The organism is Cohnella ginsengisoli (assembly GCF_029525555.1).
GTDB lineage: Bacteria > Bacillota > Bacilli > Paenibacillales > Paenibacillaceae > Cohnella > Cohnella ginsengisoli.
This window is the reverse complement of the sequence record NZ_JAPDHZ010000002.1, coordinates 1,188,547-1,419,232: the sequence shown is the minus strand read 5'-3', so window position 1 is coordinate 1,419,232 and position 230,686 is coordinate 1,188,547. Positions and strand designations below refer to the sequence as shown.

General features: G+C 59.4%; 185 protein-coding genes, 22 pseudogenes and 1 riboswitch (2 of these 208 running past the window's edge). Of the genes and pseudogenes, 169 read left to right on the top strand and 38 right to left on the bottom strand.

Annotation, left to right across the window (positions count from 1 at the left end):
• The 4 genes and pseudogenes from OMP38_RS06860 to OMP38_RS06845 form a co-directional block, all read left to right on the top strand.
• A protein-coding gene (locus OMP38_RS06860; RefSeq protein WP_277564423.1) for a DEAD/DEAH box helicase crosses the window boundary here: on the top strand, positions 1-100 show its end. 1,655 nt of this gene lie to the left of the window's left edge; the window shows 100 of its 1,755 coding nt (coding positions 1,656-1,755); the start codon falls outside the window, past its left edge; it ends in the stop codon at positions 98-100.
• Between the two features lie 214 nt (positions 101-314).
• Complete coding sequence (locus OMP38_RS06855; RefSeq protein ID WP_277564422.1) at positions 315-1,100, top strand: ABC transporter ATP-binding protein; 786 nt, start codon at positions 315-317, stop codon at positions 1,098-1,100.
• A 54-nt stretch (positions 1,101-1,154) separates the two neighbouring features.
• A pseudogene (locus OMP38_RS06850) lies at positions 1,155-2,360 on the top strand (ABC transporter permease); the annotation flags it as partial.
• Between the two features lie 193 nt (positions 2,361-2,553).
• On the top strand, positions 2,554-4,104 hold the full coding sequence (locus OMP38_RS06845) for a sensor domain-containing diguanylate cyclase (protein WP_277564421.1): 1,551 nt from the start codon (positions 2,554-2,556) through the stop codon (positions 4,102-4,104).
• Between the two features lie 85 nt (positions 4,105-4,189).
• Here the strand turns inward: OMP38_RS06845 and OMP38_RS06840 are convergent.
• A pseudogene (locus OMP38_RS06840) lies at positions 4,190-5,497 on the bottom strand (aminotransferase class I/II-fold pyridoxal phosphate-dependent enzyme); the annotation flags it as partial.
• Positions 5,498-5,655: 158 nt separating this feature from the next.
• Complete coding sequence (locus OMP38_RS06835; protein WP_277564420.1) at positions 5,656-6,270, bottom strand: pyridoxamine 5'-phosphate oxidase family protein; 615 nt, start codon at positions 6,268-6,270, stop codon at positions 5,656-5,658.
• Positions 6,271-6,384: 114 nt separating this feature from the next.
• Here OMP38_RS06835 and pdxR point away from each other — a divergent pair, with 114 nt between their 5' ends.
• The 4 genes and pseudogenes from pdxR to OMP38_RS06815 form a co-directional block, all read left to right on the top strand.
• Positions 6,385-8,016: a MocR-like pyridoxine biosynthesis transcription factor PdxR gene (gene pdxR / locus OMP38_RS06830; RefSeq protein WP_277564419.1), complete on the top strand. Its 1,632-nt coding sequence runs from the start codon at positions 6,385-6,387 to the stop codon at positions 8,014-8,016.
• On the top strand, positions 8,009-8,794 hold the full coding sequence (locus tag OMP38_RS06825) for a helix-turn-helix domain-containing protein (RefSeq protein ID WP_277564418.1): 786 nt from the start codon (positions 8,009-8,011) through the stop codon (positions 8,792-8,794). The genes pdxR and OMP38_RS06825 overlap by 8 nt, the downstream gene beginning before the upstream one ends.
• A 234-nt stretch (positions 8,795-9,028) precedes the next feature.
• The gene (locus tag OMP38_RS06820) at positions 9,029-9,673 is read left to right on the top strand and encodes an IS1595 family transposase (protein ID WP_277564417.1); all 645 of its coding nucleotides are present in this window, start codon (positions 9,029-9,031) and stop codon (positions 9,671-9,673) included.
• A gap of 80 nt (positions 9,674-9,753) precedes the next feature.
• Positions 9,754-9,849 (top strand): annotated as a pseudogene (locus OMP38_RS06815) (IS1595 family transposase); the annotation flags it as partial.
• Between the two features lie 633 nt (positions 9,850-10,482).
• Here OMP38_RS06815 and asd read toward each other — a convergent pair.
• Positions 10,483-11,283, bottom strand: a complete 801-nt coding sequence (asd, locus tag OMP38_RS06810; protein WP_277564416.1) for an archaetidylserine decarboxylase — start codon at positions 11,281-11,283, stop codon at positions 10,483-10,485.
• 242 nt (positions 11,284-11,525) lie between these two features.
• Here asd and OMP38_RS06805 point away from each other — a divergent pair, with 242 nt between their 5' ends.
• From OMP38_RS06805 to OMP38_RS06795, 3 genes are all read left to right on the top strand, one after another.
• A complete protein-coding gene (locus tag OMP38_RS06805; protein ID WP_277564415.1) occupies positions 11,526-12,674 on the top strand; it encodes a glycosyltransferase family 4 protein in 1,149 nt (382 codons plus the stop codon).
• A 111-nt stretch (positions 12,675-12,785) separates the two neighbouring features.
• Positions 12,786-13,148 (top strand): helix-turn-helix domain-containing protein, encoded by a 363-nt coding sequence (locus OMP38_RS06800; protein WP_277564414.1) that lies wholly within the window; start codon positions 12,786-12,788, stop codon positions 13,146-13,148.
• Positions 13,049-13,936 carry an IS3 family transposase gene (locus OMP38_RS06795; protein WP_277564413.1) on the top strand — a complete coding sequence of 296 codons (888 nt, stop codon included), beginning with the start codon at positions 13,049-13,051 and terminating at the stop codon, positions 13,934-13,936. The genes OMP38_RS06800 and OMP38_RS06795 overlap by 100 nt, the downstream gene beginning before the upstream one ends.
• Before the next feature lie 67 nt (positions 13,937-14,003).
• On the opposite strand, the pseudogene OMP38_RS06790 reads toward OMP38_RS06795, so the two are convergent.
• Positions 14,004-15,354 (bottom strand): annotated as a pseudogene (locus OMP38_RS06790) (Nramp family divalent metal transporter).
• Positions 15,355-15,574: 220 nt separating this feature from the next.
• Here OMP38_RS06790 and OMP38_RS06785 point away from each other — a divergent pair.
• The 22 genes and pseudogenes from OMP38_RS06785 to OMP38_RS06680 all read left to right on the top strand — a co-directional run bounded on the left by OMP38_RS06785 (position 15,575) and on the right by OMP38_RS06680 (position 40,052).
• Positions 15,575-18,034, top strand: a complete 2,460-nt coding sequence (locus OMP38_RS06785) for a hypothetical protein (protein WP_277564412.1) — start codon at positions 15,575-15,577, stop codon at positions 18,032-18,034.
• A 41-nt stretch (positions 18,035-18,075) separates the two neighbouring features.
• Entirely contained in the window at positions 18,076-21,039 is a 2,964-nt protein-coding gene (locus OMP38_RS06780) for a beta strand repeat-containing protein (RefSeq protein WP_277564411.1), read from the top strand.
• A 22-nt stretch (positions 21,040-21,061) separates the two neighbouring features.
• Positions 21,062-21,604, top strand: coding sequence for a WIAG-tail domain (locus OMP38_RS06775; RefSeq protein WP_277564410.1), 543 nt, complete (start codon positions 21,062-21,064; stop codon positions 21,602-21,604).
• A gap of 292 nt (positions 21,605-21,896) precedes the next feature.
• A complete protein-coding gene (locus tag OMP38_RS06770; RefSeq protein ID WP_277564409.1) occupies positions 21,897-22,712 on the top strand; it encodes a glycosyltransferase family 2 protein in 816 nt (271 codons plus the stop codon).
• Between the two features lie 65 nt (positions 22,713-22,777).
• Complete coding sequence (locus OMP38_RS06765) at positions 22,778-23,488, top strand: hypothetical protein (RefSeq protein ID WP_277564408.1); 711 nt, start codon at positions 22,778-22,780, stop codon at positions 23,486-23,488.
• A gap of 7 nt (positions 23,489-23,495) precedes the next feature.
• Positions 23,496-23,813: a hypothetical protein gene (locus OMP38_RS06760; RefSeq protein ID WP_277564407.1), complete on the top strand. Its 318-nt coding sequence runs from the start codon at positions 23,496-23,498 to the stop codon at positions 23,811-23,813.
• A gap of 403 nt (positions 23,814-24,216) precedes the next feature.
• The gene (locus OMP38_RS06755; RefSeq protein ID WP_277564406.1) at positions 24,217-24,942 is read left to right on the top strand and encodes a sugar phosphate nucleotidyltransferase; all 726 of its coding nucleotides are present in this window, start codon (positions 24,217-24,219) and stop codon (positions 24,940-24,942) included.
• A 32-nt stretch (positions 24,943-24,974) separates the two neighbouring features.
• The gene (locus OMP38_RS06750) at positions 24,975-25,943 is read left to right on the top strand and encodes a GT-D fold domain-containing protein (RefSeq protein WP_277564405.1); all 969 of its coding nucleotides are present in this window, start codon (positions 24,975-24,977) and stop codon (positions 25,941-25,943) included.
• 37 nt (positions 25,944-25,980) lie between these two features.
• The gene (locus tag OMP38_RS06745) at positions 25,981-27,132 is read left to right on the top strand and encodes a glycosyltransferase family 2 protein (protein ID WP_277564404.1); all 1,152 of its coding nucleotides are present in this window, start codon (positions 25,981-25,983) and stop codon (positions 27,130-27,132) included.
• 440 nt (positions 27,133-27,572) lie between these two features.
• Positions 27,573-27,860 carry a nucleoside-diphosphate sugar epimerase gene (locus OMP38_RS06740; protein ID WP_277564403.1) on the top strand — a complete coding sequence of 96 codons (288 nt, stop codon included), beginning with the start codon at positions 27,573-27,575 and terminating at the stop codon, positions 27,858-27,860.
• Between the two features lie 30 nt (positions 27,861-27,890).
• A complete protein-coding gene (locus OMP38_RS06735) occupies positions 27,891-28,229 on the top strand; it encodes an alpha-helical endospore appendage domain-containing protein (RefSeq protein ID WP_277564402.1) in 339 nt (112 codons plus the stop codon).
• The gene (locus OMP38_RS06730; RefSeq protein ID WP_277564401.1) at positions 28,226-28,573 is read left to right on the top strand and encodes a hypothetical protein; all 348 of its coding nucleotides are present in this window, start codon (positions 28,226-28,228) and stop codon (positions 28,571-28,573) included. The genes OMP38_RS06735 and OMP38_RS06730 overlap by 4 nt, the downstream gene beginning before the upstream one ends.
• Before the next feature lie 97 nt (positions 28,574-28,670).
• Positions 28,671-28,955 (top strand): hypothetical protein, encoded by a 285-nt coding sequence (locus OMP38_RS06725; RefSeq protein WP_277564400.1) that lies wholly within the window; start codon positions 28,671-28,673, stop codon positions 28,953-28,955.
• 297 nt (positions 28,956-29,252) lie between these two features.
• Complete coding sequence (locus OMP38_RS06720; RefSeq protein WP_277564399.1) at positions 29,253-29,807, top strand: S-layer homology domain-containing protein; 555 nt, start codon at positions 29,253-29,255, stop codon at positions 29,805-29,807.
• 43 nt (positions 29,808-29,850) lie between these two features.
• A complete protein-coding gene (locus tag OMP38_RS06715) occupies positions 29,851-30,090 on the top strand; it encodes a hypothetical protein (RefSeq protein ID WP_277564398.1) in 240 nt (79 codons plus the stop codon).
• Complete coding sequence (locus OMP38_RS06710) at positions 30,056-30,445, top strand: hypothetical protein (protein WP_277564397.1); 390 nt, start codon at positions 30,056-30,058, stop codon at positions 30,443-30,445. The genes OMP38_RS06715 and OMP38_RS06710 overlap by 35 nt, the downstream gene beginning before the upstream one ends.
• A gap of 8 nt (positions 30,446-30,453) precedes the next feature.
• A complete protein-coding gene (locus OMP38_RS06705; protein WP_277564396.1) occupies positions 30,454-33,333 on the top strand; it encodes a hypothetical protein in 2,880 nt (959 codons plus the stop codon).
• Positions 33,334-33,791: 458 nt separating this feature from the next.
• Positions 33,792-36,461, top strand: coding sequence for a glycoside hydrolase family 78 protein (locus OMP38_RS06700; RefSeq protein WP_277564395.1), 2,670 nt, complete (start codon positions 33,792-33,794; stop codon positions 36,459-36,461).
• Between the two features lie 128 nt (positions 36,462-36,589).
• Positions 36,590-37,228 (top strand): annotated as a pseudogene (locus OMP38_RS35635) (CgeB family protein); the annotation flags it as partial.
• A gap of 151 nt (positions 37,229-37,379) precedes the next feature.
• The gene (locus OMP38_RS35630; RefSeq protein ID WP_420869594.1) at positions 37,380-37,835 is read left to right on the top strand and encodes a glycosyltransferase family protein; all 456 of its coding nucleotides are present in this window, start codon (positions 37,380-37,382) and stop codon (positions 37,833-37,835) included.
• A 4-nt stretch (positions 37,836-37,839) separates the two neighbouring features.
• Positions 37,840-39,030: a CgeB family protein gene (locus OMP38_RS06685; RefSeq protein WP_277564393.1), complete on the top strand. Its 1,191-nt coding sequence runs from the start codon at positions 37,840-37,842 to the stop codon at positions 39,028-39,030.
• Positions 39,031-39,140: 110 nt separating this feature from the next.
• Positions 39,141-40,052, top strand: coding sequence for a dTDP-4-dehydrorhamnose reductase family protein (locus OMP38_RS06680; RefSeq protein ID WP_277564392.1), 912 nt, complete (start codon positions 39,141-39,143; stop codon positions 40,050-40,052).
• A gap of 254 nt (positions 40,053-40,306) precedes the next feature.
• Here OMP38_RS06680 and OMP38_RS06675 read toward each other — a convergent pair whose 3' ends face one another.
• Positions 40,307-41,290: a ketoacyl-ACP synthase III gene (locus OMP38_RS06675; RefSeq protein ID WP_277564391.1), complete on the bottom strand. Its 984-nt coding sequence runs from the start codon at positions 41,288-41,290 to the stop codon at positions 40,307-40,309.
• Positions 41,291-41,739: 449 nt separating this feature from the next.
• Here OMP38_RS06675 and OMP38_RS06670 point away from each other — a divergent pair, with 449 nt between their 5' ends.
• From OMP38_RS06670 to OMP38_RS06565, 22 genes and pseudogenes are all read left to right on the top strand, one after another.
• The gene (locus OMP38_RS06670) at positions 41,740-42,300 is read left to right on the top strand and encodes a 6-phosphogluconolactonase (RefSeq protein WP_277564390.1); all 561 of its coding nucleotides are present in this window, start codon (positions 41,740-41,742) and stop codon (positions 42,298-42,300) included.
• Positions 42,301-42,307: 7 nt separating this feature from the next.
• Positions 42,308-43,408 carry a PfkB family carbohydrate kinase gene (locus OMP38_RS06665; RefSeq protein ID WP_277564389.1) on the top strand — a complete coding sequence of 367 codons (1,101 nt, stop codon included), beginning with the start codon at positions 42,308-42,310 and terminating at the stop codon, positions 43,406-43,408.
• A 67-nt stretch (positions 43,409-43,475) separates the two neighbouring features.
• The gene (locus tag OMP38_RS06660; RefSeq protein ID WP_277564388.1) at positions 43,476-44,564 is read left to right on the top strand and encodes a Gfo/Idh/MocA family protein; all 1,089 of its coding nucleotides are present in this window, start codon (positions 43,476-43,478) and stop codon (positions 44,562-44,564) included.
• A gap of 14 nt (positions 44,565-44,578) precedes the next feature.
• Positions 44,579-45,742, top strand: coding sequence for an ROK family transcriptional regulator (locus OMP38_RS06655; protein ID WP_277564387.1), 1,164 nt, complete (start codon positions 44,579-44,581; stop codon positions 45,740-45,742).
• 45 nt (positions 45,743-45,787) lie between these two features.
• Positions 45,788-46,621, top strand: a complete 834-nt coding sequence (locus tag OMP38_RS06650) for a sugar phosphate isomerase/epimerase family protein (RefSeq protein WP_277564386.1) — start codon at positions 45,788-45,790, stop codon at positions 46,619-46,621.
• Positions 46,618-47,670, top strand: coding sequence for a Gfo/Idh/MocA family protein (locus tag OMP38_RS06645; protein ID WP_277564385.1), 1,053 nt, complete (start codon positions 46,618-46,620; stop codon positions 47,668-47,670). Before OMP38_RS06650 ends, OMP38_RS06645 begins: the two co-directional genes overlap by 4 nt.
• Positions 47,671-47,981: 311 nt before the next feature.
• Positions 47,982-49,352: an extracellular solute-binding protein gene (locus tag OMP38_RS06640; protein ID WP_277564384.1), complete on the top strand. Its 1,371-nt coding sequence runs from the start codon at positions 47,982-47,984 to the stop codon at positions 49,350-49,352.
• Between the two features lie 312 nt (positions 49,353-49,664).
• On the top strand, positions 49,665-51,146 hold the full coding sequence (locus tag OMP38_RS06635; RefSeq protein WP_277564383.1) for an extracellular solute-binding protein: 1,482 nt from the start codon (positions 49,665-49,667) through the stop codon (positions 51,144-51,146).
• A 163-nt stretch (positions 51,147-51,309) separates the two neighbouring features.
• Positions 51,310-52,170, top strand: coding sequence for a carbohydrate ABC transporter permease (locus tag OMP38_RS06630; RefSeq protein WP_277564382.1), 861 nt, complete (start codon positions 51,310-51,312; stop codon positions 52,168-52,170).
• A 12-nt stretch (positions 52,171-52,182) separates the two neighbouring features.
• A complete protein-coding gene (locus tag OMP38_RS06625; RefSeq protein ID WP_277564381.1) occupies positions 52,183-53,019 on the top strand; it encodes a carbohydrate ABC transporter permease in 837 nt (278 codons plus the stop codon).
• A 19-nt stretch (positions 53,020-53,038) separates the two neighbouring features.
• Positions 53,039-55,075: a hypothetical protein gene (locus tag OMP38_RS06620; protein ID WP_277564380.1), complete on the top strand. Its 2,037-nt coding sequence runs from the start codon at positions 53,039-53,041 to the stop codon at positions 55,073-55,075.
• Complete coding sequence (locus tag OMP38_RS06615; RefSeq protein ID WP_277564379.1) at positions 55,072-55,578, top strand: Gfo/Idh/MocA family protein; 507 nt, start codon at positions 55,072-55,074, stop codon at positions 55,576-55,578. Before OMP38_RS06620 ends, OMP38_RS06615 begins: the two co-directional genes overlap by 4 nt.
• 28 nt (positions 55,579-55,606) lie before the next feature.
• A complete protein-coding gene (locus OMP38_RS06610) occupies positions 55,607-56,086 on the top strand; it encodes a Gfo/Idh/MocA family protein (RefSeq protein ID WP_277564378.1) in 480 nt (159 codons plus the stop codon).
• Entirely contained in the window at positions 56,080-57,489 is a 1,410-nt protein-coding gene (locus OMP38_RS06605) for a hypothetical protein (RefSeq protein WP_277564377.1), read from the top strand. The genes OMP38_RS06610 and OMP38_RS06605 overlap by 7 nt, the downstream gene beginning before the upstream one ends.
• A 1,310-nt stretch (positions 57,490-58,799) precedes the next feature.
• Positions 58,800-59,093, top strand: a pseudogene (locus OMP38_RS35625) (Gfo/Idh/MocA family protein); the annotation flags it as partial.
• 64 nt (positions 59,094-59,157) lie between these two features.
• Positions 59,158-59,802, top strand: a complete 645-nt coding sequence (locus tag OMP38_RS06595) for a Gfo/Idh/MocA family protein (protein ID WP_277564375.1) — start codon at positions 59,158-59,160, stop codon at positions 59,800-59,802.
• 48 nt (positions 59,803-59,850) lie between these two features.
• The gene (locus OMP38_RS06590; RefSeq protein ID WP_277564374.1) at positions 59,851-60,786 is read left to right on the top strand and encodes a carbon-nitrogen hydrolase family protein; all 936 of its coding nucleotides are present in this window, start codon (positions 59,851-59,853) and stop codon (positions 60,784-60,786) included.
• 26 nt (positions 60,787-60,812) lie between these two features.
• Positions 60,813-61,733, top strand: coding sequence for a Gfo/Idh/MocA family oxidoreductase (locus OMP38_RS06585; RefSeq protein ID WP_277564373.1), 921 nt, complete (start codon positions 60,813-60,815; stop codon positions 61,731-61,733).
• 72 nt (positions 61,734-61,805) lie between these two features.
• Positions 61,806-62,840 (top strand): Gfo/Idh/MocA family protein, encoded by a 1,035-nt coding sequence (locus OMP38_RS06580; RefSeq protein ID WP_277564372.1) that lies wholly within the window; start codon positions 61,806-61,808, stop codon positions 62,838-62,840.
• Between the two features lie 247 nt (positions 62,841-63,087).
• Complete coding sequence (locus OMP38_RS06575; RefSeq protein WP_277564371.1) at positions 63,088-63,426, top strand: ArsR/SmtB family transcription factor; 339 nt, start codon at positions 63,088-63,090, stop codon at positions 63,424-63,426.
• Between the two features lie 29 nt (positions 63,427-63,455).
• On the top strand, positions 63,456-63,929 hold the full coding sequence (locus OMP38_RS06570) for an SRPBCC family protein (protein WP_277564370.1): 474 nt from the start codon (positions 63,456-63,458) through the stop codon (positions 63,927-63,929).
• Positions 63,926-64,588, top strand: a complete 663-nt coding sequence (locus tag OMP38_RS06565; protein ID WP_277564369.1) for a DUF998 domain-containing protein — start codon at positions 63,926-63,928, stop codon at positions 64,586-64,588. Before OMP38_RS06570 ends, OMP38_RS06565 begins: the two co-directional genes overlap by 4 nt.
• Positions 64,589-64,660: 72 nt before the next feature.
• Here the strand turns inward: OMP38_RS06565 and OMP38_RS06560 are convergent, their stop codons facing one another.
• From OMP38_RS06560 to OMP38_RS06550, 3 genes are all read right to left on the bottom strand, one after another.
• On the bottom strand, positions 64,661-65,053 hold the full coding sequence (locus OMP38_RS06560; RefSeq protein ID WP_277564368.1) for a VOC family protein: 393 nt from the start codon (positions 65,051-65,053) through the stop codon (positions 64,661-64,663).
• Positions 65,054-65,196: 143 nt separating this feature from the next.
• Positions 65,197-66,348 (bottom strand): glycosyltransferase WbsX family protein, encoded by a 1,152-nt coding sequence (locus OMP38_RS06555; protein WP_277564367.1) that lies wholly within the window; start codon positions 66,346-66,348, stop codon positions 65,197-65,199.
• 100 nt (positions 66,349-66,448) lie between these two features.
• Positions 66,449-67,384 (bottom strand): AraC family transcriptional regulator, encoded by a 936-nt coding sequence (locus OMP38_RS06550; RefSeq protein ID WP_277564366.1) that lies wholly within the window; start codon positions 67,382-67,384, stop codon positions 66,449-66,451.
• Between the two features lie 228 nt (positions 67,385-67,612).
• On the opposite strand from OMP38_RS06550, the gene OMP38_RS06545 reads away from it, so the two are divergent.
• Complete coding sequence (locus OMP38_RS06545; RefSeq protein ID WP_277564365.1) at positions 67,613-69,790, top strand: discoidin domain-containing protein; 2,178 nt, start codon at positions 67,613-67,615, stop codon at positions 69,788-69,790.
• Positions 69,791-70,502: 712 nt separating this feature from the next.
• Here OMP38_RS06545 and OMP38_RS06540 read toward each other — a convergent pair.
• Both OMP38_RS06540 and OMP38_RS06535 read right to left on the bottom strand, forming a co-directional pair.
• Complete coding sequence (locus OMP38_RS06540) at positions 70,503-72,155, bottom strand: response regulator (RefSeq protein WP_277564364.1); 1,653 nt, start codon at positions 72,153-72,155, stop codon at positions 70,503-70,505.
• 1 nt (position 72,156) lies between these two features.
• Entirely contained in the window at positions 72,157-74,016 is a 1,860-nt protein-coding gene (locus OMP38_RS06535; protein WP_277564363.1) for a cache domain-containing sensor histidine kinase, read from the bottom strand.
• Between the two features lie 230 nt (positions 74,017-74,246).
• Between OMP38_RS06535 and OMP38_RS06530 the strand changes: the two genes are divergently transcribed.
• The 13 genes and pseudogenes from OMP38_RS06530 to OMP38_RS06470 form a co-directional block, all read left to right on the top strand.
• Entirely contained in the window at positions 74,247-76,568 is a 2,322-nt protein-coding gene (locus tag OMP38_RS06530) for an alpha-L-rhamnosidase-related protein (RefSeq protein ID WP_277564362.1), read from the top strand.
• Between the two features lie 136 nt (positions 76,569-76,704).
• On the top strand, positions 76,705-78,123 hold the full coding sequence (locus tag OMP38_RS06525) for an ABC transporter substrate-binding protein (RefSeq protein WP_277564361.1): 1,419 nt from the start codon (positions 76,705-76,707) through the stop codon (positions 78,121-78,123).
• A 110-nt stretch (positions 78,124-78,233) separates the two neighbouring features.
• Complete coding sequence (locus OMP38_RS06520) at positions 78,234-79,112, top strand: carbohydrate ABC transporter permease (protein WP_277564360.1); 879 nt, start codon at positions 78,234-78,236, stop codon at positions 79,110-79,112.
• Position 79,113: 1 nt separating this feature from the next.
• Positions 79,114-80,004 (top strand): carbohydrate ABC transporter permease, encoded by an 891-nt coding sequence (locus OMP38_RS06515; protein WP_277564359.1) that lies wholly within the window; start codon positions 79,114-79,116, stop codon positions 80,002-80,004.
• Positions 80,005-80,040: 36 nt separating this feature from the next.
• Complete coding sequence (locus OMP38_RS06510; protein ID WP_277564358.1) at positions 80,041-80,430, top strand: hypothetical protein; 390 nt, start codon at positions 80,041-80,043, stop codon at positions 80,428-80,430.
• Positions 80,408-82,183, top strand: coding sequence for a glycosyl hydrolase family 2 protein (locus tag OMP38_RS06505; RefSeq protein ID WP_277564357.1), 1,776 nt, complete (start codon positions 80,408-80,410; stop codon positions 82,181-82,183). The genes OMP38_RS06510 and OMP38_RS06505 overlap by 23 nt, the downstream gene beginning before the upstream one ends.
• Before the next feature lie 91 nt (positions 82,184-82,274).
• The gene (locus tag OMP38_RS06500; protein ID WP_277564356.1) at positions 82,275-83,183 is read left to right on the top strand and encodes a polysaccharide lyase domain-containing protein; all 909 of its coding nucleotides are present in this window, start codon (positions 82,275-82,277) and stop codon (positions 83,181-83,183) included.
• Positions 83,101-85,737: a discoidin domain-containing protein gene (locus OMP38_RS34500; protein WP_338130478.1), complete on the top strand. Its 2,637-nt coding sequence runs from the start codon at positions 83,101-83,103 to the stop codon at positions 85,735-85,737. Before OMP38_RS06500 ends, OMP38_RS34500 begins: the two co-directional genes overlap by 83 nt.
• Positions 85,738-85,799: 62 nt before the next feature.
• A complete protein-coding gene (locus OMP38_RS06490) occupies positions 85,800-87,416 on the top strand; it encodes an S-layer homology domain-containing protein (protein ID WP_277564355.1) in 1,617 nt (538 codons plus the stop codon).
• A complete protein-coding gene (locus OMP38_RS06485; protein WP_277564354.1) occupies positions 87,388-88,359 on the top strand; it encodes an HAD-IIA family hydrolase in 972 nt (323 codons plus the stop codon). The genes OMP38_RS06490 and OMP38_RS06485 overlap by 29 nt, the downstream gene beginning before the upstream one ends.
• On the top strand, positions 88,349-89,227 hold the full coding sequence (locus OMP38_RS06480; protein WP_277564353.1) for a metallophosphoesterase family protein: 879 nt from the start codon (positions 88,349-88,351) through the stop codon (positions 89,225-89,227). The genes OMP38_RS06485 and OMP38_RS06480 overlap by 11 nt, the downstream gene beginning before the upstream one ends.
• 162 nt (positions 89,228-89,389) lie before the next feature.
• Entirely contained in the window at positions 89,390-90,268 is an 879-nt protein-coding gene (gene rarD, locus OMP38_RS06475; protein WP_277564352.1) for an EamA family transporter RarD, read from the top strand.
• Between the two features lie 124 nt (positions 90,269-90,392).
• Positions 90,393-91,022: pseudogene (locus OMP38_RS06470) on the top strand (DUF2264 domain-containing protein); the annotation flags it as partial.
• A 33-nt stretch (positions 91,023-91,055) separates the two neighbouring features.
• Here OMP38_RS06470 and OMP38_RS06465 read toward each other — a convergent pair.
• Positions 91,056-91,184 (bottom strand): hypothetical protein, encoded by a 129-nt coding sequence (locus tag OMP38_RS06465; RefSeq protein ID WP_277565243.1) that lies wholly within the window; start codon positions 91,182-91,184, stop codon positions 91,056-91,058.
• A 358-nt stretch (positions 91,185-91,542) separates the two neighbouring features.
• On the opposite strand from OMP38_RS06465, the gene OMP38_RS06460 reads away from it, so the two are divergent.
• From OMP38_RS06460 to OMP38_RS34495, 12 genes and pseudogenes are all read left to right on the top strand, one after another.
• On the top strand, positions 91,543-93,156 hold the full coding sequence (locus tag OMP38_RS06460; protein WP_277564351.1) for a cache domain-containing protein: 1,614 nt from the start codon (positions 91,543-91,545) through the stop codon (positions 93,154-93,156).
• On the top strand, positions 93,090-93,569 hold the full coding sequence (locus tag OMP38_RS06455; RefSeq protein WP_277564350.1) for a helix-turn-helix domain-containing protein: 480 nt from the start codon (positions 93,090-93,092) through the stop codon (positions 93,567-93,569). The genes OMP38_RS06460 and OMP38_RS06455 overlap by 67 nt, the downstream gene beginning before the upstream one ends.
• 277 nt (positions 93,570-93,846) lie before the next feature.
• Complete coding sequence (locus OMP38_RS06450; RefSeq protein WP_277564349.1) at positions 93,847-94,020, top strand: hypothetical protein; 174 nt, start codon at positions 93,847-93,849, stop codon at positions 94,018-94,020.
• 37 nt (positions 94,021-94,057) lie between these two features.
• The gene (locus OMP38_RS06445; protein ID WP_277564348.1) at positions 94,058-94,744 is read left to right on the top strand and encodes an ABC transporter permease subunit; all 687 of its coding nucleotides are present in this window, start codon (positions 94,058-94,060) and stop codon (positions 94,742-94,744) included.
• 30 nt (positions 94,745-94,774) lie between these two features.
• Positions 94,775-95,665 carry a carbohydrate ABC transporter permease gene (locus tag OMP38_RS06440; RefSeq protein WP_277564347.1) on the top strand — a complete coding sequence of 297 codons (891 nt, stop codon included), beginning with the start codon at positions 94,775-94,777 and terminating at the stop codon, positions 95,663-95,665.
• A gap of 64 nt (positions 95,666-95,729) precedes the next feature.
• On the top strand, positions 95,730-96,209 hold the full coding sequence (locus tag OMP38_RS06435; protein ID WP_277564346.1) for a type 2 periplasmic-binding domain-containing protein: 480 nt from the start codon (positions 95,730-95,732) through the stop codon (positions 96,207-96,209).
• On the top strand, positions 96,094-97,272 hold the full coding sequence (locus OMP38_RS06430) for a DUF3502 domain-containing protein (protein WP_277564345.1): 1,179 nt from the start codon (positions 96,094-96,096) through the stop codon (positions 97,270-97,272). The genes OMP38_RS06435 and OMP38_RS06430 overlap by 116 nt, the downstream gene beginning before the upstream one ends.
• 12 nt (positions 97,273-97,284) lie before the next feature.
• Positions 97,285-98,331 carry a glycoside hydrolase family 130 protein gene (locus OMP38_RS06425; RefSeq protein WP_277564344.1) on the top strand — a complete coding sequence of 349 codons (1,047 nt, stop codon included), beginning with the start codon at positions 97,285-97,287 and terminating at the stop codon, positions 98,329-98,331.
• Positions 98,332-98,435: 104 nt separating this feature from the next.
• Positions 98,436-99,440 carry a hypothetical protein gene (locus OMP38_RS06420; RefSeq protein ID WP_277564343.1) on the top strand — a complete coding sequence of 335 codons (1,005 nt, stop codon included), beginning with the start codon at positions 98,436-98,438 and terminating at the stop codon, positions 99,438-99,440.
• Positions 99,382-99,903, top strand: a pseudogene (locus OMP38_RS35620) (polysaccharide lyase family 8 super-sandwich domain-containing protein); the annotation flags it as partial. The gene OMP38_RS06420 and the pseudogene OMP38_RS35620, both read left to right, overlap by 59 nt.
• 25 nt (positions 99,904-99,928) lie before the next feature.
• Positions 99,929-101,386: pseudogene (locus tag OMP38_RS06415) on the top strand (discoidin domain-containing protein); the annotation flags it as partial.
• Positions 101,387-101,650: 264 nt separating this feature from the next.
• Positions 101,651-103,255, top strand: a complete 1,605-nt coding sequence (locus OMP38_RS34495) for an S-layer homology domain-containing protein (RefSeq protein WP_338130477.1) — start codon at positions 101,651-101,653, stop codon at positions 103,253-103,255.
• Between the two features lie 236 nt (positions 103,256-103,491).
• Here OMP38_RS34495 and mprF read toward each other — a convergent pair whose 3' ends face one another.
• Positions 103,492-105,372, bottom strand: coding sequence for a bifunctional lysylphosphatidylglycerol flippase/synthetase MprF (gene mprF, locus OMP38_RS06405; protein WP_277564342.1), 1,881 nt, complete (start codon positions 105,370-105,372; stop codon positions 103,492-103,494).
• Positions 105,373-105,389: 17 nt separating this feature from the next.
• The gene (locus OMP38_RS06400; RefSeq protein ID WP_277564341.1) at positions 105,390-105,836 is read right to left on the bottom strand and encodes a hypothetical protein; all 447 of its coding nucleotides are present in this window, start codon (positions 105,834-105,836) and stop codon (positions 105,390-105,392) included.
• Positions 105,837-106,211: 375 nt separating this feature from the next.
• On the opposite strand from OMP38_RS06400, the gene OMP38_RS06395 reads away from it, so the two are divergent.
• Positions 106,212-107,159 (top strand): DedA family protein, encoded by a 948-nt coding sequence (locus OMP38_RS06395; protein WP_277565192.1) that lies wholly within the window; start codon positions 106,212-106,214, stop codon positions 107,157-107,159.
• On the top strand, positions 107,086-107,493 hold the full coding sequence (locus OMP38_RS06390; RefSeq protein WP_277564340.1) for a phosphatase PAP2 family protein: 408 nt from the start codon (positions 107,086-107,088) through the stop codon (positions 107,491-107,493). Before OMP38_RS06395 ends, OMP38_RS06390 begins: the two co-directional genes overlap by 74 nt.
• A 24-nt stretch (positions 107,494-107,517) precedes the next feature.
• On the opposite strand, the gene OMP38_RS06385 is transcribed toward OMP38_RS06390, so the two are convergent.
• From OMP38_RS06385 to OMP38_RS06370, 4 genes are all read right to left on the bottom strand, one after another.
• Positions 107,518-107,679: a hypothetical protein gene (locus tag OMP38_RS06385; protein WP_277564339.1), complete on the bottom strand. Its 162-nt coding sequence runs from the start codon at positions 107,677-107,679 to the stop codon at positions 107,518-107,520.
• Between the two features lie 227 nt (positions 107,680-107,906).
• Positions 107,907-108,059 (bottom strand): hypothetical protein, encoded by a 153-nt coding sequence (locus OMP38_RS06380; RefSeq protein ID WP_277564338.1) that lies wholly within the window; start codon positions 108,057-108,059, stop codon positions 107,907-107,909.
• A 158-nt stretch (positions 108,060-108,217) separates the two neighbouring features.
• Complete coding sequence (locus tag OMP38_RS06375) at positions 108,218-110,575, bottom strand: MMPL family transporter (protein ID WP_277564337.1); 2,358 nt, start codon at positions 110,573-110,575, stop codon at positions 108,218-108,220.
• A gap of 51 nt (positions 110,576-110,626) precedes the next feature.
• Positions 110,627-111,244 carry a TetR/AcrR family transcriptional regulator gene (locus tag OMP38_RS06370; protein ID WP_277564336.1) on the bottom strand — a complete coding sequence of 206 codons (618 nt, stop codon included), beginning with the start codon at positions 111,242-111,244 and terminating at the stop codon, positions 110,627-110,629.
• A 190-nt stretch (positions 111,245-111,434) separates the two neighbouring features.
• Here OMP38_RS06370 and OMP38_RS06365 point away from each other — a divergent pair.
• The 23 genes and pseudogenes from OMP38_RS06365 to OMP38_RS06260 all read left to right on the top strand — a co-directional run bounded on the left by OMP38_RS06365 (position 111,435) and on the right by OMP38_RS06260 (position 137,709).
• Positions 111,435-112,458 (top strand): annotated as a pseudogene (locus OMP38_RS06365) (helix-turn-helix transcriptional regulator).
• 136 nt (positions 112,459-112,594) lie between these two features.
• On the top strand, positions 112,595-113,389 hold the full coding sequence (locus OMP38_RS06360; RefSeq protein ID WP_277564335.1) for an SDR family NAD(P)-dependent oxidoreductase: 795 nt from the start codon (positions 112,595-112,597) through the stop codon (positions 113,387-113,389).
• Positions 113,390-113,534: 145 nt separating this feature from the next.
• Positions 113,535-114,341 carry a GntR family transcriptional regulator gene (locus OMP38_RS34490; protein ID WP_338130421.1) on the top strand — a complete coding sequence of 269 codons (807 nt, stop codon included), beginning with the start codon at positions 113,535-113,537 and terminating at the stop codon, positions 114,339-114,341.
• On the top strand, positions 114,247-114,693 hold the full coding sequence (locus OMP38_RS34485) for a substrate-binding domain-containing protein (protein ID WP_338130420.1): 447 nt from the start codon (positions 114,247-114,249) through the stop codon (positions 114,691-114,693). The genes OMP38_RS34490 and OMP38_RS34485 overlap by 95 nt, the downstream gene beginning before the upstream one ends.
• Before the next feature lie 318 nt (positions 114,694-115,011).
• Positions 115,012-116,178, top strand: a complete 1,167-nt coding sequence (locus tag OMP38_RS06350) for an IS110 family RNA-guided transposase (protein WP_277564334.1) — start codon at positions 115,012-115,014, stop codon at positions 116,176-116,178.
• Positions 116,179-116,461: 283 nt separating this feature from the next.
• A complete protein-coding gene (locus OMP38_RS06345) occupies positions 116,462-117,553 on the top strand; it encodes a glycoside hydrolase family 76 protein (RefSeq protein WP_277564333.1) in 1,092 nt (363 codons plus the stop codon).
• Between the two features lie 25 nt (positions 117,554-117,578).
• The gene (locus OMP38_RS06340) at positions 117,579-118,892 is read left to right on the top strand and encodes a glycoside hydrolase family 125 protein (protein ID WP_420869593.1); all 1,314 of its coding nucleotides are present in this window, start codon (positions 117,579-117,581) and stop codon (positions 118,890-118,892) included.
• 80 nt (positions 118,893-118,972) lie between these two features.
• Positions 118,973-120,313, top strand: coding sequence for an ABC transporter substrate-binding protein (locus OMP38_RS06335; RefSeq protein ID WP_277564332.1), 1,341 nt, complete (start codon positions 118,973-118,975; stop codon positions 120,311-120,313).
• Positions 120,314-120,400: 87 nt separating this feature from the next.
• A complete protein-coding gene (locus OMP38_RS06330) occupies positions 120,401-121,288 on the top strand; it encodes a carbohydrate ABC transporter permease (RefSeq protein ID WP_277564331.1) in 888 nt (295 codons plus the stop codon).
• A gap of 13 nt (positions 121,289-121,301) precedes the next feature.
• Positions 121,302-122,231 (top strand): carbohydrate ABC transporter permease, encoded by a 930-nt coding sequence (locus OMP38_RS06325; RefSeq protein WP_277564330.1) that lies wholly within the window; start codon positions 121,302-121,304, stop codon positions 122,229-122,231.
• Between the two features lie 3 nt (positions 122,232-122,234).
• Positions 122,235-122,486 (top strand): hypothetical protein, encoded by a 252-nt coding sequence (locus OMP38_RS06320; RefSeq protein WP_277564329.1) that lies wholly within the window; start codon positions 122,235-122,237, stop codon positions 122,484-122,486.
• Positions 122,461-123,453: a glycoside hydrolase family 76 protein gene (locus tag OMP38_RS06315; RefSeq protein ID WP_277564328.1), complete on the top strand. Its 993-nt coding sequence runs from the start codon at positions 122,461-122,463 to the stop codon at positions 123,451-123,453. The genes OMP38_RS06320 and OMP38_RS06315 overlap by 26 nt, the downstream gene beginning before the upstream one ends.
• Before the next feature lie 78 nt (positions 123,454-123,531).
• Positions 123,532-124,599, top strand: coding sequence for a glycoside hydrolase family 76 protein (locus OMP38_RS06310; RefSeq protein ID WP_277565190.1), 1,068 nt, complete (start codon positions 123,532-123,534; stop codon positions 124,597-124,599).
• A gap of 623 nt (positions 124,600-125,222) precedes the next feature.
• Positions 125,223-126,194 carry an ABC transporter permease gene (locus tag OMP38_RS06305; RefSeq protein ID WP_277564327.1) on the top strand — a complete coding sequence of 324 codons (972 nt, stop codon included), beginning with the start codon at positions 125,223-125,225 and terminating at the stop codon, positions 126,192-126,194.
• A 29-nt stretch (positions 126,195-126,223) separates the two neighbouring features.
• On the top strand, positions 126,224-127,114 hold the full coding sequence (locus tag OMP38_RS06300) for a carbohydrate ABC transporter permease (RefSeq protein WP_277564326.1): 891 nt from the start codon (positions 126,224-126,226) through the stop codon (positions 127,112-127,114).
• 107 nt (positions 127,115-127,221) lie between these two features.
• On the top strand, positions 127,222-128,952 hold the full coding sequence (locus OMP38_RS06295; protein WP_277564325.1) for a type 2 periplasmic-binding domain-containing protein: 1,731 nt from the start codon (positions 127,222-127,224) through the stop codon (positions 128,950-128,952).
• A gap of 95 nt (positions 128,953-129,047) precedes the next feature.
• Complete coding sequence (locus tag OMP38_RS06290; RefSeq protein ID WP_277564324.1) at positions 129,048-130,952, top strand: sensor histidine kinase; 1,905 nt, start codon at positions 129,048-129,050, stop codon at positions 130,950-130,952.
• Complete coding sequence (locus OMP38_RS06285; RefSeq protein ID WP_277564323.1) at positions 130,952-132,517, top strand: response regulator transcription factor; 1,566 nt, start codon at positions 130,952-130,954, stop codon at positions 132,515-132,517. The genes OMP38_RS06290 and OMP38_RS06285 overlap by 1 nt, the downstream gene beginning before the upstream one ends.
• Positions 132,518-132,623: 106 nt before the next feature.
• Entirely contained in the window at positions 132,624-132,998 is a 375-nt protein-coding gene (locus OMP38_RS06280) for a hypothetical protein (protein WP_277564322.1), read from the top strand.
• Between the two features lie 478 nt (positions 132,999-133,476).
• Positions 133,477-134,869 (top strand): annotated as a pseudogene (gene ltrA / locus OMP38_RS06275) (group II intron reverse transcriptase/maturase).
• Positions 134,870-135,186: 317 nt separating this feature from the next.
• Entirely contained in the window at positions 135,187-136,089 is a 903-nt protein-coding gene (locus tag OMP38_RS06270) for a hypothetical protein (RefSeq protein WP_277564321.1), read from the top strand.
• A 72-nt stretch (positions 136,090-136,161) separates the two neighbouring features.
• Positions 136,162-136,932, top strand: coding sequence for an ABC transporter ATP-binding protein (locus OMP38_RS06265; protein WP_277564320.1), 771 nt, complete (start codon positions 136,162-136,164; stop codon positions 136,930-136,932).
• A 12-nt stretch (positions 136,933-136,944) separates the two neighbouring features.
• Positions 136,945-137,709: an ABC transporter permease gene (locus OMP38_RS06260; RefSeq protein WP_277565189.1), complete on the top strand. Its 765-nt coding sequence runs from the start codon at positions 136,945-136,947 to the stop codon at positions 137,707-137,709.
• Here OMP38_RS06260 and OMP38_RS06255 read toward each other — a convergent pair.
• Positions 137,625-138,239: a hypothetical protein gene (locus OMP38_RS06255; protein WP_277564319.1), complete on the bottom strand. Its 615-nt coding sequence runs from the start codon at positions 138,237-138,239 to the stop codon at positions 137,625-137,627. The two genes, OMP38_RS06260 and OMP38_RS06255, sit on opposite strands and share 85 nt — an antisense overlap.
• On the opposite strand from OMP38_RS06255, the gene OMP38_RS06250 reads away from it, so the two are divergent.
• The 3 genes from OMP38_RS06250 to OMP38_RS06240 all read left to right on the top strand — a co-directional run bounded on the left by OMP38_RS06250 (position 138,223) and on the right by OMP38_RS06240 (position 141,049).
• Positions 138,223-139,146, top strand: coding sequence for a sensor histidine kinase (locus tag OMP38_RS06250; RefSeq protein ID WP_477100068.1), 924 nt, complete (start codon positions 138,223-138,225; stop codon positions 139,144-139,146). The genes OMP38_RS06255 and OMP38_RS06250 overlap by 17 nt on opposite strands.
• Positions 139,143-139,829 carry a response regulator transcription factor gene (locus OMP38_RS06245; protein ID WP_277564317.1) on the top strand — a complete coding sequence of 229 codons (687 nt, stop codon included), beginning with the start codon at positions 139,143-139,145 and terminating at the stop codon, positions 139,827-139,829. The genes OMP38_RS06250 and OMP38_RS06245 overlap by 4 nt, the downstream gene beginning before the upstream one ends.
• Before the next feature lie 218 nt (positions 139,830-140,047).
• Positions 140,048-141,049 (top strand): GNAT family N-acetyltransferase, encoded by a 1,002-nt coding sequence (locus OMP38_RS06240; RefSeq protein ID WP_277564316.1) that lies wholly within the window; start codon positions 140,048-140,050, stop codon positions 141,047-141,049.
• Between the two features lie 430 nt (positions 141,050-141,479).
• Here the strand turns inward: OMP38_RS06240 and OMP38_RS06235 are convergent, their stop codons facing one another.
• Positions 141,480-143,756, bottom strand: a complete 2,277-nt coding sequence (locus OMP38_RS06235; RefSeq protein WP_277564315.1) for a helix-turn-helix transcriptional regulator — start codon at positions 143,754-143,756, stop codon at positions 141,480-141,482.
• Positions 143,757-143,992: 236 nt separating this feature from the next.
• On the opposite strand from OMP38_RS06235, the gene OMP38_RS06230 reads away from it, so the two are divergent.
• The 6 genes and pseudogenes from OMP38_RS06230 to OMP38_RS06205 all read left to right on the top strand — a co-directional run.
• A complete protein-coding gene (locus tag OMP38_RS06230; RefSeq protein ID WP_277564314.1) occupies positions 143,993-144,973 on the top strand; it encodes a Gfo/Idh/MocA family protein in 981 nt (326 codons plus the stop codon).
• A 127-nt stretch (positions 144,974-145,100) separates the two neighbouring features.
• A complete protein-coding gene (locus OMP38_RS06225; RefSeq protein ID WP_277564313.1) occupies positions 145,101-146,006 on the top strand; it encodes an ABC transporter permease in 906 nt (301 codons plus the stop codon).
• 19 nt (positions 146,007-146,025) lie between these two features.
• Positions 146,026-146,892 carry a carbohydrate ABC transporter permease gene (locus OMP38_RS06220; RefSeq protein ID WP_277564312.1) on the top strand — a complete coding sequence of 289 codons (867 nt, stop codon included), beginning with the start codon at positions 146,026-146,028 and terminating at the stop codon, positions 146,890-146,892.
• 76 nt (positions 146,893-146,968) lie between these two features.
• On the top strand, positions 146,969-148,540 hold the full coding sequence (locus tag OMP38_RS06215; RefSeq protein WP_277564311.1) for an extracellular solute-binding protein: 1,572 nt from the start codon (positions 146,969-146,971) through the stop codon (positions 148,538-148,540).
• A gap of 92 nt (positions 148,541-148,632) precedes the next feature.
• Positions 148,633-153,945, top strand: a complete 5,313-nt coding sequence (locus tag OMP38_RS06210) for an S-layer homology domain-containing protein (protein ID WP_277564310.1) — start codon at positions 148,633-148,635, stop codon at positions 153,943-153,945.
• Positions 153,946-154,171: 226 nt separating this feature from the next.
• A pseudogene (locus tag OMP38_RS06205) lies at positions 154,172-154,475 on the top strand (serine hydrolase); the annotation flags it as partial.
• 183 nt (positions 154,476-154,658) lie between these two features.
• On the opposite strand, the gene OMP38_RS06200 reads toward OMP38_RS06205, so the two are convergent.
• A complete protein-coding gene (locus tag OMP38_RS06200; RefSeq protein WP_277564309.1) occupies positions 154,659-155,465 on the bottom strand; it encodes a LacI family DNA-binding transcriptional regulator in 807 nt (268 codons plus the stop codon).
• Complete coding sequence (locus OMP38_RS06195; protein WP_277565188.1) at positions 155,410-155,673, bottom strand: helix-turn-helix domain-containing protein; 264 nt, start codon at positions 155,671-155,673, stop codon at positions 155,410-155,412. Before OMP38_RS06195 ends, OMP38_RS06200 begins: the two co-directional genes overlap by 56 nt.
• 136 nt (positions 155,674-155,809) lie before the next feature.
• Between OMP38_RS06195 and OMP38_RS06190 the strand changes: the two genes are divergently transcribed.
• From OMP38_RS06190 to OMP38_RS06170, 5 genes are all read left to right on the top strand, one after another.
• A complete protein-coding gene (locus OMP38_RS06190) occupies positions 155,810-156,520 on the top strand; it encodes an FAD-dependent oxidoreductase (RefSeq protein ID WP_277564308.1) in 711 nt (236 codons plus the stop codon).
• A complete protein-coding gene (locus OMP38_RS06185) occupies positions 156,456-157,076 on the top strand; it encodes an FAD-dependent oxidoreductase (protein WP_277564307.1) in 621 nt (206 codons plus the stop codon). Before OMP38_RS06190 ends, OMP38_RS06185 begins: the two co-directional genes overlap by 65 nt.
• Positions 157,077-157,126: 50 nt before the next feature.
• Positions 157,127-157,441, top strand: coding sequence for a Rossmann-fold NAD(P)-binding domain-containing protein (locus tag OMP38_RS06180; protein ID WP_277564306.1), 315 nt, complete (start codon positions 157,127-157,129; stop codon positions 157,439-157,441).
• A 253-nt stretch (positions 157,442-157,694) separates the two neighbouring features.
• Positions 157,695-158,537 carry an amidohydrolase family protein gene (locus OMP38_RS06175; protein WP_277564305.1) on the top strand — a complete coding sequence of 281 codons (843 nt, stop codon included), beginning with the start codon at positions 157,695-157,697 and terminating at the stop codon, positions 158,535-158,537.
• Positions 158,538-158,599: 62 nt separating this feature from the next.
• A complete protein-coding gene (locus tag OMP38_RS06170; RefSeq protein WP_277564304.1) occupies positions 158,600-159,685 on the top strand; it encodes a serine hydrolase domain-containing protein in 1,086 nt (361 codons plus the stop codon).
• Between the two features lie 80 nt (positions 159,686-159,765).
• Here OMP38_RS06170 and OMP38_RS36610 read toward each other — a convergent pair whose 3' ends face one another.
• Positions 159,766-161,022: a polysaccharide lyase gene (locus tag OMP38_RS36610; RefSeq protein ID WP_277564303.1), complete on the bottom strand. Its 1,257-nt coding sequence runs from the start codon at positions 161,020-161,022 to the stop codon at positions 159,766-159,768.
• A 295-nt stretch (positions 161,023-161,317) separates the two neighbouring features.
• Between OMP38_RS36610 and OMP38_RS06160 the strand changes: the two genes are divergently transcribed.
• Positions 161,318-161,884 (top strand): VanZ family protein, encoded by a 567-nt coding sequence (locus OMP38_RS06160; protein WP_277564302.1) that lies wholly within the window; start codon positions 161,318-161,320, stop codon positions 161,882-161,884.
• Between the two features lie 80 nt (positions 161,885-161,964).
• Here OMP38_RS06160 and OMP38_RS06155 read toward each other — a convergent pair whose 3' ends face one another.
• Together OMP38_RS06155 and OMP38_RS06150 are read right to left on the bottom strand one after the other, a co-directional pair.
• Positions 161,965-162,516, bottom strand: coding sequence for a dihydrofolate reductase family protein (locus tag OMP38_RS06155; protein WP_277564301.1), 552 nt, complete (start codon positions 162,514-162,516; stop codon positions 161,965-161,967).
• A gap of 137 nt (positions 162,517-162,653) precedes the next feature.
• Positions 162,654-164,082: pseudogene (locus tag OMP38_RS06150) on the bottom strand (DHA2 family efflux MFS transporter permease subunit).
• A gap of 289 nt (positions 164,083-164,371) precedes the next feature.
• Here OMP38_RS06150 and OMP38_RS36605 point away from each other — a divergent pair.
• Positions 164,372-165,022, top strand: a complete 651-nt coding sequence (locus OMP38_RS36605) for a TetR/AcrR family transcriptional regulator (RefSeq protein ID WP_277564300.1) — start codon at positions 164,372-164,374, stop codon at positions 165,020-165,022.
• On the opposite strand, the gene OMP38_RS06140 is transcribed toward OMP38_RS36605, so the two are convergent.
• From OMP38_RS06140 to OMP38_RS06125, 4 genes are all read right to left on the bottom strand, one after another.
• A complete protein-coding gene (locus tag OMP38_RS06140; protein WP_277564299.1) occupies positions 164,988-165,995 on the bottom strand; it encodes a bifunctional glycosyltransferase family 2/GtrA family protein in 1,008 nt (335 codons plus the stop codon). The two genes, OMP38_RS36605 and OMP38_RS06140, sit on opposite strands and share 35 nt — an antisense overlap.
• A gap of 34 nt (positions 165,996-166,029) precedes the next feature.
• Positions 166,030-167,055: a phosphodiester glycosidase family protein gene (locus OMP38_RS06135; RefSeq protein WP_277564298.1), complete on the bottom strand. Its 1,026-nt coding sequence runs from the start codon at positions 167,053-167,055 to the stop codon at positions 166,030-166,032.
• Positions 167,056-167,349: 294 nt separating this feature from the next.
• The gene (locus OMP38_RS06130) at positions 167,350-167,586 is read right to left on the bottom strand and encodes a helix-turn-helix domain-containing protein (protein ID WP_277564297.1); all 237 of its coding nucleotides are present in this window, start codon (positions 167,584-167,586) and stop codon (positions 167,350-167,352) included.
• A 154-nt stretch (positions 167,587-167,740) separates the two neighbouring features.
• On the bottom strand, positions 167,741-168,637 hold the full coding sequence (locus OMP38_RS06125; protein ID WP_277564296.1) for an AraC family transcriptional regulator: 897 nt from the start codon (positions 168,635-168,637) through the stop codon (positions 167,741-167,743).
• A gap of 156 nt (positions 168,638-168,793) precedes the next feature.
• Here OMP38_RS06125 and OMP38_RS06120 point away from each other — a divergent pair, with 156 nt between their 5' ends.
• The 3 genes from OMP38_RS06120 to OMP38_RS06110 all read left to right on the top strand — a co-directional run bounded on the left by OMP38_RS06120 (position 168,794) and on the right by OMP38_RS06110 (position 171,726).
• Complete coding sequence (locus OMP38_RS06120) at positions 168,794-169,639, top strand: sugar phosphate isomerase/epimerase family protein (protein WP_277564295.1); 846 nt, start codon at positions 168,794-168,796, stop codon at positions 169,637-169,639.
• A gap of 10 nt (positions 169,640-169,649) precedes the next feature.
• Positions 169,650-170,651 (top strand): hydroxyacid dehydrogenase, encoded by a 1,002-nt coding sequence (locus OMP38_RS06115; protein WP_277564294.1) that lies wholly within the window; start codon positions 169,650-169,652, stop codon positions 170,649-170,651.
• A 286-nt stretch (positions 170,652-170,937) separates the two neighbouring features.
• On the top strand, positions 170,938-171,726 hold the full coding sequence (locus OMP38_RS06110) for a YhcN/YlaJ family sporulation lipoprotein (RefSeq protein WP_277564293.1): 789 nt from the start codon (positions 170,938-170,940) through the stop codon (positions 171,724-171,726).
• A 137-nt stretch (positions 171,727-171,863) separates the two neighbouring features.
• Here OMP38_RS06110 and OMP38_RS06105 read toward each other — a convergent pair whose 3' ends face one another.
• On the bottom strand, positions 171,864-172,088 hold the full coding sequence (locus OMP38_RS06105; protein ID WP_271750335.1) for a helix-turn-helix domain-containing protein: 225 nt from the start codon (positions 172,086-172,088) through the stop codon (positions 171,864-171,866).
• A gap of 473 nt (positions 172,089-172,561) precedes the next feature.
• Here OMP38_RS06105 and OMP38_RS06100 point away from each other — a divergent pair, with 473 nt between their 5' ends.
• Both OMP38_RS06100 and OMP38_RS06095 read left to right on the top strand, forming a co-directional pair.
• Complete coding sequence (locus OMP38_RS06100; protein WP_277564292.1) at positions 172,562-174,364, top strand: ABC transporter ATP-binding protein; 1,803 nt, start codon at positions 172,562-172,564, stop codon at positions 174,362-174,364.
• A 157-nt stretch (positions 174,365-174,521) separates the two neighbouring features.
• Positions 174,522-175,109: a hypothetical protein gene (locus tag OMP38_RS06095; protein WP_277564291.1), complete on the top strand. Its 588-nt coding sequence runs from the start codon at positions 174,522-174,524 to the stop codon at positions 175,107-175,109.
• A 51-nt stretch (positions 175,110-175,160) separates the two neighbouring features.
• Here OMP38_RS06095 and OMP38_RS06090 read toward each other — a convergent pair whose 3' ends face one another.
• Positions 175,161-176,510 carry a sensor histidine kinase gene (locus tag OMP38_RS06090; protein ID WP_277564290.1) on the bottom strand — a complete coding sequence of 450 codons (1,350 nt, stop codon included), beginning with the start codon at positions 176,508-176,510 and terminating at the stop codon, positions 175,161-175,163.
• A 151-nt stretch (positions 176,511-176,661) separates the two neighbouring features.
• On the opposite strand from OMP38_RS06090, the gene OMP38_RS06085 reads away from it, so the two are divergent.
• A complete protein-coding gene (locus OMP38_RS06085; RefSeq protein ID WP_277564289.1) occupies positions 176,662-178,008 on the top strand; it encodes a DRTGG domain-containing protein in 1,347 nt (448 codons plus the stop codon).
• On the opposite strand, the gene OMP38_RS06080 is transcribed toward OMP38_RS06085, so the two are convergent.
• From OMP38_RS06080 to OMP38_RS06070, 3 genes are all read right to left on the bottom strand, one after another.
• Positions 177,980-178,294 (bottom strand): YtpI family protein, encoded by a 315-nt coding sequence (locus tag OMP38_RS06080; RefSeq protein ID WP_277564288.1) that lies wholly within the window; start codon positions 178,292-178,294, stop codon positions 177,980-177,982. The genes OMP38_RS06085 and OMP38_RS06080 overlap by 29 nt on opposite strands.
• Positions 178,295-178,370: 76 nt before the next feature.
• Entirely contained in the window at positions 178,371-178,871 is a 501-nt protein-coding gene (locus OMP38_RS06075; protein WP_277564287.1) for a sporulation membrane protein YtrI, read from the bottom strand.
• Between the two features lie 4 nt (positions 178,872-178,875).
• Positions 178,876-179,202 (bottom strand): YtrH family sporulation protein, encoded by a 327-nt coding sequence (locus OMP38_RS06070; protein WP_090109936.1) that lies wholly within the window; start codon positions 179,200-179,202, stop codon positions 178,876-178,878.
• A 100-nt stretch (positions 179,203-179,302) separates the two neighbouring features.
• On the opposite strand from OMP38_RS06070, the pseudogene OMP38_RS35595 reads away from it, so the two are divergent.
• From OMP38_RS35595 to OMP38_RS06015, 9 genes and pseudogenes are all read left to right on the top strand, one after another.
• Positions 179,303-183,138, top strand: a pseudogene (locus OMP38_RS35595) (DNA polymerase III subunit alpha).
• A gap of 724 nt (positions 183,139-183,862) precedes the next feature.
• Positions 183,863-184,051, top strand: coding sequence for a glutamate decarboxylase (locus tag OMP38_RS06050; protein ID WP_090109932.1), 189 nt, complete (start codon positions 183,863-183,865; stop codon positions 184,049-184,051).
• A gap of 172 nt (positions 184,052-184,223) precedes the next feature.
• Positions 184,224-185,114 (top strand): annotated as a pseudogene (gene accD, locus OMP38_RS06045) (acetyl-CoA carboxylase, carboxyltransferase subunit beta).
• A complete protein-coding gene (locus OMP38_RS06040; protein ID WP_277564284.1) occupies positions 185,104-186,069 on the top strand; it encodes an acetyl-CoA carboxylase carboxyltransferase subunit alpha in 966 nt (321 codons plus the stop codon). The pseudogene accD and the gene OMP38_RS06040 overlap by 11 nt, the downstream one beginning before the upstream one ends.
• Before the next feature lie 158 nt (positions 186,070-186,227).
• Positions 186,228-187,982, top strand: coding sequence for a pyruvate kinase (pyk, locus tag OMP38_RS06035; RefSeq protein WP_277564283.1), 1,755 nt, complete (start codon positions 186,228-186,230; stop codon positions 187,980-187,982).
• An 82-nt stretch (positions 187,983-188,064) separates the two neighbouring features.
• A pseudogene (locus OMP38_RS06030) lies at positions 188,065-188,530 on the top strand (acyl-CoA thioesterase).
• Positions 188,531-188,855: 325 nt separating this feature from the next.
• On the top strand, positions 188,856-189,266 hold the full coding sequence (locus OMP38_RS06025) for an FxsA family protein (RefSeq protein ID WP_277564282.1): 411 nt from the start codon (positions 188,856-188,858) through the stop codon (positions 189,264-189,266).
• Positions 189,267-189,357: 91 nt separating this feature from the next.
• Positions 189,358-191,508, top strand: coding sequence for a polyphosphate kinase 1 (gene ppk1, locus OMP38_RS06020; protein WP_277564281.1), 2,151 nt, complete (start codon positions 189,358-189,360; stop codon positions 191,506-191,508).
• Positions 191,509-191,589: 81 nt separating this feature from the next.
• Complete coding sequence (locus tag OMP38_RS06015) at positions 191,590-191,751, top strand: mechanosensitive ion channel protein MscL (protein WP_090109908.1); 162 nt, start codon at positions 191,590-191,592, stop codon at positions 191,749-191,751.
• Between the two features lie 67 nt (positions 191,752-191,818).
• Here OMP38_RS06015 and OMP38_RS06010 read toward each other — a convergent pair whose 3' ends face one another.
• A complete protein-coding gene (locus OMP38_RS06010) occupies positions 191,819-193,372 on the bottom strand; it encodes a Ppx/GppA phosphatase family protein (RefSeq protein WP_277564280.1) in 1,554 nt (517 codons plus the stop codon).
• A gap of 186 nt (positions 193,373-193,558) precedes the next feature.
• Between OMP38_RS06010 and OMP38_RS06005 the strand changes: the two genes are divergently transcribed.
• The 7 genes and pseudogenes from OMP38_RS06005 (at position 193,559) to OMP38_RS05975 (ending at position 201,073) form a co-directional block, all read left to right on the top strand.
• Complete coding sequence (locus OMP38_RS06005; RefSeq protein WP_277564279.1) at positions 193,559-193,810, top strand: hypothetical protein; 252 nt, start codon at positions 193,559-193,561, stop codon at positions 193,808-193,810.
• A gap of 378 nt (positions 193,811-194,188) precedes the next feature.
• Positions 194,189-195,301 carry a citrate synthase gene (gene citZ / locus OMP38_RS06000; RefSeq protein WP_277564278.1) on the top strand — a complete coding sequence of 371 codons (1,113 nt, stop codon included), beginning with the start codon at positions 194,189-194,191 and terminating at the stop codon, positions 195,299-195,301.
• A 146-nt stretch (positions 195,302-195,447) separates the two neighbouring features.
• Positions 195,448-196,744, top strand: a pseudogene (gene icd / locus OMP38_RS05995) (NADP-dependent isocitrate dehydrogenase).
• Between the two features lie 393 nt (positions 196,745-197,137).
• Positions 197,138-198,082: a malate dehydrogenase gene (mdh, locus tag OMP38_RS05990; protein ID WP_277564277.1), complete on the top strand. Its 945-nt coding sequence runs from the start codon at positions 197,138-197,140 to the stop codon at positions 198,080-198,082.
• Positions 198,083-198,184: 102 nt separating this feature from the next.
• On the top strand, positions 198,185-199,309 hold the full coding sequence (locus OMP38_RS05985) for a M24 family metallopeptidase (RefSeq protein ID WP_277564276.1): 1,125 nt from the start codon (positions 198,185-198,187) through the stop codon (positions 199,307-199,309).
• A 12-nt stretch (positions 199,310-199,321) separates the two neighbouring features.
• The gene (locus OMP38_RS05980) at positions 199,322-200,554 is read left to right on the top strand and encodes an aminopeptidase (RefSeq protein WP_277564275.1); all 1,233 of its coding nucleotides are present in this window, start codon (positions 199,322-199,324) and stop codon (positions 200,552-200,554) included.
• A 93-nt stretch (positions 200,555-200,647) separates the two neighbouring features.
• Positions 200,648-201,073 (top strand): hypothetical protein, encoded by a 426-nt coding sequence (locus OMP38_RS05975; RefSeq protein ID WP_277564274.1) that lies wholly within the window; start codon positions 200,648-200,650, stop codon positions 201,071-201,073.
• Between the two features lie 115 nt (positions 201,074-201,188).
• Here the strand turns inward: OMP38_RS05975 and OMP38_RS05970 are convergent, their stop codons facing one another.
• Together OMP38_RS05970 and yfbR are read right to left on the bottom strand one after the other, a co-directional pair.
• Entirely contained in the window at positions 201,189-201,746 is a 558-nt protein-coding gene (locus OMP38_RS05970) for a hypothetical protein (protein WP_277564273.1), read from the bottom strand.
• Positions 201,736-202,347 (bottom strand): 5'-deoxynucleotidase, encoded by a 612-nt coding sequence (yfbR, locus tag OMP38_RS05965; protein WP_277564272.1) that lies wholly within the window; start codon positions 202,345-202,347, stop codon positions 201,736-201,738. Before yfbR ends, OMP38_RS05970 begins: the two co-directional genes overlap by 11 nt.
• 182 nt (positions 202,348-202,529) lie before the next feature.
• Here yfbR and pnpS point away from each other — a divergent pair, with 182 nt between their 5' ends.
• The 11 genes from pnpS (at position 202,530) to OMP38_RS05910 (ending at position 214,385) form a co-directional block, all read left to right on the top strand.
• Positions 202,530-204,338, top strand: coding sequence for a two-component system histidine kinase PnpS (gene pnpS / locus OMP38_RS05960; protein ID WP_277565187.1), 1,809 nt, complete (start codon positions 202,530-202,532; stop codon positions 204,336-204,338).
• A 114-nt stretch (positions 204,339-204,452) separates the two neighbouring features.
• The gene (locus OMP38_RS05955; RefSeq protein ID WP_277565186.1) at positions 204,453-205,184 is read left to right on the top strand and encodes a response regulator transcription factor; all 732 of its coding nucleotides are present in this window, start codon (positions 204,453-204,455) and stop codon (positions 205,182-205,184) included.
• A gap of 98 nt (positions 205,185-205,282) precedes the next feature.
• Positions 205,283-207,385: a molybdopterin-containing oxidoreductase family protein gene (locus tag OMP38_RS05950; protein WP_277564271.1), complete on the top strand. Its 2,103-nt coding sequence runs from the start codon at positions 205,283-205,285 to the stop codon at positions 207,383-207,385.
• Positions 207,386-207,960: 575 nt separating this feature from the next.
• Complete coding sequence (locus tag OMP38_RS05945) at positions 207,961-208,359, top strand: Fur family transcriptional regulator (RefSeq protein ID WP_277564270.1); 399 nt, start codon at positions 207,961-207,963, stop codon at positions 208,357-208,359.
• Complete coding sequence (locus OMP38_RS05940; RefSeq protein ID WP_277564269.1) at positions 208,332-209,036, top strand: winged helix-turn-helix transcriptional regulator; 705 nt, start codon at positions 208,332-208,334, stop codon at positions 209,034-209,036. The genes OMP38_RS05945 and OMP38_RS05940 overlap by 28 nt, the downstream gene beginning before the upstream one ends.
• A gap of 140 nt (positions 209,037-209,176) precedes the next feature.
• Positions 209,177-210,127: a thioredoxin-disulfide reductase gene (gene trxB / locus OMP38_RS05935; RefSeq protein ID WP_277564268.1), complete on the top strand. Its 951-nt coding sequence runs from the start codon at positions 209,177-209,179 to the stop codon at positions 210,125-210,127.
• Positions 210,128-210,215: 88 nt separating this feature from the next.
• The gene (locus OMP38_RS05930; RefSeq protein ID WP_277564267.1) at positions 210,216-210,779 is read left to right on the top strand and encodes a peroxiredoxin; all 564 of its coding nucleotides are present in this window, start codon (positions 210,216-210,218) and stop codon (positions 210,777-210,779) included.
• A 230-nt stretch (positions 210,780-211,009) separates the two neighbouring features.
• A complete protein-coding gene (gene nfsA / locus OMP38_RS05925; protein WP_277564266.1) occupies positions 211,010-211,756 on the top strand; it encodes an oxygen-insensitive NADPH nitroreductase in 747 nt (248 codons plus the stop codon).
• Between the two features lie 124 nt (positions 211,757-211,880).
• Positions 211,881-212,516: a hypothetical protein gene (locus OMP38_RS05920; protein WP_277564265.1), complete on the top strand. Its 636-nt coding sequence runs from the start codon at positions 211,881-211,883 to the stop codon at positions 212,514-212,516.
• Positions 212,517-212,651: 135 nt separating this feature from the next.
• Positions 212,652-213,203 carry an NADPH-dependent FMN reductase gene (ssuE, locus tag OMP38_RS05915; RefSeq protein ID WP_277564264.1) on the top strand — a complete coding sequence of 184 codons (552 nt, stop codon included), beginning with the start codon at positions 212,652-212,654 and terminating at the stop codon, positions 213,201-213,203.
• Between the two features lie 213 nt (positions 213,204-213,416).
• Positions 213,417-214,385 (top strand): aldolase catalytic domain-containing protein, encoded by a 969-nt coding sequence (locus tag OMP38_RS05910; RefSeq protein WP_277565185.1) that lies wholly within the window; start codon positions 213,417-213,419, stop codon positions 214,383-214,385.
• A 98-nt stretch (positions 214,386-214,483) separates the two neighbouring features.
• On the opposite strand, the gene OMP38_RS05905 is transcribed toward OMP38_RS05910, so the two are convergent.
• Positions 214,484-214,789 (bottom strand): hypothetical protein, encoded by a 306-nt coding sequence (locus tag OMP38_RS05905; RefSeq protein ID WP_277564263.1) that lies wholly within the window; start codon positions 214,787-214,789, stop codon positions 214,484-214,486.
• 155 nt (positions 214,790-214,944) lie between these two features.
• Here OMP38_RS05905 and OMP38_RS05900 point away from each other — a divergent pair, with 155 nt between their 5' ends.
• The 12 genes and pseudogenes from OMP38_RS05900 (at position 214,945) to OMP38_RS05855 (ending at position 227,031) form a co-directional block, all read left to right on the top strand.
• Positions 214,945-215,379, top strand: a complete 435-nt coding sequence (locus OMP38_RS05900; protein ID WP_277564262.1) for a gamma-glutamylcyclotransferase family protein — start codon at positions 214,945-214,947, stop codon at positions 215,377-215,379.
• A 162-nt stretch (positions 215,380-215,541) separates the two neighbouring features.
• On the top strand, positions 215,542-217,236 hold the full coding sequence (locus OMP38_RS05895) for a copper resistance CopC/CopD family protein (RefSeq protein WP_277564261.1): 1,695 nt from the start codon (positions 215,542-215,544) through the stop codon (positions 217,234-217,236).
• Positions 217,237-217,282: 46 nt separating this feature from the next.
• Complete coding sequence (locus OMP38_RS05890; protein WP_277564260.1) at positions 217,283-218,152, top strand: sensor histidine kinase; 870 nt, start codon at positions 217,283-217,285, stop codon at positions 218,150-218,152.
• Positions 218,121-218,830 (top strand): annotated as a pseudogene (locus tag OMP38_RS05885) (response regulator). The gene OMP38_RS05890 and the pseudogene OMP38_RS05885 overlap by 32 nt, the downstream one beginning before the upstream one ends.
• Positions 218,831-218,970: 140 nt before the next feature.
• A pseudogene (locus tag OMP38_RS34475) lies at positions 218,971-220,053 on the top strand (two-component sensor histidine kinase); the annotation flags it as partial.
• 136 nt (positions 220,054-220,189) lie between these two features.
• A pseudogene (locus tag OMP38_RS34470) lies at positions 220,190-220,357 on the top strand (histidine kinase); the annotation flags it as partial.
• 9 nt (positions 220,358-220,366) lie between these two features.
• A complete protein-coding gene (locus OMP38_RS34465) occupies positions 220,367-220,816 on the top strand; it encodes a sensor histidine kinase (protein WP_338130476.1) in 450 nt (149 codons plus the stop codon).
• The gene (locus OMP38_RS05875; RefSeq protein ID WP_277564259.1) at positions 220,809-222,365 is read left to right on the top strand and encodes a response regulator transcription factor; all 1,557 of its coding nucleotides are present in this window, start codon (positions 220,809-220,811) and stop codon (positions 222,363-222,365) included. Before OMP38_RS34465 ends, OMP38_RS05875 begins: the two co-directional genes overlap by 8 nt.
• 177 nt (positions 222,366-222,542) lie before the next feature.
• Positions 222,543-223,512, top strand: a pseudogene (locus tag OMP38_RS05870) (ABC transporter permease).
• Between the two features lie 14 nt (positions 223,513-223,526).
• Positions 223,527-224,432: a carbohydrate ABC transporter permease gene (locus OMP38_RS05865; protein ID WP_277564258.1), complete on the top strand. Its 906-nt coding sequence runs from the start codon at positions 223,527-223,529 to the stop codon at positions 224,430-224,432.
• A 100-nt stretch (positions 224,433-224,532) separates the two neighbouring features.
• Positions 224,533-226,276: pseudogene (locus tag OMP38_RS05860) on the top strand (ABC transporter substrate-binding protein).
• Positions 226,277-226,413: 137 nt separating this feature from the next.
• Positions 226,414-227,031 carry a YcnI family copper-binding membrane protein gene (locus OMP38_RS05855; protein ID WP_277564257.1) on the top strand — a complete coding sequence of 206 codons (618 nt, stop codon included), beginning with the start codon at positions 226,414-226,416 and terminating at the stop codon, positions 227,029-227,031.
• A 42-nt stretch (positions 227,032-227,073) separates the two neighbouring features.
• On the opposite strand, the gene OMP38_RS05850 is transcribed toward OMP38_RS05855, so the two are convergent.
• Positions 227,074-227,595, bottom strand: coding sequence for a hypothetical protein (locus OMP38_RS05850; protein WP_277564256.1), 522 nt, complete (start codon positions 227,593-227,595; stop codon positions 227,074-227,076).
• 179 nt (positions 227,596-227,774) lie between these two features.
• A riboswitch (TPP riboswitch) is annotated at positions 227,775-227,881 on the top strand.
• Between the two features lie 358 nt (positions 227,882-228,239).
• Here OMP38_RS05850 and thiC point away from each other — a divergent pair.
• Complete coding sequence (gene thiC / locus OMP38_RS05845) at positions 228,240-230,000, top strand: phosphomethylpyrimidine synthase ThiC (RefSeq protein WP_277564255.1); 1,761 nt, start codon at positions 228,240-228,242, stop codon at positions 229,998-230,000.
• Positions 229,993-230,686 carry the 5' portion of a ThiF family adenylyltransferase gene (locus tag OMP38_RS05840; RefSeq protein WP_277564254.1) on the top strand. Its footprint extends 458 nt past the window's final position, so 694 of the gene's 1,152 nt are visible here — the first part of the coding sequence; it begins with the start codon at positions 229,993-229,995; its stop codon lies off the right edge, out of view. Before thiC ends, OMP38_RS05840 begins: the two co-directional genes overlap by 8 nt.

Sequence of the window (230,686 nt, the reverse complement as noted above, 5' to 3'; positions counted from 1 at the left end):
GGGCAAGGTCAAGCAGGATCGGGAGCGCGACAGCAAAAATAAAGGGGCGCCGCGCTGGCTGAAGGAAAAACGGGCGAACAACGCCCCGCCAACCGAATAAGCGCGCCTCCGGGCGAACGGGACGATGTAGCTGCTCATGCCGCATCGTCCTATTTTAGCGCGCCAATAGCAGTGCAATGTTTCGAAACGCAGCGTAACTGCAGACTAGCGCCTTAACAGTCAGCGTCGTTTTTTCCCATTCGAGGAGAGATGCAAGCGGGCTGCGGCTTCGTTATAATGAAGAGATATCCGTCCACTCGAGGAGGTTGCGAATCATGGCAACCGCGTTAACGCTAGACAAGCTGACAGGCGGCTACAGCTCGCGCAAGCCCGTCCTTCACGAAGTCAGCTTCGACATACAGCCCGGAGAGATGATGGGCCTCATCGGCCTGAACGGCGCAGGCAAGAGCACCGCCATCAAGCATGTATTGGGCCTGATGCTGCCGCAGTCGGGCGAGGTGCGGGTCGCGGGCCTGCGGCTTGCGGACGACCGCGATCGCTACAGGTCATCCTGCGCGTACGTCCCCGAGCAGCCGTCGTTGTTCCCCAACTTGACGGTGGCCGAGCATTTGCGCTGGACGGAGACGGCTTACGGGTTAGACGCGCAGGCGGCGGCACGCAGAACAGAGGCGCTCGCCGAGACGTTCCGCATGAAGCATGCGATGGGGGCGTTGCCCGGCACGTTGTCCAAAGGGATGCGCCAAAAGGTGATGCTCATGAACGCGCTGCTCGTCTCGCCGCCGCTGCTCATTATCGACGAGCCGTTCCTTGGGCTCGACCCGCTGGCGACGCGGGCTCTCGTCCAGGCGCTTAACGAAGCGAGGGCGGCAGGTTCGGCGATTTTGCTCAGCTCGCATATTTTGCCTGCGCTCGAGCGCAATGCGGACCGGATCGTCGTCCTGCACCAGGGACGCATCCTGGCCGGCGGAACCCCGGGCGAAGTCAAGCAAGCGGCAGGCGCCGCAGGCAGCGACTATACGCTCGACGATGCGTTCGAGCGGTTGATTTTGGCCGCCGACGAGAAGGCCGCGCCGCCGGAAGGAGGCGCCGTCCGTGGCTGATCCGGTCCATGAGGGAAAGCCCCGGGGCTCGGAGATTGGCGGCGCGAGCGGGCGTCGGCGTTCCGGCGCGAGATGTTCCCTTATTTGCGATACGTGGCCCAGAGCGGTTTCGCGATGCTGCTGGCCGCGATCGGCATTACGCTGCTCGCGGGCTACGCAGGCCTGCTGGCCGATATGCCGCCGGCATGGCCCGCGGACGTCGTCGGCGTCGCTTTGATTTTTTTCGTATCTATATATACGCCTCTTAGGAGCTATCTCCAGCCGGCCGATACCGTGTTCCTGCTGCCCGCCGAGTCCGGCGTGCTGTCGGGGAATCTGTTCCCGGCTCTGCGCAGATCGGCCTCGTTCAGCGCGATCCGCACGCTGGTCGTCTTCGTCGTTTTTGCGCCGCTATATGCCCTGGCTCCGGTCACGGCGGACGCAGCTCCGTCTCAACCGGCCGCGTGGGCCGCGCTGGCGGCAGCGCTCGCGCTGTTGGCCGGCTGGAATACATATGCCGCCTGGCAAGAACGCCGGGCCGTGTCGGCAACCGCGCGGCTGGCGCTGCGCTTCGCCCGTTGGACGGCCGTTCTGCTCGCCGCAGCCGCGCTGTTGACCAAGCCGCTGCTTCTCGCGGCCGGCTTTGCGCTGCTTGCTGCCGCCGCCGTATCGGCGGCAGCGCTGCTCACGCCTCGCCACCGGCTGCCCTGGGATCGCCTGATTGCGGAGGAAGGCGCCGTTCGTCGTCGCTGGCTGGCTTTCCTCGGCTGGTTCGTGGACATTCCGACCGAAGCGCCTCCAGCAGCCTCGCGCGCCTGGATTGCTTGGATCGCGGACCGGATACCGCGGAACCGGCGTTTCGCCTGGCATTTTCTTTATGCGAAAACGTTTTTGCGCGGCGAAGCTTTCGGCGCCTTCTGGCGCTGGTGCGCGTTGATGGCGGTCATCTCGCTGTTCGCGCATTCAACCGCCGTCGACGCGATGGTATACGTCGTCGGAATGGTCGTCGGCGGGCTGCAGCTCACCGAGCTTGGAAGAATCCGTTTTGCCGAGCATGCTTCCGTCGTTCCGCTCTCTCCAGACGGTCGAAACATGGCTGCGTCCGCTGTCGTCCGGGCGGCGGGACTCGCCGCCGCTGCGCTTCTTTGGCTGGTCGCTTGGGCGCCGCATGCCGCCTCCACGCCGACCTGGTGGTTGATGGCGCTCGCCCTCGCGCTGGGCTGGACAGGCTGGCTGCTGCCGAGGCGATTAGCCGCCAGAGACGAAGACGATGAGCTTTAGCGTACAACTTATAAACGAGAAGCAGGAAAACAGACCCTGTTATCGAATAGTACTTTGTAACCAAGCTTCCGGATCTGATCTCCTTCAAAGGGCGCATTAAAGCCCGTTAATACATGTATGCGGTAACAAGTCCGGATACGGTTCGAAACGATGGCAGATTGAAAATAATAGCAATAACTGGGAGGACTGATCCATGGGCGGATTTTTAACGAACCTCGCCCTTCACATCATCCCCGGCGCGATGCTCGGCTGGCTGTCGGCCGAAGTCTTCCTGCGCAACCCGCTGCACCGGTTGAACCGCTTGGCTTCGATTCTGTTCGCATTGATGGCGCTGCAGTTCGGCGCGTCGTTTCTGGCTTCGTTTTTTCCCGAGGCGGATGCGGCGAAGCTCGTCAACGGGCTCTTGATCGTTCCGACATGCGTGCTTGGTTTCCTGATGATGCTTTTCGTTCGCCAGCTTGGCGGTCAGACGGGGAAACCGCCAGCGAGTTATTTGGACATCGCGTTGGTCGTGCCTTTCGTTCTCATCGTACTGGTCGTGTCACAGCCGAATGTTTATGGGGCTTATGCGAAATACACGGTGGCGCTGAATCCGGAGGAAGGCGTGCGGGCAGGATCGATTATTTTGGCGGCTACGGTCTGGCTGTACGCTTCCGCGGTTTGGCTGATCGGTTGGAAAGCGGCCCGGAACGCCGCCGATTCAACCGGATCGCAGCATGTTCAGGCGGGTTTGGGCATTTTCGCCGGTGCCGTCGTGACCTTAACGGCAATGGTGGCGGGACTGAGCGGATATTCGGCGGCGCACGCGCATCTGATAGGACTCTACGCCATGTTGCTGTTCGCTTTCTTCATTCGCAGGGCGATTTTGTACTATGGTCTGATGCCCTCGGTCATGGAAAAGTACAGGGTGCTGTTCGAGCTATCTCCATTCGGCGTACTTCTGCTGGATGCAGGCGGATCGATCCGCGAGGCGAACCCGGTCGTCAAGCTGCTGCTCGGCCTGCCGCCTGCGGAACTGATCGGCAAGCCGGTATCGATGTTTCTTGACCGGGGCGAGCGGCTGCCGCTCGGCGGGGTCGGCTCGGCGATGATGGAGGTCGGGATGGTCGATATTGCGGGCGTGTCCCGGCGGATGACCGTTCATCTTAGCGAGGTGACGGCCGAAGGGGAGCGTATGTACTGCGTCGTGCTCCAAGACGAGACAGGCCGCAAAAAAGCGGAAGAGGAAATCTGGTATTTGGCTTATCACGATGCGTTGACGGGGGTAGGCAACCGGCTCTATTTCCAGGAGACGATCTCCTCGCTGCTTCAGAACGGCACGGAAGGCGCGCTGCTGCTGCTTGATTTGGATCGCTTCAAAGCAGTGAACGACCGTCATGGCCATCAAGCCGGAGACGCGCTTCTGCGCGAGATCGCGTTAAAGCTCAGGGAATGCACCCCATTGAGCGGGATGCTGTTCAGACTAGGGGGCGACGAATTCGCAGTCGTGCTCCCCGATGTCGGCGGCGCTTGGGAACCCGCGGCGACGGCCGAAAATTTACTCGCCGGATTGACGGGCCATCGCGGCGCGATTTCTCCGGATTCACCCGTGACGGTCAGCATCGGCATCGCCCAATGGCCGGCTCACGGAAGCGATACGACCGCGCTGCTTCATGCAGCGGACATCGCGATGTACAAATCCAAGGAGCAGGGTCGCAATCGTTACAGCGTGTATGCGCAGGCGTTTGCGGGAGCCGGCGCATAAGAAACACGAAAGGCCTTGCCGCCGTCATCGGACGATGATCGGGAGCAAGGCCTTTCGTGTTTCACGATGCATGCTGCGATAGAAACTACGCTTGTTCGGCGGCTTCGGCCCTGACCTCGGTCACGGCTGCGTAGATCCGGTCGAACAGATCCTCCAGATATGGCTCTTCGATACAGGAAAAGGCGACGCGCAGATCATGCTGGCCGAGCGCGATCGTACCGACTTCATAACGGTCGAGCAAGCGTTGACGGACGGCTTCTGCGCTGATCCCGTCGAGCCGCAAGCACATGAAGTAGCCGGAGTTGAATGGGTAATAGCTCCAAACGCCTTCATATTTGCCGCTGTCGAGCAGGCTCTTGACCTTATTCGCGCGGCCTTTCATGATGGCGTACTTCTCGGCTTTTTGAGCTTCGAATTCGGGCGATTTGAGCGCGTCCAGCACGAACGTCTGCGAAGGATGCGGCCCGCTCGAGATCGTCGCGCGGATGATGCCTAGCGTCTTCTGTTCCAGGGCAGCGAGCGCGGACTCCGAAGTGCCGCCGTAGGTAATGAATCCGACGCGGAAACCCCAGACGTATTCTTCCTTCGTAGCGCCATCGATCTTGACCGGAAGCACGCGTTCGTGCAAACCGCACAGGGCGCCGAAGAGCGACTCGTGCAGCGAGTTTTCGAAGAACAGCGCGAAGTACGCGTCGTCGGTCACCGCGACGACGTTGATGCCGGCTTCGGCGGCGTCTTTAATGGCGGCGACGATCGCTGCGCCTTCCTCGCGGCTCGGCGTATAGCCGGTCGGGTTGTTCGGGAAGTTGAGCAGCACGATCGCTTTGCCCTGCGCTTTGCGGGAGAGCAGCGTGTCGCGCAGCCCTTGCGCGTTGAACAGGCCGTCCTCGGCGTAAAGCGGGTACTCCACGATCTCGGCGCCCCGGCGAATGCCGAAGGTCAGCTCGTAGTTCTCCCAGTTTTTGTCGGGGATGATAACGGCGTCTCCGGCGTCGGCGAATAGATCGGCAACGATGCTCAGGCCATGCGTCAGCGCGTTCGTGACGACGGGCATGCTGAACGTCTTGCCTTGGAGGGAAGGGTTCTCCTTCAGCATCTTTTCGCGCCATGCGGTACGGAGCTCAGGCTTGCCGGCCGGTGGCGCATATTCGTAAATGTCCTTCGGATTATAGGCGGACAATTTGTCTTGGATCATTTTCAGGTGCATCGGCTGCCCGTTCTCCGTCGCGATACCGATCGTCGCGTTATACGTTTTCGCTTTTTGCTTCGCTTCGGCAGATTGGCTCAGGATGCCTATCTTGGGAAAATAAATGGCCTTGCCGAGTCCGGAGAGCATCTCCGCGATTCGAGGCTGTTCCTTGGCGATGGTGTCGTTGAGCTGTTGCGCGAGGGGGGTTCATTGCCGTCATCCTTCCACATGATCGAGTTCCCTTGTGAGAAAATTTCTCAGGCAGGGCATCAGTTGCTATTATACACGATCGTACCATACGCGTCACCCGCGCGTCGGTGCGGAAGGTGAACAATCCTTGAGCGAATTTGGAGCAATCTGGTTTAATTTTGCTTCGGCGCCCATTCTTTCATGAACGAGACGGTGAGCGGGTCCCCCGGACGGCCTCTCTCTTCCAAGCCTCCGATGACCTCGCTCCGTTTTTTGTCGGACAGATTTTGTCCGAATTTGAACTTGCCCGTCATCGCTTCGATGGCAAGACGGAGCACGGCCACGCCTTTAAGCTGGGCTGCGTATTTCGGGTTCCCCGCATCGATCGGCAGATGTCCGCCTTCCGGCTGGAGCTTGGCCATCAGCGCGGAGAGCGCAGTCGCTTTCTCCGTGGCGTCTTCGACCTGTTCGACCCGGCCGCGGATGCGGACGGAGCGGAAGTAAAGCGTAGCCGGACACGCCATCAGCGGATCGCTATAATAGGAAGGAATGAACGCATGCGCCTCGTAGACGATGAATTCCGCCCGGTTGTTCTCCGCAAGGCCATTCATCTTTTCTCCCTTTTTGCTTCCGTGGAAATAGACGTTCCCTGCCGCGTACGCGTAGTTCAGCGGCACTGCCTTCGGCCAGCCGTCGCTGCCGATAAAGGTTAACACCCCGTCGTCCCGCTCGTTCAGAAACGCTTCGCAAGTTTCGCGGTCTTCCACTTCGAATTCTTTTCTGCGCATGACAGCCGCCTCCTTTTAAGATGTGAGTTTTATTCTAAGTCCGACATTGACAAGTCAAAAGATCCAATTTACATTAAAATCATTGGTCCATTGAAACGGGAAAGTGGGGCGGCGATGAGCATCCAAGTACCCTATGACGTGCGATTGTCCGCTTGCGGCGTCAAACATCTCGCATTATTTCAGGCGATTCGCGACAGCATCGTCGCCGGCAAGCTCCCGCCCGGCGCCAAACTGCCCTCGACGAGGATGTTGGCCGAATCGTACGGACTGTCCCGCGGCAGCGTCAGCATCGCTTACGAGATGCTTGCCGCGGAGGGCTACGTGCGCGCATCGGTGGGGCGAGGGACTTACGTGGCGGGAGCAGATGCGCGTCCCATGGAAGCCGTCTGGAATCGGGACAGCGGCGCAGCGAATAAGCCGCCATCGCATGCAAAGGCGCATGGCGAAGATGATGAGCCGGCGGCGGGTTTATCGGGCTCATCCGCATTGGGACTTTCGGTTTGGGGCTTGCGGCTTGTGAGGGAGGCCCGGTTAGACGTGTCTCCGCGAGAAGGTACCGAAGTTTCCGCCGACAAGTCATTCGAAACGATCTCCTTTAAACCGCGCGGCATGGGAGAGCGCTGGTTCCCTTGGATGTCATGGAAGGCAGCGGTATCGGCGGAATGGCGGCGGCGCGGACCCGCCCCGGCGGAGGACGGCGCCGCCGCGGCGGGCAGCGCGGAGCTGCGCCGGGCGATCGCGGGAAGGCTGCGGCGCGAGCGCGGCATCCTATGCGAAGCGGAGGACATCGTCGTGACGGGCGGTTCGATGCAAGCGATCGCCCTGCTGGCGCAACTGCTGCTCGAGCCGGGCAAATCGGCCGTCGCGGAGGATCCTTGCTACAGCGGCACGCAGCGCGCCATTCGCGCGAGCGGTGCCGCGCTGATTGCGGCGCCGGTGGACCGTCAAGGCATCATGCCGGACGATTGGCAGGCTGAGCTGCTGTTCGTGACGCCGACCCGGCAGTTCCCTACCGGCGCGGTGCTCACCTACGAACGAAGGATGGCACTGCTGGACTGGGCCGCCAAGCGGGGGGCTTGGATCGTGGAGGACGACTATGACAGTGAGTTCCGCTGGTCGGGGCGTCCGATCGAGCCGCTCAAGTCGCTCGATCGGCAGGGGCGGGTCGTTTACGTCGGCTCGTTTTCGCGTGCGATGCGGCAGGAGGTGCGGATCGGCTACGCGGTATTGCCGCCCGCGCTTCGCGAACCGTTTATGCTGGCCAAGCAGCTCTATGATCCTTATCCGGCAGGTCTGACCGAGCAGCGCGCGCTGGCGGACTGGATGAATCAGGGCGAATACGATCGCCATTTGCGGCGGACCCGGCGTATTTTTAATCGGCTGCAAGGATTGCTGCGCGAAGAGCTGTCGAAGCTCGAGCCGCTGTTCGACGTACATCCCGCGGACGCGGGACTGCTGTTGTTCGCGACTTGGACGGATTCGCCCGAACGGTACGATCGATTCGCGCTCGCCTGCAGGCAAGCGGGCGCGTGCTGGGGCGACGGTACGGTTTACGCAGCCGGGCAGCGACCGGATGAGCGTACCGCCTTGTTCGGTTTTGCGCACCTGGATGAGAATGGCATTGCTAAGGGAATGCGGCGGATTACCGAGACGGCTGCACGGCTGGGACTCATAGAAGAGCCCCGGGAAAAAGAGTCTGCAGTGCTTAAGTACGCAGCAAGGAATGGAGGAGCGGGAGATGCTTGACGCGTCGCCGGATGCCTACGAGCTCAAGCTTTACCTGGCGAAGATCGTATGCGAGCCCGGCTGGAAGTGGCAGCAGCGAGAAAAGCCGCTTGCGAATTACGATTTATTTTACGTATGGAGCGGAGAAGGCGAGGTCGTCCTGAACGGCCAGGCGTATCCTGTGGAAAAAGGAAGCTGCTTCCTTTTCAGGCCTGGAGATCATACGAGCGCTACGCACAATCCGCAAAAGCCGCTCGTACTCACTTACATTCACTTCGACGTCAACGTGCCGGTGAAGTTCGTGCCGAAGCCGTACCGGATTTTGCAGGATACGTTCGAGTTCGAGCATCTGCTGGCGAGGTATGTTCGGCTCTTCCTCGTCAAAACGTTCGCTGCGGAGGAAGAAGCAAGGCTCGTGCTTAAGCAGCTCATCATTCACCTGCTGCGCAATGACCTGGAGGAGCCCGTCGAGCGCAAGGCGAGCAATCAGCTGACCGAGAGCATCCACGAGGTCGCCAATTACATCCGCCAGCATCCGGGCGAATCCCATCGCGTCGACGATCTGGCAGCGCGCGCGGGTCTGTCGCCCCGATACTTTTCGGTCAAGTTTAAAGAATTGATCGGATCCTCGGTTCAGACCTACATGATTCGCACTCGGATCGAACGGGCACAGCATCTGCTCCTGCACGCGGGAATGAACGTGACCGAAGTCGCCGACGCGCTCGGGTACCGCGATATCTTCTTTTTCAGCCGCCAGTTCAAACAATACACAGGCAAGAGCCCGTCGGAGATCCGATAGGGCTCCTTCTTTTTTTTACGCATGCTGCGAACGTCCTCGGCCGTGACAATCGCTCGTTTTCCGCCATTACATCGGTATCCCCTTCGCACAGGGAAGTGCACTGATACTAGCGCTGGCCAAGGGCAATATTTCGTGCTATCCCTTTAACGCAGGAAAAATATTTTGTCTTGAATAAAATGGAATTAATAGGTACAATAAGAACATAAGTTCCCTTTTTTTGCTGGAGGAAATGTGATGAGCAATTCGAATCGTTTGTGCGAGCAGGTACCCGCTTTTGGCGAAGAAGATTGCGAGAGCGCCCTTTTTCGTGCGAAATGGCCTGACGGCTTTCGTTGTCCGCGATGCGGCGGACTCGACTTTTATCGTATTGTTTCCCGCGGACGCCGCGTATTCGAATGCCGTTCATGCGCCCGCCAGACCTCGCTTACGGCCGGTACGATCCTAGAGGGCACCCGTACGCCGCTCGTGAAGTGGTTTCAGGCGTTGTTTCTGATGCAGACCGGCATATCGGCTACACTGTTGGCGGAGCTGATTCAGGTAACGTACAAGACGGCTTGGCTCATCAATCATAAGCTTCGCTATGCGATTCAGGTGCACGACGAGGGGCGGCCGCTGGCAGGCGATTTACAGTTACTAGGGGACTTCTATGCGCGGCCGGCGACGAACAGGCCGTTGGATCCGTTGACGTACCGGGACGAGCCCGCCGTCGCGGGAGCGTCGGTCGATCCCGATAGCGGAGAGCTTGCGGAGGTCAAAATCAAAAAGATTGTCCGCCGCGACATTCAGTCGCCGTACGTTCGCCATCGATTCGTTCGGCGGATTTTTGTGGAGGCATGCGGCCGAGGACCGTTCCGGGAGTCGTCGCATCGAGATCGTTAAGGCATCGGGACCCGAAGGCGTGACGGCATTGGGGGCCGTATGGCGAGGAGCGATCGGTTGGTTGGCACGGACATTCGGGGGGCATCGGACCCAAGCACTTGCAAGCTTACCTGGATGAATATTGCTTTCGCGTGAACGGACGTGCAGAGGGGTTCGGTACTTTGCTTTCGCTTTGCGGCCGTACGAACACGATTACACAACCCATGCTTGTTCGTAAGAGATACGGCGTCCGTTCTATCCGTTGGACCGGACAGACGCATTTATCGCAGCTATCCCGTTCGATTTTCGTTTCTTGAACGCACGGTGGCGAGATGACTGCGCAAATGAAGTTAGGTTCAAGGCTCTCGGCAAACTTCAGTTTTTTGCTTATAGCTATCATTTCAACTGCTTGATTTCGATTGCGTAATTTCGATTGCGTAATTTCGATTGTGTAATTGGATTGCGTAATTGAATTGCGTAATTGAATTGCGTATTTGAATTGCATATTTTCGATTGCATTTTTAAATGCATTTTTGAATGCGTATTTTTGAATGCGTAATTTTCGTTTGTTCATTTTTTCGTATTTGGTTTCGTATTTGAAGTTTCGTTGATTGAACGATTGGATCGCTTAACCTCGTCGACTGGATCGCTTAACTTCGACTGGGTCGCTTAACTTCGTCAGCCTGCGCGAAGGGGATATCGTGTAAATGGGAGAAAAGGAGCTTTGGTTCTGACGCGTCCCAGCAACGAAAAAAGGACCAAAGCCTTTGCGCTGACGGTGAAAGTCATTTCGCCGCTTAAACGCAGTCCGCATTGGTCCCTTCAGAAAGCTAGTTTTTAGTTGGTTCCGCGATCAAAGTGCCGAGCAGCTGTCCCACGCGTACCTGATCGCCAGCCTGGAACCCCGGCAGCGGCAGGAAGGTGTCGTCTTCCGTCAACAGAACGACGGTGGAGCCGAATTCAAAGTAAGCGAGCTCCTGACCGCGTTCAAGCGAACGGGGGAGGGGGTCTGCATACTTGATGCTGCTGACGTTTAGCGCGCCGACCTTCACGACCGCGAGCTCGCCGCTGCCATGACGCATGTAGGTGATGAGCCGTTCGTTGCGGGAGAGCACGCGCCGCATTAAGGTCAGTCCTCGCTCGTTCACGGGGTAGACACGGCCGGGGATATGCTCGGTCTCGACGATCTCGCCGGCGCACGGAGCGTGGATCCGGTGATAATCGGTCGGGCTAAGGTATAGCACCCAGTAATAGCCGCTGCGGTACTGACCGGTGCGGGGCGAGCGGTTCAGCAGCTCCTCCAGCGAATAATCCTGTCCTTTGACTTGCAGGAGCAGCCCGTTTTCGATCGGTCCGCAGGCGGCGATTCGCGCGTCAACCGGACTTACTAACGCGTCGGGGGAAGCGTCGATGTTCCGGCTGCCCGGCGCGAGCCGGCGGGTAAAAAACTCGTTAAGCGTTGCGTATTCGGCAAGCGGCTTTTCCGCTTCTTCGACCGGGATCCGGTATAACGCCGCGAATCTGGGGATCAAGCGCCGGCTCATCGGCGATTTGGCGAAGTTCCCCGTCAAGCGGGAAATGAATTTGCGCGAAGACAGCTCCGTCATGGCGCGCAGCAGCCAACGGTTCATCGTGCGGCCACTCCTTTGCCTCATAGATAGGATTTCCCGACAGCGGGCGCGAATTGCGCGCAGTCGTCCCTTAGTGTGACATATCGCTGACCAAACTTCAACCTGCCTGAATCGCATCCTTCGCAGGAGCAGTCATGAACACCCATTTGCGAGCCATTCGCTTCGCCGCGGGTACCCGCCGTGTCCGACGACTGCCTCCGGGTGTATGCTGTCTGAAATACAGGACGAGGGGTGGTGATACCTTGAGAGCCGCATTCGTAACGCCGGGTGCATATCCGGTCCCCGCGCCGCGCGGGGGCTCCGTGGAGCGCGTCGTGGAAAATTTCGTGCCCTTGCTCGCGGACAATCTGGAGGTGCGCATTTATGGAAGAACCGCAAAGGGGCTGCCGCGAAGGGGCATGCTACACGGTGCCCGCTGCGAACGTGTTCGCGCGCCGGGGAGACGCGCCTATCTGTCGGGCGTGGTTGCAGGACTGCGCGTTTACCGGCCGCAGCTCATCGAGGTAGAGAACCGACCGCGGATGGTGCCGCTGCTGAAGCGAAAATTTCCAGGCGCGCGCGTATGGCTTCATTTGCACTCGAATACTTTCATCTCGGGTAAAGCAATCTCGCCAAGGGAGCTTCAGGAATGCCTCGGGGCGGCCGATCGGATACTTGTGAACAGCTTCTTCTTGAAGGCGGATGTAGAGAGAAGGTCGCCTCGCGTGGCTTCCAAACTGGGCGTTGTCTATCCGGGCGTCGATCCGGCCAGGTTCGGCAGACCTACCGTGCGCGAGACCATACGGAGCGCTCATGGCTGGCAGCACCGCCAGATCGTATTATTCGCGGGCAGGCTTATTCCCCTGAAAGGGGTGCACCATCTGATCGCAGCGCTGCCGGCGCTCATCCGCCGCCACCCGAACGTGCTGTTGGTCATCGTAGGCTCTCCGTTTTACGGTTCAAGCCGTACCTCCGCCTATTCGCGCAAGCTGCTGCGCATGGCCAGGCCATGGCGCCGTTACGTGCACTTCGAACCATATGCCTCGCACGATCAGATGCCGGCTTGGTTCAGTATGGCCGATGTGGCTGTTGTTCCTTCCGTGCGCCGCGAGGCTTTCGGACTCGTCAATGTAGAGGCGATGGCTTCGGGATTGCCTGTCGTCGCTTGCCGTGTCGGCGGCATGACGGAGATCGTCGAAGACGGCGTCACCGGGTTTCTGGTGGACCCGCGTCGCTTGGATGCGGAGCTGCCCGCACGGATATCGCTTCTGCTGGAAGATGAAGCGCTCCGCACGAGGATGGGTGCTTTGGGGCGCGAACGAGTAGTGGAGCGGTTTACCTGGCGGCACACTGCGGAACGATGGCTCGCAGAGCTCTATCGGGACTTGGAGGCAGCAGGCGAAAAGGAATAAGTCAGAGTCAGAATACATGAAGAAACCCGTGCGGCTATGAGCTGCACCCCTTAGAATGGACATTGAGAAAAACCCTCTCAATGACGATCTATTCTAGGGGGTGCTTTCGTTATGGCGAAAAAAGGGCAGAAGTTGCTTACTTACAGTTTTGAAATGAAAAAGAGAGCCGTGGAAATGCGACTTCAAGGAATGACGAAGCAGCAAGTGGCCGACAAGCTGGGGATCGTTGATTTAGATCGTTTAAAAGTATGGTTGAGACGTTATAAGCAGATGGGCGAGTTTGGGCTTATGGATGGGCGTGGGAAACGGAAGCAATACAGTGATGAGGAGCGTTACGTCAAGCGATTGGAAATGGAGAATGCTGTCCTAAAAAAGTGGTTGGCCATTACGAAGGCGGAGGTGTATCAGAGAAATACCGGCTCGTCCATGAATTGCGTGGAAGCTTCAGCGTTACAGCGCTTTGTAAAGAAGTAGGCGTCTCGCGGAGCGGTTATTACGACTACCTGGACCGGATGAACGAGGATAAGGACGCGGAATCTAAGGCGCTTATCCAGAAGACTTACACGCGTTACAACGGCATTTACGGCTACCGGCAAGTGCAGCTTTTCCTACATCAGGACCACGGTGTATGGATGAATCATAAGAAGGTATTGCGACTGATGCAAGAAATTGGGTTGAGCGCTAGAATACGCCGAAAGTACCGTCACCACGCGCGTACTTGGAACACGGGCGACCGCGTCGTGAAAAACGTCTTAGCGCGCAAATTCGAAGCGGATGCACCGAATCAAAAGTGGGTAACCGACGTCACCCAATACCGCGTAGGAAACGAATGGCTATATTTGTCCGCTATTAAAGATTTGTATGACAACTCCATTGTGGCGTACCACATGAGTGAGCGCAATGACCTAGAACTTGTGCTCACGACCTTTAAGAAGGCCTTTAAAGGGAAGAAGGACGTGGCCGGAATGGTCGTTCACAGCGACCAAGGATCCCAGTACACGTCCTACAAATACCACGACATGCTGCCAAAGGTTGGCGCCCAAATCAGCATGTCTCGCCGAGGCAATTGTTATGACAACGCCTCAATGGAGAGCTTCTTCTCCCATTTGAAGACAGAAGCACTCTATCCTTATCATATTCGATCCGTTCAAGAAGCACAAAGACGAATTAAAGCTTATATTCATTTTTATAACAACCGTCGACCGCAAAGAAAACTAAACAAGCTGACCCCGGCTCAATACCGGAACCAGCTTGTGGGGTAGGGCTTTTCTTACATGTCCGCTAAATGGGGTCTTGACCACTAGCCGCGCGGGCTTTTTTATTAAAGGATTAACCGAAAAACGTGCGGTACAACAAGTACGCGTTGAGCACCATTATGACGGCAGCGATGGTCCAAGACAGCCATTTCAGCCATGCCTTGTTGGCGAACTCGCCCATCTTGACGCGATCGGACGTGAACTTGACGAGCGGAACGACGGCGAAGGACAACTGCAAGGATAGGATGACCTGGCTTAGGATGAGCAGGTCCATCGTTCCCTTTTCACCGTACAATGCCGTCACGATGACCGCCGGCACGATCGCGATAAGCCTCGTGATGAGGCGCCTCAGCCAAGGCTTCATCCGAATGTTCAGAAAGCCCTCCATGACGATCTGGCCCGCGAGGGTGCCGGTCAGCGTAGAGTTTTGTCCCGAAGCGAGCAGTGCAACTCCGAATAAGACGGATGCTGCGGCTGTGCCGAGCAGCGGCGCGAGCAGATGGTAGGCTTCGTCGATGTCCGCCACTTCGGAGTGGCCGCTCGTATGGAATGCCGCAGCCGCGATGATCAGAATCGCGGCGTTAATGAACAGGGCGAAGAACAAGGCGATCGAGGAGTCCCAAGTCGCGTATTTAATCGCTTGTCGCTTGCCCGCGGGCGTGCGGTCGTAATCGCGCGTCTGGACGATCGAAGAGTGCAGGTACAGATTGTGCGGCATGACCGTCGCGCCGAGAATGCCGATTCCAATATAAAGCATGGTCGGATTGGAGATGATCTCCGCGCTCGGCACGAAGCCTTTGGCAATGCCGGCGATCGAAGGCTGCGACAGGAAGAGCTCGATGCCGAAGCATGCGCCGATGAGCACGATCAGCGCGATGACGAACGCCTCGATGTAGCGAAACCCTTTATTCTGAAGGAACAAAATAATTCAGGACGTCGAACGCGGTTAAAATAACGCCGTACAGCAGCGGAATGCCGAATAACAGGTTCAGCGCGATCGCGGCCCCGATCACTTCGGCCAGATCGCAGGCAGCAATGGCAAGCTCGCAGAGCGCCCACAGCCCCACCGCTACCGGCTTGCTGTAATGATCGCGGCAGGCCTGGGCCAGGTCTTTGCCGGTGACGATGCCGAGCTTGCCGGATAAGGCTTGAAGCACCATCGCCATCAGGTTAGACAGCAGGATGACCGAGAGCAGCGCGTAGCCGAACTGGGAACCGCCGGCCAAGTCCGTCGCCCAGTTGCCGGGATCCATGTAGCCGACGGCTACGAGATAACCTGGGCCGGCAAAGGCCAGGAACTTGCGGATCAGCGAGCCTTTGTGCGGTACTTTTAGACTTCTGTGCGCTTCGGGCAGCGACGGCATGCCATCCTTGCGGCGCCAGCCGCCGGTTGGCGGCGTGCTGAGCGCGGCTTCTTCTTTCATGACGGATCACCTCTTGTTGAGATAAATATAATCTGCATAAGGCAATAATTTTGGCATATGGGACATAAAGTTGCACTGAGGCAAAACCTCTGTTAGGTTTTAATATACGCCCGAACCCTGAAAAAGTAAACTGCATTTTTGCACGGGCTTGAAGCCGTCGTGACACCCGCCCGGATCCCTGCATAGTATGAGGCAGATCATATTCGGGAAGGAGCCTCACATGAAGACGTCCAAATCCGGAAAAAAGAAGCGGCAGGTACGAAAACCGCTCTACTTTGTAGATAACCCCAACCAGCAGGAATTAAGTTGGGTCGAGGAGCTGCGCTCTGAGGAACAGGAAAAGGTGGGACTGCACAGTACGGCGGCTGCGGAGGACCTTCTGGTCCCCGCCGCTGCAGAAGAGCAGCCGGCTCTGCGCAAGGATACGGGAAGATCGGCAGAACTGCCCCTGATTACGAAGGAAGCCTTGCATACTCCTTTGAAGAAAAGCGTCGACGACAACTTGGCAAGGCGCAACGTCAAACAACGGCCGAGAATCGAAGGCGTGCCTACGGACTTTTTCTCGACCGGCCCCATTAACGAATTCGTGACGGCTGACGACCTGGGCAGCTTCGAGGAGACTGGCAAGGCGGGCGACAACACGGTCGTTGCCGATGAATTCGTATCGATTTCCGAAGCGGCGCCGGCCCTAACCGGCGGCATGAAGAAGGATAACGTCGAATCTGTCGCGGCATCTTCGGGGAATGTCTCCGCGTCCAATGAAACCATTCGTCCGAACGACGTTCCGTCCGTTCCCTTCGACCGGGAGGCCCGTTACGACAGGCTGCTCGAGCAGCGTCTGCCGGGCAAGCCTAAGCCGCTCGTCTATACGGACGACTTGGCGGACGCTTCCGTGGCTGAGAGCAAGCTCGCACCTCGCGCTGTTCGCACGTACCACATCGACAGCGAGGCGGTGACGACGGCGCAGTTGGCCGATTACGCCGTTTCTCAGATCAAGTTGGCCGACCGTTCGGTCAGCGGACAGAAGATTGCGCAGGAGACGATCACTGGGGAGCATTTGGCCAAAAACGCCGTATCGGGCCAAAAGCTTCGCGACAAATCGGTCACTGGCGATAAGCTCAAGGATGGCAGCATCACGCCTGAGAAGCTGGCGGACCGGATCATCAACGGCGACAAGCTGGCTGAGCGATCTATTGAAGCGAAGCATCTGTCGCTGTCGATCATCACGTCCGAGCTGCTGCAGGAACAATCGATCACGTCCGACAAGATCAAGCGCGGCTCCGTGTTGACCGAAAATCTAGCGCACGAAAGCGTGGATACCGCCAAGCTGGCCGATGGCGCCGTGACAGGCTCAAAAATCCGCGACGGAGCGGTCGGCACGACGAAAATCGCTGCGGGCGCCATCGGCTCAGAGCATTTGACGCCAGGCCTCATCCTGGCCGATCACGTCGCGCACGGAACGCTGCAGGGCAAGCATATTGCTGCAGGCGCGATCGGCGGCGATCGATTGGCAGGCGGGGCCGTAGGCGCCGATCAATTGGCGGACGGCGCCGTGAATGGCGCCAAGATCGCCGCGCGCGCAGTCGGTCCGGCGCACCTGGCCGCAGGTTCCGTGCTTGCGGACCAGCTGGCGGATGGGGCGGTAGGTACTGCGCATGTAGCGGATGGCGCAATCGTCGCTTCTAAAATCGCAGGCGGCGCCGTGCACGGTCCGCATATCGCGTCCGGCGCGATCGATGCGGAGCATCTGGCGAAGGGATCCGTCGGAGGCGAACAGCTTGCGCCTGGCGCCGTGGACACGGCGGCGATCCGGGCGAACGCGGTGACAGCGGATCAGTTGGCCGAAGGCGCGGTCGGCGGGCAGCAGCTTGCGATCCGTTCGGTATCCGCCCATCATCTGAACGATCATGTCGTCACGTCGTTGAAGCTGGCGCCGGAGTCGGTCACGGTCGAAAAGCTCGCGGATCTGTCGGTCTCCGGCGCCAAGCTGGCGGATGGCAGCGTGACCGCGGCAAAGATCGCGCCGGGCGCCGTCGGCCGGTCGGCTGTCGCCAGAAGCGCGATCGGAGGAAGCGAGCTCGCGGAAAAAGCGGTCGGCGACGTCCATCTGGCGGCCGGCAGCGTGCGCAGAGAAGCGATTCAGCCGGGCGCGGTCGGTCCGGAGCAACTGGCTGAAGGCAGCGTCGGCCATTCGAAGCTGGCGCAGGACTCGGTCGGCAGCGAGCAGCTGCGCTATGGCGCGGTCACGGGAGACGCGCTTGCCGAAGGCGCCGTGTCCGGACATCACTTGACGACCGACAGCGTGGGCACTGATTTGCTTATTGCAGGATCGGTCACGGCGGAAAAGCTGGCCGAATCGAGCGTGACGGCCGGCAAGCTGGCGAACGGCGCCGTGGAAGCCCGTCATCTGAGCGCAGGCAGCGTGAACGCAGCTGCGCTCGCCTCGGGCGCCATTACGCCCGACAAGCTGAGCGAAGGCAGCGTGACGCGCGAAGCGCTTGCCTTGCGCGCGATAGGCTGGGCGCAGCTGGATGCGATGAGCGTAGGAGAAGCCCAGTTGCAGCCGGAAGCCGTTAGAGGCGTTCATCTCGGAAGAGGCGCGGTATCTCTCCGTCACTTGTCGTCCGACATGCTTAAGATCGCCGCCCTGGCGGAAAGCCGGATCGATGCGGAGAGATAGAGGAAGCCGCGGTCACGGCTTATCATCTTCGCTCGAACGCCGTGACGGCAGAAAAGCTGGCGGCAGGCTCGGTTACGTCGGAGAAGCTCGCGGACGGCATCGTGAACGAAGATAAGCTAGCGGACGGCGCGGTCACGAGCGACAAGCTCGCAGACGCGAGCATCACGTCGTCGAGCATCGCGAACGGCGCCGTCGGCCGCGGTCATCTGGCATCTGGCGTCGTCGGTCCGGGCCAGCTCGATCCGATCTTGCTCGCTGCGATCGCGGAAGCAGGCGCGCCGATCGGCGCGGATCGCTTGCAGGCGAACGCAGTTGGGGGCGACCAGTTGCAAAACGGATCGGTTACGTCGAGCAAGCTCGCGGATGGCAGCGTGGGATCCTCGGCACTGGCCGAGGGCAGTGTCACGGCCGGCAAGCTTGCTGCGGGCAGCGTCGAATCCGCGGCGCTGGCCAAAGATAGCGTGACATCCGGCAAACTGGCGGCAGGGAGCGTCGGTTCATCTGCGCTTGCCAAGGGAAGCGTGACGTTCGGCAAGCTAGCCGCAGACAGCGTGGACACGGCGGCTTTGGCGGACGGAAGCGTCGCTGCAAGCAAGCTGGCGGCAGGGAGCGTAGGTACCTCCGCGTTGTCTGAGGGCAGCGTGACGGCAAGCAAGCTCGCGCCGGGCAGCGTGGATACGGCGGCGCTGGCGCCAGGTTCCGTGGACGCAAGCAAGCTAGTTGCGGACAGCGTTGGTTCAATTGCATTGGCTGAGGGCAGCGTTACCTCCAGCAAAATTGCCATTGGCAGCGTGGATGCCGCGAAACTGGCGGCTGGCAGCGTCACCGCCGGGAAATTGGCCGCATGGAGCGTGGAAACCGCATCTTTGGCCGACGGCTGCGTGATCGCGAGCAAGCTGGCAGCGGGTAGCGTAAACGCGACGAAGCTGGCCGACGGCAGCGTGAACGAGGCGAAGCTGGCCGACGGCGTCGTAACGACGAGCAAGCTGGCCGAGGGAAGCGTAGACACGGCGGCGCTGGCGGACGACAGCGTGAGCGAAGCCAAGTTGGCAGATGGTTCTGTAACGACGAGTAAGCTGGCCGACGGCATCGTTACGAGTAGCAAATTGGCAGAAGGCAGTGTGGACTCTGCAGCTCTGGTCGATGGTAGCGTGAACGAGTCAAAGCTGGCTGATGACAGCGTAAGCGCGTCGAAGCTGGCCGACGGCGCAGTAACGGCGAGCAAGCTGGCCGAAGGCAGCGTGGATTCGGCGGCCTTGACCGACGGTAGCGTAAGCGAGGCTAAGCTGGCCGACGGCGTCGTGACGGCGAGTAAGCTGGCGATAGGTAGCGTGGATTCGGCAGCTCTTATAGACGGCAGTGTGAGCGCATCGAAACTGGCCGAGGGTGTCGTGACGACGAACAAATTGGCCGAAGGCAGCGTGAGCGAGTCGAAGCTGGCTGACGGTGTCGTAACGAAGAGCAAGCTGGCCGAGGGCAGCGTAAACACGGCGGCTCTGGCGGACAGCAGCGTGAGCGAAGCCAAATTGGCCGACGGAAGCATAAGTGCGTCGAAGTTGGCCGATGGCGCCGTAACGAGGAGCAAGCTAGTCGAAGGCAGCGTGGATACGGCGGCTCTGGCCGACGGCAGCGTGAACGAAGCGAAGCTGGCCGACGGCGTCGTAAGCGAGTCGAAGCTGGCCGACGGCGCCGTGACGTCAAGCAAGCTGACCGAAGGCAGCGTGGATACGGCGGCTCTGGCGGACGGCAGCGTGAGCGAAACCAAATTGGCCGACGGCAGCGTAAGCGAGTCGAAGTTGGCAGATGGCGTCGTATCGACGAGCAAGCTTGTAGATGGCAGCGTAAATGAGGCGAAGCTGGCCGACGGCAGCGTAAGCGGGTCGAAGCTGGCCGACGGCGCCGTGACGTCAAGCAAGCTGACCGAAGGCAGCGTGGATACGGCGGCTCTGGCTGACGGCAGCGTGAGCGAAACCAAATTGGCCGACGGCAGCGTAAGCGAGTCGAAGTTGGCAGATGGCGTCGTATCGACGAGCAAGCTTGTAGATGGCAGCGTAAATGAGGCGAAGCTGGCGGACGGCAGCGTGAACGAAGCGAAGCTGGCCGACGGCGTCGTGACGACGAGCAAGCTGGCGGCAGGCAGCGTGGACACGGCGGCTCTGGCTGACGGCAGCGTGAACGAGGCGAAGCTGGCCGACGGCGTCGTGACGTCAAGCAAGCTGTCGGCAGGCAGCGTGGACACGGCGGCTCTGGCTGACGGCAGCGTGAACGAGGCGAAGCTGGCCGACGGCGTCGTGACGGTGAGTAAGCTGGCGACAGGCAGCGTGGACACGGCGGCTCTGGCTGACGGCAGCGTGAACGAAGCGAAGCTGGCCGACGGCGCCGTGACGTCAAGCAAGCTGACCGAAGGCAGCGTGGACACGGCGGCTCTGGCGGACGGCAGCGTGAACGAAGCGAAGCTGGCCGACGGCGCCGTGACGTCAAGCAAGCTGGCCGAAGGTAGCGTTGACACGACGGTTCTAGCCGACGGTTGCGTGAACGAAGCGAAGCTGGCCGACGGCGTCGTGACGACGAGCAAGCTGGCCGAAGGCAGCGTGGGCTCGGCTGCTCTGGCAGATGACAGCGTAAGCGAGTCGAAGCTGGCCGACGGCGCTGTTACGACGAGCAAGCTGGCGGCAGGCAGCGTCGACACGTCCGCGATAGCGGACGGAAGCGTGACGCCGGCGAAACTCGCAGCAGGCAGCTTGAGCGCCTTTGCTCTGGCCGATGGCAGCGTGACGGCCGACAAGCTGGCTGAAGGCAGCGTCAAGACGTCTGCGCTCGCGTTTTTCGCGGTTGGAACGAACCAGCTTGAAAACAGCGCCGTTACCTTCGACAAGCTGGCAGCCGCGAGCGTCGGCTCCGTTCATATCGAGGAGCGGTCCGTCGACGGCGGCAAGCTGGCTGAAGGCAGCGTGGACGCGGGTCACATCCGCCAAGGCGCGATTCTGGCTTATCACCTTCAGTGAGGGCAGCGTCGAGCGGGAGGCGTTGGGCGAATGGAGCGTCGATTCTAGCAAGCTCGCGCCCGGAGCCGTAGGCTTCGAGCAGTTGGCCGACAGGTCCGTCGGCAGCGGAAAACTGCAAGACGAGAGCGTGAATAGCGATCATCTGGCAGCCGGCGCCGTGACGTTCGACAAACTCGCGCCAGAGGTTGGCGGCTTGTTGACGGATCTGAGCGGCGCGCTTCGGACGACGAAGCTGCGGCTCGCGCAAGAGCCTATCCAGCCGGAACCGCCGGCGGCTCCGATGCTTGCAGTCGCGTCGGCCGTTCCCGGCGTCGGCCTGACGTTCGGTCATGTCGACTATGCGTTCGGCGGCATCGAGGACCGGATCGAAGTGTCCGTCTCGTTCGATGCTCCGTATGCGGACGACGCTTATGTCGTCTTCGCGATGGCCGATCATCCCGGCTGCGTCTGCACCTTGAAGGAAAAATCGCCGGAAAAAGCGACATTCGACGTTTGCCGCACGCGTCTTACGCCCGCCCCGAACGGCCGGATCCAATGGATGGCCGTCGGCCTCAAATCCAACTGATACGTCACGACTCGCAAGCCCTCGTCCCGTCTACAAGGCGGCGGGGGCTTTTCGTCGCCTTACCCTTTTTCACATGAGATGCAGTTGTACGGGCTCAAATCTCTCGTACAAGTGCCGTTGCATATGGACACGTTGCACATATGATGTCCTGTACACTGCTGCCTGACAGGGAGGGGATTCGATGAAGCACCGGACCGGTAGCGACAGATCCGCAAGTCTCGAGCGCCGCCGGCCGCCTGTCCGCCGGAAGCGGTCTCGACCCGCTCTTCGAGGCAGGGCGCCAGGAAGGGCGATGCGGGCGGCTGCGAAGCGCACGGCAACGGTTGATCGCGCGCAAATGAGCCGGACAGGCGCTCGCGGAGACGAAGCGCGGCGGCCGCCCGCGGTCTCGGTCATCATCCCGGTGATGAACGAGAAGCGGACGCTGGCGCGCGTCATCCGGGAGGCATACCGCATTCATCCGCGCACCGAAGTCATCGCTGTGCTGAACGGCTCTACCGACGGCTCTCTGGCCATCGCCAAGACGAGCGGCGCGCGCGTGCTCGTGTTCGACAGCCCTCTCGGCCACGATGTCGGCCGGGCCGTCGGCGCAAGAGAGGCGTCGGGCGACACGCTGTTGTTCATTGACGCCGATATGATCATTCCCGCCGCCCGGTTGCGCGCGTTTACGAACGCGATCGAGCGGGGGACGGATATTGCCCTGAATGACTATTCGGGCCCGCGCAAGCGGCCTGTCGTCCACAATGTCGTTCTGGCGAAGCATGCACTGAACGCGCTGCTCGGCAGACCTGATCTTGAGGGGGCGTCCATGACCGCGGTACCCCATGCGATCAGCCGCCGCGCGTTAACTGCGATCGGCGCGGATGCGCTGGCGGTGCCGCCGCTCGCGATGACGAAGGCGCTGCATGCCGGCTTGAACGTCCGTCGGGTGCGTCATATCGACGTGGGCGCGATAAACCGGCCGCGGACGAAACGCGAGCGGACCGGTTCGCTGGAGCCGCTGATCATCGGCGACCATCTCGAGGCGATCGGCTGGTGGCTGATGGGCGACGGAGCTGCCGGGCGGCCGCCGCAAGGCATCGGCGCGCGCAGGGGAGAGGGCGCATGAGGAGAAGAAACGCTTTGAAAGGCGCAAAGATTGTGCGAAAAAGAGTCGATCGACGGAGAGTCGCCATGCGCGGATCTAACGATAGAAGAGTCGCCGCCGCTACGAAGGCGACGGGCAAGGCCGCCGAGTACTGGCGGCGCGAAGGCGCGGTAGACGGCGCTGCATGGCGTTCGGCGCACCCTGCAGGGACGGTCAGGGCGTTGAGCGACTATGCGCAGCGCGCATGGGCTGATAAAGTAAGCCGACAGGCGGCTGCAGGAAGCGCGGATCGTTTACGGCTGTACCGGTATGGAGCGGCATATGCAGCCGGCATCCGCCAAGGCAGCGGCATGCAGATGCATGACGAGCTGCTGCCGCTGCAGGGTTCGGCTTCCGCCGTCCTGTATGCAGACGGAAGTACAGCGAGCCTGCAGGCGGTGCTGGCAGAGCTCGAACGGCTGCCGCTCCGGGAGATCGTCGTCGTGCTCGGAGCGAACGCCGAGCCGATGCTTAAGACATTGCTATCCCATCCCCGAGTCGTCGTGTTTCATTCGCCAGACGGATACAAGAGCCCGCATGCAGCTCGCGCTGCCGGCGCCAAACTGACCGGCGCGGACTCGGTGCTGTTCGCGGACGGCGCGAAGCCTTGCCCTGCGAGGCTGCTTGGGGCGATGCTCGTTCGGGCGGATGCCGGTACGGACGCCGTGCTGTGCGACAGAACGACGCAAGAGGGAGCGTTCGACCGCAGGGGGAGGCGCTTCCTGGCTGCGGGAATTTCTCAATGTTTCTCTTGGTAGGCCGGATTTGCGCGCGGACGCCATCGGCGGCGTACCCTTCGTCTTGTCGCGGCGCGCGATCGACGCGATCGGGACGGAAGCGCTCGGGAATCCTGCGAGAGCTCAGGCGGCCGCGCTCGTATCTGGACTGCGCGTGTCGGGTTGCGACGGCGTTCCTTTCTCGGGAGAGCGGGAAGAGCCGGCATCCGCCGTAAGCGCCTATACGGCCGCTTGGCGGGAATGTTTGTCGGTACGGGGGGCGAGACTCGGCTTTCCTGATCAAAAGCGCAATCGTCAGGCGATCGGAGGGGGAGGCCAGGGTACGGACGACGGCCGTCATACCTAGCTTTGACCGTCCCGTACGGCTCGAGCTTGCATCCAAGCGGTGCGGCAGCATGCCGAGCGAAAGGCAGACACCATTGTCGACGCGGCGGGACGTTCGTCGGAAACGGATATCCGGGTTTGATGGCAGTACTTCCGGGTTCGCCAGGATGCTTTCAACGGGATGTGCCCCTTGGAGCATACAGCGGCGGAGCTTGCCTAGCGACGCGCAGGCAGGAGATGAAGGAGATCGGGATGCCGGATCCCAGTTCCGCAGCGGGGCTGGGCGTTCGCGGATTACGACCTGCGCGCGAGACTGAACGGATGAGATCCGATGCCAGTGCGCGGGCCAATCGCGCTCGACCGGCTGGCGTTTGCCGAGAAATGGAGTCTGGATTCGATCGCCTTATTCTGAAGGAGGGGTGGCTTTGAAAGCCGTAATATTGGCAGGCGGCTCAGGAACGCGGTTGAAGCCGCTCACGTACTGGACGAACAAGCATTTGCTGCCCGTCGGCAGGTATCCGATGATCTGCTATGGCATCGCGAGGCTTCGCGAAGCCGGCGTCAGGGATATCGTGCTCGTGACGGGGCGCAGCTCGCTCGGCGACTTCGTCGAAGTGCTGGGCAGCGGCCGGGACTGGGGCGTCTCGATCGTTTACCGGGTCCAGGAAGAAGCGGGCGGCATTGCGCAGGCGCTGGAGCTGGCGCGCCCGATGCTGCATCCCGGCGAGAAGTTCGCGGTGCTGCTCGGGGACAATTTGTTCTCGGAGTCGGTCGCGCCTTACTTCGACGACTTCCAACGCCAAGCTGACGGCGCGATGGTTCTTCTCTATCCGGTGAACGATCCGCACCGATACGGCGTTCCCGAGATGGATGAGGCAGGGGGCAAGATTCTCCACATCGAAGAAAAGCCGGAGCATCCCGCTTCCACTTACTGCGTGACCGGCCTATATATGTATCATGCCGACGTGTTCGACATCATCGACGGGATCAAGCCTTCGCAGCGCGGGGAGCTGGAGATCACGGACGTGAACAATGCCTACGCCCATGCGGGAAAGCTGACGTTCCGCGAGCTGTCGGGCTGGTGGAACGACGCGGGAACCTTCGAATCGCTCGAGGAAGCGAGCGGGAAGCTGAAGGGCGTATTGCCGTGAAAAGGATCGCCCGCGGTCGCGGCGGAGCGGCTTTGAAACGTCCCAGAGCGGCCTCGCGCAGGGGCAGGCAGGGAGGCAAGCGCGCTGTCGGCCTCTCCGGCCGCAAGGGGCGGCTGCGGCACCGAAGGCCGAGGCCGAACCCCCGTGTCGCGAGCGAAGCGCAGCAACGGTTAGCTCCCGGCTACGACGAAGGATACCTCGAGGGGCTGTACGACGGCGGAGAGCGCCTGCTCGAAGCCGCCTTGCCTGGCGACTGTATCGTGCCGGACATCTCGGTTGCGGAAGTGATCGCAGCCGGAATACCTCACGTGCTGGCGCGCAGCATCCGGCTGCTCGGGCCAGAGGAGCTGTGCGCCGAGCTTGAGGCCGCGCTGGCGGCTGGCCGGCCGTACAGCGTCGTAAGGCTGGGAGACGGCGAGCTGCTCACGCTGGCGCAGGATAGGCTGAAGCCGGCGGCGGAGATCGCGCGGGAAAGCCCATTTCTGTCGTATGCAGGGGTTGACGCGCCGGATGGCGCAGCCAGAGACGAACTCGCGGCTGCCATTCGCAGGGCGACGGTCGTCGGCGTGCCGCTGTCGCGCAAACCGAACTACCAGCCGCTGCTGTTCGAGGCGCTCAGGCGCAATGGGGTGCCGCCCGAATCGCTGCGCCTCACGAGCTCAATGATCAATTACGCGCTGCATGAGTCGGGCCATCTGATGCGGCTCGCCGCCGGCAAGCGGATCGCGATCGTGGGCAACAAAGCCGAGGCGCTGGCCCGCGCGCTGCGCGCCGCCGGTCTCGAAGTCGTCCACACTGTCGCGCCAGTTGACGGTATGTCGGATTATGCCGGCGCCGTGGAGCGGGCGGCCGCCTTGCCGTTCGATCTGGCGCTCGTGTCGGCAGGCATCGCGGCGGTCCCGATCTGCGTCGGGCTGGCCGAGCGAACGGGCAAGGCCGCGTTCGACTTCGGTCACATGGCGGACAGACTGGGCGGGGCGGCAGTGCCTGCGGTCGAATAGCGTCGGGACGACTCTTCAAGAAAGGAGGCAGACGCGGATGGCCAAAAATCGAGCAAACCGCAGAGGCAGACGCGCCGTCCGGCCGCGATCCCGGCCACGGGCTGCGCGCGTAAGGGCCGTGCCCCGTTACCAGGACGGCTACGGCAACGGATATCGAGAAGGCGTGCAGGCGGGAATTTCGAGCTTCGACACGCTTTTCGAAGGCACGAGCATCATCATCCCCACCTTCAACCAGCGGGAGCTGCTTGGAAAGTGCATCAACAGCATCGTGAGGCACACGCAGCCCGCCTACGAGATCATCGTCATCGACAACGGTTCCACCGACGGGACGGCCGAGTATTTGGCGAGGCTTGGCGGGACCGTGCGGTATCGGGTGCTGGAGCGTAATCGGGGTTTTGCGGGCGCCTGCAATATCGGGCTCATGATGGCCAAGGGACGGACGTTGATGCTGCTGAACAACGATACGCTCGTCACCAAGAACTGGCTGGCTAACCTGCTCGCCTGTCTCGACAGCGATCCGGGCATCGGCGCGGTGGGTCCGGTGACGAACTACATCGGCGGGGAACAGCAGATTCGGGTGCCTTACACGAACGTTCACGATATGCAGTCGTTCGCATCGGGATTCAACCGCCACGACCCGGGCCGCTGGCAGGAGACGGATCGGCTCGTCGGCTTCTGCGTGCTGATGCGTCGGGAAACCTTTCTCAGGATCGGCTATCTGGACGAAGGCTTCGAGTTCGGCAACTTCGAGGACGACGACTGGGACACTCGCGTTCGGCTGCTCGGCCAGCGTCTCGTGATCGCGGGCGACACGTTTATCCATCACTTCGGAAGCGTCAGCATCCGGGCGTTGGGCGACGATTTCCTTCGCGTTCACGCGGCGAACGAGCGCTACTACATCGACAAATGGCGGGGCTGGCAGCAGTGGGCGGGCACAGTCGCTTCGGCGATCGCGGAGGATGGGAATGCCGGTTCGTTAGGGCTAAGCGAGCTGTTCCCTGAGCGGGGTTGCCGTCCGCGCGGCAGATGCCGACGTCTATTGGGTGGAAGGCGGCATGCGCAGGCTCGTGATCGGCGTGCTGCCGTTCGAGGCCGTCAAGCTCTCGCGCATCGATCTGCGCCGATGGCCCGTCGGGGACCCGATCGAAGCGGATGCAGCGGCCTCCCGCTGGCGCGGCGCCGGCGTTGAACCGGTCGAAGGAAGGGCGTGCGCCGTTGCGCTTCTGCCCGATGGGACCGCCTATCATCTTGAGGGCGATACGGCGAGGCGCGTGCTCGGGACCGTCGCGCTTAAGAGCTGGAACCTCCATCTCAAGCCGATGGCGGAAGTGTCGGAAGCCGCGCTGGCGGGATGGCGCCGGGCGCCCCGATTATCGCGCTGCCGAAGCTGCTCCAGGCATTGTGACGAGCAAACGGAACACAAGGCGAGCCGATCCGGCTCGCTTCTTCGATTTGACCGATTGAAGAAGGCGAGCGGCTTTTTACCATGCCGCCTTGACTTCGATTTCCCAGGAGGCAAACGGACTTCGTGTGGCAAACGGGCAAGCGCCGCATAAGATAATGAAGGCATGAATCGCGCCGAACGGCACGTACACGATCGCAATAAGCGGAGGCGGGGGAGGCGGAACCATGCAAAATTTTTTGACCGAAGTGGCGGTTCACCTATCCCATTCCCACCAGCATATGGCGCGCATTATGGACGCCAAGCGTCAGGTCGCGGTCCGGATGTCGCAGATGATCACGGCTTTACCGGATATGCATCCCGATTTAAACGGGCTGGACGGACTGCTGGGAGGCTCGGCTGACGTCACCAAGAGCATCATTGCCTACGTGGTCGGACTGGCCGATATGCACGACGCGCTGGCGGACAGTCTCAAGCAGATCGTGAAGGCGGCGGACATTCCCGACGAAGAATAACAAGCGGACTTCGCAGGGAGGAGAACGGCGATGACGAGAGAGGAAGCCTATTATAATACATTGAACGCGATTGCCAAAATGCAGTGGAACATGGCGATGATCCTGGAAGCGAAGGCCTTCGAGGCGGAGAAGGTTCGCAACTGGTTGTGCATGCACGTCACAACGGACTCGATCCCGGACCATGCGTCGAACCTGTCTACCTCCCTGAAGATTCACGAACAGAACGTGGAACTGATCGAGGGTCTGACCAAGCTGTGCCAGGGCATGAACCGCAGCATGAAAACGATCCTCGAGCCAGGCGGCGACCAAGAGGAAAGCGGTCTGTCGGGACTGCTGGACGGCTTGGGAGGCGGCGATTCGGACGGATGAGCCGGCTGAACGCGGAGTGGGAAGCGAAGCTCGCCATGCTGAAGGCGATCGCGAGGAGTCAGGAAGCGATGGCGCGCATGCTGGAGAGCGCGGCTGACATCAGCGCGGCGGGCGTGCCGTCCGCTTCTTCGCTCCGCGAGCATGTGCGGGTGCTGACGGGGCTGCAAGCCGAGATGGCGAGGAGCGTGGCGGGCGTGTCCTGGATGCCGCCTAAGCAGGGGAGGCCGGTTGGCCCTTGGTTGAAAAAGGCTGCGGCTGTGCGCCTGAAGATCATTGGCGCGCGCGGAGGCGGCGGCACTGGGGCGGAAGGCATGGCGGGCAGGAGAGTCCGGCGGGGCGGCTGAGGCAGTGGGCGCAACAGCCATACGAGTCGGGATGGCCGAAAACGAATGACGACAGTCGCAAGCAGGAGCCAATCGTTGAGTGAAGGGGGGAGCGGCGATGGAGAGGATCACGGTGCATGCGCTGCGTAGAACGAGCCGGGCGAAGCCGGGGCGGGGAACGCATTCGCTGCGGAGGAAAAGCGTAGCGGCCAGGCGGAAGCCCGGCCTGAAAAAGCGCGCGGCAGCCGTAGGCAAGCGACGGATCGGCCGCGTAAGAAGCCATAGGCAGAGGACGACGAACCCGAGCGCCAGCTTCAATCAGGCGTACAACGAAGGGTACAACGCCGGTTTCGCCAAAGGCTTCGAAGACGGCCACCAGCTTGCTTACGATAAGCAGGTTTGATGCGCGGGAGACCGTCGGCATACGAACTGTGGAAGTTGCACAAAATGAACTATTGACGAAAATTGCCGATTGATTATATACTATCCAAAAATAGGATATCCAAATGCGAGGAAGCACCCGCAGACGAAGTCAGACGTCTCTCGTGCTTCCTTTTTTATGCCTGTTTATGTCACGCGGTGCTTCGCTATCCTGTGCGATTCGTGTGATACGTGTGAACTTCATGTAGAAATAGATGCTTAATGACAACTATTTATTTTTCCACAAATGATGAATCTATTAGAAGCGGGGGGATTTGTAATGATAGGGCAATTCGAATGGATGAAGAAAAAGGGGCGCGTCTCGCGGCTCGTATTTATTTCAGTCATGTTGACGGCAATGCTTCTGCACTCGGCTGACGTCTATGGCGCTTCGACGGCGAGCCGAGTCTCGGCAGTGCTAGCATCTAACGGCGCGGCTCCATTGAACGATATTGGCAGCCATTGGGCGAAGCAAGCGATCGAGGCGGCAGTCGCCAAAGGCTACGTGAAGGGCTACCCGGACGGCACGTTTAAGCCGAACAAAGAAGTTACGCGCGCCGAATTCGTAAAGATGGTCGCGGATTCGCTGCATCTGCCCGTGAAGCCTTCAGTTGCAGGCACGAAGTGGTATGTACCTTACGTTTCGTCACTGAAGGCTGCTGCGCTTCTGCAGGACAGCGACCTGGGCGCAGCCTGGGACGGCCAGATGAACCGCACGGAAATGTCTAAGCTGCTCGTTCGCGGCACCGATGACGCGGTCCGAGGGAAGAAACTGACGGACGGCGAAGCGCTGTACAAATCGGCTTCGGCCGGGCTGATCGGGGGGCATTGCTGACGGGACGTTAAACGAGAAGGGCACGACGACGCGGGCAGAAGCCGTGGCGGTTATCGAGCGTCTCGCGACGGTTCGGTCGGGGGGCAAGCTGATGCCAGACAAAAATGCAGTTCAGAACGCAGCAATAATCTATAAAGGAACGAATTTGGAGGAAGTTTGGGGTACAAAACCAGTTGCATTACCTTACAAATTAGATATCAATGCTAAGGTCGATGCGAGCCTTGATAAAATGATTATCGTAGATATGGATGATCCAAAAGCCCCCCCTCAAGAGCAAATTTAAAAATATTGTCAGCTACCCTGCCAACAAGTCGGTAACAGGCGATACATATGTAGTTGCTATGTACATCACAATTAAAAACCCTAAGAACCAAGGGCACAACATCTACACTTTTCATACCGATAGCGTTATTCCCAACGGAGACTGGGGTTACTATTTTGCTTTTGATCGTGATAATCAGAAGGATTTCCCTATTGTGCCAGGTATGTGGCTCGATAAAGTCGCAATAGCGAGCGGTTGGTATATGATGGTGATCGATAAATCAGTAATCGAAAAGTATGCTGAGAGAAAAGTTCCAATGTTCATAACAGCTAATGGATATAAGCTGAAGTTTGGAACTTTTGACAACAAGGAGTAAGGTTTATTATGAAAAAACTCCTATCGCATATCCTCCTCATCTGCACAATTACTAGCATTTGGTCATTACAACCCCTTTCTTCTGATGCAGCCTCCACTGACTCTCAAACATTGACCTTAAAGTTTGGAGCAGCAGCTAATCAAATAATTAGTGATACAGTATATTTGGCCACCCCGACGACATCATTCAAAGTACCAACATATGCAGGGCGTACGGTGGCGAGCTATAACTTAACTATTAACGGGACGTCGCAGACAGTTAACGGCACAGACCCGTCGGTAAAGGACGGGTATATCCAAGTAACGGATAAGCCCGGTAAAGCCATCCCACTAGAAGGAAGCGGCATTTCAAACCCCGCCTTCACGGCGGACCGAACATCTGACGGAAAGCGCTGGAGGGCCGGCGCTACAAATCCAGACACAAAAGAAATAACTAAAATTGAGTGGGCACCTCAAGCCGGAACAGGATGCATGGCAGGCACAATCTCATCGTGTCCTGGTCTCATCCCCTCTTCCGTCACTTATCTTGGAGGAACTTCTGGTAGCATAAATCATCTGCGTTATTCCAACGGGGAAGCTGTGAGTTATTCCGAAAATGTCCCAACCGTGCAAAGTTTGGAATTATCGACTGGGCAAACAATACCTTGGGTCTCAATTGACAAGTGTAGTGTCGAAATTACCGGAGCAAAACCCACCAGTAAAGGTCTATCTCTAATAAAATTTGGTAAAGGAGCAGAATGCGGTACTGGGACCTTGGTTGGAAGACGGTCACTGAACGACAACACCGACGTGGCAGGAATAGATTATACAAGAACTAGCACTGGTTCAGGTCTTGCGGAGCAAAGACAATGGAAATATGTCTTCGACACGAAATGGAAAGGCACAACCTACGCTTATAAAGGTAGCATCACGATCAACTATGTACCAAAAACGAAACCAGGATTCGACGGCGACTTCGACATTCTTCCAGACAGCACACTTACATACGGAGACACCTTCAAGCTCGGCCCGAAGGATATCGAAACGACCGGCAGTTGCACCTTTCAATCGATCAAATTTCGAATCGAGCGAAACGGTCAAGTTTATACCGGCAACGCCATAACAAGCAAAACAACAGACGATACATACACGCTCGCCAAGTACCCCTACGTCATGCTCGCCGGCGCATCGCACGACGTGTACATGCAGATCAACACGAGCTGCGGCAGCGATTGGATCGGTCCGAAGGAGCTTTACCTAATGGACCCCAATCTTGGCGGCGGTGGACCGACCCCGACGCCGACATCGACGCCGCCGCCTGGCGAGAACCGACCGCCGACCGCGAAGATCGCTTGGGTGAAGGCAGGGACGACGACACCTACCGGCATTATCCCGGTGGGAACGAAGGTGGATCTTATTATTACGGACTTTAACGACCCAGATTATCCAGATGATTGGGTGGACGTGGATTACTGGGACTTCGCGTCGAGCACGGATTGGCTGAAGTCCGTCCCGGACGAATTCGGGGACAATCTGAAGCTGAACAGCTACACGAATATCACGGCATCCGGCATCGGCTCGCACAAAGTGGCCCTGACCGTCAAGGACTTGAAGGGCGCGACATACACGGCTTACGCGACGCTGAACGTCGTGGATTCCAAGCCCGTGGCCGTCATCCGCGGTCCGTCATCCGTTAAGGCGGGCCGACCGCTGCCAAGCGAGTTCGACGGTCTGATGTCGTACAGTCCTATCGGCCTGAAGATTGTGAATTATGTCTGGACGAACGTACAGACCAAGTACATGACGCCAGGCACTGAGACGATCACGCTGAAGGTAAAGGACGAGGAAAACCGCTGGTCGGACGTAACGTCGCATCTGCTGAACGTCATTCCTGACGATCCGCCGATCGACACGCTGACCGTTCCGGAGCAGAGCACGCGTCTTGGCACAGCCACGATTCAAAGCCAAGCTTACAGCCCGGACTACGACAACCTCGCTTCGCGCAAGATTGAAATGAAATACGATGCGAATAACGACGGCTTTTCCAACGATGCTTGGCAGACCGTGGTGAACGGGAACGGCGACGCTGACAGTTTCACGTTCACGCCGAGTCGCATCGGCAAGTATGTATTCCAGGAGACGGTCTGCGAGGATTACGGCCTATGCGGAAATACGAATGGCCAGCCGGAATCAGAGCGCACGCTGAACGTAGTGAACATCGCCCCGATCGCAGACGTCAAAACCGAATCCGACGTTTCGGATCCGCCAGAATCATCCGCCATGCTTATGACCGAATTGTACAACAATGGCCGGTTCTACAACATCAATAGAGGTGCTATCGGAGACAAGTCGAACTGGAAGATCGACACAGGCGGGATCCTGACGTCCAAGTCCCGAACGCCGCTGACCAACAATACACGGCCTTATTATGGAACGTACAACAGCACGATATTGTCGACTTCGTTCGGGATTGACGGCGTTCCTCGCATGTCGGCATTCACAGGTATACAGAGCTCGCCTACGCTCACAAGGATTTATTTTCCGGATAATCCGATTATCGTGCCGCTCGATGACGACAAGTACACGTATATCGGTGCGATGGGATCCATTTCGGCGTATACCAAATCGATGCAGCTCGTTTGGAAGCGGGATATTTTTAACGGGTATCCTTTTCAATTATTGTCATATGGCAGCACGGTCGTAGCCGTTGGCGAGAGCGGTATTGGGCGCAGTATGGTCATCGGTTTTAATCGGGATACGGGCCAAGAGTTGTTCAGAAACGATACGCTCGCGGCGTATGTCGGCGGATATACGAATTTGCTTCAAATTCCGAATGGTTTTATTTACGGCAGTTTTAAATTCAATGCCTCGGGGGGAGGACGCCGGGCAGCTGCAATATCCCTATGTTGACGGCGTGTCTCAGAAATACGGCGTCATGATGGCTACAGACAACAACAGCGGCACCAGCTATATGATGCGAACGTCTGATCAAGGCATTATAGGATCCCACAACCCAGGTGCAGGTGTGTGGTACCCGAGCTACCGATATTACTTGGGTTCCGACAATGCGAGCAATTTGTATACGTTGGTACAGGCGCAAGAGGGGATGGACGAATACGGTAAAGATCGGAAAATTCAATTTGGGTAGCTCCTCTTTTACGTATTCACCGGCACTAGATTTAAATAGCATCATCAATTTCCTCGGCATGGACAATAAACAGCGTCTCTACGAGAACACAACGGTCGGCTATCCGGATCCCAAAGTTGCGGTTAATGTTCTCGACGCCTCTGGTAATTTCATTAAACAGTTAGTGCTTTTCCCGTGGGTTTCGCCAAATGGCGGCGGGTATCAAAATTACTTTACGCAAATGATCGTTGGCGCAGACGGCACGCTTAACTTCTTTGGTTATCACCTGGACACAGAGAACTACCTTGATAACTACGCAACCGTTTCGTATGCCTCCTACGATACGGATCTAAACCTCATCACAAGCGGTACGGTCGGGCAAATTCTAGTCGGTAAAAGCCGTATGGTGACCTTCTCTCCACGAGGTGACCAAAGCTTTCTTATCGTATCGAAAGGCGGCGGCGACTATGATCCGTTTTACCTTTACACGCTGACTTCAAACGGAACCGCAACGAAGCCTAAGATTATCGACGTCGGCGAGGCTACGCCTGATCTGATCACAGGCCAGCAAGTAGCTGCAGATAAGACACTTAAGGCGAGTCTTAAAGCAGCAGCACCCGACGGAAAGGGCGCCGGCATCGCCTACCGGATCCGCGACGATCGGAACTACTACAGCGTCGAGTTCGAAGAAAACGAGCTGCGCGTGAAGAAGACGGTGAACGGAACCGCGACCGTCGTCTGGAATAAGGGGTACCCGATGGTCGCGAACCAGGTGTACGACATCAAAATCGTGCCGGGCGTAAATGCGTTCGACGTTTACGTGAATCGGGTTTACCAAACTACGATTAATGAATCAGCCTGGTTGGACGGCAAATTCGGGATCGTCAATCGGGGGCAGGGTAACGTTTCGTTCTTGGCTTCGTCGATCGAAACGACGCCGGCCGGGTACGGCAGGATCGAAGGCATCGCGCTCGTCGGCCAGCAGGTAAATTACACGCTGTCTTACAGCGACGAGGAGAGCGATCCGCAGCTGACCACCGGCAGTTCGTGGGTGTACGCGCACAACCCGAACACGCTGCTGCAGCCGCAGGGAACCGCGGCGTTCAATGGCCAGACCTTGAGCTCGCCGGTTACGAGTTTCCCGTTCGCCGGAGATTATACATTCACGTATAAGACCAAGGACGATCCGCATCCATCGCACCGTTATCCGGACCATGCGTTCAACGCCTATCGCCAGGAGTCGAACGCAGTGACGGGCAAGATCCGGGTGCATCGCCGGCCGATTGCGGATTTCACGGCGACCTGGAACTCGAACGGCACGATCGGTTATATCGATGCTTCCTACGATCCGGATCGTTACAACCCGGCGAACGGTTCGTACTCGACGGAGAACACCGGGATCAACTACCAAGCGACGCGCGGCGTTCTGGAGTATCGCTACCGGTACCGCGCGGCTGGCAGCTCGACCTATATTGAATTGAAGCCGGCCAAGCTGTATGGCGGCACTTACATTATCGAGCTATCCGTCCGCGACGAGTACAACGCCTGGTCGGAGTGGGCCACGCAGACGATCGTGGCCGGCGGGTCCACGCCGCTGCCGCCGAATCCGGGCTTTACGATCGCGCCGACGACGCAGTACCGGTTTACGGCCGTAACGATCAATTCGACGGCAAGCGATCCGCAGGATGGGGCGCGGGAGAACGTGGAGCATGCTTACTATATTAAAAGTCTGACGACGGGCGGACCGGAGTCGCTGCAGAGCGACGCCCGGACGAGCTGGACGAAGGAATTCAGTACGCTTGGCGTTTTCCAAGTCCGTCAAGTCGTCATCAACAGCTTCGGTCTTTACGCGGAAGTATCGCATAACGTATCGATCGTGAACCGCAAGCCGGTCGCCGACATTACGGAGCCTGCCAGCACGAGCGCAGCCGCGCCGACGATGTACGACACGCAGCGGCCGACGATGAAGTGGACGTACAGCGACGGGGACGGCGACCCGGAGACGCAGTACCAGCTGCACTTTTACAAGTCCGACGGCTCGTTTTACAGGGATTCCGGGGCGATCGGAGGATCAAATCTTTCATGGACGCCGACTGCGGACTTCGCGGACAATACGACCTATTACGCGTACGTGCGCGTCTCGGACGGCACGGATTGGTCGAATTGGAGCGCGCCGCATTACTTTCGGATCGTGACGAACAAGCCGCCGACGGCGGATCTGGCTTGGACGCCGTCCCCCGTCTGGGAAGGCGATACGGTCAAACTGCTGCCGACGATGTCGGATCCGGACGGCGACCGCCTGGACGCCGTCTATGAGATCGAGTCGCCGGCTGGCGCGAAGCGCACCGTGAGCGAGCAGAAGATGCCGCCGTATGGCGGCGCAGGACCGACGTTCGTCGCGGATACGCCGGGCAACTGGAAGGTGCGCCTGACGGTCAGCGATGGCAAGGCGCCGGCGGTATCGGTCGCCAAGACGATCGCGGTCGGCCCGCTCGGCGTGACCGGACGGGTGCTCCATACGGAGGCATGGGAGGACAACCGCCAGCGCTACAACGCCGCGCATCCGGGCAAGGAACGGCCGGCCCATTGGTTCTGGGCGGGCGAGCTGTTCGTGCTGGCAGCGGCGACGACGGACACCGGCGCTTCGAACACGAAGGCCGCGACGGTCACGGCCGAGGCGGGACCGCGGCTGAAGGCCGCTCTGCAAGCCGTTCTGCCAAGCAATCCCGATTCATGGAAGGGCGAGCTCGGCAGCGAGCAGTACGGGGGACCGTTGAAAGAGCTTCCCGAAGGCGACTACTCATTCGTATTTACGGCGACGTACACGAACGGCGTTGTTAAGAAATCGACCGTCGTCATCCGCGTCGCGGATACGGTTGAAGGCTTCGCGGACGTACATCGCGTTCAATAAAAAACAGTGAAAAACAGCTTCGGAAAGGAATAACGCCTTTTCGGGGCTGTTTTTGCTTGCGCACGGACGATCGTCCCGCCAACCAGGCGACATGTCCGGGGCCGATCGCCCCGAATTGGCGCTTGCGGATGGATATGCGTCCACGTCCTGTCCGAGAAAGGCGCATATATTGTATCCGGGTGATGAACATGCCGTACATGCGCGGACACAAAGCAAGACGCATTCGCAGACCCATGCGGTCCGGTTTGCGCCGTATTCAAAGACGGATGCGGTCCGGTCCTAACTTCGCGGCCGAACGAAGGCAAGGTTGGCTGGAAGGCTGGAGACTGGGCGCCTGCCGCCGGATCGCGGACGACACGCCGCCGCCCGCCGCGAGTCGCAGGCCCTGGCGCGTCATGTACGTGCCCCAGGGCTTCGACGCGATCGATCGGGGCGTCGAAGCCGCGCTCGGCGAGACGACGCATCTGATCGTCGCGCCGCAGGCGGAGATGCTGGCGTACGCGGAGACGTATCAGCCCGACGCGGTGTTGGTCATGAACGGACTTCATACGTTTCCCGCGAATCAGCGGGAGCAGGTCGAGGGCATCCGGCGGCTTGGCATCAAGACGGCGATCTGGTTCGTGGACGATCCGTACGTATCGGGCGACTCGGCCGAGATCGCGCCCAGCTACGACTATGTGTTCACGCACGAGCGTAGCTGCGTGCAGCGATACGCGGAGCTGGGATGCGCGCAGGCGTATCACCTGCCTCTCGCTGCCGATCCGGAGCTGTTCAAGCCGATGGCCGTCGAAGAGGCGTACCGAACGGATATTTGCTTTATCGGCGTCGCCTTCTGGAACCGCGTCGAACTGTTCGACAGCATCGCGGGTTTTCTGAAAGACAAAAAAAGTGATCCTCGCGGGCAGCCAATGGGAACGGATGAGACATTACGGCCAGCTTGCGAAGTTCGTACGCAGCGGTTGGATCGAGGTGCCCGAGACCGTCAAGTACTACAACGGCGCCAAGATCGTCATCAATATGCATCGAACGACAGAGCCGCTCAGCGACAACAAAAACACGCGCCGCTGGGAAGGACACTCCGTCAACCCCCGCACGTTCGAGATCGCATCCTGCGGCACGCTTCAGTTGACGGACCTGCGGCCCGAGCTTCCCGAATACTATCGGGTCGGGCATGAGGTGGCGTCCTTCTCCAATCCGCGCGAGTTGACGGAGATTATCGATTATTATTTGCGCAACGAAGAGGCGCGGCTGAATGTGGCGGCCCGCGGCTACCGGCGGACGCGCGCCGAGCACACGTTCGTCGGCCGGGTGTCGCGACTGCTCGATACGATGGGGCTTGCGGATCCTGCGCAACCGCCCGCAGGGGAGGGCTGAACGGTTGGCTAAGAGCTTCGGAGTGCGCAGAAATAAAGCAGTCGCAGTGACTCGGAAAAGACGTCGGCACCGTGCCGCGGCCGGCCCTACCGGCTTCGGCTTGGGATGGCAGCACGGATATTGGAACGGCCTATGCGAGTCGATCGTGCAGCGTACGATCGCGCCTGCATACATCCGGGATTTGCACGTCCTCTTCATTACCTCGGGCAAAGGCTTCCCTTATAGCCCGCTGGACGAAGCGGTCGGTCAGACGCTCAAACAGCTCGTATCCCGGCTGTCCGTCATGTCGCCGAAGGACGACATCGTCGGCTTCGCTTCCCGCGAGATGCCGGCGCTGGCCATCGTGCTGGACGGACTGGAATTTCCCGTCGCCACGATCGACACGCTCCGGTCCATGGGCATTAGGACCGCGATCTGGTTCACGGACGATCCGTACTACACCGAGGTGACAGCGGAACTGGCGCCGCACTACGACTTCGTGTTCACGCTGGAGCGCAACTGCGTGCCGTTCTACGAGCAGCGAGGCTGCGCTCGCGTTCACTACCTTCCGCTCGGCGTGCATACGGCCGACTTCAGGCCGCGTAATCCTCGAAATGAAATCCGGGGCGACATCTGCTTCATCGGCAGCGCGTACTGGAACCGGATCCGACTGTTCGAGGAACTGCTCCCGCGCATGGCGCGGCGCAGATTCAGGCTGTCGGGGCTCTGGTGGGATCGGCTGTCCGAATATCCGCGATGGCGGGATCGGATCGATCTGGGCAAATGGATGGGGCCGCTTGAGACCGCGGAGCAATACAACGCGCATAAGATCGTCATTAACGTCCACCGGGCGCACGACGACAGGACCTTTAACCGCAATACCTACAATATTCCGGCGGTCTCTCCGAATCCGCGTACCTTCGAGATCGCCGCCTGCGGCACGCTGCTCATGTGCGACAACCGCGAGGATCTGGCGCAGTTTTATACGCCGGGCGTCGAGATCGTCACCTACGATTCGGCGCAGGAATTGGCCGACAAGATGGATTACTATCTCGCGCACGAAGATGAGCGCCGTCAAATCGCGCTTCGCGGACTGTACCGGACGCTGCGGGACCACACGTACGTGTCTCGTCTGTCGCAGCTGCTGGATCTGGGCACGGCACCGCTAGAGCAACATTTTACCAATGGAAATGAAGGGCTGCAGGCGGAAAGCTAAAGCGGCTTCTAATCCCATCTCAGCCGTGTCGACGTGATGACCAGAGTCGAAAAGCGTGAAACGAACTACGAAGAAATCCGGAGCACGCAGGTGCATGAGGGGGTTCTCCAATGAGGGTGCTGGTGCTTGGCGGAAATGGAATGGCGGGGCATGTCATAACGGCTTACCTGCAGAATCGAACCGGGCACGAGGTGACGGTCACGGTACGGACGGCAGGGGATATCCCGGTCGTGCGGGAAGCCTGCGGCGGCGACGCCGAGTGGGCGGGGACCGCGGACGACGGCGGCCGGACGGCGCTATCCGTCCGCATGCTGGACGTTCGGCGCTTCGAGCAGGTCGCGGACCTGGTCGCCGAGACGCGGCCGGATCTCATCGTCAATGCGGTAGGCGTGCTGAGACAGCAGGCCGAGGACCATCCGCTCGACGCTTACCTCGTGAACGGCCTGCTGCCGCATTGGTTGCGGCATCTGTGCAAGCGAGGAGGCGGCAGACTGATTCATATCAGCTCGGACTGCGTGTTCCTCGGCGACCGGGGCGGCTATACGGAAGAAGAGCAGCCGGACGGCGTGACGGTATACGCGCGCAGCAAGGCGCTTGGAGAGATTGCGGATCCCGCCCACCTGACGCTTCGCACGTCCATCATCGGACCGGAGCTTCGCAGCAATGGGGTCGGTCTGCTCAAGCGGTTCCTCGACAGCTCGGGCAGCGTGCCGGGTTACGTCAACGTCCATTGGAACGGGGTAACGACGCTCGAGCTCGCCAAAGCGGTGGTATGGGCGTTAGCGCATCCGGACGTTGGCGGTCTCGTGCATCTCACGGCGCCCGAAACCGTCAACAAGCATGACCTCCTCGGCTTGTTCGCCGAAACGTTCGGACGGACGGACGTCCGTATCGTGCCGGAAGCGGAGCCGTCGATCGACCGCACGCTGGCGCCGACGAAGAGCGGCTTTGACTACCGGCCTCCCGGGTACGCGCAGATGCTGTCGGAGCTGCGGAAGTGGATGGAGGGCGACGCGCATTGACGCAGCGCCGCGCCGCGGCCGCCGGTAGGCAAGGCAGATAAGAGATGCTCGGATACAGGGAGCCGTCCGGCCGAGAACGTTTCGGCGGGACGGCTTTTGCGTGCGAGAGGGAGTCGGCGGAAAAGCCCGAATCGTCATGCCTGCGGTAGACGGTACATAACAGTTGATGACCAAGGGGGCGTGAAAAAGGCACGAAGCTTGCCCGAGGACAAGCTTCATGGATGCTGGAAGGTTCGTCGTCCGGCGGATATCGATCAGATCGCCCAGCGGAGCAACAGTCCGGCCTGCGTGAGGCCGCTGCCGAAGCCGTACAGCGCGACTGTCTGACCGGCGGCGAGTCGGCCGTCCTTCACGGCGAGGTCGAGCGCCAGCGGGATCGAAGCCGCGGACGTATTGCCGAATTCGGCGGCGCTCGTCAGCGCGCGCTCGTACGGCATACCGAGCCGTTCGCAGATCGCCTCGATCATGCGAAGGTTCGCGCTGTGCGGCGCGAGCCAGTCGAGCGCCTCCGCGGCGATGCCGCCGTCCTGCAGCAGGCTGCGAACGCCATCGGGCACGGTGGAAAGCGCCCACTTGTACACCTCGCGTCCGTTCTGCACGATGCGTCCGTCGCCGGCTAGCGGATGGCCGTTCCATTCGCTCGACAGTCCCGAGGCGTATACGTGAATGCCGCCGCTGCCGTCCGTCGCGGCATGCGACGCCAGGAAGCAGCCATCTTCCACGCGTTCAACGAGTATGGCGCCCGCGCCGTCGCCGAACAGGATGCAGGTGGAACGGTCCGTATAGTCCGTGATCTTGCTCAGCGTCTCGCCGCCGATGACGAGGATCTTGCGGTACATGCCGGTCAGGATCAATCCGTTCGCCGTCTGCAGCGCGGAGACGAATCCCGCGCATGCGGCATTCAAATCGAACGCCAGCGCGGCCTTGAAGCCGAACGCTTCCTGCACGCGCGAAGCGACGGAGGGAAACGGATTGTCGGGCGTCGTGGTGGCGACGAGGACGCCGTCGATGTCGTCGGTCGCGGTCGGGTACCTGTCCAGCAGATCCCGCACGGCGGCGATCGCGAGGTGGCTCGTGAATTCGCCGTCGGCGGCGATGCGGCGCTCGCGGATGCCCGTCCGCCGGACGATCCACTCGTCGTTCGTGTCGACTAGTGCGGATAACTCCTCGTTGGTCAATCTGCGCTGCGGTACGTGGCTGCCGATGGCGGTAATGGCAGAACGGGATTGGATCGGCATCGAACATTCCTCCTATATTTTAATAGCAAGTATTAGTACCAGGTGTTAAATTTATTGTACGCTTTTCGAGAAGCTGAGTCAACAATGCAGGGTTTCCACGATTTATGAGAGGATTGTCATCGTTGTGGATACTATTTAGTCACCCCTAGTTGCAGGTCTCTTCCAGCGCATTTTCTTTTTTTGAGGTAACTTTAGGTTAGGGGTTGACGGCTCTTTATGGGCAAACTATTATAATTAATAAAGTTAGTTAATTAAATTGGCGTCGGAGGTGATGGCTATGCAAACGATCATCGAATCTAATTACGAGACGTTGTCGGAGAGAGCAAGCGAGTTGATTGCGAAATGCGTGTCAGACAAGCCCGACGCTGTTTTATGCCTGGCAGCAGGCGCTACGCCGGTAGGCGTCTTCCGGAAGCTGGTCGCGATGTCGAGAGAGGGGGAAGGTCAGCTTGTCGAAATGCCGCTTCGTCGGACTGGATGAGTGGGCCGGGCTTGGCCGTCAGGACGAAGGCAGTTGTAAGCGATTACTGTATGAAGAGATGTTTGAGCCGCTAAGCATTCCGGAAGATCATATCTTTTTTTTCGATGCTTGCTCGGAGGATTTGGCCGGGGAGTGTCAGACCATGAACGAGCGAATCCAAACGCTTGGCGGCATTGACTTGATGCTCGTTGGAGCGGGAATGAATGGGCACATCGGATTCAACGAACCGGGTACTTCGTTCGACACATATGCTCATGTTGCGAATTTAGATGATATCACCCAACAGGCAGGCCAGAAATACTTCTCCAAGCCGATGAAGCTCAGGACAGGCATCACGCTGGGATTGAAGCATCTCACCGAGTCGGGCACCGCGGTTCTCATGGTTAGCGGCTCCCACAAAGCCGATATCGTAGAACGTATCGTAAACGAGGAGATTAATGAACAATTGCCGGCGAGCCTCGTTCGGAAGCACCCGAACGGCTATTTATTGCTGGACAGTGAGGCGGCAATTAAGGTAAGGGAGGACTGAAGGAAGCTTGCAGCCAATCACCGAACAAATCGCGCTCAAGTATCGGAATGCAGAGCAGTTCGGGGTCATGCTCGGATTTGACGGTTTTATCGACAGCGTCGTTCGCGCGGTACGGCAACGTGACGAGGAGGATCGTCCTCGATATTTTGAGACCATGAGCGAGTTTGGGCAATATTTGATTGAGAAGAGCGGCAAGAACTGCTCGATCGAACTGGTTGAGCAAACGAACAAGCTCGGCGGCAACATGCCGATCATGGCTCTCGCATTGGGGAGGCTTGGCTTCCCGCTTACGAGCATCGGAGCCTTGGGCAACCAAGAAGTGAGGCCGCAATTCTCGGGACTGGCCGAAAAGCCCAATGAAGTAATTGCCTTAATGGATCCAGGATTATCGACGGCTATTGAATTCCGGGACGGGAAGGTTATGCTGGCCGATGTCAGCTGCCTGGACTCCATGAACTGGAGTCAATTGGTTCAAAGCATCGGGAAGGAACGGCTCCTTGCCTTGTTCGACTGCAACCCGTTGATTTGCTTGTTGAATTGGAGCGAGACGAAGCATGCCACTGAGATTTGGAAAGGCTTTCTTGACGAGATTATCCCGAACGCCCGGAACGCTTCGGAGAAGACGATTTTCATCGACTTGTCGGATTGCTCCAAAAAAAGCGTAGGCGATCTTCGTCAGGCCTTCTCGCTTATGAAAGCCTTCAAGAGTCATTGCAAGGTTGGGCTTGGAATGAACGAGAACGAGTTGGTAACAGTGGGCCGCAAGCTGCTTAAACAGGACGGTCAAGACTTGGAGAACGTAGCGCGGGAACTTTACGAATACGCGGGCGTCGATCAACTCGTCGTTCATTTGAAGGACAGGGCATTCGCTTGGAGCTTCGAGGGATTCTCTCAAGCGGATAGCTATGCCGTTGAGAAGCCTGTTATCCTTACTGGCGGCGGCGACCACTTCAACGCGGGCTACTGCTCGGGGCAACTGCTCGGACTTGGCATCGAAGAGAGCCTCGAGGTTGGCAACGCCGTGGCCAGTTATTACGTGAAGAGCGGCACAAGTCCGACGCCTGCCCAGCTTATCCAACATCTATCGGATTTCCATAACGCAGATTAATCCAGCGAGACATAACCAGGGTAAAATGAGGGAATCGTTCAACCTAAATTAAGGGAGGCAATGGGGTATGAATAAAGTAAAAGTGGCTATATTCGGAGCCGGGTTCATCTCGGATTACCATGCGGAGTGCTATCAACGTTTCGTTCCCGAAGCGGAAGTCGTCGCCGTGTATGCCAGAGATCTGGATAAAGCCAAGCAATTCGCGGCCAAGCATCGTATTCCGCAGGCCTATTCGGACATCGATCAGATGCTTGCGGAATCGGGCTGTGACGTCGTCGACATTTGCCTGCCGAACTTTCTGCATCATAGGGTCTGCATCGCTGCTGCTCATGCCGGCAAGCATGTCATCATAGAGAAGCCGCTGTGCGTTACGCTTGAAGAAGCGGACGATATGATCGAAACTTGTAAAGCGAAAAACGTAAAGCTCATGTACGCAGAAGAATTGTGCTTCGCACCGAAGTATGAACGCGTTCGTCAGCTCGTTCAGGACGGCGCCGTAGGCGACATTTATATGCTTAAGCAGGCAGAGAAGCATTCGGGTCCTCACAGCCCCTGGTTCTATGACATGAATCTGTCCGGCGGCGGCGTAGTCATGGACATGGGTTGCCATGCCATCCAATGGTTCCGCTGGATGCTCGGCGGGAACCCGGGCGTGAAGAGCGTGAAGGCGCACATGCAGACCGTGCTTCACAACGAGATCACGAAAGGCGAGGACAACGCCGTCATCCTCATCGAATTCGAGGGAGGCGTGCTGGGCGTCGCGGAAGACAGTTGGGCAAAGCATGGCGGTATGGAGGACAAGATCGAGGTTCATGGTACGAAAGGCGTAAGCTACGCGGATATGGTAATGGGGAACTCGGCGTTGACCTATAGCGTTGACGGGTACGACTATGCGGCGGAGAAGGCAGGAACGACGAAGGGCTGGACGTTTACGATCTACGAGGAAGCGTTTAATTACGGCTATCCTCAGGAGCTTAAGCACTTCATCGAATGCGTCGCCCAAGATAAGACGCCTTTGGTTACGGGAGAAGACGGTAGGGCTGTCCTTGAGATCATCTATGCCGCCTACGAATCCGCCAGAACGGGCAACAAAGTAGAGCTTCCGTTCCGACCCCAAGTGAAGAGACCGATCGATCTCTGGCACGGTGTGGAATGAAGAGGGGAATTACAATGACTAGCTTCATTCAAACCCATCTTAAAGATATGAATCGTAAAACGGTATTCGACCTGTTGTCCTCGGTAGATACCATCTCGAGAGCCGAGATCAGCAGAAGAACGGGAATAAGCTCACCTACCGTTATTAAGATCGTAAGTTATTTGCAGGAAAAAGGTTTCGTTATCGAATTAGGCGAAGGGAGCATCTCCACGGCAGGAAGAAAGCCTCGGCTGATTCGGTTTAATCCGGATGCCGCATGGTCCATCGGCGTCATCTATGAAGGCGATTACCTGAATGTCGGATTCGTTGATTTGAACGGGGATATCAAGCATCTGAAGAGCTTCAAGGTAGCCCCTAACCTAGACGAGATGATCGGACGCCGACTGCCCGTTATCCTTAACGCTTTTATCGAGGAGTTCGGCGTATCCAGACAGAAGATCCTCGGGGTCGGTATCGGCATCCCCGGCATCGTGGATCCGGACACGGTACAGATCGAGTTCGCCGCTCCGATCGTCGGCGTTGAAGGAAGAAGAGATTGCAGGGACCTTATCGATCGGCTGAGCGAACAAGTCGGACTGCCCGTATCCATCGACAATGACGTCAAATCGGCTGCATGGGGCGAATACATCACGCGGGGCGGAGAGGCCTTGCAAGACCTGCTGTACGTATCGCTGGGCTCCGGCATCGGCGCCGGCATTATCCTGGACGGTGAAATCCGCCGGGGCAAACATAGCTTGGCCGGAGAGATCGCCTTCACCTCCTTCGATCCGAACTTCCGGATGTCCAAGACGGAAGTGGGCTGGATCGAAGGAAGGGTCGGCATTCATCCGTTGATCGGCAAGTGGAGCTTCCTGGAAAACATCTTGAACGACGGGCAGGCAGGAAGCTACCCGACGACGCATCGCGAGCCTTACGAAGAGATGCTTCATTACATCGCTTCGCAATTGGCGTTATGCATTTCTAATTTGGTCGCCGCGCTTGACATTACTGACGTTGTGCTCGGCGGCGTAACCGTTAACGTGCTTGGAGATGCATTATTGGACAAAGTCAATGAATACCTGGAGCGGCTGTGCGTCATCGAGGTGCGATGTACCCTGCAGCAAAGCAGGGATCCCGGCGTAGTAGGCGTAGCGGCCATCGCGACCAATCATCGGCTTATGGAATGGCTCGAAGGCTGAGCCGCGCAAACGTTAAGGATACATGGAAGTGAGGAGAGATACGGGATGAAATGGGCGTTCATGACGGCTAACTACGTGGCGAAGGAAGTCGGCTACAAGGAAGTGACCGACTGGTTCAAGGATTGGGGCAGATGCGCGGAAGCGACGATGCGGAGCTTCCACGGCAGTCCATTCGAGCAGAAATTCGAATCGTTGATCAGCGGCATTAAAGATCATGGGTTCAATGCGATCGAACTATGGGTGGGACATTTAAATCCGGCGACTGCGACGGACGAGATGGTGCGGAAGGCGCGAGATCTGCTGGATAAGTACGAGCTGTCCGTCGTATCCTATACCGCTTCGTTCTCATCGCCGAACATGACGGTTGAAGAGGGCGCTCGCAGATTCGAGATCGCCCGCGCTATCGGCGCTCCGCTGCTCGCGAGCACCTTTAACGTCTCGAATGCGGAATTGATCGTTGAACTAGCGCAGCGGTACGGCATCTTCTTCGGTTTGGAGAATCATCCGGAGCGCAATGCGGAGGAGATTATCGCGAAAATTCACCCGTATTCACCCTGGATCGGGGCTACGCTGGACACGGGGTGGTTTGGCACGCACGGCTGCGATGTCAGCGCTGCCGTTCGGGAGCTTGCACCGTATTTGAAGCATGTTCACCTCAAAGACGTTCTGGCGGCAGGCGCGCACGACTCGTGCGGCTTGGGCGAAGGCGTCGTCGACATCGCGGGGACGCTTCGCGAACTGCACGCGATCGGCTACCAAGGGGCGCTGACGTTGGAGCACGAGCCTTATGACCACGACCCGATGCCGGCCATGGCCCGCAGCCTGCAGCTCGTCAGGCAGCAGTGGAACGAGCTCCAGGCTCGGGAGGAGAACCAATGATCCTTCGCATCGGAATCATCGGGGCCGGCGCCATCGGCCAGGTCCATGCCGCCGCGTTCAAGCGGCTGGACGACGCCGTAGTCGCAGGCATTGCCGACGCCCATCTGCCCCTCGCGCAGAAGGCTGCCGCCCTGCTCGGCATCGAACGCGTCTTCGACTCGGCGGATCAGATGATCGCCAGCGACGAGATCGACGCCGTAGTCGTAGGCGTCCCCAACAAATGGCATGCCGATCTGGCGATTCAGGCGCTTCAAGCCGGCAAGCACGTGCTGCTCGAGAAGCCGATGGGCATTCATGCGGAGGCGGCCGCTCGCATTCAAGAGGCGCACCTCAAGTCCGGCAAGACGCTGATGATCGCCCATCAGCTTAGGTGGGTGTGGCCGGTGAGGCAGCTCAAGAAGCATATGGAGGAAGGCAAGCTGGGCACGATCTACTACGCCAAGGCCAATTGGCTGCGCCGCAAAAATATCCCCGGCTGGGGCTCGTGGTTTACGCGGATGGAGGATTCCGGCGGAGGACCTCTCATCGATGTCGGCGTCCATTTGCTTGATTTGGCGTTGTATTTGATGGGCAACCCGACGCCGACGAGCGTAACGGGCTCTACCTATTCGAACTTCGGACCCCGCAAGCTCGGCATCGGCAATTGGGGAACTCACAACTGGAATGGCTTTTTCGACGTGGAGGACCTCGCTACGGCGTTCGTGAAGTTGGATAACGGCGCTACGCTGTTGTTTGACGTCAGCTGGGCCAGCCATAACGGCAACGAGGACGGCATGCTGCTGCAGCTCATGGGAACCGAAGGCGGGGCGACGATCAAACTGGATTCCGGCACGCTGCATGGGGAGCTTTTCAATCAAAAGATTGATATCCAGATGACGGACGACGAGAAAGTCGACGAACGGCTGCTGTTATGCAAGCACTTCGTAGAATGTGTCCGCGAAGAGAAAGAGCCGCTGCCCTCCGGTAAAACCGGATACTTCAACAATTTGATTATTGATGCCATTTATGAGTCCTCTAAGTCAGGCCGTGAAGTTCGAATGGGTAGCTAGGGAAAATACAGAAGACAGCAAATTGGGTCTACTAGTCAGAAGCTAAAGCCATGGCGGCGTAAGGGAAATCCTCCCCTGCGCCGCGATGGTTTGTTTACGTTTTCCGCATCGCCAAAGGCCGATCGGCCGATCGCTTGGCGCCGAAAGCGCTCATGAAGAGGCTGAGATCGCTTAGAGGTGTTCCTGAAAAGTAATAAGTTATACAGCAGATTGCTTTACTTTGAAGGGTTTTTCGTTTAGATTTAAGAAAAAAGCTTTTAATGCTTTAAAGAATAAAACATGCGTCTGGAAAGGTGGTGGCTCATTTTCGTATGGAGAATCAACATAAATCAGGTCGTACTAAATTCCGGTCTCGATTAAAATTTATGATTGAACAACTACGAGACAGAATTTTAGGCGGTACCTATAAACCAGGTGAATTTCTTCCTTCGGAGTCCGAGTTGGTACAGCAGTACGGATTGAGCAACAAATCCGTCAGGAAAGGGCTCGACGAGCTGGTGGCTGAAGGTCTGATCGTCAAAGTGAATCGGGTCGGAAGTAAAGTAACGGAGAAAAGCCATGAGTCTACCGTCGTTACGCTAGGCGTCAGTTCTTCGATTGAGAAGGACATCCTGCTTTCGAAACTGCTGGACGATTTTAGCGAGCTATACCCGCATATACGCGTGAAGATTATGACGATCACCATGACCAACTACACTAGCCAGATCAAAAGCTATTTGGAAAACGGATTAATTGATGTATTTACGCAGAACAGTCTCCACTTCCAGGAACTGGTGGAGAGCGGCGCGCTGGAAATGCTAGAGCCGTTGAAGGCGGAGAAGGAGATCTATCCGTTTTTAAACGACGTGTTCAGCTATCGAGCGCTACAGTACGCCGTCCCTATCGTATTTTCCCCTATCGTACTCGCGTATAACCGAACTCATTTTAGCGAAGCGCAAGTCCCTGAACCGGATGGAAGCTGGACATGGGAGGACGCGTTAAAGCATGCCGAGACGCTATCCAGAGCTGCGGCCGGGAGGTTGGGGCTGTATTTCATTATGGTTTCCTCGCTGCGCTGGCCGGTGTTTCTCATGCAGAGCGGAGAGGATATCGGGCCAGATCCGAACGGCGTGTTCAGACTCGAAGGCAGCAAGCTCCTCGAGAGCATTCGATTGTGCAAGCGGATCATCAAGGCGCAGGACAACTACCTTGGATTTCTGATCGAGGACAATAAGGATGTCATGGATTTGTTTCGCCAGGGCAAAGTATCGATGATGCTGGCCAGCTACATGGCATTGAACGAGCTTAAGGACTCGTCTATCGACTTTGATTTGTCTCCGGCCCCGTTCATTGAAGCGCCCGCTACGATGCTCCACGCGATCGGAGTGTCAATGCGCAAGACAGATCATGTGGCTGCCCGTTTGCTGGTCGATTATATGGCTTCCTCAAGAGCGCAGGATATCATTCGCAAAGGGTCAAACAGTATTCCGGCGGTCCGGTCGCTGAACGAATCGCGCGTCGAAATACCCGATTCGATCAACCGTCCGTCCCGCTATCCGCTCTATCGGGAGATTATGGCTACGTACAGTACGAGGAGCCGATTGAACCTGTCGGCGGAGGCTTTCGACGTATTGGGCAGGCTGTTAAAAAAGATATTGGTCGGACCTGATCACGGAGCAGGAACTGTGCGAAAAGGTCGATGAACTGCTTTCCAAGGTGTAAGGAGGGAGCGATCCCTCCTTTTTTTACTTTACATTTTCTTCATAAATCTATTACTTTATATAAAACTGCTGTACATAAGGAGAAATAAAGTTTGACAATCGAATGCATCGTGGGTAGAATTGGTTCATGGATAGTAAATCAAATATACAGCAGTTTGTGCGGATCCCTAACGATTCCGCTCAGAAAGAGCGTATGCAGGAGGTGAAACGCTAGGCGTCTGCGTTTAAAATCAATCGATTGTACGAAGGCTATGCCTGTGAAACCAGTGTTTCTTACTTCCAAGGAGGGTCCATATGAAATCTTTCCTGAAAGCGGCTTCAGCATCACTTGCATCGGTCGTTGTCCTTACATCCCTTGCGGCCTGCGGCGGCAATAATACGAATGAAAATGCAGCCAGTCCGTCCGCATCGGCCGAGGCATCCGCCGGCGCTTCGGCCAGCGCCTCGGACGCCGGCAGCCAGGTCTACGAAGAGAACGGTCTACCGAAGGACGAGAAGGTTACGCTTAAGGTCGGCTTTTTCGAAGGCGGCATGGGGCGCGCATGGTTCGATTCGGCGATCGCGTCCTTCAAAGAGAAGTTTCCTAACGTTTCCTTCGACGTGACGTATTCTCCGACGATCTCCCAGGTTACGCAGACGAAAATCGCGGCGAACGACGATAAGGATATGTTCGATCTGTTCTCGGGCAGCATACCGGGAGGCATCTCCAGCTACGTAGAAGCAGGCAAACTGGAATCCCAGGAAGATCTGTGGGATCACAAAGCGTACGATGCCAGCGGAAAGACGCTGAAGGAAATCGCATTCGAAGGCAGCTTCGATTCGTCTCCCCGTACAAAAGGGAATACGTATGCGTTCCCGATCTCGGGAAGCGGCTCCGGTCTGATGTATAACAAATCTTTGTTTGAGAAAAATGGCTGGAATGAGAACCCGAAAACGTGGAGCGAATTTTTGAAGCTGTGCGAGGATATTAAAGCGGCCGGCCTCTTCCCGATCACGTTCCCCGGCGTCTATCCGGATTACATCACCAATGCGTTCGGCACGCCCAAGGTATATGAGCTGGCAGAGGAGAAGGGCACGCTCGACAAGGTCTACGAGGACTACCACAAGTTCAACCAGCCTTACTACCTCGCTCCCGAGAACATCGAGCGCTGGAACCGGATTTACGAGATGGGCAAAAAGGGGTACTTCCCGAGCGGTCTTGCCGCGCTGAATCACACGCAGTCGCAAATGCAGGTCGTACAGGGCAAAGCGGCGATGGTGGCGACCGGCACGTGGGTCGAAAACGAAATGAAGCAGTCGACGCCCGCGGACTTCAAGTGGGGCTACATGTCGGTCCCCATGGCCGAGAATGCCGACAATACGAAGTGGATTACGTTCACGCCGGGCTCGGGCTTCCTGATCTGGGCGGCCAAACCCGACCTGAACAAGAAATGGTCCAAAGAATTTATCGTTTCGCTGTGGAATCTGGATAACCAAATGGAAATCGCGGAGAAGGGCGGCATGCTTCCGCTGAGAGCGGACTTTGCCGACGATGCGTCCCGACTGGCTAAGCTTCAGAGCTTGCCGAGCGCATTCCTCGCTTATATGAAGGATAACAAAGTGAAAATGGACTCCGGTGCTGCCGACGTTACATTGACGGACCCCGCATTCGAGCAATCGACCAAAGTTATTTCCGAAGCGATTACGCAGATCGCCACCGGGAAGCAGGAACCGCAGCCGAAGCTGCAGGAAGCTGAAGACTACCTCAAGAAGGCGATCGAGGCACAAGGCAAGTAAATATTCATCCGCCGAGGAGGGGGGCTCCCCCCCTCCTTTTTTTATCGGCCGACCTCAAGAAAGGAGCGCTGAACCTTGGCTACGCTTCGAACGGATCGTGACCGGAATGGACAAAAGCGCCGTAATCTGCTGCAAAAGGCGGACGTTCAAAAATGGATCTTTTTTGACCTTTGCCATCGTGCCGACCTTTGGCGGTTACCTGTTGTTTGCGCTTTATCCCAATGTGTTGTCGATTTACTACTCGCTGCTGGATTGGAACGGCATTACGAAGCCGAAATTCATTTACTTTGAAAACTACGTTCGCCTGTTCAACGATCGCTACGTATGGCGAGCGCTCGGTCACAATTTGTTTTACATGGCTACCGTGCCGATCTGCGTCATCTTAATTTCCCTGGTGCTGTCCTATCTCCTGACGAACAAGGGGTATAAGGGAACCTCCATTTTCAAAGTGCTTTTCTTCTTCCCGAACGTACTGTCCACCGTGGTCGTCTCCTTGCTGTGGGCATTTATCTATGACGGCAGCTTCGGCCTGCTGAATGCGCTGCTCAAGTTGTTCGGCATCGACATGAACGGCTTTTATTGGCTCGGGGACACGCGGACGGCGATGTATGCGGTGCTGCCTCCGTACGTATGGGCGGGCGTCGGATTGTATATCGTCATTTTCATGAACGCCATGACCACGATTCCCAAGTCGCTGTACGAGTCCGCCATCCTGGAAGGGGCCAGTCATATGACTCGCCTGTTCCGTATCACGATTCCGCTCATTACGCCGCTAATCCGGGTGAGTGCTATTTTCCTCGTGCTCGGAACGCTGAAAAGCCTCGATCTGGTCCTGATCCTCACGCGCGGCGGTCCGGCCGGCTCCACCGACGTCATCGGGTTGTACATGTTCAACATGGCCTTCGGGGAGCAGGTACAAAACTACGGCTACGCCTCCGCGATCGGCATGTTCCTGTTCTTCATCCTCGTCAGCGCCAAGCTGGTGGTAGACAAGCTTTTGCCGGACCGCGGCTACGAATATTAAAGGTGGTGGACCATGAAGGAGCGGCGCAATATTATCGACCTGTTCTGGTGGCTGGTGCTTATCGGATGGTCGTTAACCATTCTGTTTCCGATTGTATGGGATTTGTATGAATCGCTGAAGACGAACCCGGAATTTTTCCAAAACGTATGGTCATTCCCGGATAAGCTCCAATGGGCCAATTACAAGAAGGCATGGCTTAACTACCATCTGTTGAACGCGATGCTGAACACGCTGTATTACGTCGGCGCGAGTCTGTTGATCGGCACGTTCCTGACCGCCTTGAACGCCTATGCGCTCACTCGCATTGAATTCAAAGGCAGAAAGTTCATCTGGGCCATGATTATGCTCTCGTTGTTCCTGCCGGGCATCAATGCGCTGATCCCGCAGTATATTCTCATGCGCGATCTGCATTTGACCAACAGTCTAACCGGCCTGATCGTGCTCAATTGCCTGGGAGAAAGCGTCTTTTTCCTCATGCTGCTCGGCGGGTTCATGCGTTCGCTGCCGCGGGAGCTGGAGGAGAGCGGGACGATCGACGGCGCGTCGATCTTCAAAATGTTCATTCGCATCATTATGCCGCTCGCCATGCCGGGCATCGTCACGGTCGCCATTTTCAAGTTTATCGGACTGTACAATTCCTTTTTGGAGCCTTTCATCTATTTGAGCGATTCGGACAAATACACGATCGGCGTCAATATCTATCATGCCAATATGCTGATGCAGTACACCAACGACTGGGTGACGCTGTTCGCCGGCGTCATCATCACGATGATCCCTTCCGTATTGATCTTTATGTTCTTCCAGAGATGGATCATGGAAGGGGCTACGCTGGGCTCCGTCAAGGGGTAAGCGGACAGGAGGAATCCTTATGCTCGAAAATCAAGCAAATGCGCGTTCCGGCCATGGAATCGGGCAGCAATTCCGCGAGAGAACGCGCCTGTTCACGGCGAAGGTTGTCGAAGCCGCCGGCGGTTGGTACGACCGCGAAGGGACATGGACGGCCGACACGACGCCGCCGCACACGCGGGAGCGCTACTGGATTGCCGGCGCCCTGTATGCGGCGGGAGAAGCCGAATGGGCGGATGCGATCGTAGGCAAAGGCGAGACGGAACGTTACGGGGATATACAGTTCAATATATTCAATACGAATATAGCAGCCAGCCTATTGATCTCTCATCGCGACAAAATGTCGGCTGCCGTGCGCGGCAAGCTCGAGCATCTGGTGCGGGACGGCTTTTCCTTCAAGCCGGGCAACCGCCAGCCGGACTTTCAGTTCCACGGCTACAACGACAACATGCCGGCCAAGGCGACGGCCGGTCTCATTCTGGGCGGACAGCTGCTCGGCAGCCGCGAAGCGGTGGACTACGGCGTCTGGAATCTCAAGCAGTTCAGGGCAATGCTCGTCCGCAGCGGCATCAACAGCGAGTTCAACTCGCCTACGTATACCGGCCTGACGATTCGAGCCATGGGCGAGATCGCCGAGCATGCCGAGGACGAGGAAGCGCGCACGCTGGCGTCCGGCATCGAGCAGCGGCTCTGGATCGATCTGGCCGCCCGGTTCCATCCGGAGATGGGCGTGCTTGCGGGACCTTATTCCCGCGCCTATACGGTGGACAACGCAGCGCATGCCAGCTGCATCTCCAGCCTGCTGTGGTTCTGTCTCGGCGACCGTGTCCATCCTTCGCCGATGCTGCTGTTCGACAAGCCGGACGACCTCGTCCTTCACCATATGGGCGACGTTCCTTTTAATGTCGCGCAGTTCTGCTGGTTCGCCGGCGGCGAGTACCATATCCCCGACACGGCCTTGCGGCTGTTCGAGACCAAGTCGTTTCCGTTCAGGGCGGTCGCTTCTTGCGAATTGGGCGCCGGCGAAGGCACGGACTTTCTGGCGCGGACGAGCCGGATCGAGACGGTGTTGCTCCCCGACTACGCGGTCGGCACGTCCAGCGCGCCGTTCGGCAGCATGGAGCAGAACAACAGCTACTTCGTTACCTATAAGCGTAAGGAGATTGTCGGCTCCTACCGGGATATCGGGACGATCTTCACAAAGCTGACCGTGAACGGCGAAGTGCCGGGGACGATCGTACGGGCGAAGGACGGGGATCGCGAATATTCGAACGCGGGAGAAGCCGACATCCTCCGCTCCTGCGCCAATACGTTTACGATCCAGTCCGGGTCTACGGCGCTCGTGCTCACGCATCCGCATCCATCGTTCGACGAGACCGCGGCTCTCAAGCCACTGTCGGCGATCGGCGAGCTGATCGTCTTGTCCGCGCATGGCGGAGACGTGGACGAGCTGATCGTCGGCGGCGTCCCACGGAAGGAATGGTCCGGCGAAGTCGCGCATGGGCAGTGGATTGTCTGCCGGACCGGCAGGCTGCTCTCGGCCTTCCGGCCGATGGCCTACACCCGGGACCGGCAGCCAGTGGCGATCAGCCTGGAGTCGAACGCGAATTACAAATTTATTCATTCTCATTTATATGAAGGGGAAGAGCGGCGCTTCTCCCGTGAAGAGCTTCGTATGCTGTTCGGCGGCTTCGCGGCCGAGCATGCGAGCGTGTCGGAATACGACTCTCTGGCCGCATTCGCGGAGGAACTTGAAGCAGCCCAATTTACCGACTATTACTGGACTACGCGCCGGGTACGTTACAGACGTCCTGCCGGCAAAGGCAGACCGCGGCTGGAGCTCGAGACTTCCTGGAGCCCCGGAGCCATGTCGCCCCGGTATGCCGCGATTAACGGCGCCCGGGTCGAGCAGCCCCTTGCGGCCATAGATGGCGTGAAATCCGAAGAACTGCCATTTTTGAATGAATCCTTTAAGTCGATCCCCTCCTTCTTTCCTTGGAAGGATCTCACAGTAGCGTGGGGAGATGTGCCCTATGCGATCGGAGATCGCGACGAATGAGGCAGACAAATTATAAGGCGGCCATTGTTGGAGCGGGCGCGATCAGTTCGCTGCACTTGCAGGCCATCGAGGCTATTGACGAGATCGAGGCTGTCGCGATAGCCGATATCGACGGAGAGCGGGCCAAGCAGGCCTCCTCCATGCATCGGATTCAAGCGTATACCGATTATCGGCAAATGATAGAGACCGAAAAACCGGACATCGTAGCGATTACGCTGCCGCATTATTTACATCAAGAGGCCGCGATCTGGTGCGCGCGCAGCGGCTGCCATATTCTGCTGGAAAAGCCGATGGCGATTCATGCCCATGAATGCGACGAGATTATGAGCGCGGTGTACCAAAGCCAAGTGAAGCTCTTGGTCGGCCATACCCAGCATTATTTTGCCGAAAACAGAAAAGCGAAGGAAATCATTCGAAGCGGGCAGCTCGGCAAGCTGGTCATGATCAATGACGTTCGCCATGTCGATTATTATGCCGAGACCCGGCCGAATTGGTTTTTTTGAGACCGGCAAATCGGGCGGCGGGATCGCCATGAACCTGGGGTCGCACGCCATCGACAAGATTCAGTGGTTGACGGACAGCAAGATCGCGCAGGTCAAAGCGTCCGTCAGTCATTACGGCGCCAAGGGAGATATCGAAGGCAGCGTGACGGCTTTTGTCAAGACGGATCAAGGCGTGCCGTGTACGATCAGCCAGAGTGGGTACGGAGGCGTACGCAGGGACGAGACGGAAATCATCTTCACGCATGGAATGCTGAAGCTGCGGACCGGGGCAGGGCTGTGGATCAGCCAAGATGGCGAATACCGGCCGGTGGAAACGACCCAAGCCGAGCCTCCTTTTGTCCTTCAGTACCGCGACCTGCTGGACTGCATCCAAAGAGATGCGGTACCCGAATGTTCCGGCGACTACAGTAAAAGCGTCATTGCCGCGGTACAAGCGATGTACGCGTCTCATCGAATCGGACAGGAAATTGAATTGCAACAGCAGCAAGGGGGGATTTTAGCGTGCTAAACAGCGACTTGATCGCGTATCTGCAGCCATCGCCCAACCGGTTCGACGGGTTGGAGTGGCGCGACGTTACCGGCCGGATTACGGATATCGACGTGGACGCCCATTGCCTTCGGCTAAGAGCGGCTTTGCCGCCCGGTCTCTATCGATGCCGCCTGCAGACGGAAGACGGCGGCTTTGACATGAATACGGCGATGATCCAGATGGTTCGCGTTCCGGACGGGAAGCTCGAGCCTGTGGGCCCTTGGGATTTCGACCATCTGAACGGCGTCATGGCGATGCCGATGGCCAGAACTTACGTGAACGACAAGCTGGTCGGCGGCTTGTGGTTTGACATGCCCGGACCGGAAGACATTGAAAAGAGCCGGCTGAATGCCGACTTCGGCTTTGAAGCCGGAGACGCCGAAACCGAATTAAGGCTCGAATTCGTCGAACGCGATCGCTCGCGGATCGATTGGCAGCGTATCAAATTCATCGAGATCAGAGAAGACGACCGTTCTTGGCGCGAGTTGACGCCCGTAGAGAAGCGGCACCCCCGCGTCTATCTGAATTCGGACGAGGCGGGACGTCTGCGCGACAAGCTATCCGGCAGTCCGGCGCTCCTATCGCTCATCGGCCGGATCAAGCACGAGCCGGGCAGCGTGGAGTTCGATCTGGTTTGTATGGCGTATCTCCTCGCCAAGGATCATGATGCAGGAGAGACCGTTAAAAAGAAGATCGGCGAACTCTGCAGTCTGGCTACGTGGTCAGGCAAACCGGACCCGCTGGTGATGGGCGGAGAGAACGACCGCGGCATCGCCCAGAAGCTGTATATGATCGGGCTGGCCTGGGACTGGTGCTCCGACTTGTTCGACCGGGGCGAGCAGGCGCTCATGAAAGAAAAGGTCGGCAAATACATTCAAAAATTGTATGACTTTACGGTTCTGCAACGGGCCTATATGGGCTGTCCGACACCCGATCCCCATTCGCTCGGCACTTGGAACGGGACGGCGATCGCCTGCATGGCCTTTTACGACGAAGTCGCGGAAGCCCGCAAAGCCCTTCCGTTTTTTCACGGCCTCTTCACCGACAGCCTCCGTCTGTTCCCGCAAGACGGCAAAAACGCGTGGGCCACGTTATTCCCGCTTCATCTGATTCGTTATCTGGGAGCCGCGAATACGTTTGGCGGACAGCGTCCCGAGCTTGGGGCGAGCTCCTTTTTTAGATCGCCTTGGGAACGCGTTGCTGGCTTGCTTCAACGCGCCGAACAGCCAGGAGCTTCAGCGGGGATTGCGTACGCGGGAGCATCGCTATCTGACGGCGTATTTGAACCGTTTCCACCCGACCCCGGACATCCCGTCCATTTATCAGACCTTTGTGGACCAGGAGCGAAAAACGGCAGGAGACGTCGATCTTGGTTTATTTGATTTTCTGTATATGCCTCTGCATGAAGGAACGGCCGCGCCGTTTCCGAAGCTGCCTTTCTATGCCAAGGATATCGGCATGATTACGTTCGCTTCCGGCGGCAAAATCGCCGGAACGTTCACCGCTGGCCTAAAGGCAGGGCGTTCCGTGAGCTTTAATATCCATACGCATAACCGTGAATTCCCGCCGGGCATGGGAGGCATTCAGCTTACCGTCGACGGCGGTCCCGTGCTGGTGGATATCGGTTCCTACGGACAGGACAGCTCGCTCTGCAACGCGATGTGCTTCGATGACGGAGGCTGCTATACGCAAGGGCAATATTTATTCGGGAATCTCGGGCCGGAGAAAAGCTCGTACATTCGTCGCTGCCTGATCGGCGACCGCTTCATCTACGCGCATGCCGTCATTACGAGCGAACTTCATCCCCGGCATCGAGTGAAGCGCGCCGAGCGGATCGTGGTAGTGGACGCGCATACCGGCGCGATCGTGATATCCGATTCCTTTGAAGGAGATCGTCCCCTCCGTTTTGCGACGCACCTGCATTGCTCGGGTTCGGTGACGGAGCTCGGAGAGGGCCGGTATCGGCTAACGGGCGGTCAAGCCAACCTCATCGCGGGCATCAAGGACGGCGACAAAGGCCTAAGCGACGAGGAGAAAGGCGAGATCTTCGTCAGCGTATTGAGCGGGATGAACGAACTTAACGCTAAGATCGAGGAGCCGGTATGGCATCCCTCCTATATATACGGCTTGAACGGCAACCCCGGCGAGCAGGATATCAAGTATGGCCGCTACCCGCATTATAAGCGCTGGCGTCTTGAATATCCGTCGCAGGTCACGGAAGGAGACTTCCTGTTCGCCATCACCGGCCATCCGGACGAGATCTCGGCGCAAGACGGCGTCATTTCATTCAACGGCGGCGCCAATTTGCAGCTCGGCAACCAGCGGACCCTTCGGCTGTCGGGCTGCGAGATTCAGGCCGAAGCCGTGATCTCGGAGCCGGATCGAAGGCGCTTGACGGTGCTTGGCACGCGGGAATTGCGCATGGGCGAACGTGTGGTGACCTTCGCGTCACCGGTGGACATCGATCTGGAACTTGCGGAGAACGGGCTGCAGGGGACGGTCTTTGCTCCGACGAGCCATTGCGTCAAAGCCGCAGCGGGAATCGAGATAAGCGATTGGGCTCACGTTCCGTTGAACGCCCGCAGCCATAGCCCTTGGCAGGCCTTCCTTCGAAGCGTCTGAACCTCTACGCGGATCTTTGGACGAATAACTGAAGGCTATTACATGCTTAGCCAAATAGGAGAGATAAACGTTGCGAATCTTTAGAGCCGGACTTATCGGTTGCGGTCAAAACGGTAAAATCCATACCGAGTGTATCCGCGAGCTGGAAGGTATGGATATGGTCGCTTTCTGCGATATCAACGAGGATAACGCTCGGAAATTGCTCGAGGAATTCGGCGGCGACTATGCGACCCGCGATGCGGACCGGCTGTTCGGCGACGAATCGATCGATGCGATCTATATATCGACGATGCACAATACGCATGCCGATTATTGCATCAGAGCCTTGGAAGCCGGCAAGCACGTGATGGTGGAAAAACCGTTGGCCATGAGCGTGGAAGACTGCTTGCGCATCGACGATGCCGTTAAACGGAGCGGCAAAAAAAGTCATGACTGCATTCAAGATGCGTTATTACGATATGCTGTTGAAGGCGAAGGAGCTGATCCCCGAGCCGCTGCTCGTCAGCATGCAGATGATGGACGACAAGTGGCCGGCGGATATATGGGCCAACGATCCGACGTTCGGGGGCGGCAATGTGTTGTCGCAAGGCTGCCACTCGGCCGATATCATGAGGTTTATGGTCGGCAAGGACCCGATCGACGTCTACGCGGCCGGGGCAAATTACTATCAAAAAAATGCGGAAGTGGACAACATGGCCGCGATATTCCGCTTCGACGATAATGTCGTCGGCAATTTGATCCAGGGTGATTGCAAGTGTCCGCCCTTCACCAGCAAGTTTTTCATGCAGCTGTTCGCAGAGAACAAAACCATTACGCTTTCCGACCGATTGACGACTTTGACTTACAGCGAGGAAGGCAAGGAAACGATTGTTTATCGCGGCAAGGAAACCGGCATTCTCGAAGAGAATAAAGCATTCATCGAAAGTCTGAGACAGGATGCGGAGCCGCCGATCAACCATATGGACGGTCTGTATGCGACGTTAATGGTGCTGCAGGCCGTAAAATCCGTGAAGAGCGGCAAGCCCGAGCCGATACGATCTCTGATTGAAAGAGAGCAAGCCGTCCTGCGCTAACCGTTCAAATCCTCAGCATGAAGCCCGGGCGCGAAGGGAGCTTGAAGCATGAGCAATTATGTTAAAATCAGCACGATCGGCAGTCGCGAGTTCATCGTAGATGAGCTTCTGACGACTGAAGAGATTGTAGATCGAATAATTAAGCACCTGCAACAGAAGTTGAGTCAGGTACTTCCCGAACAGCCCGATATTATCGTTTTGCCTGAATTTTGCGATATTCCGTTCAATGTCTTTTTGTCGCCAGCCAAAACGCACGAATACTGCCAAGTACGCGGAGATCGGATTTTGCGCCTTTTTTCCGATATTGCGCGCGAGCATGGCTGCTATATTGCGTATCCGACATTGAGACAACAAGAAGATCAATCCTGGCGAAATTCAATCGCGTTGTTGGATCGAAGTGGCGATAAAGTGGGCGAATATGCTAAAAACTATCTGACGCTGGGGGAGATCGAGGATTACGGCGTCACTTGCGGCACCGAGGCCCCGATCATCGATTGCGATTTCGGACGGATCGCTTGCGCGATTTGTTTTGATCTGAACTTTGACCGGCTGAGATTGCAATATGTGGAGTCAAAGCCCGATTTGATCCTCTTCTCATCCTTATACCACGGCGGAATCATGCAGCCTTATTGGGCTTATTCCTGCCGATCGCATTTTGTGGGCGCCATCGGGGGCGGGCAGCCAAGCGCGGTGCTGTCCCCGGTCGGCGAGGTGCTGGCATCGAGCACCAACTATTTTGATTTTGCCACGACAACCGTCAATCTGGACTGCGCGGTCGTGCATCTCGATTACAACATGGAGCGTCTGCGCGGGCTTAAATCGAAGTATGGCTCAAAAGTAAAAATCGCCGATCCCGGGTATTTGGGCTCCGTCCTGATCTCCTGCGAAACGGACGAATGCACGATTGAGGACATCATACAAGAGTTCAATATTGAACGCCTGGACGATTATTTGGACCGGGCAACTGCATGGCGCGCCGAGTAGCGCAGAAAAGAGGCGCTATGAGATCGTTGCGAATCGGGCTGGTGGATCTGGATACCTCTCATCCCGAAAGCTTTGTTCCAATCATTCGTTCCCTGGGTCACGAGGTCATCGGCGTATATGACGAGGGGGGCGGTAAATCCCCCCCCGGCTATGCGGAGAAGTTCGCGTCCGATCACGGCATCGGGCGGGTATTTAAATCGTTGGAGGAAATGGCCGGACAGGTCGACCTGGCCTTTATTCATAGCTGCGATTGGGATATTCATGCCGCCAGGGCTGAACCCTTTGTCAGGGCAGGGAAAGCCGTATTTATCGACAAACCGCTGGCGGGCAACGTCCGCGACCTGCTGCGGTTCCGAGAGTGGGCGAAGCGCGGCGCAGTGATCTCGGGCGGCTCCGCTTTGCGTTACGCGCAGGAAGTGCAGGAGTGGAGGAGCAGATCCGCTCTTCCCGAATCGTTCATCTATGCCCTTGCCGGCTGTGCCAACGACGAATTCTACTATGGCATCCATGCTTTTACGATGCTTCACGGGCTTCTCGGTCCGGGCATCCAAAGCGTGCGACACCTCGGGAATTCGGGGCAGGATCAATATGAAATGCTCTGGTCGGACGGGCGACGCGGGATCGTCAGCATCGGCGCGACGGAGAATAGCCATCCGTTCTACGCCACAATGATAACGCAAGCCGGAGCGGAATTTATAACAGCAGACAGCAGCCGGTTATACCGGACATTGCTCGAGGCGGTATTGCCGTACTTTAGCGGCGAGGCCCCGTCTCCGGTTCAACTCGATACGGTGATCGAGACCGAACTGGCCGCTATAGCGGCCAGATTGTCCAAAGCGCGGGGCGGACAACCGGTGGAGCTGCTGAGCCTGGCGCCGGATACGACCGGCTATGACGGCGCGGCATTCGCGCGAACCTACCGCGAGCAGAAGATTTTATCTCAATAGCCAAGCAGCAGCCGTCAAGGAGAGCTCATTCCTGACGGCTTTAATCATTCGTTGGATAAAGGGAGAAGAAGCATGAAAAAGATGACGTTCGGCATTCTCGGCTGCGAGCATGCGCATATCGGTATCTTTCTCGAGGAAATGCTTTCATTGGGCCATGTCTGTGCCGGCATCTATGAACCTCGCAATACGCGACTCGCGTCGGAAATGGCAGCACAATATCAGGTTGCTCTGCTTAACGAATGCGACAGACTGCTCGCGGAGGATGTGAAGCTGATCGGAAGTGCCGCGATCAACAACGAGAAAATCGAAGTGATCGAGCGATGCGAACGCCTCGGCAAGCACGTAATGATCGATAAGCCTGCTGTGACGAATCGGGAAGGATATCGGCGCTTGAAGGCGGTTATGGACCGGGGGGACATTCAAGTAGGCATGCTCCTTACGGAACGATTCCAACCGCCGATCTATACGCTGAAGCAGATCCTCGATAGTGGGGAACTCGGGCCATTGGTGTCCATCGGAACCCGCAAACCGCATCTGTTGAATCCGGAAAAGCGTCCGCCGTGGTTTTTTTCCAAATCGCAGAGCGGAGGCATCATGATGGACCTGCTCATCCACGATATCGATCTGCTCCGCTGGTTGACAAACAGCGAGGTCGGACATGCGGAAGGATTTGCTGTCAAGCGCATCCTTCCGGAGTATCCCGAATTCTATGACGCAGCCGCTTTGCAAGTCATCATGGAGAATGGCACGGTCGCCCAATTATATGCCGATTGGCATACGCCCAAGCGAAGCTGGACATGGGGAGACGGAAGAATATTCGTCGCCGGTACGCGAGGCGTAGCTGAATGCCGGCTGTCGGGAGATCCGTTCGCGATTGGCGATCAAGTTCGTCCGCTGCTGTTTGTCACTACGCATACCGACCAACCGGTTCAAGTGGAGCTGGATACCCCGACTACGATTACGGCGGATTTTCTGAGACGCCTCGAGGGCGGAGACTCGATTCTAACAAGCGAAGATATACTGGCTTCGGTCAAGGCATCGATTGACGCGGACGAACAAACGCGCTTCATCCGGACTGGGGATCCCCGATCTCCGGTGCAAGGATAAATATCTCTCGGTCTACGCCCAAAAATGCACCATGTTAGCGGCGTTGTGACGCTGGATGCCGGCGTGTACCATCATTTTTGTCGTAAGATGGTCGATCACAGAAATAATATCGGCGATATGGCAAAGCACTGGGATTGAATCTAATTTTCCCTATATGGAAATTTCCTTTACAGGAAACTTTATTGCATGTATATTGTATTCAGGAAGACTTAAGTAGCCCTAATCCGAATTGGAAGGAGGACGCTTCGTGAACACGGCCACGCTGAGTGCGCTAGCGGAACCTAACCGGATGAGCATCGTTGAGCTGCTGCGGGACGGGGGCGCCCTGACGCTTGGGGAAATTGCTGAGCGGCTACAGCTTCGGCTACCCCAGTCATCCAAGCACCTCCGGGTGCTTGCCGACGCCGGTCTCGTAGATGTCGAGGCCGTTGCGAATCGGCGGATCTTTAAGATCCGCAAGGAACGGTTTGCCGAGTTAGACCGATGGGTGCGATCGTTTCAGGATACCAAGGAAGAACAGTTCAGTCGATTGGACGCGCTTCTTCACCAAGCGCAGACGCAGCGGGACGAATCGAATGGATCGTGAACCGACAAAAGGAAGAGGGAGAATGCGGCATGTCCAAAACGACTATTATTGCGGAGCCGAACAAACAGGAAGTGATCGTCCATCGAACGTTCGAAGCTCCCCGGGAACTTGTATCCCGCATGTGGATCGATCCGGCCTTCATCCCGGAGTGGTGGGGGCCAAGCGTCATGACAACAACGGTGGACAGTCTCGAAGCGGCGCGCGGCGGGATCTGGAGATTCATCAGCAGGGATCCTGCCGGCAACGAATATGCATATAACGGGGTTTATCATGAAGTGACCTTGCCGGAGAGACTTGTTCATACTTACGAATTCGAAGGAATCGATGCGGTAGCATTAGTGACAGTGACCTTTGAATCGCTGCCTGGCGGCAGAACGAAGCTAACGGAAACGACGTTGTATCCGTCCATTCGAATTCGCGACGGCGCGCTTCAGTCCGGCATGACCGAAGGGATGCTGGAGCTGTTCGATCGGTTCGCCGCCTTGTTGGCGAGCAGGACATGAGCGGACGGGCGCGAGTCGATAGCACACCGCATGCCGCCTTCGCTATTTGGACCGCCAGATTTTCGATTGCCTCCGGCTTCCTGTTCGTCTTTCTTTTGACGAGCTTGCACATTCTGGAGCCTGAGTTTGATCCGACCTGGCGGTTTATCAGCGAGTACGCCTTGGGATCATTCGGATGGATGATGCAGCTCTCATTTTTTCTGATCGCGGCCAGCCTGGCTTCTATCGGTTTCGTAATCCTATCGCAGCAGCGTTCGATTGTTGCCTATATCGGATTGATTATTTTATGGATCAGCGCCGCCGGATTGTTTCTGGCAGGCGTATATGTGACGGATCCTATTGCCGCCTATCAGCAGCATGCAACGTTCAGCGGCCGCATGCACGTCCTGGGCGCTTCCCTCGACTATACGCCGGTCGCGGCGTTAGTGCTGAGTTTCGCCTTAATCCGGAAGGAATCCTGGCAAAGAGTACGGGTAAGACTGATTGTAACATCGGCGATTACGTTGGCTCTCATGTTCGCCTTCATGTTGTTTCTCCCTAGAGACGGCGTGTTCGGTCCTGGCGTATATGCAGGTTTTGTCGGCAGGCTTCTGCTAGTGTCGTACGTTGCTTGGATCGTGTCGGTGGGCCGCCGTTATATTAAGCTGGCACAAGAATGATCTAACGTTTAAGCGGCCAGCGCCCGGATTTCCGGACGCTGGCCGCTTTGCTGCTCCTTCCGTGAGCAGCTTTTATTTTTTTCCGAACGTCGCGATATACCAGTGGTTGCCGAAGTCGTCCTCGACCCCGCCAGAACGTTCGCCGTAGTCGTGATCCTGCGGCGGATACAAGGGCTTGGCTCCCGCGTTCAGCGCCTTGGTGTACGTTGCGTCCGTATCTTCTACATACACATGAAGCGCGCAGCGCGTCGGCGGAAAACTTTCGTTCACGCCTCCGCTCAGCTCTACGATGGAATCGCCCAGCCGGCAGGCTGCATGACGCACCGCACCGGTCTCGTCCGTATGCCGTTCGATCAGCCGGGCATCGAATGCTTCCGTCAGAAAGTCGATCAACCGGTCCGCTTCCCGGACGATTAAATAGGGATTGACGCTGTTAAAACCCGGCGGTTTCCAGGCTTGCTCCATTAAAATTCCCTCCTGTTCAGGTGGTTTGGTTATAGATTACCATATCCGCATCCCGATGCAACGTGAAATCGGAAATGGAACAACAGAAGTCAGACGCCGCGTGTACACGCGGCGCCTGCCGGCATTTTTGCATTTCGTTCGCTTCAGCTTTTGCCGAATACCGACCGAATCGCTTCCAGATACCCCATGCCGTTCACCGTGTCCGGTTCGATATAGCTGCCTTCCGTCCATTCGTTCCAGGAGTTGATCGTCAGAATCGGAGGGACGTCCGCGCTTGTCGTTTCTATGAACGCCTTCGCGGCCGCAAGCGACTGGCGGAACGCTTCGGGCGTATTGCCGACCAGAACCGGCGTGAACGGATAGCCGATATTGGCGTGAACGTCGGACTGTACGGTTCGCGGGCTCGAATCCCAGCCCATGGACACGTTCGGGTAGTAGGGGATGCCGTAATCGCCGAACTGCTTGCGGAACTTGCCCCAATCCGCTTCCGCCATCTTGGCGTAGGCCGGATAGTCGACGGTCGGGTAAGATTCCAGCGCGATATGGTGAATCCAGACGTACGAAGTGACGCTGTCGAAGCCGAGCTCCCGCACGCGTTCGCCCGGATTTTCGAGCGTGCGCTCTCCGGGCAAATTCTGAATGCCCCAGACGACGGCGTTCAGATGCAGCTCGCCAAGTCCCGCGTCGCGTACTTTGACCCGAAAGCCGTCAAGCGCCGCTTTCGTCTGCTCGATGCCGCCCAGGCTTTGAATCAGGCTCATCAGCTCGTAGACGGAGAAGTACAAGCCGCCCTCCACGCGCCAATACGACGGATGGCCGAAGTACTTTTCGATCATATAGTCGCAGGCCGCTTCGAACGCCTGCAGCGACACTTGTCCGCTGTGCAGCAGCGTATGGTCCATGCCGCGTTTGTACGGGAAAATGTTGATCCAGTCGTGATTCGCCCACATCAGGGAAAATTTCAGCCGGTCGTTGTTGGACGCTTGCAGGAACCCGTTCTCAAGCGCCTTGTTCAGGAAGGCGCCGTCCTCGTACCAGTACCAGTCGTAAATGAAGGCGTCGATGCCATGGTCGGCCGCAGCGGCGATTTGCTTTTCGGCCGTCTCGGGCTTGGATTCGTCGAGGTAGCCCCACAGCGGAACCTTGGGCTGCTCGTGTCCGGGGAAACGCGGCGTCGCCCGCCGCACGAGCTCCCATTCGTTCCAGCCGGCGCCGTGCGTCGCTTCGTTGCGGGGATCGACATGATAGTTCGGAAAATAATAGACGGCAACTTCCGGTTTGCGGCTGTCAGTCATTTGCGCACCTTCGTTCTTTGGATTGTGAATGTTGCTGACTTTAGTTTACGCAAAGGGAAGGTGCGCGTATTTGGACGATACGACGAGCTTGTTGGACGATTCAACTGAACCTGGCGCGCAAGGACTGCGCATATTGCATCGGGGACATGCCTTCGCAGCGCTTGAACAGCCGGCTGAAATAATGCAGGTCCGCATAGCCGACCTCCTCGGCGATCTGGCCGACCGTAAGCGACGAGTGAAGCAGCAGCTCCTTCGCCTTGTCCATACGGATCGAGACGAGCATCTCCATCGGAGATTGCCCCGTCGCTTCCTTGAACAAGGCGCGAAACCGGCTGGGCGACAAGTGCACGGACGCCGCGATATCGCTTAGCTGGAGCTGGGAGCGATAATGGGCCTGCATCCATTGGACCGCCCGGCCGATCCGTTCGCGCTGCGGGTGACGGATGCTGATCCCCGCGGGCGTCGACAGCTCCCGGACGAGCAGCGCGAGCACATGAAGCAGGTCTGCGCGCATGCTCAGCTCTTTGCCGTATTGTCCGCTCCCGAACGCCTCATACAGGGAACGAAACAGCGCTTCGTATGCGCCCGGGGCGGACGTGGGGACGACGCATGGAAAATCGACTTCGGCCAGCGACACGACAGGCCTCTCCGTCAGCTCAGGGTCATCCGGAATGAACGGAGCGTGCACGTAATCTTGGCTGAGATAGACGTCATCGACGGAAAAGTTGTAGGCGTCACCCATATAGATCAAATCGAAATGCGCGGCATAATACCGGAATGTCTCGTTCGGCGGGACCGCGCAGGAATGCCGCGCCATCGGCTGCAAGACGACCATATCGCCAGGACCGATCGCGTAATGGACGCCTTCGATCACATAATCGCAGCGGCCTTCGAGCACGAACTTCAGCTCGTAATCATAGATGATCCGCGGCGGCAGCCGGTAGCGATCGTCGCCGGCGATATGCTGAACGAGACGGACGTAGGGAGCCAGCTCCCGGAAGCCAATCGTTTGGCGCGCCACCTTTTTTTGTTCCATGGGGGGTCGTCTCCTTGCTTGAATTCGAGCGCTTTAAATCTATTCTACATCTTCCGCGGGCAAAGACGACCGCAACCACAAAAAATAGCGCCAATATCAAAATTTTGGCGCTATACGCCTTCTTCGCGCTGCCGGATACTGAGTGTGGCAGACGGAATTGTCGTATCGCCCGCATGAACTGCAATTGCATTTGTAAGCGCAACCATATAGTGAATGGGAGGAAGATTCATGAAAACGATATCTCGGTTGGCCGTATGGATGATAGCGGTGGCCGGCTTCATCGCGTTCGGGATTGCGGTTCACGCGGATCGGGCCGATGCCGCCGTCTACTACGTGAACAACCAGAGCGGCGCCGGCTGCAGCAATGCGTCGGCAGGCACATCGGCGACCGCGCCCTGGTGCGATTTCACCCCGGTTAATGCCCGGACGTTCGCGGCCGGGGATCAGGTTCTGTTAAAGAGCGGCGCGACGTGGACCGGACAGGCACTGAAGCTGAAGGGCAGCGGGACCGCGGCGAATCCCATTGTGTTGTCCGCATACGGCACCGGCGCGAAGCCTGTCGTCGCACCCGGTACGACGGATTCTATTGCTGTGCTGATCGACGGATATGCGGGGTGGAAAATCGCGGGTCTGGAGCTAAAGAACGCCTGGGAAGGCATCCGGCTTGAATACGATCATGTCTACAACCAGAATTACATCTGGATCGAAAATATGACGATTCGCGATATGACAGCGGCATACAATAGCGCGCCGGCTACGTACAACCATACCTCCGCCGGCATCAGCATCAAGACGATGGCCGATCCCGTATCGCCCGCGTATTCCGACAAGGTGAATGCGCCCGGCAGAATGACGGCGCTTACGAATTTAACGATCAAAAATGAAACGTTCTACAACTGCGACACCGCTACCTGGTTCGGGGCGCCAGTCTCGGGGTTTAATCCAAACGAGCATTTGTGGACGAAGCAGGTCGTCATGGACAATCTCACCATCGACGGAGGAGGCATGTGGGGCTTCAACGTCCTCTTCGTAGATGGCGGCACACTTACCAACCTGACGGCCAAAAATATCGGCGCTGTCTCCAATCCTTTCGGTTCGGCCGGTATGGTGGTCGCGTATTCCAAGAACGTAGAGGCGATCGGGGGCGAAATCGCGAACGTGTCGAGACATCCCGATCAAAATTACGACGGCGTCGGCTTCGACTTCGAAGGCGTCGGCAAAAACATTTCGCTGCGCGGTATGAACATTCACGATACGGCGGGGGCCGGCATTTTCCACTTCAACAATTCGAGTTTGCCGGATATCGATTCGGTCATTGAAAATAACGTGATCAGCCATTACGGCACGAATCCGGGCAACAGCAGCGAAGGGATTCAGTTCCTGGGCGGCAACGGGCTCGTAACGAATAACGTGTTCAACGACAGCCGCGGCCGCAGCACATACGGCGGAACTTACGACGGATTCTTCCTTGCCGCGAATACGGTGAACACCGTGCCCACAACCTACGTGCCGACGGCGCCGTCCGCCTTGCCTTCCCCGACGGGGACCGGGCTTGTCACTTCGCAAACGCTGGGCACGCTGCGCAACGATTCGAACGGCGAAGTCGGCTTCAAGTTCACGACCGGCGCCGGCGTTGTCAGCGTGAACGGGCTCGGAAGACGCTTCACCGCCGGAAACGACAAGGCGCATACGCTCAAGCTGTACCGGGACAGCGACAAGGCGATGCTCGGTGCCTGCAGCGTCCGGACGTCGGCGGGAACGCCCGATACGCTCGGTTACCAATATTGCAAGCTGGCGGAAAGCGTCACGCTCCAACCGGGAGCTTCCTATCTGCTTGTAACGACCGAAGATGCCGGCGGCGATCAGTGGTACGGCGACAATACGACGATCGCGCTAGGATTTGGGACGGTAAACGGCTCGGTATACAACAACGGATCCGGCTGGAATATCGGCGTTTCCGGGAACCGGTCATATGGCCCCGTTACGCTGCTGTATCAGGTCAATATTGCCTATGGCGGCACCGCATCCGCCTCATCGACGGATACCGCCAACGGCTATGCGGCGGCCAAGGCGAACGACGGTACGGCCTCCACCGACTTCAACGGGTGGGCCAGCGCATCGCCGGTCATGCCGCAGTGGGTGCAGATCGACTTCGGGTCGAACCGGACGTTCGGCCGCGTGGAGCTGTTCACGACGAGCGGGTACGCGCTGCGGAACTATCAGCTGCAAGCTTGGAACGGCACGGCCTGGGTCGATTGCGTCCCGGCAGTGACAGGCAACATGCAAGCGCATCGCACGCATGTATTTACGTCGGTTACCGGCTCCAAGATCAGGGTGTACGCGACGCTCGGCGACGCCGCCAGCAATTACGCGCGCGTCAACGAGATTCAGGTGTTCAGCAGCTGATGGTGATCGTGGCGATCGACTGATGGACGTGGATACAGGAATAGCGCATTTTGGCGCTATTCCTGAGTATGACGCGAGCGGGTGGGGGGGTGACTGAAGAAGGAGCATGTAAGAATAGCGCAATTCTGAGCTATTCTTGCGCATGAAGCGAGCGGGTGGCGGTCGACTGAAATGCGAGTATGAGAGTATAGCGCAATTTTGCGCTATTTTTGCGTATGAAGCGAGCGGGCGGAGGTCGACTGAAATGCGAGCATGTAAGAATAGCGCAATTCTGCGCTATTCCTGAGCATGAGCGGGAGGGTGGGGAAGACTGAAGGGCGTGCGTGCAAGGATAGCGCAATTCTGCGCTATTCTTGCGCATGAAGCGAGCGTGTGGCGGTCGACTGAAATGCGAGCATGTGAGTATAGCGCAATTCTGCGCTATTCCTGAGCATGGCGGGAGGGTGGGGGAAGACTGAAGGGCGTGCGTGCAAGGATAGCGCAATTCTGCGCTATTCTTGCGCATGAAGCGAGCGTGTGGCGGTCGGCTGAAGGGCGTGCGTGCAAGGATAGCGCAATTCTGCGCTATTCCTGAGCATGAAGCGAGCGGGGAGCGGTCGGCTGAAATGCGAGCAAGCAAGAATAGCGCAATTCTACGCTATTTTTTCGCATCGATCGACTTGAGAGCTAGACCCCCCTGACCCGTCGCGGCGGCCTTCACAGCGTGCGGAACTTATACTCGCTCGGCGTAAAGCCGGTCGCTTTTTTTGAATACCTTGGAAAAATACTTCTCGTTTTGAAAACCGACGAGATTGGCGATCTCGTACGTCCGGTATCGTCCCTCGCGGATGTAGGACTTGGCCTTCTCCATACGCAGCCTCAGCAGGAAGTCGGTGAAATTTTCGCCATGCTCCTTTTTGAACTCCCGGCTGAGGTATTCCGGACTGATCTGCAGATGGTCCGCTACCAGCTCCAGGCTGATCGCTTCGTGAAAATGCTCGGCAATATAGTCGCGCGCCTTCCCCATCAGCTTCTTGGTCGAGCGGGTCGACTTTTCCTCGATATGGGCGAATGCGTCCGAAAGCCGCTGCCGGAACCAGGCCACCATCTCCTCCATCTGCTGTAACGCGTTGACCTGCGTATACAAATGATACTCGTCGCCGAGCGCTTCGTCGGCGTCGAAGCCGAGCTGCCTCAAGATCGTGGCGAGCAGCACGATCAGCCGATAATTCAGCTTGGCTATATCGGCGATCTCGAAAGAGCAGGGAACGCGGAACGGCGCGAACCGCTCGGCGATAAACGCCGACGCCTCGTCCTGCCGATGCGCTTCGAACAAGGCCAGCAGTTCCCGCTCCGCAGCCAGGTCGAGCCCTGCCGCATCGGACCCCGGTCCTCGCTCCGATCCGCAGACATAGACGCGGCCTCCGCCATGAACGAGCTTTTGCGCATAAGCGCGACGCGCGGAGGCGTAGGAAGCCGGCGTCTCTTCAAGCCGCCCGACAGGCCGCCCGATGCCCACCGTCAGGGACAGCTTCAGCACATCGATAGCGAGTCCGGCCGCCCGCTCCGACAGCGCAACAATCTTCTCGTCCGTACCCCGCCCGTTCGTACCATGTCTGTCCGCGCTCTGTCCGTCCATGCCATGTCCATCCATGCCACTTCCATCCATGCCGCCTCCGTTCAGCACCAAACCGACCCCGTCGTCCCAACGAAACGGCTCGGCAATCAGACCGCCTTCCCGAAGCACCTCAAGACAGAGATTTTCAAGTCCGTACTTCAGCAGTTCGATATCCGAGCGGGGCATCGTTTGAGCGATATGAACCGCTTCGTCTATGCCGGCCAGCCATATATAGTGCGAGGAATACGGCAATTGAATGCCGTATTCCTCGCACTTGCGCGCCTGCCTGCCGGACGCTTCCTTCCCCTCGACGATTTCGGTCAAGAAACGGCGGCGCAGCTCCGAAGTGCCTGCATTCAACTTGATCTGGAGTCGCAGCTCGTCTTCGCGCAAATCCCGCTTTTGCATCAATTCCTGGAGCGCATTGCGGATGACGTCCTCCAGCTCGGCTTCGGCGACGGGCTTCAGCAGATAGGCGTACGCGCCCCATTTAAGCGCCTTCTGCGCATATTCGAACAAATCGTAACCGCTCAGCACGATGAACAGTACGTCGCCATGACGCTCGCGAACACGCTCCAACAGGGCGATGCCGTCCATCTCGGGCATGCGGATATCGGACAGGATGAGATCGGCTCGCCGCTCCTCCAGCAGCGCCAACGCCTCCAAGCCGTGGCCGGCGATCCGAATATCGTCGATGCCGAAGCGGCGAAGGGCATCCTCGAGCGAGCTGCGGATTTGCGTTTCGTCTTCGACAATTAGGACGTTCATATCAACCCGTCTCCTTCTGCAGCTTGTCGTGCAGCGGCAGCTTGATTTTTACCGTCGTGAAAGCGCCAGCCTTGCCGCTTATTTTGATGCCGAATTCCGTTCCGAACTGTAGTCGGATGCGTGCATGCACGTTGCGGATGCCGAGCCCGGTTCCTTTGTTGCCGTCGCCTGGCGGTTCCTGCGTCGCAGGCTTGGGCAAGTCCGCCGTCATGGACGACGACTGTGCAAACCAGTCGTTAAAACGCGATATTTCTTCTTCGGACATTCCCGTACCGTTGTCGTAGATATAGATAAGACAGTGATCGTCCGCCGCCTTGGCCGTGATCCGCAGCTCGCCGCCGACGGCCTTGTTCGCCAAACCGTGCTGAATCGCGTTTTCGACCAAGGGCTGAAGCGTCAGTCTCAGAATGGGATTCTCCCACAGCGGGTCGTCGATTTCAAAAAAGGTCGAGAACCGTCCGGCAAAGCGAATGTCATGAACGTATACATATTTCCGGATGTGATCGATCTCTTCGCGCAGCGTAACGACGCTGCTTCCCTGATGCAGGCTGTATCGGAAAATCTCCGACAGGCTCTGCACCATGGCCGAGGCGCGTTCATAATCGTGACGGTCGATGACCGATTTGGTCGCGTACAGCGTGTTGTACAGAAAATGGGGATTGATCTGCGACTGAAGCGCGTTGAACTCGGCTTGGTTGCGAAGCAGGTTCGCTTCATACTTCTGAACGATCAGCGACTCGATATTCCCGACCATGCTGTTGAAGGCCTGGCTGATGCGGGCCAGCTCGTCGTTGCCCTTGACGGGAACCCGCGTGGAAAAGTTGCCCAACTCCAGCTGCTTGAACGAGGGCATGAGCCGGCGGAGCGGCTTGACGATCAGAAACGAAACGACGATGGAGATCAGCAGCACGATCCCGGAGATGACAAGCAGCATGGCAGCCGTAATGCTTCGAAGAAATCCGCTTTTTTTCTGCAGCTCGGACATCGGGAGCAGGGACACGACCTGAAAGCCGTACTGGGACGGGGCACTGGCGATTACGAGCATGCTCCGTCCGCCAACGTCGGTCTTGACCTGTCCGCGGCCGAGCCCCTTGGCGACGGCCAGCAGCTTGACGCTCTCCTGCTCGTTTAGTTCGACATTGCTGTAGATGAGCTTCCCCGTCCGGCTGACGATGGCGGTCTGCTCGCCTTCCTGCAGATTGACATTGGCAATGTCGCCAAAGAACTGCTCCGTGTTCTGATCGACGAGCAACACGCCGGCCGGTCCGTCCGCGTTGTAATCGGTGATGGACTGCGCGACGGAGATGACGACAGGCTTCGCGGCGCTGACGGGATTAAACAGAAAGTCGTTTGTATGCGGATCCAGAAAATGAGGCGCTCCATTCAGGGCCATCGTTTCCTTAAACCAGGGCTCGTCCAGAACGGAACCTGCGACCGAGTTGCGGCCCTGAACGTTGATGGCATACTTAACCTCGCCGTTCGTGTTGATTAAAGTAATGCCGTTCAGCTTGTCGTTCATCTGAATTAGGGCGAGAAAATAGCGGTCCAGACGTTCCTTGTAATCGAAATAGATGTCGCTGGTGTCGCTGGGCCCGGAGCTTAATATATAGGTGATTTCTTTGCTGATCAGGAAAAGGGATGCAGACTGCTTCTGCAAAATCAACACATTCTCGTCGATATTGCGCATGATCTGGTCGGAAATGGCGGCTTTGTTGCGGATGTAGTTATTTTCAACGTTGCGGGCAGACAGGCTGTAGGAGAGAGCGCCGTATAGATAGACGGGGACCGATATCGCAAGCAGGTAGATCACGAACAGCCGATACGCAATTGAATTGTTTGCCGAAAAGCGCCATTTACGCATCGAACTCCACTCCAGGTCGGTATGCCGCAGCATCAGGTTGTTCCTATCATAGCACGACGCCAAAAGGCGTTCTATGGCATGATCAAGAAATTGCACCCGATGTCAAGATGTTGGTGCTATCCCGCGTCATGGCGTCCGGCTTACAATGAAAAACCTGGAACAGGGAAGTGTGCAAGAAGAGAAGCCGTTACTGGCGGTATCCATACAGAAGGGCGAGGAGAGTGCGTGGGATGACGTGGTCGGCGAAATGGATCTGGTTCGGGGAGCCGAAAGAACGCAACCGTTACGTGGAGTTTCGCAAGGTCGTTGAGCGATCGGAGGAGGAGTTGAAGAGCCCCCACGCGATTCACGTATCTGCCAGAATCGAATACGATCTGCGGATCAACGGCGAGCGAGTCGGGCGAGGGCCGTCGCCCTGTACGCAGGATTGGCAATATTACGATACGTATGACGTTACGTCCTATTTGAAGCCCGGCGCCAATGTAATCGCTTCGGTCTGTTATGAATTCGGCGAACCGGATATCGTAACGGGGCAAATGCAAGGAGATTCGGGCTTTCTGCTGCAGCTGGAATCGGTGGACGGCGGCATCTCGGCAGCAACGGACGATACCTGGCGGTGCAGGAAATCTCCGCGCTGGCGTACAACCAACAAGCGCATCAGCCGCTGGGGCGGCTTCAACGAGATTTATCTCGTACGCGAGGAAGACGGCTGGGAGCACGAGACCTTCAACGACGGCGACTGGTCCTTCGCGACCGTAATCGCATCCGCAGCCGATGCCGGCAGTCCTTGGCCGAGACTGCTCCCCAGGGAAATTCCATTCTTGAGGTCCGAGCCGCGCTACCCGATCGGTATCGTCCGCGTTGAAGAAAACTTCGGCGCAATCAGAGAAGCGAATCGCCTTATCGATGGCTCGGGGACTGGAAAAGCGACGCAGTTGGACGCTGCCCGCGCTGGCGCGATGCCGGCTATCGTATACGATTACGGCAAAGCGTTCGTCGGGCGGCCGGAGCTTGCGGTCCATGCACCCGAGGGAGGCGTGCTGCGAATCGCATACGGAGAATCGCTTGAGCTTCAGGAGGTCGATACGTTTATACTAAAACCCGGCAAGCAGACGTTGACCTCATTCGGCCGCCGGGCGGGCCGATTCGTGAAAATCACTGCGATGGGCACGCCGTCCGCCATCTCTCTCAGCTCTTTTTTCATCCGTCATACGGAATATCCATTCGAGCGGACATCCGTATTCCGAAGCGGCGATTCAGTCATCGATGCGATTCATGAAGTGAGCCTCTATACGACTCGCGTAAACAGTCAGGAACACACGGAGGATTGTCCGTGGCGGGAAAAAGCGCTGTGGGTCGTCGACGCGGTTGTTATGGGCAAAATTATTTATGCCAATTTTGCGGATACCGCGCTCATGCGAAAGTGTCTGCTCCAAGGCGCGAGGATCCAGAATGACGACGGTTCTATCCCCGGCACAGGTCCCGAGCGCAATGCCATGCTGCTGCCGGACTTCTGTGCCTATTGGCTGCTTGGCGTCTACGATTACTGGAGGTATTCGGGCGACGATTCGCTGCCGCGCGAGCTTGCGCCGGCTATCGACCGTCTTATGGACTGGTTCGAAGCCCAAGTGGACGATACCGGTCTGTTCGCCGGAGCTGACCGGGACGGATGGTGGTGCTTCATCGATTGGACGGACGATGTCGATCGGCGTGATAAGGTTGCGGGCATTTCGTTCCTTTACTACAAAGCGTTGCTGGCGTACGCGAAGCTGGGGGAGGCGTTTGGCCGCGGGGAGCAGCATGTCTTAGCCGCGCAAAGAAGAGCGGAACGGCTGAAGAGCGATATTCGAAGCCGGCTATGGCATTCGGAGCGCGGCATGTACGTCGATTGCCTGGCTGGAGACAGTCCATCGCCGCATTTTTCGCTACAGACTCAATTTTTGGCGGCCTGGTGCGGACTATTAGATGGCCTCGAGCTTGAACGTTTTCTTGACGAAGTTTATCTCCCTGGCACGCTGCCTCCGGTCAAAGGCCCGTTTTTTCAGCACATCGTCCTGGAAACGCTGCGCGATGCGGGGCGCCGGCAACAGGCGATGGCATTGATCCGCAGCTATTGGGGAGAGATGCTGGCACGCGGCGCAACGACATGGTGGGAAACGTTCGACGCATCGCTGCCAAGCTGCACGATCCCCAGTACCTATCAGGGACATACGCCAACCTATTTGACGGAAGATATCCCGGTCAGTCTCTGTCATGCATGGGGTGCTTCGCCGGGCTATTTACTGAATCACCTCGTATTCGGCGTCGATGTCTCGGAAGCGGGAAGCGGCCTGATCCGGCTGTCTCCGCCCGATCTCGAATTCAGTCAGGCGGATGCGGTCATTCCGCTTGCGGACGGATCGGCGGTGCGCATCGCCTGGGAAACCCGGGATGGCGTCTCAGCAGGCTTGATAGAGATTCCGGACGGCTACCGCGCGGCGACCCTTACGCGTTATCCGTTGGAAATAAGGGGCGCGGTCGAAACCCGGTACGAGGACGAAGCTTTCCTGTAGGGCTTAAGCTGCAGGGATGATCAAGAAATTGCACCCGATGTCAAGATGTTGACGCTATTCGCTGCTGCGGCGTCCGGCTTACAATGGGCATGCGGGACAGCGCCGCAGGGTCTGTTCATCATAGGAGGGGTTCTCAATGAAAAACGCACGGACACGGAAAAGCGTACAGGCATTGATTCCGGCGAGCATTCTGGCGCTCGGCTTGCTCACGGCATGCGGCTCGAATTCGGATGCGGGCGGCAGCGGAGCCTCCGGCGGCTCGAATGCGGGCAGCGCGGAAAATACGGAAGCGGCGAGCACGGCTGGCGGTACGGCAAGCGGCACGGCGACGGCAAGCGGCGCGCCGACGCAGGATACGGAAGCGTTCTCGATCAGCGTGGCGAGCTGGAACCTCGGCGACGAGCCGCTCGGCATCGTGAAGGCTTATCGCGAAGCGTTCGAGAAGGCCTACAAGGTCAAATATCCGAACGCCACGATCGAATACAAAAATACGCCGGGCGAGGCTTACTTCGATCTCCTCAAAGCGCAAATGGCTTCGGCGTCCGCCGCCGACGTCGTTCAGTTCCAGAGCGCGCAGCTCCCGTTGTTCGCGAAGGCGGGCTATATCGCCGACCTGTCGGACATGCCGTTCGTCGCGAACATCGACGGCGCGCCCAAGACGCAAAGCTCCTACGGCGGCAAGGTGTACGCCGCGCCGTTCGACCTGAACAGCAACGGCGTCTGGTACAACCGCAAGCTGTTCGAAGACAACGGCATCCAGGTGCCGAAGACGTGGGACGAGCTGATGCAGACGGCGGAGACGCTGAAAGCCAAGGGCATCGCGCCGTTTGCCGGCGGCTTCAAGGACGCCTGGGTGGCGAGCATGACCGTCAGCGTCTTCCTGCCCAACGAATACGGCAGCGATACGTTCGAGAAGGACGTCTACAACGGCGCCAAGAAGCTGAACGGTCCGGAAATACAGGCCGCGTTCAACAAGCTTCAGACGCTGGTCGACAAAGGCTATTTCGGCAGCAACGCGCTCAGCAACGGCTGGGATTTGCAGCGCAAAGATTTTGAAGACGGCAAAGCGGCCATGATCATTCACGGTCCTTACATCGGCGGTCTCGTGAACAGCGAGATGAAGGACCAGGGCGGCATGGAAACCGGCTTTTTCGCCCTGCCGAGCGATAAGGGCGACCCGACGCTCAGCGTGTCGGTCGGCGTATTGACCGGCGTTAACGCCCACACGAAAAACGTGCAGCGGGCCAAAGACCTGGTGACGGCCATGCACGACACCGACGCGATCATCATCCGCGACAAGGATGCGGGCGTGTTCCCGGCCATCAAAGGCATCGAGATCGATTACAAGGAGATCGGCAACAAGGATTTCCTGAGCGTGCTCGGCTCCACCAAGAGCATGATCCAGGGGCAGTTCATGCCGGCTTCCGTCGGCGACGTCTATGCCAAGATGTTCACCAAGATGCTGGCCGGCAAGGCGTTCAGCCCGTCCTGGCTGGACGAAGCCGACAGCGCCTTCACGCGCGACAAGGGGCTCGTGGCGCCTCCGGAGCAGTAAGCGCATAACAACGGCAGCGACTCGCTGGCCGACAAGAGGGATGCCGCGGATCAAGCTTCGCCGCCGTATCCCTTCTTCTTTCCAACGAACAACCGAAAGCAGGGAAGCGTATGAAATCGGGTTTCAGACATGCATGGGTCGAACTTTCCTTTGCGGCGCCCGCATTGATTTTGTTCCTTATCATCGTCGTATGGCCGTTCGTCAGTTCGTTCTATTATTCCTTAACGCAGTGGGACGGATTTTCCAAGCCGGTCTTTATCGGCTTCGACAACTTCGTCAACCTGTTCAAGGAGCCCGGCTTTCTGATCGCGCTTCGCAATACGCTGCTTTTTGCGCTGGCCGGTCTTCTCTTAAGCAACACGCTGAGTCTTGCGCTCGCGCTGGCGCTCAATAAAGCGGGACGCGCGCAGACGGTGCTGCGCACGATCTTCTACCTGCCGGGCGTCGTCAGCTTCGTCACGATGTCGATCGTCTGGACGATGATCTATCACAACGACGGCGCGCTGAACCAGCTGCTGAGATCGATCGGACTCGGCTCGGCGGGGCGGGAATGGCTCGGCACGTACGATTCGGTCATGCCGGCCCTGATCGTCATCATGGTGTGGGGCGGCGTCGGTTTCGGCGTCATCGTCTTTCTGGCCGGTCTCGGCTCGATCCCGTCCGAGCTGTACGAAGCGGCGAATTTGGACGGCGCAGGGCCTTGGTCCGTTTTTCGCCGCATCACGTTCCCGCTGCTCATGCCGTCGATCACGGTCGTGACCTTCCTCGGGCTGACCACGACGCTTCGCATGTTCGACCTGCCTTTCATCATGACGAACGGCGGCCCGGGGGATGCCTCGAACACGATCTCCCTGATCATTTACAAGCATGCGTTCAGCTACAGCAATTACGGGTACGCGACGGCCGGAGGCATCATTCTCTTTCTGTTCGTCTGCGTCGTATCGATGCTTCAGCTCAGGCTGACGCGAAGCAAGGAGGTGCAGATCTGAGATGCGTGCGCTTCACACTTCGGCCCGCGCCGAACGCCAGGCCGATCGCATAAGCGCCGGTCGAACCGCCTCGCTGCCGACGCTTCGCGTCGCGTCGCAAGCCGCCACCTGGCTTGCTGGCGCGATCTTCCTCGCGCCGTTTCTGCTGTTCTTCCTGAATACGTTCAAGGACAAATCGCATATTTTCGACGCCTTCTACATGCCGGATCTCACCGACCTGAGCAATTACAGAACGATGCTGCGCAATACCGATTTCTTCGCCTCTCTGTCGCTTACGGTCGTCATTTGCGCCGTCACACTGTTTTTTATCGTTTTGTTCTCTTCGATGGCCGGCTACATCATCAGTCGCTCCGAGCGACGGTGGATCAAGTGGATGTACGCGCTGTTCGCGGCAGGACAGATCATTCCGGCCCAGTCGAGCATGCTGCCGCTTTACAAGCTCGGGGTGGCGACGCATCTGATCAATACGCCCGTCTTTCTGATCATCATCTATGTGGCCGGGGGCACGGCCTTCGCTTCGCTCTTCTTCGCGGCGTTCACGAGAACGATCCCGCAAGCGCTGGAGGAATCGGCATTCATCGACGGCTGCGGGCGGTACCAGACGTTTTTCCGTATCATCCTGCCGCTGCTCAGGCCGGCGACCGCCACGATCGTGACGACGACCGTGTACTGGTACTGGAACGATTTTCAGGGGCCGCTCATTTATTTGAATGCCGGCAAGGTAGCGCCGCTCATGATGTCCGTCTACAAGTTCATGGGCGCCAACGCGACCGTGGATTGGGGACCGGTGTACGCGCTCTGCTTTCTGTCCGCCATCCCGATGATTTTGTTTTTCCTGCTCACGCAGAAGTATCTGCTCAAGGGACTTGTCGTGGGGTCGGTAAAAGGCTAGTTCGCTCGTCAGGCGAACGAGGAGGATTGCGCAACGATGAACGATGCGAAAAGCGGCATAGGAAATGCGTTCGAAACGCCTCCGCCTCGATTGAGGCCTTATCAGATCGTGCACGATTGGGGAAGCGATCCGCAAGAGAAGCTGGATCGACTGGCAACGCTTGGGATCGGCGGCATCGTAACGAACGTATCCTGGGACGATCGCTATTTGAAGGACAAGTGCGCCTTTCGCGAGCTCGATGCGCATATAGACGCGGCGAGGCGGATGGGACTCGGCGTCTGGCTGTACGACGAAAAAAGGCTATCCCAGCGGGTCGGCGGACGGTCTTACGCTGTCGGAGCATCCCGAGCTTCAAGCGCGGGGGCTGTACCGGATATCCGTGTACGGCAGCGGAATCGCACCGGTGGTCTTGGCGCTGCCGGATGACGGCATTCGCTTTTATTCCGCATCCGTGCATCCGCTTGCGGACGATACGGATGGCACGACAGCGTGCCGCGCGGAAACCGCCGATGACGGCGCGACGGTGCGGACGAACGGCATCGAAGGAGATTGGGTGCTGTACGCTTACGTGGAGAAGTTCCTATATGAAGGCACCCATGCCGAACGGAACGGCTGGTCGCCGCGCCGTTATCCCAATCTGCTGGACGACCGGGCGGTGCGGAGGTTTATTGAGACGACTTACGAGCCGTATGCGGCTCATATCGGACATGGACGAATCGGCGAAGCGGTGTCCGCATTCTTTACAGACGAGCCGAGCCTGATGGCCGCGTATCAAAATACGGAGGATACGTACGAGCAAGCCGTCGTTCCGTGGACGGAGGCGCTGCCCGGACGGTTTGAACGGGAGCATGGCGAGGCACTCGCGCCTTGCCTCCATGCGCTGTTTGAAGGCGACGGCAAGATGGAGCGAACCGTTCGCGTGCAGTTTTACCGGACCGTCGCCAATTTGCTTGCCGAGAGCTATTTTCGTCAGCTTGCGGACTGGTGCGGGACGCGGGGCATCCGCTTTTCGGGTCACGCCCTGTTGGAAGAGAGCATGGTGTATCACGCCGCTTATTATGGAAGTCTGATGCGCGTACTGCGGGAGATGCCGTTTCCAGGCGTCGACATGCTGACGACCAGACCGCAGCGCTATATCGACGATCCGTTCGGCTATCTGCTTGCGCCGAAGTTCGTCAGCTCCGCTGCGCGAGCCGCCGGCCGCCGGGACGTGATGGCCGAGATTTGCCCGGTTCATTTCGATCCGTCCGGCGCGTATGCATACGACGGCGAAGCGACGATTGACGACATGACGGGGACCGCCAACCTGCTCTATATGGGCGGGGTGACGCACATCAATTCTTATTACAATGCATTGGATATGGAGGCGTCGAAATATCGGCGCTACTGCGCGCATGTCGGCAGGCTCGGCGTCATGCTGGAAGGCGCGGCGCACAGACCCGACGTCGGCGTCTACTACGCCATCGGGACGTATCAGGCCGACTACAAGCCGATTCGTCAAGCGGTGCGCCGCCAGCCCGAAGCGATGTGGCGCCGTCACGAATCGCTGCTGGCGACGGCGCGCGGGCTCTTGTCGGCGGGACTGGATTTTAACTTTCTCGACGATGAGGCGATCTTGGATGCCGGGCTCGAGGATGGCGCGCTTGCCGTCGGCGGCATCCCCTATCGCGCGGTGCTGATGCATGGCGCGGAGGTCGTTCCGCTCGCCGTGCTGGAGAAACTGCAGCGCTTCGAGTCGGCTGGCGGACGAGTCGTCTGGACCGGATCGCTGCCGACAAGCGGTATTTACGCCGGGGAGCATGCCGAAGTCGTCCGGCGGATGCGCGCGTGCGAGCTTGTCTCCGCGAGCGAGGCGGCGGCCAGCATAAGTCGCGTCCGGGACGAAGCGGCAGAACAGCCTGCGCTTCGGGTCGCAGACGTCGGCGGCGAACGGCTGTTCATGAGCCGGTACGACAAGGACGGCGAGGAGCTGCTCATGCTGCTCCATGCCGGCGACGGCACGGCGGAAGCGGTGCTGGAAGGAAGGCCCGGCCTGACGGAAGCCGTGGCTTGCGATCCGGAGACGGGGAGCCGGGCGCGCGTGGCGCTGCCGTTCAGGCTGCGGCTGCAGCCGTACGGCTGTCTGTTTTTGCGAACGATGAGCGCGGAAGCAGAATCAGACGCAGAAACAGAAAAATAGGACGGCCGATAACCGGGGATGGTCGATAACCAAGTCTACGCTTCAACTGTAAAATGAAAGCGAATACATGCCATGAAGGAGACGATGATCCATGAATCATAAACGTTTAAGGCCGGCTCTGATGACGGCTTTTTCCCTCCTGCTTATCCTGCAGCTGGTCGGCTTCGTATTCTCGCCGGCGGTCGTACATGCGGCAGATGCGGCCGTATACTACGTCAGCCAGTCGGAGGGAGACGACGCCGCGGACGGATTGTCGGAGACGACCGCCTGGAAGACGTTGACGCACGTGTCGGCGCAGACGTTTCAGCCCGGCGACCGCATTTTGCTCAAGTCGGGCGACCGTTGGACGGGAGAGACGCTGACCTTGCGCGGCAGCGGTACCCCGGAACTGCCCATCGAGCTGTCGTCCTACGGGACGGGGGACAAGCCGCTTATTTCCCCCCAAATGACCGACGCGTCGGCGATCACGCTCCATAACGAGGAAGGCTGGCGCATCGACGGCATCGCGATGGAGAAGGCGATGACGGGCATCAACGCGGAATTCGACGGCGTCTACGACAAGCGGTCGCTCGCTTTCGAAAACCTCGACATCCGCGACATGGACGATACGTTCAACAGCAAGCCGAATCTGTATAACCACTTTTCGACGGGGATCGCCCTGAAGGGGAACGGCAATGCGTCGACGTACCATCTGCGCGGACTTACGATGAAGTCGATCGTCTTCGACAACGTGAATACGCCGCTCTTCCAGGGGGGCGATCTCCCAATATACGAACACGGCGGGGTTCGGCACGAACGCCAGGTTCAAGGACGTGACGATCGACGGTCTGACCGCGACGAACGCCAAGCAGTGGGGCTTCAACTTCCTGTTCATGGTGGATGCGACCATCACGAATATCAGCGCGGAAAACGTGGGTATGCTGGGCGGCACGCACGACGGCGTCAACCCCTACGGCATCGGCGGCATCGTCGTCGCCAATTCCAAAAACGTCGTGTTTGACGGGGTCGAGCTTCGCAACATCGGCAAAGGCTCGCAGGGCTACGACGGCGTCGGTTTCGATTTTGAAGGCGGTACCGACGCTTCAAATGTCACGCTGCGCAATGCGGTTATAGACGGCATCGACGGCGCCGGCATCATGATCTTCGACAACGGCGGGGTAGGCGGTACCGACGGCGCCCATGTGGACGGCGCGACGATTCGCAACTTCGGCAGGAGCCCCGGGAACTCCAGCGGCGGCATCAAGTTTTTTCCGAACACCCGCTCGACGGGCACGATTCAAAATGTGACCGTCGATCGCGGCGACGCGCAGGTTCCCTTCCTCGAAGGAAGCGCCGACGGGTTCACGCTGACGAACATGACCTACCTGCCGGAAGCGCTCAAAGCCGAGTTCGTCGCGCTCGACACGGCGACCTCGGGCGATTGGCGCAGCCGGTTCGGACGGGAAGGCTACAAGCTCGAAAAGCTGGAAGCGAAGCTCCCCGCCTATGCCGTGCTGAGCGAGACGAGCGGCGCAAGCCCCGTCGTCCTGCAGGAGGCGACCTCCGATCGCAGAGCGCTCACTAATGCCCAGGGCACGGCAAGATCGGCAGCCGCCCTCGTCTCGCAGGATAAGGGAGGCACGCTCGCCTACGATCTCGATCTGAAAGACGGCTTGACGCACCGGATCGCCTTCTACATGGCGGACTGGAATCGCGAAGGCATGAAGCAGTCGGTGACGGTCGAGGATGAAGCGGGACATGCGCTCATCGAACCGCGTACGATCGAAAATTTCGGCGACGGCGTTTATTACGTATTCGATGCGGCGGGCCATGTCGTCGTCAAGGTGACCGGTGCCGCGGACAGCAAGGCGACCGTGAGCGGGCTGTTTTTCGGCGGCGCGAAGGCGACGCCGATCATGACGGTCGGCAAGGCGGCGGCGAAGCCCGACATCGACGGAGAGATCGGCGCCGGTGAATGGACGGGGGCCGAACCGATCGACATGAGCGACGAAACGCAGGTCGCGCAGGGGGACGGCGCGCTGATCGGCGCGACCGAAACGGACTTGACCGGAACCGTCCGACTGATGTGGGATTCCTTCGGGCTTTATTTGGCGGGAACGGTTCGGGATAACGAGTATTTTAATCCTTACGGCCAGGGAGACCCGCTGAACAACAACGATGTCATCCAGCTGACGGTCGACCCGATGAACCGCAAAACGTCCGGTACAGGCGACGCTTACATTTTCGACTTCGTGCCGACGTCCGGCAGCGATCAGAGCGGACCGGCCGCCTGGTACGAGCATTGGAAATGGGGCGGCGCCGATTATCGGGCGGGCGTGAAGGTTGCCGGGAAAAAGACGGCCGACGGCTACTCGCTCGAAGCGTTCTTGCCGTGGAGCGCGCTCCGCAAAAACGGGGAGTCTTTTACGCCGGGTCCGAATATGAAGCTCGGACTGGGCGTAATGATCGGCGATTTCCGCGCGAACGGCCAGCTGAAGGGGATCTTGACGAACTTCGGCCAAGGCGAGAATACGATCGGCGACGCCTCCTCGTACCGGACGGCGCTGCTGACCGAACGCGCAACGGCCAGCGCGAACGTGTCGCAAGGCAAGCCGGTCATCGCTTCCAGCAACAACGCGCCCAGCTCCGATCCGGCGATGGCGGCAGACGGCGACGAAGCGACGGCCTGGGTAGCGGCGAACGGCGATCTGCCGCAATTTCTCCAGGTGGACCTTGGCAGGTCTTATCACTTGAGCAGAATCGAGCAACTGTATCTCACGAACGACCCTTGGAAGTACACGCTCGAGGGCTCGAACGACGGGACGGACTGGACGATGCTCGCCGATCGGTCGGACAATGCGGTGCAGGGCCCTTCTTTTGCGGACGACGTCGCGGGCAGCTATCGGTACGTGCGAGTCAACATGATCGCGGGCTGGGGCAACTGGGCGACGATGAAGGAGTTCAAAGTGCTGACGGACGAATCCCTTCTCATCTCCGCCGCCTATGCGATCGATGAATCGGCCCGTACGATTGCCGGCGTGCGGCACGGAGAAGCGGTCGATACGTTCCTGAGCCGGCTTGCCTCCGTTAACGCCGAGATCGGTCTGTTCCGGGCGGACGGGACGACGCCCGTCGCCGGAGGCACGGTCGAGGACGGCATGAAGCTGATTTTGCAATCGACCAAAGGACAGGAGCCTGTCGTCTACACGGTGAACGTCGATTCGCCCTTTACGATATCGACGTCCTTCAAGGTCGGCCATAACGGGCATCCTGCGGGACTTGCGCCAGGCGAGCTGCTCACGGGCATGCTTCAAGCGACGAACAACGGCGCGGCGGCGCAGACGGTCACGCTCGTGACGGCCTTGTACGACGACTCGGGCGAGGACGGCGCGCTGGTCAACTTCTCGTACCGGACGCAGACGCTCGCGGCCGGCGAGACGTCGACGCTGACGGCGGGCTTCAAACTGCCGAACGCGGTAGCCGGATTTAAAGCGAAGCTGTTCGTCGTGAGCGGCAGCGATTTTCTGGCCCCGACCGGCATTTTAAGCGAGCCGGCCGTGCTGGCCGGCGAGTGAGCGATACGATCAGAGACGCCGGGCGGCATCGGTTGCGTCCGGCGCGGAGGAGGACATCGGCTATGAGAAAGTGGATATTGCTGCTGCTGATCACGGTGCTGGCCGTTCAGCTCCTGCCGGCCGGTGCGAACGCGGCCGCTGCCGCAGGCGAGCTGACGGCGAAAATCGATCAAAACGACCGAACGGTAGTCATCGCGGGCAGGCTTCCCGAAGCAGGCGGCGAGGTTCTGGTCACGGTCACGGACCCGGACGGCCGGATGGACTATTTTAATCAGAAAAAGACGGACGAAGCGGGCGGCTTTCGCTTCAGTTACGTAAGCCGTTCCGAGACGAAGGGGACTTACCGCGTTCGCGCGATCGGTTCGTCGGCGGGCGGAGGAGCGCCCCTGGAAGCCGAATATACGTATTCGGGCGCCGCGCCGACGAGCGGCGGCGATTCGGGCGCGAATGCCGCGCCAGGCGCGGGCGACGTTCAAATGGCGTCCGCGACCGACGGATCGGTTGTGTTGACGCCGGCATGGAGCCGCGATGGCGCAAATGGCTTCGTCTTCGCCGCGATCGGCAGCGAAGCGCTGAATCGGGCGATGGCCTTGGCGAAGCCCGACGCCGCCGGCATCCGCCGCATTACGATTCAGGCAAACGCAGCGGAAGCCGCGCAGGGTTATCGGATCGCGCTCCCCGCGGCGGCCCTTCAAACGAACGCCAAATCGGCGCTTTTCACGATGGCAACGCCGATCGCAGCCGTAGCGGTCGCCTCGGACATGCTGGACGAAGCGGTCGCTTCGGTCGCGGAATTTACGATCGCAGAAGCGAACCGCGACGGCTGGAGCGAGGCCGCGCGCGCGAACGTCGGCAATCGTCCGGCGGTCGATATCAGCGTGGGGCTCGACGGGAAGCGCATCGACTGGAGCAACCTCGCTTCGCCGGCCAACGTAGCGATTCCCTATACGCCTACGCAGGCGGAGACTGAAGCGACCGAGCGGCTTGTCGCCCGGTTCGTGGACGAGAGCGGCCGATCGACGACGGTCCCGAACGGCCGATACGAGAACGGCAACGTCCTTTTCCGAACCACGCATCTCAGCACCTATGCCGTAGCGTACGACGGCCGGACGTTCGGCGATGTGCCCGCCTCCCATTGGGCGCATCGGGCCGTAGGCGCGCTGGCTGCCAGGGAGATCGTCAAGGGAAGGACGGACGGCGCCTTCGATCCTTCGGCACCGGTATCGAGAGCCGAGTTCGTAGCGCTATTGATGAGAACGTTGGAACGCGAGACGGAGAGCGGCAGCGATTCAGGCGAGGCGCCTTCTTTTAAGGACGTGAGTTCCGGCGCGTATTATTCGGCTTCGCTTCGCGCCGCGGTCGGCGAGGGCATCGTCGAAGGGGATGGCACAGGCCGTTTTCGTCCGAATGCGCAAATTTCAAGGCAGGAGCTGAGCGCGATGGTCTATCGGGCGCTTGTCTCGACGGGGCGGCTTGCCGCACCGGAGGGACCGGCGGCGAGCGGCGTCGTTTTCAAAGACGCGTCCGATATCGCCGCTTATGCGCGGGAAGGCATCGGCGCGCTGGTTTCCGCCGGCGTCCTGCAGGGCAGCGGCCAGACTTTCCGTCCGACGGCATCCGCTTCGCGAGCCGAAGCCGCGCAGGTTATGTATGGAATTTGGTCGCAACTGGCTGATTGAAGTCAAGCATGTACGAATGCTTCAAACGGTCACAGACGGCGAAAACCCGTCTGTTTCCGTTGAAGCTTTTTCTGTTTCCATTTTTCGAGGGGGCTTGCGAATGCGGAATAACACGGTTCTGAGAGACGGCGGAGAGATACGGGCCTGGCTCTTCGACCTGGACGGAACATTATACTTCGGAAACAAAGCGGCACCCGGCGCCAGGGAAATGTTAAGACGAATCCGGCGTCTCGGTTATCGCGAAGCGTTTGTTACGAACAATTCCAGACATTCGGCGAAAGAGGTTGCAGCGCGGCTTAACCGGATGGGACTTGAGGTGTCGGATCTTGCAATCGTAACGGCAACGGAATATTCGGCCAGATTTTTAAAAGAAAAATACGGCAGTCTTGTCGTTAGCGTGGCCGGCAGCCCCGCATTTGCCGAGGCGCATCGGCTCTCCGGACATACAGTTCGTCCGCTGCAAGATGATACGCGGCCGGATGCCGTCGTCATTGGCCTGGATGCGGCCTTCACCTATCGGCAGTTGGAGCGCATCGTTCATGCCGTCGGCAGCGGAGCCAAGCTGTTTGCCTCTAACCCGGATGGATATCATCCAGGGGCTGGAGGCCGGAGAGTGCCGGAGACAGGAGCGCTTGTAGCTGCGATCGAAGTCGCTTCCGGAATCTCCGCTTCCTATATAGGCAAGCCCGAGCCGTACATGTTCCGATACGCCTTGTCATTGTGCGAAGTCTCCGCGTCTCAAGCGATAATGGTGGGAGACAATTATGACACGGATATTAGAGGGGGTAAAGGAGCCGGGGTGCGGACCGTTTGGTTAAATGGATCGACTAAGCCGGATGCCATGAACGATCGGCATGCCGCAGACCGCCAAGCGGCCGACATCGTCGTGCGCCATTTGCCGGACTTGTTCACCCATATAGGAGGCCTACTCAGTGAAAATTGAACATATACACGTAATCAGCGACAATCAGGCTCTGATCCGCATCGAAGGATTGACCTGTCCGGTCACGTTGCTTCACGTAACTGACAGCCATATGAACGTGACGGATGCGCAAGAAGGCTTGAAGGTGCTCGTCGATTCGATTGCTGCTTATAGCTTCGATCCGTTGAACACGATTAATCATTTTGAACGGGCGCTGGCATATGCCAATGAACTTTCCGTAGACGGGGTCCTTCTGACCGGAGATATGATAAATGGGGCAACGGCTAACAATCTTGAATATCTGCATTCGCGGCTGCAGAGCCTTAATGCTCCGAATTTGTATACGCCAGGCAACCATGATTGGGAATACCCGGGTGAGCCGTGGGGAGAGAGCACGCGCCAGGCGCAATACGGCAAGTTCAATCGGCTAACGAGGGGCAACCCTGCTTGCCAAGCCGTCGAGATCGGCGGAATAAACGTTGTTGCGGTAGACAACAGTACCTATCAAGTGAGCCCGCATCAGCTGGCCTTTGTCCGGACCGAACTGCAGCGGGGATTGCCGACCTTGTTTTTATACCATATCCCGTTATATGTTCCTTCCCTGTTGAAGGACGTATTGAGAGATTGGGGCTCACCCATTATGATGGCTGCCGAGGGATGGGAGGCAACGCATATGGAGAAATGGCAGGTTGGGCCCCCGTCGGACTCGACCCTGAATTTCTGTCAGTTACTGCGGGAAAACCCATATGGCAATATAATCGGTTCTTTTTGCGGACATATTCACTGTTCCCATAAGGATGCACTCGGGGAGGATTGTTACCAGTATGTGACGCAGGCGGGTTTCGCGGGAGGCTATCGCATGATTCGACTGCTGCCGTTAGACGATTGACGCTTGCGGCGTTCGGTCGAAATACCGGTACTCCGCGTTGGCGAGACTTATAGCTCAATGTAAACGCCATCGCCGTCCATTTCCTTATTATTTCCTTTGCCTACTCGCCGATCGAGGCGTATAATCCGTTCAGACATCGGAGCGAGAAGCGAGGAAATGGTTATGAACAACGGGTTGGTCAATGCGATTATCGCGTATATCATGTGGGGGGTTCTCCCGCTTTATTGGAAGCTGTTCAACGATGTGCCGGCCGGCGAGATTCTGTCGCATCGGGTGATCTGGTCGTTCGTCTTCATGGGAATTCTCGTCGCCGTCCAGCGCCGCTGGGGCGACATGAAGCGGATTGCGGCCAGCCGCGCGCTCCTGCTGCCGCTCGCCGCCAGCGGACTGCTGATCGCGGCCAATTGGCTCATCTTCATCTGGGCGGTCAACAACGGCCATGTCGTCGAGACCAGTCTCGGCTATTATTTGAACCCGCTGCTGAACGTGCTGCTGGCGGTCGTCTTCCTCCGCGAAAAGCCGAACCGCGGCCAATGGCTCGCGATCGCCATCGCCGGCGCCGCGGTGCTGATCATCGCCATCGACTACGGGCGCTTTCCGTGGATCGCGATCTCGCTGGCCGCGTCGTTCGGGTTGTACGGCTTCGCGAAGAAGAAGATCCGGCAAGACGCTTCGATCGGTTTGCTATCGGAGACGGCCGTCGTCCTGCCCATCGCGCTCGGCTACTGGATCTACTTGGCCGCCGCGGGCAAGACGACGGCGTGGACGCTGCCTGCGTCCACGTTCGTCGAGCTGCTACTGTCCGGCGTCGTGACGGCGCTGCCGCTGCTCTTCTTCGCGCGGGCGGCCGCCCGGATGTCGCTGTCCACGCTCGGCTTCGTCCAATATATCGGGCCGACGATCATGCTGCTGCTGAGCGTATTCGCGTTCAAGGAATCGGTCTCGCCGGCGCTGCTGGTCGGCTTCGCGTTCATCTGGACAGCGCTCGTCGTTTACGCCGCGGCTTCGGTGCGCGGCGCAAGGCTCGCGAAGGCGAGCTGACGGCAAAGGCGCTCCGTCGCCGCCAAAATGGCCATTTCCGTCCGATGGGCGGAGATGGCCGTTTTCCGTTTGTGCCTTTTTCATCGACTTTATAGAATACATAAAACGATACGCGGGAGGCGTGCGGAGCGCGATGGCGCAGATGGCAAGAGAAGCGATCGATGCCGCCACGGATTCCCTTTCGCCGGATTATATGAATTTTTCCGAAGGCTTTCAGCCGATCGTCGATCGAGAAAACCCGGCTATAACAATTGGCTGTTGTTCGCGGCCATGACGGAAACCGCTCTGTACTTGCTCGGCGAAGATTGGGATCCCATGCGCGTCGATTTTGCGTTGAAAAAACATGAAGTGTGGTATTTAGGAGACGGTGTTTACGCACGTTCCCTCCGCTCGGCCGGTCGCTTGCGTACCGGTTCGGCGCGTTTCAATTGCTGTCGCAGGCTGCGCTTCAAGGCTGGCTGCCTGAGGAAGCCGCTCCGAATCAGATCATGTGCGCCTTGACTGCCGTTATTCACCGCATGATCGAAGCCCCTGGAACGTTTGTTCAGGACGGTTGGCTGCGGGTCGGATTCTGCGGCGATCAGGCGGACATCGGGGGAGGGGTACATTTCTACGGGAAGCTTGTATCTGTGCGCAACCGTATTTCTCCCCCCTTGGTCTCAATCCTGCGCATTCGTCCTGGCAAGGACAAGCGGACTGGACCTCGAAGAAAGCATGGGCGGGAGCGCCGTTTCCGATCGACAAGGCGCTCTATGACAATCGCCGGGCGGGCGCCGGGAGCGTTCTGCTATCCGTTCAGCTCGCGGAAAGTATTTTCATGCTTCATACCGTCCTCGTCGTGCTCCCCGCGGAAAACGGGACTCGAATGCGTATTTTGCTCGAAGGAGGCGGCCGGATTCGCCAATCGCCGCAGCATGCGGTCCGCGGCCCGGTAGCCGGCTTCTTTTTCGCGCAGCGGAAGTTCGTCGAAGGGGACATTGTTAAAATCAGTACTTTAAGAAACCCCCTCAAGCCGATCATTATAGAGAGATGATATTCCTAAGAGGGGTCTTAGAACAGGATGGCTAAAAAGACGATCATGCGCAAAACGTACCTCCGGGCGTTTGTCACCTCGGCTATTTTGATTACGGTCATTGTCAGCGCGTTTTCGCTGTATCTGGTGCAAAGGTTTTCCCAGTCCGCGCGGGACGAGGTTCTGTCGACCATTCAGAACCAGCTGAAGCAGGTGCAAAAAAAGCACGGAATTTACGCTGTACAAGCTCCGATTGTACGGCATGCGGATGTTCGCGGACGAATTGGTCCGCGAATGGTTCTCGAGCCCGAACGATCCGCAGCTGCTCGTGCGACTGTCGAACAGCATGAAGGAGTACGCCGCGTCCGAGCCTTTTATCCAAAATATTTATTTGATCAGCGCCAGAGAGAACAGGGTGTGGACGCTGCGCGAGTCGATGTTCGACAATATCGATTTTTTCGATCAGCCGCTGCTGCAGAAGGTCAGGAACGACAGGAGCCCTTATTTCCGTTTTCAGGGGCATAGCGACGGGAAGCGGTCGTATATTTATTTGGCGATTCGGGACAACTCGATGAAAAATTCGGACGGCTATCTGGTCATGATGGTCGATAAAGCCAACTTTGACGACAATGTGCTGCAGTCCGAAATTTATAGCCAGATGCAGCTGCTCGTAACGGACGACGCCGGGAACTTTATACTTGGAAACGAGAACGAACGGCTGCTGACGGCCATCCCGACGTTCGGCGCGATGCCGGAAGGCAGCTTCGATTGGAAGGGCGACGGCCGGAAATGGTTCGTGCATACGGCGCAAATCGAACCCGAAGGCTGGCACGTCTACCAGTTTACGCCATGGGACGTCTGGCAGTACAAGCTGAACGAGCTGCGCAACGCCATTCTATGGTCGGCGGGGCTCATGCTGACGTTGACGCTGTTTTTCCTGTTCTGGGTCTCCCGCCGGCATTATATGCCGTTCAGCGAGCTGATCGGCTTGATTCAGCGCCATGGGTCGGACGCGGACGGCAGCGGACGCCTTCAGCCCGAGCATCAAATCCTGCGCAGCGGGATCGGCAAGCTGGTGACGCAGGTCGAGCAGATGAACCAGTCTGTCAAGTCCAACCAGCAGACGATCCGGGAAGATATGCTGCGGCTGTGGATCCGCAACGGGACGCTGCCCGCCGAGTCGCGGCAGTCGCTGATCGAGCTGACTCCGGTCGCGAAGGCGAAGCAACTGGGTCTTGCGGTCGTCCGGATCGAATATTATTCCTCCTTCGAGGAGAAGTACAATTTTTACTCGAGAAAGCTGTTGAAATACGCCATGGGCAACATTGCGCAGGAAACGCTGCGCTACCACCAGGCGGAATGCGAAACCGTCGATTTTGACGACGATCATATCGTAGTGATCTGGGCCGGTTCGATGTCCGGGGACGACATCCGGCGGATGCTGACGGATATGAAAGGGAATATCGATCGATGCCTGCAAATCGCTACGGTGTGTTCCTATCATAAGACGACCGAACAGAGCTTTAATCTTCAATCCGTTTACCGGCAGGCGATGGAGTACTCCATGCTGAAGTTTTTGAACGGCGAGGACAGAATCTACGAGGCGTCGGACTGGAGCCTGTTTCAGACGCAGACGCTCGAGCCGTTCTCCGACAAGCTGATCCAGCAGCTGCTCCAATCCGTGAGCAAAGGCGAGGAGCACGAGGCGTTCCTCGTCATGGAGCAGCTGTTCGCGCGCCTGCGTCATCTGCCCTTCGAAGAATGCAGGTTCCAGCTAATCCGGCTCGTCTACGGCATGAAAAAATATTTTTGCGGGCCGGCGCGCTGCAGGACTTCGACGGCGTATCGCGACAGCTGGATCGCTTCGCCAACCTGAACGAGGTGTACGCCTGGCTGAAGAACGAGATGATCGCGTTCAAGGAACGCAACCAAAAGCCGGGCCGCGAGACGCGCAAGGAGGACGTCGTCGCTTCCGTCGTCGATTACGTAAGCCGTCATTTGCAGGAGTCGGTATTGACCGTCGAACAGATCGCCGAGCATATCGGTCTATCTCCGAATTATGCGCGCACGATATTCAAGGACATTTTGCAAATCTCGCTCTCGGACTTTATCCTCGGCCTGCGGATCGAGAAGGCTAAAAAACTGCTGCACTCGACGGATTGGCCGATCACGCAAATCATGGATTCCGCCGGCTTCCAGACGAAGAGCCACTTCTTCACGGTGTTCAAGAAGGCGACTGGGATGACGCCTATGCAATTCCGGTTCGAAGCGGACGATCAACGGGGATGAGAAAATAGGAAGGGGCTCTCTCAAAAAGTCACTCGGCCGCCCGCCGCACCCGCGCCCCCGGAACCGCACAAAAAATGTGCGGTTCTTTTCCAATCGCCCGCCGCGCCGCGCATACATGCGCTCCCGCCACCGGGCGCCGCGCCCGCGACCGCTTTGTTGCGTTTGTTCAATCCAGAACCGGAGAAAACCGCGCCGAATCAACGTTTTGATAGAACGAGAACTATCCAGAACCGCGCGTCTTCCGATACGATGAGGGCATCGAAAGGGGAGGGCGAGATTGAGTTTGCTGCGAGAGCTTCATAAAAACAAAAGTATTTATGCGATGGCGTTGCCCGGTCTTCTGTTTTTGCTAGTGTTCGCCTATTTGCCTATGGTGGGCCACGTGATCGCCTTTAAAAAGTTTTCCGTCTCGAAGGGCATATGGGGGGAGCGAATGGAACGGCTTCAATAACTTCAAGTTCTTTTTCGGCAGCGACGATTGGATCCGCGTGACGCTCAATACGATGGGACTTAACGCGCTGTTTCTCGTCTTCGGCCTCGGTCTGGCCGTGATCCTTTCCATCGCGCTGAACGAGATCCATGCCCGGCTTTACAAGAAGCTGGCGCAATCCATTATTTTTCTTCCGTACTTCGTCTCCTGGCTGGTCGTCAGCCTGATGGTGTTCGGCTTGCTCAATTCGACGAACGGCATGATCAATCACGAGCTGCAGTCGCTGCATCTGGGCGCGATCGATTGGTACAGCACGCCGGCGTATTGGCCGGTCATCCTGACCGTCATCTCCATCTGGAAGTTTGCCGGCTACAACTCGATTATTTTTTTGGCGGCCATATCGGGCATCTCGGACGAGCTTTACGAGAGCGCGCGCATCGACGGCGCGAACCGGCTTCAACAAATCTTTTACATTACGTTCCCTTTGCTGAGACCCACATTGGTCATCTTGACGCTGCTGGCGGTCGGGCGGATCTTCTACGGAGACTTCGGCATGATCTACGGCATCGTCGGCGAGAACTCGCTGCTCTATCCGACGACCGACGTGATCGATACGTTCACGTTCCGCGCGCTTCGCGGGCTGGGCGACTTCGGCATGGCTTCCTCGGTGGCGCTCTACCAGTCCGTCATGGGATTATTGACCATTCTGCTGTTTAACGGACTCGTTAAAAAAATACGATCCTGATTCCAGGCTTTTCTAAAGGAGATCCCGCAAATGCAACGACGTTCGAAAACGAGTATCGGCGATCGGCTCGTCAACGGTTCCGCTTATTTGATTACGACGCTTTTCGCGCTCTTTTGCTTGATTCCGTTCTGGATGGTCATTATCGGCTCCTTTACGGACGAGAGCAGTCTTAGAGCGGAGGGATTCAAGCTGATCCCGAGCAAGCTGAGCTTGTACGCCTATGAATTTTTGCTGCGCGGCGGGCAAGTGTACCGAAGCTATCTCGTGACGATCGAGACGACCGTCCTCGGCACGCTTGCGGCGGTCCTCATCAGCGCCATGTTCGCCTACGTGCTCGCCCATCGCAAGGTCAAGTACAAAAATGCGTTGTCGTTTCTCACCTACTTTACGATGCTGTTCGGTTCGGGGCTTGTCGGCTTTTACATTCTCGTCGTCAACTGGCTGCATCTGAAGGATACGCTCTGGGCTTTGATCCTGCCGTATCTTCTGAACCCGTTCAATACATTCGTTCTCGTATCGTTTTTCCGTACGGTGCCGTACGAGCTGAACGAAGCCGCGACGGTCGACGGCTCGGGCGAATGGCGGACGTTCTTCCGCATCATCCTGCCGATCACGACGCCGGTCCTCGCCACGACGACGCTGCTGTACGCCTTGCAGTACTGGAACGACTGGTGGCTCGCGCTTTTGTTCATCGACGACTACACGCTGCACCCGCTTCAGATCATGATTCGGCAGCTCATCTCCAACATGAACGCCGCGGCTTACATTCAGGGCGCGTCGACCGGCCAGCTCCAGCAGATCCCGGCCTACGGGGTGCAGCTGGCGACCGTCTGCGTGACGATCGGACCGATTGTGCTGCTGTATCCGTTCCTGCAGCGCTACTTCGTCAAAGGGCTGACGATCGGCTCGGTCAAAGGCTAATTCGGGCTATAACCGGCAGTATTCGGTTGAGCATATAAAGAAACATTCCAGGGAGGCAATCGAAATGAAAAGAAAAGCGATACTGCTGGCGGGTCTCGTCACGCTGACCGCTTCCGGCGTACTGGCCGGCTGCAGTGGAAACGGCAGCGACAACGACAAGGAAGCGGCGGGCTCGAGCCCTGCCGGCACGAAGCAAGCTCAACAAAGTGAAGCGCTAAGCCCCGCCACGTTAAAAATTTATATTCCCGGAGACCGGCCCAAGGATATGGACGCCGTCATCGCCGAAGCCGAGAAGCGCATGGAAGGCACCCTTAACGTCAAGCTGAACATCACGTTCATTCCATGGTCGGATCTGGACAATAAAACGTCGCTCGCGCTCGCTTCCGGGGGAAGCCGTCGACCTGATCTTCGACGCGCCGTGGCTGCATATGAACAAAATGGTCGCCTCCGATACGTACGAGGATCTGGAGCCGCTGCTGCAGCAGTACGGTCAGACGATCCTGAAAACCCGGCCGCAGGAAATGTGGGACGCGAACAAGTTTAACGGCCATATTTACGGCATACCGCTCGGCGTCTCCCAATATCAGATCAAAGGCTTCTACATCCGCAAAGACTTAAGAGAGAAGTACGGCATGCAGCCGCTGAAAACGTTCGACGATCTCTCGCAGTACCTGTACAAGGTGAAGGAGAACGAGCAGGGGATGAGTCCCTTGACGACGCTCGTGTCGACGGACCGCATCACGAACGCCTATCCCTTCTATTTCGATTCGGCCTACGACGTGAAGCAGGAAATTCCCGAGATGTACCCCTTCTTCTATAAGAAGAACAATGACGGAAAAATCTATACGCTGTTCGAAAAGAAGGACGAGGGCATCTGGTCGGGCATTCAGGGCATGCGCAAATGGTATCAGGACGGCATCGTGAACAAGGATAACCTGGCGGTGCAGAACGAGCGGGATTTGTTCACGGCGGGCAAAACGGCGGCGATCACCTCCGCGGACGTCGGCATCCCGTCATCGATACAGGACGCCGTCGGCAAGCTCGGCGGGTCGGCCGAATGGGTCACCTTTATGGATCCGTCGCAAAAGTACCAGACCGACTTCAAGCAATGGAACTTCATCAGCGTGCCGAAGAGCAGCAAAAACAAAGAGCGCGCCATCATGTTCCTGAACTGGGCGAACGAAAAAGAAAATTACGATCTGCTCAGCTACGGCCTGGAAGGGAAAAACTGGGAGGCGGTCGGCGAAGACGGCTTCAAGGCGCTGAACGGCGATTACCCGAACTTCGGCTTCGACTGGATCTGGAATCCGACGTACGAACGCTATGACGCGTCCCTGTCGCCGGATGAGCTGAAATGGTGGAACTGGGCGAAGGACGCGGCCAACTTCACGAAGTCGAAGGATTCCGGCTTCACGTTTAATCCGGAGCCGGTGCTGCAAGAGATGGCAAGGCTGAAGGCGAACTCGTACGTTTATCCGATTCTGCTCGGCTCGCTCGATCCGGACAAATCCTTTGCCGACTTCGAGGCCAAATACGGAGCGGACCTGAAAAAAATCCAAGCGGAATATCAAAAGCAACTGGATGCTTATCTGGCCGCGCAGAAATAAGGAGATTCGAGAATGGCCATCAGCAGATTTTCGCACAATCCGATCGTAGCTACGAAAGACGTAAAGCCGATCCATCCCGATTTTCAAGTCGTGGGCGTATTTAACGCAGGGGTTGCGACCTTTGGAGACGAGTTTATCTTACTGCTTCGCATCGCGGAGATGCCGGTTCAATCCGACGACGATCACGTGCTGGTCCCCGTGCTGAGCGAGACGAGCGGCGAGCTGGAGATCGTCCGCATCGCCAGGTCGGACGACCGGTACGATCTGTCGGACTCGCGCGTGATCAAGCAGCGGGGCAAGTATGCGTACCTGACCTCCCTCTCCTATCTAAGGATTGCGCGCAGCGCCGACGGCATCCGATTTACGGTGGACCCCGGTCCGGCGATGCTGCCGGACGGGCCGCTGGAGGCCTGGGGCATCGAAGACCCGCGGATTACGCAGATCGGCCGCCAATATTACATCACGTACAGCGCGATCTCGTCAAAGGGCGTGAGCGTTGGCGTCGCCGTGACGGAGGACTTCGTTACCTTTGCGCGAACCGGCACGATGCTTCCGCCCGAGAATAAGGACGTCGCGATTTTCCCCGAGAAAATCGGCGGCAGCTATTATGCGCTTCATCGGCCCGTGCCGAAGGCGATCGGTTCTCCCGAGATGTGGATCGCGCAGTCTCCCGATCTCGTTCACTGGGGACGGCATCGGCATCTGATCGGCCTTCGGGAAGGGCAATGGGACGGCGGGAGAATCGGCGGCGGCGCAGTCCCGATCCGGACGCCCGAGGGCTGGCTTGCCCTGTATCACGGCGCGGACGCGACGGACCGTTATTGCATGGGCGCGCTGCTGCTGGACCTGGAGGATCCGGCCCGCGTGATCGCCAGATCCCGCGGGCCCATCCTGGAGCCGGAGGCGGAATACGAGGTGAACGGCTTTTTCGGCCGGGTCGTCTTCTCGTGCGGCGCGCTGCTGCTGGACCGAACGATCCGCATGTATTACGGCGCGGCGGATGAAGCGATGGCCGGCGTGGACATCCCGCTGACGGACATTTACGACACGCTTGATTGAAAGGGCGGAGGGCAGTGCGAGCTGCCTTCTTCTCTTCTCCGAATCGGAAGGCGCTTTCAATCGCGTCGGGCTTACGTCGATTTTATATAAAGGAGCGCATGTACATGGCTGGCAGCGTGCAAGGGTTCGTGAAAAAGTGGCTTTGTCTGGTTCTGATCGGTTCGATGATATCGTCCTTGTGGGCATCCGTCTCCGCCGCGGCGAGCGCGCCAGACGGGACGAACGCGGCGCAGGAGATCGCCGATATGAAACGGATGAAACAGCGCATGGTCGAGTTTTACATCTCCAAAGATATCATCAACGACGGTACGAACGGCCGGGTCGAATGGACCTTCAAATCGCAGGCGGCCGGTTACTTGTCCAGCCAAAAGCCGGACGGAAGCTGGGCGGACGTCGATTATGCGAGCAAGCAATCCGCGGCCAACGGGCGAGGCTGGCCATCCTACCTGGCCCTGGATCGGATGCAGTCGATGGCTGCGGCGTTCGCCGATCCGAAGAGCCCGAACTATCATAGCGAAGCGCTGCTGGACGGCATCAAGCGGGCGCTGGATCATTGGTTCACGGTCAAGCCGACCTCGACCAACTGGTGGGAGAACACGATCGGCACCCAATTAAGGCTGGAGAAGGTCGCGCTGCTGTGCGAAGGCTACTTGACGGATACGCAAGCCGCCAATATCGTCGGTACGCTGGACAGCAGCCCGAACACCGTCGACGGCGCCAATTCGTCCTGGTACAACCAAAATTACATGTACCGGGGCTTGCTGCTGGAAGATGCCCAAAATGTCCGGAACGCCGTGGATGCCTTTAACGTGCTGTCGAACGTGACGACGACGGTGACGGGCATCCAGTCGGACATGTCCTTTTTCCAGCACGGCAAAACCAACTATACGACGGGCTACGGCAGAAGCTTCGCCAGAGACATGTCTTTTTTGGGCGTACATTACTTCGGGTACCGTCTTCGCCTACAGCGAAGCGGCGATGGACTCGTTGTCGTCCTACCTGCTCGACGGCACCCGGTACCAGGTGAGAGGCGACGTCGCCGACCTGGGCATGGGAATGAACGGACCGGACTGGCCGGACTACGCGAGCGCGGCCCTGACCTTCTATGAAGATCCGATGCAGTGGATGGAGGCGGCCAATCCGAAGCGGGCTTCGGAGTTCGCCAGCTTCCTGGACAACATTCGCCGGATCGGCACGAGTACGAGCAACGGGCTGAACGACAACAATATGACGCAATGGCAGACGCTCGTCTCGTCCCATATGCGGTCCGACTACGGCATCACGGTGAAGATGTCCTCCAGCACGGTGAAGGGCGGCGAATGGCGGACGATCAATCCGGGCGGCTACAACCTGCTGTACTGGACGCCGCAAGGCGCGACCGCCATCCAGCGGACCGGCGACGAATACAGGCCGGTCTACCCGTTGATGGACTGGGCGCACGTTCCCGGCACGACGGCTCCATACGTACTCACGAAGGACGGGAATTTCAACAATCCCAGGACGTTCGTAGGCGGCGTGACCAATGAGCGTTACGGCGCCACCGCGTTCGACTTCAACAAGCTGAGCACGAGCGGCAAAAAAAGGCTACTTCTTTTTCGACGACGAAATGGTGGCGCTCGGCGCGGGCATCGCTTCCACGAACGCCGCTCCGATCCACACGACCTTGAACCAAAGCAAGGCGGTCGGCGACGTGATCGTCGACGGCCAGACGATGGCGGAAGGGACGAAGCAAACGAACGGCAAGTGGGCCTACAACGACCGGATCGGCTATGTATTCCCGAATCCGACGGACTTCCAAGTCAAGTTGGAGACAAAAACCGGCAAATGGAGCGACGTCGTCACGGGCAGCTCGACGGAGCCGATCACCAAGCCGATCTTCTCGATCTGGCTCGATCATGGCGTGAAGCCGACCAACGCTTCCTATCAGTACATCGTGCTGCCGGACAGATCCGCCGAAGAGGTCGGCAGCTACGCGAACGACAACCCGATTACCATCCTGTCGAATACGGCGTCGGTGCAGGCCGTTCGGCACGAAACGCTGCGCCTATCGGAAATGCTGTTCTATCAGCCGGGAACGGTGACGGTAAGAGACGGACTTACGGTCGCGGTCGACAAGCCTGCCATGGTCATCGTCGACGAGTCCAAGTCGCCTGCCCGCATCTCGGTCGCCAATCCCGAGACGCCGGGCATTACGGTGAACGTGACGCTGGACCGGAACGGGGAAAAAACGAAGACGACCTACCGGCTCGGCAAAGACATCTTCGCAGGCCGAAGCGTGACCTTGAACGAGGGAGCCGCGATCGACGACAGCGGATTCGACCTTGCCTACAGCAAAGGCGCGGCCGCTTCCTCCAGCCAAGGCAAGCAATTCGCCTCGAACGCGACGGATTTGTACAGAACGTCCTATTGGCATTCGAACGCTTCGGACGATGAATGGCTTTACGTGGATTTGCAGAACCCATATACGATCAATAAAGTCCGATTGAAGTGGGCGTCGGCCTACGGCAAAAGCTACAAAATACAAGTGTCGAACGACGCCGTCTCCTGGACGGACGTCTATGCCACCTCGCTGGGAGACGGCGGCATCGACGACATCTCCTTCGCCAAGGTAGACGCCAGATACGTCCGCATGCAGGGCGTAAAGCAAGGAAACGCGGACGGTTATTCGCTAACCGAATTCAACGTCTACGAGGCGGTGGCGCCCAATCTTGCGGAAGGCAAGAACGTAGTCGCGAGCTCGACCAAGGCGGCCGACGTGTCGGCGGGGAATGCGGCGGACGGCTCGCTGACGACCCGCTGGGGCTCGAACTATTCGGATCAGCAGTCGATCTACGTCGATCTGGGCGCAAGCCAAACGATCGCGAAGGTCGTCCTGCATTGGGAGTCCGCTTACGGCAAGGAGTATCAAATCCAGGTTTCCGACAATGCGGCGGATTGGACGAACGTATACAGCACGGCGAACGGGGACGGCGATATCGACGAGATTGCCTTCGAACCGGTGAATGCCAGATACGTGAAGATGAACGGCTTGAAAAGAGGGAGTACGTACGGTTATTCGCTCTGGGAATTTAAAGTGTACGGCGCCGAGACCGCGGAGCGGATCCCCGCCGTGGTCGAGCTCCAGGCGACGCCGACTTCCGCGACGGTCGGCGAAAGCGTATCCGTCTCTGGCGTCGTGTACGACGGCGATCGGCTGCCGCTGCCCGGTGTGGCCGTCGAGATCTCGGCAGCGCCGGACAGCGCCGATACCTTTCGCGCGATCACGGACGAAAATGGCGGGTTCAGCCAAATTTACGCGGCGCCGTCCGTTGCCGGCGACATGACGATCTCGGTCGTCCTGCCTTCGAGTCCGTACGTGACGGGAACGATCGTCGTGCCCGTGAAGCGGGCCGAGCAGGTGCCCGTTCGAATCGAGCTGCGGGCGACGCCGTCTGCCGTAGCGGTCGGGGGCGCCGTGTCCGTGACGGGAACCGTCTACGACGGCGACGATCTGCCGGTCCCTGGCGTAGCGGTCGAGCTTGCCGCAGCTTCGGGCAGCGTCGATGCCGCTGCGGCGATCACGGATGCGAACGGCGGATTCAGCGCCATCTTCAATGCGCCGTCCGCGGCGGGCGAAGCGACGATTACGGCAGCCGTGACCGCCGATCCGTCCGTGAAAGAGACGATTACCGTTTCCGTCCATGAGAACGTGCAAGTGCCCGTTCGAATCGAGCTTCAGGCGACGCCGTCTTCCGTGACGGCGGGAGGCGAAGCGTCCGTCTCGGGCGTCGTCTACGACGGCGACGATCTGCCGGTCCCCGGCGTAGAGGTCGAATTCGCGGCTTCGTCGGGAAGCCTCAAGACCGCCAGGACGGTAACGGATGAAAACGGCCGGTTCGGCACGGCGTTTACGGCACCGTCCGCAGCCGGAGAGGCGACGATTACGGCAGCCTTGACGGCGTATCCGGACGTGACGAGCGCGATTAAGGTATCCGTCGCCAAGGCCGAGCAAGTGCCGGCCCGCATCGAGATGCAGGCGACGCCGTCTTCCGTATGGATCGGAGACGAAGCGACCGTGACGGGCACCGTAACGGATCGCGACCGTCAGCCGGTATCCGGCGTGGCGGTCGAGCTCGCGGCTTCGTCGGGCAGCATGCAGACGGCCAAAGCGATAACGGATGGCAACGGCCGGTTCAGCGTGCGTTTCACGGCGCCTTCCATAGCGGGAGAGGCGACGATCACGGCCAGCCTCACCGCGCATCCGTCCGTGACGGGGCTAGTGAAGGTCGCCGTAAACGAGCGTTCCGACGGCGGCAATCCGGACGGAGGAACGCCCGTGACGCCGCCGGCCAAACCCGACGAGCCAAACGAAAATCCGGACAAGCCGGACGTTCCGCCGACCGGCCGCGACTTCGCGGACATCGCCGGCCACTGGGCGCAAGCGAGTATCGTGGAAGCCGAAAAGAAAGGGATCATTACAGGTTATCCGGACGGATCTTTCCGTCCCGATCGCACGGTGACGCGCGCCGAATTCGCGGTCATGCTGGTCAAGGCGCTGAAGCTGCAGAAGGAAGCGTCCAACCTGTCCTTCAAGGACGCGGACCGGATCGGCCAGTGGGCCCGGACGGCCGTTGCGCAAGCCGTAAGCATGGGGCTGATCCAGGGAGACGGCAGCGACAACTTCCGTCCGGACGCGCCGCTCACGAGATCGGAAATGGCCGTCATGCTCGCGAGAGCGCTGAAGTTGGCGCCTGAAGCGGTATCCGCCGGCTTCGCGGACGATCGCGACATTCCGGCCTGGGCCGTCGGCGCGGCGGCCGAGTTGAAGAAGCTGGGCATCATGCAAGGCAAAGGCGGCAACGGCTTCTTCCCGAAAGACGTGACGACACGCGCGGAAACGGTCGCCGTCCTGCTCCGGATGCTGGCAGCGATGGAAAAGGAATAAGCTGAAGCGACAACCCCTTCTTCGAGATTTTTTCGAAGAAGGGGTTTTTCTTATCTCTATTTCGACGACTCGTTTGCGCTCATCGCTCTTCCTTGGCCTTTCGGCGTTTGTCCGGCCGACGGGCAATCAATAGAATCAATTCGACCAGCAAAACGGGCAGCGATACGCGCGCAGGATAAGCGAGGTATCGCGGCTCCCATGTCGGGCGAAATTTTTCTTTGTATTTGCGCAGCCCCTTAAAGCCGTACCAATGCCCCCCCGTATTCGTAAAGCCGGTTCGCCAGCTTCTCCTCGCGCATGGCGGCCCGCGCTTCGCCGACGCTGGCCAAAGGGGCCATGCCCAGATTAAAGACGGAATAGCCCTGATCCCGGGACCACTCGATCAGGCGCAGAAACAAATAGTCCATGGTCCCGTTCGGCGTATCCGCCAGATGGCGCATGATATCGATGGACGTCGTCCGCCCGCCGTCGTAGCTTGGCGCAAGCGTCGCGAAGGCGATCTCCCGCCCGTCCGGCGCCAACAGCGCCGCGATCGGCGCCTTCTGCAAGTAGGCGGGCTCAAACCAGCCCAGCGAGAAGCCTTTTTCCCGCCGGCCTTTGAGCCAAGCGTCCGAGATCCGGCGCAGACGCTCCAGCGTCTGCGGATCATGCGGAGGCTGAAGGACCTCGAACCGGTAGCCGTCGCGTTCGAAGCGATTGATCACATTGCGAAGGTTCGTATTCGCTTTTCCGGTTAGCGAAAAAGTCGATAGGTTCACGAGCGCTTCTTCGCCCAATTTAAAAAATCGGTAGCCGTTTTCGTGATAAATCGGCAGATAGGCGGGGGAGACCTGGTAAAAAACGACTTCCAGGTCGTAAAGATCGGCATGTCGTTGGCATTCCTGAATGCCGCTGCTGATCAGCGCCGGGTCGCCGAGCGGGTCTCCTAGCACCGCGAACTTGTTGCGAATGATCGAATAAGGAATGAGAACGCGGCCGTCGCATGCCCAGAAAAAGCGCTTGTCCCCTGCGAAAAGCATATGGGTGAGCAGGTTGCCGTGCGCGCCGTTCAAAAAGTCGCGCACCCGCTCCAGCTCCTCTGCGGAAGCGCGGCTTGTCGTTATCTTGTTCGGTCGCAGCAAGAGCGCGAGCGACAGGAGCAGCCAAGTCACGCCGAGACCCGTGACGACGGCAATGGTATGTTGGGTCGGGTTCAGGATCAAGTGAAGATAGCGGTTGTCAGGGAGCCGATGCACGAATTCGGGCACGGTGCCGGCCGCGACGATATCGTAGACATAAGCGATGAGAAGGGTAGTCGCAGCCCAGACAGCCAAGCGGTCCCGAGGGATCGGCGCGCCGATTCGGTAGAAGCGGTCCCGCGATAAATAGAGCAAAAGCGCGACAAAAAGCAAAAAGATCGCTTCTTCGAAATCGAACGCTTTGGTGAAGGTAAACAAGGCGCCGGCGCACAGCAGGCCGAGCGTCCATGAGTAGGCGCGTTTGATTCTGCGGGAGATGCCCCAGGACAGAACGATCAGCATCAATCCGATCGTGAGGCTCAATTGGTGAGACAGGCGCATGAGCGGCGCGGACAGCAGCTCCTCGGCGAACTCAAGCCGACCGAGCAAGCCCGGCGTCGCGGCCGACAGGAGCAGGAGGGCTCCGCTCAGGAACACCAGCTTGCCGAGCGCCCAAACGCCGAATTCGGATATCCAGGCGTGCTGGCCGGGGAATTCCCATAGTCGCTGCCAGCCGTTGAGCGAGTCCTCGACCTGGCGCGAATCGGTCTCCGCCGGCTTCTGCCGGTTCTGGGCAAACTCGAAGACGCCCATGACGAGGCCGATGAGCCAAGGAATCAGATAGTAGAGGATGCGATAGAGGACAAGCGCGGCGGCCGTATTCTCGGGCGCATAGCCGAGCGCTTGCAAGCCGAACAGCGCGATCAGATCGAAGCCGCCGATGCCGCCGGGCGCCAAGCTCACGAGTCCGGCCGCGGCAGCGACGGTGTAGATGCCGAGCGTAGTAAGGATGGGAAGATCCGGAAGCAGGGTCGAGGCGATCAACCAGAACGCCGCGCCGGCTAAAGCCCATTCCGCCACGGAGACGATTACGGATGCGGCGATCGTGGACGGATTCATCCGCGGCAGGTCGCGGTTCAGCCATTTGGAATAAAAAAGGGGTGCGTTGAAACAGCAAATAGCCGGGCAAATAAAGCGCGATCGCCCAGATGGCATACAAGGTCCAGCGATGAGTCCGAATCACGGCATCGATCGGAAAAAGCCCCCCCGAGACCGCCCCAGGCCAGCAGCGAGATCCCCGTGATGGTAATGGTGGACAAGAAAGCGATGCACGCCGTTATCGTCGGAACAGAAAGGCCGCGGCTGCGGTACAAGTAGGTTCGCAGCGCGGCGCCGGCGACGCCGGCGAATCCGATGACGCTATTCGAGGTATTGGCGATCCAGGCGATGCGAAAAGTCGTCCAGCGCCCGATGGAAAGCCGAAAGTGCCGGCGAAGCACGAATTCATAGCCGTTGACCGACGCGACCGCGACCAGGGACGATGCGATGAGCAGGAGCAGCCTGGACGGCTCGATGCGCCGCATGATATGCAGCGTGGCCGCCCAATCTATACGTCGGAACTCGGCTTGGCCTTCCCATATTATCAGTCCGATGATAGCGAGCGGTATCAAAATTTGAATGATTTTTAAACGGTACAGCGTAGACAGGAGTCTCAGCGCCTTTAGGCGGGGGGAGGTCCTTTTTTGTTTTTGGTCATCGTCGTTCTCCTCGTCCGGTGATCGTACACCAAGTATACCCTTGCCGGTCGTTTTGAAAAAAGATTTTTCGCGGCGAACAACCGCCTTTATTTTGAAGTCATTTGTTAGATAAGGAAGCAACGTGCTAAAAGCCGGTTTAAGTAGGAATGATACCAACTAGCTGGCCGCGCTTGCGCATCCGGGAGGCGATTATCGTTGGATATGCTGACAAACTTGCTTGCGCACTACGGATACGGTCTTATCTTCTTGTTCCTGTGCCTGGAGATGCTCGCGCTGCCGCTTCCCGGCGAGATGATGATGAGCTACATCGGGCTCTTCGTTTATGAACAAAAGCTGGGCTGGCTGTTCAGCATCGTATCGGCCGGCTCGGGCGTCTTGACGGGCGTGACGCTCTCCTATTGGATCGGATATCGGCTGGGCAGGCCGTTTATCGTTCGGCACGGGCATCGGTTCCATCTGACGGAATCACGCATCGACAAGCTGACCCTTTGGTTTGAAAAGTATGGAGCCAAGCTGCTTTTCATCGCGTATTTTATTCCCGGCGTCCGCCATGTTACCGGTTATTTTTGCGGCGTTACCCGGATGCCTTTCCGGCGTTATGCGCTGTTTGCGTATACCGGCGCGATTTTCTGGGTGGGTCTGTTCATCTCCCTGGGCAAGGTGCTGGGGCCGAAGTGGGAGTTGTATCACTCGACGGTCAACCGTTACATGATTATTTTCGGCATCGCCTCGGCCATTGTGACAGGCTTGATTTACGTATACAGGAAGTACAAGCAGCAAGTTGTCGATGCGCTAATGCAGCTGCTGACGCAAGGGGTGCGCCGCTTTCATTCGTTCGGCAAGGTTCGGTTGCTGCTGTTGGCTTCTTTTGCCTTGTTCGTCCTGTTTTTCTCGCTGATGCTGGGCGTGATTCAGGATTTTTTTGGCTCAGGAATTCGGACAGTTCGACGAGATCGCCTCGTTTCTGGTCACGGCTTCCTTCGGTCCCGGTTGGAGCGGATGGATGCACGCCTTCGAGAAGCTCGGCACGCTTTATTTGTATGGCCCCGTGCTTGTGCTCTCCGCGCTTTGGATCATGCTGCACAGCAAGGAGCGAAGGCTGGACCTGACTTTCCTGGTATGGGTCGTCGTCGGGGCGGAGCTCCTTGACGAGATTTTGCGCGCGGTCTTCCATCGCCCCGGACCCGTTGCGGCAGGCGTACAGCTTTTCAATACGTTTCCCAGCGAGGAAACGCTGATCTCCTTGACGGTTTGCGGTTTTTCGGCTTTCCTGCTTCTGCGTTATTACCACTTTCGTTATATCCGAGTTCCCCTTATTCTGGGCGTGATTCTGATCTGCCTGGCTGTGGGCGTCAGCCGGATCTATTTCGGGGTGCAATACCCGAGCGACGTCTTCGCCGGATATGTGTTCGGGGGCGCGTGGGTCAGTCTCCACGTGATGCTGCTGGAGATTCTCCGGAAATTGCGAACCGTAGGGGATTAATGCGCCGACGTCACTGGTAATAAATCAAATGCAGAGCCAATGGCCGGCCGGATTGATCACGGATTGTTGAAGGCTGACCAGCGTCAAGCCGGGCCATTCGTACAAGTTGGCCAGACCCATGTAGGCGCTCCAGGCGTCCAGCGCGAAGAAGCCGGCAGATTCGCTTCTTCGGCCTTGGTCCAGCATCGCTTTGCGTCCGGTATAAGCGAACAGGAACAAGACTGCGACGGCAATTCCGAAGTGAAGGGAGGTAATATGCGCAGCGCGCAAACGAGAGAAAGGGCTGTCCCGGTTCGGGGCAGCCCTATTCGTACGGTTAATGCTTGATCGATGCTAAACGGGAGGTCATGGACGCCGCGGTCGCCCGGTTCGGAACGACCGGCCCGGCTGCAGCGCGCCGAAGCGTGCGCGCTTTAGCCTTTGCGGCTAGGCAGCTTCGTTACGGAACCGGTGCCCGGGGATTGCTCGGACGCGAATTCCGTATCGCTTTGGGACGAAGCCGGAACTTTGTTCGCTTGCACGTTTGCGCCTTTGCGGGTCGTTCCGTTTTGCTTGTTGTTCGGCATGTGTTGCACCTCCCGATCTTGAAATGGAACCGCGTAAATAGGTTTCCGGTTGCGGCGGCGATCTATGCCGGAAACGTCCATGAAAATAACGGTCAAAAAACCGCCTGCAGCCAGTAAAGGCCGCAAGCGGTCATTGACGTTTGCGCAGGGGCGGCGATTCAGTTTTCGCCGCGGGCTTTCAGCTGCGCGAGCAGCTTGTCTCCTTCGACGTCCAAATTCGGGAGGATGCGGTCGAGCCACTTGGGCAAGCGCCAGGCGGCGTTGCCGAAGATCGCCATGACCGCTGGGACGAGCGCCATGCGGACGATGAAGGCGTCGACCAGAATGCCGACCGCGAGCGCGAAGCCGATCTGCTTGATCATGATATCGGGCGCGAATATAAAGCCGGCGAATACGGATACCATGATGACGGCGGCAGCGACCACGACGCGGCTTGCCTGCTCGTAACCATGCACGACGCCGTCGGTTCCTTTATGGCCGTGAACGTAGGATTCGCGCATCGAGCTGACGAGGAATACCTGGTAGTCCATCGCCAGGCCGTACAAAATGCCGGTCACCAGAATCGGCATGAAGCTGAGCAGCGGTCCGCCGGTGTCGAAGCCGAACAGCGCGTGAAGCCATCCCCACTGGTAGACGGCCGTCGTGATGCCGAACGTGGCGAGCACGCTGAGCAGGAAGCCGACCGTCGCTTTGATCGGCACGATGATCGACCGGAAGACGAGCAGCAGGATGATCAGCGACAGTATTACGATGATGACGATGTAGACCGGGAAAGCCTCCGCCAGCTTGGCGGACATGTCGATGTTGATGGCGGTGAAGCCCGTGACGCCGATTTTGACGTCGCTGGCCTGCGCGATCGGCGAATCCGCGGCGCGGAGCGCCTGCACGAGATTCTTGGTCGCGTCGTCGGTCGGACCGGTCGTCGGGATCAGGCTGATGATGCCGATATCGCCGGTTTCGTTCACGCCCATCGGCGAGACGATCGCGACGCCTTCTTGCTGCTGGAGGCCTTGGACGATCGCGCCCAGCGTCTCCATCGTGATCTTGCCCGATTCGGCGCGCGGCTCGGCGACGAGCAGGAGCGGACCGTTGTAGCCTTCGCCGAAGCCTGCGGAGATCGCGTCGTAGCTCTGCCGGGCACCCGTGTCCAGGTTCGCCGTCGCGCCCGACGGGATGCCCATCTTCATCTCGGCGACCGGAATCGCGGCGAAGCCGAGGACGACGATGACGAGGACGACGACGAGCCAGCGTACCTTCACGATGCCCTTGACCCAGGCGTGCGCCAATCCGTGCTTTTCGGAAGCCGCTTTTTTCGCGCGGGCCTTGGCCGAACAGATGCGTTCGCCGATGAGGCCGAGCAGCGCAGGCAGCAGGGTAAGGGCGATCAGCACGTTCACGAGGACGGTCGCGGCAGCGACCAGCGCCATGGCCGACAGGAACGTGATGCCGATGACGAGCATGCCGCACAGGGCGATGATGACGGTCAGCCCGGCGAAAAAGACGGCGCTGCCGGCCGTGCCGATCGCCCGGCTGGCGGCTTCGCGAGCGCTGAGCCCCTGGTCGATGATCATTCGTCGCTGCCGGTTGACGATGAACAGCGCGTAGTCGATGCCGACCGCGAGTCCGACCATGAGCGCGAGCACCGGCGTAATGTCGGTCATCGTGATGAATTTGGAAAATGCGAAGGCTGCGCCGACGCTGATCCCGACGCCGAGGATGGCGATCAGGAGCGGCAGGCCGGCCGCGACGACCGAGCCGAGCGTCATGAGCAGCACGACGGCCGCGACGACGATGCCTACCGCTTCGGTGGAGCCGATCGCAGGCTTGCTCTTCAGCGAATCGCTCGGCAGCGCGGTGATGCCGGAGCCGCCTTGCTGAACGCTCTCCGCGGCTTCGATGATTTGATCCGGGACTTCTTCGGGCAGCGACGTTTGCTGCACGGTGAATTGGAGCTGGAACAGCGCGACGCTGCCGTCGGCGGCGATCAGGACGCCGGGCACCGGCGCGCCGTCGATCATCATCGGCCCGTAAGGGGCCGCGGCGGCTGCGGCTTGGCCGGTCCCGCTAGCTTGGGTCGCGCCTGCAGCTGCGTTGCCTTCCGCCTGGCCGCTTGCCTGACCGTCCGCTGCTTGACCGTCCGCCTGGCCCGAGTCCGCCGAAGCGGCAGCGGCCGCCTGTTGGGCCAGCTCCGCCGGGTTGATGACGTATTCATTCTTGTAGACGTCGTTCACCGCTTTTTGAATCAACGCCGCGCGGTCTGCGGTATCGAGGCGCTCGCCCTTCGGCGCGGTGAACACGATGCTGGCTTGGCCGCCGGAAGCCGCCGGCAGCTCCTTGGCCAGCTGGTCCAGCACCTTTTGCGACTCCGTACCCTCGATTTTCATCTCGGAGCTGACATGGATGCCGTTCACGCCGAGCAGGGCGAGGACGACGGCGAGGATGACGGCCCACCCGGCGATGAATGGCCACGGCTTGCCGTAGGCGGTCTTGCCCAATTTGTACAGGAATGTCGACATAACGGGGGGATTCTCTCCTTTATCTATAAAAAATCTGTGCGAAAAACCGAATCAGAAGCCTTGGCGCAAGTAGCTGAAAGCCGTATCCAAGTATTGCTCGAACGTCATCGCTTCGGCGAATTCGGCAGCGGGTTCGCCCGGCAGGAGCACGTTCAGGCTGCCGTCGATGAGCGGCAGCATCACGCCATAGGTCGCGCCTGCGAGCAGATGGGCGTAGCTCTCCGGATGGCGTCCGCGGGACAATTCGCTCAGGATCGACTGCGCTTCGAACTGCAGCTTGCGAAGCACGATGAGAATGTACGGCTCGAGGGTGGGCGCTTGCTTGGACATGTTCACGAGCGTGCGAAGCTTTCGGAACAGCTCCGCCGTCAGCCGCATTTTCAGCAAATGCTGCAGCGTATCGAGCGGAGTGGCGTCCGCCGGTATGGCGGCAAGCAGCTGTTCCGGCTCGTGGTTTTCCTTGAAGGCGACGGTAGACATGACGACGGCTTCTTCCTTGCAGGAAAAGTGATTAGCGAACGTCCGCCTGGAATAGCCGGCCCGCTGCGCGATGTCGTCGACCACGAAGCCGTCCAGCCCGCGCTCTAGCGCGAGCTCGTAGGCCGCATCCGCCAACGCGTGCGCGGTCGCTTCTTTTTTCAGGTCGCGTAAGCTTTGTTTGATCATCATATCGTCTTTATTCGTACACCTCGTTTCTTAACTATATTATTGCCTAAAGGGCAATGTTGCACAATGGGTAACGTATTGCGAAGTTGTGAACGCGTACATTCTTGGCGTCTCGTGGCGGATTTTTGCGTCTTGGCGGCGACAGCGGGAAAGGACTATAATTTGTCCCATCGCAGCCAAAGGAGACCTGACGATGATTGCTCAAACTTCCGATTTGATTAAGATGGCACCGGGATTTTGGAACGCGCTGCGCAGACTAGGCATCCCGGGCCGCGACGTCGCCGTACGAGCGGGTTTGCCGATTGCCCTCATAGACGAGCCGGCCATTACGGCCGGCCAATACTTCGCCATCTGGCAGGCGTATGCCGATCTCGCCGGCGACGCGGCCAAAGGGATCGTAGAGTTGGCGTCCGCTTTTGAAACCGCGCAGTACCCGCCTTCCGTGCTGGCCACTTACCACGCGAGCGATTACCGCGATGCGCTGCATCGAACCGTTCGATACAAACGGATGTGTCCGCCCGAGCGTCTAACCCTTCGTGAGGAAGGCCAGCGCTGCACGATCGACCTGGCCTGGTCGGACGCGGGGCTTGCCGGTCCGCCGGTATTGACCGGCGTGACCTTGGCCTATCTGCTTGAGCTCGGGCGCCGGGGCACGGGGCTGCGGTTAACGGCGCAGCGCGTCGAATTCGCGCAGCCGATGGGCGATGTGCGGACGCTTGAAGCTTACTTCGGCTGTCCGGTCCGGATCGGCGCGAAGCGCGACCGTTTGACGCTGCGGCGGAGCGACCTGGACCGCCGCTTCGTTTCTTTTAATGAAGAGATGGTTCAGCTGCTGACGCCCGCCTTGGACCGTTCGCTGGACGAACGGCTTAGCGGCCGCTCCATGACGGAAGAAGTCAAGCAAGCAGTGAAGCGCAGTCTCGCAGGCGGGCGCCTTGACGTACGAGCCGTCTCGAAGTCGCTGGGGGTGAGCGATCGTACGCTGCAGCGCCGGCTTGAGGGCGAGGGCACGGGCTTCAAGCAATTGCTGGCGCAAGCCAGGCGCGAGCAGGCCTGCGCCTATCTGTCCGACCCGTCGCTCAGCATGAAGGAAGTCGCTTTTTTTGATCGGCTATAAGGACCAGAACTCCTTTTTCGCGCCTTCCGCCTTTGGGAGGGGGAGGACGCCTACCAGTTGGCGCGCCGAGCATTCAGTCGCGCACCATGCATCCGAATGATAACTTTGGCGCGTCCGGCAAGCATGTTGGCGTCGCCCGCTAGTTACCTGACAGCCCCGGCGAGGTAAGATCAGGGTTGCCCGGTCCGCCGGCATGCCCGATAGATCGACGACTGATTGAAAAGGAGATTGACAGCATGGAATTGGGATTAAACCATAAAACCGCGTTGGTGACAGGATCGACGAAAGGAATCGGGAAAGCCATCGCAATCGAGCTGGCCCAGGAAGGCGTGGACGTGCTCGTGAACGGACGCGAGCGCGAGGAGGTAGAACGGACCGTCAACGAGTTCAAGATGCGATTCCCTTCGACCGCGCCTCGAAGCGCCGCGGCCGACCTGACCGACAAGGAACAAAGAGAAGCGCTGTTCGAAAAACACCCCGACATCGACATCCTGGTCAACAACATGGGGATTTACGAGCTCATGCGATATGAAGACGTCAACGACGAAGTATGGGAGACATACTTTCGCACGAACGTGCTCGCCGCCAACGCCTTGATCCGTTTTTACTTGCCCAAAATGCTAGAGAAGACGTACGGTCGCGTGATCTTCATCGCGAGCGAAGAGGCGGTCATGCCGTCGAGCCAGATGCCGCAGTATGCGATGACCAAATCGATGCTGCTGTCGCTGGCGAAAAGCTTGTCCAAATTGACGATCGGAACCGAGGTCACGGTAAACACGATTATGCCGGGGCCGACGCTCTCCGAAAAGGTGCATCAGATCATAGCTGGCATGTATCCGGAAGAGAATCTGTCATTTTCCGAAAAGGAAAAGAAGTTTATGGCCGCGAATCTTCCGCAATCCGAAATTCGCCGGTTTATCCAACCGATGGAGATCGGCAGGCTCGCCGCCTTCGTATGCAGCCCTTACGCGTCCGCGTTTAAGGGATCGCCCATTCGGATGGACGGGGGCATGATTCCGACGATTTTCTAAGCGCGCTCGCGAGGGTCGAGTCTATTTTTTTATGGCCGCTTCTCCGGTCGGCTTTTTCGGTCCGCATGTCCTTCACAAGATTTATATATCATGATATATTGTTATATATAAGGTGTTGAGGCATTGCCGGAAAGGGGAAGGAACCATGTCGAGCTCCATGTATGAGCAAATATACGAAAAGCTCCGGGAGGAGATTCGGTCGGGACTTTATCAGGTCGGAGACCGCGTGCCATCGGAGAAGGAGCTGGCGGATGCGTACAACGTCAGCCGCATCACGAGCAAGAAGGCGCTGGAAATGCTCGCCGATGGCGGACTGATCGTCCGGCGTCCGGGGCGCGGCTCGTTCGTAGCGGATCCGGCTTCGAAGGCCGAGGCGGCTGCGGCCTCGCCGGGCAAAGGCGGCTCGCGCGGCGGGTTGCCGGGCGCAAGGCCGATGATCGGGCTGGTCATGACCGACTTCAGCGACAGCTACGGCACGGGCCTCGTCTATGGGATGGAGGAAGCGTCCAGGAAGCATGATGCGTTTCTCGTTCTGCGCCGCTCGTTCGGTATCCCGTCTCTCGAGGAGAAAGCGATCCAGAGCATGCTGGAGCTCGGCGTAGACGGGCTGATCATCTTTCCGGCGCAGGGAGAGTATTTTAACGCGGAAATTCTGAAGCTCGTCATCGACAAGTTCCCGTTCGTGCTCGTCGACCGGCACCTGAAGGGGATCTCCGCGGGGTCCATCAGCACGGACAACGCGGCCGGCGCGAAGCGCGGCGTGGATTATTTGTTCGAGTTGGGGCACAAGCGCGTGGCGATCATCACTCCCCCCTCCGGCGGATACGACGGCGGTCGAGGACAGGATCGAGGGATACGTGCAAGCGCACGCGGAGAAAGGGATCGTCGTCGACCGCGAGCTCTGGCTCAGCGTCACCTCTACGCTTCCGAGCGCCTATACGGACGAGAATAAAGCGCGGGATATCGAGAAGATCAAGCGGCATCTCCTCGATCACCCGGAGATCTCCGCCTTCTTCGCGATGGAGTACAATATTGCCCTGCTCGTCAGAGAAGCGGCCAGGCAGCTGGGCTTGGACGTGCCGCAGGACTTGTCGATCATCTGCTTCGATTGTCCGGACAACGGCAGCGGGTTCTCCTTCACGCACCTGCGCCAAAACCAAGAAGAAATGGGGCGCGCGGCCTTCGAAAACGTGCTGCAGCTGCGCGACGGCAAGACGGTTCCGCCCAAAATCACGCTCGAGGCGGAGCTGATCGTAGGCAAATCCACGGCTGTGCCGTCGCCATCCCGGATCGGGCAGCTTTAGCAAAACAAGGGCTGCAGGCGAGCAACGCCAACCGAATGCAAACAAACAATCGTCAGGAAGACCGTGCCTGGCGTTTTTCGTATTATCAGGTCAGCCAGAATTTCTGGTTGGCCTTTTTTACATGGCCGGTTTAAGATGGCGGTAGCCGGGAGAACGAGGGCGTTTTTGGGAGTTTTACCCCGTCGCAAAAACTGTTCTCCCACTACCCCCAATGACCATGTTTGAGCTGGTTGAGGCATTTGGACCTCGCATCACAAGCGAAGCTGTGGGATTGGAACCATCGTGGGAATGCCGGCTACGATTGTAGGAGGAGATGACATGAGACCGGTTGTCGGAGTGGATGTGGCGAAAGGGACAAGCATGCTCCAAGCGTTTACGGATCGGAACAAGCCGTACAGTAAGATTATCAGCATCACGCATACGGAGGAAGGGTGCGAGCGATTAGGAGGCTTGCTGGAGGAATTACGACAGATAACGAAGCTGGAGCCTGCGGTGGTGTTGGAAGCGACGGGGCATTACCATCGCAGTCTGGTTGCCTATTTGGAACGTGAAGGATATTGCCACTACATCGTGAATCCTCTGCAATCCAAACGTGCCAAGGGGACACAGCTGCGAAAGGTGAAGACGGACGCGGTGGATGCCTGGCATCTGGCCGAGATGTTCTACCGCGGGGATGTTAAGCCGCACCGAGCATGGAACGAGGAGATGACAGAACTGCAACATCTGACGCGGCAGCACGAGTTTATGACGTCTCTGCTCGTTCAAGCCAAACTGAATGCCAGGGCCCTGCTTGACCAGGTATGTCCAGCTTACGAGGACGTTTTCTATAACCTGTTCTCCTCAACCTCTTTACATGTCCTACGCTATAGGTTAAGCGGTGGCACCATCACGGTTGAAACGATTCGGGAAACAGCCGGCTCTTCACACGGAAAAGCATGGGTGCAGGCAAAAGCAGAGCAAATACAAGCTTTGCCTCCTCTGAGCCAGTCAAGCAAAGCGCAGCAGACAGCTCTGCTATGTATGGTGGAAACGATACTCGCTCAGCAAGAACAGCTTCGCCAACTTGAGAATGCCATCGAGGAGACGGCGCTGACGCTTCCGGAAGTGGAGCTGCTGAAGACGATTCCCGGCGTGGGGGATAAACTTGCGGCTGCCATTGCGGCGGAGATCGGGGATGCGGCTCAATTTAAGGACCCCAAGAAACTTGTCGCCTATGCGGGTCTTGATCCAGGTGTGCACAGCTCGGGGAAGTTCACGGCCAGCAGCAGCCGTATTTCGAAAAGGGGTTCCAAACGCTTACGCAGAGCGCTGTATGTCGCTGTGCAGTGCGGGCTTAGAAAGGGTGTAAACGAACGGCTAAAAGCCTATTACGACAAGAAAAGGAAAGAGGGCAAGCCCTACAAGGTAGTCGTGATCGCTTGCGCCAACAAGCTTTTGCATCACGTCCATGCCATCCTCGTAAAAGGCGAGCCCTACAAAGCCTAAATTCCATATTCACCCAGAAGTATCCGCGCCAACGGAGGCTTCTTTGTGTTAGTTCAAAAACAGTATAGCAATAACGATGCCGCAATCCAACCACATAGGGTTGACAAACATTAGCTGGTTTTTGCGTTTATGTACAAGAGAGCGCCTATTTGATTTACGATATTAATATATTGATATAAATTCTAAATTATTTTTTTGATCATAATATATATTGACATATTATTTGTATGATATTATACTCGATTTTGTAAGCGTTTCAAAAGGCAAGGAGGGATAAAGGAGCATGAAGGATAGGAGGCTCCCAATCGAGGATACGACGGTCGGACAGCGGCAAGCCCGCGCCGAGGCCGCCCAGGAAGAGCTGCTATACAACTTTTGGAACGAGAAGCTCGGGATCATGAACCAACTGGCCCCGTTCGAACCGGATTGCAACGATCATTTTATCTACTGGTGGCATGCGCATGTCGTCGACGCGCTCGCGGACGGCTACGAGCGAACGCGCGAAGCCGCTTACCTGGCACGGATCGATCGGGTCGTCGAAGGCGTCCGCCGATTGAACGGAAGCACGCTCCTGCACAATTACTATGACGATATGGAATGGATGGCGCTTGCGCTGCTCCGCGTGTACGACGCGACCAGGCAGGAGCGGTACCGAACGGACGCCGGCGTGCTCTGGTCGAGCATTCGGACCGCCTGGAACGGACATATGGGCGGCGGCATGGCATGGAAAAAGGATCAGCTGGATTACAAAAACACGCCGGCCAACGCCCCGGCGGCGATCCTGGCCGCCCGCCTCTACCAGCGCTTCGAAGATCCGGCGGATCTGGCTTGGGCCGTGCGGATCTACGAATGGACCAAAGCCAATCTCGTCGATCCCGCTACCGGCTTCGTCTGGGACGGCATGAACCGGCTCGGCGACGGGAAGATCGACTACGACTGGCATTATACATACTGCCAGGGCGTGTTTATCGGAGCGGGTCTGGAGCTGTATCGCTGCACCGGGAACCCGGACTACCTGCACGACGCCGCGCGTACGGCCGACACCGCGATCGAGCGGTTCGCGCAGCCGGATACCGGGCTCCTCCCGAACGAGGGAGAGGACGACTGCGGACTGTTCAAAGGCATCTTCGTCCGCTACCTGCACGAGCTTCTGAAGCTTCGCCCGGAACGACGCGACATCCGAGAGCTGCTGCTGCGCAACGCGAACGCGCTGTGGGATACCGGGCGCAGCGAGAGGGGCCTCATCAGCCGTTCTTGGACGGCGCCGGTGGAGCCGAAGGTCCAGCTCTGCGCCCAGCTGAGCGGGCTGATGCTGCTCGAGATGGCCGCCGCGCTTCCCGCTTCCAGTATCCGCGCGGACGAGACGAATGCTTGACGACAACGAGAGAGGAGGCTGGCAGATGGAGTTATCGCCCGCCACAAAGCAAGCGCTTACAAAAATGGTAGACCGCGTCGCAGCCGCGACGCAAGCCCATCCGAAGCTGGCCCGCATCTTTCAAAATGCGCTGCTGAACACGCTGCAGACGACGGTTCGGCGGATGGAGGACGGCACGACCTTTGTCATCACCGGCGACATCCCCGCGATGTGGCTGCGGGACTCGGCCGCGCAGGTTCGGCCGTTCCTCGCGCTCGCCGCCGAGGCCCCCGAGCTTGCCGACATGATCGAAGGGCTCGTCCGCAGGCAGATGGACTGCATCCTGCAGGATCCTTATGCGAATGCGTTCAATGACGGTCCGACGGGCAAGGGGCATCAGGACGACCGCACCGAGATGAGCCCGTGGCTGTGGGAGCGCAAGTACGAGATCGACTCGCTCTGCTACCCGGTCCAACTGGCCTACCTGCAATGGAAAAACACCGGTCGGACCGCCCATCTCACGCCGTCGTTCGCGGAGGCGGCCAGACGGATTCTCGCGGTCTGGCGCACGGAGCAGCATCACGAATCGCAATCCCCGTATCGCTTCGAACGGACCGATTGTCCGCCGACCGATACGTTGACCCGGGACGGCCGGGGCGCGCCAGTCGGCTACACCGGGATGACCTGGTCCGGCTTCCGTCCGAGCGACGACGCCTGCGCGTACGGCTATCTGGTGCCGGCGAATATGTTCGCGGTCGTCGCGCTTCGGCAGCTCGCGGAGATGGCGAGAGAGGTGCTCGGCGACGAGCGGCTGGCCGAAGAAGCCGATGCGCTGCTGAGCGAGATCGACGAAGGCATCCGCGCGCACGCGATCGTGGAGCATCCGCAGCACGGCCGCATTTTCGCCTACGAGACGGACGGCTTGGGCGCGCATGGCTTGATGGACGACGCCAACGTGCCGAGCCTGCTGTCCATCCCGTATCTCGGCTACGTCTCCGCCGAGGACCCGGTCTACGCGAATACGCGCCGATTCGTCCTGAGCTCCGCCAATCCTTATTATTATGAGGGAACAGCGGCCCGGGGCATCGGCAGCCCGCATACGCCGGAAGGCTATGTCTGGCCTATCGCGCTCGCGATGCAGGGTCTCACCGCGACCGACCGGACGGAAAAGCTGCGGCTGCTGCTCCTCATGGCCGACACCGACGCCGGCACGGAGATGATGCACGAAGGTTTTTCGGCGGACGATCCGACGGTCTATTCCAGGCCCTGGTTCTCCTGGGCGAACATGATGTTTTGCGAGCTGCTCATGGACTATTGCGGCATTCGCGTCGCCGTGCACGATCGCGAGGTACGCGCTTAGCGGCCACAGGTTTCAGACGGGGAATACATCCTCGTATTGAGATAGCAAGTCCGAAGATCAAAAAAAGGGAGGCTTCACGCATGAAAAAATGGATCTCGCTTATGGCTATCGCAAGCATCTCCGCCGCAGCGCTCGCAGGCTGCAGCGGCGGCTCGTCCGGCAACGGCAACGCCAGCGCCAACCCTTCCTCTTCCTCTTCCGCAGCTCCTTCCGATAGCGAGCCTGCCGGCAAGTCCTCGGGCAAACCCGTCGAGCTGACCTTCTGGGGCGACTGGAGCGGCGAAGGCCAGAAGCAGTTCGAGACGATGGTCGACGCCTTCAATAAATCCCAAGACCGCATCAAGGTGAAGTATGTTCTCCAGCAGGATATGATTACGAAGTTTCTGACCGCGGCCACCTCCGGCGGCTCGCCCGACATCCTGTTCTGGGACCGCTGGCGCACGTCGCTCTACGCGCCGAAAAACGTGCTGCATCCGCTGGACGAATTCCTGGCCAAGGACGGCGTCAGCAAAGACGACTTCTACGGCGAAGCCCTGAAGGAACTGACTTACAAAGATCAATTGTACGGCTTGCCGCTCACCGTCGATGCGCGCGCGCTGTTCTACAACAAGAAGCTGCTCGCCGACGCGGGCGTAGCCAATCCGCCGACGAACTGGCAGGAGCTGGAGGACGCCGCGATCAAGACGACGAAGTGGAACGGCAGCAAGCTTCAGGTCGCGGGCTTTTCGCTCGGCGACGCGGGCTTGTTCAATATGTATCTGCAGCAGGCGGGCGGCACGATGCTGACCGACGACGGCAAGACCAACTTCAACAACGACAAGGGCAAAGCCGTGCTCGACTATTGGGATCGTCTGCTGAACCAAGACAAAGTGTACAAAATCGGCTTCGAGCAAGGCCTCGGCGAATCGACCGACGCGTTTGCGACTGGCAAGCTCGCCATGACCTACAATGGGCCTTGGATGCTGACCACTTACAAGAAATACGGCAAAGACCTCGACTTCGGCGTCGTGCCGCCGCCGGCCGGACCGAACGGAGACAAGGGAAGCGTCATGGGCGGCTTCGGACTCGTCATTCCGGAAGGCTCCAAGCATCAACAGGAGGCGTGGGAATTCATCAAGTGGTGGACGGCGAACAAGGACAACGCGCTCCTGTGGGCCAAGACGAGCTTGAACATTCCCGGCTTCAAGCCGGCGATCGAGGACGCGTTCTTCCAGGACGATCCGTTCTGGAAGCCGTTCCTCGAGACGCTGGAGATCGCGAAGATCCGTCCGACGCACCCGGGCTACTCCGTCATGGAAGGCGACGCGCTTATCCCGAACGTGCAGCTGTTCCAGCAAAGCAAGCAGAGCGCGGAGGATACGTTGAAAAAAGCGCAGCAGCAGGGCGACAAGCTGCTGCAGGACAACGCTGTCGTCAAGTGACGAGGAGGGAGGGCGACCTCCCTTTTCTCTGTCGCGGACGGCACGGCCGCGCGAATTCGACCGCCCGAGCCGAAAGGAGGAGCGCCCATGGCTTCCATCAGCAAACTGAACCGCCATCAGGCCAGAACCGCATACCTGTTCATCTCGCCGACGATTCTCTTATTCGTGATCTTCACCGTCGTTCCCGTCGTCATGGCGTTTTATTTCAGCTTCACGAATTATGACGTCGTCAAAAACCGCGATTGGGTGAACTTCGACAACTACAAGCGACTGCTGCACGACGACCTCTATTGGACCACCTTCAAAAACGTCGCGTATTATACGGTTATTTTCGTACCGCTCAACATTCTGATCTCGCTCGGCATCGCGATGTTGCTCAACTTCCGGCGGCTGGGCGTTCGGCTGTTCCGCACGATGAACTACATGCCGACGCTTACTTCCGCGGTCGCCGCGGCTACGGTCTGGGTATGGCTGCTCCATCCGGAGTACGGCCTCGTCAATACGTTGCTCGGCTATGCCGGCATTACCGGTCCCGCCTGGCTCGCTCAGACGGAGACGGCGATGCTGTCGATCATACTCGTGACGCTATGGCAGTCGATCGGCTCGAATATGATCATCTATATCGCGGGCCTCCAGGGCGTGCCGGATTATCTCTATGAATCCGCGAAGCTCGACGGCGCGAACGCGCTCCAGCGGTTCCGTTATATCACGTGGCCGCAGCTGCGGCCGACGACGTTTCTCGTGAGCACGATGTCGATCATCGGCGCGCTGCAATTGTTCGACCAGGCGTTCGTGCTCACCCAAGGCGGTCCGGGCAACGTCACGAAGACGCCGGTCTACCTCATCTACCAGCAAGGCTTCAACCAATTACAGATGGGCTATGCTTCGGCGCAGGCGTTCATCCTGGCGCTCGCGATCCTGATCTTCTCGATCGTCAACATGCGCGTCAACAAATCCGAAGAGTCGGTCGTGTGAGGAGGGTGCGGATATGAGTGTCAAATCTGCGGCCGCAGGGGCCGCTCGCGCAAGCCGCCCGCCCGCCGTCTCGGCGTCCGCTTCGCGCGTATTTTGGCGGATCGTTTTCTACGTTGTCAGCATCGCGATCTCGGTGTTCATGTTTCTTCCGTTTTTCTGGAGCCTGATCACCTCGCTCAAGCCGAGCGACGAGATTTTCTCCATGCCGATCAGATGGCTGCCGTCCCGGCTGACGCTAGAGCATTATCGCGCAGCGTTCACGACCGTTCCGTTCGGCCTGTACTTCTGGAACTCGCTCATGCTTGCCGTAGCGGGCGTGGCGGCGAATTTGTTCTTCGGCTCGCTTAGCGGGTTTGCGTTCGCGAAGCTGAATTTCAAGCTGAACAAGCCGCTGTTCCGCGTGCTGCTCGCCGCGATGATGATACCGGGCATCGTGACGATGATTCCGAGCTTCTACGTGCTGAAGCACTTCCCGTTCGCCGGGGGAAACGACTGGTACGGAGCCGGAGGCAACGGGTTCCTGAACTCGTTTTGGGGCATTATCCTTCCCGGCGCATCCGGATCGTTCGCGGTATTTTTCATGCGCCAATTTTTCCTGACCTTGCCGTCCGACATGATGGAGATGGCCCGGATCGAGGGGGCGGGCGAATTCCGGATTTTCTGGAATATTTATTGGCCGCTTACGAAGCCGGCGCTGGCCACGCTCGGCATCTTCACCTTCCAGGCGGGGTGGAACAGCTTCCTCTGGCCGATGATTATTCTCAACGACCCGGACAAGGCGACGATTCAAATGGGACTGCAGGCGTTCTCCTACAACCATCAGACCGACTTCGGTCCGATGATGGCGGGCGCGTTGATCGCGATATTGCCGATTCTGCTGCTGTTCCTCGCCCTGCAAAAGTACTTCGTTCAAGGCATCGCGTTCAGCGGCACGAAGGGGTAAGGCATGCGGATGACGAGGAAGACCGGATGGACGTTCGTCGCCGTCGCCGCCTTGCTGCTGGCGGCCGCAGGCTGGGCCTGGCGGGCCGGGGCGCTGCACGGAGCCGCCGGGGCGGACGATTCCCGCGCCGGCATGTGGGCGGCGCGCGCGGAAGCCGCGCAGACCGCGCTGGACGGGGCTTTTTTGGGATGCCAAGCGCGGGCTGTACAACAACGCCGCGCCTTGCATTTTGCAATTATGCACGGATCCTTTTAATTACTGGTGGATGGCGCATGCTGCGGACGTCCTGACGGACGGGTACGAACGGACCGGCGAAGCCAAGTACGCGGAGCGCCTCGCCTCCCTGTACGACGGACTGCTCGCGCGCAACGCGGAGGTGTGGCCGAACGATTATTACGACGACATGGCGTGGATGGGGCTGGCCTGGCTCCGCGCGTTCGACGCCACGGGCGAATCCCGATACAAGGAAGCCGCGCTGACGCTGTGGGAAGAGATCCGGGGCGGCTGGAACGATGAGGCCGGCGGCGGCATCGCCTGGCGCAAGACGCAGACGGACTACAAGAACACGCCGGCGAACGCGCCGTCCGCCATTCTCGCGGCCCGCTTGTACGAGCGTTTCCAAAACCCCGAGGATTTGAATTGGGCGAAGCGCATCTATGAATGGGAAAGCCGCACGCTGGTCGATCCCGACACCGGCTTCGTCTGGGACGGCATCAACCGGACGGGCGACGGCGCGATCGACAAGGCATGGCAATTTTCGTACAACCAAGGCGTTTACATCGGCGCCGCGGTGGAGCTGTACCGCGCGACGAAAGATGAAGCATACCTGGCGTCGGCCAGGCGGACGGCCGATGCCGCGGCGACCGTGCTGGCCGGGGGCCCGGCAGGCATGCTTCCGTCCGAAGGGGACGGCGACGGCGCCTTGTTCAAGGGCGTATTCGTCCGCTATCTGGGCGAGCTGATCGAAGCGGACGGCGCGTCGTCGGGGCAGGCGAAGCTGCTCTTGGCGAACGCGAGCCGTCTATGGACGGACGGACGGGCGACGGGCCGTCAGGAAGGCGATTCCGATGGCGAGAGCGAAGGCGACGCAAAAGGGGACGCTTTGTTCGGACCCGCCTGGTCGCAGCCGCCCGAGACGGTCGTCGAACTCAGCGCCGATCTTAGCGGCGTTATGCTGCTCGAGACGGTCGCCCGCCTGGAACGGGCTGGCCTGTTGAAATAGCGCTTGGCGCTTCGGCCGGAAATCGGAGGAGAGCCGCGAAAATAAAGACAGCATAGAGGAACGGAGAAGGTGAGCGACATGTTGTGGAACGAGCGGGCCGAAAAAGCGCAACGAGCGTTAGACGGAGAATTTTGGAATCCATCCATTCGGATGTACGATATCGAGACGCCGTGCCCGGACGGAGCGTGCAATACGATCTTTCACTACTGGTGGATGGCGCATGCCGTAGACGGTCTGGCGGACGGTCTGCTGCGCACGGGCGACGACTGGTATGCCGACCGGTTGTCCGAGCTTCACGAGGGAATCCGGACGAAAAACGGCGGCGCGTTCCCTAATCTGCTGTACGACGATATGGAATGGATGGCGATCGCTTGGCTGCGCGCTTATGACGCGACAGGCGAGGAGCGGTACAAGCAGACGGTACTGTCGCTCTGGGCGGACATCCGGACGGGATGGAACGATACGATGGGCGGCGGCATCGCTTGGCACAAGAAACAGCTGGGGTACAAAAACACCCCGGCCAACGGGCCTGCCGCAATACTGGCCGTCCGGCTCTATCGGAGCTTCGGCCGGGAGGAAGACTTGTCTTGGGCCATCCGGATCTACGATTGGCTCAAGCGGCATCTCGTCGATCCGGTGACCGGCTTCGTATGGGACGGGATGAATCGCCTGGGCGACGGGGCGATCGACAAGGAATGGCGCTTCACGTATTGCCAGGGCGTCTTTATCGGCGCCGCCGTCGAGCTGTTCCGGGAGACGGGGGATGCGGCATATCTGGCCGATGCGAATCGTACCGCCGAGGCTGCGTCTGCCGAGTGGGGCGGCGGCATTCTGCCGGACGAAGGCGACGGCGACGGCGGTCTGTTCAAGGGTATTCTCGTCCGGTACTTGTCCGAGCTCGTCCTGGAGGGACGGGAGGCGACGTCCGCGCCGGCGGCCTGGCTGCTCCGCAATGGGGCGACGCTATGGGCGGCGACGCACGGCCCTCAAGACCCAGGTCGTGATCTATTCGGTACGGATTGGCGCTCCGCCCCTGCCGGGAAGGTGACGCTTAGCGCGCAGCTCAGCGGCGTCTTCCTGTTCGAGCGACTGGCGGCGTTGGAGAAGCGCGGGCTGCTGCCCGCTGCGGATGCCGCCTTCGCATAGCGTACGTACAGCTAAACTTGTCCATGTCTTTTTCAGAACGCCCTCCGTATACGGGGGCGTTTTTGCTTGTCGCTTGGAAGATGCACAACCTCTATGGACGCCAGGTCAACACTCGCAGCCGCCGTGCGTAATGTGTTGACGTAGGTCAACACTTGGCCCGCTCTCGCAGCCGCCGTGCGTAATGTGTTGACGTAGGTCAACACTTGGCCCGTTCTCGCAGCCGCCGTGCGTAATGTATTGACGTAGGTCAACACTTGGCCCGTACTCGCAGCCGCTAGGCGTAATGTATTGACGTAGGTCAACACTTGGCCCGTTCTCGCAGCCGCTAGGCGTAATGTATTGACGTAGGTCAACACTTGGCCAGTTCTCGCAGCCGCTAGGCGGAATGTGTTTACGTAGGTCGCTGAAATGATGCCAAGATAATCCAACGGGACGAATCAGAGGATTTTCCTGCTTCGTCCCGTTTGCGTTTTTGGTCTACGCCGAATCCAGACGCGCGCCAAACTCCCGAAAAACGAGACCGCAATACGAAATATCGAGCCTACCCACGCAGCGGGAGGGATCGTACAATACAAACAGATGAAAACACTTACATCGCTACAAAAAAACAGGAGGTCGATCGTATGGATGCCCGGGCGGAGGCGCTGGAAGCGCAGCGGACGCAGGCGCGCGTGCGCCGGGGCGGGGCGACCGGATGGGCCAGGAAGCTGCTCGCCCAGCGCTACCTCCAAGCGATGGCCTTGCTGGGCGTAGCCTGGATGCTCGTGTTCAACTACATCCCGATGTACGGCCTCATCATCGCGTTCAAGGAGTACAACATCATCAAGTCGGTCGGCGAGGCGCCGTGGGTGGGACTGACGCAATTTCGAGAGTTTTTCTCGGACGAACAGCTGCCCGGCGTCATCCGCAATACGATCGGCATCAGCCTGCTCAAGCTGATCGTCGGCTTTCCGCTGCCGATTCTGTTCGCCCTCTTCCTGAATGAGCTCAGGTCGGTCCGGTTCAAAAAAGCCGTGCAGACGATCTCGTATCTGCCGCACTTCCTGTCCTGGGTCATCCTGGGCGGCATCCTGACGACCTGGCTGTCGGACGTGGGCGTCATCAACAAGGTGCTGCTGGCGCTCGGCCTCATCCGCGATCCGGTCGATTACCTGGCCAGTCCGGGCTACTTTTGGACGATCGTGGTCTCCTCGGATATTTGGAAGGAGCTCGGCTGGTCGGCGATCATCTATCTGGCGGCGATGGCGAGCGTGTCCCCGGAGATGTACGAGGCGGCCACGATCGACGGCGCCGGGCGCTTCCAGAAGATGCGGTACGTAACGCTGCCCGGCATCGCAGGCACGATCTCGATCCTGTTCATCCTGGCGGTCAGCGGCCTCCTCAACTCCAACTTCGACCAGATTTTCGTCATGCGCAACGCGCTGAACGACAGCACGAGCAACGTCATCGACATCTTCGTGTACCAGACGGGCATCTCCCAGTCACGCTATTCGTACGCGACCGCCGTCGGCCTGATCAAGTCCGTCATCACGCTCGGCCTGCTGCTCGGCGCGAACGGCATCCTGAAGCGCATGAACCAATCCACGTTGTTCTGACCGAGAGCGAGAGAAGGGGGCATCATCCGATGTTCGCATTAAAACGAAGAACGAGAGGCGAGGCCGTCTTCGACGGCGTCAACGTCCTGCTCATGCTCGTCATTTGCTTCGTGACGATCTACCCGGTCTGGTACGTCCTCGTCAATTCGCTGAACAGCGGGCAGGACGCCATGCGCGGCGGCATCTACTGGCTGCCCCGGGTGTTCACCCTGGACAACTACGCGGCCGTCGTCGACAATCCCGGCATCGTGACCGCGATGGGAATCACGGTCGCCAAGACGCTCGTCGGCACCGTCCTGCACGTCTTTTTCACGGCGATGGTCGCCTACGCGTTTTCCCGGCGGGAGCTGATCGGCCGCAATCTGTACATGATCCTCGGCACGGTCACGATGATCTTCAACGGCGGACTCATCCCGACTTTCCTGCTCATCCGCGACTTGCAGCTGCTGGACAACTTTTTCGTCTATATCGTCCCGGCCATGTTCAGCTTTTTCGACCTGATCATTTTCGTCTCTTTTTTCCGAGAGCTGCCGCAGGGCCTCGAAGAGGCCGCGAAGATCGACGGCGCCAACGACCTGGTGCTGTTCCTCCGGGTCGTCATCCCGGTCTCGCTGCCGGTCGTCGCGACGATCGCCTTGTTCCACGGGGTATGGCAGTGGAACGACTATTTCTCGGGCGTCATCTACATTACGCAGAACACCGAGCTGCAGCCGATCCAGACGTTCCTGTACCGCGTCGTCGCGCAGAACGATACGAGCCAGATGGTGACGGCGGCGGCAGGCGGCATTACGAAGTCCGTCACGTCCAACTCGGTGAAAATGGCGACGATGGTCGTCACAACGCTGCCCATCGTGCTCGCGTATCCGTTTTTGCAGCGGTACTTCGTGAAGGGGCTCATGATCGGATCGATCAAGGGCTGACCGGGACGACACAGGCATCTGCGCGCCATTTCGAATCGTCATCCAATCGGGCAACCACGACTTTCCACATAGAAGACTGTCCATCAGAAAAGCAAAGGGGAACGAACATGAACAAACGCGTATCCAACAAAACGATCGCTTCCACGCTGCTGCTCGCGCTGACGTTCTCGCTGTCGGCCTGCGCCGGCGGCAACAACGAAGGCCAGGCGAGCTCGAGCGCTCCGGCTTCAAGCAGCGCCGCCCCGTCCGAAGCTTCGCCGTCGGCCACCGCTTCCGCGTCGGCGGAAGCCTCCGGCGAAGCTTCCGCCGACGCGCCCGGCTGGCAGGCCGACGCCGCCAAGCCGATCACGTTCGACTGGTACCTGAACTTTTCCTGGTTCCCGAACAAGTGGGGCGTCGATCCGACTTCCCAGTACGTCACGAAGAAGACGGGCGTCAACATCAACTTCATCGTCCCGGCGGGCAACGAGAACGAGAAGATGAACACGATGATCGCCTCGGGCAAGCTGCCGGACTTCATCACGCTCGGCTGGTACGAGGACGCGGTCAAGAAAATGCAGGAAGGCGGGCTCGTGCTGCCGCTTAACGAGTTGGCGAAGGAATACGATCCGTACTTCTTCAAGGTCGCCGACCCCGCCAAGCTGAGCTGGTACACCCAGCCGGACGGCAACGTTTACGGTTATCCGAACGCGTCGTCCTCGCCGAAGGATTACGAGAAGTATGGCACGAATTTTACTTCTAACCAGACGTTCCTCGTCCGCAAGGACATGTACGAGGCGCTCGGCAAGCCGGACATGCGGACGCCGGAAGGCTTCCTCGCCGCGCTCAAGGCCGCGAAGGAAAAGTTCAAGGACGTGAACGGCCAGCCGCTCATCCCGCTAGGCCTCCACGAATTCACGCCGACGGGCAACTATTCGCTCGAGGATTACCTGGCCGACTTCCTGGCCATTCCGCGCGACGTCGACGGCAAGCTGAACGACAAGTACGCCCTCGTCGACAACGAGGCGTACGTGAAGTGGCTGAAGGTATTCCGCCAGGCGAACCAGGACGGCCTGCTCGCGAAAGACATCTTTATCGACAAGCGCACGCAGATGGAGGAGAAGATCGCGCAGGGACGCTACTTCGCGATGATCTATCAGCGCTCCGACCTGGCCGCCCAGGAGAACGTGCTGTACGCCAAGGACCCGAACTCGGTGTATATCGCGGTCGACGGCCCGGCCAACGCGAAGCAGGATCCGCCGAAGCTGGCCGGACCTTCGATCTCCGGCTGGACGGTCACGCTCATTTCCAAGGACGTCAAGGACAAAGCGCGCGCCATCAAATTCCTCAGCTACCTGATCAGCGAAGAAGGGCAGAAGGATCTTTACCTTGGCGAGAAGGGCGTCTCCTATGATACGATCGACGGCAAAGACCAGTTCAAGCCGGAGGCGCTGCAGCTCATGCAGACCGACCGCACCTCCTTCGACAAAAAGTACGGGTCGTCGTATACTTTTTGGATGCTGATGGACACGAACATGAACCTGCAATGGGCGCCGCCGAGCGTCGAACCGACGAAGCAGATGGAGGACTGGACGCGCGGCAAGACGGTCAGCTATTCGCAGTACGACCTGATCGACCCGCCGGCCACGTCGCCCGAAGGCATCACCAAGACGAAGATCGACACGCTCTGGAGCAAGGCGCTGCCGAAGCTGCTGCTGTCGAAGTCCGACGCGGATTTTGACAAGATCCTGCAGCAGTTCAAGGACGATCGCGCCAAGGCCGGCTATGACGCCATGCAGGCGTTCCGTCAGAAGAAGTTCGAAGAGAACGTTAAAAAGCTCGCGGATTTTATGAAGTAAGGCTCTGACCAAGGACTGTCGTCCCTTCCGGGACGGCATGTCCTTTTGGAGTTTTAAGCGAAGCGACGAATACGACGGCAAACGGAAGTGACGGCATGCGGGTGCGGACATTCTGGAAAAAATCGATGCGAAGGCTCCTGGAACGGCAAGAGCAGTGGTCGCTGCAGACGCGGCTGATCCTCTCGTACGTGCTGATCCTGCTCATTCCGAGCGTCCTGATCTCGCTGCTGCTGTTTCAGCAGTTCGCGGGAAGCGCGGTCAAGGATATGGAGCGGAAAAACGAAAACACGCTCGAGATCGAGCGGCTCAATATCGCCAACAACATCGAGACGATGCAGCGGGCCGCGGACCTCAGCCAGGCGGACCAGGACGTGCTCGATTATTTGTCCCGGACGACGGAGCCGGACACCGCCGAGCTGATCGACTTCAGCACGCGGGTCGTTCCGGCCATCAACCGGCTCCAGTACAATAATCCGAATCTTTTGCATATCCGCATCTTCTTCGACAACGCGCTGATCAACGAGATGTATCCGGTATTCGCGAACGAGGAGCGTGTCGCGTCGGAGCCCTGGTTCGGCCGCTTGACCGCTTCGAAGGAGCATATGGAGTGGCACTTGACGCCCGACGACCCGGATCCGTTCAAGATGAAGATCGGGGAAGCGACGGGCGTCGGCCAGGCGAAGGTCGCCTTCCTGAAGGAGATCGAGTACCCGCTGGGCATCCATGCCGGCATCCTCGAGGTTGACATGCTCATGTCGAGCTTCTTCCCCAAGACATTCGGCAGCAGCGAGGACGACGTCTCCCAGCTCGTCATCTCCGATGCGCAGGGCAATCTTTTCTACAATCGGCAGCAGAAGCTGCTGGCGTCGACGGGCATATCCCCCGAGGCGCTGGCCGAAGCGCTGAGCCCGGCGGGCCGGGCGCTTTCCGGGACCGCGAGCTTCCGCCTGACGCTCGGAGGCCAGCCGTTCCTGGCGGTCTCCCGCGAGATCGAGCCGCTCGGCGCCAGGATGGTGAATATCGTGTCCCTTCAGCGCGTGCTCGACAGCGCCAGGCAGACGCGCGACCGCATCATCGCGGCCAACGTCATCCTGATCGCGATCCTAGGCATCGCGACGTACGTGCTCAATTCGTTTATTTTGAAAAAGCTGCACACGCTGACCGATTCGATGAAGCGGGTTCGCCAGGGCGACTTCGGATTCGACCTGACGGTCCGCGGGGGCGGCGAGGTCGGCGAGCTGGCCCATCATTTCCGCAAGATGCTGCGCAAGATCAACGAGCTGATCGCGGACGCGGTGAACAAGAAGGCGGCGTCCAAGGAGACCGAGCTGCGTTCGCTGAAAAACCAGATCGACTCCCACTTCCTGTACAACACGCTGGAAAATATCAAGATGATGGCGGAGGTGGAGGGGCAGTACCCGATCTCCGACGCGCTGACCTCGCTTGGCGGGCTCATGCGCTACAATCTCAAGTGGACGAGCGAATACGTGAGGCTGCGCGACGAGGTCGCGCATATCACCAACTATATCGCCATCATGAACATCCGGTACGAGAATCGGATTATCCTCGCTCTCGACATCCCGGCCTCGCTCCTCGATCAGGAGCTGCTGAAGATGTCGCTGCAGCCGATCGCGGAAAATGCGGTCCAGCACGGGCTTCGCGCGTCGTCGATGCAGGAGCTGACGATCCGCATCGAAGCCGAAGCAAGCGAGGGGACGCTCGTGCTTGCCGTCCGCGACGACGGCTGCGGCATGCCGGCGGATCGCGCGGCGCAGCTCAACCGGTCGATCGGGTACGAAGCGCCGGAGTCAGCCGGCACGGCCTTGCCGAGAGCGGACGCCGGGCGAGAAGGCGGCGGCATCGGGCTGCGCAACGTGCATCAGCGCATTCAGCTCTACTACGGCAAAGAATACGGGCTCACGGTGGCCAGCGAAGAAGGCGCCTATACGCGCGTCGTCATTCGGATTCCTTACTTTATTTTGACGGGAGGCGCAGGCTGATGCGAACGCTGCTTATCGTCGACGACGAGAAAAACATCCGCGCGGGTCTGAAAGCCATGATCGAACGCCAGTACCGGGATCGGTACGACGTGTCGCTGGCCGCCGACGGGGCGGAGGCGCTGGCCGTCATCGGCGCCGGACGGATCGACATCCTGATCACGGACATCCGGATGCCCGAGATGGACGGCTTGACGCTCATCCGGCACGCGGCGGAGCGATCCCCGAAGACTGCCGTCATCATCCTGAGCGGCCACGACGACTTCAGCTACGCCAAGGAAGCGATCAAATTCAACGTGCGGGACTATCTGCTGAAGCCGATCGTCCGGGAAGAAATGTACGGTATCCTGGACCGGGTGGAGCAGGAGCTCGGCCGCGCCGAGGACGCAGAGAGCCGGCTCGACGAAGCGGGCCGGGTCCGGGAGGAGCTGCGGGCGGCCCAACTGAACTATATTTTCGTGCATCCCGCCGTCGATCCGGCCGAAGCGGCGGAGCGCTGCCGGTCCGCGGGGCTGCAGCGCCTGGAGCCGGCCTACTGCGTCGGCGCGCTCAAGTTCGCCGGCGACCGCCGGCAGAACGTGCTCGCGCAGGAGTTTCTCGCGCGCAGCGCGGAGGGGCGCGCCGCGTTCCATCTGGAGGATCAGGACGGCTATCTGATCGTATTGACCGACGAGGCGGAGCTGTTCGGCCGGCTCATGGTTTATTTGAAGGACAAGAGCGTCTCCTCCGCCTATCATGTCGGGCTCAGCCGCATGAAGGCGCGGCTGGAGGACGTTCGCGCCGGCTACGCCGAGGCCCGGCGCGCCGCGGGATACAGCTTGCTGCAGCCGCGCTGCAGCTCGTCGATCATTACCTACGAGAGCGTCATGCACAGAACGGACGCGCCGGAGCTGCCGGTCGACGACGTCCGCAAGCTCGCCAATATGCTGGGAACCGATCGCGAGCCTGACATGAAGGCGATTCTGGTTCGCCTGTTCGATTTGAAAAAGGCGTCGGAAGTTTCGCTCGACTATTTGGAGCGCCTCAGCAAGCTGCTGAACGAGACGGTATTCGACGACGTGTTCCGCACGTACGGCGAGGAGTCGCTCGAAATCTTGCGGTTGTATAAGCGGGTAGGCAGCATTTATCATTTCTCGGACATTCACGAATATTTCCACGAGGCCGAAAACTTGCTGTTCCGGCTGAACGATTATGTCCGGACGGTTCGCGCCGCGCTGGGAGACAACCGGGAGATGCGGAGGGCCGTCGCTTATATCGAAGCGCATTATGCCGAGGACCTGAACATGGCCACGGTGTCCAATCACGTGTCGCTTAATTATTCGTACTTCAGCGAGCTGTTCAAGGAATTCACGGGCCAGAGCTTCGTATCGTACGTGAAGGCCGTGCGGATCGATAAGGCCAAGGCGCTGCTCGCGCGGACGGACGCCAAAATTTTCGAGATCGGCCAAAGCGTCGGCTTCGAAAACGCGAAGCAGTTCAACCGCGTATTCCGGGAGCTGGAGGGCGTTCCGGCGTCGGAATACCGCGCGCGGCGGCAGGCAACCGGGCATCCGGGCTCAGGGGCGTGAGGCGTACGCGATTGTAAAATGAGCTTTTTCCCTGCGCGATTTGACCGATTCCGTTTTTTTGTCGCGGGAATACGATGTTGTATCCTAAGACAAGGAAGTGATTGAATTGGCCAATCGAAATTTACGCCTCGCGCTCTGGTCCGGCACGAACTTTACGGGCCGCCGTATCGTAATCAGACGCGGAGGCGTGGCGGTTCGGGAACTGGGCGCATTCCAGTTCGACAACGTTCTGTCGAGCTTCAGGCTGAGCAATGTCGTGCAAAGCACGCAAGTCACGCTTGTGCTGTTTTCCCAAACGAACTTCCATGGCTCGTTCCGCGTGTTCCGCGGGAGCCAGAGCGTAGCGAATCTCGGAAGCCTTAATTTCGACAATGTCACGTCATCGTTCGTCCTGGTCGGACGCAGATTGACGAATGAAGAGATCGCCCGCATCCAAAGAACGGGCATTCCGCCGCGCGACGTGCTCATCATCCGGCAATAAGCGGCAGAACGAATCGATCTTGCGCGAAGGAGAGAAGGCGGATGCCTTCTCTCCTTTTTGCGTACGCCCAGCATGGGCGTCATCTTTAGGGTGAAAGTCCCGAACGGGGGCTGGCGAGCGCCTACCGTAGCCAAGGGCAAGGGTGTCGGCCGTGAGGCAGAATCTGAAGGAAGCCGGAGGCAAATGCACGGGCCAAGGTATACGAACTGGATTCGAGGCAGGGTTAACCGGATGAGTCTCCTCAACAAGGCGAAATCCAAAGCCGCCAAGGGTTATCTCTGTAAACTCCAGTGGTCGCGGGCAGACAGATGACGTTCTTATCTGGGGAGACCTGTGGGATGGAAAAAAAAATGCGAAGTCACTTCGTAACCGCAACCGGGAGGTTGCGCTGAACCCACAGGAGTCAGCAGAGGTCATAGTACGCGAGTACGGGACGCCGGAAAGCGGAAGGGCCGAACCGAAAGGAGAGAGGAAACCGATGCGTTCGCGCGATGAGCAAAGACAGCCGAATATCCCGCAAGGGAGCTTGCTGCAAAGAGAAGCGGTGAAGCCGTCAGGGTATGCAGGAGCGCCGAGTTCAACGCCGGCACAAGTCGTCACTTCCTCTCGCGAAGCCAATGACGACGTGCTGGAGCGGATGCTCGCAAGCGCGAACCTCAGGAACGCGTACAAGCGAGTGGTCCAAAACGGAGGAGCGCCCGGTGTGGACGGTGTAACGGTAGCACAGCTACAAGCTTACCTGAAAACGCATTGGGAGTCGGTGAAAACCGAACTCCTGACGGGAACTTACAGACCTGCGCCAGTCAGGCGGGTGGAAATCCCCAAACCCGGAGGCGGCGTAAGGCTGCTGGGCATCCCGACCGTCATGGACCGTCTGCTTCAGCAAGCGCTTCTGCAAGTGACGAACCCGATTTTCGACGCGGAGTTTTCTCCAAGCAGCTACGGCTTCCGGCCGGGCAAGCGAGCGCACGATGCGATGCGGCAGGCTCAATCCCACATCCAGAGCGGACTGCGCTGGGGGGTGGACATGGACCTAGAGAAGTTCTTTGACCGGGTGAACCACGACATGCTCATGGCCAGAGTCGCCAGAAAGGTAACGGACAAGCGTGTCCTAAAACTGATCCGTGCCTACCTAACCGCCGGAGTCATGGAGAACGGGGTTTGCCAGCGCACGGAAGAAGGAACGCCGCAAGGCGGGCCGCTTAGTCCACTGCTTGCGAACATCCTGTTGGACGACCTGGACAAGGAACTCACCCGCAGGGGGGCTGCATTTCGTTCGTTATGCGGACGACTGCAATATCTTCGTAGCAAGCAAGCGCGCCGGAGAACGCGTCATGGCGTCGATGATTCGCTTTGTAGAAGGAAAGCTAAGACTGAAAGTGAACCGGGAAAAGAGCGCGGTAGCAAGACCGTGGGAACGCAAGTTTCTAGGGTTTAGCTTCACGAACCACAGACAAGCGGCGATTCGGTTGGCGCCAAAGACGATTTCTCGGTTCAAGGATAGGATCCGAGAACTGACGGATCGTACGAAGTCTATGCCGATGGAGGAACGTATAAACCGGCTGAACCGCTATACGATGGGATGGCTCGGCTACTTCCGGCTGGCTGCGGCAAAGAGCCACCTCCAGCAATTCGATGGCTGGATTCGCAGAAGGCTGCGCATGTGCCTGTGGAAGCAGTGGAAGCGAGTGCGAACGCGAATCCGCGAACTGAGGGCGCTGAGGGTGCCGGAATGGGCTTGTTTTGTCATGGCCAACTCTCGGCGAGGCCCGTGGGAAATGTCTCGGAATACAAATAACGCCCTTCCGACCTCCTACTGGGAGGCGAAAGGGCTGAAAAGTCTGCTTTCTCGTTATTTGGAGCTTTGTTAACCTTTTGGAACCGCCGTATGCGGACCCGCATGTACGGTGGTGTGAGAGGACGGAGGCTAGCCGCCTCCTCCTACTCGATTATTCACAGATGTGCGAGCGAAACGACAGGACCGTCAGGGAGATCTTCCCTGGCGTTTTTTTTTGGCATAGCGTGATTCGTCGACCCAAAAGCCGAAAGTTTATTTTTTTTTAATCTTTTCCTTATTTCCGGTTTATTTTCGTTTTCAGGCGATTTAGAATCGGCCGCTATGATGAATTCAGGCGGACGAAGAAGCCGCGAATCGGAATCAGGAGGTTATGAGGAATGAAAAAAGAAATTGGCGATGGTGGGAGCGGGACTGACGATCGGGAGCGCGCTGCTGGTGACGTCCGCATTCGCGGACATCGGAGGCGAGGGCGGCGGCTACGAGGCGTACAAGACGGCGGTGAAGACGACGGCGGCGGCTTCGAACGCGACGCAGCATTACGTGCTCTCGGTACAGGACAACGGCCAAGAGCTGCTGAACGTCAACGGGACGCTGAAGGCAAGCAAGGCCGCGCGGGGCGTCAGCGGCAGCGCCGAGATCGCGACGGGGGCGGCTTCCGAGCTGCTCGAATTTTACCATCAGGACGGCTCGACGATCTTCAAGTCCGGCAGCAGCGATACGTACAACGTGGCGTCGGAGAAGGACGCAGCGGATCGCGCCGAGGGACATGACTTCGATCGCGAGGATCCCGCCGTTCGACAAGGGCTGGAAAAGCTGGTCGACGCGCTCGTCGGCCATCTGAAAAATAACGTGAACCTGAGCGACGGGGCTGACGGCGCGCAAGCGGTCGACATGACCTTGAAGGGGTCGCAAATCCCGGCGACGTTCAACGTGATCGGCTCGCTCGTCGTGAAGGAGGCGCTGAACGCGGAGAACGCGCACCAGGATTCGGCATTGAAGGATACGGGCGTCGTCGGCATCGATCTCTCCCGCCTGGACGCGAAGCTGCCGCGGTTGACGCAGGACGTGAACGTCGACGAGGTGTCGCTGCACGCGGAGATCGACGGTAATCATTATATCGTCCATCAGATCGTCGAACTCGCGGTCACGGGCAAAGACGAAGCGGGCGTTTCGCATCGCCTGACCGTCAGCGCGGATATCGATACCTCGGACGTGAACGCTACGACGCCGGATACCGTGGATCTGACGGGCAAGAAGATTAACAAGGTCGAGCCCGGCAAGCTTCAAGACTAACGGACGGATGACATTCGGGATCGGGAGCGGCCGCCGAGGCCGCTCTGCCATTCCGCAGGAGGAGGGAATATCGTGTCGGAAGAGACGGTGCTGGACATCGAAGGATTGACGAAACGCTATCGGAATAACAGAGGTGTGGCGGATGTCTCGCTGCGGATCGCCCGGGGAGACGTCTACGGCTTCTTCGGACCGAACGGCGCCGGCAAGTCCACGGTCATGAAGATCGCCGCCGGCTTGGTCCGCGCGGATCGGGGAAGCGTCCGGCTGTTCGGATTCGATGTCGCCGAGGACTACGAGCGCGCCATGCGCCGCGTCGGCGTGCTGATCGAGAAAGCCGAAGCCTTCGAATACATGAGCGCCTACAAAAATCTGGAGCTGGCCGCAAGGCTGTATCCGGAGCTGCCGAGGACGCGGATCGACGAGGTGCTCGAGCTGACCGGACTGTCGGCGAGCAAGCGGGAGAAGGTCGGCCATTTTTCGCTCGGCATGAAGCAGCGGCTGGGGATCGCGTCGGCGCTGATCGGCCGGCCCGAGCTGCTCATCCTGGACGAACCGACGAATGGGCTCGATATCGAAGCGACGGTCGATTTAAGAACGCTGATCGTCCGGCTCGCGAGCGAGGAGCGGATCACCTTTTTCCTGTCCAGCCACCTGATCTCGGAGATGGAGTCGATCTGCAACCGGATCGGCATCATTCAGGAAGGCCGCATCATTCGGGAGGGCAGCTGGCAGTCGCTCAAGCAAGCTTCGGGCCAGTCGCTCGAGAGCTACTACATGAGCCAGATTCGATCGGAAAGAGGAGGAGAGACGAATGGAGCTGCTCAAGCGATCGACCGTCAATGAGCTTGCGAAGCTATACGCGAGAAAAAAACGATCTGGCTGTTGGCGGTGGCCTTGATCCTGCCCTTCGCGGGCTTGCCCGTCGTCCGGCAGCTGCAAGACGGACTGGGCGTCGCAGGCGTCGCAAGCGATCAATACGCCGTCACGATATTGAACGTCATGACGCTGTTCGTGCTGCCGCTGCTCATCTTCATGACCGCGTCCGACATGATATCCGGCGAGCTCGGCGACAAGACGATCCGATCCGTGCTGTCCCGCCCGGTGAGCCGGACCAAGATTTATGCGGCGAAGCTGATCGCGCTGTTCGCGCATACCGCCGTCCTGCTGGCGCTGGTGTTCGTCGCCTCCGAAGCCGCGGCTTTCCTGCTGCCGGATGCCGGACATGCGGCGGCCAGCATGGGCGATGCCGTCCTCGCTTATGCGGCGTCCGCGCTCCCGCTGTTCGTGCTGTGCACGGCCGCGGCATGGGTATCGCTCGGATTCAAGAACGCGAGCGGCGCGCTGACGGTATGCATCCTGCTGTACGCGGCCGCCAAGGGTCTGGCGCTCGTCTTTCCGTCCTACATGGTCTTTTCGCCCGTCACGTACATGAATTGGCATCAGCTCTGGCTGGGCGGTTCGATCCCCGAAGGAAGAATATTCGCGATTCTCAGCCTCCTGCTCGGTTGCGGTATGGTATTCTATTCAACGGGCCATTACTTTTTCGATAAAAAAAGAAGCGTAGGAGAATGCATATGTCGATCCGCATCAGGCTCTTGCTGTCTTATCTGGCGATGCTGATCATCCCGCTCATTCTGATCGGCATCTCCTTCCTGGTGATCGTCGTATCGGCGATCGGCGATCTGAAGTCGGTATTCACGCTGGATACCGGAGACGGCAATCCGCTCGCGGCGATCATGGGCGAAGAGGCGAGCATCGCATCGGATATCCGTACGCGAATCGCCGGCGACCCCGACTCTTTGCGCGACCCTTCCCTGATGAAGGCGTACGACGATCGGCTGCAGAAGATCAACATGGGGCTCATCGTCCGCCTCGGCGATCGGGTCGAATATATCTCGCCGGACCTGAAGGAGACGAAGGTCGCTTCGAATCTGCCGCCCTTCGGCACCGAAGTCCGCTGGATGGAAGGCCACGATATCGGCAAAGGCAGCTGGATGCTGGACCGTCAGTACAACGTCATCTTCCGTGACGGCTCCAAAGGCAGCTTTTACATGCTGCTGAACATGGATTTTCTGGGCTGGCTCGCGGAGCGCATTTCCAAGCCCTTTTTTACTTTCGCTCCTGATTATACTTGTGGTGGTCAACGGCATATTGACCTATTTCGTCTCCCGCAGCATCATTCGTCCCCTTCGTTCCTTGCGGCGTGCAGCGGAGGAGATCAAGGAAGGCAATCTGTCCCACCCGGTCCGCCCCGAATCGCGGGACGAGATCGGCGAGCTTGCCGCCGCGTTCGAGGAAATGCGGATCAAGCTGAAGGATTCGGTCGACCTGCAGCTGCAGTACGAGGACAACCGCAGCAACCTCATATCGAACATTTCGCACGATCTGAAATCTCCGGTCGCCGCGATCCGGGGCTATGTCGAGGGCATCATGGACGGCGTCACGCATACGCCCGAGATGCTGGACAGCTACATCAAGACGATTCACCGGAAAACGGTCCAGATGGATCGTCTGATCGACGAGCTGTTCCTGTTCTCGAAGCTGGACCTGAAGCGGCTGCCGTTTCACTTTGAAGAGGTGGCGCTGGACGACTTTCTGTCGGATTGCGCCGAGGAGCTCGAGCTGGACGCGGAAAAGCGCGGCGTGAAGCTGATCTACGAGCCGCCCGCGCTAGCGGAGCCGGCCGTCGTGGTGGCCGACCGCGAGAAGCTGAAGCGCGTGTTCGTCAACATCGTCGAGAACGCGGTGAAGTACGCCGACAAAGCGGACGCGGCCATATGGATCGGATTTATCGAAGAAGTCGGGTATTACAAGATCGGGGTCCGCGACAACGGGAAGGGAATCTCGGCGGAATCGTTGCCTCATATTTTCGAACGCTTCTACAGGGCGGACCCGGCCCGCAACGTGGATACGGGAGGCAGCGGCCTTGGCCTCGCGATCGCGCAGCAGATCGTCGAGGAGCACGGCGGCCGGCTGGCGGCGGCGAGCGAGCTCGGGGCGGGCACCTTGATCACGATCTCGCTTAAGAAATGGACGGGAAGGGGACGCGCCGAATGAAACGCATCTTGATCGTCGAGGACGATCTCAGCATGGCGGAGCTCGTGCGGGATTATCTCGCGATTCACAACTACGAGCCGCATATCGAGACGAGCGGCGACCGGGGGCTGAAGCAAGCGCTCGAAGGCAAATTCGATCTCGTCCTGCTCGACCTCATGCTGCCGGGGATCGACGGCTTCGAGATTTGCCGCCGGTTGCGCAGCGAGCTCGATATCCCGATCCTCATGGTCTCCTCCAAGAAAGAAGACATCGACAAGATCCGAGGCCTCGGGCTCGGCGCGGACGACTACGTCGTCAAGCCGTTCAGCCCGAGCGAGCTGGTCGCGCGCGTGAATGCGCACCTCGCCAGGTACGATCGCCTGTCGGGCGGCGGCCAGAAGAGGGAGGAGATCCGGATTCGCGGACTGCTCATCGACAAAGCCTCGCGGCGCGTCTACGTGAACGACAAGGAGGTCGCGTTCACGACGAAGGAGTTCGATCTGCTCGCATACCTCGCCTCCCATCCGAACCGCGTGTTCAGCAAGGAGCAGCTGTACGAGCAAATCTGGGGCATGGACTCGCTCGGCGACCTGCCTACCGTCACGGTTCATATCCGCAAGATCCGGGAGAAAATCGAGCTCGATTCCTCCCGGTCGCAGTACATCGATACGATCTGGGGGGCGGGCTACCGCTTCCAGGTTTAAAGGAACGGAATGAGGACGCAGCCGGGCAGCCGGATGTATTTCAGGAAGGGGGAGATAGCGAGTTCATCGTCGCGGCTCCCCTTTTTCGTGGCAATCTTCCCAAATAATCTTATCAGATAAGAACAATCTTTAAATCTGCTTATTTGCCCGGCTCTCCGCTTCCGCTAGATTGTCTAGTAGGCACGAACATCTAGGAATGCAGGAGGAAGAGGATCGCGATGATATTCGAGAGGTTCGAGGAGAAGCACATGGAGGGCGCGTTGGCGTTGTGGAACAAGGAGCTGGGCGCCTCGTTTCCGATGCGGCCGAGGCTGCTGCGGCAAAACGCGCTGGAGGATCGCCGGCTCCTGCGCAAGGGATCTTGGGTCGCGCGAGAGTCAAGGGCCGGGGCGGTCATCGGGCTCGCGATCTCGAAAATGGCGGGCGAGGCCGACGGTCGCTTCGGTCTCCGGCGCGATGCCGGCTGGATTCAGGCGCTGCTCGTCGACTCCGCGCATCGGGGAAGGGGCTTGGGAAGCGAGCTGCTTCGCCTCGCCGAGGACGCTTTGCGCGACTCAGGCGCGACGCGAGTGACGTTGGGCAACGATCTGCACCGCAGGCTGTTCCCGGGCATCCCGGGCGAGCTGGCGGACACGCGACGGTGGTTCGAGCGCCGGGGCTACGTCCATCGGGAGGACGTCTACGACTTGATCAAGGCGTACGTCCCGGACGAGCGCGTCGCCATGCCCGAATTCGGCGGCGGCGCGGCAGCGAGAATCGCGGAGCCGGCGGATAGGGAAGCGCTGACGGCGTTCATGGCGCGCTGCTTCCCGGGAACCTGGGACCTGCAGCATCGCGATTATTGGGAGCGGGGCGGCACAGGGCGCGAGTATGTCCTGCTAGAGCGGGACGGCGCGATCGTCGGCTTCTGCCGGATGAACGACGCGGCATCGCCCCTGCTGGCGCAGAACGTCTACTGGGCGCCGCTGTTCGGGGAGGCGCTGGGCGGCATCGGCCCGCTCGGCATCGACGAGGCATGCAGGGGACACCGGTACGGCATCTCGATCGTGCAGGCCGCCATTCACTTTTTGACGGCGCGGGGCGCGCGGCGGATCGTCATCGACACGACGCCGTACGTCGACTTCTACGGCAAGCTCGGCTACGAGGTTTGGAAAAAGTACGCCAAGTACGACAAAACGCTGGATGAGGCGATTGCAGAACCTGATATTTCTTCGCTATAGGAATGCTGCCCGCTAGCTGAACAGCCTGCCGGATCTCGCCGGCAGGCTGCGTAAATGAAAGATCGTTCTCCGTTACTTCCTTATTTCGTGTGACAAAAGAGAAGTTGGTCTCCCGCCCATAGATTAGACACGTTGAAATGGTTTAATTCACCCAGAAGCTATAGCTGGCGCTGGACAGCGTTCCTGTATCGGACACGATAAAGTAAGCTTTGCTTCCCGGCCCGACCGTTATTTGAATTGAATCTAAACCACCGATACCGTTATCCCATGGATTCAGGTATGTGACAGAGCCCCCCCGGATTGTGAATTTCTACCCATAAATACCCCTCTCCCCATTTGAGTGGGAACTGACCAGTTCCTACTATATATGACATCAATAAACAGGGAATCGTTGCATAACATGAAATGGTTTATTTCACGCATATACGGATCACCGGTTGTGGCTCCGTCTGAACTCGCTCGGCGTCAGCCCCGTATACCGCTTGAACACGCGGTTGAACGAGGCGACGGTGTAGTAGCCGACGAGCGAAGCGATCTCCTGGATGAGCAGATCGGTGTCCCGAAGCATCTGGCTCGCTTTGTTGATGCGCACGGTCAGGATGTAATCGCTGAGATTCGTGCCTGTCTTTTCCTTGAAGTACGTGGACAAATAAGGACCGGTGATGCCCAGCTTGCCCGCGATCGCGTCGAGCGACAGATCTTCGCCGAAGCGCTCTTCGACGTATTCCATGACGAACTTCGTGATGATGTCGGTTTCGGACTTTTTGGCTCTCACTGCTTCCGCGGACTTGGCCAGGAAGCGGCCAAAAAAAGTCTTGTACTGCTCCAGCGTATAGCAGCTTTTCAACTGCTCGTAGGGCGACCCGCCTTCGGCGAAGGCCGTGAACGAGATGTTTTGCGCGTATAAAATTTTGATGGTGCGGTTGACCACGTCTTTGGCGAAGTCCTGAAATTGATAGGCGAGCGCGCCGGCGCGCGCGAGCTGGTCGAGCAGTTGGTTCACGAGCGGCACGGTCACTTCGTCGCAGCCCGCCTGCAGATTCGCCGTGAGCTCCTGCTCCTCCGAAGGCGCGGGAATCATGAGCGAAGGCTGCGGGACCCATTCGCCGATCACCTGCACGTCCTCGCCGAGCCTGCGCTGCTTGACCAGGTCGAGGACGTCCTGGTACGTCTCCGCGAAGTCGGCGGAGTGGCTGCGGACCGGGCTGATCGCGATCGTGAAGTTGCAGTACGGGATATCCGTGCCGAGCATGCGAACCAACTCGTCCATATTTTCGCCCCGGTGGCCCGCGCCGCGTTCGCTCTTGACGAACAGGATCGTCAATACCTGATCCTTCTCCAGCTGGAAGGTCAGGGAATCGTCATACCGGCTGGAGAAATGCGCGTCGATCAGCTCCTTGTACATATTGAAGGCGCGTTGGGGCGCGTTCGCGATCTCCTTGGCGAAGCGATCCTTGAATTCGATCTGCGACAGCACGAGCCGGTAGCGGGCATCCGATTCGAAGGTCACCGGCAATGGTTCGCCGCCGCCATGGATTTTTTTAAGCTTCTTCATATAAGCGAACTGCTGCAGCAGATTGTTTTTGGCGAGCAGATCTTCATGATATTCGCGGTTGGAGCGCGACAGATCGCTTAGCGTGTCGTGCAGCAGGTTGAACTCCTTGATCCGGCTCCCCTCGCCGGCCGGGACGCCGACCGCGCGCAGGGACTGCACGGAGCGGATCATGTTCGCGAGCGGATTGTGGAACCGCTTGGAGAACCAATAGGACACGGCAAGGCCGATCAGTACCGACAGCGCGAGCAGCCCCAGCATGATCAGGTTCAGCCTGCGGAGCTGCGCCGCCAGCCCTTTGTCGGGTACCTTTTCAACGTACGTGAACCCGGTCTCGCCGCCCGTCCGGTAGAAGTAGTAGCTGTCGCCGATTCTTACGTAGCCCTTCCCGGTTTTTCCGGCGAGTGCCTTGGGGAGCGCCAGATGGCTGTCGGAGGAATAGAGCGCCTGACCGCCGCCGTCGACAATAAAAAACGTGCTGCTCGGCTTGGCTTGGTGGAAAGCCGCGTAGATGCGATCGCCGTTCAGAAAAGCGATAATGGCGAAGGCGCGATCGTAGCCATTTTTGACCAGAATCGGCAGCAGTGTTCCGAGCGGCTTGCGCTCGAACGGCGTGACGGAGGCGAATGAAGCGGCAGGGTACACCTTGAAGCTCTCCTCGCCGTCCATCTCGTGCTTCCAGAAATCGGCCGTGTATGCCGGTTCATAATAAAACTTCGAAAACATCGTGTCCGCGTCGCGCGTGCCGTCGCGGTCGATGATGAAATCGTCGCCGCGGAAGTAATAAACGATATTGTCCAAATAAAGCGAGGTGTTATTCAGGTCGTGCGCCAGCGACTTCTGAACGTCGACCACGACGTCGTACCGCCGCATCGGATCGCCTCGCTTCAAGATTTCCGTGTCGTTGTCGAATAAATAGCCGAGCAAGAAGCTGCGGACCAGCTTGATATGCTTCTCGTAATTGGCTGCGGTCGCGTTCAGATTGAGGCTGCTGTTCAGGATGATCTCTTCCCGGATGTTTTGCCTGAAAAACGTGAATGCAATCCAATTGATGGATACCAAAAGGACAATGATCGCGATGAAGCTGCCGAACAAGGTGTAGAATAGAGACATCTGGTTTTTGGCCGTCCCCCGGAATCGCGCCGTCCATTTCATCCGATTACTCCTTTTTAACAATTTCGTCGATCAAGCCTTACATAAATCAGAGTATAGCCCCGTGTCAGCTATTCGCTCAATACGCATCGCTTCGGATCCTTATCCTTTTTTTACGATCGGCCTCAAATCCCCAATCCTTTTTAAGATTCGACAAGAACCGTAAGATCCCCTGATGGCGTGCCTGCCGCGACGCTTGCTATGATGACCGCATTCGAACGGAGGAGGCGGTCTTACAAATGGGTTATCGCGTGGCCGTGATCGGAGCCGGCATCATCGCAGGCTCGCATCTGAAGGCGATGCGCAATATGGACGTCCTAGCGCCCTGCGCGATCGCGGACATCGCCAGGGATCGGGCGAACGCGTTGGCGGCGGAGCACGGCATCCCGTCCTACGCGGACTACAAAGAAATGATCGACAAAGAACGGCCGGATATCGCGGTCGTCACCCTGCCTCATTACTTGCACAAAGAAGCCGCATGCTACGCCGCCTCCCGAGGGTGCCATGTCATGCTCGAGAAGCCGATGGCGATGAACGTCCGCGAATGCGACCAGATCGTCGAAGCCGTGTACGCCGGCGGGGTCAAGCTGATGGTCGGGCATACGCAGCATTACGACGCGGTCAATCTGGCGGCCAAGGCCTGGATCGACGGCGGCCGGCTCGGGCGTATGACGATGATCGACGACAGGCGCCACCAACGGTACGACACGCCGAGCCGGCCGGCATGGTTTTTCGAAAAGGCCAAGGCTGGCGGCGGCATCCTGACGAATCTGGGATCGCATTCGATCGACAAGATTCAATGGATGACCGGCGAGCGGATCGCGAGGGTGACGGCAAGCGTCCGGTATGCGGATATGCGAGGGGATATCGAAGGCGGCGGCTCGGCGTTCCTCGCGACCGAATCCGGCATCCCCGCGACGCTGTCGCAATCGGGCTACCCGGGCGCCGTCGTCGACGAGACGGAATTCCGGTTTACCGGCGGCAGCATGAAGCTGCTGACGGGCAGGGGGCTCTGGGTCAGCGACGGAGGCGATTACGAGCAAGTCCCCGTGCCGCCGCAGCCGGATCCGTTCGTCCGCCAGTTCGAGGACCTGCTTGGCGCGATTCGGGACAACCGCGAGCCCGAATGCTCGATGGCCTACTCCCGCAGCGTCGTGGCGGTCGTGGAGAGTCTGTACCGTTCTCATCAAAGAGGCGCGGAAACGGCGGTCGAACGTTAAGATCCTTCGCGAACGTATCGAAACCGAAGAAATGCGAGGTTTCCGCAGATCGCATCATTGCGGCGCTTCCGCAGCATTCATTAAGCTAGGCATCATAGACACATCGCTTCAGACTGGAGGGTCGCAAGTGGCGTTATTCCGATTGAAACTGAACAGAAGCAAGTACCTGCTGCTGCTCTTTTTGCCGGCGCTCGTCTATTACATTCTGTTCAAGTACGTGCCGATGTTCGGCATCCTCATCTCGTTCAAGGACTACAACCCGTTCAAGGGGATCTGGCAGAGCGACTGGGTGGGGCTCAGATATTATTCGATGTTTTTCCACAGTCCGGACTTTCCCAAGCTGCTGAGGAACACCGTCCTGCTCGGCGTCTACAAAGTCGTATTCGGCTTCCCGGCCCCGATCGTTCTGGCGCTGCTGCTCAACGAAGTGAGGAAGGGCATCGTCAAACGGCTCGTGCAGTCGATCAGCTACCTCCCGCACTTCATCTCGAACGTCGTCGTCGTGAGCATGTTGTTCCTCTTCCTGTCTCCGACCAGCGGCCTCGTCAACCATGTGGTCGAGTGGATGGGCTACAGCTCAATCAACTTTATGCAAAACGAGAACTATTTCCGCACGCTATACATCCTGTCCGAGATCTGGCAGCATATCGGCTGGGAGACGATCATCTATCTGGCCGCGCTCAGCGCCATCGACCCGCAGCTGTACGAAGCGGCCACCGTGGACGGCGCGAGCCGCTGGCACCAGCTGCGCCACATTACGGTACCCGGTATCATGCCCGCGATCGTCATCCTGTTTATCCTGAACATCGGTCACGTCCTCGACATCGGCTTCGAAAAGGTGCTGCTCATGCTCAATCCGTCGATCTATTCGACCGCGGACGTGCTCAGCACGTACGTGTTCCGGACGGGCATCCAGGCGATGAACTACAGCTACGGCACCGCGATCGACCTGTTCACGAGCGTGGTCAACCTGCTCTTCATCCTCACGGCGAACTGGATCAGCCGCAAGACGAGCGAGACGAGCCTATGGTGAGGAAAGGAGCGAACGCGTCATGAAGCCTAAATTCGGTCTGTTCGATGTCATTTTGTATGTCGTACTATTCGCAGTCTCCGCTTCTGCACTGTATCCGTTCATTTATATGATCGCGGTCTCGCTCAGCGGCACCGTGCCGGTGCTGAAGGGCGAGGTGTTCTTCTGGCCCAAGGAGTTCAACCTGAACACGTACGCGGCCGTCTTCGACAATCCGGAGATCGGACGCGCCTACATCAATACGATTATCTATACGGCGCTCGGCACGGCTATCTCGCTCATCGTCAGCGCGGCGGGGGCTTACTCGCTTTCCAAGCGGGACATGCTGTTCCGCAATGGCTTCATGGTCATGGTCGTCATCACGCTTTTTTTCAGCGGCGGCATGATCCCGACCTTCCTCGTCGTCAAAAGCTATCATCTCATCGATACGATCTGGGCGATGGTGTTGCCCGGCGCCGTCAGCACGTGGAACTTGATCGTCATGCGCACGTTTTTTACCGGCATGCCCCAAGAGGTGGAGGAATCCGGCAAGATCGACGGCTTGACCGATATCGGCATCTTTTTCCGGCTCGTGCTTCCGCTGTCCAAAGCGATACTCGCGACGATCGGACTGTTCTACGGCGTCGCCATTTGGAACAACTTTTTCTCCGCGCTGCTCTACCTGCGGGATGCCGACCTGTTCCCGCTGCAGGTCATCGTCCGCAACATGGTGCTGCAAGGCTCGGGGGGCGCGAACGGCGCGGGCAACATCGGCGGCGACAGCATGATCGTCGACGAAGCGCTCAAATACGCCACCATCATCGTGACCACGGTTCCCATCCTTTTGATCTACCCGTTCCTCCAGAAGTATTTCGCCAAGGGGGCGCTCATCGGGTCGGTCAAAGGTTAACATACAGACATGGGAAAATTCGATCGGAAAAACAGAAAGCGAGGGGCAACAATGAACAAAAAAGACAGCAGTCGTATTGTCCGCGGTCATGGGCGCGAGCGTCGTGCTCGGCGCGTGCTCGAACAACAACAACGAGGCGAGTCCGTCGCCGTCCGCGTCGGCCTCGACGTCCGCAAGCGCCGGCGCAAGCGCATCCGCAGCACCCGCGGAGCTCACGCCGCAAACGTTCACGTTCCTGAATTACAGCAATCCGAGCTGGCCGTACGACGCGAACTGGAAGATCTGGTCCTACATCAAGGAGAAGACCGGCGTCACGCTGGACATCCAGCTGCCCGCGGGCAATCTGCTCGAGGACGCGATCAGCCTGGCCATCGCCGGCGGCGACATGCCCGACATCATGTGGACGCAGGAGAAACGCCTCGCCGACAAGTTCGGCCAGCAGGGCGCGCTCGTCAACATCCTCGACTACGTCGACGACATGCCGAACTTCAAGGCCTGGATGGCGAAGTATCCGGCCGAGACGCAGAACATGCTGTCCTCCGACGGCAAGATGTACGAGTTCCCGAACCAGGGGCTCGGGGAGTCGAACCGCCGCACGTGGATGTACCGCGAGGACGTCTTCAAGAAGCTGAACCTGTCGACGCCGAAGACATGGGACGAGCTGTACGAGACGCTGAAAAAGCTGAAGGCGGAATACCCTGAGAGCTATCCGCTCACGGTGCGCAACGGACTGCGCTACTTCGAAGACTTCGCGGCGGGCTTCGGCGTATCCGCGCCGGTCGACGCCCAGCGGGCGAGCGCCTATCTGGACGGCGCGACGGGCGAATGGAAGTACGCGCCGGTGCAGCCGGCCTATAAGGACATGCTCGTTTATTTCAACAAGTTCTATAAAGAGGGACTCATTCCGAAGGACTTCCTGACGATCGATACGAAAATGTGGCAGGACATCGTGTCCACGAACCGCGCGTTCGTCACGCTCGATTACATCGGGCGGATCGACTTCTACAACAGCGCGCTGCGCAAGGATAACCCGGACTTTTCGATGAACTTCATGGCGCCGCCTGCCGGTCCGAGCGGCCTGCAGAAGAACGCGTTCACGGCCGTCACGGAGGAAGGCTTCATGATCTCCTCCAAGTCGAAGAAGATCAAGGACATCGTCAAGTTCATCGACTTTTTCTATTCGGACGAAGGACACGAGCTGGTGAGCTGGGGCAAGGAAGGCGACACCGTCAGCGGCGACAGCTTCATCGAGAAGTATACGGACATCTCGGATCTGCGCAAGAAGACGGGTCTGTCGACCGACGGCACGTACACCTGGTTCGACTTTAACGCTCACATCTCGGTCTCTTCGCCGGAGCTGAAGTCCGCTTACGAGCAGGCGCCGCAGTTCGACAACGCCAAGACGTCGACGCCGCCGTTCACGCCGGAGGAGCAGCAGGTGCTGAGCACGAAGGGCGATTCGCTGAACAGTCATCGCGACGAGAACTTCGCGAAGTTCATTATGGGCACGCGCAGCTTCGATACGTGGGACAAATTCGTGGAGGAGCAGAAGAAGCTCGGCTACGAAGAGATTTTGGAGATTTACAAAAAAAGCGGACGAGCGCGCGAAAGCGGCCGTGAAGTAAGCAATAAACGCAACAAGCAGTAAACGCAACAAGCAGTAAACGGAATCATCGCAAGCCCCGTTGGTCGATTCGGCGGGGCTTTGCCTTACCCTCAGGCGCGAAAGGAAGGTTCTGCATGACTCTTCTCAAGTTGAAAAAGAAGCTGGCGTCCGCCATGGCCGCGCTCCTGCTCGTCTCCAGCGCGCTCGCTGCGCTGCCGCCGAACGCGGCGGAAGCCGCCGGCGGGGACGATTCGCCCTTGATCGTCCCCTACGCACAGCAGCTGAACGCCATGGATTCCACGACGAACGTAACGGGCGACACTGTCGGCACGGCAGGCGTCGCCTTGGTCCCGAATACCGATCCGGCCTATATCAAGGAAGGCGCGGGCTCCAAGAAATGGCTGCTCGCGATCAATGTCGACACGGCGAATCCGACCTCGTATATCGCGGGCGCGGCATTGATCTATCCGAAGCTGGCGCCGAGCGTCGATCTGAACGGCTACAGCACGCTCAAGTTCTGGGCGTACAACGTGAAGCCGCGGACCGGCGACCAGGCGGACAAACCGATCCAGCTCCGGTTTTTCATGAAGGGCGACAGCGAGTACTACTACTATCGGCTGCCGCTCGATTGGACCGGCTGGAAGGAAGTCGAGATTCCCCTGTCCGTCGTCAAGACGCAGACGAGCTCGGCCAATGTCAAAGCTTGGGGACCGCTCGACTACGTGCGGCTCGACCAGGCCGGCGTCGGCGGCACGACGCTCGATCCGAGCTTAAGCATGTACCTCGACGACTTTCGCTTGACGGGGACCGGCGAGGTGTATCCGGCCGTCGCGGACAAGCCGTCGGGCGAGTACGTCAACAAGGCGACGGTGGCCTTGTCCAGCGCGACGAAGCCCTCGGTGCTTGCGGGCGTGTACTACAAGCGTGTCGGCGTGGACGGCGATTTCGTGCGCTATAGCGCCCCGCTCGTGCTGACCGAGGATACGACGCTCGTCGTTAAGTCGTCCCTGGCGGGAACGGACAGCGCGGAGACGACTTATAACTATACTTTCGTCTACCGCGACTTCGTCGAGAACGTGACGGCCAGCCCGCCTGCCGGCACGTACGCCGAACCGAAAACGGTTGCATTGCGCTCGGCGACGGAAGGCGCTGCGATCTACTACAAAATCGAGGGCGTGGATGCGGCCTTCAAGCCTTATACGGCGCCGCTGCTTGTCGATCGCTCGCAGACGATTACCGCCAAGGCCGAGTTCGAAGGCAAGGTCAGCGAGGAGACGAGCTACGCCTACAATATTGATTTATCGAGCAGCTCGAGCCTGCAGATCGGCAACACGGAGACGTTCGCCGGCTGGTCGAATACGGTTCCGGCGGCGGTGCCTGCCGTCATGGGCGGCTTCTCCGGCCGCTGGCTTGATCCGACCGCGCCGATCGACGTCACGGACGTGACGAATGCGCCGTGGCAGGCGAACGACCAGCTTGAGTTCTGGCTTTATTCGGACCGCGTATCCAACAAAAAAATATACGTCATCATCAGCACGCCGGACGACGCGAATCCGGGCAACGAATATTTCATGAGCTCCTTTTTCGTCGACTGGCAGGGCTGGAAGAAGATCGAGCTGCCGTTGGGCAAGTTCCTGAACTCCAACGGCGGCGCGAAACTCGCGAACATCCGCAAGGTCATTCTCCATCCGCGCTGGTACGATTCGGACCCGGTATCGAGCCCGGACGACAAGCTGTACTTCGACGCGATGGCGCTCGCGAAAAACGCGGTCGAGCCGTCGATTCGGCAGATCGACAAGAGCGCGCTGCCGGGCAGCGAGGTTCACTACGCCTTCTCGCTCAAAAACATCGGGGGCGCCGATACGGCCTATGCGCTGTCGTTGAAGACGCCGATGGGCACCGGCTACGAGACCGTCTTTCCGGCGACGACCGCCGTCGTGGCGAACGGCGCCGAAACGGACGTCGACGTGCTGGCGACCGTGCCGGCATCGGCGCAAGCGGGCAGCGCGACGAAGGCGATCCTGAACGTCCATCCGCTCGCGGGCGGCAAGGAGACGACGATCGAATTGAACCTGAAGGTCGGCGTGCCGAGAACCGCCACGAAGCAGCACCCCTATGTCATGGTCTCGCAGGATCAATTGGCCGAGGCCAAGACGAAGGTCCAGACCTACGGCTGGGCGCGCGACTACCTGGCCGCGATCCGGCTCAAAGCGGACGAATGGTTGAATAAAACCGTCTATTACCCGTCGAAGCCCGGCGGCGAGAGCACGCTGTACGTGTGCGGCGACACGCCTCTTATCTTCGACTACGATAAGCCGCACGAGCATCAATGCCCGACCGACGGCAGCTGGCATACGGGCGAAGACCTGGATGCGGCATGGCGGTTCACCGCCCATACGGTCAACATCGAGGCCGCGCGCAATCTCGCGCTCGTCTACGCGCTGACCGGCGAGTCGAAGTACGCGGCCAAGGCCAAGGAGATTCTGACTCACTATGCGGCGCTGTATCCGAGCTACCCGCTGCAGCCGCTGAACGGCAGAATTTATTATCAATCGCTTGACGAGGCGGTTCAGATCATCGAGCTGGCGCATGCCTACGATCTGATCGAGCCGAGCGGCCTGCTGACCGCCTCGGAGAAGTACGACATCGAGCAGAACCTGTTCGCGCCGTCGGCGAAGACGCTGCAGGGCTACGACGTCGGCAAGTCGAACTGGCAGACGTGGCACAACGCGGCGATCGGCACGATCGGGGCGATTCTGGAGGACAAGACGCTGATGGACTTCTCGGTCGACGGCCGCAGCGGCTTCAACTTCCAGATGGCGAACAGCGTGCTGTCCGACGGATTCTGGTACGAAGGCGCGATCGGGTACCATTTCTACGCGCAGTCCGCGCTGTTCGACCACGCGCAGGCGCTGCTCGGCATGGGCTACGACCTTTTCGCCAACCCGAACTTCAAGAAAATGTACGACGCGACGCTGCAGTACGCGTTCCCGGACCTCGGCATCATCAACGGCAATGACTCGGGCAAGTATCCGACGAGCCTGGCTGCGCCGGGACGCGTCGTGCCGATGGACTACGAGGCCGTCTATGCGCACTACGGCGATCCGGTCTACGGCGCGCTGCTGAACAAGCTGTATACGGATAAAGGCCGCGTGCGGGGCGGGTTCGTCGTGCCGGGCAACACGTCCTCGGGCATTGCGGGCGAGCAGGCGGTGTTCTTCGGAGCCGAGACGATCCCGAGCGGAGGCTCGCTGTCCGCGGAGAGCATGAACTTCACCGGACTCGGCCACTCGGTGCTGCGCGCCGGGGAGGGCGCCGATCAGCTCTACGCGCTCGTCGATTACGGCTTGCACGGCGGCTACCACGGGCACCCGGACAAGCTGCACCTCGAGATTTTCGGCCAAGGCGAGCGTCTCGCGCCTGATCTCGGCATTCCGCCTTACAGCAATTCGATGTACGAGTCCTACTATAAAAAGTCGTTCGCGCACAATACGGTGCTGGTCGACGGGGATACGCAGCAGATTCCGACCGTAAACGGCGCGGAGACATACGAGCCGACGAAGCTGTTTCTGCAGTCGGGGCCGCTCGGCATCATGACCAATACTTCAAGCAAAGCCTATGCAGGCATGGACCGTTACGAGCGCACCGTCGCGGTGACGAAGGACTACTTGATCGATCTGTTCAGCGTCGCCTCCGGCACGGAGCGCCAGTACGATTGGGTGCTGCACGGCATGGGCGACTTCCAGGCGGACCAGGCGATGACGCCGTATGCAGGTCCGCTCGGCACGAAGGATGCGTATTCTTTTTTCAGAAACGGAAAATCGCAGAGCGTATCCGGCGAGTGGGAGGGTGCCTGGAAGCTGCCGTCCGGCAACGGGCTGAAGCTGTTCAGCCTAACGGGCACGCCGTCCTCGCCGACGCAGATGATCGTTGGCGAAGCGCCGGGGCCGGGCAACGCGACCGACGTCTACACGCCGACGCTGGTGAACCGCGTCCAGGCGAAGAGCGCGCAGTTCGTCAGCGTGCTGGAGCCGTATGCCGGAGAGAGCGCCATCGCGTCCGTCGGCAAGACGGAGGACGGACGGATCGTGGTGAAGATGAAGAACGGACGCGAGCAAGTCTTCTATTATAACGCGGAAGCGGAGACGGCCGGCGCGATGCAATATTACTTCGTCGACGGCAAGGAAGGGAAGGCGGCAAGGGTGCAGCCGGTAGCGAGCTTCGCGGACGGCGAACTGGATCTGTCCGCGAACGGAGACGGCGCGTTCGACAGCCTGACGGCAGTCGTGTACGCGCCCGGCGCGGCCAAGGTCCGCTGGAACGGCGAGGAGATCGCCTTCAAGTCGGACAACGGCTTCGTCATGGCGAGCGTTCAGTCGGAAGACGAACCTGAGCCTTCCACTTCGCCGACGCCGACGCCAACGCCGAGCTTTGTGCCGGCGCCGACACCGTCGCCGGCCAAGCAGGCGGAGCGGCAGGTGCAGGCCGGCGAATCCGCATCGCTGTCGCTTGGCCAAGAAGTCGTCGTATCGGTACCGGCCGGCGCGTTAGACAGGCAGGCGACGTACAAGATCGTCAAGCTGGACGATGCGTCCGTCATTGCGGAGCTCCTGAAGAAGGGCGATCAAGCGGCCAGCCCGATCTACGAGATCACGAAGAGCGAATCGGGCAAATTCTTAGTCCCGATTAAGATTCGCTTAACGTTCGATCCGGCCAAAGTCGGCGAAGGACAGAAGGCTTCGATCCATTATTACGACGAATCGAACAAGCACTGGGTCGAGATGGGCGGCACGGTCGACGGCAGCTCCGTCGAGGTCGCGTCGGACCACCTCACCAAGTTCGCCGTATTCGCCGTGAGCGCATCGCCTTCTGCGGCATTCGCCGATACGCAAGGTCACTGGGCGAGCGCCGACATTCAGGACGCCGTCAAGGCCGGTATCGTCAAAGGCTACGAAGACGGCACGTTTAAGCCGAATCAAAGCGTTACCCGCGCGGAGTTCAGCGTCATGCTGATGAACGCGCTGCAGCCCGAAGGGCAGGCGGGCGCCGAGCCGAACTTCGCCGACCGCGACCAGCTCGGCGATTGGGCCGCTGAGGCCGTCGCGAAGGCGGTCAAAGCCGGCATCCTGCACGGCTTCGAGGATCGCACGCTCCGCCCGAATGCCGGACTGAGCCGCGCCCAGCTCGCCGTCATGCTCGCCGCGGTTCTGGACGGCGAGCCCGCCACGGATCCCGCCGCCTCCTTATCCGCCGCCGCACCCGGCTTCGCGGACGAGGCGCGAATCCCGGCCTGGGCATCCAGCGCCGTGCGAATGGTTCAGACGGCGGGCCTCATGAAAGGCCGCGCCGGCGGCCGCTTCGAACCGGAGGGAACCGTGACCCGCGCCGAAGCGGCGACGGTCGTCGTACGTATAATCGAGCTCATGAAGGCCAAGGCGCTTCCATAAGCTCGCCGTAAAATAATGCCGCTGGCGCCCATATCGGGCTGCCGGCGGCATTTGATATGCGAATATATAAAAGGCGGAGATCGAGATGGTAAAAAGTAAATGGATAAAAGGCGTTGTGCGATGTTCGTGTTTACTACTAGCCTCCTGCGACGAAAACACAGCACCGGCGGAAATGGCACATTCCGAAGCGGCCGAGCCAAGCAATGTTCCGGTATCCTTGCCAACTATGACAATCGCTCCGCATGAGGCCTTAATCAACTACAATTTGACCCGAAAAGAAGCAGAAGAGAAAGCAGATGTCGTTACCAGAACCTACGGCACGAACAGCGTGCAGTATGCGCTCATTACTACGGTTGCCGTCATGCAACTGGTAGACCAAGGAAAAGTTGATCTTGACACGCCGGTCGTCCATTATATTCGCGATTTTGATGAAGGATAATCGCTACAAGAAGATTACGCCGCGAATGCTTTTGAATCATTCCTCCGGGCTGAACGGATCTTCGATGACGAACTCCAATTTGTTCGAAGACTTGTTGTGTTGCCCGAAGAGAACATGGCGGCAGCCGTCCTTACTTCGGGCGGGAGCAGTACGAACAACGCGCTTCTAGCAAACGATATCCTGCTTAAGGCACTCTAAGAAAAAGGGACCATCGCCGAAATTAAACCTGCGAAGTCCTACGGACCTCCGGCCGCGAGGCGTAATGCCTTTCGTTTCAAGTGATGCCGCCCGCCGCTGCCACGGAAGCTCCCTTCAGGAAAGAACCCGCGAGCCGCACATGCTCGAACGGAAGCTGAGGATTCGCAATACGGCGCAGCATCAGCTCCGCCGCTCGCTCCGCTGCCTCCTTTAGGAGCAGCACTGGCCGCGCAATGTCGGGATAGAGCGGATGGACTTCACTGTCCATCCCGATCACCGACACGTCGCCCGGAACGGACAGTCCCGCCGCCTGAAGCGACGCCATCGCCCAGGTCACGTCCTCGTTAACCGCGCAGACGATCGCCGTAAAATCCGCCTCTCTTAGCCTCGCGCCAAGCATCCCCGGACTTTCCGTACGATTCGCCGCGATATCCGTAAATTGCTCGTTCGGCTGCAGCGGCAATCCGAGCCGACTGCACGCGGCCTGAAACGACTGCCAGCGCAAGCGGAAGCCTCGCTGCGCCATGATATCGCCGATGAACAGGATGCGGCGATGCGCGTGCGAGGCAAGCAGGTTTACCGCCAGATGGACGGCATGCTGCACATCCCAAATGACACTATCGACCTCCACGGCATCCGGCGGGTAATTGATCATCACCTTAGGCAAAGGAAGATGGAGCAGCGCCGCCTCGATCCAATACGGCAGCGCCGGGGACAGAAACAGCCCGTCCATATAAAGCACCCCGCTCCGCTCAAGCCACTCCTGCAGATCTTGTTCGCCGACCAATCGTGCGGGGATCACGAGCGAGACAAGATGATGCCCGAGCTCATGCAGCCGCCGGTCGAGCCCCTCCACCTGCAGGCTGTAAAAAAGGCCCTTCACCCGCCATCACCATGGCGAAACGGCGGGGCTTGCCCGCGCCGACCCACGGGATCTGCTCGGCGGACAGACCGGCGGCTTGCGCCTTTGTCCGATAGCCGAGCTCGCGGGCGGCTTGCCAAATATCCCGGCGAGTCGACTCTGACATGCCGGGCAGTCCCCGCAGCGCCTTGGACACCGTATGCACGGTCAAACCGAGACGCGCTGCGATCGTTTGCAGGCTGATTTCTTTTTTTGCGAGGCATGCCGCTCTCCTCCACGCGCCTTTTCCATTAATGTAACAAAAGTGAAACTATAATGATACCCTCGCCCTCTCCTATAATGAAACCAAATCGAGGATTGAAAGGATGGAGATGGCGGTGAGTATGCATTCATCCGTTCCGCTGCAACGTGCTGTAGAAATATACGACGAAGCCGATATTGTCGTAGTGGGAGGAGGGCCTGCGGGCACGGCAGCGGCTATTAGCGGAGCTCGCTGCGGCAAAAAGGTCGTACTCCTCGAGCACTCGGGACAGCTCGGCGGCATGGGGACTTTGGGGAATGTAAGCGTTTTTATGGGCGTCGGGAATGTGACGGGGATATACCGGGAAATGGTGTCGGAGGTGTTGCCGGATTACCTGCCGCAATCGCACGAGGGCTCCATCTGGCCGCAATATTCGCCGTTCGAGCTGCGGCATTATCTCAACACAAAGCTTGAGCGGGAAGGCGTCAAGGTTTACTACCATACCAGCTTCGTCGCTGCCGCGATGGAAGGCGATTCGGTAACCGGGGTAATCGCGAATACGCGCCAGGGGCTGAAGGCGTTCCTCGGACGGACCGTGCTCGATTGCACCGGCGACGCCCGCGTAGCTCAGGACGCCGGCGTGCCCATTCGCACAGGACGGAGCGAAGACGGGCTGACTCAGCCCATGACGCTCATGTTCATGATGCAAAACACCGGTAAGCCGGTGAAACCCTATCTGCCCGAAGACTGCTATTACTACGAGACGGTCGATGAACTCCCCCCAAGGCCGCCATTTGTATTGGGAGCGCAACGGCAATGGAACGCTCCTCGTTAATATGACCCGGGTCAAAGGCAACGGCGCCATGATCGAGGATATTAATTTCGCTGAAAAAGAATCCCTTCGCCAAGTATTCTCCGTGGCCAACTACTTGCAGCGCAACGGCTTCGAGAACTATGTGCTGTCGCATGTGCCCGGTCAGGTCGGCGTCCGTGAGACGAACCAAATCGAAGGACTTTATACGTTGACGGAGAACGATGTGACGGTCGGCCGGCGCTTCGAGGACGTCGTGGCGCAGACGAACTACGAGATCGACATACACAGCCCTGACGGCCGTAAAGGAACAGACGAACGCCACGTAAGCGGCTACGATATCCCGTACCGCTGCATGGTACCCGTTAGTGTGAAGGGCTTGCTGGTCGCAGGGCGCTCGATATCGGCCACCCACGTCGCGATGTCATCGATGCGCATTCAGGCGACGTGCTACGCGCTCGGTCAGGCCGCCGGTATCGCGGCCGCATGTGCCATCGATGACGGCGTCGAACTCGCCCAGGTGCAAATCCCTAGACTGCATGAACGAATGCAGGAGCAGGGCGTTAAGTTTCTAAAGTAGGGCGAAAGAGAAGACCGCCAAGGAGCAGGCGCAGTTCCCGGCGGTCTTTTTTGCTATGGGTGATGCCATACCTTGAAACCTTGCATTCGTTTTATGGAGATGCGCTTAAAGTTGGCGGCGTGCGAGTACCGGAGGGTTTCGGTAAAGTAGCCGCTGCATCTCTGGATGATTTGGCGGCAGCCAACGTGGCTGTTCTCACCCAAAACGGGCACGAAAATCATACCTACAATCTAAGTGGCAGCGAGGGAAGCTCTTTTGCAGACATCGCTGAAGCCCTTTCGGAGATTAGCGAGAAAAATATTACATATGAGACCCTTAGCGAAAATGATTATCTTGAAGCCATGGGCTTGGCCGAAAACCAATGACATATAAGGAATTCTTTAAAAAACAAATAGCCATTTCAACGTGACCAATCATATTTACGATCATCGTGCACGCCTTCGATCTTTTGTGTCGCCGTCTCCCTTATCGGGCTGCCGGCGGCATATTTCTTGTCCGTCTCTCACTCTCTCGCTAACTGAATATGCCGATAAGTGGATACGGACACTAACGTCGAATTTCTCATATGGCCGTGCATACGAATTATAGATTATACTCTCCCATAGAGGAGAGGACGCCATGAGAGTCGACGCTCATCAGCACTATTGGTCGATCGAGAGGACGGACTACGGGTGGCTGACACCGGATAAAGGCGTTTTGTATCGAAATTATGGCCCTGAAGCCCTTAAGCCATTATTGGCACGATACGAATTCGATGCGACGATCGCCGTTCAAGCCGCCCCTTCGGTTGAGGAAACCTTTTATTTGCTTCGCTTGGGTGAGGTGGAGCCTTCGCTGGCGGGTGTGGTAGGGTGGCTCGACCTGTCGAATCCGCTAATGGAACGGGACTTGATCAAAATGCAAGAATACCCGTTGTTCGTCGGCATTCGCCCGATGATCCAGGACCTTCCCGACGGCTGGATCTTGCAAGATGCGGTCGTGGAAAATATCCGGATGATTTCGGAGGCCGATTTTCCGATCGACCTCCAGGCGCGTCCGCGTCATCTCCCCGACCTGATCCGTTTGGCCGATCGCGTGCCGAAGCTTCGTGCGGTCATCGATCATTTGGCCAAGCCGGAAATCGATGGTGGCGCTTGGCTGCCCTGGAGCGAATGCATCGCCGAATTAGCCGGTCACGAAGGAATCTTTGCCAAAATATCCGGCTTTTCCGCAGAGCCCGGACGCGAGTGGGAGTTGGAGGAGGCCCGGCCTTATGTCCGCCACGCGCTGGAAGCGTTTGGTCCGGACCGGGTCATGTTCGGCAGCGACTGGCCGGTTTGCCTGGAGTCGTCTACCTATGATGCGGTTTTGCAAGCGACGGTCGATTTCGTTCCGGACAGTTGGACCGCAGTCAATCGCGACGCGTTATTCGGCGAGAACGCCGAGAAGTTTTATAAGCTAGCCTTGGTTCCCGGCAAGTGACGTGACGAACGTGGAGCAGCAAGCGCATACGGCAATGATTCCGGTCCTGAGGAGTGGGGAAAATGCAAGACATACAACGTGCGATGCAAGACCTATTGGAACAAAAGGTCGAGGAGGGAAGCGAGCGGGGGCTTCAGCTTGCCGTTTATTATCGGGGCGAGCTCATCGTCGATGCTTATGCCGGCCTAGCCGACCATGCAAGCGGAAGGGCGGTTGACGGAAATACGCTTTTTCCGGTTTTTTCAACAACGAAGGGCGTCGCGGCGACCATCATTCACCTGCTAGCCGAGCGGGGACAGTTGAATTACGATATGAAAATCGCCGATATTTGGCCTGCATTCGGCGTAAACGGCAAAGCGGATGCAACCGTCGGACATGCGCTTTACCATACGACGGGAATTCCGCATATGCCGGCAGGGATCGGCGTGGCGGATGTGAGCGATTGGGACAAAATGTGCGAGGAGATCGCAAGGCTGACTCCCCAATGGCCCCCGGGCGAGCATATGGAATACCATGCGATTACGTATGGTTGGATACTAGGCGAGATTGCGCGCCGGGTCGACGGGCGTCCGTTTTCGCAGATCCTCAAGGAAGACATTTGCGATCCTCTAGGCATAACGGACATGTACGTGGGCTTGCCGGAGGGAATGGACCATCGGGTTGCCGTTCTCGAAGAACCCGATGTTGTTCCTCCAACCGCTGCTGCCGACGACCTGCAGGCCATCCCTGCCTGGATTTGCCCTCTTCATGAATGGATGAATACGCCGGCGGCCAGACGGGCTTGCGTCCCGGCCAGCAACGGCATCATGTCGGCCCGCGCGGTAGCCCGGCATTATGCCGCGCTGCTTCCCGGCGGGATTGACGGCGTTCAGCTGCTGCCGGATTCGCGTATGAAGGTCGCGACGGCGTCGCTAAGACTGAAGGACCCTGTTCCGTTGCCCAGAGGAATGGGATATGCGCTCGGGCAAGAGGGCGATATCATGGGCGGCAGCCTTCGGATATTTGGGCATGGCGGATATGGCGGCTCGATCGCGTTCGCCGATCCGGAGCTGGGGCTTGCCGTCGGTTTTACGAAAAATTTGTACTCCAAAAACGATGCCGGCTCGTCGATTATTCAGGAATTGAAACAAAGATTAGCAAGATTCTGAAGACGTGCAACAATCGCTTCGCCTCCAAAGACGATACGCGCAAAAGAGGAGACGGGAGACCCGCCTCCTCTTGCTCGACTTCAGACGATCAATACAGCTGCGTGATCTTCCACCAGTTGAGATCGAAGCCGCCCGTGACCGCATAGAGGCCGAACTGGTAGGTGCCGGCCGTTATCTGGACGACGTGCGAGACGGTCCGGTAGCTTGCGAAGCTGCCGGTGTTCGGCACGTCGATCTCGCCCAGCACGGTCGCGCCCGAATTGATATCGAGCGAGATCTTGCCGTTGTTGTTCGGCGTCGCGACGCGATACTCCACGAGATAGGTGCCGGTCCTCGGAATTTGCACGTTGCCGAACGCGATCCAGTCCTGGCTGTCGATGCCGCCGACGTCCTGTCCGCCGCCGGTATCCGGCGTCGTCTCCTTCATGACGCCGCTCATCGACGTATAGTCTTCCGCCTGGAACGTGCGCGTGAAGCAGCCCCCCCGTGCTGAGCTCGCAGATGTCCGCCCGGTTCGTGGATACCTTCAGGTCGTCGTACCAGACGTAAGAGTCGTTCGTTGGCGCGAACGATGCGGTCGCGCCGCCGAAGAAGGAGGAGAAATACGCCGTGTCCACCTGATCCGCGTTCCGCACGAATCGCAGACCCGTGATGTTGGCCGCCGATACGCCGTTGTACCAGATCTGGATCTCGCCGTCCGGATTGGCGTTACCGTTGGTCACCGTGTTCACCTTCAGGCGTTGGACGATGTTCACCCAGGTGCCCTTCGGATAATAAATAAGGTTATTGTTGCTGTCCCTCAGCGATCTGTAACTGCCGTATTGCCCGCCGTCGTCCATATGATAATAATAAATGGCGGCTTCCCCGCCGCTGCGCCAGATCATGCGCGAGGTGAAGCCGTTGTAGCCCGTACAGGGAATGCCGCCCGAGCAGTAGTCGCCGCCCGCCAAGCCGATCCCCAGCTTGCCGGCGAACTCGGTCGTGCCCCAGCTGTAATCGCTGCTGAAGCGGACCCAGTAGGACAAATAGTACTCTTTGGCGGGCGTCAACGCGAACGGCGCCTGCGCCCCTGAAAATTCCGGATCGATCTTGCCTTGCGGATAAAAGACGCGCAGCGACTGGCCGCCGGAGTGGTTGAAGTTGTAGCCGTCGATCCAGGTGCGCGTACTCATGCCTTTGTCCCAAGGCGCATTCCAGCCGTCGAGCCCCCATTGGCTCAGCGTATAGGCGCTGCCTCTGGCAGGCCGCTCGAACGTATTGATTTTGGGCGCCGCGAAGGCGGCGCCTGCATCCGTCAGCAGAAGCAAAAGCACGATCAGCGACACTAGTTTTTTCATCGTATCCCTCCTCGATTTGATAACGCTTCCAAAATTACCGTCACATTCGATACGATCGGGTTCGCCCGGGCTCCATTCTACACCCCCTTATTCGCGTTCGTCGCCGCCCGCACGGGCTCCAAGCATGTCGTCTCCGCGGCGCAAAAATAACTTATCATTCGGGTTAACCGGATGAAATCGGCAAGAATGCTGAATATTCTCAATTTTTAAGAAGTCAAGCTTTCGCGCGCATATAAATGATTTCGATTCTTTGCAATCGACCTGAAGCGGGGGCCGCTGCCGCCGTCGATCCACCATGCGCCCCCCCGATGCCGGCTCTTATTTCCAATGGATCCCGTTCCACTTCGTGACCGACATCGTCCGGGAGACCGGCGTCAAGCCAGGCCGTCCGTCGACGTATCCGCATCTGTTCGGGGACCGGGCGGTGCTCCAGGTCGCATTTAACGTGCTGCTGACGATCCCTTTCGGGCTGTTTCTCCGGTATTACTTCAGAACGCATTGGATTCGCTGCCTGCTGCTGTCCTTCGGGTTGTCCTTATCATTCGAGACGACGCAGGTGACGGGCATCTTCGGCATCTTCGACTATCCGTACCGCCTGTTCGACGTCGACGACCTGATCACGAATACGGCGGGGGGCATGCTCGGATATGTAGCGGCCGAGTGGTTCGCGAGCCGTCTGCCCCGGATCGATCGGCTGGACGCGGAGGTGGACCTCACCCCGCCGCTCATCCTGATCCCGTACGCCGTCGGACTGTTCGCGATGAACGTTTGGCTCGGCATGCATTTAATCCGCTTCGTCCTGGGCCGCCGGCGCGTGCCGTTCCACGACAGATGGAGCGGTACCCGGCAGGTCGTCCGTTAGAAGGACGGGATTCGGCTGCTAGCAAGACGAATAGCCTGCCGAATCAAGCCGGCAGGCCGGACAAACAAAAAGCCTAGCGGTTAACGAACGGGCACGTAGCGGAGCGCCACGACGCCGGATCCGAAACGCTGGGTGTCGGTCAGCTTCAAATTCAGCCGCTCGGTAATTCCCTCCAACAACCGGGGGCCGGCTCCGGCGACGATTGGCTGTACCAGGAAGTGATAATCATCCACCAAGCCTAGCTGCGCCAGGGTGGACCCGAGGCCGGGACCGCCGTTAACGAGCAGGTTCTTCCCTTCCGCAAGAAGCTTCGGCACTTCCTCGGAAACGGGCCCCTTCAATAAAAACGAGTTCTGCCACGACAAGTGATCCAGCGTCCGCGAAAAAACGTACTTGGGTATCCGATCGAGCTTGCGTGCGAAGTCGACCATGTACGGAGGTCCTTCGCCGCTGCTGGCAATGGCCGGCCAAGCGCTTTCCATCAGCTGGTAGATTTTGCGTCCGAAAAGACCGCCGTCAGTCTGATCCATCAGGTCCTCCGAATACTGGTGGAGCTCTTCGTCCGCAATCGCCTGTCTGTGGTCACAGCAGCCGTCCAACGTCACATTCATCTGCAAAATTAAGCGTCCCATATATAGCCTCCTAACTATCTGCCTTCATATGTGAATTTTAACATCCCAAAGCTGGCGCGGTTTCTCATGGATTGCTCATGTGCAGCGCCAAAGAAGCCTGCTCCGCATTTGCGGGAACCGGCTTCTTCGGCCATTTATTAAGCTTCTTGAACTTTGACTTCCGTCCGCGCCGACAGATCCTTGACCTCGTGCGGATGCTCCTTGCGCTTGATGAAGAAAGAGAGCAGCAGGCCGACCGCGCCGATCGCGATGATGACGAGGTACGCGTCGTTGATGCCTTGAATCATCGCTTCCATGGACATATGCGCTTGGTCGGTGCCGCCTGCGGCTGCCATTTCCATGTAGTGCGTCTTCGAACGGTCCGTCATGACGGTGACGAGCAGCGAGGTGCCGATGGCGCCGGCGACCTGCTTGATCGTGTTGGAGATGGCCGTGCCGTGCGCGTTCAGCTTCGGCGGCAGCTGGTTGAGACCGGCGGTCGTGATCGGCATCAGGAACATCGCCATGCCGAGCCGGCGTCCCGTCGACATGAGCACCAGATACGCGTAGCTGGTCGAGTCCGTCAGGTTAATGAAGCCGACGGTCGTGCCGATCGTGATGGCCATGCCGATGACGGACAGCCACTTCGCGCCGAACCGGTCGAACAGCTTGCCGGTGATCGGCATCATGAAGCCCATCAGCAGCGAGCCGGGCAGCATCAGCAGGCCGGACTCGAGCGCGGTGTAGCCCCGGGCGTTCTGCAGGTATAGCGGTAGGAGCATCATGTCGGCGTACATCATCATCGTGACGGCGATGTTGATGATCGTCGTGAGCGTGAACATATCGTACTTGAAGGCGCGAAGATCCAGCAGCGGGTTGCGGGAAGCGAGCTGCCGCCAGGTGAACAGCGCCAGCGCGACGACGCCCGCGATCAGATAGGCGATGACTTCGGCGCTGGACCACCCCAGCGTGCCCGCCCGGCTGAACCCGAACAGCACGGCGCCGAAGCCGATCGTCGACAGCAGGACGCTGAGCATATCGATCTTCGGGAATGTCCGCTCCGATACGTTGCGAAGATAGACAAAGGCCAGGACGATGACGAGCACGACGAACGGCAGCATGCCGTAGAACATCGTTTCCCATGCGAAGTTCTTCAGTACGTAGCCTGCGAGCGTAGGTCCGATCGCCGGCGCGAAGATGATCGCGAAGCCGACCATGCCCATCGCGGCGCCCCGCTTGTTCGGCGGGAACAGCGTCAGAATGACGTTCATCAGCAGCGGCATAATAATGCCGGCGCCTGCGGCTTGGATGAGCCGTCCGGTCAGCAGCACCGGGAAGCCCGTCGCGATGGCCGACGTCAGCGTGCCGACGAGGAAAATGATCATGGAAGCCTGGAACAGCTCGCGTGTCGTGAAGCGCTGCATCAAATAGGCCGTGATCGGAATCAACACGCCGTTGACCAGCATGTAGCCGGTCGTCAACCATTGAGCCGTCGTCGCCGAGATATCGAAGTCCTTCATCAGCTCCGGCGTGGCCACGCTCATGACCGTCTGATTCAGCGTGGCCAGAAATGCCCCCCAGAATCATGATGAACAGGATCGGCCCTTTTTTTTAGCGAGCCGCCCTCTCCAGCCAAGGATTTACTCAACTGCCCCATCCCTTTCAAGTCCGCGGTGGACTAAATTTACACAGTGTAATATACTTAACACGGCATAAATTAGATTTTAACCGGATTGGCGAGCTTTGCAATCGACAGTAATGAATGGATTGTCAATTAACTCGCATGGAAACGAAATCTCGTCGTTTAGATCCGTTATGATAGACAAAATGAAGAGAAACTGTCGTTAAGTCCGCGGATCTTGAAAGGAAGGTTGCCATGAGTCAAGCTACGCCGCGCACCGATCCCCGAATTGTCCGCACTCGGCGCATGCTTCGGGATGCGCTTGTCGAACTGCTGGAGGAGATGGACGTCGAGAAAATCTCGGTGAACCGCCTGGCCGAGCGCGCCACGATCAACCGGGTGACATTTTACCTGCATTACCGCGACATTCCGGACATGATGGAGAAAATGGCCGCCGAGATGATCGAGGACATTCGCGCGATCCTTCGGTCTCCGGCGTCGCGTCCGATGCCCGCTCGCAAAGAGGACTGGCCGTTAATGGTAAATCTGCTCGAGCATATCGCCCAGCACTTCCGCTTTTACAAGGTCATTCTCACGACGAGGCGAACGACGGTTTTTACGGAGCAGTTCCTGAAGCTGCTGACCGGTATGGTGATCGAACGGATCGACAGCCCGGAGGGGAGAGGCGAACCTCGCCGCGCTTGGTATCCAGCGGGATATCGTCGTCTGGTACGGTTCTTCCGCCTTGATCGGCACGATCATCTCCTGGCTGCGCAACGATATGCCCTACACGCCGCAATATTTGGCCAAGCAGTTCATGCTCATGAGGCGCCAGTACGAGAGGCCCTGAACGCGCTGCCCCGCGAACCGGTTAGTAGACATACCTCCGCTGCCACCAATAGCTGAACAGAAACAGCGAAGCTTCGGTCAACAGCTTGGCGGCGAGCAGCGGGATGCCGATCGTCTCGTGGAACGAGTACAGCAGCGCGTAATTGAAGAGCAAGATCGTGACCGCCAGCGCATAGTAGCGGGGGAGCGATCGCCTGGCGCTGGCGCGCTTGCCGCCGAACACGTACTTGCGGTTCATCGCATAATTGAAGGCGGAGCTGACGATGCGAGCGCCGATGACGGCGGCGAGCAGGTTCGACGTCATCCGCTGCAGCAGGAACAGCAGGACGAAGTCGAGCGCGGCCAACAGGACGGACGATGCGCCGAATTTGAGAAACGGAAAATAGATGCGTGCCGAGTCGGCGAGCGGGCGGAAATGCGAGGACTTGTTGTCGTCGAGGTAGACGGTGTCGATCGGCACCTCGACCGTCGCGTATCCCGCCGGCTTGGAGGCGAGCAGCATGTTCATCTCATACTCGAACCGTTCGCCGGGCACGCGGCAGAGCCAGTCCAGCATGTCGGTGGAAAAGCCGCGCAGTCCGGTCTGCGTGTCCTGAATCGGCGTGCCCGTCGCGCAGGCGTACACCATTCGCGTGGCCGAATTGCCGAAGCGGCTGCGCAGCGGCACTTTGCCGGTGAATCGGCGGCTGCCGAGCACGATATGGCGGCGGTGCGTCCGGACCGTGTTCGCGATCCGCAAAATATCGTAGGGCAGATGCTGGCCGTCGCTGTCCGCGCATACGACGCCGTCCGCATCGCCCGCACGTTTGATATACTGGAAGCCTGTTTTTAACGCGCATCCTTTTCCTTTATTTTCTTCGTGCGTCAGGACGGTGCATCCGGCTTTCCTGGCCGATTGAAAGATGCCGCTGTACTTGTCTCCGCTGCCGTCGTCCACGATCAGGATCGGCGTATCCGTGACTTCTCTCAGATCATGAATGAGCCCCAGCAGCCGCTCGTCCGGTTCGTAAGACGGGATGAGTATCGTCATATTCGTGCCTCCTCGGCGAGTTTGTCGTCAGCCCTCATTCGGGCAAATAGATGATGTCGCTTACGCCTCGCTCTTTTTCCTTGCCTTGCGGATTGTTCACGACCCTGCCCATGAAGTACATCGTGGAAGAGCCGCCGCCGTCCAGGTTGTAAGCCTCGGTCGCGCCGAGATCGGCGAACAGGTCCGCGAATTCGTTCAGCGTCATGCCTCTGCTGTCCGATGAGCGGCCGTCCACGACGACGAACACGTAGTGGTTCGGGGCGATCATGCCGATGCCCGTCCGCGGATTGGCGCTGTCGATCGTGCGGTTGCCGAAGTTGGTGTCGATCTTGACGTTGTCGAAGTCGTCTACGGCGATGCCGTTCCGGACGAGCGCCGGACCGAACGAGAAGGTGTTCGTGACGCCTTCGGCCAGCAGCGAGGCGGAGGTTTCCTCCTCCTCGTCGTAGGACTTCATCGTCCCGTCCGACAGCAAGGCCAGGCCTTCGCGAGCCGGCTCGTCCCGGTAGAGCGTGCCATTACGGATAACGACCCCGTCGCTGCGGAAACCGTAGTAGTCGCCGTTGATCGCGAATACGGCGCCGTGATTGGCCGCGATGGTGGACGTGTTCTGCGCGATGTTCGTGCCGTAGGCGTCTTTGGCGAACGCGGTTTGGATGCTCGCGCCATTTTTGAGGATCACGTCTGCGACATAGTAGGTGATCAAGTCGTCGCCCGAGCCGGTTTGCACTTTTTGAATGCTGATCTTCTCGCTGTCGCTCTCGTAGTTCCAGTCGTCGGACTGAACGCTGCCGGTCGAGGCCGTCGACGAGCCGGACGACGAGTCGGTCGATGAGTCGGTTGTTGTGCCGGATGCCGCAGCCGACGTCGAAGCGTTTGCCGTTGCGTCAGCGTTCGTCGCCGCGTTCGATCCGGCCGACGCGTTCGATGTCGTCTGCGCGCTCGCGATCCGGACCTCCACGTGCTCGATCAAGTACCGGTCGGCGAGCTTATACGTTGCGGTTCCGAGCGTCGCGAGGGCCAGGACGACGGTAACGGCAATTTTGGTTTTTCGTTTCATGCGTTTTATGGCGACCACTCCCTGTCGGTATGAAGAAGATGTTTGCGTTATGGGATTCATTATCGCGGAGGGAACTGAAGCGAGCTTGAACGCAAGCTGAAGGAAGGGTGAGCCGAAGCTGACCGATTGCTGAAAAAGGTGTCGGGCGGATCGCCGTTCGATTGGGTAGCATGCGTGGAGGTTGCTCGATGGTGCGGCATACGAGGAGAGGCTGCTTGATTCGCATAAATAGGAAGCGTCGATGCCAAAAACGCCCTTCCCGGCCATCGCCGAGAGGGGCGTTTCGTATGCGAGTCAAGAGATCGGAAAGCTCGCGCGTTTCTGCTGCTCCTCCCGGTATTGGCGGGGGGACAGCCCGTAGCGCATGCGGAACTGCCGGTGGAAGTAGGTGTAGCCGTTGAAGCCGCAGGACGCCGCGACGGCATCCAGCGACATGGACATGTGCCGGATGCGCTCGCAGGCGGTCGCGAGCCGGACCTCGATCGCACAGCTCATGATCGACTGGTTGAAGCAGCGCTTGAACAGCGACACGGTGCGTGCTGACCGTCTTCAGCGACAGCGATCCATCAGCTCGCGCAGCCGCTGGGGGTCATATCCGTAATAAACCGCGAATTCGACGCCCTCGTAGCCGATCTCGGCCACCCGTTCCAGGGTTTGCTCGAAGTCCCGCTCCAGCTCGTCCCGATCAGGCCTGATGCTTGCGGTAATCGCCTGGCGTGAGCCCTGTGTGCTTTTTAAAGGTACGGTTGAAATGGCTGATATGGTTGTAGCCCGCGCGCGTCGCGATCTCGGTCACGCTGAGGTCCGTGCCCAGCAGCAGTTCCATGGCGGCTTGAATCCGCAGCGCGGACAGCAGCTCGATGTACGATTTGCCCTTGACCAGCTTCAGAAGATTGCTGAAGTACGACGGCGCCATGAGCGCCCTGGCCGCCATGTCCTCCAGATGAAGGTCCTCGTCGTAATGCGACTCCATATAGGCAATCGTCTCGAAAAAGGCTTTGCGGTGGTAGGCGACCTGCTGCCGCTCGCGGGAGCTCTCGGCGCCGGAATATCGTTTGTACTGCCGGCAGGTCAGAACGAGCAGCTTCAGCAGCTCGGCCCGGATCGCGAGCCGATAGCCTTCTTCTTTCTCTTCCCACTCGGCCGAGATGACGTCCAGCAAGCTCTCGACGACAGCCTGCGCGGGGAGCGTCAGCGTCATCTTGGGCATCAGGTCGGCCTCGGCGATGAGCGGGCGGATGAAGGCGAAGTCGACGAACGTCTCGATGCTCGCCAAGTCGCGCAGACTCTCGTGAATCGCATGCGGCATGAAGTCGACCTGGCACATGACGAAGTCCATTCCTTCGCGCCGCTCTAGCCGGTGCTCCTGGAAGGGCGGGATCGAAAAAAGGTCGCCTTTGGCCAGCACGTGGCACTGTCCGCCCGCCCAATGGAGGCAGCTGCCGGAACGCATATAGCAAAGCTGCAGATGCTCGTGAGCGTGCAAAACGTCGTTCATCGTCTGGGGGCGCCGAATCTCGATTTTAAAAGGAAATGCGTCGTCCAGCATCTCTTTAGAGCCGTAAATCGGATAATCGGGCATAGGACCTCCGCTGCGTCTCGTTCTCTTCCTATCATCGTACACGGATTCTCGGAAATGTTCAAAAGAAGCGCGGAAAAAGGGAGGCGATCGCCCTGAAAGCCCTGCCATAATCAACATGACCGATCGCAAGCGACGGAAATGAAAGAGAGGTGCGGCATGAATCGATTGGCATTCAGCACGCTCCCCTGCGAGGGCCGGACTTTGGACGAGATGCTGGAGCTGGCCGTCCGCTGGGGCTTCGGCGGCATGGAGCTAAGGGAAGGCGCGCCATGGGGCATATCCACGGACATGACGGCAGAGGCGCGCAGGTCGGCTTTCCGCAGCTTCGAACGGGCCGGCGTCCGGGCGACCGACATCGCCTCGGGCGTTTGTCTTACCGGTCTTGCCGGCGACGAGGCGCAGCTCGAAAATTTGCGGCGCTCGGTCAGGCTGGCGCATGACCTGCAGGCGGGAGGGGTACGGGTTTTCCTCGGCTACTTCACCGAACGAAGGGATCAGGTTATGCCCGCCATTCCCTACGAAGCGCTCGTCGCGCATATCGCGGCCGCTTGCGACGACGCGGCACCGCTCGGCGTGCCCATCTGGATCGAGACGCACAACGAGTTCGCGACCGGCCGCACGCTCCGCAAGCTGCTGGACGATGTCGGGCGCGACAACTGCGCGGTCATCTACGATATCATCCACCCGCTCGAAGAGGGCGAGCAGCCGGAGGAGACCGTGGCGCTGCTGGGGGCGCAGTGCGCCCACGTCCATATGAAGGACGGCGTCCCGTTCGAGGATCCGATGCGCAGCAGCTGGAAGTATACGCAGATTGGAGAGGGCCGGGTTCCGATCGTTTCTATCGTAGAAACGCTGGAGCGCTCTGGCTATGGGGGCTGCTACTCCCTGGAGTGGGAGACCAAATGGCGAACCGAGCTGCAGGCGCCGGGCATGGAACCCGAGACGGTTTTTCCCGGCTATGCGGCGAAGATGCGCGATATTTTAGACCGACTGGGGAAATGAGGGACGCGAAATGAAAACACTCGTAACGATTGCGGATCCGGGACTGCTCGGGCTGTTCTGGCGGCCCGAGGTCCGCGACAAGCTGGCGAGCATCACCGAAGCCGACTTCGTCGAGCCGGGACAGCCGTTCGATACCGCGGCGCTTGCGGAGCGGATCGGCGATTACGACGCCTGCATCACGTCGTGGGGCTCGCCGTTTTTCTCGCCGGACGCGCTCGCTCGCGCCGGCAAGTTGAAGTTCATCGGGCATGGCGCCGGCAGCGTCGCCTCGATCGTCGGCGACGACGTCTTCGATACGCCGATCGTCGTGACGAGCGCCAACACGGTGCTCGGACGCTCGACCGCCGAGCTCTCCGTATCGCTCATTCTGGCCGGCGCCTGGGATCACGCCGGCTACGCCGCCAGGCTGAAGCGCGGCCAGTGGAGCAACAACAACCGGGAATCCGTGCTGGGCGTGACGCGCAGAACCGTCGGCATCGTCGGCTACGGCGAGATCTCGAAGCAGGTCATCGCCATGCTGAAGCCGTTCGACGTCCGGTTGCTAATCCATTCAGGCTATTGCCCGCCGGAGGAGGCGGCAGCGATGGGCGCCGAGCTCGTGGGTTTAAACGAGCTGTTCGAGCGCAGCGATATCGTCTCGCTGCACAATACGTGGACGCCGCGGACGGAGGGCATGATCGGCGCGGAGCAGCTCTCCCGCTTGCGAGACGGGGCGCTGTTCGTCAACACGGCGCGAGGTCCGATCGTGCAAGAGCAGGCGCTGGCGGCCGAGCTGCGCGACGGGCGCATATTCGCGGCGCTCGACGTATACGCGTCGGAGCCGCTGCCGCGGGAGCACGAATGGCTCTCGATGGACAACGTGCTCTGCCTGCCTCATATCGGCGGCTTCCACGGCCTCCTGAAACGCGATCTGTGCGACTTTATCGTCGACGAGCTGCAGCGGTTCGCGAACGGCGAGGCGCCGATCGGCACCGTGACTCGCGATCACTTCCGCCGGCTGACGCCGAGATAAGCTGAATCCTGACCTACATCCATCGCTTCCCCCGATGCCCGACCAGGCATTCGGCGGAAGCGTTTTTTTGGCGTCGATCTTAGATTCCGACAGATAATCGAAACTCTGGGGGGGAACCGGACGGCTCCGCATGCTCCCCCCGACATTCGCTATCCCCGCGCAAGTTGCCTTGATCGGTTGACAAAACGCATAGCGCCTCACCGCGTTGGTGATTCTAACGATTGGCGAAACACCGTCTTTTCCAATCGATCTAACCATAGCGAAGACAAAGGGGAGTCGGATCTTAATGTGGCAAAAAGCAACGGCGGCAGCGCTCGTATTGACCGCGTCGCTGACGATGGCAGGATGCTCGAGCAAGCAGGGGGACGTCGGCAATTCGAACATCAGGTCTCAAAGCATCAACGATCGGTTCGCCGACGACGGACGCAACGAGATGAACCGCATGAACGGCACGCAGCGCATGAACAACAATGTGGTCGGCCTTCACGGCAACAGCCATCTGGAAATGGACCAAAAGATCGCGGACAAGCTGGCGGCGCGGCCCGACGTTCAATCCGCCTACGTCGTCCGCTCCGATCGGAACGCCTACGTCGCGATCATGTCCGAAGGCCATGGCGACCATGAGCTCACGAGCAAGCTCAAGGGCGAGATCGCCGACGAGGTCAAGGCGATCTCGCCGGCGACGGACCACGTGTACGTGTCTTCCAATCCCGAGTGGGGCGACCGGATGCGCGGCTACGCGGAGCAAGTGCGGCAGGGCCATCCGATCCAAGGGCTCCTGACCGAGTTCAATGCGATCGCGAACCGCATTTTCCCGACGGCAGAGGACGGCAACCGGCCTGCCGGCAACGGGGGTATGACCGGCATTACGAGGACGACCGGCAACGGCGAAGGTTATGGCATCCACGGCAACGACGTCCATGGCAGTGGCGTAAATGGCCATGGCGGCGTACATGGCAATGGCATTCAAGGCAGCGGCATCCACGGCAACGGCATGACGGGCGGAAACCATGGGGGCCCGATCGCCGGCATGAACGCCCGTCACCCGCATATGAACAACGTTTCCCGTCCGTAGCGTTCGGCCGCTGCTCGAATACACCTTGAACAGCCTGTCGCGATAGATGCGGCAGGCTGTATTGCAACCAAAAACCTTCTTTTCTTCCGCCAGAAAGCGGTGAAAAGAAGGCCGGTCCGCGTCCGGATCGCTCCGGATCAGATTTTCAATTCCCCGAGCTTAATCAGCTCAACGACCGCTTGCGAACGACCCTTGACGTTCAGCTTTTGCATGACGTTCGAAATGTGGTTTCGAACCGTCTTCTCGCTAATGAACAGCTGTTGGGCAATGTCACGGGTCGTCTTGTCCTGTACCAATAGCTCGAACACTTCGCGTTCCCGATTGGTAAGAAGGAATTTGTTCTTGTGGTCGCTGCTTCTCAACGTATGTCACCCCTCCTTGCCCGGGATTCAGATGCTTGCAGGGTGAAGGGTACAGTCGATCTATCATATGAGGAGCGTCATTGGCTGGTGCGGTCGGCGCATAAATTGGGCGCGAAACTTGCTGCTCGACGCGGCATTCCATGAGCGGATCCGAACGATCCGCAAACGCTAGGCGACGGAGCGGTTCGCGCCTTTCCAGTACGTTGACCATTTGGCTTCTCAAACTCGGGGCGCTCGGCTTAGGCTGAGCGCTCTTATTGGCGATAGGCGAGAGAAATCGCTTCAAATTCGCTTAATCGGGCGCAAACATGGGATTAGGGGATGGCCAAGCCGCCTGATCCGTCCATAAGCGCGTTGAAGGCTTCTTTTTTATTGGATTCAATAGGTTTACATATCGAACCGTATGCTTGAAAATGAGAAAGTTAATAAATCTGTGAACACGCGTTAACAACTTGTTCAAAGGAGTGTTACCGATGAATACCGCCGCCGTCCCGAAGTCGGAGCCGACTTCGTACGGACTGGAGCATTTATTCGAAAACGAAGCGTTGACGGATCGGCGTCCTTCGAGAATCCTGTATCTTCTATATAAAGACCATTGGATCAAGCTGTTCTGGTCGGCTTTCTTTTTCCTGATCAAGCACTCGCCGGTCTACGTGCTCCCGATCATCACCGCCAACCTGATCAACATGGCGACCAAGCCGGATCGATACAGCACGAGCTCGCTATGGTGGAATATCGGCATTCTTTTTGTCGTCATCGTACAAAACGTCCCTACGCAAGTGCTTCATATCAGCTATATGAGCAAGGCGATCCGTTACGTCGAAGCCAGCCTGCGGAGCACGCTCGTCCGCAAGCTGCAGCGGCTGTCGATGTCCGCGCACGGCGAGCTGGCCGCGGGCAGGCTGCAGTCCAAGGTGCTTCGCGACGTCGAAGCGATCGAGTTTTTGTCGCGGCAGATGATGCTGTCGGTGCTGCCCGCGATCGTCAGCATCGTCGTGGCGGTCGTCATCACGGCGGGGAAGAGCTGGACGGTCATGCTGTTTTTCGTGCTGACGATTCCGGCGGGCGTCGCGATGGTGACGTTTTTCCGCAAAAAAATACAGCGCACGAACAGCGATTTCCGCAAACAGATCGAATCGATGTCGGGCCAGGTGTCGGAGATGGTCGGCATGATGCCGGTCACGCGGGCGCACGGCCTGCAGGAGACGGAGATCAACAAGATCGACAGCACCCTGAGCAAGCTGCGTTCCAAAGGTTACAGGCTCGACATCGTGGAAGCCTACTTCGGCTCGGCTGCCTGGGTGACGTTTCAGACTTTCCAGGTGCTGTGTCTGGCGTTTACCGTGCTGCTGGCGTTCCGCGGGGAGATTCAGGTCGGCGACATCGTGTTGTACCAATCGTACTTCGCCATGATCCTCGGCGCGATCACGCAGCTGATCAACATTTATCCGAACATCGCCAAGGGCTTCGAGTCGATCTATTCGGTCACGGAGATTCTGCTCTCGCAGGACACGGAGGAGTATCGCGGCCACCGCAAACTTGAGGAAGTCAGAGGCGAATTCGACTTCAGAAACGTGAACTTCGGCTATCCGGGCTCGGACCGCCACGTGCTGAACGGCTTCAATCTGCAGGTCAAGGCTGGCGAATGCATCGCGCTCGTCGGCGCCTCGGGGGCCGGCAAGTCGACCGTGCTTAACCTGGCGATCGGCTTCAGCAGGCCGACGTTCGGCGAGGTCGCGATCGACGGCGTGCCGATGGACGAGCTCGACATGACGTCCTACCGGTCCCGCATCGCGGTCGTCCATCAGAGCACGGTGCTCTTCTCCGGCACGATTCGCGAGAACATCACGTACGGACTTCCCTCGGTCAGCGAAGAGCGGCTTGAGGAGGTCATTCGGATGACCTACCTGCAGGATGTTATCGCGCAGCTGCCCCAAGGTCTCGACACGGCGGTCGGCGAGCACGGCGGCAAGCTGTCGGGCGGCCAGCGGCAGCGAATCGCCATCGCGCGCGCGCTTGTGCGCGACCCGAAGATCATCCTCCTGGACGAGGCCACTTCCGCGCTCGACAATGAATCCGAGTACTTCGTGCAGCAGGCGATGCAGAAGCTGATTCAGAATCGCACGACGTTTATCGTGGCGCACCGGTTGTCCACGATCCGGGATGCCGACCGCATCGTCGTCATGAAGCGCGGACAGGTGGCCGAGATCGGCACTTACGACGAGCTGATGGCGAAGGGCGGCGAGTTTTATCAATTGAAGCAGCTGCAGGCGTAAGGCACGGCGCAGCCGCACGAACCGCCTTCCGTTTTTAGGAGGGCGGTTTTTGCGTGCTTATTGCGGGCTTATATGGAGGGAATCGGGCGGTTGGCGTCGAAAAAGGGGAACAGTGAATTTTAATGGAACGTTTTTAAACGTCTGGAGGTTGTCGAAAATGAGCCGGGAACGTTTTTCCGCGAACCCGCGGCTGTTGCTGGCGCTGCTGCGCAATCCGTCGGCCGCGCTCGCGCTGCGCGGCGCCGAGGACCTGCCGCTCGGATTGATGGGGGCGGCCGCTTCCGTCGCCGGATTTTACGTCTGGGTGCTGGCGGCGCAGAACCGGATCGAGCATGCGATGTCGTTTTTCTCCGTTCTCTTCGTGAGCCGCCTTTTCAGTTCCGGGCTCGCGTTCAAGCTGCTGCTGCTCGGGCTGCTGTCCTTGCTCGCCGCGACGGCATCCCTATCCGCCGTGGGGAACCGCTTGGGCCGGCGCAAGCGCTCCTGGATCGAGGTCGTCACGTATCAAGGCAGCTCGCAGCTCCTGTTCGGGGCGGGGTACCTTGTATCTGCGCTGGCGGCGTTCCTGTCGGTCAGGCTGTCGCTGGCGCTGACGGGCGGGCTGCTGCTGCTCAGCCTGCTGCTTCTGGTCATTCATGCGCTGGAGCTGCACGAGATCGAGCGCAAGGACAACTTTGCGATGGTGCTCCTGTCCGTCGCCGGGTACGTCGTTTTGTTTTCGATCTGCTGGCTGCTGCTGTTCTAGGCGCCATAAAGCGATGCGATGCGCTCCCGGACGTCGCAAGGATCGAGCCGCTCAGGACAGCTGAGCGGCTTTTTGCGGCAGCCGGACCTTGAATACGGTGCCGCGCTTCTCGTCCGAATGGACCGTCAGCGTCCCGGCATAATGGGCTACGCGCTCCCGGACGATCGGCAGTCCCAGCCCTCTGTTCCCTCCCGGTTTGGTCGAAAATCCGGGCTCGAACAGTCGCGCCCGCGCCGCTTCGCTGATCGGCGGGCCGGGATTGGATACGGTCAGCTCCAGGTAACCGTCGCACAGCCGGAAGGACGCGCGCACCAGGCGCTCGCCGGCCGGGAGCTTGACGACTTCGTCGAACGCGTTGTCGATCAGATTGCCCGCGATTTTCACGATGTCGATGATCTTGACCGGCGACTGCGGGTTCCAGGGACCGGCGAAGTCGCTGGCGAAGTCGATCCCAAGGCTCAAGGCGACGGCCGTCTTCGCCTTGAGCAGCGCTCCCACCGCCGGAATATCGTGCTGAACGATATCGCCGACCTCGTGCGTTTCTTTGACGACGTCCGACATATAGTCTTTGAGCTCGGCGAACTTGCCCAGCTGCAGCATCGTGTGCATGACTTGGATATGATTGAGGTAGTCGTGACGCTGTCCGCGTATCGACGTGAACATGCCGCTGATCTGGTCGATATAGTGCTCCTGGGTGGACAGCACCGTGTCCTGCCTGGTGCGGTCGATGAGCCGAATGACGTAATACAGGGTAGGCAGGGAGAGCAGCACAGTCGCGTAAAACAGGCAATCGAAAAAGGCATATCGTCCGTACTCGCCGGGAACGGCGCGGCCGAGCAGGACGCCGCTTCCCGCGAAAAGCTGCAGCAAGAGGCAGACGAGCACGCGAATGAGCCCGTTGCGGCGAATGTATCCGCCGGCCGCGCGCAGGCTGTCGAACCAGCGGGCAGTCCGGGGGCCGACGTAAGCCGCGACGAGCCATTGAACGAGCAGCACCGGATACATGCACGAAGCGAACGCCGGGAAGGAATCCAGGATGCGCGCTTTGTCGGCAACGCCGTACAGGGATCCGTACAGAATATAGACGGCCAGGTCGTTCAGGGAGCTGAAGACGTAAGAAAGCAGCAAGATCATGAGCCTCTTTTTCACGCTGACGTCCCTGAACAGCGCGAAGAGCATGAGCGTCGTGATCGTGACCGAATTCAATATCTGGACGGGCGTAGAGACGTTATGGAAAAAAAGGTCCGTATAAACGGAATTGACGACGGCGAGCGCGGCGATTCGCCGCCAGCGCCGGGCCGGCTGCAAGCCGAGCGCCGCCAAGGTCAGCCATAGAAGGGTAAAGGCCTGCGGGATGGAGATGAGCAGGTCTTGCCGGAGGAATGATACGAGATCTTGCATAAACGGTAGTTCTCCTTTGGGCGTTTGGCTCGACTAGGCTGCGGTCGCTATGCTACATTGAGGGCGAGGGCAGTGTATGTTTATACTTTAAATGGTTTTCCTGATTTTGCCCACTGCGTTCGATACGAATCGATAAAGAGAGGCGTCGGATATGGCGGGCAACGATCATGCCGGAGAAGAATTAACGAAGCACGAGCAGCTGCTCGAATACATAAGGGACCTGCCGATCGGCACGCGCATCTCCGTGCGGCAGATGGCGAAGGACAGGGACGTGTCCGAGGGGACGGCCTACCGCGCGCTTAAAGAAGCGGGACTGGCGGGATACGTCAGCACGAAGGAGCGGATCGGGACGGTCCGGGTCGGCCGGAAGCGGCGCAGCCATCCCGAGCAGCTCACGTTCGCCGAGGTGCTGGAGATCGTGCAGGGCAGCCTGCTCGGCGGCGGCGAAGGCCTCGACAAGACGCTTCACAAGCTCGTCATCGGCGCGATGGAGCTGGACGAGATGACGGGCTACATCGACGCGGGCAGCCTGCTCATCGTCGGCAACCGCGAAGGCGCGCACCGCATCGCGCTAGCGCACGGGGCCGGCGTGCTCGTCACCGGGGGCTTCGGGACGAGCGAGGACGTGAAGGAGCTGGCGGACGACCGTCAGCTCCCGATTCTGACCTGCAAGCACGATACGTTCACGGTCGCGTCGATGATCAACCGGGCGATGTACGACCGGCTCATCAAGCGCAAGATCATGATGATCGCCGACCTCGTCGAGCCGACGGCCAAGGTCGGCTCGCTCAAACAGTCCGCGAGCGTGGCCGACTTCCTGAAGACGAGCGCGGAGACGGGCTACTCGCGCTTCCCGGTCGTCGACGAGTGGAACCGCGTCGTCGGCATGGTGACGTCCAAGGACGTCGTGGGCCGTCCGCCGGACCAGTCGGTGGATAAGCTCATGACGCGCAGGCCGATGACGGTCACGATGAATACGCCGATCGCGTCGGCGGCGCATCGGATGGTGACCGAGGGCATCGAGCTGCTGCCCGTCGTCGACCGCCAGCGCAAGCTCGCGGGCGCCGTCAGCCGGGCCGAGCTGCTGCGGGCGATGCAGTTCGCCAACCGGCCCGAACAGCTGGGGGAGACGTTCGACGCGCTCGTGTGGGCGGGCTTCGCCGAAGAACGGGACGCCGAAGGGCGCCAGTCGTTCACGGGACTCGTCACGCCGCAAATGTCCGGGGCGCTCGGGACGCTGTCGGAGGGCGTATTGACGATGCTCATGCAGCAGGCGGTCGCGAGGACGGCGGCCGACCTCGGCCGGCACGAGCATATCGTCGAAAATATGACCGTATATTATTTGCGGACGATCCCGATCGACGCGCAGCTCGCGATCCGGCCGCATCTGATCGAGGCGAGCCGTCGCCATCTCAAGCTGGAGGTCACCGCAGCGCTCGCGGACGGGGAGGTCATGGCCAAGGCGATGATCACCGCGCAGACAATCGACGCTTCGTGAAGAAGGCGTGATTGCGCATGCCGGCGAACAGGTTGAAGATACCGAGCACGAGGAAAACGGCGCCGACGATGACGCGGAGCGTCGACCCGCTGTAGATGAACATCTGCAGCAGCGCCAGCGCGATCAGCATGATGCCGAGGCAGATGTTCATGCGGGCGGCCATCAGGCCGCGCTGCGTCGGATCGGCGCTGCGCCGCGAGCGGAAGCTGAAGCTTACGGACAGAATCAGCGAGACGAGAATGGCGATGCCGAAGATCCAGGACAGGATCGCTTCGAGGTTGGACAAATGGGGCAGCTCCTTCGATAGGCGAATTGTCCCTCATTGTACCATATCCGCCACGCCGATTGAATGCCGGCCGCGCTCAGCGCCTGAGCAGCGGCGCGGCTTCCGCCCATATCGTCAGCCGGCCGTCCGCCGCCAGCGCCGTGCGGATATGCACGGTATAATCCTTCTTTTCGATATCCGGGTAGACGGCGCCGTCCAGCAGGCTGCGGGCGAGCGCCGCGTCGGAGCCGATATCGTAGATTTTTCTCCCCAGGAAGCTCCGCTTCAGGCTCGTCATCAGCTTCTCCTTGAGCGCGCTCTCAGCGACGGCATCGAGCGGCTCCCGGCCGGGCGCCTCGTTCACGTACAGGACAATGCTCGAAATGACCGTCTCGCCCGCGTTCGGCTTTTCTTTTTGCCTCGCCTGCTGCTCGGCCAGCTCCGCCTGCTCCTTGAGCTCGTAGTTGTTCAGGACGATCCGGTTCGTCTGATCGAGCACCAGCGCGCTGTAGACCGCCGCGCCCACGATCATCCCGCAAAGAAAAAAAGCCGCGGCCTGCATCCCTCGCCCATACTTCGCGAAAACGGGCACTCTCATCGTCTCACCCCGGATTCCTGCACATCCACTGCACCAGCTCGGTCGCCAAGTGCGCGCCGAGAAACGCGCAGACGATATAGCCGATCTGTTGGACGGCCGGCGACAGGTACCCCTCCATCACGTTCGCTTCGATGACGCGGATCGGATCGATCGAGCCTCCTACGGCGACGACGACCGCCCAGATTTTAATCCGGCTCGCGATCTCGAGCACCGTCTCGGCCGGCGGACGCCAGAGGAACAGCGCCGCCATGCCGGCCAGCATCGCTCCGCCGAGCACCACGCCGAAGGCGATACAGAAGTCGAGCACCGCATGCGCATAAACGCGGTTCATGTCCATCCCCTCCTATGCTTATATGTATGGGACGTGCCCGCGCCGATATGATACAATTCGATTAATGGGAACAAAAACGGGAACACGGGGAGGCATCGCGATGTGCGGATTCGTCCATCTTCATAACCATAGCGAATACAGTCTGCTGGACGGGGCTTCGCGCATCAAGGACATGACGGCGCGGGCGGCGGAGCTCGGCATGAAGGCGCTGGCGCTCACCGACCACGGGGTCATGTACGGGGCGATCCCCTTTTACAAGGCTTGCCGCGAGCGGGGGGATCAAGCCGATCGTCGGGATGGAGGCGTACGTCGCCGCCGGCTCCCGTCTGGAGAAGGCCTCGCGACGCGACCAGCCGATCTATCATTTGACGCTGCTCGCGAAGAACGCCGCCGGCTACCGCAATCTGATGAAGCTGAGCTCGATCGGTCATCTCGAGGGCTTTCATTATCGTCCGCGCATCGACTTCGAGGCGCTGTCCCGGCATGCCGAAGGCTTGATCTGCCTGAGCGGCTGCATGAGCAGCGAGCTGTCCCAGCATCTGCTGCACGGGCGGGACGCCGAGGCGAGGGAGACGGCGCTGAGATATCGGGAGCTGTTCGACGAGGACTACTTCCTCGAGATTCAGGACCACGGCCTGACCGACCAGAAGCGTATTACGGCAGGCGTGCTGAGGCTGGCGGACGAGCTCGGCATTCCGCTCGCCGCGACCAACGATTCGCACTATTTGAACGAGGAGGATCACGTCCTGCAGGACGTGCTCATCTGCATCGGCACGGGCAAGACGGTGGACGACCAGGACCGGTTTCGGATCGGCACGTCGCAGCTGTACATGAAGACCGGCGAGGAGATGTCCGCCCTGTTCCGCCACCGGCCGGAGGCAGTGACCAACACGGCGCTGATCGCGGACCGCTGCGAGCTGGAGATCGACCTCGGGGCGCATATTCTGCCCAAGTTCTCGCCGATCCCGGAGGGGATGACGGCGGAGACCTACCTGGCGGAGCTGTGCTTGGCCGGGCTGCGGGAGCGGTACGACGGAGCGGCGACGGCGGGCGCGGACGGGGAGGACGCGGGGGGAGGCGCATCGGCAGTCGAGTCGGCGGGCGCCTCGGGCGACGCCGGAGCTGCTTCTGCGCAGACGGTCGCGGCTGACGCCGAAGCGCGGCTGCGCTACGAACTCGACGTCATCGCCCGGATGGGCTTCAGCGATTACTTCCTGATCGTCTGGGACTTCATCCGCTACGCGCGCGAGCAAGGCATCGCGGTAGGGCCGGGGCGCGGCTCGTCGGCTGGCAGCATCGTCGCTTACAGCCTGCGCATCACGGACGTCGATCCGCTCAAGCACAAGCTGCTGTTCGAGCGCTTCCTGAACCCGGAGCGCGTGAGCATGCCCGATATCGACGTCGACTTCAGCGACGAGCGCCGGGACGAGGTCATCCGTTACGTCGCGGACAAGTACGGCAGCGGCCACGTCGCGCAGATCATCACGTTCGGCACGCTCGCCGCTCGCGCGGCGGTGCGCGACGTGGGCCGCGTACTGAACCTGCCTTACGGGGACGTGGACCGGGCGGCGAAGCTTATCCCCGGCATGCCCGGCATGTCCATCGAGCGGGCCGCGAGGGACAACCCCGACTTCCGCGCCTTGACGGAGAAGGGCGGACCGATCGCGGACCTGATCGCGATGGCGAGGCGCGCGGAGGGGATGCCCCGCCACGCGTCGACGCACGCAGCGGGCGTCGTCATCTCCTCCGAGCCGCTCACGGATTACGTCCCCCTGCAGGAGGGGACGGAGGGCGTGCCGCTCACGCAGTATTCGATGGAGCACCTCGAGGCGGTCGGCCTGCTCAAGATGGACTTCCTCGGCCTGCGCAACCTGTCGATCATCGAGCGCGCGATGCAGAGCGTGTTCGAGTCCACCGGCAAGGCGCTGCGCTGGGAAGATATCCCGTACGACGATCCTGCGACGTACGAACTGCTCGGGCGCGGCGACACGACCGGCGTCTTCCAGATGGAGTCCGCCGGCATACGGCGGGTGCTGCGCGACATGAAGCCGAGGACGTTCGAGGACATCGTGTCCGTCGTGGCGCTGTACCGGCCGGGACCGATGGACTTCATCCCGCAGTTCATCAAGACGATGCACGGCGAGGTCGCGGCCGAATATCCGCATCCGGATCTCGAGCCGATCCTGCGAGACACGTACGGCATCATCGTCTACCAGGAGCAGATCATGCAGATCGCTTCCCGGATGGCGGGCTTCTCGCTGGGCGAAGCGGATCTGCTGCGCCGGGCGGTCGGCAAAAAGAAAAGGGAGATTCTCGACGAACAGCGCGCGCATTTCGTGCGGGGCAGCCTGGGTCAGGGCTACACGGACGAAGAGGCGAATCGCGTTTATGACATGATCTTGCGCTTCGCGGATTATGGATTCCCGCGTGCCCATGCCGCCGCCTACGGCGTGCTCGCCTTCCAGACGGCGTATCTGAAGGCGCACTATCCGGTTCCGTTCATGGCTTCCATGCTCACCTCGATCATCGGCAATCAGCGCAAAACCGCGGAATACGTCGACGAATGCCGGCGCATGGGCATTCCCGTGCTGCCGCCGGACGTAAATGAGAGCCGCGTGCTTTTTTACGCCGGTGCGCACGGCAGCCGTTCTGAATTCCGTGCGCGGCGAGCCGGGTCCGCTTGACGCTGCCGCGTTCGAACAAGAGGCCGCGCTGGACGGGGGAGCCGCGGCTGGCGATCCGGCGCGCGCGTTCAACGCCATTCGCTTCGGGCTCGCCGCCGTCAAGAACGTCGGCACGCAAGCGATCGAGAGCATCATGAAGGAGCGGTCGGACCGTCCGTTCGACAGCCTGTCCGACCTGTGCAGGCGCGTCGATCCGCGCGCCTGCAACAAGCGCGTGCTCGAATCGCTGCTGCTCTGCGGCGCGCTCGACGCGCTGCCCGGCCATCGGGCCCAGCTGTTGGCCGCGCTCGATGAGTCCGTCGAGGCCGCGGCGATCTGGCGCAAGGAAAAGGAAGAGCTGCAGCTCGAGCTGTTCGACCTCGGCGACGCGCCGAATTGGGAGGTGGACCTGCCGGAGGTCGCCCCTTATACGCAGACCCAGACGCTGGAGCTCGAGCGGGAATTGCTGGGACTGTACCTGTCCGGTCATCCTCTTGACGTCTTCGACGGGTTGTGGGAGGAAGCGGGATTGGATCGGCTCTCGGATCTGGCGGAGGCGGAGGACGGCGCGCAGGTGTTGACGGCGGGCATGGTCGTCTCTCTCAAGCCGATCGTCGCGAAGAGCGGCCAGGCGATGGCCTTCCTGGAGCTCGAGGACCGGATCATGGGCGCGGAGCTCGTCGTATTCCCTTCCGTCTGGAAGTCGGCGTCGGCGTTCGCGGGAAAAGGCGCGCTCCTGCTCGTGCGGGCCAAGCTCCAGCAGGGCGACGAGGACTTCAAGCTGCTGGCGGACGAGATCGTGCCGCTGGCGGCGGACACGCTGAAGCGCGAAGCCGCCCGCATGCGCAGAGGCGGTCACGGCGGCTATCGCGGCGCCAGGACCGATCGAAGCGCAGAGGCGGGCCGCCGGCCGGACCGGGCCGAAGCGAAGCCGGCCGCCGCGGAGGGCGCGCGCCGGACGACGTCCGTCGTCAAGCCGGCGCCGTCGCCGGAAAAGGCGCGAGCCGGCGCGGGCCGCGCCGACGGCGGCGACGCGGGAGCGGCCTCGCAGCGCTTCTACGTTCGGATCGATGCCGGACACGAGGCGCCGTCCGTGCTCAAGGATCTGCAGGCGCTGCTCGCCAAGCACAAGGGACCGCTGCAGACGGTTCTGTTCTACGAACGCGACCGCAAATCGCTGGCGCTGAACGATTCTTACCGCGTGCTGCCTTCGGCGGGGCTGACGGCCGCCGTCGAACGCTTGCTCGGCGAAGGCACGGCGAAGGTCAAATAATCTCCGTCTTGCCGATGTTCTGCGGCATTCTTTGCTCAGCAAGCTAGCCGGGGATCGCCGTTACATGGAAAAACCGCGTAACTCCCGCAGAAACCGCACCCGGGAGCAGAGTAACACGGAAAAACCGCGTAACTCCCGCAGAAACCGCGCTCGGGAGCGGAGTTACATGGAAAAACCGCGTAACTCCCGCAGAAACCGCACCCGGGAGCAGAGTAACACGGAAAAACCGCGTAACTCCCGCAGAAACCGCACTCGGGAGCGGAGTAACACGGAAAAACCGCGTAACTCTATGTCGATAAGCGCAAGCGGCTCTAACGCACCTCCGCGACGCGCGGGACAGTGCCTATAAGCGCAACTCGGCATTAATGCCGGCATTGATGTTACTTAGACCGATTGGCTTGTTTCGGACTCTATCGTGCGCTTTTGCACGATAGCTTGGCGTCGTGTAGCGAAGTGTCATACGGCGTCTCGGGTCGCTTGCGACGTCCGGGCCGTTAAATTAAATCTGCACCGCGAACGTACGAATTCCCGGCCGCCCTAATGTCCAGCAAAGCCGCGCCGCAAGCGGACATCGCCGGTGTTTTCGCCGGCCGAACCGCTTCCCGTTGCGCCAAGCCGCGGCCCGCCGGCCCCGTAGCCGTGGCGGCTCACGGTTGCTAGTCCCGATCTTTGTATGCTATCATTTCCTTATTGTAGAATCGATCACCTATGGAGGTACCGCGTCATGTGGACGGTCATTTATATTGCGCCGACCGCCAAGATTGCGGAGCGGATCCAGAGCCGTCTGGAGGGCGAGGGCTTTCTCGTCCGGGTCCGGGCGATCAATCTGGTCAAGCCGCAATACGAGATATTGGTGCCTTCCGGTGAAGTGCAGGAAGTTCAAGAAGTGCTCGGCAGTATATTGCATATGTGACTCATGCGGCAGATTGCCGTCCTTCGCGGGTCGGATCGTCCTATGCATGTCGCGCCTGATAGCTGCGGATTTCGTCCGCGCGGGCCGCGTTTTCTCCGTACGGGACATCCCCGTGCGGAGCACCGCCCGCCGCCGGCGGGACCGCCATTTTTGCGCCTTGTGAGGTGTCGCTGTGTTTAAGGATTTATTCCAGAAGAAGAAATATGCTACCGTACCTTCCGTCTCCCAGGCCCCCCGCGGCAAGCGAGCGGCCGAAGCGCGAGATTCCCGAAGGGCTGATGAACCGCTGCCCTGAAGTGCGGCAACATCCAGTTCAGCAAGGAATGGGAGAAAAACCTCAAGGTGTGCTCCACCTGCGGTCATCATTCGCGCCTCAACGCCCTGGAGCGCATCGCGATGACGCTCGACGACGGGCGTTTTTTTGAGATCGATGCGGACCTCACCTCGGAGGATCCGCTTGAATTCCCCCGGTTACAAAGCCAAGCTCGAGCAGCAGAAGGCCAGCTCCGGCTTGAAGGACGCGGTCGTCACGGGCGAAGGCGAGCTCGGGGGCATCCCGGTCGTCGTCGGCGTCATGAGCTTCGACTTTTTCAGCGGCAGCATGGGATCCGTCGTCGGCGAAAAGGTGACGCGCGCCATCGAGCTTGCCGCCGCGAAGAAGCTTCCGCTGCTGCTGTTCTCTACGTCGGGCGGCGCCCGCATGCAGGAGAGCATCCTGAGCCTGATGCAGATGGCGAAGACGAGCGCGGCGCTCGCGAAGTTCCAGCAAGAAGGCGGACTGTTCATCTCCGTTTTCACCGATCCGACGCTAGGCGGCGTATCTGCCAGCTTCGCGAGCCTTGGCGATTATATTTTGGCCGAGCCGGGCGCGATCGTCGGCTTCGCCGGACGCATCGTCATCGAGCAGACGATCCGGCAGAAGCTGCCCGACAACTTCCAGACGGCCGAGTTCAATCTCAAGCACGGCCAGCTGGACAAGGTCGTGCACCGCAAGGACATGAAGGCCTTTTTGACCAAGCTGCTCGACATGCATGTCGCAGGAGGTGCTTCAGATGGACAATAAGCTCCCCTTCGAAGGCCCGCTGTCCGAGCAGCGCCGCAAGATCGACCATCTCAAAAAAGTCGGCGTCGAGCAGAACATCGACTTCAGCGAGGAGATCGCCCGGCTCGAAGAGGCTTACAAGAAGCTTGAAGACGAGATATACAGCAACCTGTCCGGCGCTCAGATCATGCATCTGGCCCGTGTGCACGCGAGGCCGACGACGCTCGATTACATCAACGAGATTTTCGAGGATTTCATCGAGCTTCACGGCGACCGGCTGTATGGGGACGATCTGGCGATCGTCGGCGGCATCGCGAAGCTGAACGGCGTGCCGGTGACGGTCGTCGGCCATCAGCGGGGCAAAGATACGAAGGACAACATTCAGCGGTTTTTCGGCAGTCCGCATCCCGAAGGCTTCCGCAAAGCGCTGCGCTTCATGCAGCAGGCGAACAAGTTCGGCCGGCCGATCATCACCTTCATCGATACCAAGGGAGCCTATCCCGGCGATTCCGCAGAGGCAAGGGGGCAGTCCGAAGCGATCGCCCGCAACCTCAAGGAAATGGCGCTGCTCCGGGTCCCCGTCATCTGCGTCGTCATCGGCGAAGGCGGAAGCGGCGGCGCGCTCGCGCTCGGCGTCGGCAATCGCGTCCTGATGCTGGAAAATTCGATCTACTCGGTCATTTCGCCTAACGGGGCGGCATCGATCCTCTGGAAGGACGCTTCCAAAGCCGATCAGGCAGCCGAGGCGATGAAGATCACGGCCAAGGATTTGCTCGAATTCGGCATCATCGAGGAGATCGTCCCCGAGCCCAAGGGCGGCGCGCACCTGGATCCCGCCAAGACGGCCGAGGCCGTCAAGACCGCGATCTGGCGCCATCTCGAGGAGCTGTCGGACATGACGCCGGAGGCGCTCGTAGAGGATCGCTACCGCAAGTTCCGCAGCGTGGGCAAGTTCGCCGCGCCAGAGTTGGTGTGAGCATGACCAGGCGCCCTTCCGATCCTCGGACGGGCGTTCGGCATGATATTTAAGTCATCAATGCCGCGCGGGGCGTCTGAATCGGCGTCCGGGCGGGCACAATCGGTGGTATACGGCATGATCCGTCCGCCCGACATCCAATGGAGGTTATCTTAACCATGCGCAAAACGAAAATCGTCTGTACGATCGGCCCATCCAGCGAATCGCTCGAAAACACGAAAAAACTGATTAACGCCGGCATGAACGTCGCCCGCTTGAACTTTTCTCACGGCGACTACGAAGAGCACGGCAACCGGATCAAAAACATCCGCCAGGCTTGCGAGGAGCTTGGAAAGACCGTCGCCATCCTGCTCGACACCAAGGGACCCGAGATTCGTCTCGGCAAGCTGAAGGAAGAGCCGATCGAGCTGGTGGCCGGCGAGCACATCACGCTCACGACCGAAGAGATCCTCGGCGACCGCGATCGCATCCCGGTTACCTACAAAGACCTGCCGGGCGACGTGCACGTCGGATCCACGATCCTGATCGACGACGGCCTCATCGGCCTGACGGTCACCAAGGTCGAAGGCACCGAGATCGAGTGCCAGATCGTCAACAGCGGCCCGATCAAGAGCAAGAAGGGCGTCAACGTACCGGGCGTCGCCATCTCCATGCCGGGTATCACCGAGAAGGACGCCAACGACATCCGCTTCGGCATCGAGCAGGGCGTAGACTTCATCGCCGCTTCGTTCGTCCGCCGCGCGAGCGACGTGCTCGAGATCCGCGAGCTGCTCGAGAAGCATGATGCGCGCTATATCCAGATCATCTCCAAGATCGAGAACCAGCAAGGCGTGGACAACCTCGACGAGATCCTCGAAGTCTCCGACGGCCTGATGGTCGCGCGGGGCGACCTGGGCGTCGAGATCCCGGCCGAAGAAGTGCCGCTCGTGCAAAAGCAAATGATCGAGAAGTGCAACCGCGTCGGCAAGCCGGTCATCACGGCGACCCAGATGCTCGACTCGATGCAGCGCAACCCGCGCCCGACGCGCGCGGAAGCGTCCGACGTGGCCAACGCCATTTTCGACGGCACCGACGCCATCATGCTTTCCGGCGAGACGGCAGCGGGCAAGTACCCGGTCGAATCGGTTCAGACGATGTCCCGCATCGCCGAGCGCGCCGAGTCCGCCCTCCGTTATCGCGAGATCTTCACGAAGCAGGCCGAAGCCCAGCAGACGACCGTCACCGAAGCGATCAGCCAAGCGGTCGCCAACTCGTCGCTCGACCTGAACGCGAAGGCGATCGTCACTTCCACGGAGAGCGGCTATACGGCGCGGATGGTGTCCAAGTACCGCCCGAAGTCCCCGATCATCGCCGTGACGCCGGTCGAGCAAGTTCGCCGCCGCCTGCAGCTCGTGTGGGGCGTCATCACGGTGGACGGCAAGTCCGCTTCCACGATCGACGAGATGGTTGACATCGCCGTTCAGGGCGCGATCCACTCCGGCATCGTGCGCCTGGGCGATACCGTCATCATCACGGCGGGCGTACCGGTCGGCCGCTCCGGCACGACGAACCTGATCAAGATCCACAACATCGGCGAGCTTATCGCCAAGGGACAGGGCATCGGATCGCAGAGCGCGACCGGACGCGTCGTCATCGCGACTTCGCCGGACGAAGCCATCAGCAAGATGACCGAGGGCGCTATTCTCGTCAGCCCGGCGACTGACAAGGAGTATATGCCGGCCATTCAACAAGCGGCAGCCGTCATCACCGAGACGGGCGGCATCACGTCGCATACGGCGGTCGTCGGCCTGAACCTCGGTATTCCGGTCATCATCGGCGTCGAGAACGCGACGCAGCTGCTGCACGACGGCATGGAGATCACGCTGTACGCGGAGCACGGCGTCATCTACACCGGACAAGCCAAGGTACTTTAATAAAACGACCAACGGGACGACAGACGGAGCAAGCTCCGCTTGCGTCCCTCTTTCTTTTGAACGAACGAAGGAGGATTAGGCAATGGCAAGCGCATGGCTCCTGCACCCGCTTCGAGTGAGGTATCAGGAATGCGATCAAATGGGCGTCGTGTACCACGCAAATTACGTGAACTGGTTCGAGATCGGACGAACCGAATGGGTGAGGCGGATTGGCTGCGACTACCGGGCGATCGAGACGAGGGGGGCTGCTGCTGCCGCTCGTCAAGCTCGACGTTAACTTCACGCAGCCGGCCCGTTACGACGATTGGGTCACGATATGCACGCGGGTCGCGGACAAGACGGCGCTGAGGATCGAGTTCGAATCGCGGATTATGAAGGGCGATTTGACGGCCAGCGTCGGACGGGTATCCAAGGACGATCCGGCGGGAGAGCTGCTCGTGTCGGGCAGCACGAAGCACGTATGGGTGAATAAGGAGTGGAAGCCGGTCCGGCTCGACCGTGAATTGCCGGAGGTTTGGGCTGCGTTCAAGGCGCTGGCGGAAGCGTAGCGAGCTCTTTTTGCCCTTTTGAACGGCATCCCGTTTGCGCAGGAGGCGGCACTGCGCCTTCGCTGCTTTTGAACGATATCCCTTTCGACCAAAGCTGCGATCCGATCCGCTCAGCTTGGCGGTCCATCGCTTGCCGACAGAGCGGGCTTGCGCAACGTCGTGCGCCTGTGCGAAGGGGATACCGTTAAAACAGGCGGGAGACTTGTGCCGTAGCCAACCTCCAATCACGGACGAAGCATCTGCGCAAGGATCCGTCGGCCAGATGCTTCCTGCAACGGGGGAATGCGAGCCGGCGTATTAGAGAGCACAAAGAGAGGTGTTTGCCATGCTGCTAAAACGCTTGATGTGGATCGTGATCGTCTTCGTCCTGCTGGAAGCGTGCGGCATTTATATCGTGCAGCGATGGATCGGCGGTTGGCCCACCTTCCTGCTGCTGCTGGCCGGCGCAGTCGTCGGCGCGCTGCTCATGCAATCCGAAGGCCGCAAAGTATGGGGCGAAGCGCGACGCCAGCTCTCGTCCGGCCAGATGCCGGGACACGCGATCTTGGACGGCATTTGCGTGCTTGCCGGCGGACTGCTGCTGATCGTGCCGGGATTTCTGTCCGATCTTGTCGGTCTAGCGATGCTGTTGCCGTGGACGCGCTCGCTTTTCAGGCTGGGGCTATACGGATGGCTGGCCGCCAAGGTGCAGTCCGGCTCGTTCCGGATATCGGGCGGCGGTTTTCGAAGATTTTGACGATGAAGGATCAGAACCGCGCGATTTTACATTCTCTTCATGTTCGATTGACGCTGCGATAACATCCTTCTAACATAATGGGCATAAGACTGTGAATAGACTTCGCGCAGCGCAATGGTTCGATTCTAAAAGGGGGAGAGCGACACGAATGCACGGATCCCAAAAGTACATTAACAGGGACCTCAGCTGGACGGAATTCAACCGGCGCGTTTTGGAGGAAGCCGAGGACCCAGGTACGCCATTGCTCGAAAGATTTCAATTCTTGTCGATCGTGGCGAGCAATCTGGACGAGTTCATGAGCGTTCGCGTAGCCGGACTTCGCGAGCAGCTCAAGGCCGGATTCAACAAGCCGGACTTTACCGGATACACGCAAGGCGGCTTGCTCAAGCGCCTGTCCAAGCGAGTCGGGCGCATGGTGAGGCTCCAGTACAAGACCTATAGAGAACTGCTGCGCTTGCTTTCCAAGGAAAATATCGCGCTCGCGTCTTGGGACGATCTGAACGGCGAGCAGCAAGAGGCGATGACGGTCTATTTTCAGGAGATCGTCTTCCCGGTATTGACGCCGATGGCGGTCGACACGAGCCGGCCGTTTCCGCTGCTCCACAACAAGGAGCTTTATTTGGCGGTCGTATTGAGGCCCGAGGGCGTGGAAGGACCGACGCAGGAGAACGGGATTTATTTTGCCATCGTGCAGGTGCCGTCTATTCTATCGAGAACGGTAGAGGTCACCAAGCGCAAAGGAAGTCGCAAAAACGCTTATCTGCTCCTGGAGGAGCTGATCCGGGTGCAGATCGGACAGCTGTTCAGCGGGTACGCGACCGAATCGGTGCACGCGTTTCGCGTGACCCGCAATGCCGACCTTGCGCTGAACGAGGAAGGCGCGGAAGACCTGCTCAAGGAGATGGAAAAGGAGCTGCGGCGCAGGCGGAGAGGATTCCCCGTTCGGCTGGAGATCGAGAAGGGGATGTCGATTCAGGCCAGGGAGCTGCTCATGGAGGAGCTCGAAGTCGGCGAGGAGGAAATTTTCGAGATCGACGGACCGCTCGACCTGACGTTCCTCTCGAAGTTTACGGGATCGCTTCCCAATATGGAGCAGCTGCGATATCCGCCTATCGAGCCCGTATACCCGGCCGCCTTCGACGTCTCGGAGGACATCCTTTCCGTGCTGCGGGAGCGGGGAGACGCGCTTGTCTATCATCCTTACGAATCGTTCGAGGTCGTCAACGATTTTATCAGCGAAGCCGCGGAGGATCCGGACGTGCTCGCGATCAAGATGACGCTCTACCGGGTCAGCGTCAATTCGGTGCTCGTTCAGGCGCTCGCGCGAGCTGCCGAGTCGGGCAAGCAGGTAACGGTCGTCGTCGAGATCAAGGCCAGATTCGACGAGGCGCGTAATATTGCCTGGGCCAAGCAGTTGGAGCGCGCGGGCTGTCACGTCGTCTACGGCCTGGTCGGTCTGAAAACGCATGCCAAGATCACGCTCGTCGTGCGCCGGGAGGCCGGCTCGCTGCGGCGGTACGTGCACGTAGGCACGGGCAATTATAATGAAAATACCGCAAAGCTCTACACCGACGCCGGATTGTTCACCTGTCATCCGTGGATCGGCGCGGACGCTTCGGCGCTTTTTAACGAGATGACCGGCTATTCTACGCCCCACGACTGGCGCGCGTTCGCGGTCGCGCCTGCGGGTCTCCGCCCTCGGCTGTACGAGCTGATCGACCGCGAGATCTCGTGCGCAAAGCAAGGCAAGCCGGCGCGGATCGTGGCGAAAATCAATTCCCTATCCAGCCAGCCTATGGTGGATAAGCTGTACGAAGCGTCGCAGGCGGGCGTCAAAGTGGACCTGATCGTGCGCGGCGTATGCTGCCTGCGGCCCGGCGTGCCGGGACTGAGCGACAACGTGCGCGTCGTCAGCATCGTGGACCGTTTCCTCGAGCATTCCCGCATCCTGTACGTGTCCGCGGACGGCGAGGATGAGGTGTTTATCTCGAGCGCGGACTGGATGAGCCGCAACTTGAGCCGCCGCGTCGAGCTGCTTTGCCCGGTATACGATCGCGGACTCCGGCTTGCGCTCCGCAACATGCTGGAGCTGAACTTGCAGGATAACGTCAAAGCCAGGGAGCTCCTGCCTTCGGGCGGCTACGTTCGCGTCCAGAACGAGCAGCCGCCGCTGCGCAGCCAGTTCGCTTCCAGCGACATTCCGCTCTGGAAGACGGTCGCCGACGCCAAAGATTTCACATGAATAACCACTTCGTCTAATCTGCCATTTACATTCCCCGCATAAGATAAGATTGCGGGATGGAAATGGAGAGGAGGGACGAGGATGATCGAATTCGATGTCATCGTCGGCGGCGAAGTCAAGGAGACGCTCAGGCCGAACACGTCGAGGCTGAAGGAAGTATACGACTACATCAACGAGCAGATGAAGCTGATGCGAGGGAAATACGGTTACGAAGTAAGAGTGATGCGCAGAATTTTATATTAAAAAAAAAGGAAGCCCGAAGGCGTCCTTTTTTTTTATGGCGGGATATAAGCAAACATCCGGAGGAGAGCTAGACAAGGCGAAGCGTTGGCGTCAGTCCCCAGCATTTCTTGAAGTCCTTGGCAAGCGCCTGAACTTCCGTCGTCTCGACGGGCAGCGCATGGCTGGCCGCGGCTTCAAGCAGCAGGCGGCCGCCTGCGCCGCCGGTGACGCCGGTGACGCAGGTGACGCGAAGCGACGTGATCGCTTGGGATTCGCTGCGATCGAGCGCCGCGGCAAGCTGCAGCAGCATGCCGAGCTTGGCGCATAGCTCTTCGTCGCCGGGGCGGACCAGCGCACGGTAGCCGGCGAGGCTCCGCTTCAGCGCGTTCGCATTGCGATAGGAGGCGATCGCCGCGACGAGCAGCTTTTCGCGATGGGACATGCCGTTCCAGTGCGCATGCATGAGGATATAGAACGTATGCTGAGCGCAATCGTTATAATCGAGCACGGCTCCGATTCGGAACAGCCGGGATGCCGCGCTCAGCAAGCGGCGCCAGTCGGCAGGCACTTCGAATCCTGGCGCCAGCTGGTCGTAAAGGGCGAGCGAGAGCCGGTTTACCTGGACGAGATGGCTTAATGGCGCTCCGGGGTACAGGGCGCATAGATTGCGAATGCTTTCTTCCGCAACGGCGTCTTCGCCGTCCATCTGCAGATCGGGCAGGCAGGTATCGTAGAAGAGGCCGTCCCTAAGACCTGCGCCGCAAACGACGATGCCGGAAGAGCTGCAGACGCGCAGCACGGCTTGAAGGATGACGAGCCCGGGCACGATGACGTCCGCGCGGTCCTTGGACAAGCCGGGAAGCTTCCGACGTTTCTCGACCGTGAGGGGCGCTAGCAGTTCAATGGCGGAAGTGAGGTTTTCCGACGGAATCTCATACCCGTGCAGATTGGCGAAAGGGTATTCGTCCAGCCGCTGGCGCAGCTTGCCGAGCGCGCGCACGGTGCCGCCCAGCCCGATGATCGGGAGTCCGGGGTGCTGGGAGATCCAGGATTGCGCCGACAGCTTGTCCAAAATGTCGGACTCCATCGCGTCGAGCATCGTCTTGGCGACGGGCCCTTCGCCGAGCCCGAATCGGGTAGACGTATTGACGCAGCCGATGGGAAAAGAAACCGAGGCGACGATCTGCCGATTGCGAAGCAGCGTGATCTCCGTGCTGCCGCCGCCGATATCGACGACGAAGCCGTCCTCGATGTTCATCGTCCGCAGCATGGCGAGGCTGCCGAGCCGGGCTTCCTCTTCGCCGGGCAGCAGCTCGATGACAAGGCCCGTCTCTTCGAACAGCGCGGACAGCGCCTGGTCCCGGTTCGTCGCTTGGCGCACAGCGGCCGTCGCGACCGTGCGGATGCGCTCCACGCCGTGGATGCGGCAGATGCGCTTGTAGTGGCGCAGCACCTCTCCGAGCTCGGACACGGCTTCGGCCGGAAGCCTGCCGTCCGTCGTAAGGCGCTGGCTCAGCCTGGCCGGCCATCGGCCCTGATCGATGACGCGATAGGCGCCATCTTCGGTCACGCGGTAGACCGACAGACGAACCGTATTGGAACCGATATCGATCATGCCCGTAGTTTGGGCTGTGAATGGCATAATATCCTCCTCCGGCAGCGTTCGCGCTGAAGCGGGCGTCCGCCCTGAACGCTTTATCGCTCTATTCTAACATCACCGGCCCTTGCGCAAAAGCGCCGTGCGTGCCGCCGATGCGCGAATGGGCATAAATCCGCGCAGCGCTTGGACACAATAACTTGTAACATCAGTCAGCGCGGGGAGGATCTTATGGGAAAATCCAAGTATTACGTGTCGGTCCAGGCCAGGACGATCAATACGCAACGCGGCGACGCCGCGTACGAGTTCGAGATCGAGGCGGGCGAAGAAGAGCTGGTTCAGCTGCAGGAGCTGTTCGATTCGATGGACGAATTCGACCAGGCCGGCTTTTGGCGTTCGCATCAGCCTTTTTTTGGAGTACAGCCACGATCCGGAAAACGACGGCTACGATTACTACCTCAAAGAAATTTATCGCCGTCTTAGCGATTGGGGCACGGAGGAGACTAAGCGCCATATCGATACGATGGACGTCGGTTCGATGTGATCGCCGCAATTGATCCTTGCGAAGATTAACGCGGCGATTCAAGTGTCTCGGAATCGCCGCGCCGACGCGTCAGCGCGCGAATGTGAGAGTATTCGTCTATATATGCGATAAAGCATTTTTATGCTTCGTTCGGTTCCATTCCCAATTGAAATCGTTTATCATTATATGAGGCTTTAAAAACCGAAAGTAATATGGGTTTACGCGGACATAGCGGAAGGCAAGCTTGAAGGTGCGTCCGAACCGCCGGCCCCGAAATTCCGTAAAGCGCATCGTGCGCTTATTTGATTCGTTATCTTGGAATTGAAGGAGAGAGAACCATGACAGCTACCAAAGGCCTTGAAGGAATCGTCGCCGCATCCTCGTCCATCAGTTCCATTATCGACGGCGTGCTGACGTACCGCGGGTACAACATCGACGAGCTGGCCGAGAAGGCGAGCTTTGAAGAAGTCGCATATCTGCTCTGGAATGGCAAACTCCCGACGCAAAGCGAGCTGGACGCGCTGAAGTCGCAGTTGAGCGAAGCCGCTGCGGTGCCGGGCGAAGTCATCGACGGCCTTCGTCTTTATCCGAAGGGCGCGAACTCGATGGCGGCGCTGCGCACGGCGATCTCCAGCCTTGCGCTGTACGATGCCGAAGCGAACGATCCGGGCAAGGAAGCCAACTACCGCAAGGCGATCAAGCTGCAAGCCCAGATGGGCACCGTGATCGCCGCCTTCGCGCGCTTGCGCCAAGGCAAAGAGCCAGTCGCGCCGAAGTCGGGCGTCGGCGTCGCCCATAACTTCCTGTACATGCTGACCGGCGAAGAGCCGTCCGAAGTCGCGGTGACCGCGCTCGACAAGGCGCTCGTCCTGCACGCGGACCACGAGCTTAACGCTTCGACGTTCGCCGCGCGCGTCACCGTCGCGACGCTGTCGGATATTTACTCCGGCGTCACGTCCGCGATCGGCGCGCTCAAAGGCCCGCTGCACGGCGGCGCCAACGAAGCGGTTATGGTCATGCTGGACGAGATCGGCACGCTGGACAACGTCGAGCCCTACATCCAGAACAAGCTTAACAACAAAGAGAAGATCATGGGCTTCGGCCACCGCGTCTACCGCACGGGCGACCCGCGCGCCAAGCACCTGATGCAAATGTCCAAAAACCTGAGCGAACTGAACGGCGACAGCCGCTTGTACGACATGTCCGTTCGCATCGAAGAGCTCGTGACCGGCCAGAAGGGCCTGAAGCCGAACGTCGACTTCTACTCCGCTTCCTGCTACACGCTCCTCGGCATTCCGCGCGACTTGTTTACGCCGATCTTCGCCATCAGCCGCGTATCGGGCTGGACCGCGCACATTCTCGAGCAGCTCGCCGACAACCGTCTGATCCGTCCTCGCGCGGAGTACGTCGGCCCTGTCGATCAGCACTACGTGCCGGTCGACGAGCGTTAATCGACCAGTCCAACGGCGTGCCGTACGACCATCCGGTTGCGCGGCGCGCCGGTTTGACGCGGGTTTCCGCGCCTTTGCGAGCGGGAACGCCGACGTTTGCATTCTTTTCCATCCATCACTTTTAAATTCCAGGAGGCTACCCATCCATGCAACTCGAAAAATTCGAACTGCCGCAAGCCGGCGAACCGATCAAAGTCGACCAAAACGGCGTCCTGAACGTCCCTAACAACCCGATCATTCCGTTTATCGAAGGCGACGGGACGGGCCGAGACATCTGGCGCGCTTCCAAGCGCGTGCTCGACGCAGCCGTTGAAAAAGCATACGGCGGCGAAAAGCAAATCGCCTGGTACGAAGTATTCGCCGGCGAAAAGGCGTTCAACGCATACGGCGAATGGCTGCCGGCAGACACGCTGACCGCGATCCGCGAATACATCATCGCGATCAAGGGCCCGCTGACCACGCCGATCGGCGGCGGCATCCGCTCCCTGAACGTCGCGCTTCGCCAAGAGCTTGACCTGTACGTGTGCCTGCGTCCGGTTCGCTACTTCGACGGCGTGCCTTCGCCGGTCAAGCGTCCCGAGCTGGTCGACATGGTCATCTTCCGCGAAAACACCGAGGACATCTACGCCGGTATCGAGTATCAAGCCGAGACTGCCGACGCGAAGAAGGTCATCGAGTTCCTGCAGCAGCAAATGGGCGTCAAGAAGATCCGTTTCCCGGAAACTTCGGGCATCGGCATCAAGCCGGTATCCAAGGACGGCTCCGAGCGCCTGATCCGCGCCGCGATCGAATATGCGATCAAGCACAAGCGCAAGTCGGTCACGCTGGTGCACAAGGGCAACATCATGAAGTTCACCGAGGGCGCGTTCAAGAACTGGGGCTACGAGCTGGCTGAGCGCGAGTTCGGCGACCAAGTGTTCACTTGGAACCAATACGACGCCATCAAGGCGGAGCAAGGCGAAGAAGCGGCTAACGCTGCGCAAAAGTCCGCGCTGGCCGAAGGCAAGATCCTCGTGAAGGACGCGATCGCCGACATCGCGCTGCAGCAAGTGCTGACGCGTCCGACGGACTTCGACGTCATCGCGACGCTGAACCTGAACGGCGACTACCTGTCCGACGCCCTGGCTGCTCAAGTCGGCGGCATCGGCATCGCGCCGGGCGCGAACATCAACTACATGACGGGCCACGCGATCTTCGAAGCGACGCATGGCACCGCTCCTGAAGTACGCCGACAAGGACGTCGTCAACCCGGGCTCCGTCATTCTGTCCGGCGTCATGATGTTCGAACACCTCGGCTGGCTCGAAGCGGCCGACCTGATCTACAAGGGGCTGGAAAAGTCCATCAACAGCAAGATCGTCACGTACGACTTCGCGCGTCTGATGGAAGGCGCGACCGAGGTCAAGTGCTCGGCGTTCGCGGATGAAATCATTAAGAATATGTAGTTTTTTTCGGGGGCATGCCCCCGTTTCCCCCTTCCCCTTGCGGGGATGCACAATCCCATAGATCCCCCATTCGGGGATACGACAACCCCCCTAGATCCCCCCTTCGGGGATGCACAACCCCCCTAGATCCCCCTTCAAAGGGGGACTCCGAGGGCTTTGCCCTCTGGACACCCTGCTGAATAACGGCTGGGGGACAGAGGTGCGTGCGCGTGGGTTAGATGGGGGAGAAGAACGTTAAATAACAGTCCTCTTCGTCGGTGCTTATGGTGTCGGCGAGGGGGGACTGTTTCTTATCAGTAAGCCTGAACGGCGGATAAACCGGTTCGAGGGAAGAGTAAGGCAGGCGAGGTAACGGGTACTCTATTCGTGAGGAACTTCTAGGAGGGAATTCGAATGGCAATGAAACGGGCGAAAATTACGGTCGTGGGCGCCGGATTTACGGGCGCGACAACGGCGTTGATGCTGGCGCAGAAGGAACTGGGGGACGTCGTGCTGGTCGATATCCCGCAGCTAGAGAACCCGACGAAGGGCAAGGCGCTGGATATCGCCGAAGCGGCGCCGGTTCAGGGCTACGATACCAAAATCGTCGGCACCGCGGACTACGCGGATTCGGCCGATTCGGACGTCGTCATCATTACGGCCGGCATCGCGCGCAAGCCGGGGATGAGCCGCGACGATCTGGTGAGCACGAACGCGGGCATCGTCAAGTCCGTCTGCGAAAACGTGAAGGCGACCAGCCCGAGCGCTTATGTCATCATCCTTTCCAACCCGGTCGACGCGATGACTTATGTCGCCAACAAAGCGCTCGGTTTTCCTAAAAACCGCGTCATCGGCCAATCCGGCGTGCTGGACACCGCCCGCTACAATACCTTCCTTGCCCAAGCGCTGAATGTCTCCGTGGAAGACGTGCGCGGCGTCGTGCTGGGCGGGCATGGCGACGACATGGTTCCGCTCGTGCGCTACACGACGGTCGGCGGCATCCCGATCGAGCAGCTGCTGCCGAAGGACGAGATCGATGCGATCGTCGCGCGCACGCGCGTCGGCGGCGGCGAGATCGTCAGCCTGCTCGGCAACGGCAGCGCCTATTACGCGCCGGCAGCCTCGCTCGTCCAGATGACCGAAGCGATCTTGAAGGATAAAAAGCGGATCCTTCCGGTCATCGCCTTGCTGCAAGGCGAATACGGATACGACAATCTGTTCATGGGCGTCCTGGCCGTGCTCGGCGGCGACGGCATCGAGAAGGTTTTCGAGCTCGACTTGACCGAAGAAGAAAAGGCGGCGCTCGCCAAGTCCGCGGATTCGGTCCGAAACGTCATCAAGATCGTCGAAAACGCCTGATCGACCGCAGCGGCTGCTCGCGCATTCCCCCGACTCCAAGGTCCGACGACCTTGGAGTTGTTTATGATGAGGCGCACAGAATACGAAAGGGAGATGATCCGATTGTCATCGGAAGTATATAAGGAGCGAAGAGATCGGCTTATTTCCTATATGGAAAAAGAAGGGGTTCGAATCGGCCTGGTGACTTCGCCTACGAATGTCGCCTATCTCACGGGCTTCGCTTGCAATCCGCACGAACGATTCCTGGCGCTCGCGCTTGACGGCGCGAATCGCGCTACGAAGCTGTTCGTACCGCTGCTGGACGCGATGGCTGCCGAAGAAGCGGCGCCGGGCCTCGCGATCGTGCCGATCTCGGACGTCGACGACGCTTATGAGCTGCTAGGCGGCCAGATGCCTGCAACAGGCGTGGCATCGATCGGCGTCGAGAAAGGAACGGTCTCGCTGGCCAAGGCAGAACGGCTCCAGGCGGTTTATCCCGGCGCCGGCTTTGCCGATCTGGAGCAGGCGATTCTGGACATGCGAATCGTCAAGAGCGCGGACGAGATCGGCCGGATTCAGCGGGCGGTCGATATCGTCGAGGGAGTCATGGGACACGCGGTCTCGCAGGTTCGCGTCGGGATGACCGAGCTTGCGCTGGCCGCGGAGATCGAGCGCAAGATGAGAGCGCTCGGCGCGGATCGTCCGGCGTTCGAGACGATCGTGCTGACGGGCGCGCGTACGGCGCTGCCCCACGGCGTGCCGGGCCAGCACGAGATTCGTCATGGCGACTTTTTGCTTATCGACATCGGCGTACAGGCCGGCGGCTATTGCTCCGACATCACGCGGACTTTCGTCGTGGGCGAAGCTTCGGAGGCGCAGCGTGCCATTTACGATGCGGTGCTGGCTGCCAACGAGGCGGGCATCGAAGCGTCCGCGGCCGGCGTACCCGTGTCCGCTGTCGATGCGGCTGCGCGCGAGACGATCGAGAAGGCCGGCTTCGGGCCGCTGTTCACGCATCGGGTCGGGCATGGCTTCGGCATGGACATTCACGAGCAGCCGTCCATGTCGGGGGCTAACGGCACGCTTTTGGCGCCGGGCATGGTGTTCACGGTCGAACCGGGCGTTTACGATTCGGTCGTAGGCGGCGTTCGAATCGAAGATGACGTCTATATCCAAGATAACGGCACGGCAGGCGTGCTCACGCGTTATCCGAAGCAATTGACCGTCATTGCAGTTGAAGATCTTTAAGGAGGGCTTTTCATGAGCGATTTTGCGCAAAAGTTGGATCGTTATGCCGAACTGATCGTCAAAGTCGGCGCCAACGTGCAGCCAGGCCAGACTGTCGCGGTCAACGCGTCCCTGGACAGCGCGGAGCTGGCAAGGCTGGTCGTGCGAAAGGCATACGAGGCGGGCGCGCGTAACGTAAAGGTGTTTTGGACGGACGAGGTCGTCACGAGACTGAAATACGATCTGGCTCCGGACGAGGCGTTTTTGGAGGAACCGAAGTGGTCGGCGGCGGAGAAGCTGGAGCTCGCCCGGGCAGGTGCGGCTTCGATCAATCTGATGTCGGACGACCCGGACCTGCTAAGCGGCGTGCCGGGCGAGCGGATCGCCAACGCCCAGAAGGCGGCAAGCCGCGTCATGAAGGACTATCGCGTGCTGTCGCGGGGCTTCAAGTTCAGCTGGACGATCGCGACGGCGCCGTCGAAGGGCTGGGCGGACAAAGTGTTTCCGGACGCGCCCGAGGCCGAGCGGATCGGCCTGCTGTGGGAAGCGATCTTCAAGCTCGTTCGCGCCGACCGCGAGGATACGCTGGCCGCATGGGAGTCGCATCTCGCCGACTTGAAGCGCAGAGCGGATATTTTGAACGCCAAGCAGTATCGCGTGCTTCGTTACGCGGCTCCAGGCACCGATCTGACGATCGAGCTTCCGAGCGACCATGTATGGCTCGGCGGGCGCAAGCAAAACGCCGACGGCGTCTGGTTCGTGCCGAATCTGCCGACAGAAGAGGTGTACACGGCGCCGAATCGGGGCGGCGTGCGGGGCACGGTGTCAAGCACGAAGCCGCTCAGCTACGCCGGGCAAATCATTGACGGCTTTACCTTCGAGTTTGAAGGGGGCCGGGCGATTCGCACTTCGGCAGCTAGAGGCGCCGAAGCGCTCGCGACGCTGGTGCAAATGGACGAGGGCGCCGCCTATCTCGGCGAAGTCGCGCTCGTGCCGCATCGGTCGCCGATCTCGGACAGCGGCCTGCTGTTTTACAAGACGCTCTTCGACGAAAATGCGTCCTGCCACCTGGCCGTAGGCGGCGCGTACTCCTCCTGCGTCGCGGGCGGGGCTGACATGAGCCAAGAGGAACTGTCGGCCCGCGGCTTGAACAACAGTACGGTTCATACCGATTTCATGGTGGGTTCGGGCGAACTGGACATCTTCGGCGTCACCGCGGACGGCAGCGAAGAGCAAGTGTTCGTCAAGGGCGCATGGGCGTTTTAAAACGAGACCTGCACGGCCCTTTTTACTTGTCCGCCCGGTTTGTGTATACTAGGGGTGACTTGTCTTATTATGGTTGTGGAGGTACATATCGCGATGTATGACGTTATGATTTTTCTGCACATCGTCGGAGCGATCGGAATGGGCATTTACGCCCTTCTGCCGTTTCTGGCCAAGCGTTTCCGGCAGCTGTCCACGCCGGCCCAGGAAGGCCTTGCCAGCGGTCTGGTGGCTGCGGGTCGAATCGGCCAATATTCCTTGGTCCTCCAGCTGTTGACGGGCGGCTACCTGATCTCGCAAAACGATTACAAGGTGGCTTGGATGATCACGATCGTCGTGCTGTTCCTGGCGCTCGGCGCGCTGTCCGGCATCGTGCAGGCTCCGCTCAAACGCATCGTCGCCGCGGCTTCCGGCGGACAGGACGCTTCGAGCAACATCTCGCGCGTACAGACGCTGAGCATCGTGATTCTGGTTATTTTCCTTGTCGTCGTCTGGTTGATGAAAAATCCTTGGTACGCTTAATGCTTTTGCAGGCTTGAGATCGAAAAGGCTCCGCCCGGCGCGATATGCGCGGGCGGAGCTTCTTTCTTGTTGCTGCGGTACGACCACAGTCCCGTTGGAGTAAGATGCTATGCGTCTACTTTTGTCCGCGATCAGCGAAGCTGCGTTCAAGCGTCAACGCTTCGTCGATCGTAGTCGCGGGGGCAATCAGCATAAGGTCCTTCGATTCTTTTTTGTCAGCGCCTACCGGATCGAAAATATTGACTTTGAGCTCCTTCATATCGCCATGCTGCCAGATCGTTCCTAGCGATTCTATCGAAGGCATATGATTTAAGTAAGTACTGAAGCTCAGTAGGCCCCAGCCGTTTTGGATGTCGCTAGTGAACATGATCGTAAACATCGAATAATCCGCAGAACCGGTGAATTCATACTTATCGATCGCGATGCGCCCTTTAAAATACGGATCACGAAACAAAGGCCGGTACAGCTTGCCGTTCACGTGTATGTTCGTTTGCTCCGCGGAAGACGGATCTCCGGTCCGATATTCGACGGCCGGATAGTCGGCGGCGATTCGCTTCGGAAAATGATACTTATAACCGAAGATCGCGGCAGCGATAATCAGCGGAATGACGATCCATAGCGAATCTTTTGCGATGGACAATACTCGACTTAAGCCGGTCTCCTTAATCGGCATCGGCGTCAAGCTCCCGTTCGGACAGCTCGTCGATCGTCTTTTCGAAGCTCGGGGCGAGCCGGTTCAGGAACCAGTCGATCTCCGGCATCCCGAGCGCGGCGAGACGGCCCTCGAACTGCCTGCGCGCGGTCGCGAACTCGCGGTTGCCGGCCGACATCTCCGATACGCATTTGAGATAGCCGTCGAGGATATCGGCGGCTTTGACGTATCGGTTCAGCTCGTCGTCTTGCGTCTGCCGCATAAGCAGAGGCTCGTATGCATCGATGAGCTCGGGCGGCACGGTGCCGAGCAGCCGTTCGGCGGCCAACCGCTCCAGGTCCCTGAAGTTCGATAGCAGCGCGGGATTGTGATGCTTGACGGGCGTCGGGATATCCCCGGTGATCACTTCGGTCGCATCGTGAAACAACGCGCGGCTCGCCGCCTTGTCAGGATCGACGTCCCGCCCGAATACGTCTTTGGCGATCGTGCACAGCAAGTGGGCGAGCAGCGCGGTATGGTAGGAATGCTCGGCGACGTTTTCTTTGGTCGAGTTGCGCATAAGGCTCCAGCGTTCAATGTATCGCAGACGGTATAAATACGCTATAAAGTGATGCTGCTGCATATCGCGGTTCCTCCTTATTCGTTCCTCGCTTTACTATAACTTACATCTGCCGGCGGAGACATCCCTATCGGTCTGTTAAGTTGGCCTGAATTTACACTGCGCTAATACTCCTGTGTTAAGATAAAGAAAAGTCGGCAATTGGAGGATTGGCTATACGCATGGCAAGCCGCACGGGAGCGCACATGAGCAAATTCCGCTTGAAGCTGACCGCGTTGTTTATGCTGCTCATCGGGTTGTCCGTGCTGGCGGCGGGCATTTTCACGGGACAGTTTTACAAGCACAATCATCTTGAAGCGCTCGGCAGCCACATGGAGACGCAGCTTCGCGTGCTCTCTGCCGCGGCGCCTTGGCCAAAGGGCGAGTCCAAGACGGCGCAGACCGAATATCTGGAATCGCAGGCGATCCGGTTCAAGGAGCTCGCGGACATGCGGGTCACGTACATCGCGACCGACGGCGAGGTGCTCGGGGATTCGGATCACGCGCCGGGCACGATGGACAATCATGCCGGACGCGAAGAAGTGCGGGAAGCGATGCAGAGCGGCATGGGCCGGAGCATTCGGCACAGCGATACGCTTGACGAAAACATGCTGTACGTCGCATACGCGTCCAAAAACGGCGAGACCGGAGAGACGCTCGGCGTCATCCGGCTGGCCATGTCCCTCTCGGCCGTGGAGAAAAGCCTGGATCGCATGTGGATGGCGCTCGCGCTCGGCTTGCTGGCGGTATTCGCGTTGGCCGCGCTCGTCAGCTACAGGGTGGCGCTTAGCGTCACGCGCCCGCTGGAACGCATGACGTCCGCGGCGAAGCGAATGGCGGGCATGGACTACAAGGTCCGCATTCCCGACGCGGGCAAGGACGAGATCGGCGAGCTCGGCCGAGCGCTCAACGCGATGGCCGCCAATCTGCAGGATCATATGGGCGAGATCCGCAGGAACGAGCTCCATCTGCAGTCGGTGCTCGATCACATGATCAGCGGCGTCGTCATGATCGGCCCGGACGGCCGGATCCGCATCTACAATCGAAGCGCGGAGCTATTGCTGGGCAGCCTGGCCCGGGAACGGGTCGGCCGCAGCTATACCGAAGCCAAGCAGCAGTACGAGCTGCTGCAGCTCATTCGCAGCGGCTTCGATATCGGCGAGCCGATTCACGAGGAGCTCACGGTTTACTATCCGGAGGAACGGCTGCTCGAGCTCCATCTGGTGCCGATCCCGATGGACGACGATACGGCGCCGGGTTTGCTCCTCGTCCTGCAGGACGTGAGCGCGATCCGCCGTCTCGAGCGGATGCGCAGCGAGTTCGTCGCCAACGTGTCCCACGAGCTCAAGACGCCGGTCGCCGCGGTCAAAGGCTTCGCGGAGACGCTGCTTGCCGGCGCGGTCAACGATCCGGAGACGGCGCGATCCTTCTTGAAGATCATCCAGGAAGAGAGCGACAGGCTGAACCGGCTGATCGGCGATATCCTGGAGCTGTCCAAGATCGAGTCGCGGCGTTCGCCGCTGCAATTTTCCCCGATCGACCTCCGGTCCTTCCTGGAGAGACAGCTGGAGTTCCTCGGGACGGAGGCCGCCAAGAAGGAAATCTCGCTGGAGCTCGACGCGCCCGAGGAGCTGTTCATCGAGGCCGACGAGGACCGGCTCGGACAGATCACGCTGAACTTGTTGCAGAACGGCATCAGCTATACGCCGGAAGGCGGCAGGGTGCGGGTGAAGGCGATCATCGTCGAGAGCGAAGATGGCGGAGACTTCGAAGAGCATGTCCGGATTATGGTTTCCGACACGGGCATCGGCATCCCGAAGAAGGACCTGCCCCGAATTTTCGAGCGGTTTTACCGCGTCGACAAAGCCCGCTCGCGCAGCTCCGGCGGCACGGGTCTGGGGCTGTCGATCGTCAAGCACCTGGTGGAGCTGCATCACGGCACGATCCGGGTGGAAAGCACGGTAGGCGTCGGATCGACGTTCGTGATCGAGCTGCCGCTTATTCAAGACTATTAGCATTACGTTATTTTACGTGGCGTTGACATTCGGATAATGCTGGATTTACGGCGACATGATAAATTGACTGGAGAGGCCGGGACGTCAGACGGACCGATCGGACTGGAGGAGCTTATGTCGGACAAGGTGCTCATTATTGAAGACGAACCTACGATAGCGCGTCTGGTCACGTACAACTTGTCGCAGGACGGTTATGAGACCGAAGTGATCGGCAACGGCGCCGAGGGACTGCACAAGGCGATTCAAGACGAATACGCGATTATATTTCTGGATTTGATGCTGCCCGGGATGAACGGCTTCGAGGTGCTGCAGAAGCTGCGCCAGCACGGCGTCAAGACGCCGGTCATCATCCTCACCGCCCGAAACGCGGAAGAAGAGGTCGTGCAGGGGCTTAAGCTTGGCGCGGACGACTACATCACCAAGCCTTTCGGCGTCGCGGAGCTGCTCGCCCGCACGTCGGCGGTGCTGCGGCGCTCGCGCAACGAAGAAGCCAGGCCCAAGTCCGATCCGACCGGCGAAAAGGTGATCTCGCTCGGCGCGCTGCAGATTTATCCGGACAAATACGAGGTGCAGGTCGGCAGCGAATGGATCACGCTTCGTCCGAAGGAGTTCGAGGTGCTGCTGTACCTGGCCGAGCGCCCGGGCATCGTCATCACGCGCGACGACCTGATGAATGTCGTATGGGGCTTCGACTATATCGGCGGACAGCGGACAGTGGACGTGCATGTCAGCTCGCTGCGCAAGAAGCTCGAGCTGAACCAGCAATCGGTTCAGATCGAGTCGATCCGGGGCGTCGGATATAAGCTGACGGTCAGCCGGAAGACAGGAATTGCGGGGAAGGTATAACGGGCAGTTCAAGCAGGCGGATTCGACCGTTTAGGACGGCGGATTCGTCTTCTTTGTGTTAAAATGGGGGCACGGATTTAAAGGGAGTGAATTTGGAAATGAACGATTATTCCGCTCGGCGGGACGGCGTGTTTCATTCGGTTTGCTCGCTCGATTGCCCGGACCAATGCGGCTTGCTCGTGCACAAGCGCGACGGGGTCATCGTCAAGGTCGAAGGAGACCCGGAGCATCCGGTTACCCGCGGCGCGATCTGCAACAAAGTGCGCCATATGGCGGCGCGCATCTATGACGGCAAGCGGCTCACGACGCCGCTTCGACGCATCGGCCCGAAGGGCGAGGGACGGTTCGTGCCGATCTCCTGGGATGAAGCGATCGCGGAAATCACAGATCGGTGGAAAACGCTCATCGCGGAACGAGGTTCCGAAAGTATACTGCCATATAGCTTCTACGGCAACATGGGCCGCATCGGGACGGAAGGAATGGGTACCCGTTTTTTTAACCGGATGAACGCCTCCGAGCTGGACCAGACGATCTGCGAAGCGGCGGGAACGGTCGGTTATCGCTATACGATGGGCGGCAGCTACGGCACCGATCCGGAGCAAACGGTCCATGCCAAGCTGTTCATCTTCTGGGGCATCAACGCGGTCAGCACGAATATGCATCAGGTCACGATCGCCGAGCAGGCGCGCAAGGCCGGCGCGAAGATCGTCGCGATCGACGTCCACCGCAACCGAACCGGCAAGTGGGCGGATTGGTTCATCCCGCTCCGTCCCGGCACGGACACGGCGCTGGCGCTCGGCATCATGCACGTGCTGTTCGCGGAGGGGATGACGGACGAGGCGTTTTTACGCGAATATACGGTTGGTCACGAAGAGCTTCGGGCGCATGCGGCTGCCTACGATCCGGCGACCGTGTCGGCCGTCACCGGCGTGCCGGAAGCGGATATCGTGGAGCTGGCGAGGCTCTATGGACGCACGTCGCCTTCGTTCATTCGCATCGGCAACGGCATCCAGCATCACGACAACGGCGGCATGAACGTGCGGGCGATCGCTTGCCTGCCTGCGTTGACGGGACAATGGCTCGTGCCGGGAGGCGGGGCGATCAAGGGCAACGGCGGCTATGTCGGGCACAATGCCAAGGCGCTTGAGCGCCCCGACCTGCGCGGCGGCCGGCAAGCGCGGCGCGTCAACATGAACCGGATCGGCAGCGCGCTGCTGGCCCTTGATCCGCCGATCTCTTCGCTATATGTCTACAACAGCAATCCCGCCGTCGTCGCGCCCGAGTCGAATAAAGTGCGGGAGGGACTGGCGCGCGAGGATCTGTTTACCGTCGTGCACGACCTGTTCCTGACCGAGACGGCCAAGTACGCGGATATCGTGCTCCCGGCGACTTCGGCCTTCGAGAACACGGACCTTTACCATTCCTATTGGCATCATTACGTGCAGATTCAGCAGCCGGTCGTGGCGCCTTACGGGGAGAGCAAATCGAACAACGAGGTGTTCCGAATGCTCGCAGCGGGGATGGGGTACGGGGACGAGGCGTTTAAAGACGACGACGCAGAGATGATTCGACAGGCTGTCGATTTCCCGGGCAATCCTGCCTATGCCCCGGTCACTTACGAAGCGTTGGTGGAAAAGCAATTCGTGCGCGCGGACGTGAAGCCGCTGTTCCCTGGTCGGCTGCGGACGCCGAGCGGCAAGATCGAGCTGTATTCGCAGGCGATGGAGCGCCGCGGCTTGCCGCCGCTGCCGACGTATGCGCCGCTGGTAGAGGAGGGGAACGAAGCGTTCCCGTTCGCGTTCATTCCGGCGCCGAACCACAATTTCTTGAACTCGACGTTTTCGAACAACGACAAGCATGCGAGCATGGAAAAGACGCCGAAGCTGCACATGAACGCAGCGGATGCGGAATCGCTCGGCATCGTCGAGGGAGACGAGGTGCGACTCTGGAACGAACGCGGCGAAGCCTGGCTGACGGCTTCGGTCGGCGAGGACGTTCTGCCCGGCATCGTCGTCAGCCAGGGTCTTTGGGCGGACAAAGGCGACGGCCGCAGCGCGACCGTCAACGCGCTTACGCCGGACCGGCTGTCCGATATGGGCGGCGGCGCGGTGTTCTTCTCCGGCCGGGTAGCGGTGCAGAAGGCATCCGTGCCGGCGCCGAAGCCGGCCGTGCCCGCAGCGGCGATTGGCAGCGCGATCTGAGACGGATTGACCGGCACATCACATTCGGGCCTTTGGCGACGCACATCGCGTGGATCAGGCACTGCCGATTAGCAGGGCAGCGCTTGGTCCACGCGTTTTTATTGCCCACTTTATGAGGAGCCGCACCTTCGTATAACCTCCAACTATCAATCTAAGTGCACACTTCGAGCGCCGGACCCTCCTGAATCCGCCATTTATCGAACAAAGTGCATACTTCAAGCGTGGGACTCTCGTGAATCCGTCGACTATCGAACTACGTGCATACTCCGATTGCCGTACCCTCGTAAACTCGCAGACTATCGATCTACGTCCACGCTTCGAGCGCAGTACCTTCGTAAATCCGCCAACTATCGATCTGTATGCATGCTTCGAGCGCCGCCCCCCTCGTAAATCCGCCAACTATCGATCTACCTGCACGCTTCGAGCGCCAGCCCCTTGAAAAACGACTGATTGAGCAAGTGGTCTGCTATCGCATGAACTTGACAAAAGCACGTTATAAATTTAAACTAAATCTAAATTTAAGTAACGCATTCAATTCCGCACGACAATCCATTTGAATTAAAGAGGGGATTCCCATGACCAAACGCAATCTGACGGCCCCCCGCAAGCTTGTCTACGACATCGTGACGCAGGCCGACGACCATCCGACTGCCGCCGACATCATCGATCGTCTCAAGTCGCAGGGACAATCCGTCGCCTACGCCACGGTATACAATTCGCTCCGCTATCTGACAGACGAAGGGCTGATTCACGAGCTGAAGCTCGAGGGCAAGACGAGCCGGTACGACGGCCGATGCGAGGACCACGCGCATATCGTGTGCGTGTCCTGCGGCAAAGTCGACGAGGTGATGACGCCTCCGCCGGCCGAGTGGCTCGCGCGGGTCGCCGAAGAGAGCGGGTACGCGCTGACGGAAGAACAATTTATTTTCAAGGGAGCGTGCCCCGCATGCCGGACATCCAAGCAGAAGAACTGATGGGCGCCTATTGCGACACGACGCGCCGGATCGTCGTCGTCAGCGCGTACCCCGCGCGATTGCAGCCGCTGCTCGCGGAGTTGACGACGCGCTGCTACGACGTGCTCGTCTTCCGCCACGGACAGGAGGCGCTGCTCTCCAGCCTCCAGATCGATCTGTTGATCGCGGACCGTTCGGTCGCAGGGCAGGACCCGCTGAGCGGCATGGCCGAGCTCAAGACGCCCGCGCTCTATCTGGTCGAGCCGGCCGCCCTGCAGGATGAGCCTCCTGCCCACGGCCTGGCAACCGACCGAAGCGAAGCCTGGCCGGGCGACGTCGGCGCGCTGCTGGTCCGGATCGAGGATCTGGCCGGCAAAAGCGCCCCGCAAGCCGGACCCGACGAAGCGGCATTCAAAGACATCCGCATGGATCTCCGCCGGGTGACCGTGCAGCGGGACGGACGGCGCGTCGAGCTGACCAAGACGGAGTTCGATATTTTGCGGGCGCTGCTGATGGCCGGCGGCGGCGTATTGTCCCGCCAGGACCTGATGGAGAAGCTGTGGGGCGAAGGCTACTTCGGCGGCAGCAACTCGATCGACGTCCATATCAAGAGCCTGCGCAAAAAGCTCGGCGACGATCCGAAAAACCCGCGTTATATCGTGACCGTTCGCGGCGTGGGCTACCGGACGGCCGACTAGCCCGATTCGTACGACCAGCAAGGCTTCGGATTTTCTTCATCAAACGTTCATGCCGCCTTCATTCGGCCTTCATGCCCGTACGGCGGTCCGGTGTTAAGATAAATGCATCGAACGCCAAGCGCCCGAGAGGAGAGAGTCATATGAGACATACGATCATCGTCGGCACGGGTCCTGCGGGACTGACCGCAGCCATCTATCTTGCTCGCGCGGGGCTCGCTCCGCTCGTCATCGAAGGCCCCGAGCCAGGCGGCCAACTGACGACCACGACCGAGGTCGAGAATTTTCCGGGATTCCCCGAAGGTATCATGGGCCCGGAATTGATGGATAATATGCGCAAGCAAGCGCAGCGCTTCGGCGCCGAATTCCGCAGCGGCTGGGTAACGAAGGCCGATCTGTCCAAGCGCCCGTTCACGCTCACGGTCGACGGCAAGGAAGAGCTTCAGGCGCAGACCGTCATCGTCTCCACGGGTGCGTCGGCCAAGTACCTGGGCATTCCCGGGGAAAAGGACAACGTCGGACGCGGCGTCAGCACCTGCGCGACCTGCGACGGCTTCTTTTTCAGAGGAAAGAAGATCATCGTCATCGGCGGCGGCGACTCCGCGATGGAGGAAGCGAACTTCTTGACCCGCTTCGCGTCGGAAGTCGTGCTGGTTAACCGCCGCACCGAGCTGCGCGCCTCGAAGATCATGCAGGAGCGCGCCCGCGAGAACGCCAAGATCAGCTGGAGCCTGAACCGTACGCCGCTTGAAGTGGTCGCCGGACCGCTCGGCGTGAAGGGCCTTAAGGCGCTGAACAACGAGACCGGCGAAGAAGAACTGATCGAAGCGGAAGGCGTGTTCGTGGCGATCGGCCACACGCCGAACACGAAGTTCCTGGAAGGTCAGCTGAAGACGGACGAGACCGGCTACATCCTCGTCACGCCCGGCACGACCGAGACGAACATCCCGGGCGTATTCGCCTGCGGCGACGTTCAGGACAGCAAGTACCGCCAGGCCATCAGCGCCGCCGGCACCGGCTGCATGGCTGCGCTCGACGCCGAACGGTTCCTGGAGGCGAACGAATCGCCGGCTTCCATCGCTTCCGTATTCTAAGTTGCGCGTCGTCGTTAAGCCGATATAACCTTTGCCGGAACTGCAGACCCCTTATTCATCACACTACATCTTGGAGGATTCATCCCCTATGACGACAATCGCCAATCCGTATCCTTTCGCCAAAGTCGGCCTTCCCGCTCCATCGTTCAACCTGCTGTCGACGAAAAACCTCGATTCGCTCGAGGAGAAAGTATCGCTCGAAGATTATCGCGGCAAATGGCTCGTGTTCTTCTTCTGGCCGTTCGACTTCACCTTCGTTTGCCCGACCGAGATCCGCGGCTTCAGCGACAGCTACGACGAATTCAAAGCGCTGAACTGCGAGGTGCTGGGCGCGTCGGTGGACAGCATCTACACGCATAAGGCATGGATCCAGACGCCGGTCGACCAGAACGGCATCGGCGCGATCAAGTTCCCGATCGTGTCCGACTTCACCAAGGAAACCGCGCATGCTTACGGTATCCTCGACGACGCTTCCGGCGCGGCGCACCGCGGTCTCTTCATCGTCGATCCCGAAGGCGTGCTGCGCTACCAGGTCGTGACCGACATGAACGTCGGCCGCAGCGTGGACGAGACGCTCCGCATTTTGCAGGCGCTCCAATCCGGCGGCCTTTGCCCGGTCAACTGGAAGCCGGGACAAAAAACGCTCGGCTAAGGCCAGGCGATTTCATATAGATGGACCGGAAGCCCGGCTTCCGGTCCATTTGCCCGTTTGCAGCCCGTTCGCCCCCCCCGTTTGCAGCCCGTTCGCCCCCCCGTTTGCAGCCCGTTCGCCCCCGTTTGGGGCGCGATCGCTTCAGGGGCGGGCGTTAAGGGGAAAATGGGAACAGGCTGGCTGCCAGGACAAAATGGAAGCAGGCGGAAGCCGAAAGGAGGAATAACGCGATGAACGAGGTTGTCGCGCAGCTGATGCAGCACCGCTCCGTCCGATCCTTCGATCCGTCGCCGATTCCCGAGGCTGATCTGCGGGAGATCGTCGCGGCCGGCCAGATGGCATCGACGTCGAGCAACGTGCAAGCCTACAGCGTCGTCGCGGTCACGGATCCTGCGCTTAAGCGAGAGCTGGCCGTCTTGACGGGCAATCAGGCGTACGTCGAGACCTGCCCGGCCCTTCTCGTCTGGTGCGCGGATTTGAACCGGCTTTCCCGCGCGGCCGAAGCGCATATCGCCCCGGGCGAAGAGGCATATGCGGACTCCGCGGAGAGCTTTATCGTCGCGACTGTGGACGCGTCGCTCGCCGCGCAGAACGCAGCGGTCGCGGCCGAATCGATGGGCTACGGCATATGTTATATCGGAGGCATCCGCAACCGGATCGAGGAAGTATCTTCCCTTCTCGGCATTCCGAGCCTGGCGTATCCGGTGTTCGGCATGTGCGTGGGATTGCCTGACCAGCCCAGCGGACAGCGTCCGCGGCTGCCGGTCGAAGCGGTGCTCCACTGGAACCGGTATGACGCCGAACGGGGGCATGGACCGGTGGGCGAATACGACGAGACGATGACCCGGTATTTGCAGGCGCGGACGGAAGGCCGCAAAAGCACGCCTTGGACAAAGATCATGGCAGAATGGCTGACGCGTCCCAATCGCCTGCACATGATGGAATACTTAAATAATCGGGGCTTCCTGAAGCGTTGAATCCGGGTCTTTTTTTGTGACATCGAGCACTGCGCTTGAGATCCCGCCTTCCGTTGGCCTATACTACTATCTATTGCGACACACGGGCTCCTACGGAGCCGCTTGAAGGAGGATGGACGCGATATTGAGTCCAACATGGAAGGGAGCGGCAGCGGCCTTGCTGGCGGCGGCGCTGCTCGGCGGATGCGCGGCGGGACGGTCCGATACGAACGGCGAATCCGCCCCGGCCTCATCGTCCGCGGCCGCGACGGAGCCTTCTTCGCCGTCGGCCGACAAGGCGCTGCCGGCCGACGGCGAGGCGAAGACCTACCACTTCGACCTGAAGTCTACGTCGGTCGAGCCGCTGCCGAAGTGGGCCGGCCAGGTCGACATGACCAAGAAGGATCCTCTGTACGTATCCGGTACCGATCTCGAAGGCGCGCTCGCGATCGATCTGAAGCTGGCGCGCAAAGGAAATTACTTGGTCGCGGGCGGGGAAGGCGTGCTGTGGAACGGACAGCGCTCCGTGAAGTTTGCCATGCCGGACAATTCTACGCTGATCGAGAAGCCGCTTAGCGCGGACGGCACCCTCGTGTACGGCGGCCTCCAGGCGCGTTCGGACGAGATCGGCCGCGACTTTTCCTTTGACCTTCGATTCGTTCCGGAAGCGGGAGAGCTCGAGCTGCGCTTGCCAAACAAGGACGGGCTCATCCGCTTCGGCCAGAGCGCGGTGCTCGAACGGCACCGCGAAGAGGTCGCCCAGGTCGTCTCGGCTTCCTAATGCTTGAAGCCCCATCTCCCCGGCGGGATGGGGCTTTTGGCGATGGACGGCGCTTGACGCATGGGGAAGGCTGAACGTATAATTAATTAAAATCCGATGGTTAATATCGGAATAACGGAAAAGGTGTGAGCATTCATGTCCAAAATCGTCATTGTGCAAGGCAGCCCGACAGCAAAATCCAGGCTTAACGGCGTACTGGACCGCGTGCGCAGCCAGATCGAGGAGAGCGGCGCCGAAGTGTCGGTTATCAACGTACGCGATCTGCCGGCGGAGGACCTGCTCCATGCCCGCTTCGACAGCCAAGCCATCGGGGAGGCGAACCGTCTCGTCGCGGAGGCGGATGCCGTCGTCATCGCTTCTCCCGTTTACAAGGCTTCCTTCACCGGCATTTTGAAGGCCTACCTCGATCTGCTGCCGCAGAAAGGCTTGGAAAACAAAATCGTCCTGCCGCTCGTCGTCGGCGGCACGATCGCGCATCTGCTGGCCATCGACTACGCCTTCAAGCCGGTGCTGTCCGTGCTTGGCGCCCGCAACATCCTGACCGGCGTGTTCGTGCTGGATACGCAGGTGACCTGGGGCGACGACGGCAAAGCCCGGATCGAGGAGGAGATCGCGGGCCGCATCGACGCGGCGACTTCGCTGCTCTTGCAGGAAGCGCGCTGGCAGACTTCGCGGGCGCAGGGCTAAGCTTAAGCATCCTTTTATACGCGTTATATACGCAACCGACCGGAGGCGAATGCGCAGCCGGTCGGTTGCGTTTTGTTAAATCATAAGCAAAAGCTTGTGGACGACCGCCCTTTCGTTATAAAATTGATGTCATGTTGTGTCTTGCGGGGATATGTTGAGGATACGAACGATAGACGTTAGCGATCAGGCAGCCAAAAGGAGAAGGTAGTCATGATGACCATTCACAGCAAAACGAGCCATTGCAAAATCGTCGATTGCACGGTGCGCGACGGCGGACTTGTCAACAATTGGGACTTCGGCGTCGAATTTGTGCAGGATCTGTACCAGAGCCTGAACGAATCGGGCGTCGAATATATGGAGATCGGCTACAAAAATTCGCCGCGCCTCCTGAAGGGCGCCGACCAAGCGGGACCTTGGCGTTTTCTGGACGACGAATTCCTGCGCAAGGTGATCCCGCACAAGCTGAACACGAAGCTGTCGGCGCTTGTGGACGTCGGCCGCGTCGACGAAAACGACATTTTGCCGAGGAGCGAGTCGCTGCTGGACCTGATACGCGTCGCCACGTACGCGCGCGATACGGAGAAGGCGATCGAGCTCGGCACGCTGTTCCACGAACGCGGCTACGAGACGACGATCAACATCATGGCGCTGTCCAACGTGATGGACAACGAGCTGAACGAAGCGCTCGCGATGATCGGCGATAGCCCGATCGACGTCGTCTACATCGTCGACTCCTACGGCAGCCTCGATCCGGACGATATGCGTTTTCTTGTCGAAAAGTTCAAGCGCACCCTGAAGCACAAGCGCCTTGGCGTACACACGCACAACAACATGCAGCTGGCGTTCGCCAACACGTTGGCCGCGGCGGATCTCGGCGTCGAGCTGCTGGACGCTTCCGTCTACGGCATGGGCCGCGCCGCCGGCAACACGCCGACCGAGCTGCTGCTCGCCAAGCTCACGAATCCGAACTACAGCCTCCGGCCGGTGCTTGGCATGATCGAGCGCCACATGTTGAAGCTGCGGGAAAAAGAGGAGTGGGGCTATCTCATTCCCGACATGATCACCGGCACGCTCGACGAGCACCCGCGCTCGGCCATGGGCTGGCGCGCTTCGCCGGAGCGCGACAAATTCACGGATTTTTACGACAAGATGACGACGCCGGAGATTTTCCCTGGAAAATAAAGGCCGTTAGGACTGAAAAAACGGGACGACGCAGCGCTGCCTGCATCGTCCCGTTTGCTTTGTCGCCGCGAACCGCGCGCGTCCGAATGCCCCGCCGGTTAGTGGTAGCCGCCGAGCTCGCCTTGGCCGCGTACGGCGGCGGCGCGCTTTTGGGGATTGGGATGGAAGAAACCGTCGCCGCTCAGCGACTTGCCGCCCACCGTGACCGCTTGAACGGATACGTCGATGTCCAGCGATTCGGCGAACCGCCGAAGCAGCGCTTCCTGCTGCATGCCGTCCAGCTCGATGTACCAGGAAAACGTGCCGTATTGCTGGATGACGAACAGCCGCGCTCTCTCGAAGGAGACGGGCCATTCTTCCGAGCCTTGCCGAACTAAGAGGGAAGCCAGTTCAAAAGTTTCCATTTTCGCATGATCTCCAGTCGTTAAGGAATGCCGACCCGGTTGGCGGGACGAATGAGGCGAGCTATGATAGAGAGAACGAAAGGCGCCGCGCCGCGGATGGATTCATTGTAGCCGTTACCCGGCATGCGCGCAACGCGGGAAGGAGCGACGCCGGCATGCGAGATTGGCAAGCGGAGCGAGTCGGGCTTCACCGGATTTTCGTATACGGGTCGCTGCTGCCCGGACTGGAGAACGCCGGCCTCCTCTGGCCCTTCGCCAAGTCGGAGCCGCAGCCGGGAACGGTTCGCGGACGTCTCGTCGCCGTCGACGGTTATCCGGCGTTGGTGCTGACGCAGCCGGGAGCGACTGCCGATCGGCGCGTACGCGGCTTGTGGACGCTCGTGGACCGCGAGACGCTGCGGCGTATCGACCGGCTGGAGGAATACTTCGGGCCGGAGGACGACAACGATTACGATCGCGTATGGGTGCGCGACGCCGACCGCGAAGATCTGCGAGGATGGGTCTATGTCTGGCCGGACGACAGAGGCCGGCCGTATGCCGGAGGCGATTGGTGGCCCGACGCGAGGCTTGGCCGGGCGCCCGTAGATTGAATCGGCATATGCGCTGCGTTACGATAAGGATGGATAAAGCGTCCATGCGCCATAATCCTACGGAGAAGATGGCCCCTTCGCGTCATGCGGAGACGCCTCGGAATCCCTTATACTGATAGTTACGAATTTTACGGATCGACGGAAGGCGGGTAATGCGGCGATATGAGAACCATTGAAACGGCGGGGACGGGCAACGGCGATACGCGCAGAACGTTCGCGCGGGCGGCCCGGCGGACGGGGATGCTGGCGTTATGGCTCGTCCTGATCGCTTCATTAACGGCGCTTTTCGCGCCTGCGGCCTCCGCGCACGCGATATTGGAGACGGCTTCGCCCGTGCAGGACGCGCAGCTCGCGGAGAGCCCCGGCGCCGTCGAGCTGACGTTCAACGAGCGGCTTGACGGCGGTTCGACCGCGCGCCTGTCCGTCTTGAACGGCGACTCCAAGACCGTGGCTTCCGGCAAGCCGGAGCGTACCTCCCAAGGGAAGGGGCTGCGACTTGCGCTGCCCAAGCTGGGCGAGGGTCACTATACGGTGAGCTACTCGGTTATTTCCGCGGACGGGCATCCCGTCGAAGGGGCTTACGTCTTTACGGTGGGCAATCCGCCGCCGCTAACGGACGCGGCCGAGCTCGATCCGCATGCCCAGCTCGGGCATAGCTCCCACAATCACGGGGGCGACCAGGATCTCACGACGACCCGCTTTATTTTTTATGCCAGCCGGGCGTTGTTTTTCGCTTCCCTGCTCGTGCTGTCCGGGCTGCTGCTGTGGGGGCTGCGACGCGAGCCGTCCGCCGCGGAGCGAGCGTCCCGGGAGACGTGGATCGGCTGGACGGCCCAGTTCGGCGCGCTTGCGACGCTCGTCTACGTCGTGCTGCAGATGTCGAACCTGACCGAGGGCGAGCCGTTCTCCGAGTGGGGGCGTATCTTGACCGATACGACGGTCGGCCGCCTCTATGCGGCCCAGCTCGTGCTGGCGTTCGCAGCGCTGCTGCTTCGCGGCATGGGCGCCTATGCCGGGTTGGCCTGGACGCTGCTCGCGCTCATAGCCGAGGCCTGGAACGGACATGCCGCGGCATTCAGCCCGGCAGCCTACACGCTGGCGCTCGACTTCGTCCATCTGCTCGCCGCGGCCGTCTGGTCCGGCGGACTCGTGCTCCTCGCCGCCGTCTGGCATCGCGAGCGACCCGAGGCAGGCAGGTTCGCGATCCGTTTTTCCAAATGGGCCCTGCTCTCCTTCCTGCTGCTCGCGCTGACCGGCGCGCTCAGTACGCTGCAGTACTTACCTACGCTCTCCTACTTGTTCGAGACGTCCTGGGGGACGTGGCTGCTCATCAAGATCGGCCTGTCGCTGCTAGTCGTCGTCACTGCGTTCCTCATCCGCCTGCGCCTGCGCAAGGGCGAGCTGCCGCGGGCCGGCTTGCTGCGGGCCGATCTCGGCATGCTCGGCGCCATCGTGCTGAGCGTCGGCGTGCTGACCTACCAGAATCCGCTGCCGGCCAACCAGCCGATCTCCTACCACGAGATGGGGACGGACATGCACGTGACGCTTCGCATCTCGCCCGGAGCGCCGGGAGACAACGCGTTTACGCTGAAAATATGGCTGCCGGACAAGGTCGGCGCGCCGAAGAAGGTCGCCCTTCGCCTTCGTCCGCTCGGCAGCGGGGACGTCGGTTTTATCGACGTGCCGCTTGAGGCTTACGAAGATTCGGAGCTCGACGACTTCCCCGACTTTGCGAAGGCGACCTTCCAATCGAAGGGACCCTACCTCGCGTTCCGGGGACGCTGGGAGGCGCAGATCCGGGTGACGGACAGGACCGATACCGAGATCGTCAAATCCACGACTTTCAAAATTTATTAACGTGTCGCGGACGACGCCGCAGTAAACGGGGACGGGAGAGAAGCCGATGAACGACCGCCGGATCAAATGGATGATCCTGCTCATCCCGACGCTGACGATCGGCTTGTGGGAGTATGTGCGGCATGCGTTTTTGCTGCCGTACATGACGATGGACCTCGGCAATTTTCTCGCGCCCTTCATCGTGCTGGCCGTGACGCTGACGCTCGTGCGCGGTCTTTTCGCCAGGCTCGAGTCGTCCCAGCGGGCGCTTCAGCGCGAACGCTCGCTCAGCGCCGCGTTGGAAGAGCGGGAGCGGCTCGCGGGCGAGCTTCACGACGGCATCGCGCAATCGCTGTTCCTGCTGGCCGTCAAGCTGGACAAGCTGGATGCGTCGCCGAACGAGGCGGCGCGCGCCGCGACGGCCGGCGAGCTGCGGGAGACCGTCCGCGACGTGCACGAGGACGTGCGTCAAGCGATCGCGAGGCTGCGTCTGCCGCCCGAAGCGGCCGACCATGGCTGGGTGGAGCCGCTGCGCGAGCTGCTCGGCGAGACGGCGGCCTTGACCGAGGCGAAGGCGGAGTTCCGTTGGGACATTCCCGAGGACATGCTGGGCGCCAAGGAAAAAGTCGAGCTGCACGCCTGCCTGCGCGAAGCGCTGGTCAACGTGCGCAAGCACGCCCGCGCGGACCGCGTCTACGTGGTCGGCGAGCGGACGGCGGACGGCGGCTTCCGCTGCGCGGTCATCGACGATGGCGTCGGCTTCGCGGGCGAGCCGCTCGAGGCGCCGGGCAGATTCGGCTTGCGCATGGTTCGCGAGCGCGCGGGCCGCATGGGTTGGACGTTCGGCGCCACCTGCGGGGACGGCCTGACGGTGATCGAGTTGACCAAAAAAGGAGCGGACAAACATGGAAGGCGGATGGCGGATTCTGCTCGTTGACGATCACCGGCATGCGAGGCAGGGCATGCGGGAGATCGTAGAAGGATGTCCCGACTTCACCGTCGTCGGGGGAAGCCGCCAGCGGCGAGGAAGCGATCGGACTCATGCGGGACGCCCGGCCGGACCTCGTGCTTATGGACATTCACATGCCGGGCATGGGGGGACTGGCCGCATCCAAACTCATCAAGGAAGGCTATCCTTCGGTCAAAATCGTCATCGTCACCGTCTCAGACGAGCCCGCCCATCTGTTCGAGGCGCTGAAGAAGGGGGGCGCAAGGCTACCTGCTCAAAAATCTGAATCCTTCGGCCTGGCGGGAATATTTGCGTGCCGTCGCTTCGGACGACGCGCCGCTGAGCGCCGATATCGCGCTGTCGATCCTCAGGGAATTCGCCGGGCGCGGCGGATCGGGCGGCGCAGCGGCGGTCGCCCGAGGTCCCGGCAAGCGAACCGACGGGCCGGAGATCGGCGAGCCGCCGCGCGAAGACCTGACGCCAAGGGAGAAGGAAATTCTCCTGGAGGTGGCGAGAGGCCTAACGAACCGGGACGTCGCGGCCGCGCTCGGCGTGTCGGAGCATACGGTCAAAAACCATTTGAAAAACATTTTGCAGAAGCTACATCTTGGCAATCGGGTGCAGCTCACGCGGTATGCGTACGAGCAGGGGATCGTTGAACCGTGACGGTCCGCTGCTTTTTTCATGCCCTTGGAAGCTTGGCTCCCTTCTGTTTTTCAGAAAAAACGCTGATTTTGACATGAAAAATAGTAAACTTGATTAGGTTACCGGTATTTGCAAGTCTGCTAAAATCAAGCTTAGCATAAATGATAGCGCTTACCTGGGCGGTATGCGCGAAAGCGGGGCGGAACATGATGCGGACTTTTTTCCGCCACTTCACCAATCATATGAAAATCAGGAACAAGCTGATTATTTCGTTTATCGCGGTCGTATTGGTGCCCACGCTGATCGTCGGGGTCTATCTCACCGTGGAGCTGCGAAAAATGGCGCTGCGCGGCGCGGCGGAGCAGATCGAGACGAACATGGATCGCGTCAAAAAGCGGACGATGGACCTGCTCAACGTTTCCTACGATATCTCCTACCGTCTGTCCAACGATACGCGTCTCGGCCAGCTCGCCAACGGCGCCTACGATTCGACTTACAGCGTCGTGGACGCCTACCGCGAGTATCCCGACTTCAAGGAGTACGTGAACCTGTATCGAGAGATTACGAGCATGCGGCTGTACGTAGAAAACCCGACGCTCCTCGACAATTGGGAGATCATCCCCACCGACGAGCAGACGAAAAAAACGGACTGGTACCAATGGGCGAAAAAATCGGACGGCCTGATTCGTTGGAGCTATGTCACCGACGCGCGGGACGGTTTGCGTTATCTCAGCCTGATCCGTCGCATCGATTTTTATAAGCATTCCACGAACGGGGTGCTCGTCATCAATGCGAATTCGGCGATGCTCAACGGCATCCTGAGCCAGGAATCGTTCGATACGATGCTCGTCGCGGACCGCGATATCGTAGCGGCCAACCATCCCGAGCTGGTCGGCAAGACGCTGCAGGACCTGGCGATCGATCCCGATATCGTAGACCGGCGAAGCGGCGCGTTCATGACCAAGCTTGGAGATCGTCGCGTACGGATTCAAATCGCGGATTTATATCCGGACAACCCGTTGATCAACCTGCGCATTCTGTCCGTATTTTCAGTTGACGATATCGTGCGCGAGCCTAATCGGATCATTTGGTCGGCGCTGGCCGCGATCGGCCTCGGCCTCGTCGTCGCCCTCGTCCTGATCCTGATCTTGTCCAAGCTGATCGGGGACCGGCTGCTCCGCTTGAGCAAGCATATCTCCAGGGTCGCGACGGGCAAGCTTGACCTGCGGCTGGCGATCGACGGCAAGGACGAGATCGGGCAGCTCTCTCGCCAATTCAACGCGATGCTCGGCAGCATCCGGGCGCTGATGGGCGAGGTGAACGAATCGAACCGGCAAAAAAAGAGAGCTGGAGACGAGGCAGAACGAGATCAAGCTTCGAATGCTCGCCAGCCAGATCAACCCTCATTTTTTGTTCAACACGCTGGAGTCGATCCGCATGAAAGCGGTCGTAAGGAAGGAAACCGATATCGCCCGGACGGTAAAGCTGCTCGGCAAAATGATGCGCAAAAACCTCGAGGCCGGCAGCGGCGTCATCCCCGTATCCGCGGAGATCGATATGATCGGATGTTATCTGGACATTCAAAAATTCCGCTATGAAGACAGGCTGCTGTACAAGATGAATATCGATCCGGAGGCTTTGTCCGAGCGCATCCCGTCGCTCGTCATCCAGCCGATCGTCGAGAACGCCGTCATCCACGGCATGGAAAACAAAGAGGAGGCGGTAACCGTGGAGGTCACGCTGCAAAGCCGCGCCGACGGCCTGTTCGTCGAGGTGAGGGACGACGGCGCCGGCATGTCCGGGGACCGATTGGCAGAGGTGACGGCAAGCTTGAAGGACCCCGGGGGCGCGGAAGCCTCCGACCATATCGGCCTGCGCAACGTCAACGCTCGCCTCGAGCTGTCTTACGGCGTGGAGCATGGTCTCGCAATCGATAGCGCGCCCCACGAAGGAACGCGCGTGCGATTCGTCATCCCAAGGGGAAAGGAGGACCCAGCGAATGTATAAAGTTATTTTGGTCGACGACGAGCCCTCGATCCGGGAGGGGCTCGCGGAGCTGCTCGATTGGGAAGCGCTCGGGTACCGGATCGCCGGTTCGGCGGCGAGCGGCAAGGAAGCGCTGCTCCTGAACGCGCGAATTCGCCCGGATCTCTTGATCGTCGATATTCGGATGCCGGGCATGGACGGCATGGAGCTGATTCGCGAGCTCAAGAAGGAAGACGCCGACGTCCGCGTGCTCGTGCTCAGCGGCTATGCCGATTTTAATTATGCCCGGCAGGCGATCGCGCTTGGCGTCGACAATTATTTGCTGAAGCCCGTGGACGAGGATGAGCTGGCGGACAACTTAGGCACGATCAAACGGGCGCTCGACGAAAGGGAAGCGAAGCGCGAAGCGGAGAAGCGAACGGAAGAGGAACGTCTTTCCGAGCGGCTGACAGCGATGTTGACGACAGCGCCGGAGCGTGCCGAGACATGGGCGTCGGAGATGGCTTCATGGCGCGGTGAAGGCGCAGGCTTTCGGGTCGTGCTGATCGAGATCGCCGCGGACGGCGGAGAGACGGCGCTCGCGCGGCGGCAGATCGGCGAACGGCTGAAGGCTGCATACGAGAAAACGGGCGTGGGTATCGTCTTCGATGCAGGCGCCCCGATCGGTCTGCTGCTGGCGGACAGCGTGCTCCGGGATTCCGCCCGCCGCCGGCTGACGGCTTCTCTGCGCGACTGGGGCGAGCTTGCCGGCTGCCGCGTATTCGCGGCGGCAGGCGAGGGTGCGCCCGATGCCGCCGGCATTCCTTTATCGTTCGCGACGGCCAAGCTGCGCGCGCAGCACCGCTTCTTTTACGACGGCGCGGACTTTATCGACGACGAGACGGCGCGGCGGCTGCCGTCCGCGGAGGCGGGACCCTTCGAGCCGGACCTGCTGCTGCGCCAGGCGGAGCGGCTGTACCTCGCGGTCTGCACGGGCAGCGAAGCCCGCGTAGCGCCGATCGTCGAGGAGATCGGCGATCTCCTGCTGGGCGCCGGCGAAGGAGAAGATTCGCTCAAAGCCCGGTTCGTCCAGCTGCTGACGCGCCTGCTCGAGAAGCTGTCGGCCCGCCAGCCGGGCGCCGGCTCCGCCCCGACGCTGCTTGAGCCGAAGCTGCTGGCGATCCACCGCGCATGCGGATACCAAACGATGCTCGCGCAAATTTCCGGCCTTCTCGTTGAAGCGATTCGGCTGACGGACGACGGCGGGGGAGAGCGTCAGATTCGGAAGATGACGCAACTGATCGATGCCCACTACAAGGACAATCTGAAGCTGGAAAAGCTGGCGGAGGCGTTTAATTACAACAGCGCTTATCTGGGGAAGCTTTTCAAGTCCGTGACCGGGGATTCGTTCAATACCTATCTCGACAAAGTCCGGATCGCCAAGGCCAAGCAGCTGCTCCGGACGGGGCTCAAAGTGTACGAGGCGGCGGAGCAGGTCGGCTATCCCAACCCGGACTATTTCCACGGCAAATTCCGAAAATACGAGGGCCTGTCGCCTGGCGCATACCGCAGTCAATTCGAATCGTCGTGATCGCGAAGCATAAGGACGGACAAGGCAGCAAAATCAGCTGTTTCGTCCGTCTTTTTTAGCGGCTTTCTGAAAACGTTTTCTGAAATCCCTGATTTTAGGAGGAAGACGGGGCGGATTTGCCGGGTAGGACCGATGAAAGCGTTCTCTTATAATAAGACCAAGCAAGGAGGTAATCGTATGAGGACAATGACGGCAAGCCAAGAAAGGCGAACGGAGAGCGTGTCGCGGAAAAAGGGCGGCGCCTTTTGGAAAAAGTTTTTCCAGCAGCGATACCTGTATCTGATGTCCGTGCCGTTCGTTTTGTGGGCCTTCGTATTCAGCTACTTGCCGCTCTGGGGCTGGACGATGGCATTCCAGAAATTTAAGCCGGGCATCGCTTTCGGGGATCAGAAGTGGGTCGGCCTTCAGTACTTCAGGGAGCTGTTCGCCGACGAGCAATTCTACCGGGTGCTGCGCAACACGCTCGCGATGAGCACGATGGGACTCGTCGCCGGCTTCATCGTACCGATCGTGTTCGCGGTCGTCCTGAACGAAGTGCGGGCGATGCCGGTCAAACGGTTCGTGCAGACCGTCTCCTGATCTCCCTCACTTCGTCTCTTGGGTGGTGGTGGCGGGGATCGTCACGAAGATGCTGTCGACCGAGGGCGGCGTGGTCAACGAGATCCTCGTCTCGCTCCATATCGTCGACGAGCCGATCCAGTTCATGGCCAAGGGCGGTTTGTTCTGGTACATCGTCACCGCTTCGGACGTGTGGAAGGAGATGGGCTGGAATACGATCATCTACCTCGCGGCCATCGCGGGAATCGGTCCCGACTTGTACGAGGCGGCCAAAGTGGACGGGGCCAGCCGGCTGCGCCAGATCTGGCATATTACGCTGCCGGGCATTCGCCCCACGATCGTCGTCCTGCTCATTATGTCGATCGGACATCTGGTCGGGATCGGCTTCGAGAAGCAATTCCTGCTCGGCAACCCGCTCGTGAGCGACTATTCGCAGGTACTCGACCTGTACGCGCTCAATTACGGTCTCGGTCTAGGACGCTTCTCGTTCGGCACCGCCATCAACATTTTTAATTCCGTCATCAGCGTGTTCCTGCTCCTTATCGCCAACGGCATCTTCAAGCGCACGACCAAAGAAAGCATCTTCTAAGGAGGCCGGCCCGCATGCAAGCGATCAGACGTTTCGCCGGCCGTCCCTGGTCGGACCAGCTCTTCGAAGTCGTCGTGTACGCGATTTTGATCCTCGTCACCGTCATTACGCTCTACCCGTTCCTCAACGTGCTCGCCATCTCGCTGAACGATTCGACCGACAGCGTGCGGGGCGGCCTGACGATCTACCCCCGGGTGCCGACGTTCAAAAATTACGAGACCATTTTCGCTTTCGGCGGCCTGATTACCGGGCTCAAGATATCGGTGCTGCGGACGGTCGTCGGCACGCTGCTGGGGTTGGTCAGCGCGTCCATGCTGGCGTTCACGATCAGCAGGGCGGATTTTCAGGGCAGGCGGTTCATCTCCGCTTTCCTGGCGCTCACCATGTACGTGTCCGGCGGTCTGATTCCATTCTACATTCTGATCCGCGACCTCAACATGATGAACACCTTCGCGGTCTACGTGCTGCCCGGACTCGTGAGCGCCTTCAACGTCTTTATCATCCGTTCGTTCATCGACGGCATTCCCTATGCGCTGCAGGAATCCGCGAAGCTCGACGGCGCGAGCGACTGGACGATCTTCTGGCGCGTCATCCTGCCGCTGACGAAGCCTGCCCTGGCCACCATCGCCCTATTCCTGGCGGTAGGGCAGTGGAACGCCTGGTTCGACACCTACCTGTACAACGGATCGAACGAGAAGCTCACGACGCTGCAGTTCGAGCTCATGAAGGTGCTTCAGAGCACGACGACGAACGCCGACCAGTTCCGCGGACGCAATATGACCGAGGTGATGCGGCAGATCTCCCCCGAATCGGTCAAAATGGCGATCACGATCGTCGTGACCGTGCCGATCCTCGTCGTGTATCCGTTTCTGCAAAAGTACTTCGTCAAGGGCATGACGCTCGGCGCCGTCAAAAGCTGACGCCAGCCAGCGGGACGCCATACCGAACCGAAGGGATCCGCAGGGTTGCATCCTGTCCAAATACGATCCATCATTCACATTAAACGGAGGGTTCCAAGCGATGAAAAAGAGAATGAAGGTAAACGCGCTGCTGCTCGCCGGCGCCATGACGCTGAGCTTTCTGTCCGCCTGCAGCAAGGATAACGGCGATAGCGGCGGCACGGCTTCCGGAGCTGCGCCATCCGGATCGTCGACGGCAACGGAAGCGGCGAAGGAAGGCGAGGTTCTGAAGCCCGTCACGTTTACTTACTTTTCCGAAGACCCGAATCCGAACTGGAACAACATGCAGGACGACGTCTCCAAGGAGATCACGAAGAAGACCGGCGTCACCCTCGATGCCGAGTTCGCGGTCGGCGACCCTGCGCAAAAGGTCGCGCTCATGGCCGCGAGCGGCGAATATCCCGACATTATCGCGGCCAAAGGCGACATCGGCAAGCTCGTCGACGCCGGCGCGGTGCTAGACCTGACCGAGCTGATCGACAAGTATGCGCCCAATATCAAAAAAGGTGCTCGGACCGTACATGAGCCGGGCGAAGTATACGACCGAAGACCAATCGATCTATTCGATCCCGACCTGGTCGGCGGTAGACGAAGTCAAGGCGGTCGCGGGCGGCGGCTTCGAGCTCCAGCACCGCGTCGTCAAGGAAGCGGGTTACCCGACCATTCGCACGGTACAGGATTACGAGAAGGTCATCAAGGACTACCTTGCCAAGCATCCGACGGACGAGAACGGCAACAAAAACATCGGCTTGTCGCTGAACGCGGACGACTGGCATATGTACATTTCCGTGACGAACCCTGCGACCTTCGTGACGGGCGGTTCGGACGACGGCGAATACTTTATCAACCAGCAGACGCACGAAGCGATCTATCACTTCCGGCGCCCGGAGGAGAAGGAATACTTCCGTTGGCTCAACCATATGAACGCGGAAGGACTGCTCGACAAGGAAAGCTTCGTGCAAAAATACGATCAGTACAAGGCGAAGGTCGCCTCCGGCCGCGTGCTCGGCTTGATCGACCAGGACTGGGATTTTAACGACGGTCAGCAGGCGCTCAAGACCGCCGGAAAGTTCGATCAGACGTACGGCCATTATCCTGTCACGATGAGCGAGCAGTACAAGGAGACGTCGTTCTGGCCGACTGGCTTCATGGGCGGGTACGGCATCTCGATCTCTAGCAAGGCGAAGGATCCGGTACGCATCATCAAGTTCCTCGATTACCTCGCTTCGGACGAAGGCCAGGTGCTGAACAACTGGGGCATCGAAGGCAAGCATTACGTCGTCGAAAACGGCAAGCGCGTCGTGCCGAAGGAAGTCCAGGACCGCATCAACAACGATAACACCGCGTTCACCAAGGAGTCCGGACTCGGCTTCTACTGGAACATCATGGTCCACTACGGCGACGGCGTGAAGGACCCGACCGGCAACTATTATACGAAAAACAGCCCGGAAATGATCACCCAGGGCTACAGCGACGCGGAGAAGGAAACGCTGGCGGCCTACAAGGCGACGACTTGGAAGGACTTGTTCCCGAAGGAAGACGAGTTTAACGTGAAGGCGTACGGCGCCGCATGGAACATTCAAATTCCTGGCGAAGACGAAGTATCCATCCTCGGCAACAAGATGAAGGACATCACCTGGAAGCGGATCCCGGAGGCCATCCTCGCGAAGCCCGAAGACTTCGACAAAATCTGGGACGCCTATCAGAACGACCTGATCAAGGCAGGCGTCGAAAAGATGGAGAAGGGCTACACCAAGTACGTGCAGGACCGCGTGAAGCTGTGGAGCGCGGACGAAGGGAAATAACGATTGGCGAGCCTCCGCGTCCTTTCCGGGCTGCGGAGGCTTGTTCATTTGCGGTCATGACTCTTTGGGGTCATGCGCTTCGATGCGGACGGCCTCTATAATAGGCGTATCCCAAAGAAACGAAAGGTTGATCGCAGATGAAAAAAATCGGAGCTCTGCTCTTCGCCGCTACGCTGGCGTTCGGCTATACAGGAATGGCTAGCGCGCACGTCCGGGTCGAGCCGGCGGAGGTGGCGCAGAACGCGTACCAGGTGTTCACGATCCGCGTCCCGAGCGAAAACGAGGGCGTCAATACGACGCAGGTCAAATTGGACGTTCCTGCAGGCGTGGAAGTGTCGCGCTTCGAGCCGTATCCCGGCTGGACGAGCACGACCGAGAAAGACGCGGACGGCAAAGTCGTCTCCGTCACTTGGAAGTCCGACGGCCCAGGCATCACGGAGACGGAGTTCGTGCAGTTTATGTTCCAGGGACACGTCGCCGAGGACGCGAAGGAACTGGTGTGGAAGGCGCATCAGACTTACTCCGACGGCGCGGTCGTCGATTGGAGCGGCGCGCCGGATGCCGATGCGCCGGCATCGGTGACGACGGTAACTGCGGCTGCGGCCGACGGCGACGGGCACGGGCACGCGGATGCCGCATCGACGGAAGCGTCGGACGGCAATCGGGATCCGCTGACGCTGGGCCTTGCGGTCGCGGGCCTGGTGGCGGGCCTGGCTGCGCTCGCCACTGCGCTGCTGCGCAAGAAGTCGCGATGAGCGGATTGGTGCTCCGGCAAGCGATCGCGGCCGTGAGTGCCGCTATGCTCGCCAAACCAACGACTCGGTGCCGATAGCGGAAGAAAGTTCCGCTATGGCCTTCAAACTCGCTGGCTCAGGGCCAATAGCGGAAGAAAGTTCCGCTATGGCCTCCAAACTCGCTGGCTCAGGGCCGATAGCGGAAGAAAGTTCCGCTATGGCCTTCAAACTAGCTGGCTCAGGGCCGATAGCGGAAGAAAGTTCCGCTATGGCCTTCAAACTCGCTGGCTCGGTGCCGATAGCGGAAGAAAGTTCCGCTATGGCCTTCAAACTCGCTGGCTCAGGGCCGATAGCGGAAGAAAGTTCCGCTATGGCCTTCAAACTCGCTGGCTCGGGGCCGATAGCGGAAGAAAGTTCCGCTATGGCCTCCAAACTCGCTGGCTCGGTGCCGATAGCGGAAGAAAGTTCCGCTATGGCCTTCAAATTAGCTGCCTCGGTGCCGATAGCGGAAGAAAGTTCCGCTATGGCCTTCAAACTAGCTGCCTCGGTGCCGATAGCGGAAGAAAGTTCCGCTATGGCCTCCAAACTCGCTGCCTCAGGGCCGATAGCGGAAGAAAGTTCCGCTATGGCCTCCAAACTCGCTGGCTCAGGGCGCTTGCCAGCAAGCGATAGCGGAAGCGCGGATCTTTATTTGTCGGCGCGTATCGCAGCTGGGAGCGTAGCCGGATTGACACCCGGTTCGCGGCCGTGTACAGTTGAACCATGAATTCCACTGGGGGCGCCCGCAAGGGCTGAGATAAGGCAGCGATGCCTTGGTCCCTTTGAACCTGATCTGGGTCATGCCAGCGTAGGAAAGTGGACCAATGTGCGTAGCAAGCTGCATCGGATTGGAGAGACGCGAGCCGACAGGCAGTGTCATACATAGCGAGCCGTCTTTCCGTATCCGCGGGAAGCGTTCGTTCGCCCCTCCGCCCATGCAGTTCGAAGCTGCTCGTTTTGGCCGCTCCCGACGGGGCGGCTTTTTTTGCATCTCGCGCAAAAGAGCCTCGTCTCGAATGGGGCGCCCATCCAGGCGTATGGATGTCCGCCGACGGTCGTATCCGTCTTCGGGCGGAAACGCCGCTTGCAGCCTTGCTTAACCGTCATTGTGTTTCTTTTTTCGCATCATGCCCTTGTCGGCCTCCCGGAGGAATTCGCATGAATTCATTCCAGGGGAGGTTTTTTTAGCGATGGCGATCATGACCCGGGCGCTGCCCGGCAGCCGCAAAGTTTACTTGAACGGGGACGGGGGCATACGTGTGCCGATGCGCGAGATCCGTCTCTCCGACAGCACGGCCAGAGACGGCTCCTCGCAGCCGAACGCGCCCCTCCTCGTTTATGACGCTAGCGGGCCTTATACGGACGAGGGCTATGAATCCGATGTCCGTAAAGGACTTCCGCCGCTTAGAGACGCATGGATCGAGGCAAGAGGAGACACGGTCGAGTATGTCGGAAGAGCGCTGGTACCGTCGGACGACGGCTATCATGCCGAGGCTCCTGCCCGCTCGCAAGGCGCGCAGGCCTATCCGGGACTTAAGCGCAGGCCGCGCCGGGCGGCGGAGGGTCGCAATATCACGCAGCTTCATTATGCGCGCCGCGGCATCGTCACGCCCGAGATGGCTTATATCGCCGTCCGGGAAGGGATGACGCCCGAATTCGTACGAGACGAGGTTGCTGCTGGACGCGCCGTCATTCCGGCCAACGTCAATCATCCGGAGTGCGAGCCGATGATCATCGGACGGCATTTTCACGTGAAAATCAACGCGAATATCGGCAATTCCGCCGTAGCTTCCTCCATCGAGGACGAAGTGCAGAAAATGACCTGGGCGACCCGATGGGGCGCGGATACGATCATGGACCTGTCGACGGGCAAAAACATTCACGCGACCCGGGAGTGGATCATGCGCAACGCCCCGGTCCCGGTCGGCACGGTGCCGATCTACCAAGCGCTCGAAAAAGTCGGCGGTCGGGCCGAAGCGCTCACTTGGGAAATCTATCGCGACACGCTCATCGAGCAAGCGGAGCAGGGCGTCGATTATTTTACCATCCACGCGGGCGTGCTGCTGCGCTATATCCGGTTGACCGCGGAAAGAGTGACGGGCATCGTGTCACGCGGCGGTTCTATCATGGCGGCCTGGTGTCTCGCGCATCATGAGGAGAACTTCCTCTATACGCATTTCGAGGAGATCTGCGAGATCATGAAGGCGTACGACATCACCTTCTCGCTGGGGGACGGCCTGCGGCCCGGCTCGATCGCGGACGCCAACGACGAGGCGCAGTTCGCGGAGCTAGATACGCTGGGCGAGCTCACCCGCATTGCCTGGAAGCATGACGTGCAGGTCATGATCGAGGGGCCGGGCCATGTGCCGATGCATCTGATCAAAGAAAACGTCGACCGGCAGATGGCGGTATGCCAAGAGGCGCCTTTCTACACGCTCGGTCCGCTGACGACGGACATCGCCCCTGGATACGACCATATCACGTCGGCCATCGGCGCGGCGATGATCGGTTGGTTCGGCACCGCCATGCTCTGCTACGTCACGCCGAAGGAGCATTTGGGCTTGCCGAATAAGGAAGACGTTAAGGACGGCGTCATCGCTTACAAGATCGCGGCCCATGCGGCGGACCTGGCCAAGGGCCACCCGAGGGCCAAGCTTCGCGACGATGCGCTGTCGAAGGCGAGGTTCGAGTTCAGATGGCGGGACCAGTTCCATCTGTCCCTCGACCCGGAGCGGGCGATGGCCTACCACGATGAGACGCTCCCGGCGGAGGGAGCGAAGACCGCCCACTTCTGCTCGATGTGCGGTCCGAAGTTCTGCAGCATGCGGATCACGCAGGATATACGCGACTATGCGGCCGCGCGCGGACTGAACGACGAGGAGGCGGTGGAAACCGGCATGCGAGAGCAGGCGGACGGCTTTAATGCGGCCGGCGGGCAAATCTATGTCTAGCGCGCAGGCCGGAGCGCCGGCATCCGGCAAGGACAGCGCCGGTCCTGGGGAGGAGGGCTTCGGGAGCGGCGAGTCCCCGTGCAGATACGATCGGCAAATTCGCTTCGCGCCGATCGGAGCCGAAGGCCAGCGCCTGCTCGGCGGCGCGGCCGTCCTCGTGGCGGGCGTCGGCGCGCTCGGGTGCGCGCTCGCGCAGCAGATGGTCCGGGCCGGCGTAGGCACCGTCAGGCTGGCGGACCGCGACTTCGTCGAACGCGGCAACCTGCACCGCCAGTCGCTTTTCGACGAGGCGGACGCGGCTGCGTCGACGCCCAAGGCCGTCGCTGCCGCGGCGCGATTGCGCGAGGCGAACGGCGCCGTGCGGATCGAGCCGTTCGTGGCCGACATCGGGGCCGGGAACGTCGGGACGCTGCTTGCCGGCGTAGACCTGGTGCTGGACGGCACCGACAATGCCGAGACCCGCCTTTTGTTGAGCGATGCCTGCTTCGCCAGGGGCATTCCTTTCTTATACGGCGGGGCGACGGGATCGGCCGCAAGCTCGGCGTCGCTCTTGCCGGGCCGGACGGCATGCCTCCGCTGCCTGATCGGAGGGGAAAGCGAAGCGGAGGCGGGGGACACTTGCGATACGGCAGGCATCGTCGGACCCGCGGTCGAGCTTGCCGCTTCGCTTCAGGCGGCGGAGGCGC

Bases quoted from the DNA above. Each gene is read 5' to 3' on its own strand.
- OMP38_RS06855 (WP_277564422.1), top strand. From the start codon at position 315: ATGGCAACCGCGTTAACGCTAGACAAGCTGACAGGCGGCTACAGCTCG.
- OMP38_RS06845 (WP_277564421.1), top strand. From the start codon at position 2,554: ATGGGCGGATTTTTAACGAACCTCGCCCTTCACATCATCCCCGGCGCG.
- OMP38_RS06835 (WP_277564420.1), bottom strand. From the start codon at position 6,270: ATGCGCAGAAAAGAATTCGAAGTGGAAGACCGCGAAACTTGCGAAGCG.
- pdxR (WP_277564419.1), top strand. From the start codon at position 6,385: ATGAGCATCCAAGTACCCTATGACGTGCGATTGTCCGCTTGCGGCGTC.
- OMP38_RS06825 (WP_277564418.1), top strand. From the start codon at position 8,009: ATGCTTGACGCGTCGCCGGATGCCTACGAGCTCAAGCTTTACCTGGCG.
- OMP38_RS06820 (WP_277564417.1), top strand. From the start codon at position 9,029: ATGAGCAATTCGAATCGTTTGTGCGAGCAGGTACCCGCTTTTGGCGAA.
- asd (WP_277564416.1), bottom strand. From the start codon at position 11,283: ATGAACCGTTGGCTGCTGCGCGCCATGACGGAGCTGTCTTCGCGCAAA.
- OMP38_RS06800 (WP_277564414.1), top strand. From the start codon at position 12,786: ATGGCGAAAAAAGGGCAGAAGTTGCTTACTTACAGTTTTGAAATGAAA.
- OMP38_RS06785 (WP_277564412.1), top strand. From the start codon at position 15,575: ATGAAGACGTCCAAATCCGGAAAAAAGAAGCGGCAGGTACGAAAACCG.
- OMP38_RS06770 (WP_277564409.1), top strand. From the start codon at position 21,897: ATGCGGGCGGCTGCGAAGCGCACGGCAACGGTTGATCGCGCGCAAATG.
- OMP38_RS06765 (WP_277564408.1), top strand. From the start codon at position 22,778: ATGCGCGGATCTAACGATAGAAGAGTCGCCGCCGCTACGAAGGCGACG.
- OMP38_RS06745 (WP_277564404.1), top strand. From the start codon at position 25,981: ATGGCCAAAAATCGAGCAAACCGCAGAGGCAGACGCGCCGTCCGGCCG.
- OMP38_RS06740 (WP_277564403.1), top strand. From the start codon at position 27,573: ATGCAAAATTTTTTGACCGAAGTGGCGGTTCACCTATCCCATTCCCAC.
- OMP38_RS06735 (WP_277564402.1), top strand. From the start codon at position 27,891: ATGACGAGAGAGGAAGCCTATTATAATACATTGAACGCGATTGCCAAA.
- OMP38_RS06730 (WP_277564401.1), top strand. From the start codon at position 28,226: ATGAGCCGGCTGAACGCGGAGTGGGAAGCGAAGCTCGCCATGCTGAAG.
- OMP38_RS06725 (WP_277564400.1), top strand. From the start codon at position 28,671: ATGGAGAGGATCACGGTGCATGCGCTGCGTAGAACGAGCCGGGCGAAG.
- OMP38_RS06720 (WP_277564399.1), top strand. From the start codon at position 29,253: ATGATAGGGCAATTCGAATGGATGAAGAAAAAGGGGCGCGTCTCGCGG.
- OMP38_RS06710 (WP_277564397.1), top strand. From the start codon at position 30,056: ATGATCCAAAAGCCCCCCCTCAAGAGCAAATTTAAAAATATTGTCAGC.
- OMP38_RS06705 (WP_277564396.1), top strand. From the start codon at position 30,454: ATGAAAAAACTCCTATCGCATATCCTCCTCATCTGCACAATTACTAGC.
- OMP38_RS06700 (WP_277564395.1), top strand. From the start codon at position 33,792: ATGATCGTTGGCGCAGACGGCACGCTTAACTTCTTTGGTTATCACCTG.
- OMP38_RS35630 (WP_420869594.1), top strand. From the start codon at position 37,380: ATGAGACATTACGGCCAGCTTGCGAAGTTCGTACGCAGCGGTTGGATC.
- OMP38_RS06680 (WP_277564392.1), top strand. From the start codon at position 39,141: ATGAGGGTGCTGGTGCTTGGCGGAAATGGAATGGCGGGGCATGTCATA.
- OMP38_RS06675 (WP_277564391.1), bottom strand. From the start codon at position 41,290: ATGCCGATCCAATCCCGTTCTGCCATTACCGCCATCGGCAGCCACGTA.
- OMP38_RS06660 (WP_277564388.1), top strand. From the start codon at position 43,476: ATGAATAAAGTAAAAGTGGCTATATTCGGAGCCGGGTTCATCTCGGAT.
- OMP38_RS06655 (WP_277564387.1), top strand. From the start codon at position 44,579: ATGACTAGCTTCATTCAAACCCATCTTAAAGATATGAATCGTAAAACG.
- OMP38_RS06650 (WP_277564386.1), top strand. From the start codon at position 45,788: ATGAAATGGGCGTTCATGACGGCTAACTACGTGGCGAAGGAAGTCGGC.
- OMP38_RS06645 (WP_277564385.1), top strand. From the start codon at position 46,618: ATGATCCTTCGCATCGGAATCATCGGGGCCGGCGCCATCGGCCAGGTC.
- OMP38_RS06640 (WP_277564384.1), top strand. From the start codon at position 47,982: ATGGAGAATCAACATAAATCAGGTCGTACTAAATTCCGGTCTCGATTA.
- OMP38_RS06635 (WP_277564383.1), top strand. From the start codon at position 49,665: ATGAAATCTTTCCTGAAAGCGGCTTCAGCATCACTTGCATCGGTCGTT.
- OMP38_RS06625 (WP_277564381.1), top strand. From the start codon at position 52,183: ATGAAGGAGCGGCGCAATATTATCGACCTGTTCTGGTGGCTGGTGCTT.
- OMP38_RS06620 (WP_277564380.1), top strand. From the start codon at position 53,039: ATGCTCGAAAATCAAGCAAATGCGCGTTCCGGCCATGGAATCGGGCAG.
- OMP38_RS06615 (WP_277564379.1), top strand. From the start codon at position 55,072: ATGAGGCAGACAAATTATAAGGCGGCCATTGTTGGAGCGGGCGCGATC.
- OMP38_RS06610 (WP_277564378.1), top strand. From the start codon at position 55,607: ATGAACCTGGGGTCGCACGCCATCGACAAGATTCAGTGGTTGACGGAC.
- OMP38_RS06595 (WP_277564375.1), top strand. From the start codon at position 59,158: ATGACTGCATTCAAGATGCGTTATTACGATATGCTGTTGAAGGCGAAG.
- OMP38_RS06590 (WP_277564374.1), top strand. From the start codon at position 59,851: ATGAGCAATTATGTTAAAATCAGCACGATCGGCAGTCGCGAGTTCATC.
- OMP38_RS06580 (WP_277564372.1), top strand. From the start codon at position 61,806: ATGAAAAAGATGACGTTCGGCATTCTCGGCTGCGAGCATGCGCATATC.
- OMP38_RS06570 (WP_277564370.1), top strand. From the start codon at position 63,456: ATGTCCAAAACGACTATTATTGCGGAGCCGAACAAACAGGAAGTGATC.
- OMP38_RS06565 (WP_277564369.1), top strand. From the start codon at position 63,926: ATGAGCGGACGGGCGCGAGTCGATAGCACACCGCATGCCGCCTTCGCT.
- OMP38_RS06560 (WP_277564368.1), bottom strand. From the start codon at position 65,053: ATGGAGCAAGCCTGGAAACCGCCGGGTTTTAACAGCGTCAATCCCTAT.
- OMP38_RS06555 (WP_277564367.1), bottom strand. From the start codon at position 66,348: ATGACTGACAGCCGCAAACCGGAAGTTGCCGTCTATTATTTTCCGAAC.
- OMP38_RS06550 (WP_277564366.1), bottom strand. From the start codon at position 67,384: ATGGAACAAAAAAAGGTGGCGCGCCAAACGATTGGCTTCCGGGAGCTG.
- OMP38_RS06545 (WP_277564365.1), top strand. From the start codon at position 67,613: ATGAAAACGATATCTCGGTTGGCCGTATGGATGATAGCGGTGGCCGGC.
- OMP38_RS06540 (WP_277564364.1), bottom strand. From the start codon at position 72,155: ATGAACGTCCTAATTGTCGAAGACGAAACGCAAATCCGCAGCTCGCTC.
- OMP38_RS06535 (WP_277564363.1), bottom strand. From the start codon at position 74,016: ATGCGTAAATGGCGCTTTTCGGCAAACAATTCAATTGCGTATCGGCTG.
- OMP38_RS06530 (WP_277564362.1), top strand. From the start codon at position 74,247: ATGACGTGGTCGGCGAAATGGATCTGGTTCGGGGAGCCGAAAGAACGC.
- OMP38_RS06525 (WP_277564361.1), top strand. From the start codon at position 76,705: ATGAAAAACGCACGGACACGGAAAAGCGTACAGGCATTGATTCCGGCG.
- OMP38_RS06520 (WP_277564360.1), top strand. From the start codon at position 78,234: ATGAAATCGGGTTTCAGACATGCATGGGTCGAACTTTCCTTTGCGGCG.
- OMP38_RS06515 (WP_277564359.1), top strand. From the start codon at position 79,114: ATGCGTGCGCTTCACACTTCGGCCCGCGCCGAACGCCAGGCCGATCGC.
- OMP38_RS06510 (WP_277564358.1), top strand. From the start codon at position 80,041: ATGAACGATGCGAAAAGCGGCATAGGAAATGCGTTCGAAACGCCTCCG.
- OMP38_RS06500 (WP_277564356.1), top strand. From the start codon at position 82,275: ATGAATCATAAACGTTTAAGGCCGGCTCTGATGACGGCTTTTTCCCTC.
- OMP38_RS34500 (WP_338130478.1), top strand. From the start codon at position 83,101: ATGCTGGGCGGCACGCACGACGGCGTCAACCCCTACGGCATCGGCGGC.
- OMP38_RS06490 (WP_277564355.1), top strand. From the start codon at position 85,800: ATGAGAAAGTGGATATTGCTGCTGCTGATCACGGTGCTGGCCGTTCAG.
- OMP38_RS06485 (WP_277564354.1), top strand. From the start codon at position 87,388: ATGGAATTTGGTCGCAACTGGCTGATTGAAGTCAAGCATGTACGAATG.
- rarD (WP_277564352.1), top strand. From the start codon at position 89,390: ATGAACAACGGGTTGGTCAATGCGATTATCGCGTATATCATGTGGGGG.
- OMP38_RS06465 (WP_277565243.1), bottom strand. From the start codon at position 91,184: ATGCTGCGGCGATTGGCGAATCCGGCCGCCTCCTTCGAGCAAAATACG.
- OMP38_RS06460 (WP_277564351.1), top strand. From the start codon at position 91,543: ATGCGGATGTTCGCGGACGAATTGGTCCGCGAATGGTTCTCGAGCCCG.
- OMP38_RS06440 (WP_277564347.1), top strand. From the start codon at position 94,775: ATGCAACGACGTTCGAAAACGAGTATCGGCGATCGGCTCGTCAACGGT.
- OMP38_RS06435 (WP_277564346.1), top strand. From the start codon at position 95,730: ATGAAAAGAAAAGCGATACTGCTGGCGGGTCTCGTCACGCTGACCGCT.
- OMP38_RS06430 (WP_277564345.1), top strand. From the start codon at position 96,094: ATGAACAAAATGGTCGCCTCCGATACGTACGAGGATCTGGAGCCGCTG.
- OMP38_RS06425 (WP_277564344.1), top strand. From the start codon at position 97,285: ATGGCCATCAGCAGATTTTCGCACAATCCGATCGTAGCTACGAAAGAC.
- OMP38_RS06420 (WP_277564343.1), top strand. From the start codon at position 98,436: ATGGCTGGCAGCGTGCAAGGGTTCGTGAAAAAGTGGCTTTGTCTGGTT.
- OMP38_RS34495 (WP_338130477.1), top strand. From the start codon at position 101,651: ATGACGATCTCGGTCGTCCTGCCTTCGAGTCCGTACGTGACGGGAACG.
- mprF (WP_277564342.1), bottom strand. From the start codon at position 105,372: ATGAATCCGTCCACGATCGCCGCATCCGTAATCGTCTCCGTGGCGGAA.
- OMP38_RS06400 (WP_277564341.1), bottom strand. From the start codon at position 105,836: ATGCGGCGCATCGAGCCGTCCAGGCTGCTCCTGCTCATCGCATCGTCC.
- OMP38_RS06395 (WP_277565192.1), top strand. From the start codon at position 106,212: ATGCTGACAAACTTGCTTGCGCACTACGGATACGGTCTTATCTTCTTG.
- OMP38_RS06390 (WP_277564340.1), top strand. From the start codon at position 107,086: ATGCTGCACAGCAAGGAGCGAAGGCTGGACCTGACTTTCCTGGTATGG.
- OMP38_RS06385 (WP_277564339.1), bottom strand. From the start codon at position 107,679: ATGCTGGACCAAGGCCGAAGAAGCGAATCTGCCGGCTTCTTCGCGCTG.
- OMP38_RS06380 (WP_277564338.1), bottom strand. From the start codon at position 108,059: ATGCCGAACAACAAGCAAAACGGAACGACCCGCAAAGGCGCAAACGTG.
- OMP38_RS06375 (WP_277564337.1), bottom strand. From the start codon at position 110,575: ATGTCGACATTCCTGTACAAATTGGGCAAGACCGCCTACGGCAAGCCG.
- OMP38_RS06370 (WP_277564336.1), bottom strand. From the start codon at position 111,244: ATGATGATCAAACAAAGCTTACGCGACCTGAAAAAAGAAGCGACCGCG.
- OMP38_RS06360 (WP_277564335.1), top strand. From the start codon at position 112,595: ATGGAATTGGGATTAAACCATAAAACCGCGTTGGTGACAGGATCGACG.
- OMP38_RS34490 (WP_338130421.1), top strand. From the start codon at position 113,535: ATGTCGAGCTCCATGTATGAGCAAATATACGAAAAGCTCCGGGAGGAG.
- OMP38_RS06350 (WP_277564334.1), top strand. From the start codon at position 115,012: ATGAGACCGGTTGTCGGAGTGGATGTGGCGAAAGGGACAAGCATGCTC.
- OMP38_RS06345 (WP_277564333.1), top strand. From the start codon at position 116,462: ATGAAGGATAGGAGGCTCCCAATCGAGGATACGACGGTCGGACAGCGG.
- OMP38_RS06340 (WP_420869593.1), top strand. From the start codon at position 117,579: ATGGAGTTATCGCCCGCCACAAAGCAAGCGCTTACAAAAATGGTAGAC.
- OMP38_RS06335 (WP_277564332.1), top strand. From the start codon at position 118,973: ATGAAAAAATGGATCTCGCTTATGGCTATCGCAAGCATCTCCGCCGCA.
- OMP38_RS06330 (WP_277564331.1), top strand. From the start codon at position 120,401: ATGGCTTCCATCAGCAAACTGAACCGCCATCAGGCCAGAACCGCATAC.
- OMP38_RS06325 (WP_277564330.1), top strand. From the start codon at position 121,302: ATGAGTGTCAAATCTGCGGCCGCAGGGGCCGCTCGCGCAAGCCGCCCG.
- OMP38_RS06320 (WP_277564329.1), top strand. From the start codon at position 122,235: ATGCGGATGACGAGGAAGACCGGATGGACGTTCGTCGCCGTCGCCGCC.
- OMP38_RS06310 (WP_277565190.1), top strand. From the start codon at position 123,532: ATGTTGTGGAACGAGCGGGCCGAAAAAGCGCAACGAGCGTTAGACGGA.
- OMP38_RS06305 (WP_277564327.1), top strand. From the start codon at position 125,223: ATGGATGCCCGGGCGGAGGCGCTGGAAGCGCAGCGGACGCAGGCGCGC.
- OMP38_RS06300 (WP_277564326.1), top strand. From the start codon at position 126,224: ATGTTCGCATTAAAACGAAGAACGAGAGGCGAGGCCGTCTTCGACGGC.
- OMP38_RS06295 (WP_277564325.1), top strand. From the start codon at position 127,222: ATGAACAAACGCGTATCCAACAAAACGATCGCTTCCACGCTGCTGCTC.
- OMP38_RS06290 (WP_277564324.1), top strand. From the start codon at position 129,048: ATGCGGGTGCGGACATTCTGGAAAAAATCGATGCGAAGGCTCCTGGAA.
- OMP38_RS06285 (WP_277564323.1), top strand. From the start codon at position 130,952: ATGCGAACGCTGCTTATCGTCGACGACGAGAAAAACATCCGCGCGGGT.
- OMP38_RS06255 (WP_277564319.1), bottom strand. From the start codon at position 138,239: ATGCCGTTGACCACCACAAGTATAATCAGGAGCGAAAGTAAAAAAGGG.
- OMP38_RS06245 (WP_277564317.1), top strand. From the start codon at position 139,143: ATGAAACGCATCTTGATCGTCGAGGACGATCTCAGCATGGCGGAGCTC.
- OMP38_RS06240 (WP_277564316.1), top strand. From the start codon at position 140,048: ATGATATTCGAGAGGTTCGAGGAGAAGCACATGGAGGGCGCGTTGGCG.
- OMP38_RS06235 (WP_277564315.1), bottom strand. From the start codon at position 143,756: ATGAAATGGACGGCGCGATTCCGGGGGACGGCCAAAAACCAGATGTCT.
- OMP38_RS06230 (WP_277564314.1), top strand. From the start codon at position 143,993: ATGGGTTATCGCGTGGCCGTGATCGGAGCCGGCATCATCGCAGGCTCG.
- OMP38_RS06220 (WP_277564312.1), top strand. From the start codon at position 146,026: ATGAAGCCTAAATTCGGTCTGTTCGATGTCATTTTGTATGTCGTACTA.
- OMP38_RS06210 (WP_277564310.1), top strand. From the start codon at position 148,633: ATGACTCTTCTCAAGTTGAAAAAGAAGCTGGCGTCCGCCATGGCCGCG.
- OMP38_RS06190 (WP_277564308.1), top strand. From the start codon at position 155,810: ATGGAGATGGCGGTGAGTATGCATTCATCCGTTCCGCTGCAACGTGCT.
- OMP38_RS06185 (WP_277564307.1), top strand. From the start codon at position 156,456: ATGAACTCCCCCCAAGGCCGCCATTTGTATTGGGAGCGCAACGGCAAT.
- OMP38_RS06175 (WP_277564305.1), top strand. From the start codon at position 157,695: ATGAGAGTCGACGCTCATCAGCACTATTGGTCGATCGAGAGGACGGAC.
- OMP38_RS06170 (WP_277564304.1), top strand. From the start codon at position 158,600: ATGCAAGACATACAACGTGCGATGCAAGACCTATTGGAACAAAAGGTC.
- OMP38_RS36610 (WP_277564303.1), bottom strand. From the start codon at position 161,022: ATGAAAAAACTAGTGTCGCTGATCGTGCTTTTGCTTCTGCTGACGGAT.
- OMP38_RS06160 (WP_277564302.1), top strand. From the start codon at position 161,318: ATGCGCCCCCCCGATGCCGGCTCTTATTTCCAATGGATCCCGTTCCAC.
- OMP38_RS06155 (WP_277564301.1), bottom strand. From the start codon at position 162,516: ATGGGACGCTTAATTTTGCAGATGAATGTGACGTTGGACGGCTGCTGT.
- OMP38_RS36605 (WP_277564300.1), top strand. From the start codon at position 164,372: ATGAGTCAAGCTACGCCGCGCACCGATCCCCGAATTGTCCGCACTCGG.
- OMP38_RS06140 (WP_277564299.1), bottom strand. From the start codon at position 165,995: ATGACGATACTCATCCCGTCTTACGAACCGGACGAGCGGCTGCTGGGG.
- OMP38_RS06135 (WP_277564298.1), bottom strand. From the start codon at position 167,055: ATGAAACGAAAAACCAAAATTGCCGTTACCGTCGTCCTGGCCCTCGCG.
- OMP38_RS06125 (WP_277564296.1), bottom strand. From the start codon at position 168,637: ATGCCCGATTATCCGATTTACGGCTCTAAAGAGATGCTGGACGACGCA.
- OMP38_RS06120 (WP_277564295.1), top strand. From the start codon at position 168,794: ATGAATCGATTGGCATTCAGCACGCTCCCCTGCGAGGGCCGGACTTTG.
- OMP38_RS06115 (WP_277564294.1), top strand. From the start codon at position 169,650: ATGAAAACACTCGTAACGATTGCGGATCCGGGACTGCTCGGGCTGTTC.
- OMP38_RS06110 (WP_277564293.1), top strand. From the start codon at position 170,938: ATGTGGCAAAAAGCAACGGCGGCAGCGCTCGTATTGACCGCGTCGCTG.
- OMP38_RS06100 (WP_277564292.1), top strand. From the start codon at position 172,562: ATGAATACCGCCGCCGTCCCGAAGTCGGAGCCGACTTCGTACGGACTG.
- OMP38_RS06095 (WP_277564291.1), top strand. From the start codon at position 174,522: ATGAGCCGGGAACGTTTTTCCGCGAACCCGCGGCTGTTGCTGGCGCTG.
- OMP38_RS06090 (WP_277564290.1), bottom strand. From the start codon at position 176,510: ATGCAAGATCTCGTATCATTCCTCCGGCAAGACCTGCTCATCTCCATC.
- OMP38_RS06085 (WP_277564289.1), top strand. From the start codon at position 176,662: ATGGCGGGCAACGATCATGCCGGAGAAGAATTAACGAAGCACGAGCAG.
- OMP38_RS06075 (WP_277564287.1), bottom strand. From the start codon at position 178,871: ATGAGAGTGCCCGTTTTCGCGAAGTATGGGCGAGGGATGCAGGCCGCG.
- OMP38_RS06070 (WP_090109936.1), bottom strand. From the start codon at position 179,202: ATGAACCGCGTTTATGCGCATGCGGTGCTCGACTTCTGTATCGCCTTC.
- OMP38_RS06050 (WP_090109932.1), top strand. From the start codon at position 183,863: ATGTGGACGGTCATTTATATTGCGCCGACCGCCAAGATTGCGGAGCGG.
- OMP38_RS06040 (WP_277564284.1), top strand. From the start codon at position 185,104: ATGGACAATAAGCTCCCCTTCGAAGGCCCGCTGTCCGAGCAGCGCCGC.
- pyk (WP_277564283.1), top strand. From the start codon at position 186,228: ATGCGCAAAACGAAAATCGTCTGTACGATCGGCCCATCCAGCGAATCG.
- OMP38_RS06025 (WP_277564282.1), top strand. From the start codon at position 188,856: ATGCTGCTAAAACGCTTGATGTGGATCGTGATCGTCTTCGTCCTGCTG.
- OMP38_RS06015 (WP_090109908.1), top strand. From the start codon at position 191,590: ATGATCGAATTCGATGTCATCGTCGGCGGCGAAGTCAAGGAGACGCTC.
- OMP38_RS06010 (WP_277564280.1), bottom strand. From the start codon at position 193,372: ATGCCATTCACAGCCCAAACTACGGGCATGATCGATATCGGTTCCAAT.
- OMP38_RS06005 (WP_277564279.1), top strand. From the start codon at position 193,559: ATGGGAAAATCCAAGTATTACGTGTCGGTCCAGGCCAGGACGATCAAT.
- citZ (WP_277564278.1), top strand. From the start codon at position 194,189: ATGACAGCTACCAAAGGCCTTGAAGGAATCGTCGCCGCATCCTCGTCC.
- mdh (WP_277564277.1), top strand. From the start codon at position 197,138: ATGGCAATGAAACGGGCGAAAATTACGGTCGTGGGCGCCGGATTTACG.
- OMP38_RS05980 (WP_277564275.1), top strand. From the start codon at position 199,322: ATGAGCGATTTTGCGCAAAAGTTGGATCGTTATGCCGAACTGATCGTC.
- OMP38_RS05975 (WP_277564274.1), top strand. From the start codon at position 200,648: ATGTATGACGTTATGATTTTTCTGCACATCGTCGGAGCGATCGGAATG.
- OMP38_RS05970 (WP_277564273.1), bottom strand. From the start codon at position 201,746: ATGCCGATTAAGGAGACCGGCTTAAGTCGAGTATTGTCCATCGCAAAA.
- yfbR (WP_277564272.1), bottom strand. From the start codon at position 202,347: ATGCAGCAGCATCACTTTATAGCGTATTTATACCGTCTGCGATACATT.
- pnpS (WP_277565187.1), top strand. From the start codon at position 202,530: ATGAGCAAATTCCGCTTGAAGCTGACCGCGTTGTTTATGCTGCTCATC.
- OMP38_RS05955 (WP_277565186.1), top strand. From the start codon at position 204,453: ATGTCGGACAAGGTGCTCATTATTGAAGACGAACCTACGATAGCGCGT.
- OMP38_RS05950 (WP_277564271.1), top strand. From the start codon at position 205,283: ATGAACGATTATTCCGCTCGGCGGGACGGCGTGTTTCATTCGGTTTGC.
- OMP38_RS05945 (WP_277564270.1), top strand. From the start codon at position 207,961: ATGACCAAACGCAATCTGACGGCCCCCCGCAAGCTTGTCTACGACATC.
- OMP38_RS05940 (WP_277564269.1), top strand. From the start codon at position 208,332: ATGCCGGACATCCAAGCAGAAGAACTGATGGGCGCCTATTGCGACACG.
- trxB (WP_277564268.1), top strand. From the start codon at position 209,177: ATGAGACATACGATCATCGTCGGCACGGGTCCTGCGGGACTGACCGCA.
- OMP38_RS05930 (WP_277564267.1), top strand. From the start codon at position 210,216: ATGACGACAATCGCCAATCCGTATCCTTTCGCCAAAGTCGGCCTTCCC.
- nfsA (WP_277564266.1), top strand. From the start codon at position 211,010: ATGAACGAGGTTGTCGCGCAGCTGATGCAGCACCGCTCCGTCCGATCC.
- ssuE (WP_277564264.1), top strand. From the start codon at position 212,652: ATGTCCAAAATCGTCATTGTGCAAGGCAGCCCGACAGCAAAATCCAGG.
- OMP38_RS05910 (WP_277565185.1), top strand. From the start codon at position 213,417: ATGACCATTCACAGCAAAACGAGCCATTGCAAAATCGTCGATTGCACG.
- OMP38_RS05905 (WP_277564263.1), bottom strand. From the start codon at position 214,789: ATGGAAACTTTTGAACTGGCTTCCCTCTTAGTTCGGCAAGGCTCGGAA.
- OMP38_RS05900 (WP_277564262.1), top strand. From the start codon at position 214,945: ATGCGAGATTGGCAAGCGGAGCGAGTCGGGCTTCACCGGATTTTCGTA.
- OMP38_RS05895 (WP_277564261.1), top strand. From the start codon at position 215,542: ATGAGAACCATTGAAACGGCGGGGACGGGCAACGGCGATACGCGCAGA.
- OMP38_RS05890 (WP_277564260.1), top strand. From the start codon at position 217,283: ATGAACGACCGCCGGATCAAATGGATGATCCTGCTCATCCCGACGCTG.
- OMP38_RS34465 (WP_338130476.1), top strand. From the start codon at position 220,367: ATGATCGGATGTTATCTGGACATTCAAAAATTCCGCTATGAAGACAGG.
- OMP38_RS05875 (WP_277564259.1), top strand. From the start codon at position 220,809: ATGTATAAAGTTATTTTGGTCGACGACGAGCCCTCGATCCGGGAGGGG.
- OMP38_RS05865 (WP_277564258.1), top strand. From the start codon at position 223,527: ATGCAAGCGATCAGACGTTTCGCCGGCCGTCCCTGGTCGGACCAGCTC.
- OMP38_RS05855 (WP_277564257.1), top strand. From the start codon at position 226,414: ATGAAAAAAATCGGAGCTCTGCTCTTCGCCGCTACGCTGGCGTTCGGC.
- thiC (WP_277564255.1), top strand. From the start codon at position 228,240: ATGGCGATCATGACCCGGGCGCTGCCCGGCAGCCGCAAAGTTTACTTG.